This is a genomic window from Luteibacter anthropi, assembly GCF_011759365.1.
Lineage (GTDB): Bacteria > Pseudomonadota > Gammaproteobacteria > Xanthomonadales > Rhodanobacteraceae > Luteibacter > Luteibacter anthropi.
Genome location: NZ_JAARLZ010000004.1, coordinates 285,767 through 493,276 on the forward strand (window position 1 = coordinate 285,767; position 207,510 = coordinate 493,276).

The following is a 207,510-nucleotide window of genomic DNA, read 5'->3' on the forward strand; positions in this document are numbered from 1 at the left end:
GGCCCTGGCGCATACGCGCGCCGGTGGCTCGCTGGCGGCGACGGACGCGCCGATGCCCATGGCCGCGATGGCGCCGGGCATGCCCTCGCGCCTGTCGGCACCGCAGGCATCGCTGCCGTCGTGGCCGTCATCCGCCAGCCAGCCGCGCCTGGACCTGGGCGTGCGCGACCAGCCGCTGGCCGATTACGCCACGCTGTTCGGGCCGCCAACGTCCGCTGCGGTGGCGGAACGACCGTTACCACAGGCCGGCCATGCGCTGGATGCGTCCAGCGACGTACCGCCGCTGGGTTATGCCATCGCGCAGCTGAAAAATATCTACGTGCTCGCGGAGAACGAGCATGGGCTCATCCTCGTCGACATGCACGCCGCGCACGAGCGCATCACCTACGAAAAGCTGAAGAACGGCCGGGTTACGGCCAACCTGCGCTCGCAGATGCTGCTGGTGCCGCTGAGCATTGCCGTGAGTGCCAAGGAGGCCGCCGCCGCCGAGGAACATGCCGAGCCGCTGGCCGACTGGGGGCTGGAGCTATCGCGCAGCGGCCCGACGGGCGTGGTGGTGCGGCGCATTCCGTCACTGCTGGAAGGCGCCGACGTGGCACAGCTCACCCGCGACGTGCTCGCCGAACTGGCCCAGCACGGCAGCTCGCGTCGACTGGAAGAGCTGGAAAACGAACTGCTTTCGACCATGGCCTGCCACGGCTCCGTGCGTGCGGGTCGTCGCCTGGGCATTCCCGAGATGAACGCGTTGCTGCGCGAGATGGAAGCCACCGAGCGCTCCGGCCAGTGCAACCACGGTCGTCCGACCTGGGTGCAGCTGTCGCTGGGCGAACTCGACCGCCTCTTCCTCCGCGGCCGCTGACCCCGCCATTGATGTTGTAGGAGCGCGCCTCGCGCGCGACCGGTTCTCGCGAAACCATGAAATCGGTCGCTCGGCCCGTCGCGCGCAAGGCGCGCTCCTACAGAAATAGTCCTATCGCACCAATAAAAAACGACATTCCCTGTCGCCCCCCCACGGAACCGACACTCCCTGTCGCCCCCAGGGAACCGGCATTCCCTGTCGCCCCCACGGAACCGACATTCCCTGTAGGAGCGCGCCTCGCGCGCGACCACCTCCGCCGAGCCTCTGTCATGACCCATCACGAAGCCTCCGTCCACAACGCCCGCGCTCACCGCCTGTCCCTGCTTCAGTCCCCCGGCGGCTGGCTCAGCCTCATCGGCCTCGACTGGTTGCAGCCGGGCGCCAATCGCATCGGCAGCGCCACCGACAACGACATCGTGCTGAAGGCGGGCCCGGCTCACTTGGGCACGATCACGCTCGCCGACGACGGTCGGACGACCATCGACCTGGCGCCGGGCACCGGCGCAACGGTCAACGGCGAGAAAGTCACCCACGCGGAGCTCTTCGACGACGCCCCGGGCCACATCCCCAGCGAAGTCCGCTTCGGCTCGGCGCATTTCTTCGTCATTGCCCGCGACGGCCGCAAGGCGCTGCGCGTGAAAGACGAACAGGCACATACCCGCACGCATTTCGAAGGGCTGGATTACTTCCCCATCGATGCCTCCTGGCGCGTGGAAGCCGACTGGGTACCGTTCGATCCGCCGATGGAGCTGGAAATGGGCACGGTGCTGGGCACCATCGACAAGGAAAAGGTGCCGGGCAAGGCCGTGTTCGTGCGCGACGGTCGCACCTTCGAGCTGTTTCCCATCCAGGAAACGCCCGATGCGTTGTTCTTTGTCTTCGGCGACCTCACCAGTGGCAGGGAAACCTATGGCGCGGCGCGCTTCCTCGATACGGGCCTGCCGCAGGACGGCAAGCTGGTGATCGATTTCAACGAGGCCCGCAATCCGCCCTGTGCGTTCACGCCTTACGCCACCTGCCCGCTGGCACCGCCGGAAAACCGGCTGGATATCCGCGTGGAAGCCGGCGAACTCAAATACAAAGGCTCGGCCCACTAACCGGCGCCGAGGCAACCCTGTAGGAGCGCGCCTTGCGCGCGACCGGGATATGCCGTGCGCCGGTCGCGCGCGAGGCGCGCTCCTACAGGAAAGCGGGCTTCAGGCGCCCTTGAAGGTCGGCTTTCTGCGTTCGAGGAACGCGCTGGTTCCTTCCTGCATGTCCTCCGTCGAAAACGCGATGGCGAAGGCCCTGCGTTTCAAACGCCAGGCCCTGATCCAGCGCGCACTCGCCGCCCTCGATCACCGCCTCGAGAATGCCCTTCAGCGCCAGCGGCGCGGCGGCGGCCAGCTGGTCGGCCATCGCGTCCACGGCGGTGTCCAGTTCTTCTGGTGTTACCACGCGGGTGACCACGCCCACGCGCTCGGCGCGGGCGGCATCGATCTGCTGGCCGAGAAGGCACAGCTCCAGCGCCACGCCACGGCCGGTGAGACGGGTGAGCCGCTGGGTGCCGCCGAAACCGGGAATCAGGCCCAGGCCGATCTCCGGCTGGCCGAACTTCGCCTTCTCACTGGCCACGCGGAGGTGGCAGGCCATGGCCAGCTCCATGCCACCGCCCAGCGTGTAGCCCCGGATCTTCGCGATGACCGGCTTGCCCAACCGCTCGACGGTCAGCATGAGCTCCTGGCCGGCGCGCGAGGCCGCCTGTGCCTTCACGGGCGACCACGCGCTCATCTCGGAGATGTCGGCACCTGCCACGAAGGCCTTCTCCCCGGCGCCCGTGAGGATCACGACACGCACGGCGTCGTCCTGTGCCGCCTGGCGGAAGGCGAGGGTCAGCTCGCCGATCGTCTCGCGGTTGAGCGCATTGAGCTTGTCGGGGCGGTTGACGGTGATCGTGCGGACGGCGCCGCGGTCCGCGGTGACGAGATTGCGGAAGGCCATGGTGGATTCCTGGCTGGGGGATGAGGGCCGAAATGGTAGCAGGGGAACCTTTCCCCATCCGGGGGCGTCTGAGGGCGTACGGACGAGCGAGCGGCTGATGGACTATCCTCACCGACGCCAGAAGTCCGGGTTCACGGAGAACGGGATGTCACGCTTGCGTTTCCTCGCCATTGCCACCGCATCGCTCATCCTGGGCGGCGCGCAGGTGCATGCGCAATCGGCGCCCGCCTCGGGCGCCCCGGCGATCGACAAGGCCAAGCTGTCCTACGCCATCGGGTACCAGATCGGCACTCAGTTCGCGAACAGCGCACAGCCGGATGTCGACATCGCCGTGCTCGTGAAGGCGTTGCAGGACGGCTACGCGAAGCGGCAGCCGAGCGTGCCCATCGACACCATGCAGCAGCAGCTGGTGAATTTCGATTCCAAGGTGCAGCGCGACTCGATGGTGGAATTCCGTCGCGTGTCCACGGCCAATGCCAAGCGCAGTGCCGATTTCCTCGCCAAGAACCGTACCCGGCCGGGCGTGGTGACCCTGCCGTCGGGCATCCAGTACGCCGTGCTCAGCAAGGGCAACGGCGCACAGGCTCAGCTCACCAGCACGGTGGTGGTGAATTACCGCGGTGCCCTCATCGACGGTACCGAGTTCGACAGCTCCTACGCCCACGGCAAGCCCGTCACCTTCACGGTCAACCGGGTCATCCCCGGCTGGCAGGATGTGATCCCGCGCATGCATGTTGGCGACAAGTGGCAGGTGGTGATCCCGCCGGCCCTTGCCTATGGCGAGCGGGGCGAATTGCCGCGCATCGGCCCCAACGAGGCGCTGGTGTTCGACATCGAGCTGATGGACATACGCCAATAACGTGCCAGCACCCCGGCCGCCGCCGCGCTAGAATGGCCGGCGGTATGGCCACTTCGTCCCCGTCCCCTCTGCCATCGACACCCTGCACCGGCGTCTGCCGCATGGGCGCGCACGGGTTGTGCGAGGGCTGCCTGCGCAGCCTCGATGAGATCGCGGCCTGGGCCGGTTTCGACGAAACCCACCGGCAGCGGATCATGGCGAGCCTCCCGTCGAGGAGAGCCGCCTGATGGACGACATGCTCGCCCGCCTGCACGGTGCCTTGCTGCCACTGGACAGCCCTCCCGGCCCGCGTGGCTGGAATCACGACGACATGGCACAGCTGATCGGCGCAGGTCCGCGCCGGCGCGCGGCCGTGCTGCTCGGCATCCGCGACGACCGCGACCAGAACGTGTTGCTCACCGTGCGCACCGACACCCTGCAACAGCATGCGGGGCAGGTGGCGTTTCCCGGTGGGCGTGTCGAGCCGGATGACCGCGATGTCATCGCCACCGCCTTGCGTGAAAGCCATGAAGAAATCGGGCTGGATGCGGGCCTCGTCACGCCGCTGGGTTTTCTCGATTCGTTCGAGACGATCAGCGGTTATACGGTGACGCCCGTCGTGGCCCGCGTTTCCGCGGACGCACACATCCGCCCCGATCCGGGCGAAGTGGCCGAAGTGTTCGAGGTGCCGTTCGGGTTCTTCATGGACCCGGACAACCTGCGTCGCTACACGATGGAATTCCGCGGCCATAACCGCGACATGGTCGAGTTCCTGCATGCGGGCTATCGCATCTGGGGTGTCACGGCCGCCATCCTTCTCAATCTCATCCGGCGAATGGGCCAACCATGCTGATCTCGCGCACCCTCATCGACACGGCCACGGCCGCCAACCTGCCGCTCGACGAGGTGCTGTTCGTCGATTGCCGGTTCGATCTCGCGGACGCGACGAAGGGCGACAGGGATTACGCCGACAGTCACATCGTGGGCGCGGTGCGCGCCGACCTGGATCGCGACCTGGCCGACATGGCCACGCCGGCGAACGGTCGGGGGCGTCATCCGTTGCCCGATCCTGCACGGTTCCAGGCGTTTCTTTCGCACATCGGCTGGCGGCCTGACGTGCAGGTGGTGGCCTATGACGGCGCGGGCGGCGCGCTCGCCGCGTCGCGTTTCTGGTGGCTGGCGCGTCTGGCGGGCCTGGACAATGTTGCCGTGCTCGATGGCGGCTGGCCGGCGTGGCTCGCGTCGAAGCTGCCCGTTGACGCCATGCTGCCGGTACGCGAGGCGACCAGCATGCATCTGCGTTTCGATTCGACGGGCACCGTATCGGCCGAGGAGCTGTCGGCAGGCCTGGCCAGCGGTCGCATCGTCTTGCTCGACGCGCGCGCGGCGCCACGGTATCGCGGCGAAGTGGAGCCGCTGGATCCCGTGGCGGGACACGTGCCCGGCGCACGCAATCGTCCCTTCGCCGACAATCTCGATGCGCATGGTTTCTTCCAGCGTCCCGAAGCCCTGCGCAAGGCATTCGAAGGCCTGATCCGCCCTCACGACTCTGCCGAAGTCGTACACATGTGCGGCTCCGGTGTCACCGCCTGCCACAACCTGCTGGCGATGGACTACGCCGGCCTCTGCGGCTCGCGCCTGTACGCCCCCTCATGGTCAGGCTGGGTAAGCGACCGCACCCGCCCCGTAACCACCCTGTAGGAGCGCGCCCTGCGCGCGACCGGTTGGAGCGGTGCCGCTCCGTAGTAAAGCAGCCCATGTGGTGTTTCGCTCCGTAGGAAGAGCTCGCCTATCGCCCTCGCATCGGCGCTGGAACGTGGCGTTGCAGAGGCGACGGGGGCGGCCCTTGGCGCTCCGGCCTGCGGTGTCCCTCGGGAAAGGAGAGCCGCTGCGCGGCTAGTGTCTTATGGCTGCGCCCCTTCGGGCCCGGGGAGCGTGCGGGGTTTTTCGACTCGGCTCCTGCCTCGGCGAAAAAGGCCGGCCATCCTGGCCGGCCCCGCTACGCGGCCTTATCCGCCCGCTCCCCTCACCTCCATCAAGTCGCGCCAAGGGCCGCCCCCGCCGCCTCTCCCCACGTGATCGCAGGCTGTTGTAGGAGCGCGCCTGCGCGCGACCGGTTGTCGCGAACACCATCATCGTTTCGATATCCCCGGTCGCGCGCAAGCACGCTCCTACAGGGATATGGTGCGGCGTTCGGTGTAGGAGCGCGCCTGCGCGCGACCGGTTGTCGCGAACATCATCATCGTTTCGATACCCCCGGTCGCGCGCAAGCACGCTCCTACAGGGATATGGTGCGGCGTTCGTTGTAGGAGCGCGCCTGCGCGCGACCGGTTATCGCGAACACCATCACCGTTTCGATACCCCCGGTCGCGCGCAAGCACGCTCCTACAGGGAGATGGTGCGGCGTTCGGTGGAGGAGCGCTGGGCGGCTTCGATGACGCGGATGACGTCGCATGCTTCGCGCGCTTTCACTGGCAACGGCGCGCCATCGCGGATCGATGCGGCTACGCCTTCGTAGAACGCCGTGTATCTCCCCGGCAACGTGTCGATGACGGTTCCGGTGCCATCCGCATCGGTGAAGCGCCCGAAGAATGCCGGCTCATCCTCGCCCCAGCGCTCTCCGCCGGGGCGCTTGCCATCGCGCAACGCGGCTTCCTGCCCGTCGATGCCGTATTTCACGAAGCTGCCGCCATCGCCGTGCACGAGGTAGCGTGGCCCGGGATCACGCACCAGCACGGAGGCATGCAGCACCGCGCGGCGGCGGCCGTAGTCGAGCACCAGGTGGAAGTAATCGTCCGTGCGCGCCGCGGCCCGCTGGCGGGTTACGTCCGCCGTGACGGCCTGCGGAAGCCCGAACAGCACCAGCGCCTGGTCGATGAGGTGTGCGCCAAGGTCGTAGAGCAAGCCGGAGCCCGGCGCTTCCGTTTCACGCCAGCCCTGCTTGATCTCGGGCCGGAAGCGGTCGAAATGCGCTTCGTAATACGCGACCTCGCCCAGCCGGCCATCCTCGACCAGCCGCCGTACCGTAAGGAAGTCGTTGTCCCAGCGCCGGTTCTGGAAGACCGACAGGCGCCGGTCCACGCGTTCGGCCAGGGCGATCAGCGCTTCGGCTTCGCCGGCGTCCAGCGTGAACGGTTTGTCGACGACGACATGCTTGCCGGCCTCCAGCGCAGCGCGGGCCAGCGAGGCGTGGCTCTCGTTGGGCGTGGCGATCACCACCAGCTCGATGGCGGGATCGGCCAGCAAATCTTGAGGATTTTCGTACGCAATAGCCTCGGGAAAGTCGCGCAGGATCTCGTCCTTGCGACGGCTGCCGATGGCGGCAAGGCGAAGACCGCTGGCGGCGGCGATAAGGGGCGCATGGAAGAACGCGCCGGCCGTGCCGTAGCCGATGAGGCCGGTGGGGATCGGGTGCATGGTGGCTCCACGAGTGGACATGCCGGCAAGGGTAGCGCGGCCGGCCTGAGCGTTTCGTTTAGGATCGGCCGGTTTGTCGCCGCTGAAGCCCACGCCTATGAGTTCCGCCGAGTCCGCCCCCGCCCGCGCACGGTTGCCACGCCAGATTCCGTTCATCATCGGCAACGAGGGCTGCGAGCGCTTCAGCTTCTACGGCATGCGCAACATCCTCACGCCCTTCCTGGTGACGTCGCTGCTGATGTACCTGCCGGAGAGCGAACGCCCCGGCGCGGCGAAGGATGTGTTCCACACCTTCGTGATCGGTGTCTACTTCTTCCCCTTGCTGGGCGGCTGGCTCGCCGACCGTTTCCTGGGCAAGTACCGCACGGTGCTCTGGCTGAGCCTGGTGTACTGCGTGGGCCACCTGTGCCTGGCGCTGTTCGAGCACAGCGTGGCGGGGTTCTACACGGGGCTGGCCTTGATTGCCTTTGGTGCGGGAGGCATCAAGCCCTGCGTCGCGGCCTTCGTGGGCGACCAGTTCGACGAGAGCAACCGCAAGCTCGCCAAGGTGGTCTTCGACGCGTTCTACTGGATCATCAACGTGGGCTCGTTCCTGGCCTCGCTGCTGATGCCGTTCTTTTTACGCAACTATGGCGCGGCGGTGGCGTTCGGCCTGCCCGGGGCGCTGATGTTCGTGGCGACGGTGGTGTTCTGGATGGGGCGCCGGCATTACGTGATGGTGCCGCCCAGCCGCAATGATCCACACAGTTTTGCGCGGGTGGTTCGTACGGCGTTGACGGCGAAGCGCGAGGGCCAGCCACGTCCGGGTCTTGCCGTTGCCGTTGTCGCGACATGTCTTGCCGTGGCAATGCTGGCACTTGCTCCGTCCCTGGGCATCGTGGCCACGCTGTGCATTGCCCTGGTGCTGCTGATCGGTGGCGGTGCGCTGGGTACGCGCATGCAACTGGAGCGTGCACGTGGCGCGCATCCCGATGACGCCATCGATGGCGTGGCGGCCGTGCTTCGCGTGCTGGTGGTGTTCGCACTGGTCACGCCGTTCTGGTCGCTGTTCGACCAGAAGGCTTCCACCTGGGTACTGCAAGCCAACGCCATGAGCGTGCCGGACTGGCTGCATCCGGCACAGATGCAGGCATTGAATCCGTTGCTGGTGCTGTTGCTGATTCCTTTCAACAACCTCGTGCTGTATCCGCTGCTGCGTCGTCGCGGCATCGAGCCGACCGCGCTGCGGCGGATGACGGCAGGTATCTTCCTGGCGGCGATCGCCTGGGTGATCGTGGGGGCGATGCAGCTGGCGCTGGATGGCGGCGACCCGATCTCCATTGCCTGGCAGATCCTGCCTTACGTGTTCCTTACGATGGGCGAGGTACTGGTTTCCGCCACGGGCCTTGAGTTTGCCTACAGCCAGGCGCCCCCGGCGATGAAGGGCACGCTGATGAGTTTCTGGACGCTCAGCGTCACCGTGGGCAACCTGTGGGTGTTGCTTGCCAATGCCGGGGTGCGCAACGAGGGCGTGCTGGCGGCCATCGCCGGGACGGGACTTGGCACCACGGCCTTCCAGATGTTCTTCTTTGCCGCATTCGCTGCCGTCGCGGGGCTGGCTTTCGGGCTGTACGCGCGCCGGTATCGCGAGGTCGATTACTACCGGTCCGCGTGACGCCACCTCCACGGCGCTGCGCGGACCATCGCCAGCAGCCCGCCGGAGGATTTCCGCCATGCCAGCACGCAAACAGGCCGCACCCGTTCCCGCTTCAGCCACGAGCGAGTGGCCGGGCAGGGTGGTGCTGATTACCGGAGGTGCCCAGGGCGTGGGCAAGGGCATCGCGGAGGCGGTGCTGGCGGCCGGTGGCAGTGTCTTCATCGGCGATATCGACAGCGAGGCGGGCAAGGCCTGTCTCGATGAGTGGGGTGCCGGGGATCGCGCGGCCTTTCTCGCGCTGGATGTGTCGCGCGAGGCGAGCGTGACGCGTTTCGTCGATGTGGCGAAGCATCGTTTCGGGCGCATCGACGGGCTGGTGAACAACGCCGGCATTGCCGATCCGCATACCGGTCCACTGGAGAAGCTGGACTGGTCGGAGTGGAAACGGCGCATCGATACCAACCTGGGCGGCACGTTCCTGTGTTGCAAACATGCGCTGCCGGAGCTGCGCAAGGCGAACGGTGCCATCGTCAACATTGCCTCGTCGCGCGCGCACCAGTCCGAGCCGGATACGGAGGCCTATGCGGCGAGCAAGGGTGGTGTGATCGCCTTCACCCATGCGCTGGCGATCAGCGCGGGTCCCGTGCGGGTGAACGCGATCAATCCCGGGTGGATCGTGGTGGACGACTGGAAGAAACCATCGGCACGCCGCAAGCCGAAACTCTCGGCGGCCGACCACGCGCAGCACCCCGTAGGCCGTGCCGGCATCCCACCGGACATCGGCGCGCTGGCAGTATTCCTGCTGTCGTCGCAAGCCGGCTTCATCACCGGCGAAAACTTCACGATAGACGGCGGCATAGCAAGAAAAATGCATTACGTGTAGGAGCGCGCCTCGCGCGCGACCGTTTGATACGCAACGCTCCGTAGCGAAGCAAAGCTGCCCCTACCGAAGGGGGTAGGAGTCGATCGTATCGGCGATGTTGCGCTCCGTAGGAACCCAGCCCGTGTGTGTTTTCGCTCCGTAGGAAGGGCTCGCCTTACGCCCCCGCCGCCTCTACCCATCTCACGGTGATCTTGTAGGAGCGCGCCTGCGCGCGACCGGTTGTCGCGGAAACCATCATCGTTTCGATTCAACCGGTCGCGCGCAAGCACGCTCCTACAACGGATGGGTCAACCTGGTGATAACGCTTTTCCTGTAGGAGCGCGCCTGCGCGCGACCGTTCATGGCGCAGTACATCAACGTTTGCCTCTTCACCGGTCGCGCGCAAGGCGCGCTCCTACACGGGCTTGTCGATGGTTGTTGTGGTGGCGGGGTGGAAGGTCTGTGTTCCTTCGTTGAAATCCCACTGCTGTACCTGCGCGCTTCTTCCCTTGTGATGGATCACATGAAACGAATTGCTGATGCCTTCGCGGATACGTGTCGATAACGCCGTTCCCGCCTGTACCGACCACATGCCGTCTTTCAGGTGGCGCACATAGGGCAGGTGGATATGTCCGCCCAGCACGAGATCGGCGCCGGCGTCGCTCCATGCGTCGATGGCCTTCTCGTGGTTGATGAGCAGGTTGGATATGTCTTTCTCGCGAATCACGTGTACCGGCTGGTGTGTGACCACGATGCGCAGTTGCGTTTCCCGGGCATGGCGCAGGTGTTTGCAGACCTGTTCAATCTGCCTGTCCGACACTTCGCCATTCTTGTGTCGCCTTGCCCGGACGGTGTTTACGCCGATGACCAGCAGATCGTCCTGTTCGTGCATGGGCTGCAGGTCACGTCCGAAGACACGGCGATACTCGCCGAACGGATTGAAGATGCGTGCCGGCAGGTTGAACAGCGGCACATCATGGTTACCCGGCACTACGAGCGTCGGTCGCGCGTAGCCATCGATGAAGCGTCGTGCGGCCTCGAACTGCGCACGTCGCGCGCGCTGGGTTACGTCGCCGGACAGGATCACCAGGTCAGGCATCAGCTGGCCGATGGCATCGTGCAGGGCACGCACGACATCAGGCCGTTCGGTGCCGAAGTGGGTATCGGATATCTGGATGACGACGCTCAACCCGGGTCCTCCCCGGGTTGTCGGCCACCCCGGGTGATCAACACCAGGGGCCTGGGTGCCGCACGGAACACGAGCGGGCCATCCATCCAGAGGATTTCTCCGTCCACCGCTACTTTCACCTTTTCGCGGTGCCGCTTCGGCGTGACGACGATCTGGCGGAAGGGGAAGCTCACTACGTTGTCCGCATCGCCCAGGCGACCGATGGCGCCGCGTAGCAGCAGGCCGAGCATGGTGAGCTTGCCGATGGGCTTCAGTACCACGCCAGCCAGCGTGCCGTCGTTGCGATGGACGTCGCCTGCCTCTGGCAGGCCGATTTTTTCCAGTTGCAGGGCATTGTTGCCGACGAACAGCGTGGGGGTGCGCAGCTGGCGTGAGCGGTCGCCGTCGCTGACTTCGATCCGCAGCGGGCGGTATTCCCCCATCATGGTTGCAAGGCCCGACCAGAGTGCCACGAGGCGATGGCGTCCCAGGCGTTGCTTCCATGTTTCGCGATCTTCCAGCACCTGCGGATAGAGTCCGAGGCTGGCGTTCACAAGGAACAGGCGGTCGTTGACCATGCCGGCCTGCACGTTCATCGGTTCGCCGCGCAGCAGGGCTTCGGTGGCTTCGGCCGGGTCGGCGGAGATGCCGTGTGTGCGGCCGAAGAAGTTGAAGGTGCCCTGGGGCAACACGCCCATGGGCAGTTGTTCACGCCATGCAGCGCCGGCTACGCAGTTGATGGTGCCGTCGCCACCCACGGCTACCAGTGCGCCGCCTTCGTGTCTGGCGTAGGTCACGGCATCGCTGACGGCCTGCGCGATGTCATGCGCTTCGTCGATCAGGAAGAACCGGTGCGGTCGTCCGGCTGCGTCGAGCAGGGTGCGGATGGTATCGCGCGCGGTGTCTGCATCGCCCCGTCCCGACCCGGCGTTCATCACGATGGCAAGGGGAGGGGCATAGGACATGCGCTATCCGTCGGCGATGGGGTTCGGGGTGCCCAAGAGACCATCGCCCACGTGTTGGTCGCATGAAATTACGTTTCGGCCTTCGCGCCTTCGCGCAGGCGGAAGTACTCCGCGCTGCCGACACAGAGCGCCAGCCAGCCCAGGCCTGTCGCGTAACCGGCCATCACGTCGCTGAAGTAGTGCACCTGGAGCAGGATGCGCGAGATGCCGATGAGGGTGATCATCGCCACGGCGGCAATCACGATGGGGCGGTGAAGGCGGGGCGGGCACAGCACCAGCAGCACATAGGCCAGCATCCCGTAGAAGACCATGGAGCCGGAGGCGTGGCCGCTGGGAAAGCTGAAACTATGCTCGGTGATGAAACCGTGGTCGTGCAGCGGGCGCTCACGCTGGAACCAGGCCTTGAGCGCACTGTTGATCAGGGCCGTGCCGCCGAGCGTGGCGATCCAGATACCGGCCAGCCGGACGTGCCGGCGCCACAGCAGGGTGACGAAGACCAGGCCGGCGGCGATGGCGACCACGACGGGGTCGCCGGTGTGGGTGAGCATCGCGATGATGCGCAGTACCGGTAGCGGGGTGTTGTCGCGCAGGTCGCTCGCCAGGGCGGCGTCGAAGGCGGTGAGGCCGGCCTGTTCGCGCACCTCGACGCCGATGGCCGTGGCGATCAGCAGCGTGGCCACGACCACGGCCAGCGCCGTCATCGGGCGCAGGAAGCTCCGGGCCACGGGGTCGAGCCCCTCGCGTCGGCGCACGGCGCGCCGCCACACGGTATCGGCGCCCAGCAGGGCGACGGCAAGCAGCACGGCCCACAGGGACAGTGCATGCCGGCTGATCCATTCCGCTTCCATTTCCGTCTGATCCTCGTCTCATGGCACGATCTGGGGATGTTGCCACGCCGCGACCCTCGCGGCCCATGAAGGGGATACCACGATGAAGGCCCGATCCGCCTGCGCCTGGCTAGCGTTCACCTTGTCCGTTTCACCGCTGCTCGTCCATGCGGACGACGTCCCGCTGGCCCATCGCATCGTCCGCGTGACGCTCGATGGCGCAGCCACCACCAAGCCCACCTCCGGCCGCCTGCTGCTGTTCGCCATGCCGGCCGACAAGGCCCGCGAGGCCGCGAAGGACGGCAAGGTCGAGGAAGTGGACATCAATCCGTTCCATCCCACGGCGGTGGCCGTGGCGGCACGCAACGTGAGCTGGATCGTGCCGGGACAGTCCGTGGATATCGACACGGATGGCGAGACCTTCCCGCAGCCATTTTCGTCGCTGCCGGCCGGTGACTATGTGGTGCAGGCCGTGCTCGACGTGGCCCACGACTACAACTACAACTCGCGCCATGAGGGCGATTTCGTGAGCGACGTGGTACCCATGCACTTCGCACCCGGAGCAAGCCTTCCGGTGGTGAAGCTGAGCAAGGGCGTGCCGCCGCGCGATCCCTGGCAGATGTCGCCCAGCACACCGCAGGCGGTGCGCGATGCACTGCCTGAGGTACGCCAGCATGCGCACGCGGAAATCATGCAGAGCCCGTCTCTCACAGCATTTGCGGGACACCCGGTATCCGTGCGCGCCTGGGTGGTGACACCGCCCGGCTACGATCCCAACGGCAGCACGCGCTATCCCACGGTGTATCTGACCCATGGTTTCACGGGCAGCTTCGATCGTTACGTGGGCACCATCGCCGGGGTCTACCAGGCCATGGCAACCAAGCAGACGCCGCCGATGATCTGGGTGTTGCTCGACGAATCCAGCCCTACCGGCACGCATGAGTTCGCCGATTCGGTGAACAACGGTCCGTGGGGGCAGGCGCTCACCACCGAGTACATTCCGTGGCTGGAATCGCGCTATCGCATGGATGCAAAGTCCACGGGCCGTTTCCTCAATGGTCACTCGTCCGGTGGCTGGGCGACGATGTGGTTGCAGACGCGCTATCCGAAGGTCTTTGGCGGCACGTGGTCCACCTCGCCCGATCCGGTCGATTTCCGCGATTTCACGGGCGCCGATCTCTACGCCGCCAACGCCAACATATATCGCAAGCCAGACGGCTCCGCCAACCCGCTGATCCGCGACAAGGGCCAGGTGATCGCCACGTTCGAAACCTTCGCGAAGCTGGAGCGTGTGCTCGGCCCCTACGGCGGCCAGCTCGCATCGTTCGAATGGGTGTTCTCGCCGCGCGGCGCCGACGGCCGGCCGCAGCCCATGTTCAACCGCGACACGGGCGCCATCGATGCCAATGTGGTTTCCTACTGGCGCGACCACTACGACATCGCACAGCGCCTGCGCACGCACTGGCCTGAGCTGAAGCCGGACCTCGACGGCAAGATCCACCTGATCGTAGGCACGGCGGATACGTTCTACCTCGACGGCCCGGCAAAGCTGCTGAAGGAAACCCTCGACGGCCTGCATGCAAAGAGCGACATCCGCCTGATCCCCGGCCGCACGCACTTCGACCTGTACACCGAAGGCGACGACCGCCAGGCATTGCTGAAAAAGATCGCATGGGAAATGTACGAAGTAGCCCGCCCCGGCCAAGCCAAACCCTAACCCTGTAGGAGCGCGCCTGCGCGCGACCGCTAAGAAGCCATGCCAATCATGCGCTTCGCAGCGGTGGCGTGCGGTCGCGCTCTGGCATTAAGGGTAGCTTGTGTGTTCGGCGACACCGGGAAGCATGACGGATACCACGTCACGTGCAACGATGGCATGGTCTTCGATATGCAGGCGTGCCACATAGGCCAGTGGGCCCTGGGCGCCGTTGATGATCACGTCGTAACCGCGTTCAACGAGTTCGACGGATATTCGCAGGGGATTGCCGAGATCGGCAAAGGCTGTTGTAGGCACCCCTACCGCGCGATCCTTGCAGCGAATACGAAGCCCTGAGGTTATCGTTTTTGGCGTCGTTCCCTCTGCACCCCATATCGCTGTGGGCCATGAGGGTGTGTAAACTTGTGAATACAGTGCTCTGGCCGGCTTACTCAAAATCAGGCTGCAGTACCACAGTCTGATTTGCTCTCAATATTAACTAATAGACTTCGCAAGAAGGGCTATGCCGCCAGCAACAACAAGACATCCGGCGAAGAGTGCTAGAGCGTAGCCAACCTGACGCCTTAGGCATAAGCCTTTTTCGGTTAGCAGGTTTGGGAAAAGCAGTGCATTCATTGGATTCCATATGGTTTTTTTAGAGAATCGATCTGAGGATGACTTGAATTGCCAAGTCATCCGTACTGCTGAAATCACCGCCCAAATGACAGAAAGTGCGCCAGTTATGCATGACAATAAGAAGAAAAATGATATTGCGTGCATACTGATTCCTGGTCAAGTTCGTCCGAGTCTGGATTGGTTCCTGTCTCGGCGCTGCATGAGTGCATAAGTAGCCGGCGCTTGCGTGATTTCAAGGGCAATAGCTCATGGCCGCTTTATAGAAGGTCCATGTGAGGCTGATGGCAACTAACGTCCTGCCAGACTGGGTGATTGGCTCAATAACGAAAGACCTTCCATTGCGGCAAAAGTATGCTGAAGGCGTAGGTTCCGTCACCTCTTTTCTTAGCGACCAGCCCTGAGCAAGGAGGGACTTCTTTGTGTTTTCCATGACTTGTGTCGTGGATACTTCTGTGTCTACGCTTTGGGTCGCCCCAACAGAAGAGACTCTGTCGAAAGTCGTTCTTCCGAAAGATAGGCCCGCAACGGGTATTGAGGCTAGTTCTGTTGCAAGTTCTGCGGTTGTTGGTCTTGGGCGTTTGTCTTCATCGCTCTTCCATTCGCACCACTGGTAAATGTGAATTGATACTGGCGTTATGGCTGCAATGGCGAATAACGTAATCAGCGATGTTCTTGCCTTTGTTTTCATTGAATCATTGCCGTGCCCATGGTGGATGAGGTGTTCTTTGGTGCTTGGTAGAATGAGCAAAGTGTTGAGGCCTGTTTTTGTCTTCGATCCTGCTGGGTCTGAGGATGTGCACCATCCGGCCTCGTGAGTAGTGCTGGGTCTGCGTGAATCGCGAACGAATTGATAGGCAATGCGGAAACCGGGTGTGTCGGCGAAAGCACCTGGCCCGCGCTAAGTCGCGGTCAATTTTTCGATGGCTGTATCACTACATCTTGTTTCAGTGTAGGTGTCCACGCTTCCGTGCGTGGAGAAGTACGAACGATTTAATAAATTCAACGATGTCTTTTCATTTTTGATAGGTAAACGGCAAATCCTACGCAGAATGTCGAGAAGCCTAGTGCAAAAACGCCAACTCCAAGAATCATGAGGCCTAATGCTGCAACCGAAAAAGCCAGTGCTCCAAGAGAAAAGCCAATCAATGCTATGCGAAGGCCAAGTAAGCGAGGATCTTTTAGGATTACGGAGATATCATGGGTAGACCCCCTGTGCCAGGGGTGCCCACAAAGCCAGCGCCAATGCCGACGAGTCAGCTTCGCCGGGATGTCCAAGTTGGTTGACTTGACCCTGATTCATCGCTACTCAATCGTTGCCGCTTTTAACCTCATGACGGGAAATTTTTCCGTATTCGTCGTAGACATCCAAGATGCGGTGCTGCTTATCAGCATCGAAATTTTCCACAGAAAAAATACGGCCCCATTCTGCAGCCATGAATGTGCCAGCGATCTTTCCATCAGCGTCTACGCATGACTTCGACAATCCTGCCTGTCCCCAGGAGGCATATACCGTTCTTGCGGGTTGTTGACAGACGTACCCACTCTGATGATCTAGTGCGTATTTGTTGTCCGCTCCAGAGCAGGATGCGATCGAAAGTGTTGCAATGACTAGTGATGTGAGGCTTAGTTTCATTTGTATGGATCGGTCATATAGGGGCTAGGGATGGGCGATTGGCGGTCAAATGGGTCTGCTCCATTTGATGCATCGAGTGTGTCGCGAACGAAGGAATGGCAGTAGTTCATCGGTGGAATGAAGCGGCCTAGTGGTCGCCCTGGTGATATGAGTCTATTTACATTCGCTTCATCGGCGCCAGGTGCAAGTCGGCACTCCGCGCTTCTTCCGGCGCTACGAGTTCCATGGTCCACGGTTTCCACTGGTGATCCAATAAAGTCATATTCATTGCCCGCATTTGCTCCTGCCTTTGCGGTGCCCATTCCAGCTTCCTGCGTGTCCGTCTTCAGCCAGTAGTGATCGATAGGGCCGAGCTTTCCATCAAATGCGGGATCGCGGCAAACCCAAACGGACAAGCCTAAAGTATCGCTGTAGGTCAGTGGGTCGTTAATTCCATACGTGTATGTACTTTTCCCCCCAGAAAGGCCTAAGGGGTCGCTCTGTATATATCGGCCTGCAAACGCATCATAGTCACGGTGCAAGTTGTAGGCCTTGCCTGCTTCCTTGTCGTAGTATTGCCCCGGAAAGCGCAGGTTAAGCGCGTAGCCTGTCGTCGATACCGGCCTTGCTTCGCCAAACGGATTGCTGGTGTAAGACCAATGCCAAGCCATTGCACCGGCGTTTGTTGTAACCACACGTGGCGATCCGAGCGCATCGGCATGCACATAGTTCAATGATGCTGCGCCGCCATTGTCCAGCACGCCCACCGGGATGCCGCCGAGCCACAGATAGTCACGCGTTGTGTTTCCCGTCGCTTCCGACAGCAACTGACTTCCCTCGTCATACGCAAAGCGCGTCGTCGTTCCCTCTGCCGTCTTGCTCGTGCGTTGCTCCAGACTGTTGTACACGTAGCTGCCCACCGTCTGGCCGTTACGCTGCACAACCGTCATCCGATTGCGGCCGTTGTAGCCATAGCCCCACGCGTCACCGGCAAAGGCGTTACCTGTCGTATTGCCGTTGGCGTCATAGGTCCGCGATGCCGTGCCGATGCTCGTCAGCCAGTGGGTGCCGGGCTGATAGCCGTAAGTGCCCGTTGCCAGACCGCTGCCCGTCTTGCTGAGGCGGTCGCCGGTCTTGTTGTATGTGTAGGCCTCGATGGCCTGTCCGGCCGGGTCGTCCACGCTGGCGAGGCGGTATGGCGGATCGTAGCGATAGCTCTCCGAGCCAGTGCCCGCCTCACTCACCCCCGTGATGTTGCCCATCGCATCGCGGATGAAGTGCAATTCCAGGGCCGGGCTGACGATGTCGGTGATGCGGTAGTTGGCGTCGTAGGTGCGGCTGATCGTCTGGCCGTTGCCCAGCGTATAGGACTGGATCGGGCCGAACGGCAGGTAGGTCGCGTTACTGACGACGGCCTGTGCGGTGCCGCCCGGCGGCGTGACCGTGAGCCCGCTGATCTGGCCGAGGGCGTCATAGCTGTAGGTCACCACGGCGCCGCTGGGGCGGGTCTCGGTGTGGATGCGGTCGGCCAGGGTATAGCTGTACGCCACGGTGTCCGTCGCATCGCCCTGGGTCTGGCGCTTCTGGATGACGTTGCCCCGGGCGTCGTAGCAGTAGGTCGTGGTGACGGCCTGCTCCACGATGCGGGTCAGGCGGCCGATGGGAGCGGATGCGGCGCAGCCGGTAACCGTATTGGCCTCGTCGTAGTGGTAGCTGACGTTGAGGCTGGTGTCGGCATAGCTGGCCGAGGTGCGCCGGTTCAGGGCGTCGTAGGCGTAGGTGGTGGTGATCCCCTTGGCATCGGTCTGGGTCAGGCGATTGCCGGCGGCATCGACGGTGAAGGTCGTGGTGCCGGTGTCCGGGCTGTGGATGCCGGTCAGGTCACCCAGGCCGTTGTGGTCGTAGAGGGTGTTCAGGCCATCCGGGTCGCTGATGCCGGTGACGTTGTCGCTGGCGTCATGACTGGAGACGGAGGTGGTATTGGCGGTGGCCGGGTTCGCGCCGTTGTAGTCCTCGATGGTGCTGACCAGGCGGTTCAGTGCATCGTAGCCCTGCTTTCGCTGCACGCCCCTGGCATCGGCCGAGTGCACCGGGTGGCCTTCGGCGTCGTAGCCGTCGGTGGTGTCGAAGGACAGCACCGTGCGGTTGAGGGCATCGGTGACGGTCAGCAGCTGGCTGAGGCTGTTGAAGGTGCGCGAGAGCGAGCGGCGGACCGTGCCGCTGGCGTCGGAGGTTTCTTCCTTCGTGCGGTTGCCTGCCGCATCCAGGGTGTAGTGCACCCGGTTGCCCTGCCCGTCGGTGATGTCGGTCAGGCGGCTGGCGTCGTCGAAGGTGTACTTGAGCGTCACGCCATCGGCATCGGTGGTCTGGATGATGTTGCCGATGGCGTCGTAGGTAAGCGTAGTGACCGAGGGCGTGCCGGTGGCATCCCGGGTGGTGGTCGCCAGCCAGCCTTCGGGGGTGTAGGTCATCAGGGTCACGATGCCGTTGGCATCGGTGATCTTGCCCGGATGGCCGTACAGATCGTAGGCGTCGTAGCTGGTGACGTGGCCCAGGGCATCGGTGGCCGTGGCGAGGCGGCCCTGGGCGTTATAGGTGTAACGGGTGATATCGGCCACGTCGGTACGTGGGCCATCCACCGTTTCGACGAGGCCGGCGGCGTTGTAGGTCATGGTCGCGACGCGGTCGGCCGTGGCGGCGTGCGTCAGCGCGGAGACAAGAGCGAGCGCGAGCGGTGTCCAGCGAAGTCCTTTGGTCATCGGTCAGTCCTTGAGCGAGCGAACGGTGGTCGAGAGCGGGCGGCCATTAGCGTCGTAGGTGTACGACGTGACTCGATCAAACGTGGTCACGGTGGCCGGGCGGAAGCTAGTGCCGTCCCAGGTCGTGGTGATCGTGCGCTCTTCGGGGGTGCTCTTCGCTTCGGTTTTCGTCGTGATGCGTCCCTGGGGGGCGTAGGTGAACGCGGTGATCCTGCCCAGTGCATTGGTTTGCGTGGCGATCTGTCCGCGTGCGTCGTAAGTGAAGGATGAGTTGCTGATGGGGCAGCCGGGCACCGGTTCGCCGGATACCGAGGTCATCCGGCGTGTACCGCCCACCGTGCCGTAGGTGTAGGTCACCACGTGTCCCAGGGGATTGGTGACCGTGGTGGTGGCGTCGTCGACGTAGGCAATGACGGTCTTGTCGGCGCCACCGGCATGTTCGCTGGAGATCGCCCGGCCTTGGCTGTCGTAGGTCCAGGTCGCGGCGCGCACGCCCCGCTCGTCGAACAGGCCGGTGAGGAAGCGCGGGTGCTCGACATCCTCATACACGTAGCGTCGCGACGTGGTCTTGCCCTGCACTTTACGTGTCGCCTGCTGCAATTGTCCTTCGTCGCTATACGTATAGGTCACGCTTACGCCCGTCGAGGACAGCGAGACCAGCTGTTCGGAGAAGTCCTTGGTGAAGACCAGCGTATGGCCACGAGAATCCTTGACGGTGACCTTGATATTGAAGTTGGCATCGAAGCCATAGGTCAGGGTCTGGGTCAGGCCGTTGGCGCCGCGGTAGCTGGTGAGCTGGCCCTGGCCATTGAAGGTATAGACATCGTTCGCCGGAGAGCTGTAGATCCATTTCGATCCGGAACGGCTGAGGCTGCCGCGCTCCGACGACTCGCCGGTCGCCACGCTGCCCGTGACCGCGAATAGCGAGGCTCGCCCATCGTCCAAGGTCAGCGAGGCCACGCCCATGCCTACGATCAGATTCGCGCTGTACGTATGGCGCCAGCGGCCATCGGCACTGTTGTAGAACCGAGTGAAGGCCAGCTCGCCATCGGCATCCGCGAAGTCGCTCTCGCGCTGGAACTTGTTGCCGATGGCGGCGTTGATCGGATTACCCTGGCAGTCGTTCGGATCGTTGTTGGGATCGTCATCGGGATCGCCAAACTGCTTGCGAGCGAGCGCATCACCATCCAGGACGCATTCACCGGTGACGAAGTCGAAGACCTTATCGACGTCGCAGGGGCCTTCGACGACGGCGATGATGTGGGGAATGTGTTGCGGCGCTCCCTCGCCCACCCGCGCCAAGGTGTCGCAATTGTATAGATACGGGTTTCCCGACATCGGTGCGAAGGTGGGTGCCACATAGGCAAGGACGTGTGAGTTGCCCGAATTGTACGTGGCCACATCGGCCTTGTAGGCCGCCTGGCAGGCGGCATCGGCGGACGGGTAATGCACCATGTCGTCGGCGGGTGGGAAGGATGGGGAATCCAGTGCGAACCACACCTCATCGGCGTGCGCCACGTTGGCGAGTGACAGAATGATGGATACGGCGATTGCTGTGGTCTTCATGACCTCTCCCTGATGATTCGGTATCCGTGGATCAGAAGAATGATGGTGGCATCTTGGATCCGATGAAGGGCCTGCATGGGCAGGCCGGCGTGATGATTCCTGGCTGGCTGTCGTTCTGTTAGTAGAAGATGGCTAGTTTCGCAGTGATGATTTTAGTGAGTCACGCGAAAACGGCAGATTGAATGCTTATCTCTGCCCATTGCGTCCATGCGGGCGAGCCCGCACGGCGGGGCTCGCATGAGATCACGCGTGATGGGTTTTCGTCTTGAGAAAGATGGACAGGAAACGTGTCGTTGTTGAGGCGATCGTGTGTCGTTGATGAGGTGGTAGCGCGATGCCGATCACATCAAGCGCAGTTGCAGGTGCGCGCCTCGCGCGCGACAGGTACGCGGCGATACGTGCGGAATGATCGATGCATCGCGATGGTGATGATGCAATGCGCTTGGAGTCATCGCTGTGTTGATGCGTGGCCGGTCGCGCGCGAGGCGCGCTCCTACAGGGTTATGTGCAACTTGGGGTGGTATTTCGGACTCGATCCTACAGACATGATGGAATTGATCTGATAGGGTGCGTTCGTTGCCTGTGGATCGGACGCAAGAGAAGAAGCACAGGCAACCGTCACTCACCATTGCGGTGAGAAGCATGGCCGCCCGGGTGCAGCAAACACCCGAACGGCCACTGACTCCAACCTTGCAGCAACAAGGACCAGAGCTATGTCGAAGTTTACGGCATTCCCATCCCCTCCGCTTTTATGCGGACACCCCCACGGTAGCGATCGCGCGTTCCGGAGCGCTTCCGGCCGCGTCTGACCCCACGCGACGTCCGCCGTGTCCATGAGAAGGTTCCTCGCCGTTGCCACCCGGCGCGTAGCCGTGTGGCCGGTCACGGCCGGCTGACGCCGCTTTCATACGCTGTCCCTGACGCCCGATCGTTCCGTGGAGGAACGGCCGTGGGAAACGCTTCCCATCGTTCGAGTGACGAGGGGTATGCCGGGAGGCATGCCCCGCCTCGATACGGGCGCACCACAAGGAGTGTCTTCATGATTGACCCGAACAGCAGCATGGGCACCGGCATGGCTCCGTTTTGTCCCGACCCGCAGGCCACGGTGGAATCCCTGCTCGACCTCATTGGCGACTGGCTCACGTATGTGGGTGGCATGCATGAGGTGCTGGCTGACATGGCGGCCGATCCCGAACCGCCGGATCGTCATCAGCTGGCTTGCATGCTGGGTACGGTGGCGTTGCTGATCCGGCAGAGTGAACGTTGCATACGGCAGGTGAAGTGTCGCTATGTGCGAGAGGCCGGCGAGATGACGGGAGGTGATTGATGGATCTGCCTGTCACAGCCATTACGGGTGCCGGGCTTGGTCTGCTGGCCGTGAACGTGGCGGTTTACCTCGATCGCATGCATGGGGTTACCCATGCCTGTCGCAGCGCGCGTGAGTTCTGTGTGGTGTCGTTTGGTTTTGCGCTGGTGGCAGCGGTGGCGTTGCTGGACCTTGTGACTGAGGTGTGGATTGATCCGCAGGAGAGTGTGGTCTTGGGTGTGCTGATGTCGGCCGGGATCGGGTTGTCGCTTACGACTTCGGCGGCGTTGGGGTTTTGTCTGGTTTCCCGGTTGTAGGTGGGGTGGCCGGGGCAATACGGTTTTATTGGGGCGGTCGCGCGCGAGGCGCGCTCCTACAAATGCGGGTTCGACCTTGGTCCATAGGCAGTCGTGATCTTCCTGGGCTACCCTCGGGATTCTTATCCTGTAGCGGAGGCGGCGCATGGGTTACGAGGAAAGCTGGCGACGGTCGGTGGATGAGCCCGAGGCATTCTGGGCGGAGCAGGCCCGGCTCATCGACTGGAAGGAGCCGCCCCGGCAGATACTCGATGCTTCGCGCCCACCGTTTCGCCGCTGGTTCGTTGGTGGCACCACCAATCTCTGCCATAACGCGGTGGATCGCCACCTTACGACGCGGCCCGACCAGCTCGCCATCGTGGCGGTGTCCACGGAAACGCAGGTCACCCGTGAGATCAGCTATCGCGAACTGCATCGCGAGGTGAATGCGTTTGCCGCGACGCTGCTGGCACTGGGAGTGAAGCGGGGCGATCGTGTGGTGATCTATATGCCGAATATCGCCGAGGCAGTGTTCGCGATGCTGGCCTGTGCGCGGATCGGGGCGATTCATTCCGTCGTGTTCGGTGGCTTTGCCGCGCATAACCTCGCCATGCGCATCGACGATGCCGAGCCCGTGGTGCTGGTCTGTGCCGATGCCGGTATGCGCGGTGGCAAGGTCATTCCTTACAAACCGCTGGTGGATGCGGCGCTGGCAGAGGCGAGTACGCCGCCGGCCCATGTGCTGGTGGTGGATCGCGGACTGGATGCCGGCATGCAGATGACCGGCGGCAGGGATGTGCTCTACGCGCCACTTCGCGAGATGCATCTTGATGCCGTTGTGCCGGTGGAATGGCTTGAATCGAACGAGCCGAGCTATCTGCTTTACACGTCGGGTACGACAGGGCGGCCCAAGGGTGTGCAACGCGATGTCGGTGGTTACGCCGTGGCGCTGGCGCTGTCCATGACCACGATCTTCGATCTGCAACCCGGGCAGGCGATTTTGTGTACGTCGGACGTGGGCTGGGCCGTCGGGCATTCGTATAACGTGTATGGGCCGCTGATCGGTGGTTGTACCGCGATTCTTTATGAAGGCCTGCCTACGAATCCTGACCCCGGCATCTGGTGGCGCCTTTGCGAAACCTATGGCGTGCGCACGGTATTTTCGTCGCCGACGGGGATACGCATCCTGAAGAAGCAGGACGAGGCGTGGTTGCGCAGGTACGACCTGTCGGCGTTGCGGTGGATCTTTCTTGCGGGTGAGCCGCTGGACCAGCCAACGTATGACTGGCTGACTGAAGGCACGGGCAAGACGGTTATCGATAACTACTGGCAGACCGAGACGGGGTGGCCGGCGTTGTCTTTGATGCCGGGATTGGATTTGAAGCCGGTCAGGCCTGGTTCGCCGGGTTTTCCCACGTTCGGTTACCGCATGCGGGTGATCGACGATGCCACCGGTGAAGATAAGGCGCCGGGCGAGAAGGGTGTGCTGGTGATCGAGCCGCCGTTGCCGCCGGGTTGTCTCACGACGATCTGGCGTGATGACGAGCGTTACGTACGCAGTTACTTCGGGCATTTCAAGGAGCTGCTGTACAGCTCACTGGACTGGGCAGTGCGCGATGCCGACGGGTACATTTTCATCCTGGGGCGCACGGACGATGTCATCAACGTGGCGGGGCATCGGTTGGGGACACGGGAAATCGAGGAATCGGTGGCAACCTTGCCGGCGGTGGCCGAGGTGGCGGTGGTGGGCGTGGCCGATGGGTTGAAGGGGCAGGTGCCGGCCGTGTTCGCGACGTTGAAGCAGGATGTCGGTGGCGATGCGGGCGAGGTGGCGCGGGCCATGGAGCAGCGGGTGGTGGAGTTGCTGGGGGCTCTGGCCCGACCGGGGTGTATCTATGTGGTGGGTGCGTTGCCCAAGACTCGCTCGGGGAAACTGCTGCGGCGCGCCTTGCAGGCGGTCGTTGAGGGGAGGGAGGCGGGGGATCTTTCGACACTGGATGATCCGGGGGCGTTGGAGGGGATCCGGCGGGCGGTGGAGGCGGGGCCGCATTGTGGGCAGCGGCGGTAGGTGTTCGGCTTCGCCGGTCGCGCGCAAGGCGCGCTCCTACACAAGCTGCCCCGCCCGGGCGTGGTCGTGCACATGTCGTCCTGCCCGGGCGTGGTCGCGCGCATGTTGTCCTGCCCGGGCGTGGTCGTACACATGTCGTCCTGTAGGAGCGCGCCTTGCGCGCGACCGGCGAAGCCGAAAATCCGGGTCATGCGTGGTGTCCCGGGGCCGCGCGCGAGCATCGCAGCCCATGCAGGAGCGAGCCTCGCGCGCAACCGTCCGGGCGGCGACTCTCCATCTGCCCGTGCCTCCCAAGGCTTAGCCGCACCGCAACAAGGCTTAAACAATCCTTCGCGCTAAAATGGCGGTCTTTACGCGGAGAGTTCCATGGCACAGCAAACCTCGCCCGGCGCCCGTTTCCGCGCCGCGCTGGCGGAAGAGAAGCCGCTGCAGGTGATCGGCGCGATCAACGCCAACCACGCCCTGCTGGCCAGGCGGGCCGGTTACCGTGCCATCTACCTCTCCGGCGGCGGCGTGGCCGCCGGCTCGCTGGGCCTGCCGGATCTCGGCATCAACACCCTCGACGACGTGCTCACCGACGTGCGCCGCATCACCGATGTGTGTGACCTGCCGTTGCTGGTGGATATCGACACCGGCTTCGGCCCCAGCGCCTTCAACATCGCGCGCACGGTGAAGAGCCTCATCAAGTTCGGCGCCGCGGCCTGCCACATCGAGGACCAGGTGGGCGCCAAGCGCTGCGGTCATCGCCCGGGCAAGGAAATCGTCAGCGCCGGCGAGATGGCCGACCGCGTCAAGGCGGCCGCCGATGCGAAGACCGATCCGGACTTCTTCCTCATCGCCCGCACCGATGCCATCGCCGTGGACGGCGTGGAAGCCGCTATCGAGCGCGCCATCGCCTGCGCCGAGGCCGGTGCCGATGCGATTTTCGTCGAGGCGGCCTACGACCTGCCCACCTACAAGCGTTTCACCGATGCGCTGAAGGTGCCGGTGCTGGCCAACATCACCGAATTCGGCCAGACCCCGCTGTTCAGCACCGAAGAGCTCGGCAGCGTTGGTGTCGGCATCGTGCTTTATCCGCTGTCTGCCTTCCGCGCCATGAACAAGGCCGCGGAAAACGTCTACACCGCCATCCGCCGCGACGGTCACCAGCGCAACGTCATCGACACGATGCAGACGCGCGAAGAGCTCTACGACCGGATCGGTTACCACGAATACGAGCGTCGTCTCGACGCTCTTTTCTCGAAGAAGGGTTAAGGAGAGTCACGCATGAGCGACACCACCACCCAGCCGAAGGCGAAGAAGTCGGTCGCCCTCTCCGGCGTGGCAGCCGGCAACACCGCGCTGTGCACCGTCGGCCGCAGCGGCAACGATCTTCACTACCGTGGCTATGACATCCACGACCTCGCGGCCAAGGGTTCGTTCGAAGAGGTGGCCTACCTGCTCGTCCACGGCGTGCTGCCGAACTGGATGGAGCTGAACGCCTATCGTGCCAAGCTCAAGCGCCTGCGCGGCCTGCCGGCCCCGGTGAAGGGCGCGCTGGAACTGCTTCCGGCCGCGACCCACCCGATGGACGTGATGCGCACCGGTGCCTCGGTGCTGGGCACCGTGCTTCCGGAGAAGGAAGACCACAACCTCACTGGCGCGCGCGATATTGCCGACCGCCTGATGGCCAGCTTTGGCTCCATGCTGCTGTACTGGTATCACTTCAGCCACAACGGCAAGCGCATCGAGACGGAAACCGACGACGATTCCATCGCCGCGCATTTCCTGCACCTGCTGCACGGCAAGAAGCCGAGTGACCTGCATTCGCATGCGCTGGATCGCTCGCTGGTGCTGTATGCCGAGCACGAGTTCAACGCCAGCACGTTCACCGCTCGCGTCATCGCCGGCACCGGTTCCGACATGTATTCGGCCATCACGGGTGCCATCGGTGCGCTGCGTGGTCCGAAGCATGGCGGTGCTAACGAAGTGGCGATGGAAATCATTGCCCGTTACCGCGATGCGGCCGAGGCGGAAGCCGATATCCGTGCGCGCGTGGAGCGCAAGGAAATCATCATCGGTTTCGGTCATCCGGTGTACACCGTGTCCGATCCGCGTAACGAGATCATCAAGGAAGTCTCGCGCAAGCTCTGCACCGACGGCGGCAACCCGCGTCTGTTCGAGGTGTCGGAGAAGATCGAGAAGCTGATGTGGGAACTGAAGAAGATGTTCCCGAACCTCGACTGGTTCTCGGCATCGGCCTATCACATGATGGGTGTGCCCACGGCCATGTTCACGCCGCTCTTTGTCATTGCGCGTACGTCGGGCTGGAGTGCGCATGTGATCGAGCAGCGCCAGGATGGCAAGATCATTCGTCCGAGCGCGAATTACACGGGGCCGGAAGATCAGGTTTACGTGCCGATCGAGAAGCGTTGAGGTTTTAGGGAGCGCACACGTCAGGATGCGCTCTGGACCGGTCGCGCGCAAGGCGCGCTCCTACAAGGTAACCCTGTAGGAGCGCGCCTCGCGCGCGACCGGATTCAAATCGAAGCCGCCAGCCTCGTCGCCTGGTCGATCGCCCGCTTCGCGTCCAGCTCCGCCGCCACATCGGCGCCACCAATCAGGCGCACGTCCATCCCACGCCCCGCCAGCGCATCATGCAGCTCGCGGTTCGGCTCCTGCCCCGCGCAGACGATCACGTTATCCACCGGCAGCACGTGCTTCTGCCCATCCATGCTCACATGCAGGCCGTCGTCGTCGATGCGCTCGTAGGTGACACCACCGAACATCTGCACCTTCTTGTTCTTCAGCGTGGCACGATGCACCCAGCCTGAGGTCTTGTTGAGTCGCGCACCGGGACGCCCCGCCGTGCGCTGGAGCAACCACACCTGGCGCTCCGGCTTCTCCGGGTGCGCCGGCATGAGGCCGCCCGGCGTCGTTATCGTCATGTCCACGCCCCATTCCTTCGTCCAACGTGTGACGTCGGTGGTGGGGGAGGGGGCGGCTTCGGTGAGGAACTCGGCAATGTCGAAGCCGATGCCACCGGCACCGATCACGGCCACCTTATGGCCGACCGGCGCGTTGCCATGCAGGACATCGAGGTAAGAGAGCACCTTGGGATGCGTTGCTCCCTCGATGTCGAGCGCACGCGGCAACACGCCCGTGGCGAGCAATACCGTGTCGTAACCGGCCAGTGTCTCGGGCGTGGCGGTGGTGCCCAGGCGCACATCCACGCCCGTGGCATCGAGACGATGGCGGAAATAACGCAGTGTCTCGTGGAATTCTTCCTTGCCCGGCACACGCTTGGCCATGTTGAACTGGCCGCCGATCTCGTTGGCGCGGTCGATCAGCGTCACGGCGTGTCCGCGCTCGGCCAACGTCGTGGAAGCGGCCAGTCCGGCCGGGCCGGCGCCCACCACGGCGATCCGCTTCTTCGCGGTCGCCGGCACGATGGTGATCTCGGTTTCATGGCACGCACGCGGATTCACCAGGCACGAGGCGCGGCGATTCTCGAACACATGATCGAGGCAGGCCTGGTTGCAGGCGATGCAGGTGTTGATGGCCTGCGGCGTGTTTGCGCGGGCCTTGTTCACCCATTCCGGATCGGCGAGCAGCGGCCGCGCCATGGACACCATGTCGGCATCGCCGTTGGCGAGGATGCGCTCGGCGACATCCGGCATGTTGATGCGGTTGGTGGTGACCAGGGGAATGCCCACTTCGCCCTTCAGGCGCCGGGTGACCCAGCTGAAGGCACCACGCGGCACGCTGGTGACGATGGTGGGTACGCGGGCTTCGTGCCAGCCGATGCCGGTGTTGATGATGGTGGCGCCGGCCGCTTCGATCTTCTTGCCGAGGGTGACGATGTCGTCCCAAGGCTGGGCGTTGTCCACCAGGTCGAGCATCGACAGGCGGTAGACGATGATGAAGTCCTTGCCCACCGCCTCGCGCATGCGGCGCACGATTTCCACGGGGAAACGCATGCGGTTTTCGGCCGAACCGCCCCAGCGGTCCGTGCGCAGGTTGGTGCGCGGCGCCAGGAACTGGTTGATGAGGTAGCCCTCGGAGCCCATCACTTCCACGCCGTCGTAGCCGGCATCGCGGGCCAGCTTCGCGCTGCGCACGAAGGCGTTGATGGTGCCTTCGACACCGCGGCCGCTCAGTTCGCGTGGCGTGAACGGCGTGATGGGCGACTTGATCCGCGACGGCGCCACGGACAGCGGGTGATAGCCGTAACGGCCTGCATGCAGGATCTGCATGCAGATCTTGCCGCCTTCGGCGTGCACGGCGCGGGTGACCTTGCGGTGGCGCGCCACCTGCCAGGGCATGGCCAGCGTGCCCGACATCGGCTTCAGCCAGCCGCGCAGGTTGGGCGCGATGCCACCGGTGACGATGAGGCCCACGCCGCCACGGGCACGTTCGGCGAAGAACGCGGCGAGCTTGTCGTAGTCAGCGGCCTTGTCTTCCAGGCCCGTGTGCATGGAGCCCATGAGCACACGGTTGCGCAGGGTGGTGAAACCCAGGTCGAGCGGAGCGAGCAGGTTTGGGTAGGCCACGGGACGGATCCGGTTCAAACGATCGTTCGAATGATCCCCGTAACCGGTCGCCGGGGCAAGGGCGGCCGCAGCACGGGCGTTACGCGCTGTATCGGCGCGTTAACAGGGCGGGGGCCCGCATGGCGTGCAAAGGGCGCTCTGGCGCGGGTGCAGCGGCTTCCTGCGAAAGGCATGCAACTTGCTCGGTTGGCTCAACCGGCGCGTCGGCAGGGCACCCGGCCATTCGAAACAGGGGATTCGCATCGCTCACAGGAGACTCTCCCATGCGTAAGACGCTTATTGCCTCGGCGATTCTGCTCGCCATCGGTTTTGCCTTGCCGGCCATGGCCGACGATACCCAGACGGGATCGTCCGGTGCATCCGCCCAGCGCAAGTCCATCGCCGTGCAGTACACGGACAACTCCACGTCCACTCCGACGACGACCAATACCACCACGAACACCACCAGCGATTCGTTCAACTCCACCACGGCCGTGGCGAACAGCACGCTCAACGGCACGGTGTCCAACATCACGGTCAATCCCACGGGTAATGTCGCCACCAATGCCGGCAACGCCAGCGGCGGACGCGGCGGTGCAGGCGGCGCCGGCTATGGTGCGAAGGGCACGGGCGGCGACGGCGGCAACGGCGGCAGCAGCGGCCGGGCCGGGGCACGTGGCGCGGTGGGCGGCGATGGTTCGAGCAGCAGCGGCGATGCCGGATCGCTGACGGCATCGGCAGGCGGCAACGCCTCCGGTAACGGTGGCGCGGCCTCCGGCGACGGCGGTGGCGCTCGTTCGCGCGGCGCAGGCGGTGGCGCGCCCTCGGGTGGTGCATCGGCCAGCACGGGTGGCGCGAGCGCCAGCAGCGGCGGCGCGGGCACGTCAGGCGATGCCACGGCGACCGCGACCGGTGGCGCAGCCAACGGCGGTGCGGGTGGCGAAGCCACGGCCAGTTCCGGTGCAGCCGGTGCCGGCGCGGCGGGCGGCAACGGCTCGGGTGGTTCGGGCAGCGGCGCCAGCGGTGGTGCGGGCGGTGCCGGTGGTTCGGCCTCGGCGGCAGCCGGTGCGTTCACCGTGACCAACAACGCCGGCAGCGCGGGTACCGGTGCGGCGGGCATCTTCAATCTTGCCCAGAACAGCGGCGCGGCCTCGCTCATCCAGCAGAGCGTGAACGTGCAGGCCAACGTCAACGCCCACTGAAACCCTGATCACGAAACCACGGGGCGCATGCCGCCCCGTGGCGACGTGGAGGTAGGTATGCCATGCCAAGGTTCCGCGAAGCATGCACCGCCGTGCTGGCCCTGTTCGCCATGGGTGCGGCAGCAGGCCAGAGCCCTCCGCCCGTCACGCTGGGCTCGCCTGTTCCGGTGAGCCAGCTGGCAACGATGTGCGGCGGCAGCGATACCACGAACAACATCAACACCCAGGCGCTTACCGGCGCGGTGAACGACAACCAGGCGAACAACACGGTCAGCGGGGGCAACCTTGTTTCCGGCAGCGCCTTCGGAGGGGCAGCCGGCCTGCCCACGGTGATCCAGAATTCGGGCAACAACGTGCTGATCCAGAACGCGACCATCGTGACGGTGAGGATGGTCCCGTGAAAGCGAAGGGCATGCTCGGCCTGGCCCTGCTGATGGTGGCGACCGCCAGCCATGCAGGGCGGGCCGAGGTGCAGACCTCGCCGGGCACGTCGTATCCGCTGCACCTGACCAGCCTGAAAGAAGCGCGTTTCCGCAACACCATCCGGCAGAAATACGACTTCAGCTGCGGCTCTGCTGCCGTCGCGACCTTGCTCACCTATCAGTACGCGTATCCCGTCGACGAGCAGGCGGCGTTCGACATGATGTACGAGAACGGCGACCGGGCGAAAATCGGACGGGAAGGGTTCTCGTTGCTGGACATCAAGCGTTTCCTCGCCTCGCGCGGCTTCGATGCCGATGGTTTCGCCGTGCCATTGCAGAAGCTCGACGACGAGGGCATGCCGGCCATCGTCCTCATCGACGAACGCGGCTACCACCATTTCGTGGTGGTGAAGGGCTATCGCAACGGACGCGTGCTCATCGGCGATCCGGCGCGCGGCACGCGCTCGATGTCGCAGCGTCGCTTTGACGACCTGTGGAAGAACCGCATCGTCTTCGTGATCCACAACCAGCGCGACCGCGCCATTTTCAACAGCCCTCGCGACTGGACGGTGGCGCCTGCCGCGCCGCTGGGCGAGGGCATCGAACGCAACGGTCTCGCTCCCATCGTGATGCCCAAGCGTGGGCCGGGGGATATATGAACAGGCGCGTGCTCGTCGTCGGTGTCGTGCTGTTGGTGGCAAGCCTGCCGCTGCGGGCCGCCGATTTCACTCGTCAGGAGGCTTTGCCGGATGCGGCGCTCGACCAGGTGCGCGGCGGCATGGACCTGGGAAACGATGTGCTCGCGTCGCTCTCACTCCAGCGCACCGTGCTCGTCAACGGCATGGAAGTGATACAGAACAGCGTATCGATCCCGGATATCGCCCACATCACCACCGATCAGGCCACGGCGCTGTCCGATGCACTACGGGCCACCACGATCACCACCGGCATCGGTGGCGTATCCACCGACCTGGGCAGTTCCAGCGGTGCGCTGGTCATCCAGAACTCACTCAATAACCAGGCCATCTCGGCCACCACATCGATCGACGCATCGGTGAACAGCGCACGCATGCTGCAGAACCTGCGGCTCGGCGAGGCCATACAGGACGCGACGATCCAGTTCCGGGGGAACTAACCCATGTATCGCAATGGCAGGGTGATGCAGGCGGGCAGGCGCGCGGGCGTGTTTTCGCTTGCGGTGCTGCCCATGTGGATCGGCGCATGTCTTGCGCAGGACGCCAGTGTCGATCCGGCGCTGCGCGAGAAGATCGAGGCGCAGGGGCGCAAGCTCGATGCCATGCGAAGTCGCATGGCCGAGCAGCTGGCCGAGCTGGAGCAGATGAAGCGGGATCTTTCCGCGCAGGAGGCACAGTACGCCGACCTGCGCAAGGCGGTGGGCCTGAATGCATTGGACGATGCGCGCGGTGGTTCGGCCGCCGTGGCAACGGCGTCAGGTGATCCTCCGCCGGTCGGATCGCCTGTACAGGCCGTTGCAGCCAGTCCTGTTGGTAGGCGGCCTGAGCAAGACGAGCGACCGCCCGAGGTGGCGCCGATCTTCGACCAGCCCGGCGTGCTCACGCCGCGCGGCAAGCTGATCGTCGAGCCTTCCTACCAGTACGGCTATTCATCGGCCGACCGCGTGGCGCTGGTGGGCTATACGGTGATCCCGGCCATTCTTATCGGCCTCATCGACGTGCGTCAGGTGAAGACCACCACGCAGACGGCGGCGGTGGCATTTCGCTATGGCCTCACCAATCGCATGGAGCTTGAGGTTCGCATCCCGTATGTGGATACGCATACCGACACGATCAGCCGCGAGATCTTCACCGGTACGGCGCAGGACAGTCTCTACACCACCAGCGGCAAGGGCATCGGCGATATCGAGGCGACGCTGCGCTACCAGCTGAACGATGGCGGGGCGGACAAGCCGTACTACGTGGGCTGGCTACGGGCCAAGTCGCGCACGGGGCGCGATCCGTTCGAGGTGACGACCGATTGCATCACGCGGTGCCTGGAGAACTTCACCGGCACGGGCCTGCCTGTCCAGAGTCCCACGGGTAGCGGATTTTATTCGGCACAGGCGGGTGTGACGTGGCTTTACCCGTCTGATCCGGTCGTGTTCTTCGGTAACGTGAGTTATCTGCACAACTTCGAACGCCACAACGTGAGCCGCAACGTGTTGCTGGAGGGCAAGCAGTTCCTCGGCAATGTCAAGGCGGGCGATATTGCCGATGTGAGCGTCGGCATGGGGCTTTCGCTGAACGAGAAGGCCTCGATCAGTATCGGTTACGACCAGAGTTTCGTCGGTCGCACCACGCAGAACGGAAATTCCGTGCCCGGTTCGGCACGCGTGACGCTCGGTTCGTTGCTGCTTGGTGGCTCCTATCGATTCAACGACAAGGAAACACTGAACGTGACGCTAGGCGTTGGCGTGACTCGCGATACGCCGGATTCCACGGTGACGGTGCGCTTGCCTATAACGTTGTGAATGCATCTGCGCAATGTTTTCACAATGTATTCACTGAACGATTTTGCAACACTCGCAAGTTCCCGTGCACGTCTTGCACACATAAGGGCTCGTTAAGATTTCAAACGGGGGTTCGAACACACACTATAAAAACCTGCAGGGAGTTTTCTTACATGCGCACTCGTCACCATCGTTTCGGCAAGGCCACGGCTGGCCTCGCACTCGCTTCACTCGCTGTCTTCGGTGCCGCTGCGCATGCGCAGGACAGTGGTTACGCCAAGAAGTCCCAGTCCCCCGCGCTGGACAATATCAGCCTGTGGGTGGGTGGTTACTACACCAACAACGACACGAACATCGGTGCCCACACCGATATCCTCAACTCGCGCGGCAACCTGAATCTCGAGCACGACCTCGACTTCAAGAAGCACAAGACCGTGCCGCGCGTGCGTCTCGACTTCCTCATCGGTGAGCACCAGGGCTTCTCGTTCGACTACTACGAAGTCGATCGCGACCACTCCAAGACCCTCTCCGATGGCATCAACTTCCTCGGCACGCCGATCGAAGCCACCGCTCGCGTGAAGGGCGATCTCAAGTTCACCTTCGGCAGCGCCGCGTACAAGTGGTGGTTCGGTACCGGCAACGACGTGTTCGGCGTTGGCCTGGGTGCGGCTTACTACAAGGTGCACGCGAGCATCTACGGTTCGGCCACCGTCAATGGCGACGGTTTTGCCGATGGTGCCAGCGCCAACGAAAGCGCCTGGGCGCCGAACCTGCAGCTGGGCTGGCGTCACGCGTTCAACGACCAGTGGCGCATGTATGTGAATGCGTCGGGCGTGAAGAAGAACGGTGGCAGCCTGAATGGCCACATCTACGACGCCGCCATCGGTCTTGAGTGGTTCCCGTGGCAGAACGTGGGCTTCGGTGCGGAGTACGCGTACACGAAGATCAAGCTCAACCAGGACAAGCGTCGTTACGACCTCGACCTGGACATGAAGCTCACCGGTCCGGCTGCTTACGTCCGCCTGCGCTTCTGATTGCCTCGTTTGCTGGATACAAAAAGGCCGCCTTCGGGCGGCCTTTTTTCTGCGTCGCGCGGACCGGATACCGCTGACCTGTAGGAGCGCGCCTGCGCGCGACAAGGTTTTCGCAGCGACCCGCCTACCGAAGGGGAAGCCAACCGTATCGGCGATTCCTGCGGATCGATGGATGCGTTTTTGCGAGCACCCATCGCGGATGCGATCCGCTCCCACACCTCCGGTAGCACCGTTGCATTGTAGGAGCGTGCTTGCGCGCGATCGTTTGAATCGAAACGATGATGATGTTCGCGATGACCGGTCGCGCGCAGGCGCGCTCCTACAGGGGTGCGGGCTTCTTGCGGGTTGTCAGCCAGCCGCCGCCGCATACCGCGGCTACCAGGAGTGCATCCAGCGACCAGGCGGCCCAGGGGCGTGCGTCGAACCAGGGCGCCGTCAGGTGATCGTGCGCGATCATCCTTGCCGCCGTCCAGGCGATGGCGCCGGCGCCGATGTAGACGATCACCGGGAAGCGGTTGATGAGCTTCAGGATCAACGTGGAGCCCCATACCACCAGCGGCACGCTGATCGCCAGGCCGAGCACTACCAGCACCATGTGGCCCTTGGCGGCACCGGCGATGGCCAGCACGTTGTCCAGGCCCATCAGCGCATCGGCGACCACGATGGTGCGGATGGCGGCCCAGAAGCCCGCGGCCGGCGCGATCTCGGGGTCGTGGTCGTCCTGCTTCAGCAGTTTCCAGGCAATGGGCAGCAGCAACAGGCCGCCGGCCAGCATCAGGCCCGGGAGCTTCAGCAGCCAGATCACCACGAAGGTGAGGGCGATGCGTATGGCGATGGCGCCGAAGGTGCCCCAGAACACGGCCTTGGTCTGGAGGTGCTTCGGGAGATTGCGGGCCGCCAGCGCGATGACGATGGCGTTGTCCCCGGCCAGCACCAGGTCCAGCAGCACGATGGCCGCCAGGCCGGAGAAGAATTCGGGGGTGAGGAAATCCATGGGGCAGGTCCTTCGCGCGCTGAAGACAAATGCGGCGGCGACGGGTACGCGCGCCCGTCGTCACCGCAAAAGTCTCGTTCCCGGCGCGAAAGCCGCTGCGACGACCGGGACGCGATGGAGCGTCCGTACTGACGATCGGCGCACACGAAGCAGGATGCCTCGCGGAACTACTCCCTTTTGGGCTGTAGTGGGCGGCATTGTCCTCCGTCGGTTGCGGCGCGGCAAGACTGTCTGCAAGGGGACCGGCTAAAATCGCGGGCTTTCCCAACCCCTCACGAGTGAAGTCCATGAGCGCACACGATATCCGTTCCGCCACGCGTCCCGATCCGGACCAGCCGCTGGTGGACATCGCCAACTACGTGGCCGACTACAAAATCGACTCGCAGGAGGCCTACGACACCGCGCGCTACATGCTCCTCGACTCGCTGGCCTGCTCGGCCCTGGCGATGAAGTTCCCGGACTGCGTGAAGCACCTCGGCCCCATCGTGCCGGGCGCCACCCTCGAAGACGGCGTCCGGGTGCCGTTCACCTCGCACGTCCTCGATCCGGTCCAGGCCGCCTTCGCCATCGGCACCCAGATCCGCTACCTCGACTTCAACGACACCTGGCTGGCGGCCGAGTGGGGCCACCCGTCCGACAACCTGGGCGCCATCCTCTCGGTGGCCGATTACCTCTCCCGCAAGGCGGCGAAGGAAGGCGGCAAGGCCCTGACCGTCCGTGACGTGCTGGGCTACGCCATCAAGGCCCACGAGATCCAGGGCTGCTACGCCCTCCAGAACAGCTTCAACCGCGTGGGCCAGGACCACGTGATCCTGGTGCGCCTGGCCTCCACGGCGGTCACCACGGCGATGCTGGGCGGCAACAAGGACCAGGTCACCACGGCCGTCTCGCACAGCTGGATCGACAACGGCGCCCTGCGCACCTACCGCCACGCCCCGAACACCGGCCCGCGCAAGAGCTGGGCTGCCGGCGATGCCTGCCGTCGTGCCGTCACCCATGCCATCAATGCCGTCTACCGCAACGTGGTGGGCTATCCCTCGGCCCTGTCGGCCAAGACCTGGGGCTATTACGACGTGGCCTTCAAGGGCAACGCCTTCCAGTTCGAGCGCCCGTTCGGCAGCTACGTGATGGAGAACGTGCTCTTCAAGATCAGCTTCCCGGCCGAGTTCCACGCCCAGACGGCCGTGGAGTGCGCCATGAAGCTGCACGCCCAGGTCGGCTCGCGCATCGACGAGATCGAGAAGGTGGTCATCGAGACCCAGGAAGCCGGCGTCCGCATCATCGACAAGACCGGCCCCCTGGCCAATTACGCCGACCGTGACCACTGCATCCAGTACATGGTGGCCGTGCCCCTGATCTTCGGCCGCCTCACCGCCGACGATTACAACGACAACGTGGCCGCCGATCCGCGTATCGACGCCCTCCGCGACAAAATGACCGTGGTCGAAAATCCCCAGTTCACCAAGGATTATTTCGATGCCGAAAAACGCTATATCGGCAATTCGGTTCAGGTGTTCTTCAAGGACGGTTCCAGCACGGAAAAGGTTTCCATCGATTTCCCCATTGGCCACCGCAAGCGCCGCGCCGAAGGTATCCCCGTGTTGCTGAAGAAGTTTGAGGCCGCGCTGCGGGCCGAGCTCCCGGAAGACCGGGTTGAAAAGATCCTGGCCCTTACTTCTTCTCCGGAAAATCTTGACTCAACCCCCATTCACGAATTCATGACGCTCTTCACGGCTTGATAATGGCTGTGACTCAAGTATGAACGGCGGTTTTTAGCACGTGTTCAATTGTTTGATTTTTGCTAAACTGCCGCCGCCCGTTGAAGGGGTATCAAAGCGAGGGACGGCCGAAGTCCCCGGATTCGATAAGAGTTCTACGCGCGATTTCCGTCTGGGGTGGAGCGCGGACGCGAATACCAATAATGAGGAGACACCGATGAAACGTAAGGGCTTGTTTTTGCTGATTGGTTTGGCCCTGGGCGGCGTGGGTGCCGTTCACGCGCAGGAATCCGCCGACACGGCGGGTAACGGCTATGACGGCCGCTGGTACATCGCCCCGACGGTTGGCGGTTACTACAACGACACCGACCGGAACACCAACAGCCGGCAGGTCTATTACGGCCTGGGCTTCGGTAAGTTCATCTCCAACAACGCTTCGATCGACATCTTCGCCGATCGCACCAAGCGTGATAACGATGGCAATGGCCACTGGGCCAACAACAGCTACGGCGTTGCCGCTCGCTTCTACGCTGGTGCGTGGGACAGCTGGCGTCCGTACCTGCTCGCCGGCGTGATGGGCTCGTACCACCACAACCCGTCGAACAATGGCTGGTCCCCGGCCGCTGAGCTCGGCGTCGGCGTGTCCAAGACCATCACCGACAGCTCGGACTTCCGCGTGGAAGCCGGCTACCGTTACGACTGGGACGACAAGACCGTCCGCAGCGAGAACGGCTACGGCGACTGGTTCCTGGGCTTCTCGATCGTCTCGCGCTTCGGCGAGCCGCCGGCAGCTCCGGCCCCGGCCGTTGCTCCGGCCCCGGCTGCTCCGGACTGCTCGACCCTCGACAGCGACGGCGACGGCGTGAACGATTGCGACGACAAGTGCCCGGGTACCCCGGCTGGCACGATCGTCGGCCCGGATGGTTGCCCGCAGAAGGTCGTCATCGACCTGCGCGGCGTCAACTTCAAGTTCGACCGTCCGAAGAAGGGCGAGACGAACATCGGTCCGTCGCTCCAGGAGCCGACCAGCGAGTCGCTGGGCGTCCTCGACCAGGCTGTCGACACCCTGCAGCGTTACCCGCAGGTCAAGGTCACGGTTGCCGGTTACACGGATAGCGTTGGTAAGGACGCCTACAACCAGGGCCTGTCCGAGCGTCGCGCCAAGATCGTGTTCGATTACCTGACCTCGCACGGCATCTCGGCTGACCGCCTGGAAGGCCCGATCGGTCACGGCAAGAACAACCCGATCGACACCAACGACACGGCCGAAGGTCGTTCGCGTAACCGTCGCACGGAACTGCAGGTTCAGCAGTAATCCAGGCACGATCGGTAGCTACATAAAAGAGCCCGGCGAAAGCCGGGCTCTTTTTTTGCGCCCTACTTTCTGTAGGAGCGCGCCCCGCGCGCGACCGGGCGAACGGGAATGTCCCATTGGTACGGCACGCCCGGTCGCGCGCGGGGCGCGCTCCTACAGGGGGATATGGTTACCAGGCGTAGCGCAGGCGGCCGTACCAGTAGGCGCCGTTGGTGCCGATGGGGGAGATCACGTCGTAGGGGAAGTTACCGGCATAGGCGATTTCCGGGATCGACCTGCGCGGGTACTGGTCGGTGATGTTCTGCCCGCCCAGTGCCACCGAAAAGCGCTCGGTCACATGCCACTCGGCCTCGGCATCCAGTTGCCAGCGGGCGCCATAGGTCTGCGTCGGCACGTCGCCACCGCCGAAATCGAACACGCGGGTGGTCGCGCCCTGGCGGGTGAGCCGGCCCAGCAGCGACCAGTGGGGGCTGTCCCATTTCGCCGTGAAGGCACCGCGCTGGCGGGGCGCCGCGCTGGTGAGCGTGTTGCGTTCCTCCAGCCCGAACAACACCGCATCGGCGCCCAGGGCCGCCAGTTCCGGCGGGGTGTCCTGCACATGCCGGATGGTGTTCTTGTTGTAGCTGTACGTTGCGGTCAGCGTCAGGTTGCCGCCATAGGCTGCCTGGCGATAGTTGGTCACCAGCTCGGCCCCGCGGGTGCGGGTATCCACCGCATTGGTGAAGAACGAGACGCTCTGGATGCCCTGCACGCCGAAGCGGGAGGCGATGTAGTCCTCCAGGCCGTCGGGAGCGATCTTCTCGGACAGCGTGATCCGGTGGTTCACGTCGATCTGGTAGATATCCAGCGAGGCATCGAAGCCCTGGCCCAGCTGGGCGGTGAGGCCCAGGCTGAAGTTGCGCGACTTCTCCGGGCGCAGCGGCCTGGCCCCCAGTCCCTGGGCCACGGGGTCGTTGACCGAAAGCACCCGGCTCTCCACCAGCTTGCCGTCGGCCCCATAACCGGTGCCGGTGGATTCGAACCCTTCCTGGCTCAGCGAGGGGGCGCGGATATTGTTGGAGATGGCGCCGCGGATGGCGAGGGCGTCGGTCAGGGCGTAGCGGCCACTGAGCTTGCCCGTCCAGGCCGAGCCGAAGTCGTTGTAGTGCTCGTAACGGGCAGCGGCGTCGGCAAAGAAGCGATCCGTGACGTCACCCGAGAGATCGACATAGGCCGCGCCGACATTGCGATGCAGGTTTGCGGTGTCCTGTGGCGTGATGCCACCACCGGCCTGGGCGCCGGTCGGAGCGCCGACGACCGGCCCTACCGCATACGATGCCGGATCGCCCGCATAGGTATTGAAACCCTCGCGGCGGAACTCGGCGCCGGTGGCCAGGGTAAACAGCTTCGAGCCCCATTCGACGGAGCGGCTGAGGTCCAGGTTGGCCGTGCCCTGGGTACTCTCGTACTTGCCGACGTGGAAGAAGGTGGGGCTGGCCGTGCCCAGGGAGGCGTTCACCGAGTCGCGCAGGTCGTAGTCGAAGCTGTTGCTGCCCCAGGTCAGGCTCCCATCGATGTCCCACTCGCCCAGGCGGCCACGGGCCCCGGCCGTCAGGTTGAGGTCGCGGTTGTAGCCGAGGGACTCCGGGCGGTAGCCGTTGGGGTAGATGGACGGCACGTTGGCAGGGTCGTCCGGATAGCGGAAGTAGTTGTCGCCGATGGTGCGGCGCTGGGTATAGGTGCCGAAGGCATAGCCCTTCACGGTGTCGCCGAAAGGCAGCTCGGCATTGAACCAGCCACTGTAGCTCTCGTTCTGGGGGTCACCCGCGGCGTAGTTGCGCTTGCCCTGCAGGGCCAGGTTGGCCGGGCTCTGGTTCTCCCAGGGCGGAATCTGGTCCGGGCCGGCGCGGTTGGTCGCATCGTGGTTGTTGCTCTCGATACCCGCGCGGAGGAAGCCGCCATCGCCGCCCAGCTTCGTGCCCGCCTTGGCGCTGACGAAGCTGCTCTGGCCGTCCGTGATCTCACGCCCCAGCGGTCGGAAATTGGTGTGGAAGGCGCCGTAGCTGGTGGTTACCTCGCCGCCCTCGGGGGCGTCGTCGAGGATGATGTTGATCACGCCCGCGATGGCATCGGAGCCGTACTGGGCGCCTGCGCCATCGCGCAGCACCTCGATGCGCTTGATCGCGCTGATGGGGATGGCGTTGAAATCCACGGGCGTGGTGCCGCGCCCGACCTTGGTGTCGCTGTTGACCAGGGCCGAGGTGTGGAAGCGCTTGCCGTTGACCAGCACCAGCACCTGGTCGGGACTCATGCCACGCAACTGGGCCGCGCGCACGTGATCGGAGCCGCCCGAGTTGGACTGGCGGGGGAAGTTGAACGAGGGCAGCAGGTTGGCGAGAGCCTGGCCCAGTTCGCCGTTCACGGCACCGGCGGAGCGCAGGTCCTCCGGGGTCAGTACGTCCACCGGCACCGGGGAGTCGAGAACGGTGCGATCCTTCGCGTGCGTGCCGGTGACCACGACCTGCTCGAGGGTGGAGGCATGGATGGGCTCGGCCTGCTGTGCAACGACGCTCGAAGCGGGCAGGGCGAGGGCCAGGGCGAAGAAAAGACGGGTGTGACGCATGGGTGTTCCTGACAATACGGGGCCTGCGCCGCCCCGCTAAAAAGGGCGGCGACATGGATGGGTACGATGATTGACGCGGCGGGTCAGCCGCGCAGGAGGGCATCCGGCCGACATCGACCGGCCACGAAACGGCCGGTGCTGATGTTTTGACGGACAGGATGCGGAATCACGTTAAGGCCCCTGTGGCGGGTATGCGTCGCGCCACTTTTCCTATTTGTTGCATTGCGGTGTACGCTGTGTCAATACATCGGACACATAGCCGTATGGACGTCCGTTTGAAATATGCAGGTGCAGAGGTTTCGATGAAGCGTTTCCGTGGTGTTCTTCTCGCCGCCGTCATGGTGGCAACATCGGCCTGCGCCGCCACCGCGCCCCAGGCAACCCATACCGCCCAGGTCGCCACCTTGAGCGGCGATGCCGCCCATCCGGGTGCCACCCAGGGCTGGGTACGCACGGAGCTGTACTTTGGCCTGGGGTTGGAAAGCGGTGGCGGTATCGATGAGGCGGGCTGGCGCGAGTTCCTCGATCGTGAGGTCACCCCGCGATTTCCTGACGGCCTGAGCGTGGTGGACGTCTACGGACAGTGGCAGGGCAAGGATCAGGCGGCACCTGAGCGGCTACGTTCGAAACTGATCGTGCTGCTCTACCCGGATTCGCCGGCGCATCGCGCCGATGTCGATGCCATCCGCGTGGCCTGGAAAACAAAGACGGGCGACCAGTCGGTGTTGCGGGTGACCCAGCCGGCCGAGGTGTCGTTCTGATGAACACGGCAGTTGCCCCGCGCCGCCGTTTCGGCGGCGGTGATCTCAATGGCGTGCTCGGTCTCGTCGTAGACAACCTCTCCCTGCTGGCCTTTCTGTCCGTCGCCCTGATCGGCATCTTCGGCATGCCGGCCGACCTGGTGTTCCGTCGCATGTTCCCGGGCACGGCCTTCGGCGTGCTTCTGGGTAACCTCGCCTATACATGGATGGCTCGTCGTCTGGCCGCCCGAACGGGTCGCGAAGACGTCACCGCCATGCCGCTGGGCATCGACGCGCCCACGACCATCGGCATGGCACTTCTGGTGCTGGGCCCGGCGTTTGCGGGCTACCGCCAGTCGGGCATGGATGCCGTCGCGGCGGGCGAGGCCACCTGGCACCTGGGCATGGCGTCCCTCGTGGTGATGGGCGTGCTCAAGTTCGTGCTGTCGTTCTTCGGTGCCTGGGTCCAGCGTTCCGTACCGCGGGCCGGCCTGCTCGGCTCCATCGCCGGCATCGCCCTGGTGCTCATGGGCCTGCTGCCCCTGATCGAAATCCTGCGCGTACCGGTGGTGGGTTTCGCCGGCCTGGGCATCGTCCTCTATGCGCTGGTAGCGAAGCGGCGACTGCCGTTCGGCCTGCCCGGCGTGCTTGCCGCGTTCATCGTGGGTGTCGCGCTGTACTACGGCCTGGGCCCGTCGGGCCTGCTCGGCAGCGGCTACCACGCCCCCGCCGCGTGGACGTGGCGCCTGGGCCTGCCGCTGCCCAGCCTGGGCTTCCTCGATGGCCTGCCGGCCACCGTGCCTTATCTGCCGCTGATCCTGCCCTTCGGCCTGCTGATGGTGGTCGGCGGCATCAACGTCACCGAAAGTGCCCGCGCGGCCGGTGACGACTACTCCACCCGCGACATCCTGCTGGTGGAGGCACTTGCCACCCTGGTGGCAGGTATCTGCGGCGGCGTGGCACAGACCACGCCCTATATCGGCCAGCCGGCCTACAAGGCCATGGGCGCGCGCTCGGGCTATACGCTGGCGACAGGCCTCATCATTGGCCTGGGCGGTGTATTCGGCTATCTCTCCAACCTGGTCGAGTTGCTGCCAGTGGCCGTGCTGGCGCCCATCCTGGTGTTCGTATCCATCAGCATCACGACGCAGGCTTTCGAAGCGACGCCGGTGCGTTATACGGCCGCGGTGGTTTTCAGCTTTTTCCCTGCCATAGCGCGACTGCTGGCGATCAAGCTCGGCGATCCGTCCATCGTCGATCCGGCGCATTTCGCTTCGCTGTACGCGCAGAACGGGCAGGGCGTATCCGACATGGCGGTGATCGTCATCCTCGGCAACGGCTTCATCATCACCTCGATGGTGTGGGCAAGTTTCGTCGTGGCGATGATCGATGGACACGTACGCAAGGCGGCGGGCATCGTTGCGCTCGGCGGCGTGCTCACGGCGTTCGGCATCATCCACTCCGTGCAGCCGATCGGCTCGGTGTACCTGCCTTGGCTGCTCGATGCCACGTCACGGTCACTGGTATGGCAGTTCGTGTCGGCGTATGCGGCTCTGGCCGTGGTGCTGCTTGGCCTGTCGTTCGCTCCGAAACGGCATTGAGCCCGCCACACCACCAACACGCACCCATGTAGGAGCGCGCCTTGCGCGCGACCGGTTGAATCGAAACGATGATGATGTTCGCGACAACCGGTCGCGCGCAGGCGCGCTCCTACAACAGCCTGCGATCACGTGTAGAGAGGCGGCGGGGGCGGCCCTTGGCGCGACTTGATGGAGGTGAGGGGAGCGGGTGGATCAGGCCGCGAAGCGGGGCCGGCCAGGAAGGCCGGCCCTTTTCGCCGAGGCACGGAGGCCGAGTCGAAAAGCCCCGCCCGCTCCCCGTGCCCGAAGGGGCGCAAGCCATAAAACACTGAGCCGCGCAGCGGCTCCTCCTTTCCCGAGGGACACCGCAGGCCGGAGCGACAAGGGCCGCCCTCGTCGCCTCTGCAACGCCACGCCACAGGCGCCGAGCGCGAGGCTGATAGGCGAGCCCTTCCTACGGAGCGAAACACCACACGGGCTGCGTTCCTACGGAGCGCAACATCGCCGAGGCGATCGGTTCCCATTCCTTCGGTAGGGATGGCTTTGCTTACTACGGAGCGTTCCGTGTCAAACGGTCGCGCGCGAGGCGCGCTCCTACAGGGGTGGGGTTGATTTGGGGGTGGGGTGGGCCCATGGTCTGGGGTTTGCACTGGAGACTTTTCATGGCGCTTTCCGATCTCACATCCTTGCCGGGTGTTACGGCCAAACCCGATGCGGTGACACACGGTTATGTGTTCAACCATACGATGATCCGTGTGCGCGATCTCGATGTGTCGCTGGATTTCTACACACGCGTGCTCGGCTTTACGCCGGTCTACAAGAACGTGTTCGACGAAGCCGCGTTCACCATCGTCTACCTCGTGCTGGTCGGCGATACCTCGGTCATTCCCGACGACGATGCCGCGCGTCGCGAATGGGTGCTGCGCCAGCCGGGTGTGCTGGAACTCACCCATAACCATGGCACCGAAAAAGAGGCCAAGACCCCTTACCACAACGGCAACACCGAGCCGCGTGGCTTCGGCCACCTGTGCGTCAGCGTGCCGGACGTGAACGAGGCCTGCGCCCGTTTCGAAGCGCTGGATGTTACCTTCCAGAAGCGCCTCACCGACGGGCGCATGCGCCATATCGCCTTCATCCGTGATCCGGATGAATACTGGATCGAAATCCTCCAGCCGACCCCGCTGGCGGTCTGAAGGAGCTGTATCGATGCTGTCACGCCTGTTGCCAGTGACCCGTGCCCTGCTGGTGGCGAATATCCTGGTGTACGTCCTGCAATGGCTGCTGGGTGACGACCAGACGCTGGCGCTCACGCGCTGGTTTGCCCTGTGGCCGCTCGGGCCCGATGTGGTTTTCTCCAATGCGGGCGATACGCTGGGTTTCCGCCCGTGGCAGGTGATCACCTACGGCTTCATGCATGGCAGCATCATGCACATCGTGCTGAACATGTACGCGCTGTACATGTTCGGCAGTCTGCTCGAAGGCGTGATGGGCGCGCGCCGTTTCACCATCTACTACTTCACCTGCCTGGTGGCTGCGGCTTTGGCCCAGCTGGCGGTGGTGTACTTCTTCGAACAGGGGCGCATGTACCCGACGGTAGGTGCCTCGGGTGCCATCTTCGGCCTGCTCGGTGCTTTTGCGATGCTCTTCCCGCGGGAAAAGCTGATGCTGATCCCGATCCCCGTGCCTATTTCGGCGTGGTTGTTCGTGGCGCTCTATGGTGCCGCGGAGCTGATCTTCGGCATCACCGGCACGGTGGCCGGCGTGGCGCATTTCGCCCACCTGGGTGGGCTTATCGCGGGGCTCGCATTGCTCTGGGCGTGGGGCGTGCGACCGCCGCCACGCCAGAGCGCCTGACTCCGGTCAGCGCATCGCCAGGAAGTCGGGGCTGACCACGAAGCGCACGGCGTCCAGACGCACCCGGGCTTCGGGAATGGCCGCCAGCAGGGCATCACGCTCCGCGGCCACGGCTTCCACTTCGGCCGCCGTGATCGACGGATTCACCGCGCGCAGGGCGAGCAGGCGGGTGTACTCCGCACCCAGCTCCTGCGTGGCCAGTTCGGCCGCCTCGTACTTGAGCACTTCCGCACGGCCTTCGGCGAGGTCCTTCGCCTGTTCCAGCATGGGCGGCACGAGCTTCGACAGAAACTTGCGGTAGCGCGCCACGTCGATGTTGCGATCCGGCGCACGACGAAGCGCCACGTCGCTGGGACGGAAGCCCGGGCGTTCGTTGAGGCGGGTGTCCACGGTGAGTACGAGCGGCGTGGCGGGCAGGAAGCGCTCGGCATCGAGCTTGCGATCGGCCACCACTTCCACCACGAACACCGTCTGCAACAGCACGGTGCGTACCGGAATGGCATCGTCCACGAGGAAGGCCGCATTGCCGGCCTCACCCGAAACCAGGAGATCGACCGCCGCGCTCACCATCGGATGGTCGATGCGCAGCAGGGGGAGATCCTCACGGGCCAGCGCCACCTCACGCGAGAACGTGACCGACAGCGGGCCATCCGCGAAGCCCGGCAGGCCATCGGTGGAGAGGTATTGCGGATCGAGCAGCACGATATCGCGGCTGAGCTCTTCCGTATGTACGCCGTAGCCTTCGAACAGGCGCTGGATAAAGGCATCGCGGCCTGGATCGTTGTCCTCGCGCGCGAAGCTGCCGGCAAGGTCATCGGCGTGGGAATCGCGGCTGGCGGCCAGTTCGAGCAGGTGGTCGCGACCGGCATGGATCAGGGCCGACAGTTCCTCATGCGCACCGCGCGTTTCGGCGATGAGCGAGTCCAGTTCCTGGTCGCGGTCGTCGTCGCCCCGTGCGTGCTCGTCGGCAAGACGCGACAGCAGTTCACCGAAGCGACGCAGCAGTTCGCGGCCATCGGCCGGACTGCCACGGAAGGCGTCGAGGCCCTCGTCGTACCAGCGCGCGAGCACATGCTGCGCGGTCTGCGCCACCACGGGCACATGGATCGAGATGTCGTGGCGCTGGCCGATGCGGTCCAGACGGCCGATGCGCTGCTCCAGGAGATCCGGATCGAGCGGGAGATCCCACATGACCAGGCGGTGCGCGAACTGGAAGTTGCGACCTTCGGAGCCGATTTCCGAACAGATCAGCAGGCGGGCACCATCGGGTTGTGCAAAGAACGCCGCGTTGCGGTCGCGCTGGATGATGCCAAGGCCTTCATGGAAGCGGGCCACGCCCACGCCACTCTTCGTGCGCAGGGCGTCCTCGATGGCGAGCACCTTGGCCTGGCTGCGGCAAAGAAGCAGGAACTTGTCGGACGGATGGGCGTCCAGCAGATCGATCAGTGCCAGGAGGCGCGGATCGTCGTTGTAGTCGAATTCGAGCGGCGATGGCGGCTGCTGGATGTCCGAGCGGAACTCGGCCAGCAGGGCATCGCGACGGCCCGGGGCAAGCACGCCCGGATCGATCGCGAGGATCTCCGGCACGCGACGCGGAAACCCACCGATGCCGGCACGGCGGTTACGGAACATCGCACGCCCGGTGCCATGACGGTCGATAAGCGCGGCCAGCAGGGCATCGCCCGAACCGGGACGGTCGAGCAGGTGGGCCAGTTCGCGGTCGCCCTTGAAGCGCTCGGCAAGCAGGGCGCGCTGGTCGGCATCGAGGCTCTTGCCTTCGGCCAGCGCGCTGGCGAGGTCGGACAATGGGCCGTAGCTGGCCGATTCGGCCAGATAGGCGTCCAGGTCGCTGTAGCGCTGCGGATCGAGCAGGCGCAGGCGGGCGAAATGCCCGGCACGGCCGAGCTGTTCGGGCGTGGCGGTGAGCAGGATCACGCCGGGCGTGGCTGCTGCCAGTTCTTCGACGAGGCGGTAGCGGGGGCTGGCGCCCTCGGGCGTCCATTCCAGGTGGTGGGCCTCGTCGACCACGATGAGGTCCCAGCCGGCTTCCACGATCTGCTGCGCGCGGCGCGGTGCGCCCTGCAGGAAGGCGAAGTCGGCGATGACGAGTTGTTCGTCCTCGAAGGGATTGCGCCCGTCGCTGGCCTGTTCGATGGCCTCGCAGCGCTCTTCGTCGAAGATGGAGAACGACAGGTTGAAGCGGCGCAGCAGCTCCACGAACCACTGGTAGACCAGCGTCTCGGGAAGCAGCACGAGCACGCGACCGGCGCGGCCCGTTGCCAGTTGGCGGGCGAGGATCATGCCGGCTTCGATGGTCTTGCCCAGGCCTACTTCGTCGGCAAGCAGCACGCGGGGCGGACGGCGGGCGGCCGCGATGCCTGCGACGCGCAACTGGTGCGGCACCAGGCCGATACGGGCCGATTCCAGGCCCCAGGCGGCCGAACGACGTGCGTCGGCGCGGCGGCGCAAGGCCTCCAGGCGCAGGTCGAAGCGTTCGTTGGTTTCCGTGCGGCCGCCGATCAGGCGGTCGTCGGCCTGGGACATGGCCTGCTCGTCGTCGAGCTGGCCTTCTTCCAGTTCGCGGCCTTCGCCACGGTAGACCAGCAGGCCCTCGCGCTCTTCCACGCGTTCCACGAGGAAGGCGATGCCCTTGCCGGACACGCGCTGGCCGGCGCGGAATTCGGCTCGTACCAGCGGGGCGCTGTCGACGGCGTAGGGACGCAACACCCCGGCCTTGGCGAAAAGCACCTGCACGCCGCGTCCTTCGACACGAAGAATGGTACCGAGACCGAGCTCAGGCTCGGCAGTGGAAATCCAGCGTTGACCGGGTTGGAACATGCTTTGGGGGCGCCGCTACGTACAAGGGGCGCTAATTATCCGCCCCGGAGGCTCCCGTGCCTACCTTTTCCAGTCATGCGATGGTGATTCGGGCTCGAACCTGCTCCGGAGCAGGTTCGAGCCATTCCAATGATCTCAGGATATGCAGTGCAGTCTGAGCTTTTGTCTGAATTTGACCGTCGTCGTATTTAGCCCGGGTCAGGTGGCGTGACATCTCGGGTCAGCGGTTCTTGCAGCTGAGATTATCGACGTAGTTATTGCCGGTAAACCGGATATATCGGAATGTGTCGTTCTGCGGCGCCAAATACGTGAAGAGACCTTTCCCGGCGGGGATCGAAACGGTATCCAAAACAGTGCGGTTGGAGCGCAGTAGCTGCACCGTACCGGCGTACATTTTGCCGAACTCTAGATGTCTCCAGTCTCTTCCGAGGTCAATTTCCGCATTCGTCTGGGCGATCAGTACGGTACCTTGCAGGTAAGGGTCATTGCTGTAGACATATCCGAATGCGGGCCCCGATGTAATCGTGATGTCCTGCAGCTTGTAGGGCAGGGGAAGGGGCGTAGGGTATTTAGGTGTAAGGCTCTCGAACGTTTCGGTAAAACCGGACGGCATCGCATGCACCACCAGCGTGGTACGCCGGAATTGCACGGCCTTGGCCTTGTCGCGACTGCCATCGAACGTCACCCAGGTGTCGATCCACAGTTGCGACAGGTCGTCCAGCGTTTCAAGCCAGGTGCGATCGATCTCACCGGTGGCGATGGTGGGGCCGCCCGTGGTTATGAATTCCTTGCCGGTGGCCACATATTCGGTCTTACCGTTGCCGCCGACACGCCCCCTGGCCTCGATCCAATAGCGCTGCCCCTTTTCCATGAAATGGAAGGGCTCGATGGTGAGATGGGCATCACCCTTGAAGGTCGACAGGTCCAGATCCTTCTGGGGGCCTTCCTTGACGATACTGCGGGGCCAGTCAGGGCTCTGGTCCGGAATGCGTTGCACCAGCAGGTTCAGGGTAGGGGAGTCGTACGTGAATCCTTTGCGGTGCAGGGTGAAATATACCTTCACCGAATGCCCCTGGTTGCGTGCGATGACATCCTTGTCGACATAGACGGTGCCACCGGCCTGGGCCGGGTTCATCGGTACGTCTCTCGATCCCTCCTTCGTGCCGTCGTCCCAGTGCAGCGTGAGGGTGTCGCCTGCCTGGAAGTCATTGCGGCTGGAGATGTAGACGGAGATCGACTGCTTGGCGATGAGTGCTTCAGGGCGCAGGACGTCCTTGTTGGGGCCCTCTGCCGCGCTGACGGCAGGCGCCTGCAACGAAGGGGCACCGGGCACCTTCAAGGTCAGTTCCCGGGGGCGCAGGCGAATTGCCTTGGACTTGTCCCTGGAGCCATCGTAGGTGATCGACACCGTTACCGTCAGTTTGGAAGCATCCAGCAGGTTGTCCAGCCAGTTGCGCGGCACGCTGGCGAGGGGCATGGGATCAGGCGGGTTATCACTGAATTGTTCTGCCTCGGCCAGATGCAGGGTAACGGGGTGGCCCTGGTCGTGGGTGCCGTTCAAGCTGAGCCAGAAGCGCTGGCCGGGGGCGATGAGCGAGAACTTGTCGAGCCTGACGTGCGCGTCGCCCTGGAAAGAGCCCATGTCGAGCGTGCCCGCGCTGGCTTCGGAAATGCCCGGCTGGGGCAGGCCAGGCGCATCGTCGTGGATCGAGCCCATCCTGACGGTATAACGGTCCGATCTGTCGGACTGGCCGTTGCGTATGCGCCAGTACGTCACGTCGATCGCCTTGCCGAGGTTGGGAAGGCGCACCTCCTTGTCGATGAGAACTCCCTTGCCAGCGCCCAGATTGTTGAAGCTCTGGGTCCAGGATCCCTCGACCGAATCGGCGCTCCACTCGAACAGCACGGTATCACTGGGCTGTATGTCCGCGCCGGAAGGAATATCGATGTGTATCGATGTGACGCTGGTTGGGTCGATGCGATCGTTCACGGCTTCGCGGACGACCGGAGCGGCCAGGTTGCCAGCGGATGGCGTGCGGTCATGAGGACGCACCTGGACAAGCGCACGCAGTTCCTCGATCAGGTTCTGGATGCGTTGCATGTCCATGGGAAATTCCTTTTCCGTAACGGCAGTGGATTGGAGGCTTTTGCATTCTTGGCCGCCGATGGCGTCTTCGCCATCTGCCAGTCGTTGTAGGCGGGGTAGGGCCAAATCGGCAAGGAGCGTGCCTGTGCGTTGCCGCCAAAGAAAAAGGCGCCGCACTTCCGTGCGGCGCCTTCGGCGATCAATCGCTTAACGCGCAGTTACCAGATCTTCACCTGCTTGTCGCCTTCGCGAATCATCTTCGAGCCCGGCTTGCACTGGAAGGCCGTGGCGAAGGCTTCCATGTTCGACGGGGCACCGATGGCGCGCAGCGAGGCCGGTGCGTGCGGATCGACGTTGAGGTAAAGCATCGCCTGCTTCTCGCGGACGCTGCCGCGCCACACGCGGGCCCAGTTGAGGAAGAAGCGCTGGTCCTGGGTGTAGCCGTCGATCTTCTCTTCGGCTTCCTTCGGGTTCTTCTTCAGGGCTTCCTGCAGGGCGTCGTAGGCAACGTTGATGCCGCCCAGGTCGGCGATGTTCTCGCCCAGCGTCAGCTTGCCGTTGACGTGCAGGTCCGGGTGGTCCTTGAGCGGGGCGTACTCGTCGAACTGGGCCACGAGCTTCGCGGTGCGGGCCTCGAACTTCTCGCGGTCGTCCTTGGTCCACCAGTTCTTGTTGTTGCCCTCGCCATCGAACTGGCTGCCTTCGTCGTCGAAGCCGTGGCTGGCTTCGTGACCGATCACGGCGCCGATGCCGCCGTAGTTGATCGCATCGTCACCGTTGGCGTCGAAGAACGGCGGCTGCAGGATCGCGGCCGGGAAGTTGATCGTGTTGTCGGTGGGGTTGTAGTACGCGTTCACCGTCTGCGGGGTCATGCCCCAGTCGAGGCGGTCGGTCGGCTTGCCGATCTTGGCGATGTCGTAGTGGTAGTTGAACTTGCCGGCAGCCTGCACGTTGGCGAAGAAGTTGTCGCCGCTGACTTCAAGGCCCGACCAGTCACGCCACTTGTCCGGGTAGCCGATCTTCGGCAGGAAGGTGTTCCACTTGGCGATGGCCTTCTGCTTGGTCTCGTCGCTCATCCAGTCGAGCTTCTCGAGGCGTGCCTTCAGGGCGTTGCGCACGTTGTCCACCAGCTCGTTGGCGCGCTGCTTGGCTTCCGGCTTGAACACCTTGGCAACGTACAGCTGGCCCAGGGCTTCACCCATGGAGCTGTTCACGGTGCCGAGCACGCGCTTCCAGCGCGGCTTCTGCTGCGGCTGGCCGGCGAGGGTCTTGCCGTAGAAGTCGAACTTGTTGTCCTGGAAGGCCTTCGAGAGGTACGGCGAGGCGCTGTCCAGGGCGTGGAAGCGCAGGTAGGCCTGCCACGTGGACACGGGCGTGCTGGCCAGCATCTTGTCGAACTGCTTGAAGAAGCCCGGCTGCGAGAGCGAGAAGCCCTTGTCGATGGTCACGCCCTGGGCTGCGAAGAACTTCTCCCAGTTGAAGTGCGGGGTGATCTTGTCGGCATCGGCAACGGCGACGAAGTGGTACTGGTTTTCCGGCTTGCGCAGGTCCACCGGGGCCAGCGAGGCCGCGGCGAGTTCGGTTTCGAACTTCATGACCGCATCGGCCTGCTTCTTCGCGTCGGCCTCGGCCACGCCACCGAGGGTGAGCGTCTTGGCGATGTAGTCGACGTAGGCCTTGCGGTTGTCGGCCTGCTTCGGATCGGTGTAGTAATCCTTGGTGGGCAGGCCCAGGCCGTCCTGGTTCGCGTAGGCGATCTGCACCTTGGCGTTCTGGAAGTCGGCACCGGAGCCGAACGAGAACACATAGCCGTCGCCATCGTTGAAGCTGGCGTCGAGGAAATCGGCGATGTCCTTGGCGGACTTCAGCGCGTCGATCTTGGCCAGTTCCGGCTTGAGCGGATCGACGCCGGCCTTTTCGATGGCGTCTTCGTTCATGCCCGAGCGGTACAGCAGGCCGATCTTCTGTTCGATCGTGCCGGCCTTGGCGGCGTCGGCGCCCTTGTCGGCGGCATCGACGATGTCGTGCTGCGTGTTCAGGCTGTTTTCGGCGAGCTGGTCGAATGCGCCCCAGCGGGTGCGGTCGTCCGGAATCGGGTTGGCGGCCACCCACTTGGCGTTGACGAAGCCGTTGAAGTCGTTGCAGGCGTCGATGCCGGTGTCGAGGTCGGCCACGTTGAACGTGGGCGCGGCGGGCTTGGCGGCGACGGTGCTGGCGGCGGCCGGAGCGGCACTGCCGGTGGCGGCGGGCTGGTTGCCGGCGGGCGCGGTCTCCGCGTCGTTCTGCTTGCTGCATGCCGTGCCGGCCAGCGCGATGCTCAGGGCCAGCGCGAGCGGCTTCAGGTACTGCTTGGTCATGTATGTCCCTCTGTGCGTATTGCGGTTGGTACGGCGCCCCCGGCACCGGTGGGCTCCGAGCATAGCCCGGCAGGCCGTCGGGAAGGAGAATCCGTGACGAAAGTCATGGATTGGTGGCCTGTGCAGGTTTTCGCGTGTTTTGTCCTGCACCTGTCATAACGCAGGCCTAGCCTCGCCCCCACCGCATGACAGGGGATGCGGGCAAGCCATTCGGTCGACCACGTTCCGAGGAGCCATGTCATGCGCAAGCTACTGGCCGCAGGTATCGCCTGCGTGCTCACCCTGTCTGCCGCGTCCATTGCGGCGCAGCAACTCGCCCCGGCCGAATCGGCCAGTGCCCTGGGCTTCTGGCCCGGCCACGACCGCGGCCCCCACACCGCCACCCCGATCCGCCACCTGGTGGTGATCTTCCAGGAGAACGTCTCCTTCGATCACTACTTCGGCACGTATCCGTACGCTGCCAACCCGAAGGGCGAACCGGCGTTCTATGCGCGCCCGTTCACTCCGCCGGTCAACGGTTTCGACGGTCGCCTGCTGACGAAGAACCCCAACGCGCTCAACAGCGACAACGGCGACGGTGCCATCAATCCGTTCCGCCTGGCCCGCGCACAGGCCGCCACGGCGGACCAGGACCACGGCTATACCTCGGAACAGCGCGCGTTCGACGGCGGCAGGATGGACCTGTTCCCGAAATACACCGGCCATGGCGAAGACCTGCCCGGCGGCGATCCCTCGCAGGAGGGCAAGGGCCAGGTGATGGGCTACTACGACGGCAACACCGTCACGGCGTTCTGGAACTACGCGCAGAACTACGCCCTCAACGACAACAGCTACGGCACCGTCTTCGGTCCGTCCACGCCGGGTGCGATCAACCTGATCTCCGGACAGACCGCGGGCGTGGTCGATACGCTCAACGGCACGGGTGCCGAAACCGACGATGGTCATGGCGGCCTCACCATGATCGGCGATCCCGATCCCATCGGTGACGTCTGCTCGTCGCCCACCGCGAACCAGGTCACCATGGGTGGCCACAACGTGGGTGACCTGCTCAACGACCAGAACATCACCTGGGGCTGGTTCCAGGGTGGTTTCGACCTGACACGCAGCAATGCGGACGGCAGCACGGGCTGCACGCGGCGCACGCTGTCGGCGGTGACCAAGACCACCTCCAACGATTACAGCCCGCACCACCAGCCGTTCCAGTACTACCCGTCCACGGCCAATCCGACGCATGCGCGTCCGACCTCGGTGGCGATGATCGGCAAGACCGACCAGGCCAACCATCAGTACGACATCGAGGACTTCTACGATGCCATCGACGGCGGCAGCCTGCCGGCCGTGAGCTTCCTCAAGGCACCCGCTTACCAGGACGGCCACGCGGGCTATTCGGACCCGCTGGACGAACAGGCCTTCGTGGTGCACGTGATCAATGCGTTGCAGCAGAGCGGCCAGTGGAAAGACACGGCCGTGGTGATCGCGTATGACGATTCCGACGGCTGGTACGACCACCAGGAGCCGCCGCATGTGAATGCTTCGGTGGGCAACACCGATGCGCTCAATGGCGCAGGTGTCTGCAACGGCCGCGCAACGCTGCCGGGCCTGGATGGCAAGACGCCGGCGCAGGGTCGCTGCGGCTTCGGTCCGCGCCTGCCGCTGCTGGTGGTTTCGCCATGGGCTCGGGAGAACATGGTCGATCACACGCTCACCGACCAGAGCTCGATCACCCGTTTCATCGAAGACAACTGGCTGGGCGGCAAGCGTATCGGTGGCGGTTCGGCGGATGCACAGGCGGGCAGCCTCGGCAACATGTTTGATTTCTTCCTGCCGCGCCTGTTCGATCGCAAGCTGATCCTCGACGAATCCACGGGGCAGCCGAAGCGTCCGAACTGGCCGCACTGGCCCTTCGGGAACGGTGGGCATGGTTGATCGCCGTCGTTTCCTGACGGCGGCAGGCTGGGCGGCCGCGGCGGGATGGATCCCGCCGCGGCTGTTCGCGCATGACATGAAGGCGATGAAGACGATGCCGGCAGGACAGGTCGGTAACGGCCTGTGCATGCATGCGATGGGCGATACCACGCATATGCCGGGCCTTGTCGATCCTGCGAAGCTTGCGCCGTTTGTCGATGTGCTGCCGTTGCCGCCCGTGTTGCGCCCCGGCAAGGGACAGGTGTTGCAGGTTCGCATGGGGCAGGGTACGCAGAAACTGCATCGCGACCTGCCGCCTACGACGTTGTGGACGTATGGGGGGCATTTCCCAGGGCCCACCATCGAAGCGCATGCGGGCGTGCCGTTCGATGTGGTCTGGGACAACGACCTGCCGACGAAGCATTTCCTGCCGGTGGACCACGCCATCTGCGGTGCGGAGGCCGACAAGCCCGAGGTGCGGGCGATCGTGCATCTGCATGGCGCAAAGGTGCCGCACAAGGATGACGGTTATCCCGAAGACTGGTACGTGCCGGGCAAGTCGCGGCGTCACCATTACCCGAATGGGCAGGAAGCGGCCACGCTCTGGTACCACGACCACGCGATGGGCATCAACCGGCTCAACATGTATGCGGGGCTGATGGGGTTGTATCTGCTTCGTGACGAGCACGAATTGTCGCTGGGTCTGCCCTCGGGGGAATTCGAGCTGCCGCTGGTGCTGGCGGATCGCTGGCTGCATGCGGATGGCCGGCTTTATTACCCGGATTCGGGTGATCCGAAGGCACCCTGGGTGCCGGAGGTGTTCGGCAACCTGACGCTGGTCAATGGCGCCATCCTGCCGCGTGCTGACGTGCAGCCGCGTCGCTATCGCCTGCGCGTGCTCAATGCGGCGAACGGGCGGTTCTATCACCTGCGGTTTCGCGACGGCCGGCCGTTCCAGGTGATTGGCTCCGATCAGGGGTTGCTGGCTTCGCCGGCGACGGTGAAGTCGTTGTTCCTTGCGCCGGGTGAGCGGGCGGATCTCGTCGTGGAGTTTGCGTCTGCGCGAGGCGCCGATCTTGAGTTGATGAACGACGCGTTGCCGCTGATGCGCTTTGCCGTGGGCAAGGGCGAAGTGAAGGACGATAGCCGCGTGCCGGCGGTGCTACGGGATGTGGTGCGGTTCACCGAGGCTAGCGCCGCGAAGACGCGTGAGCTGACGCTGGATGAATACAGCGATTGTGTCGCGACGCCGATGCTGATGCTGCTCAACGGCAAGCGCTGGCACGAGCCGGTGACGGAGCGGGTAAAGCTGGGTAGTACCGAGATGTGGAACCTGGTGAACCTCACCGAGGACACGCATCCGATCCACCTGCATCTGGTGCGTTTCCAGATACTCGACCGGCGTCCGTATGACGTCGACGAGTACATGGAGAAGAAGACGATCCGCTATGTCGGGCCGGCACAGGAGCCACCGCCGCATGAGCGTGGGTGGAAGGATGTGGTGCAGGCGTATCCGGGGATGGTGACGCGTATCGTGGCGACGTTCGATGGGTATGCGGGGCGTTATGCCTGGCATTGCCATCTCGCCGAGCACGAGGCCAACGAGATGATGCGACCCTTTGAAGTCTTCGCCTGAACGTGCGGGTAGGTGCCTTACGCGTGACCGCTCTGGCTGGGCGCTTGTCGCGCGCGAGGCGCGCTCCTACAGGGCGGTGAGGTGTTTTTGTAGGAGCGAGCCTTGCTCGCGACCGTTCTGGCCGGGCGCTTGTCGCGCGCGAGGCGCGCTCCTACAGGTGGGTGAGGGCTTCGGTGTCGAGGCGCAGGACGGGGTAGTCGCCTACCTTTTGCGCTGTGTACCAGGCGCTGCGTTCGAAGAAGAATGCCAGGCGTGCGCGCGGGCTGGCGGCGAAGGTGGCGTCGCTCTTCACCTTTGCGTCGAACTCGGCCTTGATTGCCGGATTCTCCGCGATCATCTTCCTCGCCAGCGCCTCGACCACGCGAGGCTCTCCATATTCCTTTGGCTCGAAGATCGCATCCAGATACCCCAGCGAAGCAGGGAATCCGGCGCGCGGGCATCGAGAAGATTCAACGCGAGCACGGCATCGGCATCATTGGCGCGCACGATGACCGTGCCTGCCGGCAGTTCGACATCTTCCCGGGCCGGTACGATGTTCACATCCTTCAACAGATGATGACCTTCGAACGGCTTCTCGGCCCATGCCGGCTGGGTCAGCTGGTCGTGTGTCACGCTGACCTTCGTCGCCCGGGCGATGCGTGTATAGGCAATGCCATGGGCATCGAGTCGATCGATGAGCTGGGTCCACTGCGGGGGAATGGCCCAGGCCGCCGGAACCGGTGCGGACCCATCCGGCAGCAGCCCCAGCCAGCTCTGGATGGCGTAGTTCTTATTCACCGCCGGGTTGTACTGCACCCAGGTGTCGCCCGAAATATCGCTGGCGGTCTGCGTGAACGCGAAGCCTTTGAGCGTGAACGGCGAGGGCGTCGGATCTTCCTTGAAGGTCACCGGCAGCGATGCATCCGGCTTCGACGCGAGCGATGCTGCCCATGTGTCGGCGTCCTTCGACGCCCGAAGCAGGGCGGCCGGATCACTATCCACCCGCTCCAGCACGCTGCGCACGATGTCATAGGTGGCACGCACACGCACCGCATACGGCTTCAGCATATGCGTTTCGACGAGCAGGCCTGCGCGGTTGCGGATGGCGGCGTACCCGGTGGAAAAGCGCGGCCCGGAGCCAAAGTTGGCAATACCCTTGGTGATGTCGCGCCCGTCGCGGAATTCGAGATACGGCGAAGCGAGATGTCCCAGCTTCTCGTAGCGCGCGACGGCATCCTTCGCGATGGCATCCTGCTGCCACGCGGCTATCGACGGCGGCAGCTTGTGCGCGTCCTCGGTGTACCAGGTGAGGTCGTACTGGTAGTCGGCGCCATCGGTGGTGTGGATATCGATGAGCAGGTCGGGGCGCCAGGTGTTCCACAGTTTCAGCCATGCGCGCGTTTCAGGCGCATCCGCCTTCACGTAATCCCGGTTGAGGTTGAGGTACTGCGACTGGCCGCGAAAGCCCATTTCCTCCGGGCCGTTCTGGTTGATGCGGAAATACGGGCCGGAATTCTCGTGACCATCCACGCTGTAGACGGGAATGAAGACAAGCACCGCGTGGTCGAGCAGGTGTGGCAGTCGGCCGGTGACGGCGATGTCGCGCAACAGCATCAGCCCCGCGTCCTTGCCTTCGATTTCGCCGGGATGGATACCGGCCTGGAGCAGGACGATGGGCTTGCCGGCCGCGCGCGCCTGCCCGGGCGTCAGATCACCGTCCCTTGCCGCGACCACCACCGTCATGGGGCGTCCCTCGGGCGTGGTGCCGAAGGTTTCCACACGGAGCGTGCCGGGCGCGGCGTCCGCCAGGCGATGCAGCCAGGCCAGCGTATCCGCATAGGACGGCGTGGTGCGGAAGCCGGCCGTCTCCGCTGGCGTGGTCCAGGCATCCCTGGCGGGCGCGGCAAAGGGCGCTGCGCAGAGCAGGGCCAGCAGGAGGCGGGAAGGCAGCGTCACGGTCATGGGGATATCCGGCAGGGAAACCGGCCCATTGTGTGACGTCTGGCAGGGGGCGCGCATAGGGCATCAGTTGGTTGCGGCCCGCGCATTGGCGCATCCCTAAGCAGACGCTAAGCTGGCCCCACCGATAATTCCGCGTCCCGAACGCACAGGTAGGACGCCCTTGCACATCATCCTCGTCGAAGACGACGCCCAGCTTGGCGATGCCATCCGCCGCGCCCTGGAGCGGCTGGCCTATACGATCAGCTGGTTCCGCGACGGCAACGAGGCCCTGGCTGCCCTGCGCGACCACGACGCCGACCTGGTGCTGCTGGACCTCGGACTGCCCGGCAAGGACGGCTTCGACGTGCTCACCGAGGCGCGCCGCCAGCGGGTCACCACGCCGGTGATCGTGATGTCCGCGCGTGACCAGCTCGATGCCCGCATCCTGGCCCTCGATGCCGGTGCCGACGATTACCTGGTGAAGCCTTTCCACCTCGACGAACTGGCGGCGCGTATCCGCTCGCTTGCCCGACGCGTTCGCGGTGCCGCCGTGAACCGGCTGGAAGCCGGCGCCCTGTGCCTGGACCTGGGTACGTTCGAAGTGCTGTGGCACGGCAACAAGGTGGACCTGACACGCCGCGAGTTCTCCCTGTTGCAGGCGCTCATGGAGCGTGCCGGGCGTATCGTGCGCCGTGAGGTGCTGGAGAATTCCCTGTACGGGCCCGACAGCGCCATGAGCACGAGCGCACTGGAAGTGCTGGTGCACTCGTTGCGTCGCAAGCTCAGCCACGATGCCATCCAGACCGTGCGTGGCTTCGGCTACATGGTGCCGCGGGAGCCGAAGTGAGGGCGATCAGCCTGCGCACCCGCCTGCTGGCGCTCATCGTGCTGGTGCTGGCGGCCGTATTGCTTCCGCTGGGCATCCTGAGTGCCATGCGCACGCTGGAAGAAGTGGACGAACTGTCCGACGGTCGCCTCGCACAGGCGGCGCGTACGCTGGAAGTGCTGGTGGGGCGGATCGGCGTGGAGCAGTTGCGCAACCAGCGCGCCACGCCGGCACTGGTGCCCAGCTATTCGAACCATCCGCAGGAGCTGACCATCCAGGGCCGCACCTTCGAATCGGAAGTGGGCTTCCAGGTCTTCGATCGCGATGGCAGCCTGCTGCTGGCGACGGAAAACCTCTCCGGCGTGCCTCGTACGCATGCCCCCGATGGTCGATTCGAGGACGTGAGCAGCGGTCGCTACCAGTGGCGCATCTTCACGCTGATCATGGAGAACAAGGGCATCACGATCCGGGCCGGCGAGCGCTACGACAGCCGCCACGAGATCACCCATGCACTGTGGATCGAGCATGGCCTGCCCACCCTCCTGGGGCTGCCGCTGCTCGCGGTGCTGGTGGGGTGGGCGATTCACAGGGGCCTGCGGCCACTCGGCGCGCTGGCCGAGGCGTTGGCGCGGCGCGAGCCGGGAAGCCGCGAGCCGATTCATCTGCCCGATGCGCCGACCGAGTTGAAACCCGTACTGGTGGCATTGAACGACCAGATTGGACGGCTCGAAAGCGCGCTGGAGCGCGAACGACGCTTCAGCGCCGACGTGGCCCACGAACTACGCACGCCGCTGGCATCCACGATGATCAATCTGGAAAGCGCCATGGTCTCCGCGCGCCCCGACGAGGCGCAGCTGGCACTGGAAGCGGCACGGGAATGCCTGGTATCGCTGGCGCGACGCACGGAGCAATTGCTTGCGTTGGCGCGACTGGAAGTCGGTGCCGCATCGGGACCGCGCGGGCGCGTCGATCTCGTCGAGCTGGCGCTGGATGTCATCGAAGAGCTGGCTACCGCGATCGGTGCGGGCGGTGTCGAGCTGGAACTGGTCGAGCTGCCTGAACACGTGTGGCTGGAGGGTTACGCTGTCGCCCTGGCCGCGTTGCTGCGCAACCTGCTGGAAAATGCCTTCCGGCATGTGCCGCGAGGCGGCCACGTCGGACTTTCCATTCGCGGCGATGACGCGGGCTTCGCCGTGATCGAGGTGGTAGACGACGGCCCGGGCATTCCAGCCGAACGTCGCGCAGGCATGTTTACGCGATTCCAGCGTGGCCTCGATACCCAGGGCGAAGGCTATGGCCTGGGCCTGTCCATCGTGCAGCGCGCTGCCGAACTGCACGGCGCCACCATCGAATTGCTCGATCGCGATGAAGGCACGGGGCTGCGCGTGGTCGTGCGCATTCCCCGTGCCTCCGTGGCCTGACGCTTCGCTCAGGGCGTGGGCGGAATCACGAGACAGGCGCCCGGGCCATTCGCGGGCGGTGTGGTGGGGTAGCTGCCTTCCGGCAGGATCGACACCGGCGTGGTGGCGATGAATCCGTCCGCAAAGCGGAACTCCACGAAGGTGGCGCCCCAGCCGGTATCCGGTGTTTCTTCTGTCACTTCAAGCTCGCGTTTGCCCGCGTCCAGCGGCGTGGACTGGTAACGGATGCCGCAGGCGTAGCGGAAGTCGCGAGAGGCCGGGTTCACCGCATGCCACACGGTGGCCGACACCGGCGTCTCGCTCAATGCAATGGACAGTACCGCCTTGCCATCGCGGTGCACCGTGGTGGTGTTCACGCGCGGCAGCGGCACATGCTTATCCCAGCGCACCAGGAAAGGCAGCAAGGTGTCGTGCACGGCGTTGCGGATGCCGCCATGGTCGCTGTTCGGTGCCACGCGCAGCGTCGTGCTGCCCGGCAGGTCATCCACGTACAAGTCGGTGGCATCCGGTGGGAAGAAATCGTCGCCGCTGGCGTTGACCAGGTATTTCGGTACGGCGAGGCGCCTGCGCGACGGACCATCGAGATAGGTGTAGGGGTCTTCGATGTGCATCAGCCAGGCGAAGGCCGGGCTGCGGTACACGTCGGGACCGATGCCCTGTTTCTGGTAAGGCAGCAGGGCGATGGGATAGTCGCCGCCGTAGACCTTCTGGATGTGCTCGATCAGTGGCTGGATATGCATGGCGATCACGTAGGGCACGATTGCCGCGATGCGATCGTCGCCGACGGTGGTGAGCCACGCGGCCCAGGCGCGCTTGGACGAGCCGGTCACGATGAAGCGGGTGTTGGCAGGCAGCTTGAGTTCGCTGGTGGCCAGGTCCATCGCGCGTGTCGCGGCGGCAGCCATCGGCACATGCAGCGGCAGGGTGGATTCCGTCGTACGCATGCTGCGTACCCAGGTGGCGGCAACGAGGTCGTCTTCCTTGCGCGGTACGTCACCGGCCAGGGTCAGGTACTGGTTGGGCGCATCGCCCACGGACACCACGGCGCGGTGGGTGGTGGTGGCCACCTCGCTCAGCAGCGCATCGTCCATGTCGGATGGCGGACGTGCCGGGTCCTTGCCATTGCCTTGCAGCGTGCCGTTGTTGATGACGAGCAGCGGCGTGCCCGAGGCATCGCCGTCGGGCTGGTAGATCGTCACCCGGTGATGCCATGCGGTGGCGGCCGGATCGTTTTCCGGCCAGGTCTGCGATACAAGGTCGTACTGGCAGCGACGGCCTCCGGTGATCGGCTCGCAGCCTTGCGCTGTGTACTGCACGGGCGTGGCATGCAGGCGGTCGCGATAGGCGGGCCACGCACCTTTCGGCACGTCGCGGGCGGCGGCACCGACCGCCACGAGACCCAGCAGGGCGGCGATGATGGCGCGTTGCAACGGTGTCGTGCGTTGGGCCTTCTGGCTAAGCATGCTTTGTCGCTCCGGGGCTGGCGTGGAGCGGCAGGATAACTTGCGATTCACTGTCACAACTTAGTAGTAAATCGCAGGAATGATCCAAAGCAATCGTAGAATCGTAATAAACTCCGGGCTTATTTCACGCTGCCCGTCGTCAATACCTTCGGCCGAGTGTCACCGGATTCATGTAGGAGCGCGCCTTGCGCGCGACCGGGGGTAACGGTATCTCCGGTCGCGCGCGAGGCGCGCTCCTACAGGGCGTGATGTGGCGTGTGGAGGGTTATTTCAGCGGGGTGGCGATGGCGCCGATCAGGTCCTTGCCATCGCCGCGCACGAGGTGCGGGTACTTCAGGCCGTCGTGGTAGTTCACCGTGACGTGGCGGTAGTCGTCCACATCCTTGATCAGGAAGTCGATGGGCGCCGTGGTGCCCTTGGCCTCGGTGATGGCGTCCTTGAGGCCCTGGCCCGAGAAGTCCTTGCCGTTGACGGCCACGATGGTCACGCCGGGCACGAGGCCGGCCCTGGCTGCCAGGCCCTCCCATTGCGCGTCGCGCACTTCACCCTTGGCACTCACCGAAATGCCCAGCGAATAGCTGAGATTGATGTTGCCACGGGTCTTCTCCGACGTCTTGGCGAAGGCCGACGGCTTGTCGTCGTAGACCAGCTTCCAGCCACCGCCTTCGATGCCGTGCTCCGGAAGCGCATTGCCGTGGTCGTCCAGGCGCTGACGCAGGAAGCTCTTCCAGTCGTACGGTTGCACGCTGTTGAGTGTGTTCACCACATCGTCGAAGGTATAGGTCTTCGGCACGTAGCTGCCGTTGTCCACACCATGGAATGCACGCGCGAATTCATCCAGCGTGTGCTTGCCACCGGAGAGTTCGCGGATCTTCGTATCGACGTCGAGCCAGAGCATCTGGCCTTCGGGGTAGTAGTCGGAGCTGCGGCGGTAGTTCGTCCAACCGGGGCTGGAACCGCGCGACGACAGCGGGATGCCATCGGCGGTGTCCTGCAGCGAGCGCCACGAGCGACCCGTGCGGGCGGTCATGTCGGCAGCGATACCGGCGAGCGAATCGCGCCACTGGTCCGGTGTCCAGATGCCCGAGCGCGCGGTGAGCACGCCCGACCAGTAATCGGTGAGGCCTTCGTACACCCATAGCAGGTCGTCCTGCATCGGCTCGGCGAAGGTCGGCGTCCACAGGTCGGCCGGGCGGCGGAACTTGCCGTTCCACGAATGGATGTATTCGTGTGGCAGCAGCGAGCCGGCGGCGACGTTCACGTCTGCGTCGGTAAGGAAATTGGCGGGCAGGCGATCGTCGCTGGACTGGTGGTGCTCCAGACCGAAGTGGCCCGTGTGGTCGGAGGTGACCAGCAGGAAATCGTAGTGATCGTAATGGTGGGCGCCGAACAGCTTGTTGGCCTGCACGACAAGCGCACGCTGGAGCTCCACCTGCTTGTCGGTGGGCTTCACGCCGGTGGCCGAATCGCCCGTGATATCCAGGTGCACGGGAATTTTCTGTCCCGGTGCCAGATCGACGCGGGTGAAATACTTGCCCGTCATCAGAGGCGAGTCGACCAGGTTCTCGAAGCTCACCGGCTTGAAGCTGACGGTGTCGCCACTCTGGCCCGTGGTTTCCAGGGCACTGGCGAACTTCCAGCCCGACGGCAGCTTCACGGTCGGTTCGACGGTGATCTGGCTTACGTAGTGGCCTGCCGGGTAGAACGCCACTTCGTTGAACGACAGCGGTACGTAGTTCGGCGTGGCCGGGGCAAGGTACTCGAACTGGAGATCCAACGTGCCGACGCCGGCCGGGATGTCGAGATGGAAGGCGTACATGTCCTTCAGGTCGCGACGCCACGGGATGCGCTGGCCGTTGCCGGTGGCAATCAGGCCGGCCACGTTGGCGAGCGGACCCGCAGGGCCATGCACGCCGGGAATCCACTGCGGGTAGTAGATCGTCAGCGCACCCTGGGTGACGGGCATGCTCTCGCGCACATGGAAGATGTGGCGCTGTGCATCGCTCAGGTCGACATTGAGCTTCAGGTTGCCGGGGTAGGGCTGGTCGACGGGTGCCGGAATGTCCTGGGCAAATGCCGGAGCGGCGAGCGCCATGGCCAGGGAAGACGCGAGTAGGGCACGGCGGAGCGGGAAGCGCATGGCTCGGATTCCGGCAAAAGAGGGAATCCCGATCTTCATGAACGATCGTTCAGCCAGCCTGTGCCAGAGGTCACGGGCCGACCACGTTTGAAACGGGGGACTACGCGGCCGTGGAGGGCATGGCTAGCATGGTGGCCGGTTTCCGCTACACGTCGTGACTTCCATGAAAGCACCCACCCTGCGCCGCTTCCTCAATGCGTGGCCTCCGTTTTTCTTCACCGGCATACGCGTGGTGAAGCTCGACGATTACCGGCATGCGCTGGTGCGTCTGAAGCTGGCCTGGTACAACCGGAACTACGTGCGCACGCAGTTCGGCGGCAATCTGTTTTCGATGACCGATCCGTTCTGGATGATCATGGTGCTGAAGAGCCTGGGCAACGATTACATCGTGTGGGACCAGGCGGGGGAGATCCGTTTCGTGGCGCCAGGGCGAGAGGATGTCTACGCGGAGTTCCATGTGGACGACGCCTTGCTGGATGAAATCCGCGCGGCGACGGCGGGTGGAGAGAAGTATCTGCGCTGGTTTGATACGGACATCCGCACCGCCTCGGGCGAGCTGGTGGCGACGGTACACAAGCAGTTGTATGTGAGGCGCAAGAAGCGCTGAACGAGGAGGCGATTCCCCCACCCGTATACCCCACGTCGTTCCTGTGAAAACAGGAACCCAGCCCCCCGGTTTACGCATGATGCGATGGTGTCGCATCGGCCTTTACGCAGGTGATGCTGTCGCGACAACCGGTTGCATCGCGCTGGGTTCCTGCGTACGCAGGAACGACGAAGGGGAGGGTGTCGCACGCAGCGACACCCGAGGCTCAGAACACCAGCGAGGCCATCTTGCGGCGGTAGGTGCCTACCAGTTCCGCATTGTCCAGCGTGGCGAAGGCGGCGAGCAGGCGCTTCTTTGCCTGGCCTTCGTTCCAGTCGCGCTGGCGCTTCAGGACATCGAGGAACTGGTCGAGACCGGCGGCTTCCTCGCCTTCGATGAGCAGGCGCACGCCGAGCAGGTCACGGGCTTCCCAGTCGTCGCCGTTCGTCTCGATGCGCTGGCGCAGCTCGGCCAGTGACGGGGCGCCGGCGAGGGCACGGGCCAGTTCGAGCTGGCTGCGCAGGCGGACGGCGCGGGCATCGGTGGCGAGGTTGGCGGGCAGGGCGTCGAGTTCGGCCTGGGCCGGCTCCACGCGGCCGGCGCGCATCAGCGCCAAGGCAAGATCGAGCTTGAGTTCGGCGCGCTCAGGCTCGGCCGCGATGTCCTGCTGGATGCGGTTGATTGCGTCTTCCGGGGTTTCAACGGCGGCCGGGGCCTCTTCTTCCGTACCGGCTTCGCCGGCCACGATCCCATTACGGGCGAGGAACTCACGGATCTGCCCCTCCGGCTGCGCACCGGCGAAGCCGTCGGCCATCTGGCCATCCTTGATGAGGATGACCGTGGGGATGCTGCGGACGCCGAACATGGCGGCGAGCTGCTGCTCGGCATCGACGTCGATCTTGGCAAGGCGGAACGCGCCGTTGAACTCGATGGCGAGCTTTTCGAGGATGGGGCCCAGCGATTTGCAGGGGCCGCACCACTCGGCCCACAGGTCGACCAGGACCGGGGTTTGCATCGACGCCTGGACGACCTCGCTCTCGAACCCTGCCGTGGTCGCGTCGAAGATGTGTTCGCTGGTGCTCGGGGCGCTGCTCACGGGAAAACTCCTGGGTACGATGGCTATGTGCGGAAAATCGGGTAAGCCCGCAAGCATATCAAGGCCCTGACAGCCCATCAGCGACCCGGTCGGCGGCTTCGTCATGCGCCGTTTACGCGGATTTGCGATCATACGCCACCGGGCCAGTGCGGCCTCGCGCCACTGGAACGCATGGACAAGGCCCCCTCCCTCATCGTCTGCGAACACTGCGATACCGTGTATCAGCGGCGACACCTTGCCCGGGGTGAGGTGGCCCGTTGCAGCGTCTGCGGCGCCGTCCTCGAACGGCATCAATGGCTTGGCGTCGACGGGCAGCTGGCGCTCATCCTCTCCGCGCTCATCGTGTTCGTCATCGCCAACGTGTCGCCCATCGTCACCCTGGGCCTTTCCGGCATGCTGGCCGATACCACGCTATGGGGTGCCGTCATCGCCATGTGGCAGGACGATGCCCAGGTCGTGGCGGTGCTGACGGCGCTGACCCTGTTCTTCTTTCCGCTGTCGCAGATCCTGCTGTTCGGCTGGGTGCTGTGGTTCGCCCGTCAGGGGCGCCGCGCGCCCGGATTCCGCGAGGCCATGTCGGCGCTGGTGAGGCTGAAGCCCTGGAGCATGATCGAGGTCTTCATGCTGGGCGTGCTGGTGGCGGTGGTAAAGGCCCACACCTATTTCGACGTGATTCCCGGTGCTGGCATCTGGGCCTTCGGCTTTCTCACCATCCTGATCACGGTGTTCGCGAGCCACGATCCGCGCAACCTGTGGGATATCACCCGCGAGGACGCCCGATGAGCGCGCTGCCGAGGGCCCGTGAGCTGGGCATGATGAGCTGCCATGTGTGCCGGCTGGTTACCACGTATTCGGAAGACCCGCATGCCTGCTGCCCGCGTTGCGGCAACGCCCTGCACATCCGCAAGCGCGGCAGCCTGGGGCGGGCCTGGGCGCTGCTGATCGCCGCGGCCATCTTCTACCTGCCGGCCAACCTGTTTCCGATCATGCGGACGCAGAGCCTGTTCAGCAAGGACGACAACACGATCCTGAGCGGCATCGTGGAGCTATGGCGGGCCGGTTCGCCCGACCTGGCGATCATCGTCTTCACGGCGAGCATCGTGGTGCCCATGCTCAAATTCATCATCCTGGGCTACCTGCTGGTGTCTGTGCAGCGGTCCAGCAACTGGGGTTCGCGCCAGCGGGCGAAGCTTTATCGCTTCGTGGAGCTGGTGGGGTACTGGTCGATGCTCGATGTCTTCGTCGTCGCCATTCTCTCCGCCCTGGTGCATTTCAAGGTGCTTTCCCGCGTCGAGCCGCTGCCCGGCGTGGTGTATTTCGGCATGGTCGTCGTCCTGACGATGTTTTCGGCCATGAGCTTCGATCCCCGGCTTATCTGGGACAACAGGAAATCGCAATGAGCGACACCAATCAAGGAAACTCGCCGCGCGAGGACGAGCTGCCCCAGCCGGAAGTGCGTCGCTCGAAAATCGGCATCTCGCTGATCTGGCTGGTGCCCATCGTGGCGGCCGCGGTCGGCATCTCGCTGCTGGTAAGCCATTACCTGTCGGCGGGGCCGCGCATCACCGTCACCTTCCTCACGGCCGAAGGCATCGAGGCAGGCAAGACCCAGGTCAAGTACAAGAACGTGGTGATCGGCAAGGTCACCAACATGCGCCTGTCGAAAGACCGCACGCACGTCTCGGTGATGATCGACCTGGAGAAAGACGCCCACGGCTTCGCCACCAAGGGCACGCGCTACTGGGTGGTGCGTCCGCGCGTGGGTGCCAGCGGCGTGTCGGGTATCGATACCTTGCTGTCGGGTGCCTTCATCGGTGCCGATGCGGGGGCTTCCGACGATGAGCAGGACGACTTCACCGGACTGGAAACGCCGCCTGCGGTAACGCATGGCGCACCGGGTCGCCGCTTCACGCTGCATGCCGCCGATCTGGGCTCGCTGGATATCGGCTCGCCCGTCTATTACCGCCGCATCCAGGTGGGTCGCATCGTGTCCTACCAGCTCGACGAAGACGGCAAGGGCGTGTCGCTGCAGCTGTTTGTCGATGGCCCCAACGACCGCTTCGTCACCAAGGACACGCGCTTCTGGAATGCCAGTGGCGTCGACGTGTCGCTGGGTGCCGACGGCCTGAAGTTGAACACGCAGTCGCTGGCAACCGTGATTGCAGGCGGCGTGGCGTTCCAGAGCCCTGCGGGCCCGCAGCATGATGAAACGCCGGCGCCGGAGATGAACGAATTCACCCTGTTCGGCGACCAGACCACGGCGCTCGCGCCGCCGGATGGCAAGGCGCGTTATATCCGCATGCGTTTCGCGCACTCGCTGCGCGGGCTCAACGTCGATGCCCCGGTGGAACTGCTGGGCATGAAGATCGGTCGCGTCGTCTCCGTCAACCTCGACTACGACCCGAAGAGCCAGACCTTCCCGGTCATCGTGGGCGCCGTGGTCTATCCGCAGCGCCTCGGCCAGGCGGCCGACAAGCTGGCCAAGGCCGTGGGCGGCGACGAAGACCAGGCCTTCCCGAAGATCATGAGCGGCCTCGTGGCCCACGGCCTGCGTGCGCAGGCGCGTAACGGCAACCTGCTCACCGGCCAGTTGTACATCGCCCTCGACTTCGACCCGAAGGCGCCCAAGGCCACGCTCGACCCGAATGCCAAGCCGGTGGAGATCCCGACCACGCCGGGCGATTTCGATCACCTGCAGGAGCAGCTGTCGAGCATCATCGACAAGGTGCAGAAGATTCCCTTCGACTCCATCGGCAAGAACCTCGACGGCAGCCTGAAGGAGCTTCACGGCACGCTCAAGCAGGTCAACAGCGACCTGCTGCCGGAGGCGAAGAAGACGCTCCAGGGCGTGAATACCACGATGGGCACGGCCAACCAGGCGTTGTCGGAGGACTCCCCGCTGCAGCAGAACATCGGCAACACGATGGAAGAACTGCAGCGCACGATCCGTTCGGTTCGCATCTTCACCGATTACCTCGGTCGTCATCCGGAAGCCTTGCTGCGCGGTCGCGGTGCCGATGCACCCGCACCGAAGCTCACCGCACCGTCGACCTCCAAGCAGGGCAAGGAAGAACAGCCATGACCACCATCCTCCGCCTTGTCGGCGCCACCACCCTGCTCACCGCCCTCGCGGCGTGCTCATCGGCGCCGACGCATTTCCACACGCTGGTGCCGCGCTCGGTGTCGCCCGTGACCACGGCAGCACCGTTCAACATCGATGTTCAGGCGGTCAACGTACCGCCTCAGGTGGACCAGCCGGCGATGGTGTTGCGCCAGGGTGTCAGCACCATCGCGGTGATGGATGGCGAGCGCTGGGCATCGCCGCTGGGTGACGAGATCCGTGGCGCCCTGTCGGCCGATCTGGCGGCACGCCTAGGTACCCACGACGTGCACGGCCTGCCGCGCGGCAAGGAGCCCACGGTGCGGGTACAGGTGGATGTGCGCCGCTTCGACTCCGAGCTGGGTGGCGATGCCACGCTGGAAGCTGCCTGGTCGGTCCGTGGCAAGGATCAGGCCGCCACCTGCACCTCCCGGGTGGTCCAGCCGGCCGGTGGCAGCTACGACACCCTGGTGGACGCTCACCAGCGGGCCCTGGGTCAGCTCTCCGACGAGATCGCCATCGCCGTGCGGGCGGTGGCCAACGGGCAGGCTTCGGCCTGCCGCTGATCGCATCGGTCGTCGCTCCGCGTCTGTCGCGGTCGGGACGCCGTGCCTGTGTAGGAGCGCGCTTTGCGCGCGACCGGTTGGATCGGAAAGCATCAGCACCCCGCATCACCGGTCGCGCGCAAGGCGCGCTCCTACACCAGCCAGTCGGGCACCGGGATGCCCTTGCCGCGCAGGAAGTCAGGATTGAACAGCTTCGCCTGATAGCGCATCCCGCCATCGCATAGCACCGTCACGATGGTGTGCCCCGGCCCCAGCTCCCGCGCCAGGCGGATCGCCCCGGCCACGTTCACTCCGCTGGAGCCGCCTACGCAGTAGCCCTCGTCCCGTAGCAAGGCGTGAAGCAGGGGCACCGATTCCGTATCCTCGATCGACCAGGCCCGGTCCACGGGCGCATCGGCGAAGTTGGCCGTGATCCGGCTGCTGCCGATGCCCTCGCTGATCGACGAGCCTTCGGCCACCAGCTCACCGGTGTTGATGAAGCGCGCCAGGGCGGAGCCCGCCGGATCGGCCAGGGCCACCCGTAGCGCCGGATTTCGGGCCTTCAGCGCACGTCCGACCCCCGCCAGGGTGCCCCCGGTGCCGGCTGCGCAGACGAAGCCGTCCACGTTCCCCGAGGTCTGCTCCCAGATCTCAGGCCCCGTGTGCGCTTCGTGCCAGTCGCGGTTGGCCGTGTTGTCGAACTGGTTGGCGAACCACGCGCTGCCGGGGGAGGTGGCGTTCAGCTCCCCGGCCAGCGCCCGGGCGATGTGGACGTAGTGCTTCGGGTCCTTGAACGGCACTGCCGGCACCAGCCGTACCTCGGCGCCCGTGACCCGCAGGGCATCGATCTTCTCCCGGCTCTGGGTGTCGGGCATCACGATGACCGTGCGATAGCCCCGGCTGTTGCCCAGCAGGGCCAGGCCGATGCCGGTATTGCCCGCCGTCCCCTCCACGATGCTGCCGCCGGGCCGGATCAGGCCACGTCGTTCGGCGTCATCCAGCAAGCCCAGGGCTGTGCGGTCCTTGACCGAGCCGCCGGGGCTGAGGAACTCGGCCTTGGCGAGGATCTCGCAGCCGGTGGCTTCCGAGGCCTGGCGCAGGCGGACGAGGGGAGTGTGGCCGATGCCGGCGGAGAAGGTGGCGTGGGTGGTCATGGGGGGCATGGTAAAGGGCCGGGGCGCCCGCGATAACCCGTCATCTCACATGGAGGCTGGGGCTGCCCCGGCAGGTCGCGGATTCCTGCGGCGCTTATTTCTTCCGGTTGGATTCCTGTGAATGGACGGGTCTCACGGTTTGGACGTCCATATGAATAATGGCCGGGAATCGCCTTGAGACTTCGGTGCGCACAGCGCATGGTTGCCCTTTATGGCTTGAGTCAGGTGTCTGTTTGGATGCGTGATAGATGTATAGACGTCTAAACGGCTGTTGACACCCCATGGATCGAGGCGTATCGTCGGCTCCACTCATCGAGACCGGCTGAGGGACAGGCCCTTTGAAGCCGGGGCAACCTGCGGATTTCCGCGACGGTGCCAACTCCTGCGGGGCGTGTCGTTCACGTCAGCCGATAGATGGGATGTCCGTTACGGGCGTGCATTCGCGCACCCGCCGCGCCGACAGTCCGTATGCCGGTTCCTCGCAGGGCTCGACCCTTCACGCAGGAACCGCATGACATGTCAGCCGAGCCCGTCACCGTGATCCCTCTCTCTGAAGCGACCGTCGTCGCGGCGCCGCGTTGCGCCGCCGACCTCACCGAGCAGCGGGGCACGCGCCGCGTCTCCTTCGTTCCCAAGTACGGCAGCGACGCCGTGGCCGTGGACGTGCGCTACCTCTGGTGTGGAGCTCCCCATGCACCGACAGTGATTATCCAGGGCGGCATCTCGGCCGACCGAGATGTCTGCGCCGGGCGCGAGCGTCGCACGGGGTGGTGGCAGGAGCTGGTGGGGCATGGCGCGGCCATCGACCTGGCGCATTGCCGCGTGCTCTCCATCGACTGGCTCGTGCCGTCGGATCTGGGCGACGTGCCCTCGGTATCCAGTGAAGATCAGGCCGCCGCACTTGCGGCGCTGGTAGACGAGCTTGGCATCGGTCGTGTGCATGCCTTCGTCGGATCGTCCTACGGTGCGATGACCGGGCTGGCATTCGCTGCCAATCACGCTGACAAGCTGAAGTCGCTGGTGCTGCTGGCCGGTGCGCATCGTCCGCATCCGCTGGCGACGGCGCAGCGTTCGATCCAGCGCAGCATTGTTCGCATGGGCATCGAGTCGGGGCGCACTGACGAAGCCCTTGCCCTGGCCCGCCAGCTCGCCATGACCACCTATCGCGGCAGCGAGGAATTCTCGCGTCGCTTCGCAGCAGGTCCCGAACTGCGCGACGGTCGCTTTCATTTCCCGGTGGAGGATTACCTGGAGCATGCAGGGCGTCGTTTTGTCGAACGCTTCGATGCGTCGCGCTTCCTCGCGCTGTCCGAATCCATCGACCTGCATGACGTGTCGCCGGAAGCCATCTCGGTTACCACGACGCTGGTCGGCTTTCCCTCTGATCGTCTCGTGCCGCTGGCCGACCTGTGTGAGTTGCAGCGTCGCCTCGGCGGCACGGCCACACTTGAAGTCGTGGATTCGCCCTACGGCCACGACGCCTTCCTTAAAGAAACCGCGCAGCTCGCTCCCGTGCTGCGTCACGCCATCAACGACTGTCGCGGAGACTGTTGAGCCATGACCGATTCCCGTCTTTGTACCCGTGCCGTTCGTGCCGGTATTGAATCCGATACGCAGCATGGCGCGGTCGTGCCGCCGCTGCATCTGTCCACGAACTATGCGTTTGAAGGCTTCGGTCGCAAGCGCACCTACGATTACTCGCGCAGCGGCAATCCCACTCGCGACCTGCTGGCAGAAGCACTGACCGAACTGGAAGAAGGTGCCGGCGCGGTCGTGACCAACACGGGCATGTCTGCCGTGGCGCTGGCGCTGGAACTCGTGCCGGCCGGTGCGCTGGTTCTCGCGGCGCATGATTGCTATGGCGGCACCTGGCGCCTGCTTGATGCATGGGCGAAGAAGGGTCGCTTCCAGCTGCGTTTCGTGGACTTCACCGATCCGACGGCGCTGGCCGATGGCCTTGCCGCGAAGCCGGCGCTGGTGTGGGTGGAGACGCCGTCGAATCCTCTGCTGCGCATTACCGACGTGCGTCATGTCGCCCAGGCGGCCCATGCGGTGGGTGCGCTGGTCGTAGTGGACAACACCTTCCTCTCGCCTGCGCTGCAGCAGCCGCTCACGCTTGGTGCCGACGTGGTGCTGCATTCCACCACCAAGTACATCAACGGCCACAGCGATGTGGTGGGTGGTGCGGTCATTGCTGCCGATCCCGCCGTCGCGGAGCAGCTGAAGTGGTGGGGCAACTGCAACGGACAGACCGGTTCGCCGTTCGACAGCTTCCTTACCTTGCGCGGTGTGCGCACGCTGGCGGTGCGACTGCGCGCACACGAAGAGAATGCACGTCGCATCGCCGACCTGCTCGATTCGCACGAAGCCGTCGGCCGCATCTACTATCCGGGCCTGGCCTCCCATGCAGGCCATGCGCTTGCGCAGCGTCAGCAGAAGGGCTTCGGCGCGATGCTCAGTTTCGAGGTGAATGGCGGCACGGACGCGATCGAAGCGTTCATCGATGGCCTTCGTTACTTCTCGCTGGCCGAGTCGCTGGGTGGTGTCGAGAGCCTCGTCGCGCATCCGGCCACGATGACTCATGCGGCCATGACGCCGGAAGCCCGTCGCATCGCCGGTATTTCGGACAGTCTTCTGCGTCTTTCCGTGGGCATCGAGGATGGTGACGACCTGCTGGAAGATATCGGTGAGGCGCTCGATCGTGCAGCCGACGTCGCCTCGGCAGGTTCGAAACGGAAAGTCGGCGCATGAGCGCGGTGGTCGCCGTTCCCGTGGTGCCGGCCCAGCCGCATACCGCCGCCGTGCTCCTGGGCACGGGCGTCGTAGGCCGGGCATTGCTTACGTTGCTTGCCAGTGGCGCGGCGCGGGATATCCGTCTGGTGGGTGCGGCGAACTCGAAGCGCCAGCATGCGGCCTCGGAGGGTGTATCGCTGGCCGAGATATCGCAACGGCTGACCTCCAATCGCGAAGGCAGGGACAACGCCCTGCTGCTGGCGGAGCTGGATCGCAGCGGTGCGTCGCGCAAGGTGGTGATCGATGCGACGGCCTGTACGACCGAGGCAGGGCGGCATGCCGAATGGCTTGCCGCCGGCTATCACGTCGTGACGGCGAACAAGGCGCTGGCAGGCGGGCATCTTTCCGGCTGGCGCGCGCTTCAGGCGGCTTCGGCCAGTGGCGCCGTCTATGGCGATGCCGCTACGGTCGGCGCCGGACTACCGGTGCTATCCACGCTGCGCCGCCTGCGTCGCTGTGGCGACAGCCTGCTGACGCTGGAGGGCGTGTTCTCCGGGTCGCTCTCCTGGCTGTTCAATCAGTACGACGGATCAAAGCCGTTTTCCGAGCTGCTGCTCGACGCGCGCCGGCTGGGTTTTACCGAACCGGACCCGCGTTCCGACCTTTCGGGCGAGGATGTCGCGCGCAAGTTGTTGATCATTGCGCGTAACGCGGGTTTTTCGCTGGGCAGCGACGAGGTGGAGATTGAAAGCCTCGTGCCCGAGGCTTTGCGTGAAGTCGATACGAAGACCTTCCTGGCACGAGCGAAAGAGCTTGATGCACCGCTGCGTGCACGTCACGAGCAGGCGAAGGCGAACGGGCGTGTGCTGCGTTATCTGGCCCGTCTCAATCAGCGCGGTCGTGCACGCGTGGGGCTGGTGGAAGTCGAGGCATCGCATCCGGCCGCGCGCCTGTCGGGCACGGACAACCAGTTCGCCCTCACCACTACGCGCTATCACGCCACGCCACTGGTCATCCAGGGCCCGGGCGCCGGACCGGAAATCACGGCCCAGGCCCTGCTGGGCGACGTGCTCTCGATCTGAAACGGCGCCAGATACCCCTGTAGGAGCGCGCCTTGCGCGCGACCGCTCTTCGCGATGACCGGTCGCGCGCAAGGCGCGCTCCTACAGGAGGCACGAATCACGCCATAAAAAAGCCGCTCATGAGAGCGGCTTTTTCGTTCAACGATGCCCGGTCACTTTCGCGGCTTCGTCCGCACTGGGCGGAAGATCCGGCCCGCCGTGCTCGTCGTCGTGATGGAAGCGCGCGGCCTCCACCATCGGCGTGCGCCAGCCCGTGCGGATGCCCCAGAAGTAGAACACCGCACCGATCACGGCGATGAGCGCCAGGTCGTAGCCATACGGGATGTAGTCATGGCCACCGAAGGTCTTGCTGCCTGCCCACGATACGAAGGCGATGACCGGCAGGTAGACGATCAACCACAGCGCGCCCTTGAGGTGGCGGCCGAAGTCTTCGAAACCTGTCTTGGCGGTGTAGTAGAAGTAGATCGGCAGCGCCACGACCATCAGCAGGATGATCTCGCCGGTGAGCGGCCACTTGGCCCAGTACAGCAGCTCGGTGGCGAAGATGAAGGCGAGGGCGGCCAGCACCGGCAGGCCCGGGATGCGCAGCGGGCGCTTCAGTTCCGGGGCCGTGCGACGCAGCGTCATGACGCTGATCGGGCCGGTGAGGTAGGAGATGATCGTGGAGACCGAGATCACCGCCGCCAGCGTGCCCCAGCCACGGAAGCAGAACAGGAAGATGAAGCTCACCACGAGGTTGAGCCACATCGCAGGACGCGGGATGCCGAAGCGCGGGTGGATGTGGCCGAAGATCTTCGGCAGGTGCCCGTTGCGCTCCATCGCGTAGATCATGCGCGCGGTGGTGGCGGTGTAGGTGGCACCGGTGCCGCTGGGGCTCACGAAGGCGTCTGCGTACAGCAGGATGGCCAGCCAGTTGATCATGAGCGCCGTGGCGAGCTGTGCGAACGGCGAGGCGTACTGCAGGCCTGCCCAGCCCTGGCCGAGCTGGTCGGGAGGCACGGAGCCGATGAAGGCGATCTGCAGCAGCACGTAGACCACGGCCGCCAGCAGGATCGAGCCAATCACCGCGAAGGGAACGCTGCGTCCCGGGTTGCGCGCTTCGCCGGCGAGGTTCACCGGACTCTGGAAGCCGTTGAAGCTGAAGACGATGCCCGAGATGGCTACCGCGGTGAGGATCGACGAGATATCTATCGCGTGCGTGCCGCCCTGCGCGCCGATGTGGAAGTTCTCGGGGTGGAAGCTGGTGGAGATGAGTGCGATGGCGGTAGCCGCCGGCACCACGAGCTTGAAGATGGTGATCGCCGTGTTGCTCTTGGCGAACAGCTTCACGCTCCAGAAGTTGAGGAAGAAGTACACGAACACCAGCACCACGGCGATCGCGAGGCCCGGCGGCGTCAGCTCGCCGTGGCCGTTGGTGACGACGTAGAGCTCCTTCGTCCAGGCTGCCCATTCCCACGGCCATGAGGCCATGTACTGCACCGAGGCCTCCGCTTCGACGGGAATCACGGAGACGATGGCGATCCAGTTGGCCCAGCCGGCGATGAAGCCGACGAGTGAGCCGTGGGAGTAGTGGCCGTAGCGCACCATGCCGCCGGACTCGGGAAACATCGCGCCCAGTTCGGCGTAGCTGAGGGCGATGAACAGGATGATGACGGCGCCGATGATCCAGGCGTAGATCGCGCCAGGGCCCGCCAGCTGGGCGGCGTGCCAGGCGCCGAACAGCCAGCCCGAGCCGATGATGGAGCCGAGGCCGGTCAGCATCAGGGCGAAGGCGCCGACGTCGCGGCGGATATGGTGGTGGGACATGGAAACTCCGGTCGGACGGACCGGAAAGACCCGGCCCAGGGCGGCACAAGGGCCGGATAATGACAGCCCGGGGCTCGCCTGTCAGCCGTCCACCCCCTACGCAAACGAACGCTGGCACGATATACACTGGCCGACGCGGTAGGGCGAAAGGGGTTCGGATGCGTTCAATGAGGGTCGTCGGCGGCGTGTTGTTCATTGCCATTCTGGTATGCGGCAATGCCGCAGCCGAAGAGCAATGGAGCGACAACGGCCGCGTGGTCGATTCCGAGTCGTACGACCGTACTGCCAAGGGTTTCTACTTCACGCTGCACCCGGGTGAAGACCCGGTGGAGGCCGTGCGGCGCTGCGCCATAACCATGCGCGAACTGGGGCACCTGGCCTCGGTTTCGTGCTTTGCGTATACGAGCAAGCAGCGGTTCGATACCCGCCAGGGGAAGTTGAGAATCTGCTACACGGCCGTCGCCAATTGGTGGGGACAAGACGAGCCGGTGAGGGTCGAGACGGTGGACCGGCTGCCGCGGGCCTGTCCGATGCGGTGATTCGTAGAGGGGCAGCCGAGGAGCGGTCGCGCGCGAGGCGCGTTCGCGCTGCAGGGGTTGCTCTTGTAGGAGCGCGCCTTGCGCGCGACCTCATCCGAAGCGGCGAGCGGGAATGCCCGTCTCGCCGCCTGGTGTTCTCAGCACTCGATCACGTTGACGGCCAGGCCGCCACGCGAGGTTTCCTTGTATTTGTCCTTCATGTCGCGGCCCGTGTCGCGCATGGTGGCGATGACCTTGTCGAGCGATACGTGGTGCTTGCCGTCGCTCTTGAGCGCCATGCGGCTGGCGTTGATCGCCTTCACCGAGCCCATGGCGTTGCGCTCGATGCAGGGGATCTGCACGAGGCCGCCGATCGGGTCGCAGGTGAGTCCGAGATTGTGTTCCATGCCGATCTCGGCCGCGTTCTCCACCTGGGTGACGCTGCCGCCCAGCGCGGCGGCCAGGCCACCAGCGGCCATGGAGCAGGCCACGCCCACTTCGCCCTGGCAGCCCACTTCGGCGCCGGAAATCGAGGCGTTTTCCTTGTAGAGGATGCCGATGGCGCCCGCCGTGAGCAGGAACTCGATCACGCCGTTCTCCGAAGAGCCCGGGCAGAAGTGCTTGTAGTAGTGCAGCACGGCGGGGACGATGCCGGCCGCGCCGTTCGTGGGCGCCGTGACGACGCTGCCGCCGGCGGCGTTTTCCTCGTTGACGGCGAGGGCGTAGAGATTGACCCAGTCGAGGATGGTGAGCGGATCGCGCAGGGCGGCTTCCGGCTGCGAGCGCAGCTCGGCGGCCATGGCCGGCGCGCGGCGATTCACCTTGAGACCGCCGGGCAGCACGCCGGGCGAGCGCAGCCCGCGGGCGACGCAGTCCTGCATGGCTTTCCAGATTTTCAGCAGGCCGCTGCGGGTTTCTTCCTCGCTGCGCCAGATGCTCTCGTTACGCATCATCAGCTGGGCGATGGTGAGGTTGTGCTCCTTGCACAGCGCCAGCAGCTGATCGCCGGTGGAGAACGGATACGGCTGCTCGCTGGTGTCCGCCACGATGCGGTCTTCGGCCGCTTCGTCCGGATTCACCACGAAGCCGCCGCCGACCGAGTAGTAGTCGCGCGTGGCCAGTTCGTTGCCCTGGGCATCGTAGGCCGAGAAACGCATGCCGTTGGTGTGGTACGGCAGTTTCTGGCGCTTGTTGAAGACCAGGTCGGCCTTCTCGTCGAAATCGATCTCATGGCGACCCAGCACGCGAATGCGCTTTGTGCTGCGGATGCGCTCGAGCGTGGCCGGGATGGTGTCCGGGTCCACCTTGTCGGGCCACTCGCCTTCGAAGCCCAGCAGCACGGCCTTGTCGGTGCCATGGCCGCGACCGGTCATGGCCAGCGAGCCGAACAGCTCGCAGCGCACGCGGGCGACGCGGTCGAGCACGCCTTTTTCTTCCAGCCAGTGCTCGGCGAACCGAGCGCCGGCGCGCATCGGGCCGACCGTATGCGACGAGGAAGGACCGATACCGATCTTGAAGAGGTCGAAAACGCTGACTGCCATGGCTGCGAGGGGACGTTGGCTACGGGGAATAGCCGGCTATTCTACGCCTTGCCTTCCGCCAACCCCATACACCTGCGCATGTCTGCCTTCACTTTGTTCCAGCGTGACGATTGCCACCTCTGCGACCAGGCGCTTGAGGTGCTGGCTTCGGTGCGTTTTCCCGATTTTTCCTCGGTATTCATCGATGATGACGAGGCACTGGAGGCCCGCTATGGCGCGCGCGTTCCCGTGTTGCGGCGCAGCGATGGCGTGGAAATCGACTGGCCGTTCGACCCGGCAGCCCTGCAATCGATGCTCTTGTAGGAGCGCGCCTTGCGCGCGACCGGCGGTGGGGCAACCGTATCGGCGATGACTACAGAGCGATAGGTGCGATGTCGCGAATACCCATCGCCGATGCGATCGGCCCTCCCTTCGGTAGGGGGCTTCCTCATTCGGAGACGTCACGTTGCAAGCGGTCGCGCGCGAGGCGCGCTCCTACAGGGGCGGGTTATTTGTGGAGGCGCTTCAGGATTTCCTCGCGTGCTTCGCGAAGGATCGAATCGCGGTCGAGGCCGGCCACGATATCGGCTACGGCGCGCTTGGCGCCGTGCTCGCCCCAGGATTTGCCGGCGACCAGATAGTGCTCCGCAGCGCGGCCGATGAGTACGGTGGCATACCAGCCCAGCGCCCCTTGCGCGGCAGCGGTGACCACCACCGACAGGCCGCCGCTCAGCCCCTTCAACGCGGAAGCCGCCAGCTGCATGCCCCAGACTGCGCCCATGAGCGCGGCCAGCTGGGTACTGATGACGGCGACGAGGCGGCCCGATTCACTGCGGGTGAGGGGCAGGCCGTAGACCCGACTCAGCTGCACGACCATGGCGGCATCCAGGCCGCCGGCCAGCAGCAGGTCGGCTACCGGGATGGGATTGAGCGCCACGGCGACGGCCTTGGCGATGCAGTACTGGCGGATGACCCCGCTGGCGACTTCACGACGCGTCGCGGCGATGCGCGCCGTGACCTGGTCGGTGAGGCGGCCGGCGAACAGGCCGGCATTGATGGCCGACAGGGCCTTGCCTTCGCGTTCGGCGATGGCGAGCAGCCGTGACTTCAGTGCGGCGACGTCGGGTGCGACTTCTTCGGAAATGCGCCGTTCGTTGCCCTGGTTATCGACTTCCACGACATCGCGCGCGGCCGGCCGGGCAGCTACCGCGAGCACATCTTCGCGACGGACGAGACCCTCGGCGTGTTCGCGCAGCCGCTCGATGAGGCCATCGCGTTCGTCGTCCGAATAACGGTCGGCCTTGTTGAGCACCAACAGCAGCGGACGTCGCGTGCTGGCCAGCGTGCGCAAGGCGTCGCGTTCTTCACGGGTAAGATCGCCGTCGGCGACGAAGACGATGAGGTCGCTGACTTCCGCCACTTCAAAGGCGAGTTTTTCGCGATCTTCGCCACCGAGTTCGTTGATGCCCGGTGTGTCGATCAACACGAGGCCTGCATTGCTGGCTTCGTCGAGCTTCGCCGCATCGGCTTCCGTCGTGGTGCCGTGCAATACGCCTACGACGAAGGCATCGCGCCCGAGCAGGGCATTGCCCAGCGCGGATTTACCCGCCGACACGCGGCCGAACACGGCGACGTGCAGTTCTTCGTTCTCCAGCCGGTCGAGCATGTGCTCCACGCGACGGAAATCGCCGGCCATCGCCGCGCGGACGTCGGCCGGGATCGAGGGATCGTCGAGCAGGCCACGCAGGCTCACCGCCACGGCGCCTCCGCGTTCGTCCGTCATCCTGGAGGATGACGGACGGCGGAAGCGGTCGGTGAGGCCACGCAGTCGCTCGCGGAATCCCGCCATGCGGTGATTACTTCGGTTGCAGGTTCAGGTTGCCGTTGACCTCTACCTCGTTCGGAATGACCGAGGTGTCCTTGTAGTCGCCGCTGCCCACGCCGAAGTCCAGGCGCTTCACCGTGCCGGACACCGCGAGGCTTGCACCACCGGCGCTGGGCTTGAACACCACCTTGAGCTGCACCGGCTTGGTGACGCCATGGAGGGTAAGGTTGCCGTTGGCAATGACGTCACCCTTGGCATCCTTGGTGAAGCCGGTGGTGACGTAGTGCGCGGTGGCGAACTTCTTGGCATCGAAGAAATCCGGGCCGGGCAGCGCGCCGTCACGATCGTTGTCGCCGGTCTTCGCCGTGGCGACGTCGACTGTTACGTCGAATTTCGAGGTGGCGAGGTTGGCCGGGTCATAGCTGATGGCGGCGTCGAACTTGCCGAACGAGCCGTCGAACTGCTGGCCCTGGAACTTGCTGCTGAAGCCCAGGACGCTGCCGGGGGCAACCTTGTAGTTCGCAGCGGAAGCTGCGAAGGGGAGCGCCAGGGCGACGGCGAGCGCAGTCAGGCGGCGGATGGACGAAGTCATGGCGTATCTCCGGGAGGGGTGGGGGTGTTCCGACGCGGGCGGCCGAAGGGCAGCATGCGGCGCAAGGTGTCGTCACGATCGATGAGATGGTGCTTCAGTGCGCCGCCGATATGTGCGACGAGCACGAGAAGAAGGAACCAGAACAGGTATACGTGCACGGTGCCCAGCGTCTGCGAAAGCTCGTCGTTCTTCTCGAACAGCGCCGGCAGGTTGAACTGCTTGAAGTACTGCAACGGGAAACCGTGCGCGGAATTGAACGCCCAGCCCGAGAGCGGAATGGCGACGATGAGCAGGTAAAGCAGGCCATGCACGGCGTGCGCGGCGAGCTGCTGCCAGCGCGGTGCGGCGTCTTCCGCCGGCCGGCGGTCCATGGCACGCCATAGCAGGCGCAGCAGGAACAGTGCCAGCACGGTAAGGCCGATCGACTTGTGCAGGGCAAACATGTTGATCTTCTGCATCGACGGCTTGAGGCCGTCCATCCAGAAGGCGAAGGCACCGTTGCCTAGGATCAGCAGCGCCGTGACCCAGTGGAAGGTCTTGGCGACGGCGCCCCAGCGGCTGGGTTCACTGCGCAGGGGCATCGGAGGTTTCCTTGTCGGAGGTGGAGCGGGCATCGCCGCCGCGGATGGCTTCGATCTCCAGCCAGACGGAGACATCGGTGCCGATTGAGTTGAGGTTGGACTTCATGCCGTAGGCCGTGCGGTCGAGCGACACCCGGGCCGAGAATCCGGCGACGGTGTGCAGGCCGTAGATGGTGCGACCGATGCGGTTCACCCGGAACGGAATATCGAGAGGCAGGGTCACGCCGCGCAGGGTCAGCTTGCCGTGGACGATGCCGTCGCTGTCGCCACGCTTTTCCACCGACTCACTGGTGAAGCGGGCCGTGGGGGCGTGGCTGGTATCGAGCAGGCTGCTGCCGCGCACGGCCTTGTCCCAGCTGGCGTCACCCATGTCCACCGAGGTGGTGTCGATGGTGGCGTCGACGGACGAGGCGGCCCAGTTGTCGGGGTCGAACCGGAGGGTGCCTTCGGTGACGCGCAGGCGGCCGAACGAACGCGAATAGCCGTTGTGGTCCACGTTGAAGACGACCTGGCTGTGCACCGGATCGAGGCGGTACGTCTGCGGCTCGGCAAGAGCCGCAAACGAAACCACGGCCAGCACGGCGGGGAGAAGGTATCGCGCGTAACGCATGCGGGGAGGGCCTGCTCCGGAAAGGGCCGCCTTGCGGCCGGTGAAGGGCAGTTTCGCCCACCGCAGGGGCCTTGTCAGCACGTTCGCGGCGAACGCATTGTTCACCTCAGCGATCCCGCAAGACCTCGCGGGTGAGTTCGGTGAGCCGTTGCAGCCTTGAAGCGCTGCCATCGGCAAGCAAGGCACGCAGTTTCTGGCCGGCTTCCTCGCCATCGAGCCGGCCTCGCTCGGCCAGGGTGGCCGCCAGCGCGTGGCCGAGGCTGTCAAAAATGAGGGCATAGGCAACGGCGTGAAGCACGCCGCCGCCCAGGGTGCCCAGGCCCGGAAAGGCCTTGAGCCCGTTGCCGGCAATGGCCAGGACGACAGTAGTGCCGGTGCGTACGGTCATGCGCGCCTCGCGCAGCAGCGCTTCGATCTCGATGTCGCCCACCGTGACCTCGTAGAGCCTTGCGAGGTCGCGGACCAGTCCGGCGGCGAGTGCACCCTGGACGATCAGGTCGGTACCCGGGGCCACGGCGGCCATGGCACCCACGATGGCCCGGCGCGAGTAGCGGGTGACGATGCGTTCGGCCTCGGCCGTGCGGAATGCCGATTCGCTTTCGGTGGTGCGCTCGTGCAACCCGGCCAGCACGGCGTTGGCACGCTGGGCTTCGAGGCCGTCGGCACCTTGCCTTGCAAGGCGTTCAATGGCTTCACGCAGGGCGTCGATGTCGGGCTTTCTCTGACGGCGGACATCCTCCACCGAACCATCGGGCAGGCGGCGCGTGAAGCGCTCCTCGCCACCGGCGCTGGTGGCGACCACCGCGTCCGGCATGCCATCGGCGTGTTCGCGGACGCGTACCAGGATGGCGTCGCGTTCTGTCGTGGTCCACCGGTCGGCCTTGTTGACGGCGATGACCAGGGGCTTGCCGAAGTAGCCCAGCCAGTGAAGTTCTTCTGCCTGGCTGCGGGTGAGGTCGCCGGCACATACATACACCACGGCGTGTGCCCGCAGCGCTTCGTCACGGGCCAGTCGTTCATGGGCCTCGCCCCCGGCCTCGGCCGAGCCCGGGACATCCGCCACCACCCACTCCTGTCCGCCGGGTGAACTGCCTTCATAAAGGGTGACTTCGCGCGTCGTGCCGCCGCGTGCGTCGCTGCGGGCGGGGGCGCCGGGAACCAGCGCCGAGATGAGGGCCGATTTGCCGACGGAAATCTCGCCGAACACGGCCAGGTGGATGCGGCCTGAAAGCTGACGCCGGTCAAGTTCTGTCAGCTCGCTCAGAAGGCTCTCAACATTGACGTCACGCCCGCGCAGGCCTTCGATCCGTTCCTCGATGGACAACCGGTTGGGCGCCTTGGCCTGTGGGCGCGGTTTCCTCGGACGTAACCAGTACAGCCCGGCGATGAGACTGCCTGCCGCGATAATCGCCAGCACCACACCGATCAGCCAGCGGATGCCGAGAGGCAACGTCATGAACCGCTGGGCCATCGAAAGCGCGCGCTCGAGCGTGGCCAGCAACAGCCATGCGAGGGCGGTGATGCCGATGGCGGCGACCAGGAGGCGGAATCGACGTGACATGCCGGCCATCTTAAGGCCAAGCGTGTCAGCTTGCGCCTACGCGCAGCCCCGTCCATGGCCGACTCTTGGCGTCCGTATCGGCGTGTGATGATGATGCTGATCGATGGGAAGAGTGGTAATGCCATACACATGCATGGCGAGATGGATTCTCGTATTCGCGGCGTTCATCGTCGCCAGGGCCCAGGCCGGCACGCCGTTGCCTCCGGTGCCCACGCCACAGTTCCGCAACTACGGCCTGCTGGAAGGCCTGCCTGGCAGCCATGTACAGGCGGTCGCCCAGGACTCCAAGGGCTTCATCTGGATCGCCACCTCCGCGGGTCTCGTACGCTTCGACGGCGTGGAGTTTTCCGTGCCACGGATCGGCGGTGAAGCCGAGCATTCCCTGGCCCTCGGCGGGGCGGTCACGATGATGATCGACCGCGACGATCGTGTCTGGATCGGTGGGAGCGGCTTTGGCGTGGGGCGATACGATCCGCTCAGCGGTTCGTTCGTCCAGTGGCGTGACGGGCTGGCCGACGACGACGTGCGCTCCATCGCCCAGACGCTCGACGGTTCGGTCTGGGTGGGCACCTCGGGTGGGCTCGACCGCATTCTTTCCAGTGGCGTCGTCGAGCATCACAGCACCACGTCGGACACGCTGAGTTCGTCCTCCATCCATGCGCTGCACGCCACAGACGATGGATTCCTGTGGATCGGCAGTTCGGGCGGCGTGGATGCCATCGATCCCCGTGGCCGGCTGGTCCGCGTGCATTTCGCCGACGACACCGCTCCCACCGTCATGCATATCGACGGCCGTCCGGGTGATCTGCTGTTTTCCACCGACAAGGGCATTTTCCGCGCAGGCGTCGACAGCCGCCTGCGTCGCGATACACGGTTTCCGGCGGCACTCACGTTCGGTTCGCTGGCCGACAGTCACGGCAACCTGTGGGTGGCGACCATCGATGGCCTCAGCATGCTGGATCGCCACGGGCGGCTGAATACGATCCGTGGGGCATGGGTTGCCTCGGGCGGCCTGCCTGGCCGCAGTGTCCGCAGCATGATGGAAGACGACGAACATGGCCTCTGGTTCGGGTTGCTCGACGGCGGCCTGTCCTATCTGGGCCCGGGCTGGGAAGACTTCACGCGCTTCACCCATGTGGCGACGGATGCGGACAGCCTGCCCGCGCGTGCGGTCACGGCCGTTGCGTCGCGCCACGAATCGTCATTGTGGGTCGGCGGCTATCGCGGCTGGATCCGGGCCTTCGATCCGGCGACAGGCAAGACTTCCTCGGGGTTCGACATCGGGCCCTCCCGTATCCAGTCACTGCTGGAAACGGCGCAGGACGACCTGCTCATCGGCACGGTCGATGGCCTCTCCCAGGCCAGTCACGGTCGCGTGCGTCCCGTTGCAAGGCAGCAGATCCACCGGCCGGTCGTGGCGATGAGTCCATCACCGGACGGCCGGGTCTACGTGGCAGCGATGGGGCAGGGGCTTTTCCTGGTCGATCCCCGGACCGCGTCGGTGGCGGCCGTTCCCTTCGACACCCCGTGTCGTGGCGTACTGGACACACGACAGATGGACATCGTCGAAGGTGAGCTGTGGCAGGCCAGCGTGGCGGGCCTGTCCCGACGCGATCATGCAACGGGAAAGATGCGTCCGGTCACCGGCGTGGCGCCGGGGCGCATCAATGCATTCGAGCCTGGCGACGAAGGATTCTGGGTCGTGCGTCCCGAGGTGATGGAGCACTACACCTGGGCCGACAATCACGCCACCCTCGATCGCAGCATCGGCGGCGCGGAAGGATTTCCGGCTCATGACATCCTCAACATCCGGCGCGACATCGCTGGCCGCCTGTGGTTGTACGGCCAGACAGGGGTATGGCGTTTTGATCCCGATCCCGGCGTGTTCCGACGTTTCGGGCTGGCCGACGGACTGGCTACGGGTGAATTCACCAATGCCGTCACGGTGCAGCTCGCCGACGGAACCATGTACGGCGCCACCCTGGGCGGTGTCGTCGGCTTTCGTCCTGACCGGCAGCGTGACCACTCCCATCGGCCATCCATCGTCGTGCTGGGTGCCAGCGTGATGCGCGACGGCACGCGCCAGCCGCTGCCCGCTACCGATGAGGTGCTGCACATCAACTGGAGCGACAGGGATCTGGAAATCCGCGCCCGGGCCCTTTCCTACGTGGATCCCGAACGAAACCGGCTTGAACTCAATCTTGAGCATGAAAGCGGAGCGAGCCGGACAATTACGGGTACGGAAGGCACGTATCGTTTCGGCGTGCTGGCGCCCGGAAGTTATCGCCTGCTGATCGCCGGTGCCGAACGCGATCGTTTCGGCGGTGCGTCGATGGTGCCCCTGCGCCTGCAGGTTGATGCGCCGCCGTGGTTGCGCTGGTGGGCCTGGGCCACCTATGCATCGATGATTGCCCTGATCGTCGCCCTTGTCGTACACGGCACGCGACGACGGGTACGGCAGACGATGCGGCTGAAGCTTGCCGAGCAGGAGCGCCAGCTTGCCGAACAGGCGAACTCGGCGAAGACCGAATTCATGGCGACGCTGGGTCACGAGATCCGCACGCCCATGACCGGCGTCCTTGGCATGGCAGAACTGATGGCGCAGACATCCCTGGATGATACGCAGCGCTCCTATGTCGAAGCCGTACGGCGGTCGGGAACCACGTTGTTGCGACTCATCAACGATGCCCTGGATATCAGTCGTATCGAATCCCGCCAGCTGATCCTCGAATCCGAGGCCGTACCGGTGCGCCCGCTGGCCGACGAAGTGGTGGCCCTGGCCTCGGCCAATGCATGCCGCAAGCAGTTGTCGCTCTCGGCGGCGGTGGACGTCGATGTGCCGGAGGCCGTGCGTGGCGACCCCGTGCGCCTGCGCCAGATACTGCAGAACCTCGTCAACAATGCGGTGAAATTCACCGAGCGTGGCGGCGTGTCGATACACATCGCGTGGGAGTGCGCTGCACTGGTGCTCATCGTGAAGGACACCGGGCCGGGCATGCCCGACGAACTGAAGACGCGCCTCTTCTCGCGCTTCTCGCAAGGTGGCTCGCCTCAGCGCGGCGAGGGGTCAGGCCTGGGGCTCGCGATCTGCCACGAGCTGTGCGTGCTGATGGGTGGAAGCATTGCCGTGGACAGCGAAGTGGGGCGTGGAAGCGCTTTCACGGTGCGCCTGCCGCTGGAAGCCTGCCCTTCGGACTTCGCACCGATGGTCGCGGCGCACCCCGCGCCCATGCGGGAGCAGCGATTGCTGGTGGTGGAAGACGATCCGATGGTGGCCGATGTCATGCTCGGCCTGCTGCGCCAGCGCGGCTATGACGTCACGGTAGTGGGCGACGGCCTGTGTGCCATGACGGAGCTATCCCGGGCCGCTTTCGACGTGCTGTTGCTGGATCTCGACCTGCCGCTGGTCGATGGGTTTCAGGTGGCGCGGATGGTGCGCCGGCTCGAACACCTGTCGGGCCTGCCTATCGTGGCAGTCACGGCCCGCTCGGAGGGTGATGAAACGGCGGCCATTCGCGAGGCGGGCATGGATGCACTGGTGCGCAAGCCCATGACCGGCGCCGATCTTGATGCGGTGCTCGACACGCTGGCGCACTGACGACGTACGGGCGTCCTCCCGGACGCCCGCGGCTCAGCCGAATCGTCGGAAATACGCTATCGCGCCGACCACCAGGATGGACGTAGGCAACAGATTGGCAAGTAGCGGCGGCAAGCCGTACACGGTACCGAAGTTGACCATGGCGCCCTGCAGGAAGTACCAGCCGATGGCCAGCAGCACGCCGATGAACAGGCGCTTGCCGAAGCCACCGGAACGCAGCGAGCCAAACGCAAAGGGCATGGCGCAAAGCACCAGCACCAGGGTATTGAGGGCGAACAGGGCGCGGCCCCAGAAGGCCACCGCATACGCCCCGGGATTCTGTCCGTTGGCTTCCAGATAGCGCATATTGCGGCGCAGATCGGCCATGGACAGGTATTCGGGATGGATCACCGACTGCTCAAGCACGTGCGGGTTGAGGTGGGAGGTCCAGGTCTGCGTGGGCTGCTGCGTGGCATGCACGGCGGCATCGTCGATCGTGGTGGTGCGCACGTTGGACATGATCCACTTGTTGCCATCGTGGATCGCGCTGTCGCCGTGCGAGAACTCCTGCACCTGGCCTTCCGGCGTGAAGGTGAACACGCGTACGTCCACCAGTTTCACGGTAGTGCGATCGCCATCCTGCACGGCGATGGCGGATTTGGCGTTGATGATCTTGCCGGCATCGCGTGCCCACAGGCCACTGCTGGTGGCACCCAGGTTGCTCGAACGCATGCGGACCTGGATGGCCTGCGCATGCTGGTCGCCGTAAGGGCCGGCGGTTTCGCCCATGACCACCACGGCGAAGGTCATCACGGCGATGACGCCGGCCGCCGAAGCGGCGATGCGAAGCTTGGACATGCCGGCCGCGCGCAGTGCCGTGAGCTCGCCCGTGGCCGCGAGGCTGCCCAGGCCCAGCAGGCCGCCGATGAGGGCCGCATTGCTGAACATCTGGTACAGACGACGGGGAATCGTCAGCGCGATATAGGCGATGGCGTCGTACAGCGTGAAGCCGTTCTTGCCTATGTTGCCGAGCTGGCGCACGAACTGGGTGAGGGCGTCGAAGCCCGTCAGTACCAGCCACACCAGCAGCAGGGTGCCCAGTACACTCACGCCGATGAGCCGGTCGGCGCGCTTGATCGTAAGGACGCTCATCGGGTGGCCTCCTTCGCGCGGCGCGGCGAGTTTTGTCGCCAGAACACCCAGGCCGCGATGGCGAACACGATGATGTGCAGCACCCAGATAGGTATGGGTGTGTGCAGGCGTTCCTTGATGATCTGGGCGCGGGCGATCAGCTGCCAGATCACGTAGAGGAAGTAAGCCAGCACGGCCACGAGCAGGCGGCCGTAGCGGGCATCACGCGGCGCCTGCCGGGACATGGGTAGCACCATCATCATGAGCACCAGGGTGCTCACGGGGGCCGCGAAACGGGACACCAGTTCGCCGAGCGCGTCGGCGTCGGTCGCCTTGAACAGGGCCGGCGTGGTGAGTTCGTGCGCCGGATCTTCGTCGTCATCGTCGGCGATGCTCGACAGCGAGGCGTCGTTGCGCTCGTACTTCATGCGGCGCCAGTTGTCGGTGCCCAGCGGAATTTCATACTGCCAGCCGTCGTAGAGGGCGAGGAAGCGGTTTTGCCCGTCGGCTTCCTGATACATGCGGCCGCTCTTTGCGTTGACCACGCGCACCGAGGTGCGGCCCTGGCTGTCCACGTGATCGGAGGCCAGGAAGGTCTTGCCCAGTACCGTGCCGTCGCGGCTCAGGGCATCCACGAAGATGATGCCGCCCTTGCCGGGCAGTTCGGTGAAGCGCCCGGCGTCCAGGCCCGCAGCGATGACGGACTTGTTGGCCACGGCGATGACCTGGTCGGCCTTGCGGGCGGACCACGGACCCAGCCAGAGGGACACCGTGCCCACGACGAGGGTGGCCACCACCGTCAGCATGATGACCGGGCGCAGCATGCCGCGCGGGCCCATGCCCGATGAGGCCAGCACGTGCATTTCGCTCTCGCGGTACATGCGGCCCAAGGCGATCAGGGTGCCCAGGAAGGCGGCCATCGGCAGCAGGGTGGAGAGCAGGTCGACCATCTGCAGCCCCAGCACCTCGAACATCACGCTGGGCTGGATACTGCCGTTGGCGACCTTCTGCAGGACGGTCGCAAACGCACCGCCGGCGAAGATCACCAGCAGCACGACGGCCGTCGCAATGACGCCGTAGGCAAGTTCACGCAGGAAATAGCGGTCTAGGATGCTGAGCATTTGGTAGAATTGGCGGTTCGTGCCGCGTCAGTCCTGGCCGGCAATCCTTTAGTCTAGCCTGTCCGGGCCCCGGCGGGCTTTCGCAAGGCAGTTTGCTATGACGGTTCAGTTCAGCCTCGGTTCCAACGCTCCCGAAACCACCACGACCCCCGTGGCGGTGGTCGGTGTCTACGAAGGCGGCATCCTCACCAGCGCCGCCGCGCGCATCGATACGGCCGCCAACGGCGCCATCAAGCGCCTGGTGGAAGCCGGCGACGTCACCGGCAAGGTCGGCAACGTCGTCACCCTGCTGCAGCCGGCCGGTGTTGCCGCCGCCCGCGTGCTCATCGTGGGTCTCGGCGCCCAGAAGGGCTTCGACGCCGCCCGCTACCAGCGCGTCACCCTGGAAGCGGCCCGTGCCATCGGCCGCCTGCCCGTCGCCGAGGCCGTCAGCTGGCTGGCCGAGATCGAGGTCCCGGGCCGCGACGCCGCCTGGCGCGTGCGCGTCGGCGCCCTCGCCATCGACCACGCCGCCTACCGCTACACGGCCACCGTGAAGCCTCGCGACAAGGCTCAGCCGGAGCTGACCTCGGTCACCATCGTGGCCCCGGCCGATGCCGAGCACGGCCTCACCGAGGCACGCGCCATTGCCGAGGGCGTGCGTTATGCCCGCGAGCTGGCCAACCTGCCCCCGAACATCTGCAACCCGGCCTACATCGCCAGGCAGGCCCGCGCCTTCGCCGATGCCACCGACGGCGTCACCTGCGAAGTGCTCGAGCGCGACGACATGGAACGCGAGGGCTTCGGCTCCCTGCTCGCCGTGGGCCGCGGCTCGGCCAACCCGCCGCACCTGGTTATCCTGCAGTGGAACGGCGGCAAGGAGGGCGACCGCCCCTACGCCTTCGTCGGCAAGGGCATCACCTTCGACACCGGCGGCATCAGCCTCAAGCCCGGCCCGGGCATGGAAGAAATGAAATTCGACATGGGCGGTGCGGCCGGCGTGCTGGGCGCCTTCGTGTCTGCCGTGCGCCTGAAGCTGCCGGTGAACCTGGTCTGCGTGGTGCCGGCCGTCGAGAACATGCCGGACGGCGACAGCTACCGCCCGGGCGACGTGCTCACCAGTCTTGCCGGCATCACCATCGAAGTGCTCAACACCGATGCCGAAGGCCGCCTGATCCTCTGCGATGCGCTCACCTACACGGGCAAGCGCTTCGACCCGCACACTATCATTGACGCCGCCACCCTCACCGGTGCCTGCGTGGTTGCCCTGGGCAAGCACGCCAGCGGCCTGATGACCAAGGACGAAACCCTCTCGGCCGAACTGCTCTCGGCGGGTGAGACCACCCTCGACCGCGCCTGGCGTCTGCCGCTGTGGGACGACTACCAGAGCCAGCTCGACTCCGTGTTCGCCGACGTGGCGAACATCGGCGGCAAGTATGCCGGTGCCATCACGGCCGGCTGCTTCCTGGCCCGCTTCACCGAGGGCCGTCGCTGGGCGCATCTGGATATCGCTGGCACGGCATGGGACGAAGGCCGCAAGGGCCTGGCCACGGGCCGTCCGGTGCCGCTGCTGACCCAGTGGTTGCTCGACCGCGTAGCGGCAGGCTGATCGTCGCCCGATGCCGCGCGCCGACTTCTACCTGATCGACAAACCGCGGTTCCGTGAGGATCCGATCCTGCTGGTCTGCGAACTCGCCAAGCGCGCGTTCGCGGCCCAGAAGCCCACGCTGATCCTCACGCGCGACTTCGAACAGGCCGAGGCCATCGACGAGCGCCTGTGGGACTTCGACGAAGATGCCTATGTCCCGCACCAGCTGGCTGGTGACGAAGATGACGGCAATATCGCCGTGCTCATCGTGCCCCCCGGCGTCGACACGCCGGATCGCCCCATGGTGATCAACCTGCGTGATGTATGCGCGCCGGGAGTCTTCGAACGGGTGCTGGAAGTAGTGGCTGCCGACCCGGCAGAACGCGAAGGCTCGCGAACGCGCTGGACGGAGTACAAGCGCGGCGGGTTCGAGGTGAACAAGCACGATATGTAGCAAGAGGCCGGCATTGCCGGCCTCTTCATTTCCGGCGACTGACCAGCCCTTCTGTAGGAGCGCGCCTCGCGTGCGACCGGTCGTTGCGATAACAGGAGGTCGCGCGCAGGCGCGCTCCTACATGGGACGCGGTGCGTTTCCTGGTGGCGATGACCTGATTTGTAGGAGCGCGCCTTGCGCGCGACCGGCGTTGCGATCATGCCGGTCGCGCGCGAGGCGCGCTCCTACACGAGCGGGGCTTAGCTGCCCAGCTTGCGGGCCTGTTCCTTCAGCGCATCGACCTGGCGCGTCCAGTCGCTGATGCGCTGGCGCTCCTGATCCACGACTTCCGCTGGTGCGTTGGCGACGAAGCTGGCGTTGCCCAGCTTGCCTTCGCACTTGCGGATCTCGCCTTCGACGCGGGCGATTTCCTTGGCGAGGCGCGTCTTTTCCGCGCCGACGTCGATCAGGCCTTCGAGCGGGATCAGCGCACGCATGCCACCGACTACCGCCACCGCGGCTGCCGGCTCGTCACCGTCGACCCACACCGGCGATTCGACACGGCCAAGGAAGGCGATCTGCGCGGCGAACTTCGCCGCACGGGTACGATCGGCGGCGTCGCCATCGGCGAACAGCAGCGGGATGACCTTGCCCGGGGCGATGTTCATCTCCGCACGGATGCGACGCACGCCCGTGAGCACGTCCTTGACCCATTCGATCTCGGCCGTGGCAGCGGCATCGGCAGCCACCTCTTCGGCCTCGGGGTAGGGGCGAAGCATGATCGTCTCGCCTTCGATGCCCAGTACCGGACGCACGTTCTGCCAGATTTCCTCGGTGACGAACGGGATCATCGGATGCAGGGCGCGCAGCAGTGTTTCCAGCACGTGCACCAGCGTGTAGCGCGTGGACGCGATGGCGGTGGCATCACTGCCGTTGAGCGCGGGCTTGGACAGTTCGAGGAACCAGTCGCAGAACTCGTTCCAGGTGAACTCGTAGAGCGCCTGGGAGGCGAGATCGAAACGATAGATGGCCAGCTGTTCCTTCACCGTGGCCAGCGTGTCGCGCAGGCGGGTGAGGATCCAGCGCTCGGCTTCCGTCGTGGGTGCAACCTTCTCGACCGGGCCATCGCCAAGATTCATCAGCACGAAGCGCGAGGCGTTCCAGAGCTTGTTGACGAAGGCCTTGTAGCCACCGCAACGCTCAAGATCGAACTTGATGTCACGGCCATGCGTGGCGAGCGAGGCGAAGGTGAAGCGCAGGGCATCGGCACCGAAGGCGGGGATGCCTTCGGCGAATTCCTTGCGGGTGGCCTTTTCGATCTTCTCGGCCATCTTCGGCTGCATCAGCCCGCGCGTGCGCTTGGCGAGCAGTTCGTCGAGCGTGATGCCATCGATGAGGTCGAGCGGATCGAGCACGTTGCCCTTCGACTTGGACATCTTCTGGCCGTCCTTGTCGCGGATCAGGCCCGTCATGTAGATGTCCTTGAAGGGCACCTGTCCGGTGAAATGGTCGGTCATCATGATCATCCGGGCCACCCAGAAGAAGATGATGTCGAAGCCCGTGACCAGCACGTTGGTGGGCAGGTAGCGGTCGAAACCGCGCTCGGCCTGCGCCTGCGGGTCGGGCCAGCCCAGCGTGGAATGGCTCCACAGAGACGACGAGAACCAGGTCTCCAGCACGTCGTCGTCGCGGCGCAGCTTGCCGGTGTAGCCCTGCTGCGCGGCCAGCGTCGCCGCTTCCGCGTCGTCGTGCGCCACGATGATGCGGCCGTCGTCGGTGTACCACGCGGGGATCTGGTGGCCCCAGGTGAGCTGGCGGCTGATGCACCAGTCCTGGATGTTGCCGAGCCAGTGGCGGTAGGTGTTGATCCAGTTCTCGGGCACGAACTTCACGTGACCCTGTTCGACCAGTTCGAGGCCACGCGGGGCGAGGGTGTCCATTTTCACGAACCACTGCCAGGTCAGGTAGGGCTCGATGACCTGGCCGGTGCGGTCGCCGCGCGGCACCTGGAGCTTGTGCTTCTTCGTCTCGACGAGCAGGCCCTGCTCTTCGAGATCGGCCAGCACGGCCTTGCGGGCGACGTAGCGATCCATGCCGCGATACTTCTCCGGCGCCGCGTCGTTGATCTGCGCGTCGTCCGTGAGGATGTTGATCATCGGCAGGTTGTGGCGCTGGCCGATGGCGTAGTCGTTGAAGTCATGTGCCGGGGTGATCTTCACGCAGCCGGTGCCGAAATCCTTCTCGACGTAGTCGTCGGCAATGATCGGGATCTCGCGATCGGACAGCGGCAGCTTGAGCGTGCGGCCGACGAGATGCGCATAGCGTTCGTCTTCCGGATGCACGGCCACGGCGACGTCGCCCAGCATGGTTTCCGGGCGCGTGGTGGCGACAACCAGTTCCCCCGAGCCGTCGGCCAGCGGGTAGCGGATGGACCACAGCGAGCCGTCTTCCTCTTCGCTGAGCACTTCGAGATCGGAGATGGCGGTCTTCAGCACCGGATCCCAGTTGACCAGCTTCTGGCCGCGGTAGATCAGGCCTTCCTCGTGCAGGCGCACGAAGGTTTCGACGACGGCCTTCGACGGGCCCTCGTCCATGGTGAAGACCTCGCGGCTCCAGTCACCCGACACGCCGAGGCGGCGCATCTGGCGGCCGATGGTGCCACCGGATTCCTTTTTCCACTGCCACACGCGCTCGATGAACGACTCGCGGTCGAAGTCCGAGCGCTGCTTGCCTTCGGCATTGAGCTGGCGGGTAACCACCATCTCGGTGGCGATGCCCGCGTGGTCGGTGCCGAGCTGCCACAGGGTGTCGTAGCCGCGCATGCGGTGGTAGCGGACCAGCGTGTCCATGATGGTGTGCTGGAACGCATGGCCCATGTGCAGCGTGCCCGTTACGTTGGGCGGCGGCAGCATGATCGTGTAGGGGGTGCCCTTGCCGGACGGCTTGAAGTAGCCGTTGGCCTCCCACTGGGCGTACCACGTCGACTCGATCTGGCTGGGCTCGAAACTCTTGTCCATGCGTTGGCTCTCGGTTCGCGCCGGCAACGGCGCGCAATGACAGGCGAAAAGACGGCCATTGTAGGCGATACTGGCCGGATGACTGAACACGAAGTGGCCGCGATCCTCGGCGCGGAAGGTCCGTTTGCCCGTGAAGTACCCGGTTTCGCGCCGCGCGAGGCCCAGCAGCGCATGGCGGCGGCCGTGGCGGAGGCCATCGACGAGCGCGACCTGCTCATCGCCGAGGTCGGCACGGGCACCGGCAAGACCTTCGCCTACCTCGTACCTGCCTTGATGTCGGGGCGCAAGGTCATCGTTTCCACCGGTACCAAGGCCTTGCAGGACCAGCTGTTCTTTCGCGACCTGCCCCGGGTGCGCTCGGTGCTGGGCAGCCGCGCCAAGGTCAGCCTGCTGAAAGGGCGCGCCAATTATCTCTGCCTGCACCGGCTCGACCAGGCCGTCCGCGAGGGCAACCCGGACCGCAAAGTCGCAGGCCAGCTCTCGGCGATCCGTGCCTGGTCGGCGCGCACCCGCTATGGCGACAAGTCGGAAATGGTCGAGGTGCCGGAAGATTCCGCCCTCTGGCCACGGGTGACTTCCACGCCGGAGAACTGCCTCGGCGTGGAATGTGCGTTCTTCGACGACTGCCACGTCGTGAAGGCCCGCCGCGAGGCCATGGATGCCGACGTGGTGGTGGTCAACCACCACCTGCTGATGGCCGACCTGGCGTTGAAGCAGGAAGGTTTTGGCGAAATCCTGCCCGGCGCGGATGCCTTCATCCTCGACGAGGCGCATCAGATTCCCGAGCTGGCGGGCCAGTTCTTTTCGCAGAGCGTCAGCTCGCGACAGCTGACCGAGCTGGCGCAGGACGCCTTGACCGAAGCGCAGGGCGTGACCGGTGCCACCAGCCAGCTGCTGGAGCCGGTGGACGTGGTGCAGGACCTGGTCCGGCGCCTGCGCCTGGCGATGGACCCGTTGCCCGAGCGCGGCCCCATCGGGGCGCTCGACCGCCACGAGGCCGTGCATGCACTGCTGACCGAGCTTCGCGATGTCGTGGCGGCGCTGGCGGATCTTCTGGCAGGGCTGGGCGAACGCTCGCGCGGGCTGGCGAACGTGCATGAGCGCGCGCAGATGCTGAGCCTGCGCCTGGATCGCATCGCCGAAGAGCATTCGGTGTCGGATGTCCGCTGGTACGAGACCTGGCCGCGCGGCTTCGCGCTGCACGCTACGCCGCTGGATCTCTCGGCACCGTTGCGCGCCATGCGCATGTCGACGGATGCGGCGTGGATCCACACATCGGCCACGCTCTCCATCGCCGGTGACTTCCAGCATTTTTCCCGCCAGCTGGGCATTGAAGACCCGCGCACGCTGCATGTGGAAAGCCCGTTCGATTACGGTCGCCAGGCGCTGGCCTATCTGCCGAAGGACCTCCCCGAACCCGCCGCCCGCGATTACACGGACAAGGTCGTGGCTGCGATCCGGCCGATCCTGGACGCATCCGACGGCCGCGCCTTTTTGCTATTCACCTCTCATCGCGCCTTGCGCCGTGCTGCCGAACTGATGGAGGGGCGGGTACCCTGGCCGCTGTTCGTGCAGGGCACGGCACCGCGTCACCGCCTGCTGGAGGAGTTCCGCCAGAGCGGGCGAGGCGTGCTGCTGGGCGCGGCCAGCTTCTGGGAGGGTGTGGATGTGGCAGGCGATGCCCTTGGCGTGGTGGTGATCGACAAGCTTCCGTTCGCCATGCCCGACGACCCGGTGCTCCAGGCTCGCCTGGAGGCCCTTGAGGCGGCCGGAATCAACCCCTTCATGGGCTGGCAGGTGCCTACGGCGGTGATCGCGCTCAAGCAGGGTGTGGGGCGCCTTATCCGTGACGTGCATGATCGCGGCGTGCTGGTGCTTTGCGATCCGCGCCTGTCCAGCAAGGGCTACGGCCGCTTGTTTCTGGCGAGCCTGCCGCCGATGCCGAGGACGCGCGAACTGGCGGATGCCGTGGCCTTCCTGCAAGCCGGGCACGCGCCGGACTGAGCGGGGCATCAGGCCTCTTTCGCGTAGAAGACGATGACCGTGGCGCCCCGCGGACCGGCAGAACCCATGCTGGCAACGTCCAGGCGCTCGGCCAGCGCATCGCCCGGGCGAATCACGGTCTCGCTGCCATCCCGCTCCACCAGCCATAGCTCGCCCTCGACCAGATAGCCCGAGTCGGGCAAGGCGTCGCGATGCCAGGGCAGCGAGGCTCCGGGACCGATGGATATCCGCAGCATGCGCATCGGTGGCTGGTCGTCCAGGTAGGCGGGTGCAAGCAGCCGCTGCCGGAGTAGAAACGCATCTCCCGGCGCGGGCGACATGGCCAGGGCGAGCAGGGCACCGAGAAGGATGGCAAGAGGGATCGCAAGCTGGGCGGGCGGCATGACGGGGCCTCTCATGTGGACTGCCCCGATGCTCGCCATGAAAGCGTCCTCTTGTCATGAGAACACTCTCACGAAAACCTGCGAAGTTGCTCAGGTCTTCGCCCCTTTTCGCCCTCGATTGCCCGCGCATCGCCATTCGCGCCGCCGCACGGCAACAGGAGCAACCCACAGCATCCGGGACGACTACCTACGAAAGGACACCGCCGATGCTTCGCTGGACGCAATCCATTACCGCCAAGGTTCTTGGCATCGGACTGCTCGCCTTGCTCATGCTGGTTCCGTTGTCGCAGTCGGACGGACTCGTGCGCGAAAGACAGCAGATGCGTCATAACGCATCCACCCGCGTGGCCGAAGGCTGGGGCGGGGCACAGACCCTTGGTGGCCTCGTGCTGTCGGTGCCGACGCGTACGGAGGTTCGCAGCAGCGACGGCAAGTCGCTGGGCGTGCGGGAATCCTCGGAGATCGTGCTTGCCGACGAACTGGATACCGTGGCGGACCTCGCCGTGGATCGTCGCCGGGTAGGCATGTACGAGGTGCCCATCTACACGGGGGAGGTGGCTGTCCGTGGTCGTATCCAGCCGGCGGATATCCGGCGCCTAGCCACGGGAAGCGATACGCGGTGGGACAGCGACAAGGCAGAACTTCGCCTGCTGATTGCAGACACGCGAGGCCTGCAAGGCATCACATCGTTCACGGTCGACGGGCATCCGGCGCGGCTGGCGTCGTCCACGGCGCGCATGGGGTCCTATACGGTGCTGTCGGTACCCATGCCGGTCGATCCCGAGCGCGATACACCCGTGGATTTCGCGCTGAACCTGCGTATTGCAGGTACCGAATCGTTCTCCGTACTGCCCCTGGCGCGCTCGAACAGCGTGCGCATCCGCTCGCCGTGGGTTGATCCGAGTTTCATCGGCGCGCTGTTGCCAGGCACCCGATCGGTGACGGCCAGGGGTTTCGACGCCGACTGGCGGGTGCTGGATCTCAATCGCTCCTATGGGCAGCACTGGGACGCAGGGGATCGCGATGTCTCCGAGCGACTGGAACCCTCATCGTTCGGCGTCACGCTGTACCAGCCCGGCAGTGTCTACCAGCAGAACGACCGTGCGGGTAAATACGGCTTGCTGTTCATCGCGCTGACCTTCGTGGCGTTCTTCCTGTTCGAGGTACTGAAGGGCCTGCGCCTGCATCCGGTGCAGTACCTGCTGGTGGGGGCGGCGATGGCGAGCTTCTATGTGCTCCTTCTGGCGTTGTCCGAGCAGATCGGCTTTGGCTGGGCCTATGTCGTGGCCGCGGCCGCAGTGGTGCTGATCGTGGGTGGCTATGCCACGGCGGTGCTGCGGGCGCGCCGGGCCGGCCTGTTGCTGGGCGGCGTGCTGGCCCTGGTTTACGCCATACTGTATGGCCTGATCGGTGCGGAGCAGTACGCCCTGCTGATCGGCTCGGTCGTGCTCGTGGCAGTGGTTGCGCTCCTCATGTACCTGACCCGCCGCATCGATTGGTACGCCTATGGCGTGCCGTTCAACCCAACGCCGGAAACGCCATGAATTACCTCGCCATCGAAACCTCCACCGAAGCCTGCTCCGTCGCCCTCGTGCACGGCGATGAAGTGATCGAGCGCAGCGAGATCGCCCCCCGCAGACACGCCGAGCTGGTGCTCCCGATGGCGGACGAACTTCTGGCGGAAGCCGGGCTGAAGCGCGAGGCCTTGCAGGGCATCGCCGTGGGTCGTGGGCCGGGTGCGTTCACGGGCGTGCGCCTGGGCGTGTCACTGGCGCAGGGCATGGCGCTGGCACTGGATATCCCGGTGGTCACGGTGTCGTCGCTGGAGGCGCTGGCGCTGGAAGCCCCTGAGGACGACGCGGCCATTCTTTCCGTGATCGATGCGCGCATGGGCGAGATCTACGTGGCTGCGTGGAAGCGCGAGAACGACGGCGGCGTGACGCTGCTGGATCGCGAACGCGTGGATACCGCCGCCGCACTCATCCTGCCGGAAGCCTCGGCATGGCATGTGGTCGGCACGGGCTGGGAGACCTACGCCTCCGTGTTGCGCGAGCGTATTCATGCGCCTGTCCGCTCGTCGGAGGGCTTGCGCTATCCACAGGCACGCCACGTGGCGGAAATCGCGGCAAAGCGCTTCCGCGCCGGCGAGGCAGTGGCCCCGGAACTGGCGCTGCCGGTCTACCTGCGCGACAAGGTCGCCCTCACCCTGGTAGAACAAGGCAAAGCCTGACCCGCCGTTGTAGGAGCGCGCCTCGCGCGCGACCGTTTGATACGTAGCGTCGCCAGTTGAAAAGGGACTCACCTACCGAAGGTGTGGGAGCCGATCGCATCGGCGATGTTGCGCTCCGTAGTAAAGCAGCCCGTGTGGTGCGTCGCTCCGTAGGGTGGGCTCGCCTGTCGCCCTCGCATCGGCGCTCATACGTGGCGGTGCAGAGGCGACGGGTGCGGCCCTTGTCGCTCCGGCCTGCGGTGTCCCTCGGGAAAGGAGGAGCCGCTGCGCGGCTCAGTGTCTTATGGCTTGCGCCCCTTCGGGCACGGGGAGCGGGCGGGGTTTTTCGACTCGGCTCCTGCCTCGGCGAAAAAGGCCGGCCTTCCTGGCCGGCCCCCTTCGGGCCTTTTCCGCCCACTCCCCTCACCTCCATCAAGTCGCGCCAAGGGCCGCCCCCGCCGCCTCTCCCAACGTGATCGCAGGCTGTTGTAGGAGCGCGCCTGCGCGCGACCGGTTGTCGCGAATATGTTCATCGTTTCGATTCAAACGGTCGCGCGCAAGCACGCTCCTACAACGCTACGTGGCTACCGGAGGGGCGATCAACCTTGCGACGACGCTTCCCCTGTAGGAGCGCGCCTGCGCGCGACCGGTTGTCGCGAATGTCGTCAACGTCTCGCCTTGGCCGGTCGCGCGCAAGGCGCGCTCCTACAGGGTGTGTGTCAGGAGAGGGCTATGGTGGCTTCGATGACGGCGCATACGTGTTCGAATGCTACGTCGTCGAGCCACGGGCTGTTGGTGATGGTGAGCGTGCGCGCCGCGAAGTCTCGGGCATGGGGGACGTGATCGCCACCGGGCATGCTGCCAAGGTAGTCGTAGTCGGGCAGGGCGTGGATGAACATGCGTGCCACGCCGTATCGCGATGCCCATAACCGTGCCAGCACCGCATCGCGTGTGCGTTCGTCGGGCATGCGCAACATCAGGTAAGGCCAGGTACCGCCTTCGTCGGAGAACGCGTGCACACCAGGGATCGATGCCAGTCGCGGCAATCGCGCGCGAGCTTGCGCCCTGGTGATGTCGATGAATTGCGCCAGTCGCGGGAAGGCCCTGGCGCCGACGGCGCGGCGCCAGCGTCCCACGGTGTGCAGGGGAAAATCGGCGCTGAAGTGTTCGCCTGCTGCGCCGATGAGGTCGCCCTTGCGCAGCGAGCGGCGCATGTCGTTGCCATAGGCGAGGGCCATGCCGCGTGGGCGATACAGTGCCGTGTAGCCGAGCAGTTCGAGCGTGCGGCGCAACTCCCAGCCGGGATGCCAGCGGGCGATGCGCTTGCTGGCACGGCGAAAACGCGCGCGCCACGCCTCGTCCTGCGCGACCAGCAGGCCGCCTTCGAAGATGGACAGGCCTTTGCCGGCTGCCAGGCTAAAGAAACCGATATCACCCCGTGTGCCCGCGAAGCCGCCGTCGAGACGTGCACCCAGCGCCTGCGCAGCGTCTTCGATGGTGAGCGCGCCGGCAGGGTGGGCGATGGCATTGGCCGTGGCGACATCAGCCAGGCGACCGCCGAGATGGGTGGGCACCACGGCCAGTGTCTGTTCGCCGCAGGCCTCGGCGAGGCGCTGTGGATCCATGTCGAAGTGACCGGGAAGCAGGTCGACCAGGCGGGGCACGAGACCCGCGCGGCGCACTGCCAGGGGCACCAGTGGACACGTATAGGCGGGGATGGCGACCTCCCGGCGGGAGGGCGCGTGTTCCGACAAGGCGGTCAGCGCTACCGTGAGCGCCGCCGTCCCCGAGCATTCCAGTTGGACTTCTTCAACGCCCAGCCATGTCGCCGCCTGCGCGGTGAGCGGCGCGGCGACGGAGCCGGCGAGGTCGTGCAGGCCTAGCGGCAGGCCGGCAGTGGGCGGCGATTCGCGCTCAGGCCGTAACCGCATCGCTGCTGGTCTCGTCGTCGCTCTCGGCGAAGGCCAGGCAGACGATGCCGGCGATGATCGCCACGGCGCCGATGATCTGCGGCATGCCGATCGGCTCGTGGAAGACCCACCACGACAGCACCATCACGCTGATCACTTCCAGGTGCGACGCCGCGAATGCCGGCCCGATGGGCGCGTGCTTGAGCAGGCTCATCCAGGTGAGGAAAGCGCCGATATAGCCGACCACCGCACCGTAGATCCACGGATGGGAGAACACGCGCATCACCCACTCGGTGCTCATCTCGACGGGCAGCGCGTGGCTGCCGGCCATCTTGAAGCAGACGAGGTTCAGCGTGTCGAACGCCATGAGCATGGCGAAGCCGATGAGATAGAAGCGCTTCATGTACCCACACCCACGATGGCCACGCCCGCGGCCACCAGCAGGATGCCGGTGACCCGCAGCGGGCTCAGTTTTTCGTTGAACAGGAAGCGGCCCGCGACCATGATCGCCACGATGTTGATCGAGCCCAGCAGCACGCCCTCGGAGAGCGGTACCAGCGAGAGGAAGGCGATCCACACGAGGAATTCGGCGACATAACAGCCGATGCCTGTCCAGATCCACGGGCGGGCCAGCATGTACTTCCAGCGGGCGAGGCCGTCGCCCGCGCGCTCATCGCTGGCGGCGGCCTTGAAGGCCAGCTGGCCACCGGTATCGAGTACGACGTTCGCGATCCACAACGCGACAACCAGACCATTCATGCGGTCAGGCTGCCATGCGTGTGGGACGTGCGTCGCGCGCGATCCGGCTGAAGAAGTCGGCGGTGCGCTCGATCAGCAGGCGACGTTCGCGGTCGACCGTGATCATGTGATAGCTGTCGCCGAGCAGAAGAATCTCAATGGGGCCGCTGACCCGGCGCGCGACGAGGTCGGCATTGCTGCGGACGCTCGCGATGTCGTCGTCTACCGCATGGGCGATGAAGCACGGTGCGGTGACCTGCGGCAGGCGACGGCGCGTGTCGCGTGCCAGGGCCATCATCTCGGCCACGGCGAACCAGGGATTGCCCGGCAGGCCGGCGCTCTTGCTGTCGCCCGAGAGCATGGCCGAGCTGATCTGCGCGCGCAGGCGCTCGTCACGGATGCCGTAGGGCGGTTTTTCCTGGAAGCTCACTTTCTTGCCGATGCCCAGCGACTTGAGGATGGGCAGCAGGAAGTTGAAGCGACGCTCGATCCAGGGCATGGACCAGCCGTCGTAGCGGAACGTGGCGCCGAACACGCCCACGCCCGAGACCCACTCCGGCCGCGTGGCGGCAAGGCGCAGCGCCAGTACGGCGCCCATGGACAGGCCGGCCACGAACAGGCGGTCGACCTTGCCGCGCAGCTGCTCGGCGGCCTTCTCCACGCTGTCGTACCAATCCTGCCAGGTGGTGGCCAGAAGATCGTCTTCGGTGCCGCAATGACCCGCCAACTGCACGCCCACGACGGTGAAACCCGCGCGGTTCAGCCCCTTGCCGACGAGTCGCATCTCGGTGGGGGTGCCGGTCAGGCCATGGATGAGGAGGACGCCATCGCGCCCGCCTTCGAACTGGAATTCCGCCGTCTCGCTCACTGGACGCCTCTGCCCTTCAGGGACTTTCAATGATGACATGGTGCCATGCCTCCGGTTTCATGTGGCTTTCCGGGGCTGGGCGGGGCCTGTCAGGTGTTGTGGTGCGGCCCCGGGGCAGGGAAACGGATCTCGACACGCAGGCCACCCACCTCGCCGTGCATGAATTCCACGCGTGCGGAGTGGCGTTCGGCGATGCTCTCGACGATGGCAAGACCAAGGCCCGTGCCGTCTTCATCGCTGCCGGGCACGCGGAAGAAGCGCTCGCCCAACTGGGCCAGGAAGGCCTCGGGTACGCCAGGGCCATCGTCTTCCACCGCCAGCACGATATCGCCGACGGCGTCTTCCACCGACACGGTGACGCTATGGCCGCGACCGGCGTAGTGAAAGGCGTTGTCCACGAGGTTGTCGATGGTTTCCTGGATCTGCAACGCATCGCCACGGATGAAGCAGGGGCGTTCGAGCCCTTCGTAGCCGAGGTCCACGCCCTGCGCGATGGCCTGGTGGACGCGCATCGACACGGCCTCGGGCACGACCTGGCTGAGGTCGATGAGGGCCATGCCATCGTGGTCGGGCAGATCGGGCGACTGCGTGCGGGTGAGCGCCAGCAGCTGTGCCGAGGTGCGCGCCGCACGGGCAGCCAGGCGATGCACGTGGCGCATGGCTTCGATGCGCTGGGCGGGGTCTTCCATGCCCTCGTAGCGTTCGACATGCATCTGGATGCCGGCCAGCGGCGTGCGCAACTGATGCGCGGCATCGGCGATGAATCGCTCCTGCAGGCCGATCATGTTGCGCATGCGGGCGAACAGGTCGTCGATGGTGCGTGTGAGCGGCAGGATTTCGATGGGCACGTCTTCCTCGCCGATGGGCCCCAGGTCGTGGCCGCGCCGTCCGAGTCGCGTGGTCAGCGGTTCCAGCACGCCCAGGCCGTGGCTCACGCCGAACCACACCAGCAGCAGCACGGCGGCGATCAGCAGGGCCTGCATCGGCAGGGTGAGAAACAGGATCTCGCGAGCGCGGATGTGGCGGTCGCGCAGGTTTTCCGCCACGGTGATCGTCAGGATGTCGCCGTCTTCGTGGCGGTTGGGCACGCGCATGATCGCAGCGCGCAAGGGGCGGCGGCCGAGCGTGGTGTCATAGAGGCGCGGCGGCGCGTCCACGTGCACGTTGCGTTCGGGGCCGTCCAGCTCGGCGTTGCCCACAATCCGGCCGTGCCGGTCGCTGACCACCGTGTAGTAATTGCGGCCGTCGGGATCGTATTCGAGCAGGAACCGGGCCTGTTCCGAGAGCTCGCCGCTGAGTGCATCGTTGCCGATCAGCTCCGACAGGGTCAGAGCCTGATCGGACAGGTCGGTGTCGTGGATGTGGTTGGAATACGCCAGCGCGATGAAATAGCCGATCACCGTATCGAGCACGAGCACGACCAGCACGGGCACCAGCAGGAAGGTGAGCAGGCGGCGGCGCAGGCTGGGCCGCGGCGGCCGCTGGGCCGCGTGACGGCGGTCAGGCATCCGCGGTTTCTTCGAGCAGGTAGCCCAGGCCGCGGATGGTGCGCACGCTGGTGCCGGAGCCCTGGAGCTTCTTGCGCAGGCGGTGCAGGGCGATGTCCAGGCCGTTGTCCGTGAGGTCTTCGTCCCAGTTGCACAGCGCCTCGACGAGCTGGGCGCGGCTGGTCACCTTGTCGACCCGGGTGGCCAGGGCTTCGATAAGGCCGAACTCGCGTGCCGTGAGGTCGAGCGGCAGGTCGCCGATCCAGGCGCGATGACCGGGTATATCCAGGCGCAGGCGGGCAATGCGGAACTCCGGCGTGCCATTGCTGGTGCGGCGGCGGAGCAGGGCGCGCACGCGCGCGTCGAACTCCACCAGCGCGAACGGCTTCAGCAGGTAATCGTCGGCACCCAGGTCGAGCACGCGCACGCGCTCCTTCAGGCCCTCGCGGGCCGTCACCACCAGCACGGGCAGGCTGTTACCGCGTTTTCGCGCGCGCGCAAGGACGTCGCTGCCGTCGAGCTTGGGCAGGCCCAGGTCGAGTACGAGCAGGTCGTATTCGTGGTCACGCAGCGCGTTGTCGGCGGTCACCCCGTCGGTCACGTGGTCCACGGCGTGACCACTTTGTTCGAGCGAGGAGCGGACGGCGGCGGCGATCGATGTGTCGTCTTCGGCGAGAAGGATGCGCATGGTGCCAAGCATACGCCGGGGCAGGGCAGGGACGCATGCGCTGGCGGCACGCTTACGGCAGGTTCGCAGGAAAGCGTTAAGTCATTAATTGCGAACGATTCGCGTTTATTTTAACATTCGCATGTTTTTGCCAATCGCCCCCGGGGACCTTCCAGCTATGCGCGACACCGTGGACCGGCAACGCCGCGCTTTCTGGATCAAACACTTGCATCGCTGGCACTGGATCAGTTCGGCCGTGTCGCTGGTGGTCTTGCTGCTGTTTTCCGTAACCGGCTTCACGCTGAATCATGCGGCCCGCATCGAGGCCGCGCCCCGGGTGGAACAGAAGGATGCCCTGCTCCCGGAGGGCCTGCGCGGCCAGCTCGTGGCACCCCAGGACACGAAGTCTGCGCCGTTGGCACCTGCGATCGCGAACTTCGTCGCGGAGCGCACCGGCGCCGATATCGCAAACAAGCCGGGCGACTGGAGCAACGACGAGGTGTACGTCTCGCTGCCGCGCCCCGGCGGCGATGGCTGGGTAAGCGTCGACCGTGAAACCGGTGATGTTCACTACGAGGTCACCGACCGCGGCTGGCTCGCCTATCTCAACGATCTGCACAAGGGCCGCAATACGGGCCCGGTGTGGAGCTGGTTCATCGACGTGTTCGCGCTGGCCTGCGTGGTCTTCGCGCTCACCGGCCTGCTGCTGCTCAAGATGCATGCCGGCCAGCGCGGCATGACCTGGCCGATGGTGGCCCTCGGGTTCGTGCTGCCGCTGCTTGTCGCCCTTCTTTTCATCCACTGATGGGACATCCCATGCGTCGTTTGCTGTTCCTGGCCTTCGGGCTTGCCGCTGCACCGGCCTTTGCCGCCGACATGAATCTCACGGTGGAGATCCCCACGCTGAAGGTTGCGGAATATCACCGTCCATACGTGGCCGTGTGGATCGAGCGCGAAGACCACAGCGTCGCCGCCAACCTGGCCGTCTGGTACGACGTGAAAAAGGCCGACGGCGAAGGCACCAAGTGGCTGAAGGACATGCGCCAGTGGTGGCGCCGCAGTGGTCGCGAACAGGCGATGCCGATCGACGGCGTCTCCGGCGCGACGCGCCCCGCCGGCCAGCACCAGCTGCGCTTCACCGACGGCAAGCCGCCGCTGGGCACGCTGGCACCGGGACATTACGAACTGGTGGTGGAAGCGGCGCGCGAAGTCGGCGGCCGTGAAGCCCAGCGCATCGCGTTCGACTGGCCGGCCAGGGCGCCGGTGCACCTTTCGGCCAAGGGTTCCGAAGAACTCGGCCAGATCAGCCTCGATATCAATCCATAAAGGGAGACTCCGATGAAGCACGTCCTCGTTCGTGCCGCGCTGTGTGCGGCCCTCGTCCTGCCCTTCGCTGCGCAGGCGCACAAGATGTGGATGGTCCCTTCCGCCACGGTCGTTTCCAGCGACGATGCGTGGGTGACTGTCGATGCCGCGATTTCCAACGATCTCTACTACCCGGATCACTTCCCCGCGCAGCTCGACCAGCTGGTCATCACCGCACCGGACGGCTCGCAGGTGAAGCCGGAGAATCCCTGGACCGGCAAATACCGCAGCGCCTTCGACCTGCCCGTGCCGCAGAAGGGCACGTATCGCCTTGCGATGGTCAACCAGGGCCTGTTCGCCAGCTACGAAGCGGACGGCCAGAAAAAGCGCTGGCGCGGCAAGGCCGACGAACTCAGGACAGGTATCCCGGCCAACGCGAAGAACGTGCAGGTGAGCGAGATGGCTTCGCGCGTCGAAACCTTCGTCACCCAGGGCAAGCCTGGCGGCGTGGCACTGAAGCCCACCGGCAAGGGGCTGGAACTCGTGCCGGTGACGCAGCCGAATGATCTGGTGGCGGGAGAAAAGGCCAGCTTCCAGCTGCTGCTCGATGGCAAGCCCGCCGCGAACCTGAAGGTGGTTGCCGTGGCCGGTGCCACGCGTTATCGCGATGCGCAGGACGAGATGGACACCACGACCGATGCCGACGGCAAGTTCGGCTTCGCCTTCCCGAAGGCCGGCATGTACTGGGTGAACGCATCCACCGAAGACAACAAGACCACGGTCAAGGAAGCGAAGACCCGCCGCGCGGCCTACACCGCCACGCTGGAAGTGCTGCCGCAATGACAAGCGACACTACCCCCTGTAGGAGCGCGCCTTGCGCGCGACCGGTTATCACGAGAATCCTCGGCGTTCTCGCCATGCCGGTCGCGCGCAAGGCGCGCTCCTACAGGGGGGCTGTGTTCCTTCTGCTCTTTCTCCCCGTCATCACCCTTGCCACCGAAGTGCGCCGCTTCGAAGGCGAAACCATGGGCAGCACCTGGTCCGTCAACGCGGTGCTTCCCGACGGCGCGAACGACACCGCCATCCGCAACGGCATCCAGGCCGAAGTGGATCGCGTCGTCGCGCAGATGAGCACCTACGAAGCCGAGTCCGACCTCAGCAGCTTCAACCGCGCTCCCGCAGGTACCTGGCAAACGCTGCCACCCGAGTTCTATACGGTACTCAGCTACGCGCTGTCGCTCGCAAAAGACTCCGGCGGTGCCTACGACCCGACCGTTGGCCCCCTGGTAAACCTCTGGGGGTTCGGCCCCGACAAACACCCACACGAAGCCCCGGACCCCAGCACCGTCGAAGCCGCACGCGCACGCGTCGGCTGGTCACGCATCCGCCTGGATGACGCCACCCACCGCGCCTTCCAGCCGGGCGGTATCTACGTGGATCTTTCCTCCGTGGCCAAAGGCTTCGGCGTAGACCAGGTCGCACGCTTCCTGGATCGCTCGGGCATCCGGGCCTATCTGGTGGAAGTGGGGGGCGAGTTGCGCGGCAAGGGCCGCAAACCCGACGGCAGCCCATGGCACGTCGGCATCGAACGCCCGGGCGCGGCGGCAGGTGCCGTTGACGACCCGGATGAGCTACAGCGCGTCATCGCGCTGACCGACAAAGCCATCGCCACATCCGGCGATTACCGCCATTTTTTCGAAAGCGGCGGCCGTTTTTACTCGCACCATATCGATCCACGCACCGGCTATCCGGTAGCCCATCGTGTCGCCTCCGTCAGCATCCTTGCCGACGACTGCATGCATGCCGATTCGATGGGCACCACGATGACCGTGCTGGGGCCCGAGCAAGGCATGGCCTACGCAAAGGCCCATCATGTAGCCGTGATGTTCATCCTCTACGGCAAGGACGGATGTTTCGAAGAACGCATGTCACCGGCCTTCGCCGCTGCGTTGAAACAGGCCAGCCCATGAAGTCGGTTACAGGGCAGGCGCTTATCGGCCTTGCGCTCATGGCAGTGGTGCTGGGTTTCAGCACTCTCCACGACTTTCACGATGCGCGCCTTGCCACGCCGGAACGCATCGCCCTCGCCGCCGTCGCGGCGCTGGCATGGGTCGCATACACCTGGAAAACCGCACGCCGCGGACTTGTCCGCCCGCCCTCGTTACCGGCATCCGGTGCGATCATGGTCATCCATGCATCGCAGACGGGTTTCGCGACAGAACTCGCAGAGCGCACGGCAAACAGCCTGCGCTCCGCAGGCAGGCAGGTCGACCTGTTATCACTCTCGCAGGTCGACGAAAAGCGCCTGCTCGCCGTCCAGCAGGCACTTTTCATCGTCAGCACCACGGGCGAAGGCGACGCTCCCGACCTTGCCACGGGTTTTCGCCGTAACGTCATGTCCACCCATCCGGCGCTTCAGGGATTGCGCTACGCCGTGCTGGCACTCGGCGACCGCGACTACGAAGATTTCTGCGCCTTCGGCCACGAACTCGACCGCTGGCTGCGCGAAAGCGGCGCCAGCACCTGGTTCGATCTCGTCGAAGTAAACAACGGCGACGACGGCGCGTTACGCCACTGGCAGCACCAGCTGACGCATGTGGCAGGGGCCAGCGACAGCGCCGACTGGAAGCGCCCGGACTACGCCCTCTGGACACTGCGCGAGCGTCGCCTGCTCAACCCCGGCAGCGCCGGGCAGCCCTGCTTCCACCTCGCACTGGTTCCCGATGATCCCACCCGACTTGCCTGGGCTGCGGGAGACATCGCAGAAATCGGCCCCCGCAAAACCAGGGACGACGAGCAAACACTGCCTCACCGCGAATACTCCATCGCCTCCATCCCCGCCGACGGCGAACTCCACCTCGTCGTACGTCAGATGCGCGACGAAGACGGGCGACTTGGCCAGGGCTCTGGCTGGCTCACCGCCATAGCCGCCGAAGGCGACACGATCGACCTGCGCATCCGCAGTAACCCCGGTTTCCATGCCCCCGACGACGCATGCCCCCTGCTGCTCATCGGCAACGGCACCGGCATCGCCGGCCTGCGCGCATTGATGAAAACGCGCATCACGCGAGGCCATCACCGCAACTGGCTGCTCTATGGGGAGCGTCAAGCGGCGATCGATCGCCTGCATGTCGACGAACTGGAGCGCTGGAAGGCGACAGGCTGCATCGAACGCCTGGACCTCATCTGGTCACGCGACGCCGAAGGTCCCCGCTACGTACAAGATCATCTGCGCCAGTGCGCAGGCCACCTGCGCCATTGGATCAACCAAGGCGCATCCATCTACGTCTGCGGCAGCCTCGCCGGCATGGCGCCCGGTGTAGACAGCGCACTACGCGACATCCTGGGCCATTCCGCCGTAGAACACCTGCTAACCACCACCCGCTACCGCCGCGACGTCTACTGACCCCCACTGTAGGAGCGTGCTTGCGCGCGACCGGTGGTATCGAAACGATGAAGGTATTCGCGACAACCAGTCGCGCGCAGGCGCGCTCCTACAGGGGAAGCGTCATCGCAAGGTTGATCACCCCTCCGGTAGCCACATAGCGTTGTAGGAGCGTGCTTGCGCGCGACCGGATGAATCGAACCGATGATGATGTTCGCGACAACCGGTCGCGCGCAGGCGCGCTCCTACAAGATCACCGTGAGATCGGCAGAGGCGGCGGGGGCGACCCTTGGCGCGACTTGATGGAGGTGAGGGGAGCGGGCGGATAAGGCCGCGTAGCGGGGCCGGCCAGGAAGGCCGGCCTTTTTCGCCGAGGCAGGAGCCGAGTCGAAAAACCCCGCACGCTCCCCGTGCCCGAAGGGGCGCAAGCCATAAGACACTGAGCCGCGCAGTGGCTCCTCCTTTCCCGAGGGACACCGCAGGCCGGAGCGCCAAGGGTCGCCCCCGTCGCCTCTGCAACGCCACGTACCAGCGCCGAGTGCGAGGCCGTTAGGCGAGCCCTTCCTACGGCGCGACGCACCACACGGGCTGCTTTACTACGGAGCGCAACATCGCCGATGCGATCGGCTCCCACGCCCTCGGTAGGCGAGCCCCTTTTCAACTGGCGACGCTACGTATCAAACGGTCGCGCGCAGGCGCGCTCCTACAGGACGTGGAGGTGGATTTTGCCGTTGTGCGTGCCGGCGTAGCGCAGGGTGGTGAGGTCGGTCACCCATTCCACGTTGTCCGGCACCTCCTCCGGGTGGTCGCCTGCGATGGCGATGACGCGGCCACCGGCTGCCAGGCCGGAGTCGATGCCGGCGCGGGCGTCCTCGAAGACGAGGAAGTCCTTCGTGTCGTTCATGCGGCTGGCACCCAGCAGGTAGGGCTCAGGATGCGGCTTGCCGTTGGCGACCATTTCGCCAGCGACCATGCGTGGGGGGGCCTTGATACCGGCGGCGCCGAGGCGTGCGAGGGCCAGTGGCGTGTCGGCGGAGGTGACGATGGTCCATGCATCCGGCGGCAGGGATGCCAGCAGTTCGACGGCGCCGGGGATGGGGACGATGCCGTCTACATCTTCAAGCTCTTCCTTGTAGAGCTTCTCGAATTCGGCCTCGACATCGTAACCGGCCGGGGTGAATTCCTTCACCGAGTCGTACATGCGCACGCCGTGCAGGCGGGGCAGGACGTAATCCCAGTCGAGGCCGTGCGCGTCGCACCAGCGCTTCCAGATTTTCTCGACCACCACGCGGGAATCCACCAGCGTGCCATCCATGTCGAAGAGCAGCGCGGTCGTCTCGATGACCGTGCCCGATTCAAGTCGCATATTGCCTCCGGGGAAGGGGACGTTTCGCGGTATCCCGCGAAAACGCCCACGATACCGGAGTGCAGGTGAATCGTCAGTGGGCTTCCACCGCCACGTGGTTGCGCACCGCGTCGGCGAGGATCTGGTTCACCTCGCGGGTGGCCGATTCGGCCGCCTGTTGCTGGCGCTGGTTCTGCTCGGCCAGCTTGCGGGCTTCCACGGCGCGCTCACGGGCCAGGTTGCCCATCTTGAGGCCGATGAGAGCCTGCTCCTGGGCGATGGTGGCGTGGCCCTGTGCGAAGCCGGCAGCGCTTTCCGGGCTGGCAGGGTTGCTGTTGCGTTCGGCCAGTTCGGACTGTCGTTCCGACAGCTTGGACATCTGCTCGTTCAGGGCTTCCTGTTCGCGGTCCAGTCGCTGCTGGCGGTCGGCTGTCTGCTGGGGCAGGTCGGTGGCCTTCGATGCCCGTGCGTAGGCATCGTGGATACGCTTCAGGTAAGCCGGGTCGCGCAACACCCATGCCTTGTTGCCGTCGCGATACCACGCGAAGTATCCGTTGTCCTTGCGCAGGGCATCGGCACGCTCGAAGTCGTGGGAGCTGCCGCTCATCACACTGATGTCGTTGTCGCGATAGATGAAGGCATTTTTCGGATCATCCGTGACGGTCACTATGTTGACGTTGCTCGACGAGGTCGTCATGACGTGAGGCATCCTCGGTGCAGCAGGTGCCCGCGGTACCGCGGGTGCTGGCCTCGGGGCAGGGGTTGCCAGGGCCGCAGGTGCAGGGGGCGGCGGCGGTGCAGGCGCCATGGGCGGAGCAGGGGGCGCCGGAGGCACCGTCACGAACGTTGGCGTGTTGTCCGTGGCAGACACGATGCGCCAGGGAAGGGCGGCCGCCATCGTGACGACGCACACCATGGCAAGGGTCAGCGCGCGGGGCGGCGCTTCGTGGATACGACCGAGCATGACGAGCCTCCTCTTGAGGTTCAGGAAGGTGGGGGACGCCCCGGGCAGGGCATGATGCGGGTGAGGTGACACACCCAGGCGAAGCAGCAGGCGGCCGTAGTTCTGAGCGGGACGCTGGCCACGCGACACGACCATTGCATCGCATGCGGCTTCGCGGCACAGCGCGTATTCACGCACGGCCAGGTGAGCGGCGGGATGGAAGAAGAAGATGGCACGTGCGAGCGCGGGTACCCAGCCCAGATACAGGTCGCCCCGGCGCACATGCGCCAGTTCGTGCATGAGGGCCATGTCCAGCTCGTCCGGTGCGAGCGTGTCGTCGGCCGGCAGCAGGATCGTGTGGCGGAGCAGGCCCACCACCTGGGGCGAGACGACTTCGTCGGAGACGATGAGCCGGGGGGATCGACGCAGGCCCAGTTCCCGTGCGCGTCGCGCGCAGAGAGCTTCCACGCGCACATCGTCGTGGGGCGTGGCGCGGCGAAGCAGGCCGGGCAGATGGCGGCTGCGCCAGAGCGCAAAAACGAGTTGTCCGACAATAGCCACGACCCAGCCCATGAGCAGTGCGGTCTGCCAGGACAGCGTCGACGGCTCGCTCGTGACGGCGAGGCTGCCGATGTCCGGCATGGCGCTCATGTCGACGGGCGTGGTGACGGTGCGGGCGACCTGCTGCGCAGGAAGCAGGCGCAGGGTGAACAGGTCGGGGCAGGCGATGCCAGCCACCATCTGCGCCGACACCAGCCACCACAGCCATGCGCGCAGCGAGGCGGACAGGGAAGGAATGGCCCGGCACAGGGCGAACACGAGTGCAGCAAGCAGGAACGACTGGAGCGATGCGTGGAGCGTGCGGTGCAGGAGGGTGTCGACGAAGGCGTCCATGTCAGCGCTCCTTCCGGCGTGACTGCAGGGTGCCTACGAGGGCTTCCAGTTCCGCCAGTTCGGTGTCGCTGACCTGGCCACGCTCGGCCATCCAGGCGACGAAGGGGGAGACGGATCCTTGCAGGGTCTTTTCGACGAAACGGGCGACGGCGCCAGTCATCACTTCGCCGGTTTCATTGGTGGCGCTGTAGCGGAACGCGCCGTCGTGCTTGCGGCGCGTGAGGTAACCCTTGGCGCGCAGGCGTTCCATCATCGTCAGCACGGTGGAGCGTGCCAGCCCGCGCGGCTCGCCGTAGCCGGCGCAGACGTCGGCCACCGAGCTTCGCGGGGTTTCTTCGATGTACTGCAGGAGGGCGAGTTCCTGGTCGCCGATACTCTTGCGGTTCATGGCCTATCCTCTGACTACAGATGTAGGCAGAGTGCGCCTGACGACAACTGTAGTCAAGCATGACCTTCGACACACCCGCTGTTGTAGGAGCGCGCCTCGCGCGCGACAGCCAGGGTACGGTGACGTCAGGATTTCCGCCTTGACCGGTCGCGCGCGAGGCGCGCTCCTACATGGCATGAAAAAAGCCCCCGCCAGGGGCGGGGGCTTTCAGGTGCGCCTCGATCACGCGGCGGACGAACCACCGCGGAAAGATCAGGCAGCAGCGTCCTTCAGCTTCTTGAGCGGACGGACCTTGACCTTCACCGAAGCGGGCTTGGCAGCGAAAACCTGCTCTTCACCGGTGAACGGATTCTTGCCCTTGCGCTTCGGCTTGGCCGGAACGTTGACGGCAGTGATCTTCAGCAGGCCCGGCAGCGTGAAGGCGCCAGCGCCCTTCTTGTGGATCGACGCATGGATGGCGCTCTCGAGGGAGGCCAGCACGGCGGCGACGTCCTTCTTCACCACGCCGGTGGCTTCGACGAGATGCGCGACGAGCGACGACTTGGTGAAGGTTTCCTTGATCGGCTTGACGGCGACCGAGGCCTTGGCAGCCTTTACGGTCTTGGCAGCCTTGGCGGGGGCCTTCTTGGCGGTTTTCTTTGCCGGCTTCTTGGTAGTGGCCATGGTTATCCTTGTCACGTGATTCGAATGAGGCGGCCGTTCCGGCCGGTGCCCAGCGGGCGACTCACTCTAGCGTTGGTTTCGTCCGCTGAAAATAGGGTCCACGAAGTTTTTTTCCGATTTCGGTCCTTTTTTTTCGGCCTTTGTGTGACGCGTTGCGGAAAAGTCAGCTTCAGGCGCCCTCGCGGGCATGTCATGCTCCTTTCTGGCGAGAACTCTGGCACGATGCATCCACGGGCGCGACGCGCCCGCAACGCCCGCCTTACACCCGACGTGTTTCGCTATGGCCATGATGCTCCCACTCGCCGACAGTCATGGTCGTACCAAGCGAAAGCTGCGGATATCGCTTACCGACCGCTGCAACTTCCGCTGCACCTATTGCATGCCCGAGCATCCGGCCTGGCTGCCGCGCGCGAGCCTGCTGGAGCGACACGAGGTGCTCAGGCTCGCCCGCCTGTTCGTCGGGCAAGGCATTACGCATATCCGGCTGACCGGTGGCGAACCCCTGCTGCGGCGCGATCTCCTGGCTTGCGTGGAAGACCTTTCCGCACTGAAGGCGCAAGGACTGCAGCGGCTTTCCATGACGACCAATGCGTCGCTCATCGCGCCGCAGGCGGCAGCGCTGGTGGCGGCCGGCATCGACGACTTCAACGTGAGCCTGGATGCCCTGGATGCGGATACCTTCGGGCGCATGACACGCCGCGAGGTGGCGCCGGTCCTGGCCGGCATCGACGCACTGATGGCCGCGGGGGCACGGATAAAGCTCAATGCGGTCGTGGTCCGTGGCGACAACGAGTCCCAGCTGCGTCCCTTGCTGTCCTGGGCCATGGCGCGGGGATTACCGCTGCGATTCATCGAATACATGCCGCTGGATGCGCCCGGCCACTGGCAAAAGGATGCCGTGGTGACGGAAGCGGAAATCATCGCTGACCTGCGTGAGGAACATCGTGTGGAGCGACAGGTGCGCAGCAGTGATCCGGCCACGCCATACCTTGTCGATGGCCATTACCCGCTCGGCATCATCTCCACGGTGTCGCAGCCGTTCTGCGCCAGCTGCGACCGGTTGCGCATCACCGCCACGGGCGAACTGTTCACCTGCCTGTTTTCAGCTACGGGAACGCCCCTGGGCGTGCGTATGCGCGAAGGCGCCGATGACACGGCACTGGAGGCACTGGTACGCACGGCGGTGTGGCGCAAGGATGCCGGTTACGCGTCCCGTCCCGGTCCGGTGGACAGGGCGACCACCATGCATGCAATGGGTGGCTGAAGGCCGCCTACGGATATCTTTCGATCATGATCGTTTTCGAATTCTTCGCCAGCCTGGAGCGGCTGGCCGGCGCAAGGGAACTGCCGTTCGATGGTGCTTACACCACCGTCGGAGAGGCGCTGGGCGCACTGGCGGCTGCACGCCCGGAACTCGCTTCCCTCATAGAGCGATGTGCATGCGCCTCGGGGGATGTGATCGTGCGGCGTGCCGATCCGGTACCGGCTGACGGGCGCATCGCGCTGCTTCCACCCGTGGCGGGAGGTTGATGATGGAGGTTCTTTTTCATACGCCCCTGGCCGTCGAACCCATGCTTGAGCTGCATGCCCATCCGGAATGCGGTGGCCTGGCCCTTTTCGTGGGCACCGTACGTGACCATCACGAGGGGCGTCAGGTATGGCGTCTGCGCTACACGGCCTACGAACCGGTCGCGGCCAGGGTCATCCGCGAGGTGGAAGCCACCACGAAAGAACGCTTCGGCGTGCCGTACGTGCGCATCGCACACCGGCTCGGCGACCTCATCATTGGCGATGTGGCCATCGTCTGCGTGGTGAGGGCACCGCATCGCGCGGAAGCCTTCGAAGCCTGCCGGTATGCGGTGGATGCCGTGAAGCACGGGGCCCCGATCTGGAAGGAGGAGTTCTACGCAGACGGAAGCAGTGCCTTCGTCGAAGGTTGCTGCATCAGGGACGACGGGCACGACGTCCCTCACGTTTCACCCCGCCACCCCAAGCATACGAGTCACGGATGAAAGACGTCAGCCAGAAACCGGATTCCCTTCGCGTTGCACGCGCCACGGCCACCCTGCATGCGCCAGCGGACTGCATCGACCTGCTGCGCAGCGGCGAGACGGAAAAGGGCGATGCCCTGAAGACGGCACGCGTCGCCGGCATCCTTGCGGCCAAGCGCACCGACGAGTTGATCCCGCTGTGCCATCCGCTGCCCATTCACCGGGCTGAGGTTACCTACGAACTGGCGGAGGCCTCCGTGCGTGTCATTGCGGAGGTGCAGACCATCGGGCCGACGGGCGTCGAGATGGAGGCGCTCACGGCCGCTAGTATCGCGGCGCTCACGCTCTATGACATGCTCAAGCCGTATGCGGAGCCCGAGGAACTGCATATCGAAGCCTGCCACCTTGAACGCAAGACTGGCGGCAAATCCCAGCATCGGCGCCGGTTGTCGCAGCCACGCCAGGCGGCGGTGATCGTTCTTTCCGATACGGTGGCGGCGGGGCAGGCGCGGGACACGGCCGGTGCCTTCGTGCGCGATGCGCTGGGCGACGCCGGGTTCACGCCGGTGGCTTACCGGGTCATCGCCGACGATGCGCAGGCGCTGCAGGGTACCCTGCGGGGATACATATCGGAAGGCACCCCTTTGGTCATCACCGTGGGCGGCACCGGTCTTGGTCCGCGCGATGTCACCGTCGATACCGTCCGCCCCCTGATCGATACCGAGATCCCGGGCATCATGGAGGCCGCGCGCGCCTTCGGCCAGCGGCGCATGCCATTTGCCATGCTCTCGCGCGGTGTGGCCGGTTACGCGGGCAACACCTTGCTCATCACCTTTCCCGGCAGCCGGGGCGGCGCCTCGGAGTCGCTCGCGACAACGCTTCCCGGCATCGTGCACCTTCTCGATACGGTTCGCCCTGGCGAACGCCACCCGGGCGGTTATGGCGGGGAGTCCTGACGATGGCCTTGCTTCCGCTCGGACAGGCATTCGAACACTACGCGCGCACGCTGGCTCCCTTGTCCGTGCAACGTGTGCCACTGGAACTGGCGCTGGGATCGGTGCTTGCGGAATCACCGAAGGCGCGCATCGCGCTGCCACGCTTTACCCAGAGTGCCATGGACGGTTACGCGGTTCGTGCCGCAGACGGCGTGGCGTCCCGCCAGCTCATTGGCACGGCCGCCGCCGGTTCCCCGGCTGGCGTGCATGTAGGCCCGGGGCAGGCCGTGCGCATTCTTACCGGCGGGATGCTGCCGGATGGCGCCGATGCGGTGGCGCGCCAGGAGATCGTCGAACGTGATGGACACGGCATCTGCCTGCGCCAGGCAGTGCGCGTCGGGGACGAAGTGCGTCGCGAGGGTGAGGAATTGCTCGCAGGCACGGTGCTGGCACATGCCGGCCAGCGCGTCACTTCCGGCCTCGTGGCGGCGTTGGCCATGGCGGGTGTCGATACGCTGGATGTTCATCGGCGGCCGCGCATTGCCGTACTCGTGACGGGCGACGAGGTGCTGCGCGTGGGGCACCCGCTGGGACCGGGGCAGATCTACGATGCCAACGGTCCCTTGCTGCGTTCATGGTTCGTCGAGCATGGCTACGGCGAACCGGTGGTGGCTTACGTGCCCGATGACGAAGCGGCGCTCGAAGAGGCGCTGAGTGCGGCACTGGATAGCGCTGATCTGGTGGTCACCAGCGGCGGCGTGTCGGTGGGCGATCGCGATTACGTGCCTGCCGTGGCCGATCGCCTGGGCGTGCGCGCCTCCTTCTGGAAAGTGGCGCAGAAGCCCGGCAAGCCGCTCTGGTATGGCGTGCGCGACGGCAAGGCGCTACTGGGCATGCCGGGTAACCCGGCCGCCGTGCTGGTCTGCCTGGTGGTGCACGCCCGGGCGGTGCTATCGCACCTGGAAGGCGAAACGGCTGTCCAGCCGGTATGGAGCCAGGGTGTGCTGACGGAATCGATGGACGCGGATGCCCAGCGCGACCGGCTGGTGCGCATGCGTCTGGATCTGGGCGATGGTACGGCGAGACTGCATCTTCTGCCGAAGCAGGAGTCGCACATGCTCAGCAACCTGGCATCGGCGCACGTGCTTGCATGGCTGCCGGCAAGGGATGAGGCGTTCAAGGCGGGCGAGCGCGTGGCCTGGGTGCCTATCTGAAACGATGCGCGGCCGGCGGCCGCGCATCGCGAAAACACGACTTACCAGGCTTTGACGTCGGAAACGACGACGGTGTAGTCCTGCATGTCAGCCGAGTAACGGAACAGGCGGCCGAGGTCGAAATCGACGCTCTTGCCCGGTTCGATGTTGGAGGTGCCGGCCGGCCAGCCCTGCTTGCTGGCGATGACCTTGCCGGAGGCATCCTTCGCGTCGATGCGGATCTGGGCAGCGGCCGCTTCCGGGCACTTGTTGACGAGCTCGCCCTTCATGCTGAAACGCGGCTGGCCAGCACCCTGCTGGATCTTGACGGCGAAGCCTTCGATGCTGAAATCCTTGGCGGCACAGGCGGCATGCGCCGAGAACGGAGCCGCGGCGAGCAGCGCCGTGGCAATAACGAACTTCTTCATGGTTAGTCCCTGTAAGCAATGAGCAAGACATACGCCCACAGATGGAGGGCGTTGGCAGGCGTATCGGCGGGATCAACCAGAACTTTAGGACGTTTGTGACAGGGCTTCGGCAAAGAGATCGGCAACCGGAGGTGTTTCCGGTTCGAACCAGCGCCTGACGGGGGCGAAACTGCGCCGGTGAGCGTCGCAGGGCCCCAGCCGGCCGAGGGCATCGAGGTGTTCGGGCACGCCGTAGCCCTTGTGCCGGGCAAAGCCATAGCCGGGGAAACGCTCGTCGAGCGCGTGCATGTGCCGGTCGCGGCTGACCTTGGCCAGGATGGAGGCGGCGCTGATGGCCGGCTCGGTGGCGTCGCCGCCAATCACGGCGCGGGCCTCGCAAGGCAGGGTACGCGGCAGGCGGTTGCCGTCGATGAGCGCCATCTGCGGAGCGATGGACAAGCCCATGAGCGAGCGGGTCATGCCCGTCATGGTGGCCTGGAAGATGTTGATCCGGTCGATTTCCTCGCGCTCGACGAAGATCACGGTATAGGCCAGGGCACGTTCGACGATGCGGCCGTATAGTTTTTCGCGGGTGTCTTCGTTGAGCTGCTTGGAGTCGTTGAGCCCGCGGATGGGCCGCGCCGGGTCGAGGATCACAGCTGCCACCACCACGGGTCCGGCCAGCGGACCGCGCCCGGCTTCATCCACCCCGGCGATGATGAGATCGCGGGCGAGCTGGCGGGTGACGTTGGGCTTGCGGGGCATCAGCGGCGGATCAGGTCGGCAATGGCATCGGCGGCACGGTCGGCCGCCTGGCCTTCCAGTCCGCCACGCAGTTCCTTGTGCAGCACTTCGAACGCCGCCACCACGGTGCCCCGGCGCTCGCTGTCGCCGAGCATCCGCAGCGTGGCCTGCGCGAGATTGTCGGCCGTGCAATCGTCCTGCATGAACTCGGGAACCAGCAGCTCATTGCCGAGGCCACAGGCACGGGCAAGGATATTGGGCAGGCTGTAGACGTCGGTCTTGAGCATGCGCAGCGCCTTGGCGATGCGGTAGCTCGTGGGCGACACGCGGTAACCGACCACCATGGGGCGCTTGGCCAGCATCGCTTCGAGCGTGGCCGTGCCTGACGCGAGCAGCACGACGTCCGCAGCCAGCATGGCCTCGTGGGAATGGCCATCGATAAGCAGCGGAGGCGTGCCCGGGAAGCCGGCCAGCAGCTCCTTCAGGCGCGCATGCACGCGCTCGTTGGCCGAGGGCACCACGATCCGCAGCGCCGGCATGGCACTGGCAATCTGGCGTGCCGCCTGCACGAAGATGGCGCCGATCCGTTCGATCTCGCTGGGCCGGCTGCCGGGCAGCACGGCGAGCACCGGTGCGTCCTGGGGCAGGCCCAGCGCGTCGCGTGCCGGTGCGCGGTCGGACACCATCGGGAAACGGTCGGCCAGCGGATGACCGACGAAGCGGGCATCGATGCCGTGCCTGGCGTAGATCGGGGGCTCCATGGGAAACAGGCATAGCACGCGTTCGGCCGAGCGGCCGATCTTCTCAGCACGCTTCTCACGCCAGGCCCATACCGAGGGGCTGACGTAGTGCACGGTGGTGAGTCCGGCGTCCTTCAGGCGCTTTTCCACGCCCAGGTTGAAGTCGGGTGCATCGATGCCGACGACGATATCGGGTCGCTCGGCCAGCAGCCGCTGCACGAGCGTCTTGCGCAGCCGTAGCAGGCGCGGAAGATGCTTCACCACTTCGGCGAAACCCATGACCGAGAGTTCGCGGATGTCGTGCCAGGAGTCGAAGCCCCTGGCGAGCATGCGTGCCCCGCCAATGCCGACGAAGCGCGCATCGGGAAAGCGCTGGCGCAGGGCCTCGATGAGATCGGCGCCAAGCTGGTCGCCGGAATCCTCACCTGCAATCAGGGCGATGAGGGGAGAGGGGCGGGTCGGGGACATGCGGACGGGCCTCCCTGGGAAAGTATCGGGGACCGGCGCGGGTAGGCGCCGGTCCGTCGGATCAGCGGGCGATGGCGCGCTCGCTACGATCGAGGAATTCGAGCAACTGGCGCACGTCGTCGCTGGCCTCGGCCTGCGACTGCAACTGCTCGCGGGCTTCGGCCAACGGCAGGCCCTGCATGTACAGGGTGCGGTAGGCGCGCTTGATGGCGGCGATGCGACCGGTGTCGAAGCCGCGGCGCTTCAGGCCCTCGCTGTTGATGCCACGCGGACGACCACGTGTTTCGTTGGCCATCATCACGAACGGAGGCACGTCGGAACCCACGAGGCAGCCCATGCCGAGGAAGGCATGCGCGCCCACCTTGCAGAACTGGTGCACACCCGAATAGCCCGACAGGATGGTCCAGTCGCCGATTTCGGCGTGGCCGGCCAGGGCCGAATAGTTGGAGAACACGATGTTGTTGCCCACCTGGCAGTCGTGCGCGATGTGCACGTAGGCAAGCAGCCAGTTGTCGTTGCCGATGCGGGTTACGCCGCCGCCGTCGCCGGTGCCACGGTTGATGGTGACGAATTCACGGACGAGATTGCGGTCGCCGATGATCACTTCCGTGCGCTCGCCCTTCCATTTCTTGTCCTGCGGCGGACCGCCGATGGAGGCGAACTGGTGGATGCGGTTGTCACGGCCGATGGTGGCAGGCCCTTCGATCACCACGTGCGGACCGATCGTGGTGCCTTCGCCAATGACGACGTCGGCACCGATGACGCTGAACGCACCGATGCTGACGTTGTCCGCGATGCGCGCGGAAGGATCGATCTGCGCGGTGGGATGAATCATTTGTCGCTCCTTGCGGCGCACATGAGTTCGCAGCTGGCAACCACGTCGCCGTCGACGAACGCCTTGGCCTCGAACAGGCCCATGCCGCGGATCAGGCGCTTCAGGGACACCTTCATGACCAGCTGGTCGCCCGGCGCCACCACGGCGGAGAAGCGGGCGTTGTCGACCTTCACCAGGTAGAACAGGGGGCTGCCGCCCTGGCCTTCGGCCTGGCTGGTGATCTGGGTGAGCAGGCCGGCCGTCTGGGCCATGGCCTCGACGATGAGCACGCCCGGCATCACCGGGTGACCGGGGAAATGACCCTGGAAGAACGGTTCGTTGATGGTGACGTTCTTGATCGCCGTGATGGTCTTGCCCAGGTCGATCTCGGTCACCCGATCCACCAGCAGGAACGGATAGCGATGCGGCAGCAGCTGCTGGATCTGTTCGACGTCCACCGGGAGCTTCACGGCGGCATTGTGTTCGGTCATTGCCCTTTGTCCTTTTCCAACGCCGCGAGGCGGCGCGCGTACTCGTCTAGGTGTTTCATGCGTGCCGCATTGCGGCGCCACTGGCGGTTTTCCTGCAGGGGCGAGCCGGACGAGTATTCGCCCGGTTCCTTGATGGATGCCGTCACGAGGCTTTTCGCGGTGATGGTAACCCGGTCAGCCAGTTCGAGGTGTCCGAGCACGCCTGCGTTGCCGCCGATGAGGCAGTAGCGGCCGATCTTCGCGCTGCCGGCCACGGCCGAGCAGCCCGCCATGGCGGTGTGGGCGCCGATGTAGACGTTGTGGGCGATCTGGATCTGGTTGTCGAGGCGCACGTCCTCTTCCAGCACGGTGTCTTCCAGCGCGCCACGGTCGATGGTGGTGTTGGCGCCGATCTCGCAGTCGTCGCCGATGCGCACGCCGCCCAGCTGGGGCAGCTTCACCCAGTGGTCGCGGTCGAAGGCGAGGCCGAAGCCGTCGGAGCCGATCACGGCACCCGGATGAACCAGGACGCGCTTGCCGAGGGTGACGCGGATCACCAGGGTCACCCGGGCTACCAGGCGCGACTGCGCGCCCACGACGCAGCCCGGGCCGATCGTGCAATGCGGGCCCAGGATGGCGCCTTCCTCGATGACGGCGCCGTCTTCCACGACGCAGCACGGGCCGAGGCTGGCGGTGGCATGCACGCGCGCCGACGGCGACACCACGGCGCTGGGGTGGATGCCACGCGGTGCGGCGGGATGTTTCTCGAACAGCGATGCGATCTTCGCGTAGGCGACGTAGGGATCTTTCGCCACCAGGGCAGCGCCCTTGCGCAGCGGCAGCGCGTCGGCATGGAGCACGACGATGCCGGCCTGCGTATCGGCCAGCTGCGAGGTGTACTTCGTATTGGACAGGAAGGTGAACTGCGACGGCGTGGCAGCGGCGAGCGTGCCTACGCCGTCCACGGTGGTGGACGGGTCGCCATGTGCTTCCAGCCCGAACCGCTCGGCCAGTTCGCCAAGCGTGAATTGCGGATTCCCGCTCACAAAGAACTCCCAAAAGAAAAGGGGTGGCAAAGGATCGCTCCCTGCCACCCCCGTGATTCTACTTACTGTTCAAGCCCTGCGCTTCACGCTCTTAGAACGTGTTGCCGAAGGTGAACTGGATGCGCTCGACGAAGCGGCTGTCGGAATCCTGCTTACGGAACGGCACGGCGAAGTTGATGATCAGCGGACCGATCGGCGCCTGCCACTGCAGCGAGAGACCCGTCGAGGCACGCAGTTCGCTGGCCTTGAACGCCTGGTAGTTGGCGTAGACGTTACCCACGTCCACGAACCAGGACACGCGGGCGGTGTTGACGTCCTTCAGGAAGGGCAGGGGCAGGAAGACCTGCGCGGTACCCAGCACCTTGAACGCGCCACCGACCGGCTGGCCGTAGGTGTAGTAACCGCCCGTGCATCGACCGTGGCTGTCCGGCACCGACGAGGCGCTGCCGCCGTCGCAGAGACGGGGACCCAGGGTGTTGTCCTGGAAGCCGCGGACGTCGCGCACACCACCGGCGTAGTAGTTTTCCCAGAACGGGAAGTCGATCTTGTCGCCCTTCTTGTAGACAAGAATCGGGTTGTTCGGGTCTTGCGGGTTGTACGCGTACCCGTTTTCCTTGTACGTCTGTCCGTAAGTCTTGCCGTAGCCGACCTGGCCGTCGAGGTAGAGCACGAAGCCCTTGCCGATGGGCCAGTAGTGGTTGGCTTCGCCGAAGATCTTGTAGAACTGCACGGTGGAGCCCGGCAGCGAACCCTCGATGGACGCGGTGAGCTGGCCGCCGCGGGTCGGGGCCCAGTAGCTGTTACGGGTGTCGTGCGTGTAGCCGAGGCTCGACGTCCACGAATGGATGGTCTTGTTGCCCACGGCGTTCTGGTAAGCCTGCAGCACGGCCGGCGTCAGGGTCGACGTGTTGATCAGGTTGGAGCTGATGCCCAGGCTGGTCGACAGCGAGTCGTAATCGGAGATCGGCACCGACAGCGTGGTCTGGAACGACTTGGTGCTGTAGGTGTAGTTCGCCAGATCGGTATCGCCGTAGTCGAGCTTGCTGTAGCTGAGGTTGTAGCCCAGCTGGATGCCCGAGTCGGTGAGGTACGGATTCACGTAGCTGGCGTTGACGCGCTTGTAGAACGTGCTGGTTTCAGCGCCGATCGAGAAGCGGTCGCCCGTGCCCAGGAAGTTGTTCTGGGACACCGAGGCCGACAGGATGATGCCGTTGTACTGCGAGTAACCCACGCCGAACATCAGCGAGCCGGCGGACTGTTCTTCCACCTTCACCGTGAGGTCGACCTGGTCGACCGTGCCCGGCACGAGCTGCTTGTCGATGTCGACTGTCTTGAAGTAACCCAGGCGCTGCAGACGGGTCTTCGAGCGGTCGATGGCGCCCTGGGCGTACCAGGCGCCTTCGAGCTGGCGCATTTCACGACGCAGCACTTCGTCTTCCGTGCGGGTGTTGCCCTGGAAGACCACGCGACGCACGTACACGCGCTTGCCCGGTTCGATGAACAGGGTGACGTCGGCGGTGCGCTTGTCCTTGTCGAGCTTCGGCACCGGGGTGACCTTCGCGAAGGCGTAGCCGATGTTGGCCAGGATGCCCTTGATCGCGTCGTCGCTGGCCTCGATGGCCGCGCGGTTGAAGGTGTCGCCCTTGTGGATGAAGACGAGCTTGCGCAGGGTCTCTTCCGGCAGGATCAGCTCACCGAGCAGCTTCACGTCGGAGACGGTGTAGACCTCGCCTTCCTTCACGCTCGCATCGACGTACATGGTGCGCTTGTCCGGGCTGATCGACACCTGGGTGGAGTCGATGCCGAAGTCGGCGTAGCCGCGGTTCATGTAGTAATTGCCGAGCTTCTCCAGGTCGCCGGAGAGCTTCTCGCGCGAGTACTGGTCGTCCTTGGAGTACCAGGACAGCCAGTTGCTGGTGTTGGATTCGAATTCCTTGCGGATCGGCTTATCCGGGAAGGCCTTGTTGCCGATGATGTTGATCTCTTTGATCTTCGCGGCCTTGCCTTCGCGAATTTCAATGTCGATCGCCACGCGGTTACGGTCGAGGCGGGTTACGTGCGGATCGACCGACACGTTGTACTTGCCGCGGTTGTAGTACTGGCGGATCAGCTCCTGCTGCACGCGGTCGAGCGACAGGCGGTCGAAGGTTTCACCTTCGGCCAGGCCGATTTCCTTCAGGCCCTTGCGGAGATCGTCTTCCTTGATGTCCTTGTTGCCACGCAGGGTGAGCTTGGCGATGGCGGGACGCTCGACGACCTTGATGACCAGGATGCTGCCCTGGCGGTCGAGTTCCACATCGCTGAAGAATTTGGTCTGGTACAGGGCGCGAATCGCTGCCTGCGCCTTGTCGTCGCTGAGCGTATCGCCCTTCTCGACGGGCAGGTAGCTCAGCACGGTACCCTGCGCAATGCGGGTCAGGCCATCGACGCGGATGTCGGAAACGACAAACGGCTCGAAGGCAAGCGCATTGGCGGACAGGGAGGCAAGCAGGATCAGGGCGGCGATACGCTTCATCGTCGATTCCGTTGGGTTAATTCCAGTCGCCGGCGGACGAGGCCGGAGACCGAAGAGGAGCACGCGCCTGGCTCATGCCCGGCGTCGTTCGGCCATGGGCGCGTGAGCGTCCAGGGCCTGGGTGATACGGATGCGCCCGATCAGGGCGCTCACGTGAGTCCGGTCCGCGCGGCGCGTGGACCGGACTCACGAGACGAGCATTCGCTGTATGTCGTTGAAGAATGCCAGCCCCATCAGTGTGAACAGCAAGGCGAGACCCACATACTGGCCGGCGATCATGGTGCGTTCGCTGACCGGGCTGCCTTTGACCAACTCGATAAGGTAATACAGCAGGTGGCCGCCATCCAACACCGGGATGGGCAGCAGGTTCAGGATGGCGAGGCTGAGCGACACCAGGGCGAGGAAGTTGAGGAACCACCCCAGGCCGCGGTTGGCCGAGTCGTTGGCCACCTGAGCGATGCCGATGACACCGGAAAGATTCTTGGTGGAGGCCTCGCCGGAGAGCATCTTGCCGATCAGGCCGACCGTGTTGCGTGCGCCGTTCCAGGTGGCGGAGAGCGATTCGGTGAAGGCACGCACCGGGCCGTAGCGCAGCGTGGCGGCCTCGGGCGGCAGGGCGGCCACGCCGATCTGCCAGCGGGCCGGCTGGCCTTGCTCGGACGCCATGCGCGCGGTCAGCGAGATATTCATGGGCCTGCCGTCGCGCTCGATGACCAGCGCAAGCTGCGGCGACACCTTGGCCTGCTCGGAGACGAGCTTGCTGAAGGCCTCGAAGGTGGTGACTGGCTGCCCGTTGACGCTGACGATGCGGTCGTTGGCGCGCAGGCCGGCCAGCGAGGCGGGGGCGCCCTTGAGCACGCTGCCGATCACCGGGGGCATGGGAGCCATGGCGAGGCCCAGCTGCACGAAGCGCTGGCCGATGTCGCCGGAGTTGTCGAGCTTCTGCAGTGGAAGCACCACGTCGCGCTGGGCACCGTCGGTGCCCGTCACCCGGACCGGCAGCGGCGAGGTGCCGAGCAGGGCGTTGGCGAGGACGTCCATGGCGTCGCTCCAGGTGCTCACCGGCTGGCCGTCCATCGCCACGATGCGGTCGCCCGGGCGGATGCCTGCCTGGGCTGCGATGGTGGTGGGAGCGGCGGTGACCAGCGGGGCGACATCGGGCTTGCCCACGATGTACATCGCCCAGAAGGCGGCGATGGTGAAGATCAGGTTGAACGCCGGGCCGGCGGCCACGATGGCGATGCGCTGCCACACCGGCTTGGCCGTGAATTCCTCGCCGAGCTGGGACGGATCGACGTCGCCTTCGCGGGCGTCGAGCATCTTCACGTACCCGCCCAGCGGGATGGCGGCGATCTGGTATTCGGTGCCGTCCTTCGCCACGCGCCGCCACAGCGGCCGGCCGAAGCCCACGGAGAAGCGCAGCACGCGCACGCCACAGCGGCGCGCGACCCAGTAGTGGCCGAATTCATGGAAGGTCACCAGGACGCCGAGCGTCACCAGCAGCCAGAACACGGAACCAAGGACAGGGCTCATCAGGGAGGGTGGGTCTCGAGAAAAACGTTTAGGTGGAACGAGTTTAGCAGTAAGCGCGACGGAGAACGTCCCGCGCTGCGTGCCTTGCTTCGTCGTCGCGTCCCCTGAGGGTCTGGACATCGACCACGGGTTTGGCCGGCAGTTCCTCAAGAACGCGCTCGACGACCTCCGCGATGCCGAGGAAAGGCAGGGTGCCGGCGAGGAATGCCTCGACCGCCACTTCGTTGGCGGCGTTCAGGATCGCGGTGGTGTCGCCGCCGGCACGCAGGGCCTCGAAGGCCAACGCCAGGCAGCGGAAGGTGTCGGTGTCGGGGGCTTCGAAGTCCAGGCGGGCGTGGGCGGCGAGGTCCAGCGGGGCCACGCCTGCGCCGATGCGCTCGGGCCACGCCAGCCCGCAGGCGATGGCGGTGCGCATGTCGGGGTTGCCCAGCTGGGCAAGCATGGAGCCGTCCACGTAGTCGACCAGGGAGTGGATGAGGCTCTGCGGATGCACCACGACCTCGATGGCGTCCACCGGGGCGTTGAACAGGTGATGTGCCTCGATGACTTCAAGGCCCTTGTTCATCAGCGTGGCGGAGTCGACCGAGATCTTCCGGCCCATGGACCACTTGGGGTGGGCACAGGCCTGGTCGGGTGTCACGGTGCCCAGGTCGGTCCTGCGCCTGCCGCGGAACGGGCCACCGGAGGCGGTCAGCACGAGGCGGCGCACGCCGGCGCCGGCCAGGTCGGGGCGGCCGCCGGGCAGGCATTGGAAGATGGCGTTGTGTTCGGAGTCGATCGGGATGAGGTCGCCGCCGCCTTCGCGCAGCGCCTGGAGCAGCAGCTCGCCGCCCATCACGATGGATTCCTTGTTGGCCAGTAGAAGACGCTTGCCGGCACGGGCGGCGGCAAGCGTGGAATCCAGGCCGGCGGCACCGACGATGGCCGCCACCACGGTGTCGCAAAGCGTGCCGGCCGCCGCTGCCGTGACCGCATCGGGGCCGGAAGCCACCTCGCAGCGTACGTTGGCGCTAGCGAGACGCCGGGCGAGATCGGCCTCCATGGAGGGATCGGCGACGATGGCCAGGTCGGGCCGGAAGCGCTCGCAGAGCCGCGCCAGCGCCTCGGTGTCCCGGTTGGCGGCCAGCACGCTGGCCCGGAAACGCTCCGGGTGTCGGGCGATGACGTCGAGGGTACTGGTGCCGATGGAGCCGGTAGCGCCCAGCACCGCGACCTGCCGCAGCGCCATGTTCAGAGCCCCAGGAGGATCTTGCCTGCCGCAAACACGGGCAGGGCGGCGAAGACGCTGTCCAGGCGGTCCAGCAGGCCGCCGTGGCCCGGGAACAGGTTGCCGGAGTCTTTCACTTCGGCATGGCGCTTGAGCAGGCTTTCGAAGAGGTCGCCCACGACGGCGGCAGCCACGGCGAGCACGCCGAGCACGAGCAGGCCGATGAGCTGGCCACCGTCACGCACGCCGAGCAGGTAGCCGCCGAGCAGGGCGACAAAGCCGCCGGAGAGCACGGCGCCATATACGCCCGCCCAGGTTTTTCCCGGGCTGATCCGCGGAGCCAGCTTGCGACGGCCGAGGAAACGACCGCTGAAGTAGGCGCCGGTATCGGCCGCCCAGACGATGACCAGGGCCAGCAGGGTCCACCAGTTGCCGTGGTCGCTGTCGTGCAGCGAGATGGCGGCGGCGAGCGTGGGAATGACCACCAGCACGCCGGCACCGAGCTTCAGCAGGCGGTTTTCGCTGTTGGGGGCGGCGGCGAAGGTGAAGTGACGCAGCCAGAAGCAGCAGCCGATCCACCAGGCCACGCCCACGAAGCTGAGCACCGTGAGCACGCCTGGCGTGCGCACGATGACCAGCGCGGCCAGGATGGCGGCGGCAAAGGCCACCACGATGCCGCGTCCCAGGGGCGTGCGGCAGCCGGCGAGCTGGCTCCACTCCCATGCGGCGCCCACGAAGACGAGGGCGACCACGGCGGCGAAAAAGCCCGTGGGCGGCACCAGGATGAGTGCCAGGACGACCGGAAGGAGGATCGCGGCGGTGATGATGCGTTGCTTGAGCATGTATGTCCGGCGTCAGCCTGTGGCGACCTGTTCGCCGGTGCGCCCGTAACGGCGCTCGCGGCGGGCGTAGTCGTCGATGGCCTCGGCGAGGCTGTCCTGGTCGACGTCGGGCCACAGGGTGTCGGTGAAATACAGCTCGGCGTAGGCGAGCTGCCAGAGAAGGAAGTTGCTGACCCGGCGCTCGCCACCCGTGCGGATGAACAGGTCGAGCGGCGGCTGGTCGGCGAGGCAGGTGAAGCCGTGCAGGCGATGCTCGTCGAGCTCGTCGGCGCTGAATTCACCGCGGGCGATGGCCTCGGCGGCGCGGCGCGCTGCCTGGGCGATATCCCAGCGGCCGCCGTAGTTGACGGCCACGTTCATGTTGAGGGCGGTGTTGCCCTCGGTGTGTTCCATGGCGGCCAGCATGCGCTTTCGCAGCTCGGGGGCGAAGGCGTCGAGATCGCCCACGAAGCGGATGCGTACGCCGTTGCCGTGCAGCTCCTTTACTTCCTTGTCGAGCGCCTTGAGGAACAGTTCCATCAGTGCCGACACCTCGGTGGGCGGGCGCTGCCAGTTTTCGCTGGAAAAGGCGAACAGGGTGAGCGAGGCGATGCCGCGACGCAGGCAGAACTCCACGGCCTCCCGGACGGCTTTCTGTCCGGCATGGTGACCGAACGTGCGCGGGCGAAGACGCTGCTTCGCCCAGCGACCGTTGCCATCCATGACGATGGCCAGGTGGCGGGGAACCCGGGCTTCGGGCCTCGCTGCCATGGGTGTGGACCGATGGCGCGTCAGAGCGCCATCAGCTCCTGTTCCTTGGTCTTGACCACGTCGTCGACTTCCTTGACGTACTTGTCGGTCAGCTTCTGGATGTCGTTGTCGGCGCCTTTCTTGTCGTCTTCCGTGATCGCCTTGTCTTTCAGCAGCTTGTCGACATGCTGGATGGCGTCGCGGCGGACGTTGCGGATGGCGATCTTGGCGGCTTCGCCTTCCTTCGCCACGCTCTTGGCGAGCTCCTTGCGGCGCTCCTCGGTCGGGGGCGGGAAGTTGAGGCGGATGTCCATGCCCATGGTGGTGGGCGTGATGCCGAGGTCGGAAGCCATGATGGCCTTCTCGATCGGACCGACCATGCTCTTGTCGAAGGGCTTCACGGAAAGCGAGCGCGCATCGGGCGTGGTGACGTTGGCCACCTGGGCCAGCGGAGTCGGCGAGCCGTAGTAGGGCACGACGATGTTGTCGAGGATGGAGGCGTTGGCGCGACCGGTGCGGATCGATTTCAGGTCGTGCTTGAGCGAGTCGATGCTCTTGCCCATGCGGGTCTCAGCATCTTTCTTGATGTCGTTGATCATGGGCTTGTTTCCGGTGGAACTGGTCAGCAGACGAGTATAGCAGGGAGCGCGGTCCGGCCTTGCCGCACCGCGCCAGGGCGCCCCCGGGAGGGGCCGGCCGGATCAGCCGGCGTCGACCAGGGTGCCTACCGGTTCGCCCTTCATGATCTTCATGAGGTTGCCCGGCTGGGTCATGTCGTAGATGCGCAGGGGCAGCTTGTTCTCGCGGCACAGGGCGATGGCGGCGGTGTCCATCACTTCGAGGCGGCGCTCGATCACCTGGTTGTAGGTGAGGTGCTCGTAGCGGGTGGCGTCCGCATGGCGCTTGGGATCGGCGCTGTAGACGCCATCGACCTTGGTGGCCTTGAGCAGCAGGTCGGCACCGATTTCCACGGCGCGCAGGGCGGCGGCGGAGTCGGTGGTGAAGAACGGGTTGCCGATGCCGGCGGCGAACAGGGCGACACGGCCCTTTTCGAGGTGGCGGATGGCACGGCGACGGATGAAGTCTTCGCAGACTTCGTTGATCTTGATGGCGCTCATGGTGCGGGCTTCGCCGCCGAGCTTCTCGATGGCGTCCTGCATGGCAAGGGCGTTCATCACGGTGGCCAGCATGCCCATGTGGTCGCCGGTGACGCGGTCCATGCCGGACGCAGCCAGGCCGGCACCGCGGAAGATGTTTCCGCCACCGATGACGACACCGACCTGCACGCCGGCGGCGATGACTTCGAGGATTTCCTTGGCGAGGCGGCCGATCACCTTCGGATCGATGCCGTAGTCCTCGCTACCCATGAGGGCTTCTCCGGAGAGCTTGAGCAGGATGCGGCGGTGGTTCAGCTGGTTGCTCATGTGGGGTCTCCAGATTGTGTGGGGCAAAACGCGCGTAGTGTAGCGCGCGTTCTTTGTTACAGGAACGTGAAAAACTGTCGCGGGGTTTGGTGGGGGGCTTCGCTTCGTAGGGTGGGCTCGCCTGTCGGCCTCGCGCTCGGCGCGTGGGGCGTGGCGGCGGACGAGGCGACGGGTGCGGCCCTTGGCGCTCCGGCCTGCGGTGTCCCTCGGGAAAGGAGAGCCGCTGCGCGGCCCGGTGTCTTATGGCTTACGCCCCTTCGGGCACGGGTAGCGTGCGGGGCTTTTCGACTCGGCTTCCGTGCCTCGGCGAAAAGGGCCGGCCTTCCTGGCCGGCCCCGCTACGCGGCCTTGTCCGCCCGCTCCCCTCACCTCCATCAAGTCGCGCCAAGGGCCGCCCCCGCCGCCTCTCCCAACGTAATCGCGGCGTGTTGTAGGAGCGCGCCTGCGCGCGACCATACATGGCGCGGCCCATCATCGCTCCCATTCCACCGGTCGCGCGCAAGCACGCTCCTACAGGGATGCGGGGGCGTGGTGCGATTACGTTGTAGGAGCGCGCCTGCGCGCGACCGTTCATGGCGCGGCCCATCATCGTTCCCGTTGCACCGGTCGCGCGCAAGCACGCTCCTACACGGGCGGTTCGGGTATTCGGAGGGCGCGATCTCTCGCGGCCCTCCGGTGCTTATCGCATCAGGGGATGCTGTACGAATCCCCATAGACCTTCCAGCGCAGTGGTGTATCGAGCCCGAAGTTGCCTGCTTTCAGGAATACGCGCTGTGCCGTTTCCACGCGCGATGTGTCGGCGTGGGCTTCTTCCTGCTTCATCACTTTTACGCGTGCATCGAGAAATGCATTGAGATAGGTGGTTTCATTGCCGCCTTGCGCGGGCGTTTTTGCAACTTTCATTGCTGCCTTGCGGATGCCGCCGAAGCTGTCGGATGACGTGCCGGGGCCGTGCATCACGATGGCGTCGTAGTAGATGAACTGGCCAAGCGTGCGCAGGCCATCGGCCTTGGCCTGATTTACGGCCGGAGTGAAATACTGCTCGTCGCGGACGTTGTCCTGCGCCACCTGGAATGCGACATCCTTTGCGGCGGCACGCCAGTCGCCCGGGAAGCCGGGGTCAAGGCCTGCGTGCGAGGCGGAGTTCTGGTTTGCGAGCTTTTGCAGGGCGGGAATGTATTTGGCGAGGCGATTGCCCGGCGACACGGCCTGGTAATCCTTCACCAGATCCAGCATGTCGCCGGTGCCGGAACAAAAGCCGATGATGCCGGCGGTGTAGCCGCGGCCGTCCTGGATGTCTTCGATGTACGAGTACTGCGCACGCCAGTCGAGGCTGGAGTTTTCGGCGCTGGAGACCAGTTGCATCGCGATCTCTTTCTTCGCGGGCGTATCGAGGTCGGCGGCGAAGACGGGGGTGGCGACGAGCGTGGCCAGGAGTGCGGCGAAAAGACGTCGTGTACGGCGAACGTGCATGGTGGCTTCCTTGTGATTTGCGCCGGGAATCGGCTCGCAAGTTATTGCGCTTGCGCGGCCTTGCGGACGCGACGGCGCTCACAGGAAATTGGTTGCAGTTTGAAACATCGCGCTTCGTGCCGTTTTTCGCTTTTTCACCTGTAACGAAGGCCGCGATGAGTGCGGCCTTCGGGTTTGATCCGTGGGATCAGGGGATGTGGAAGTGCCCCTTGTTGACCGTCCAGTCGAGCGGCGTGTCGAGGTTGAGGTTTCCAGCGTTCAGGAACAAACGCTGCTCCGTATCGATGCGATCGACGTTGCCCTTGTGATCCGGTTCTTTCAGCATGATGGCTTCGCGCGCATTGAGGAATGCGGTGAGGTAGGCGGTTTCATCGCCACCTTGCGCCGGCGGCAGCGCGTTGGTGAGCGCTGCCTTGCGGATGCCGCCGAAGCTGTGGGCATCGTCGCCTTCGCCGTGCATGACGTACGCGTCGTAGTAGATGAACTGGCCGAGGATGCCGAGGCCGTCGGCCTTTGCCTGGTTCAGTGCCGGATTGAAGTAGATGTCGTTGAGTGCCTGATCCTGCGCGCCCTGGAATACCGGGTCGGCGGCCGCCGTGCGCCAGTCCTGCTTGAAGGGGTTGCCAAGGTTTTTCACCGATGACGAGTGTCGTTTCGACAGGTCGGCCAGTGTCGGCAGGTATTTGGAGAGGACATTGCCGGGTTCCAGGCTGTCGTACAGCTGGACGAGCGCGAGCATGTCGTCTTCGGCCGAGGTGAAACCGACCAGGCCGGCGGTATAGCCACGACCGTCCTCGAGATTCTGGATGTAGCCGTATTCGGCACGCCAGTTGAGGGTGGTGTTTTCCGCGCTGGAGACGAGTTCCATCGCGATTTCGCGCTTGGCTGGAGTGTTCAGGTCATCGGCGTGGGCGGCGAAGGCCCCGAACAGGCCGAGGGCGAGAAGCGAGGCCTTCAGGAGCGAGGTGCTGCGTAAATGCATGTGGTTCTCCCTGTCGTTGGCGCCCGGGTTGGGCGCCCGCAAATTCTTGTGATTGCAGGCAGGGGGTGGCGCGATGGATTTCGCAGGAAATTTCTTTCGGTTCGAAGATCGGTGTTTCGGCGTGTTTTGCGATTCAGATGCAAAGCCGCCATGAATTGTAGGAGCGCGCCTGCGCGCGACCGGATCATTCGAAGCGATGCAGGTACTCGCGATAGTCGGTCGCGCGCAAGCACGCTCCTACAGATCGGGCATGAAAAAGGCCGCGATTGCTCGCGGCCTTTTTCTTTCAGCGGGGGAGGGTGGCTTACGCCAGGCCTGCCTGCTTCATCACTTCGGCGGCGAAGTCGTCCACCACCTTTTCGATGCCTTCGCCGACAGCGAGACGCTGCACGGCGACGATCTCGGCACCGCCCTTCTTGAGGGCTTCGGCAACGGTGACGTCCTGGTCGAGAACGTACTGCTGACCAACGAGGGTGGCTTCGGCGAGGATCTTGTTGACCTTGCCCGAGACGATCTTGTCAAGGATGTCGGCCGGCTTGGCCTTTTCCTTGTCGGACATCTTTGACAGCTCGATTTCCTTTTCCTTCTCGAGGAAGTCGGCCGGGACGTCTTCGACCTTGATGAACTTGGGGTTCATCGCGGCGACGTGCATGGCAATGCCCTTGGCCAGTTCTTCCGAGCCGCCCTTGAGGGCCACCAGCACGCCGATGCGGCCGCCGTGCGAGTAGGCGCCGATCGGGCCATCGTTGGCCACGCGGGCCATGCGGCGCACGTCGAACTTCTCGCCGATGGTGAGGGTGAGGGCCTTGGCGCCTTCCTCGACCGTGGTGTCGCCGAGCTTCGTGGCCTTCAGGGTGTCGATGTCGGCAGCGCCGGATTCGAGGCCGACGTTGGCGACGTCCTTGGTGAACTGGATAAAGCCTTCATTGCGCGACGAGAAGTCGGTTTCGCTGTTGACTTCGACAAGGAAGGCGTGGCCCGGCTTGCTGGCAACGGCGATGAGGCCTTCGGCAGCGACGCGGTCAGCCTTCTTATCAGCCTTGGCGAGGCCGTTCTTGCGCAGCCATTCCATTGCCGCTTCGATGTCGCCGTTGTTTTCGACGAGTGCCTTCTTGCACTCCATCATGCCAACGCCGGAACGCTCACGCAGTTCCTTGACGAGGCCCGCGGTGATCTCAGCCATGGTAAATCCTCAAAGGTTTGATGGGCGCCGCGGCGGTGTTGCCGCGGCGCCGGATGAAACGGAAGAGCGGTTTACGGGGTGGGGCGCTTACGCGCGGCCACGACCACCGTCACGGCCGCCTTCGCGACGCGGTGCACCCTTCTTGGCCGGGGCGCCGCGGTCGTTGCGACGCTCGCCGCGCGGGGCTTCGTCCTTGGCGACCGGGTTGCCGGCTTCGTCGAGCTCGACGAACTCGTTGGCATCGCCGCGGGCGGCGTGCTGCGGAGCGGCGGCCTTGCCTTCCAGGATGGAGTCGGCGGCGGCGCGGGCGTAGAGCTGGATGGCGCGGATGGCGTCGTCGTTACCCGGGATGGCGTAGTCGACGAGGGCCGGGTCGTAGTTGGTATCGACGACGGCGACGACCGGGATGCCGAGCTTGCGGGCTTCCTGAACGGCGATGTCTTCGTGGCCGATGTCCACGATGAACAGGGCGTCCGGCAGGCGGTTCATGTCCTTGATGCCGCCCAGCGAGTTCTGCAGCTTGTCGCGCTCGCGGCGACGGGCCAGCACTTCGTGCTTGACCAGGCGATCGAACGAACCGTCGGTTTCGGCGGCTTCGAGTTCCTTCAGGCGGGCAACCGACTGCTTCACGGTGCGGAAGTTGGTCAGCATGCCGCCGAGCCAGCGGGCGGTGACGAACGGCTGGTTGGCGCGGCCGGCTTCTTCAGCCAGGGCTTCGCGGGCCGAACGCTTGGTGCCGACGAACAGGATGGTGCCGCCCTTCTGGGCCAGGCCCGAGAGGAAGTTCATCGCGTCGTTGAAGAGCGGGAGGGTCTTCTCGAGGTTGATGATGTGGATCTTGCCGCGGGCGCCGAAGATGTACGGAGCCATCTTGGGGTTCCAGTAACGGGTCTGGTGGCCGAAATGGACGCCGGCTTCCAGCATCTCGCGCATGGTGACTTGTGCCATGGAATTACTCCTGGGCGAACCGCTTCGAGGCGGTTCTATGGGGGTTGGGACCTCCACGCATCCCCGGCTTCGACCCGGCCTGACCGCGGAGCCTTTCGCTCGGCGACGGTCTGGCAGGGCACCCCGAAGGCGGTGCCGATGCGTGTGTGGCGTTAAAAGCGAATGCCTTGCGCCCGGGCCAAGGATGGCCTCGTGCGGTTACAATCGCGCTTCGATTTGCCGCCGTGGCCACATGAAAGTGGCTTCGCCGTACAGCAAAACTCGCTAATTGTAGCCTTCACGGCCGGTCGCCCGCAAGCCGGGGTGGATTTCCGGACCGGGTGCCGCCACCTTTCAGGCTGGGCCCAATTCCCTGAGGGCAAAAGGAAAAGAGAGAAACCACCATGGCAGTCGTACCGAAGACCCCCGAAGAGATCCAGTCCATGCGCGAGGCCGGCCGCCTGGCCGCCGAAGTGCTCGCCATGCTGGTCCCGCACGTGAAGCCGGGCGTTACCACCGAAGAGCTCGACAAGCTGGCGCACGATCACATCGTGGACGTGCAGAAGGCGATTCCGGCCAACGTGGGCTACCGGGGCTTCCCCAAGACGGTCTGCACCTCGGTCAACCATGTGATCTGCCATGGCATCCCCAGCCCTTCCAAGGTGCTGAAGGACGGCGACATCATCAATATCGACGTCACCGTCATCAAGGATGGCTGGCACGGCGACACCAGCCGCATGTACTTCGTGGGCACGCCGAGCGTGCTGGCCAAGCGCCTGGTGGAAACCACCTACGAAGCCATGATGAAGGGCATCGAGGCCGTGAAGCCGGGGGCCACCCTGGGCGACGTGGGCGCCGCCATCCAGAAGCACGCCGAGGCGGCGGGTTTCTCGGTGGTCCGCGAGTATTGCGGCCATGGCATAGGCAAGGTCTACCACGACGAGCCCCAGGTGCTGCACTACGGTCGCCAGGGCACGGGCCTGGAGCTGAAGCCGGGCATGACCTTCACCGTGGAGCCGATGATCAACGCCGGCAAGCCGCAGACCAAGTCGTTGCCCGATGGCTGGACGGTGGTCACCAAGGACCACTCGCTGTCCGCCCAGTGGGAGCACACCATCGCGGTTACCGACGACGGCTTCGAGATTCTCACGCCCTGGCCGGACGCCGCCTGACGATTCCCGGCGAAGGCTTCCGGGTCTTCGCCCGTTCCACCGATCCAGCCACCGAGGGGCCCTGTCGTGACGCTTCCACCGCTTCCGCGCCTGCCCGCCGTGGTTCCCCGCTCGGGCGTGTCGCCCGAAGCGCGGCGTTCGCTCCGCCAGTTGCTGGACGACGCCGATCGTGCGCTCGCCGTTGCCTTCCGCGACGGCGAGGATGCCTCGGCGCTCGCGCGGCGCCGGGCGGAGATTGTCGGCCGGGTGGTGGTCCACACCTGGGGCGCCTGTCTGGGCGACATGGCCGCCGCCACCTTGTTTGCCGTGGGCGGCTTCGGCCGCGGCATGCTTTTTCCGTATTCCGACGTCGACCTGCTGGCGATGGTCGGCGAAAGCTCGCCGCCGCTTTATCGCGCGCTTGAACACTTCTTCGCCTGTCTGTGGGACATCGGCCTGAAGCCGGGTCACGCCGTGCGCACGGTGGAGCAGTGCAGGGACCTCGCGGCGAGGGATACCAGCGTCTTCACCAGCCTGCTCGATGCCCGCCGGCTGGCCGGCTGGCCCATCCTCTCCGACGAACTGCGTGGCATCCTCGAAGACCCGGCGTTCTGGCCGCCCCGCCAGTACCTGGCTGCGCGGCTCGCCGAGCGCGATGCGCGTCACGCACGCTACGACGATACGGCGCAGAACCTGGAGCCCAATCTCAAGGACGGTCCCGGTGGCCTGCGCACTCTCGATTCCCTGCGCTGGCTCGGCCGGCGGCTTGCGAATGCGCCGGATTTCGACGAGATGGTGGCCGAAGGGCTGCTTGAACCCGTTGAAGCCGCTCGACTTGAACGCGCCGAGGAAACCCTGCGTCGCTACCGCTATGCGCTGCATCTGGAAGCAGGGCGGGCCGAAGAGCGCCTGTTGTTCGACTACCAGCGCGCCCTGGCGGCGAACCTGGGCTTCGAGGACGAGCACGCCAAGAATCTCGGCGTAGAGCAGTTCATGCAGGGCTATTACCGGGCGGCGACCCAGATCGAGCGTTCGGGGACGCAACTGGTCGAACGTTTCGAGGAAATGCTCGACCCTGATACCGAGCCACAGCCGGTCGGCATCGATTACGTGAGGCATGGCTCGCGCATCGCCCCGCGCAATCCGAAGCTGTTCGCCCGTCGCCCCGCAGCCCTGGTGGAAATCTTCATCGCACGCCTCGACGAGCCGGGCATCACGGGTTTCACGGCCGAGACGATGCGGCGCATCCAGCATGCGGTATCGCTGCACGGCGAGGCGCTGGCGGACGATCCGCAGGTGCTGGCCGCCTTCCTGAGCCTGCTGCGTCGTGGCGCGCCGGCCGTGGATGCCCTGTGGCGGATGAACCGCCACGGCTTGCTGGCTGCCATCCTGCCCGCCTTCGGCAAGGTCGTGGGGCGGATGCAGTACGACCTGTTCCATGTGTACACGGTCGACGAGCACACGCTGCGCGTACTGCGCAACGTGGCCCGCTTTGCCGATCCGGCCGCACGGCGTGAGTTTCCCGTGGGGTGCGAAATCTGGCCCCATATCGAACGGCCCGAGCGCATGCTGCTGGCCGCGCTGTTCCATGACATCGCCAAGGGGCGCGGTGGCGACCACTCGGTGCTTGGCGAGGAAGACGCCCGAGCGTTCTGCACCAAGGTGGGCCTGCCTGAAGAAGACGTCGATCTGGTCGCGTGGCTGGTTCGGCAGCACCTGCTGATGAGCACCACCGCCCAGCGCCAGGACATCACCGACCCCGAAGTGGTGCACCGCTTTGCCGGCACGGTGGGCGACTGGGAACACCTGGACCATCTCTACCTGTTGACCATCGCCGACATCATCGGCACCAGCCCGAAGCTGTGGAACGCGTGGAAGGACCGCCTGCTGGCAGACCTCTATACGTCCACCCGCTTTGCCTTGCGCAGCGATGCCGCGCTGCCCGTGCATGCGGGAACGCGTGTGCGCGAATGCCGGGAGCGTGCGCTGGCGATGCTGGCCACCGACAAGGTTGAGGCCGACGATATCGCACGGATCTGGGCCGAGTTTCCTGATTCGAGCTTCCTGCGCCATCGTCCGGAACAGATCGCCTGGCAGACCTCCGCCATCCTGCGCTCCCATGGGGTGACGCCGCTGGTCGAAGTGCATCCCTTCTCGGTGCGTGGAAGCACCGAGCTTTTCATCTACACCTCCGACCGCGACGGCCTGTTCGCCACGGTCACGGCCATGCTCGACCGGCTGCGTTTTTCCGTGGTCGAGGCACGCGTGCTGGTATCGACCTCCGGCATGGCGCTGGATACGTTTCTGCTGCTGGAATCCGATTCGCAGGCGCCGGCCTCGCTCCAGCGCGCCGACGAACTGCGCACCCGCATGCTGCGCGCACTGGACCAGCCTGCTGGTCAGCCACCGCCAAAGCGCAGCCTGTCGCGCCATCTTCGCCATTTCCAGATGGCACCCCGTATCGAATTCGTGGACACCGGCGAGCGCACGCAGCTGGCGCTCGTGTGCACCGACCGGCCCGGCCTGCTCGCCGCCGTGGCGCAGGCGCTGGCCGAAGCGGAGGTGCGCGTGCATGATGCGCGTATCGCCACGTTCGGTGAACGCGTCGAAGACTTTTTCCAACTGACCGATCGCAGCAATGCGCCGCTGTCTTCCGAGCGCCGGGAGATCCTGCGGGCATGCCTGCTCCGCCACATCGGTTCCGACCTCCCCAGGAATGCCGTACATGCAGATGCAAACGCTTGAATCCGTCATCGAAGCCGCCTTCGATCGCCGCGCCGACCTCACCCAGAACGAAATCGAGGGTGGTCTGCGCGAGGCCGTCGACCAGGTGCTCAACCTTCTCGAATCCGGCGAGCGCCGCGTAGCCGAGCCAGACGGCAAGGGCGGCTGGACCGTCAATGCCTGGCTGAAGAAAGCCGTGCTGCTGTACTTCCGCATGAATGGCAACCGCGTGATGGATGGCGGTCCGTCGAGCGCCTTCGACAAGGTGCCGCTGCGCTTTACCGATGGCGACACCAGCGAATACGCCAACCTCGGTGCCCGCGTGGTGCCTGGCGCGCTCGTGCGCCGTGGTGCACACATCGCGAAGGATGCCGTGCTGATGCCGAGCTACACCAACATCGGTGCCTACGTCGGCGCCGGCACCATGGTCGATACCTGGGCCACCGTGGGCTCCTGCGCTCAGATCGGTGCCAACGTGCACCTGTCGGGCGGCGTGGGCATCGGCGGCGTGCTGGAGCCGCTGCAGGCCAATCCCACCATCATTGAAGACAACTGCTTCATCGGCGCGCGCTCCGAAGTGGTGGAAGGCGTGGTGGTGGAGAAGGGTTCGGTGATCGGCATGGGCGTGTTCCTGGGCCAGTCCACCCGCATCTACAACCGAGCCACGGGTGAGGTCAGCTATGGTCGCGTGCCGGCCGGCAGCGTGGTCGTTGCGGGCAACCTGCCCGCGAAGGATGGCAGCCACAGCCTGTACGCCGCGATCATCGTGAAGCAGGTGGACGAAAAGACCCGCTCCAAGACCGGCATCAACGAACTGCTGCGCAGCGGCGAGTGATCCCATGACCGTCACCCTCTACGGCCTGCCCACCTGCGATACCTGCAAGAAGGCGCGCAACTGGCTCACCCGCTTCGAGGTGGCCCATGAGTTCATCGATTACCGTGCCAACCCGATCCCTCCGGCCACGCTCAAGGCGTGGGCGGAGACACTGGGTGGCTGGGAGAAGCTGATCAACAAGGCGTCCACCACGTGGCGCACGCTGCTGCCCCAGCGCAAGGATCCGCGCACCGACCCCGAGTGGACCCTGTTGCTCAAGGAATATCCGGCGCTTATCAAACGCCCGGTGGTCGTCGCGGGCGATGACGTTTCAGTAGGTTTTTCCGACAACGCCTTCAAGAAACGCTTCATGTAGGAGCGCGCCTCGCGCGCGACCCGTGGGTGCCATTTCGTCAGGTTGCGAGGCGGCGTTTTGCTGATGCGTGCCGTCGGTATCCGGTCGCGCGCAAGGCGCGCTCCTACAGGGGTATTGGTGCCGTATGGGGTGGCGGAGGGGTATGCTTTCTGTCCGCCACTCCATGACCACCGCCATGTCCGCCGTTCTCGATCTTACCCGCGACCTTATCGCCCGCCGTTCCGTCACGCCTGAGGATGCGGGCTGCCTGCCCCTCATCGCCGGTCGCCTGGCGAAGCTCGGTTTTCGGATTGAGCATCTTCGCTTCGGCGACGTCGACAATCTGTGGGCCACGCATGGTACGGGCGGCCCGGTCCTGGCCTTCCTCGGTCATACCGATGTGGTGCCCACGGGTCCTGAAGATCATTGGGCTTCGCCTCCGTTCGAACCGACCGAGCGCGACGGCATGCTCTATGGCCGTGGCACGGCCGACATGAAGGGTTCCGTCGCCGCCATGGTCGTGGCGCTGGAGCGCTTCGTCGCGGCTCGTCCAGCTCATCCGGGCACGGTCGGCCTGCTGCTCACCAGCGACGAAGAAGGCGTGGCATTGCACGGCGTGCGTGAAGTCGTGGAGCACTTTGAAAAAATGGGCCAGCGTATCGATGCCTGCGTGGTCGGCGAGCCATCCGCCAAAGCGAAGCTTGGCGACCTGATTCGTGTCGGCCGGCGCGGTTCGCTCTCCGGTACGCTCACGGTGCGCGGTGTGCAGGGGCATGTGGCCTATCCGGAGAAAGCGAAGAATCCTATCCACACCTTTGCACCGGCACTTGCCGACCTGGCAGCGGAGCGCTGGGATGAAGGCAATGCGGATTTTCCACCCACGTCGTTCCAGGTCTCCAACCTCAACGCAGGCACCGGCGCGAACAACGTCATTCCGGGCGAACTCGTCGCGCTGATCAATTTCCGGTTCTCCACGGCCAGCACGGCTGATGGCCTGCGCGAACGCACCGAAGCCATCCTGACGGCGCATGGCGTGGATTTCGGCATCGACTGGCATCTATCCGGACACCCGTTCCTGGCCACGCCCGGAGGACGTCTGCGTGAGGTCGTGGTCGGCGTGTGCCGCGAGCTTTGCGGCATCGATCCGGAGCAGAGCACGGGCGGCGGCACGAGCGATGGCCGTTTCATCGCGCCCATGGGGGCCGAGGTGATCGAGCTGGGCCCCGTCAATGCCACCATCCACAAGGTGGACGAGTGCGTCAGCATCGCGGACCTGGAAAAGCTCCCCGGTCTCTACGAGGCCATCTGCGAGCGGATGCTGGCCTGACGGCTCCGCACTGCCCGACACGAGGGCGAGTCTGCCAGGCATGGTGACGCCCTGACGAAATTGCGAGCCTGTGCGGCCCGGATTTCGTCAGGAGCGTCATGAAAAGGAACCTGTTCTCCCTGGCCGTGCTTTTCGCGCTGCCCGTCGCATCCGCCGCGGCGTTTTCCGTCGACGCTACCAGCACGGCTGCCGTGACCATCGTGAATGTCGATGAGACTGATGACGTCGCCGCGGTACAACAACAGCTGCGCGATCTGCTTGATCAGGGACGCCGCACCGTCATTCGTGGCGATCGGGCGGTTGTTGCGCGCATGCGCCCAGACTTTGTCGGCGCATGGCCAGCGACCAATACCATCCTCCTTGATCCCGCCGCAGGGCTGGGTATCCATGGCGTCGATACACAGGACAAGCAAGCCGCGCACTCGATCGCTTCAGCATGGCGGTGGAGCGATGACGCTTTCGTATCAGCGGAGACACGCCAGCGCCGCGATACCCCCCCTCGCGGGCACGCGCGACACTTCAGCTTCAGCATTGCGACCGCCTCGCCGGCGATCACATGCAGGAATATCGTCCACCAGCTCGGCACCGCCTTGTTCGGCGAATGGTTGCCGTCAGACGGCGAGCAACGCGCGCTGCGCAGGGAGGCCCGGCGCTGGTGCCAGTACAGCACGTTGCCGACGCATGTCGCCGAGCCACCGCAGTTCACCATCGCATCGGCCTGGAGCCGTAACTATGGGGTACTTTCTCTGGTGTCGGAATGGGTCCTGATCCGTAACGAAGATGCTGCGCATTCGTCCAGGATGCGCTACCTGTTCTGGGTAAAAACCGTCGGGGAGGGCGACGCCATCGGGTTTTCCCGGGAGGCCGGCAGGGACGGGGGCATCGGTGCAGATGATCGATTGCACGACATGGTGGATGCAGCCATCCACGCCGGCTGGGGGCCGTTGCATCCGCGCGGCGTCGCCCGTGCCTGGCCGCTCGAATCAGCATTTCCGTATGCAGGGAACGTAAAGGCATTCCGCTGCGAAGCTCCCGAAGCAGCCAGGCCTGCGGGCTGTCCCATCATGCCCATCCTGCGCAAGCTTTATCCCGAAGATTCTTCCGATGGTTCCATCCCTGTGTCGCCGGGCGAAGGCATGGACATCGCGGGCGAGGCCCTGCTAGAGAAAGCCGTCGGGAGAGATGACACGCTCTCCCTGGGAATGGCCATGATTCGCCATGGACTTCGCACCCAGACGGTGAGCATGCCTTTCGTTCGTACCTTGAGCAATGCGGACACGCAGTTCTTTCGCACGACGCGCTGGACACCCGATTATCCCGCGCTTTATCGCTGGGCCACGACCGGAAGCTACGCAGGAAGCCTCGCATCGGTCACGCCGCTGGCATCGACACTCAATCCGCGATACGAGGCCATCTGGGAATTGCCCTGGGAGGGCAATGCAGGCCGCGATCTTCCCTTCCATCTGGTCTATGAGCTCGGCTGGAATGCATGCGCGAATCGCTCCGCATGTCTTGAAAGGGAAGGTAATGGCCAGATCCGGCGCCAGGCGAAGACGCGGATGGGGTGGTCGGACCACCTCGTACTGCACATTCCTGCGCAATGAAGCCTGTGATTCATCCTTGCACCCTTACCATTCATGGAGGATTGACCGATGAAAACGAAGCTGTGGCTGGCGATGGCCGGTTTGATGGGATGTTCGGCAGCGGGCGCCGTGAGCCGGGACAACGATAGCGTTCCCGGACTGCCGATACTCAGGGTCGTCGATGGAGACGATAGCGCAGCCATACAACGTGCGGTGAACCGCCTGATCGATGCGGGCTCGCCTTTTGCACTGGTGGGCGATAGCCAGATCGTCGGCGAGGCGATGAAGGACGAAATGCACGCGTGGCCGTCGACGGGCGCGTGGGTGATCGATCCACGTGAGGGGCTTGGTGTGCACGCTATCCAGGCGGAGAACGAGCAGGCGCGTTTCGACGCATTTGCCGCGTGGATGCGAACGAAGGGCGGTGATGCGGACCCGACTGTACGTTCGGAGCGCGCCCGGTTTCACTTTCCTGGCAAGCGAAACGTGGCGCTGGAGTTTTCCGCCGGGACGCCAGGCACGGTCTGTCGTTCGTTCAGCAGGCAGATGTACGATGCACTGTTCGGCAACTCCTTGCCGGATACCATCGAGCGCAGGGCCTTCAACTCGGAGGTGCGTCGCTGGTGTCAGTATGGCGACCTCTCCTATTACGCCGGAACGACTCGCGCATTCGTGATCGAGCCATTCCAGGACACGAGGGATGCACTCCTTACGCTCAGCACCGAATGGGCTTTCATTCGAAGCGAAGACCATGCCAATCCGTCGCGAGTGTCGTATCTCATGTGGACCAAGACCGTCGGGGAGGGAGCCGGCTTCGGGTTTACCCATCGGGCGGGCAAAGATGGATACATCGACGATCGTGGATATGTCCATAATCTTTTCGATGTTGCCATTCATTCGGGTTGGGGTGGCCTGGCGGATCGACGGACGATAACGGCGTGGCCGCTGAACTCGACCTTTCCAGGCATGGCCAACACCTTTGTGTACGAATGCGATGGCCTGGATTCACACCTGCGTTACGATTGCCCCGCGCAGCCACGAGTGCGGAAACTGTATCCGCAGGATACCCATGACGGGGCCATCCTTGCCTCCAAGAGCACCAAGTTCGAGGTGGTAGGCAATGCGCGCATGTCGGTTGGGGAGAAGTCCGCTTCGCCCAAGGTGACCTTCGGCATCGATGTGATGTACGGAGCCACCCATACGTCGCAGGTGAGTATGTCGATGGCGCGTATACATACCAACGCAGACACGGTGTTTCACCGAAGCACCCGCTGGATACCTGACCTGGAAGCGATCAGGCGCTGGCATGCCTCGTATAGCTTCGGCGGCCTTGCCTGGGCCACACCGCTGGCTTCCACGCTCAACCCCGAATACGAGATCCTCTGGGAAATCCCGTTGCAAGGCAACGAAGGACGGGTGATTCCCTACTACACGATCTACGAGGCAGGCTGGAATACCTGCAATGGTGAAGGTAAATGCGCAGGCTGGCAGCGTTCGCGCGACGGCCTGTTGCCTTCCAAGGCCAGAGTGGCCTGGTTTGATGCCGTCATGTTGCGATTCCCATGGCACTAGATGTATGCCATGGATTCCGCTCGCTACGCGGGCTTGCTTCATGGGCAGTACTGTGCGCGTTGCCCATGGGTAATGCTTCGGCCTGGTCCGTCGATGAACTGACCATGCCGGCCATTGCCCTGGTATCAGTCGTCGACGGCGATTCTCCGGTGGACGTGAGGAACCAGCTCAGGCTGCTGATCGATGAGGGTCGGAAAGCAGTTCTGGCCGGCCCGCCCGAGGTGCTCGCGCAGATGAAGCCTGACGGCGTACACGCATGGCCGGCTACCAACACCATCGTCCTGGATCCGGCGGCGACGCTGGGTATATTTGGTTTCAACGCATGCGACGATGAAGAGCGCAGGAGGACATTGCGCCAGTGGCCCTGGGGCGAGGATGTCTTTCCTGTGGGCCCGGTGCGCCCAAGGCGCGAATTGCACATCCTTCCCGGACAGCGTCATGTGGAGTTCAGTCTGGTCGCATCGACTCCATCACAGGTCTGCCGCCAGTTCAGCCGGCGGATGGCCGACTCTCTATTTGGTGATGTGACGCCTTCCAGGCTTCAGCAAAGAGCGTTTCGCAGGGAAGTCAGGCGATGGTGCCAGTACGGCAATCTCTCCATTCACGCGGCTGAGCCACCGGCCTTCACCATCGAGCCGTTTCGCGGTTCGAACGAGCTTCGTCTCAATCTCGTCGCGGAGTGGGCACTTATCCGCTCCGAAGATCGGGCCGATGAGGCAAAAAACAGTTACCTGTTCTGGACGAAAACCATAGGTGAGGGTGCTGGAACGGGGTTCACGCGTCGCCATGGCGAGGATGCATGGTACGACCCTGCATCGGGTGCGGTGCACAGCCTGATGGATGCAGCCATCCATTCCGGTTGGGGGCCGATCGAAGACAGGGACGTCGTCACTGCATGGCCATTGAATTCCTCTTTTCCACAGTCCGGCAATGTCCATGTGTTTCGTTGTGATTCCCCGGAGGCTTTCCGGCCAGCGGATTGTCCCTTCATGCCACTGCTGAGGAAGCTCTATCCCGACGATTCATTCGATGGCGCCGTCACCGTATCTGCCGGCGAAAGCATCAACGTAGGTGGTGATGCGAAGGTCTCCCGCTCGATGGATACAGAAGGCAAGGCCGCCCTTTCCATGACCTTCGGCCTCAACATGATGAGATCTGAATCTTCGGGTAGGCAACTGGAGATGGCCTTGACGCAGACGCGCGGCAACGGGGATGTCCGTTACTACCGCAGTATCTGGTGGCTACCCGATATCGGTGCCATCCAGCGATGGATCGCAACGAGGGGGCATTCGGGTAGCCTGGCCAAGGCGACACCCCTCGCGGCAACGCTGAACCCGCGACACGAAATCCTCTGGGAGCTGTTGTTGAGCGAAAATGGAGGGCGCCGCCTGCCCTATCATGTCGTCTACGAAGCCGGCTGGAACACGTGCGTCCATGGCACATGGTGCACGGACTATCGCAAGCCGGCCCATTCGTCGTTGCCTGCCAAGGCCAGGGTAGGCTGGTCCGACGGCATCGTCGTCAACCTCCCCGCCAGGTGATTTCCGCAGGCGAAGGCATCGTTCGCGCCCCAGGAATGACGGATACCTTTCACGATCGCGGAAAGGTCAACTGCGTTCACCCAAAGGCTCCAGCACAAGCTGATGCTCACGCTGCCCAGGCAACAACGGCGTCGCCCGCCCGCGTACCCAGTCTTCGTGCCCAGAGCCATGAAATGGCGACAAGGGATGTCCGCTTTGTCCACCAGGCATTTCCAGGTAGCTGCGGTCCTCATGCCCTGGTGAAATCCCGAACCGCTCCGAAGCACCGAACGCCGGTGCCTGTACGCGCGGCATATCGGTGTCACCCGGCAGCGGTTCGGACGGCATGTCGAGGAAACGGGCAAGCCAGTGAGGCAGCGCGGCGGAAAGCGGATGCGCGATATGCGCCGTGTTCGTCTCGCCCCAGCGTCGTGCTGCGAGGCCCCCGGTTTGCTTGCCCAGGTCGTCGGCCGTCTTGCGTGCAGCGTTGAGCAGCAGGTCGTTCCAGTCTTTCCAGCGTGGATCGAGAAGGTTCATCGGCTTCTTCTGAAGCATCTCCCATATGGCGGCTTCCGCCACGACGGCACGCGGCCAGCTGAAATCAGGGAAGCGGGCTCTGGTTTTCGCGATGAACGGCGCAAGCACGGCTTCGCGCACGTTCTGGCGGAAGGTGCGCACGAGACGGTAATCGATGCTGTCGATGTCGGCACGGCCGCCCCACTTGGCGGTAAGCTGCTTCAGCGAAGCGAACTCGTCCGAATCATCCTTCGCCAGCACATCCTGCAACAGCGCCTGCCAACGGGTGAGGAACACGGCGCGATCATCCGTCTGGATAGCAAGCATGTCCGCGGGTGCGAACCGATCCTTCGCACGCAGATCGTCGCGGATCTGCCGGGCGCGTGCGCCGAGGTCGTGGCCGCCGTTGCCGAGCAGGGCAAGTGCATCGCCGCCAACGGTGCGGTTGTTGGCCGTCCAAAGGCGGTGATCGTCCGGATCGACAAGGCGTGGGTAGCGATCAGCAGTGGCGGTGCCCTGCCATGTACCGTCGGGGCCATCGCGCAACGGAATCGTGTTGCCGATGATGGTCCAGCCGATGTGGCCATCGCTGTCGCCGACGACGAGGTTTTGCGGAGGCATGCCTGCTGAAGGCGCGATATCCAGCGCTTCCTTCAGGTTGGCAGCGTGTTCCAGCCCCATGATGCCGAGGTTGAATGCGCGGGGCTCATGCGCGATCCACGCGAGTGCCAGCGGTGTGCCGTCGGTATCCGGTGCCACCAGAGGCCCCCAGCAGGTGTCTTCCACTTTCAGCTGCACCGGCGCGCCACCCGCGACCTCGATCGTTTCGTCGTGCACTTCGAAGGGCAGTTTCTCGTCGGACGTGCGGTAACGCGACGGATCGGCCGGGTCGCGTTCGACACGCACGAGATCCATCCAGCGGCCATAGCTGTTGGTGAATGCCCAGGCCACCTGTCCGTTCGAACCGGCTACCAGTGCAGGCGTGCCCGGGAGCGTCACGCCATTCAGGTCCCGGACGCCGCCCGGTGCGCCGGGATCGGGGTAGCGCAGGCGTGCGCGATACCAGATATCCGGCACGCGAAGGCCCAGGTGCATATCGTTGGCGACCAGCGCATGCCCGTCGGTGGTGAGTGCCCCACCTACCGCAAAGCTGTTGCTGCCGGGGAATTCGGGCAGCGGCGCGGGGGCGATGGCGGCAGCGGTGGCCTGGCTGCGCAGATCGAAGCTCGTGGCGTCAGGTAGCGTTACACCAGGCGATGGGCTTGCATCGAGCGGCGCTTCCCACTGCGGGTCCGGGGCGAGCAGGGCATCGGCGAGCGCAGGGGGCAGGGCTGCCCGGAGCCGGCGGATCTCGCGTTCGCGCTGGTTCGTACCGTCTTCGTTGAGGTCGAGGTACATGGCACCCAGCACCAGCAGGGTGTCTTCCCCCTTCCACGGGCGAGGTGCCTGGCGCAGCAGCAGGTACTCCCAGGGCCGGACACGCAGCGCACCGAGTCCTGTGTTGACGCCATCACGATAGGCGTCTACCAGCTCGCGCTGATCGGCCGGAAGCATGGCATAGGCACGTTCCGCGACCGCACGCATGCGGTGCACGCGATGGCCCGTGTCGACTTCAAGCGCGGCCTTGCCTACCAGGGCCGACAACTCGCCGGCCGCGACGCGGCGCATGAGGTCCATCTGGAAGAAACGATCCTGCGCGTGCGCGTAGCCGAGTGCCCAGGCGACGTCACGGCGGTTGTGACCCTCTACGGTCAAGGTGCCGCGTTCGTCGCGATCGAGCGTTACGGGGGCGGATGGGCCCGTGACGATGATCTTGCCGTCCAGGCGGGCAAGGCTTCCCGAAAGCAGGTACCAACCGGCCCCTCCTGCCAGGCCGATCAACACGAGGAGGGCGATCAGCAGGCGGGAGAGGGCGCGGCGAATTTTCATGGTTTCCTGGGGAAGACGGCGATGATGCCCGCGTAGGGCTTGGTCATGAAGGCAGGGGCTCCAGCGTAGCCGGCGGCTGGCGTATAGGCTTGGGAAATCGTGCCATCGAGGAACAGCGCGTCGCGACAGCCGATCTGGTCGCGGAACAGCCGGGCAAAGGAGTGGAAGTTCACCGGGGCGCGACTGACCGCGAAGACGACTTCGTGCGATGTGCGTGCGCAGACGCCGCTGCGCCATTTCATGCTGTCGGAACCGTCGTCGAACTGGGTGTTGATTTCACCATCCACGACCAGCATGGGTCCGGACTGCGTCGCCCAGCGCGGCTTGCGTGCCGCCGCGCGGAAGGCCTCGCTGGTGCGCACTTCCGCGCTGCCATCGTCGTACACGGCGAAGACGCCGTTGGGCAGCAGGGAGAAATTGCCCGAGCGTGGGTTGCCGTGCGCCAGGTTGAGCGGAACGAGGGTCTTGCCGTCCTCCACGTACAGCCCTAGCGGACGGAAGTCGCGGTCGTAGATGCCGGCATTGGTGGCGAAGGTGAGGGGGCGGCCCTTGCTTTCGGTCCAGGCCTTAAGCGCTTCGATACCGCCGAAGGGCTGGTCGGTGTCCGGGTTGCGCCAGTGCAGTTCGATGTCTTCGCGGCGGGTATCCACGGTGACGGTGAAATACGACTGGCTGTCGAACACGACATCGCGGCCTTCCACGGCATCGGCCGGGCCGGAGCAGGCGGTGGCCAGGCCCGCGAGGGTGGTGACCATGGAAAGTCGTGCGAGAAAACGGGTCATGCGAAGGGAGTACCGGCGGTGCATCCCCCGGATGTTCGCCGGGCCACCCCGCAGGTGCAAGGCCCTGGGGGCTGCCGATCGCCTGAACGGCGTAAACTCCGGGGTTTTTCCCCAGCCCTGCCATCGCCATGCCCTATACGCCCATCGTCGCCACCCTCGGCTACGTGCTGTCGCCGGACGGCCAGCGCGTCCTCATGGTTCACCGCAACGCCCGCAAGGACGACCAGCACCTGGGCAAGTACAACGGCCTGGGCGGCAAGATGGAGCCGGGCGAGGACATCGCCGCCTGCATGCGGCGCGAGATCCGGGAAGAGGCCGGTATCGAGTGCGTGGAGATGCGCCTGCGCGGCACGCTGAACTGGCCGGGGTTCGGAAAGAACGGAGAAGACTGGCTGGGCTTCATCTTCGCCATCACCCGCTTCGAGGGCGAGCCACCGGCATCGAATGCCGAGGGCAACCTGGAATGGGTGCCCGTGAATGGGCTGGATGCGTTGCCGATGTGGGAGGGCGACCGGAACTTCCTGCCGCTGGTGTTCGACGACGACCCACGGCCGTTCCATGGCGTGATGCCGTACAAGGACGGCCGCATGGTGTCGTGGAGCTATACCCGCCTCTGAGCCGCCATTGTAGGAGCGCGCCTTGCGTGCGACCGGACCGTGCGACATATCCGGTCGCGCGCAAGGCGCGCTCCTACAGAAAATCGCCTAGCCGGTGGTTTCGATGCGCTCCACGCGGCGCAGGCCGCGGGGGAGCACGTTGCCACGGGTGGCGCGGCTGCCGCCGTATTCCACCAGGTCGGCCCACTTCAGGGTGAGCTTGCGCTGGCCGGCGTAGAGCGTGACTTCGCCCTTGCCCTCGGCAACCACGGCGATACCGACCACGCGCTCCTCGCCCGAGGCCAGCTTGGCCTTGGGGATCTCGATGAGCTTGTTGCCCTTGCCCTTGTCGAGCTCGGGCAGCTCGGTCACCGAGAACATCAGCAGGTGACCTTCACCCGTGACCACGACGATGCGGTCACGCGACGGATCGGCCGTGACGGCCGGCGCGAGCACGCGGGCACCGTCGCTGAGCGAGATGATCTGCTTGCCGGCCTTCTGGCGGCCGGTAAGCGCCTCGAAGCGGGTGACGAAGCCGTAGCCGAAGTCGGTGGCGAGCACGATGCGGGTGTCGTTCTCGGCGGCCACCACGGCATCGAAGCGCGCACCGGCCGGCGGGCTGAAGCGGCCCGTGAGTGGTTCACCGTTGCCGCGTGCCGACGGCAGCGTATGCGCCGCCGTGGCATAGGCGCGGCCGGTGGAGTCGATGAAGGCCACCTGTTGCGTCGTACGGGCGCGGGCGATCGCCAGCATGCTGTCGCCGTCGCGGTAGGAGAGGGCTTCGCCGTCGATCTCGTGGCCCTTGCCGGCGCGCACCCAGCCCTTCTGCGACAGCACCACGGTGACCGGTTCGGAGGCGACCAGCGCGCTCTCGTCCAGCGCCTGCGCAGCACTGCGCTCGATCAGGGGCGAGCGACGCTCGTCGCCGAACTTCTCGGCGTCGGCGCGCAGTTCTTCCTTGATGAGGCCCTTCAGCTTGGCCGGCGACTTCAGCAGCACGTTGATGCGCGCGCGCTCTTCCTCGAGCTTGTCGCGCTCTTCGGTGATCTTCATTTCCTCAAGGCGCGCCAGCTGGCGCAGCTTGGTCTCGAGGATGTAGTCGGCCTGTTCCTCGTCGAGACGGAAGCGCGCGATCAGCACGGGCTTCGGTTCGTCCTCGGTGCGGACGATGCGGATCACCTCGTCGAGGTTGAGATAGGCGATGCGCAAAGCTTCGAGCAGGTGCAGGCGGCGCTCGACACGACCCAGGCGATGATTGAGGCGGCGGGTGACGGTATCGGTGCGGAAACGCAGCCACTCGGTGAGGATGGTGCGGAGGTCCTTGACCTGCGGACGGCCATCCAGGCCGATCATGTTGAGGTTGACGCGGAAGCTCTTCTCCAGGTCCGTCGTGGCGAAGAGGTGCTGCATCATTTCCTCGACGTCCACGCGGTTGGAGCGCGGCACCAGCACGAGGCGGATGGGGTTCTCGTGGTCGGATTCGTCGCGCAGGTCTTCGATCATCGGCAGTTTCTTCGCGCGCATCTGCGCGGCGATCTGCTCGAGGATCTTCGAGGGCGATACCTGGTGCGGCAGCGCGGTGATCACGATGTTGCCGTCGTCGCGCTCGTAGATGGCGCGCGCGCGCACCGAGCCGGTGCCGTTCTGGTACATCGCGGCCAGCTCGCGGCGGGGCGTGATGATCTCGGCCTTGGTCGGGTAATCCGGGCCCTGCACGTGCTCGCACAGGTCGGCGATGGTGGCGTCCGGATCGTCGAGCAGGCGGATGCAGGCGCTGGCGACTTCGCGCAGGTTGTGCGGCGGGATGTCGGTGGCCATGCCCACGGCGATGCCCATGGAGCCGTTCAGCAGCACATGGGGCACGCGGGCCGGCAGCCAGGAAGGTTCTTCCATGGTGCCGTCGAAGTTGGGAACCCAGTCGGTGGTGCCGTGGCCCAGCTCGGAGAGCAGCAACTCGGCGATGGGGGTCAGGCGCGACTCGGTGTAGCGCATGGCCGCGAAACTCTTCGGGTCGTCCGGCGAGCCGAAGTTGCCGTGACCGTCCACCAGCGGGTAGCGGTAGGAGAACGGCTGCGCCATGAGCACCATGGCCTCGTAGCAGGCCGAGTCGCCATGGGGGTGGAACTTGCCGATGACGTCGCCGATGGTACGGGCGGATTTCTTCGGCTTGGCGGTGGCGGCGAGGCTCAGCTCGCTCATGGCGTACACGATGCGGCGCTGGACCGGCTTCAGGCCGTCGCCCACGAAGGGCAGGGCGCGGTCGAGCACCACGTACATGGAGTAGTCGAGATAGGCCCGCTCGGCGTAGTCCTTGAGCGGGATCTGTTCGTAATTGGCTTGCAGATTCATCGGGTTAGCTGTCCTTCTGGCGCGCCTGGGCGCGTCCTTAGCCGGAGGATGGTGCCAGAAAGGTGTCTCAGGGGTGTAGACCGGGGTGGGGGATTTTGCATATTTCCGGTGCCCCGGTACCCGTATAGCCCATTCGTCCGGATGACGACCGGGCCATGCGGCACCGTGCCGGGCACCCCATGATGGACGGACATCCTTAGGAACGAGGTAGTTATGGATCGTCGTCCTGCGCTTGCCCTGCTTGCCCTCGTCGCCGTCAGCGGCACCGCAGCCGCTGCGGAGTCATCCCCCGAAGCGGCGGTGTCCCGCTATCTCAAGGCCGAACGCGATTTCGACGTGACGGCACTGAATGCAGTCCTTGCCCCGGGTTTCGTCGAGGTATCCCCGCGTGGCCAGGTCGACGAGCACGATGCCGTGCTGTCCTTCTACGCACCCGAAAAGAAAATGCAGGCACCCCCGTCCTCCGTGAGCGCGCTCAAAGCGCGTACGTCGGGCGATGTATCCGCAGTGACGGGCGAAATCGTCTTTACCCTCGCCCCGGGGCGCGAGATGCGCTTGTCTCTCGGTGCCACCGCCGTGCGTTCGGCGGATGGCTGGCGCCTGCTCTCGGCGCAGTACACCGGCGTTCCCCCCTCACCCCCGGCAGCGCCCGCTCCGCCGAAGCCTCCGGTCTCGGGCTGATCGCTCAGAGCGTGAAATCGACAGCCACGGGGAAATGGTCGGACGGGTAGCGGCCGTCCTTCGAGGTGGTCACCGTGGTGGCGGACTTCGCTTCCACGCCACGGTAAAGCACCCAGTCGATGCGCTTGTCGGCCTTGCCGGTGAAGTTGTGGAAGGTCGCGTCCGGTCCGTCATGGGTGGGCGCGGCGATCCAGGCATCCTTGAGGGTCTTCGTCAGCAGGGCATGCGCCTCGCTGTCGGGGCCTGTATTGAAGTCACCGGTGATGACCACGGGCACGCCCTGCGGCAGCTTGCTGATCCATGCGGCGATCTCGCGTGCACTGCGCGTGCGGGCGTCTTCATCCTGGTCGCGATAGGGAAAGTGCGTATCCAGCAGGTAGAAGCGCTTGTGGTCGGCGATGCGTTCGAACAGCGCCCAGTTCACCATGCGGGGGAAGATATTGCCCCAGGTGATGCTGGCCACTTTGTCCGGGGTGTCGGACAGCCAGAAATCGCCCGATTCGATCACCTTCAGGCGATCCTTCCGGTAGAAGATGCCCATGTGTTCGTCCTTGTGGCCGCCGTAGCGATCGCGGCCGAACCAGGTGTATCCCGGCAGGCGGGCCACCGTGTCGTCGCCCTGGGCCTGGCCCAGTTCCTGGGTGCCGATCACGTCGGGGTCGATGCGGCGGATCGTGTCGGCGAACAGGTCGCGGCGCATTTCCCAGCGATTGGGGCCGTCGGGACCGGTGATGGTGCGGACGTTGAAGCTCATCACCTTGAGGTCGGCGGCCGCGACGGGCAGCGCCAGCGTGGCGAGGGCGGCGAGGGCCAGGGATCGGAAGCGGATCATGGCGGGTCTCCTTTGGGTCAGCTTCCGACTATAGCGGTGTAACCGCGTTACATCGCCGCAGGCCCCAGGTGGGCGATTGGGGCAGAATAGGCCGTTTCCCGCGCCTATCCGGAGCCCTCATGACCGACCGAGACGACGCTGCCCCCACGCGCCGTACCAATGGCCGCCGTACCGCGCTCGCCATCGTGGCGCTGGCCTTCATCGCTTCGGCAACCACGGCCATCCTGGCTTTCACGGCGTCGGAGCGGGCGAAGAAGAGCGACGCCGCCAACCTGGCCGCCGATTCAGCCGATCTGCACAGTGTCGTCGCCGACTGGCATTTCCAGCGCCAGGTGTCGATCAATACGGTCACGCTCGAAAGCCGCCTCGCAGCCCTGGGCGCGTGGAAGCCAAGAACACCCTGTGGTGCGCAGGCAAGAGACCATCTCAGTGCGGCGATGAAGCAAGACATGGCGGTTTCAGCGGGTGACACTCGCCCCTCTGCTTCCGCCGATCTCAAGGCGGTCCTCGATAAATCACTGCAGGAATGCGATGCCTCGCGGGGCCGCGACGTCACCATCTGATCCCATGTCCAGCCATCCTTTCAGGCAGGTCGACGTTTTCAGCGACCGTCCCATGTCCGGCAACCCCCTCGCCGTAGTTCATGATGCCGATGGACTCGACGACGGCATCATGCAGGCCTTCGCGCGCTGGACCAACCTCAGCGAGTCGGTCTTCCTGCAATCGCCTCGTGATGCCAGGGCCGACTATCGCCTGAGGATCTTCAGCCAGCGCGGGGAAATGCAGTTCGCCGGTCATCCCACCCTGGGCGGATGCCACGCATGGCTGGAGGCCGGCGGCCGCTCCAAAGGGGGCGACGTGCTGCAGGAATGCGGCATCGGCCTGGTCCGAATCCGGAACGAGGCAGGGGTCCTGTCGTTCCTGGCGCCTCCGCTGCTCCGCGACGAGGTCTTGAGCGAAGCCGAATGCCTGCGTATCGCCTATGGCCTGGGAGTGTCCCGTCCTGATGTCGTGGCGGCCCGCTGGGTGGATAACGGCGCCGGCTGGCGCGCCGTACTGTTGCGTGAAGGCGTCTACCTGGACGGGCTCTCGCCCGATCCCGTGGCCCTGGCCGAGATGAAACTGGGCGTGATCGCGCCGAGCGCCGGGCACCCTGGCGCACTGTTCGACGTGCGTGCCTTCGTCTTCGACGGTGGCGTGCTGGAAGACCCGGCCACCGGCAGTCTCAACGCCGGCATTGCCACCTGGTTCGCGCGTGAAGGCCTGGCGCCGGCGACCTATTCCATCGCGCAAGGCACGGCCATCGGCCGCGACGCCCGTCTTCACGTACTGCGTGACGGCCACCATATCTGGCTGGGCGGCCATACCGTGACGGCCATCCAGGGCAGCGTGGCACTGGGCCTGCCGTAGGGGGAAACCCTGCTCTTCGCGTTCTACCGGATATGGGCGTGCCGTGCCCGTCATATCCGATGGGAGCATGAATGGTTTCGCACGCAACATTGCCGATTCCGCACACGCACCGAAAGTGGGGTACTCTCGCTGAAAAGAGGCTTTCGGGGGCTTGGTATCGCAGCATGGGGCGGAGTTCGATCGATGGCGGGCAGCCAGCAGAAAGCTCGGTCGAAACGATAAGTTTCGAACGTTTCGTACGTGAGCAGCGTAATCCGCTGCTCGGATTCCTGCGCCGGCGGGTATCGTCCGAGGAAGACGCCCAGGACATCGCGCAGGAGAGCCTGGCCAGGCTCATCCGCTATCGCGATCACGCGCCGGAAACCTGGAGCGCCTTGCTCTACCGGATCGCCATCAACGCCCTGAACGACCGGGCCAGGCGAGCCCAGACACACCATCTCACCGATCACGTCAGTCTCGACGAGAACGTGCACGCGCTGGCCTCCTCGGAGCAGGCGCACGAGCATCGGCTCGACACCCACAGGGAGTTGGCGCGCGTGCAGCAGGCGTTGTTGCGCCTTCCGCCGCGTTGCCGCGACATCTACCTGCTCAACCGCATCGACGGCATGAGCTATCCCGAAATCGCCACCCATTGCGGCATCTCGGTAAAGGCGGTGGAAAAGCAGATCGGCAAGGCACTTGCCCTGCTGCGCAAGCAGCTGGGCGAACTGGACGCCGGAAGGAACTGAGCATGACGCACGATTTCCATTCCCTGCCGGAGACGGCCGAGGCCTGGGTGGCCCGGCTGGCGTCGCCGCGATGTAGCGTGAAGGATCGCGAGGCATTCTCGCGCTGGCTGCAGGAAGAACCCGGCCGCGATGCTGCCTTCGTGGAAGCGTCGCGACTGCACGACGCCGTCTTGTCCCTGCGCAACGATGCATTGCTGCGGGCATCCAGCCGGCAGGCCCGTGAACGCACGGCCCGCGGACGTCGCCAGCGCCAGTGGCTGCGTGTCGTTGCACCGACGGCGCTGGCGGCAAGCCTGCTGCTCTGGCTTGGTTTCACGGTGGTTCCGCGCATGCTTGCCGAGCGGCCTGTCGCCCGGGTAGAGCGCATGCTCGGTGCACCGGATCGCATCGTACCCACCGCACTTCCCGATGGCACGAAGGTGGTAATGGACGCCGGTTCGGCCATGTCACTGCGCTTCGATGACGACCATCGCGTCGTCACCGTGGAGCGGGGGCGGGTGGAGTTCGTCGTGGCCCATACCGGCGTGCCTTTCGAAGTGCATGCGGGTAGTCATGTGATCCACGATATAGGTACCACCTTCCAGGTAAGCGACATCGAGGGCGCCGTTACCATCGGGTTGCTCGAAGGCGCCGTGTCGATCGACCGGGCTTCGTGGAGCGGTACGCGCGCGCTCTCGCCCAACCAGCAGATCCGCTTTGCCGCCGACGGCAGCACGGATGGCGTGACACCGCTGGATGCCGAGTCCGCACGCAGCTGGACGCGTGGCGAACTGGTCTTCCGGCAACACCGGCTGGACGAACTGCTGACCGAAATGAATCGCTATTCCGAGACCAAGGTACGCCTGGGCGACCGCAGCCTCGGTGCGGTGGAAGTCAGCGGAAGCTTTCATGCCGGTGACCAGCAGGCCCTGGTCAGGGCGCTCGAGGCAGGATGGTCGCTCAGGGTCGAGCGGCGGGGGACGAACGAACTGGTGCTGTATCCGGACGACGGCACGGTGAAGACGCACTGAGGAACCATCCACTGAACGCATCGCCGCCGAAAGGCACGAGCTAGCCGTATGCGCGCCGGGGGGCCGCGGATCGGCAGATACGGAAGAGCGGCATTCGGCTTGCTCATGGCGTTGTGCTGTGCGCGCGGTCTGGCCGTGGCCGCATCTGCGGACGTCAACTACCAGATCGCCGCAGGACCACTCGATGACGTGCTGCGGGCACTCGCCCGCCAGGGCAACGTGCAACTGCTTTACGACGCAGCGCTCACATCGCTGAAGCACAGTGATGGCGTCCATGGCATGCACGAGACCAGCGATGCGTTGAAGGAAGTACTCCGTGGCAGCGGTCTGAAGGCCGTTGTGGTGGACGGCAAGACCTTTGTGTTGCGCAAGCTGCCGCCACCGCCGCCACCTGTTGAAAAGCCCTTGCATCGTATCGAGGCGCTGCCAGCCGCGACACGCCTGCTCCCGGTGGAGGTCACGGGTTCGCATATCCGCAGGACGGATGTCGAAACGGCATCGCCCATGACGGTGATCGATCGCGAGCAGATCGAGCACAGCGGCTACCAGACCCTGTATGACCTTCTGCGCGCGCAACCGGGCATCCGCGTGAGCAACTCGCCGGTGAGCACCACCGATGGCGCGGTCTACCAGAACAACGGCCTTTCCGGTGCGAGCGGTGCCGCTGCCGTGGACCTGCGCGGCCTGGGTTCGGCCGCCACGCTGTTCCTGATCGACGGGCAGCGCATGGCGGGCTATGGCCTGGCGCAGGATGATTTCAGCGTCGTCAACGACCTGAACAGCATTCCGCTGGCCCTGGTCGAACGCGTGGATATCCTGCGCGATGGTGCATCGGCCATCTACGGCTCCGATGCCATGGCCGGTGTCATCAACGTGGTGCTGCGAAAGAATGCCAGCGGTGCCACGCTCGACGGCAGCTATGGCTGGTCGGATCGTGGCGATGCACGCCAGCGACGGGGAACGGCCACCTTCGGCGGTTCGCTGGGCAATGACGGGCACGCCATGTTGAGTGTCGATTATCTCCAGCGCGATCCTTTGCTGGGCAGAGACCGTTCCTGGGCGGCCCTCACGAAAGGCCCGGCGGAAGGTGGGCGAAGCACGCCATCGGACGATAATTTCTTCCTCGACAACGCGCGGATCCTGTTCATGCCCGCGGACTGCGCGCCGGCCAAGCGCAGTCGCCTTGGCGTCTGCCTTGACGATGGTGCGGGTGTCACCAGCCTGCAGGGTGCCCTCAACAGCCGTTCGGTGATGGCCCGCCTCGATCATAGCTTCGGCAGCGTGGAGGCCTATGCGGACCTGCGCTGGACGCGCGTGGAACAGGAACAGCAGTCTGCTCCGGTGAAACAGAGCCTTCTGCTTCCCGTGGGTCATCCCGACAACAAGAGCCAGGATGACCTCGCCGTCTACGACTACTCGTTCAATGACCTGGGGCCGGTGCGGGACAACACCGTGTCGATCAGCCGCTTCCTCACCCTTGGCGCACGTGGCGCCTGGGGAGACGGGGAATGGGACGTGCATGTCAACGAACAGCACAACGACAGTTCCGACGTGCTGATGGGCCTGCTTCGCGCCGATACGCTGGCGCAGGCCGTGCAGATGGGTTCGTTCCATATCAACACCGTCAATACGACCCAGGTGCGTAACGCCATCTCACCCGTGCTCCATCGACGCGCGGAAACGACCCAGAACGGGATAAGCGGGCATGCGTCGCATCCCGTGGGCGAGCTTCCGGGCGGTACCGCCACGGTGGCGGTCGGCGTGGAGGCCTATCGCGACCGGCTGCATGACATCCCGGACCCGTTGATCCTCAGCAACCGGATTTTCCAGTTCCAGACGCCGTCGATCCGCAGCGAGAACCGCTGGAGCACGGCGGCGTATGTCGAATCGTTCCTGCCGGTGGCGCACCGCCTGGATGCGGACATCGCCTGGCGCTTCGACCGCAGCCAGGGCTACGGTCATGCCTGGTCGCCGAAACTGGGCCTGGTCTGGAAGGCGCTCGATGGCCTCAGCATCCGTGGTACCTGGGCCCGCGGCTACCGGGCTCCGAGCCTTTTGCAGCTGAGCCGGCCGACATCGCTTGCCTCGGCCGGTTTCCTCACCCAGGTGCCCAAAGGGGTGCTTCCCTGCGCGGAAGAGGCCTATGTCGACCGCTACAGCAGCTATTGCGAGCTACGCCTCAACTCCGTCAACAACCCCCAGCTACGGCCTGAGACGTCGAAGAGCTACACGCTGGGCGTGGTCTGGGCGCCCAGCGACGATGCCAGCATCACACTGGATTACTTCCGCATCCGCCGCGACAACGAGATCAACGTACTACCGATCACCTACGTGCTGATGCATCCACGGCGTTACCCACGCCTGTTCGAGCGCAACGCGGCAGGCGAGCTCGTGGCCCTGGACCAGCAGCTGGCCAACCTGGGCAAGACCGATGCCCGCGTGATCGACCTGGAAACCCGCTTCCGGATCGACACGACACGGTTGGGCCGTTTCGACATCCATGCCGATGCCAACTACCTGAAGCGCCTGGACCGCACCATCGTGGATGGCATGCCGGTGGAGCACTACGCGGGATATGCCTCCCAGCCCCGCTGGACCGCATTGCTGGGCGTGGACTGGCGCTATCGCGACTGGACCACCACCACCAACGTCCGCTACACGGGGTCGTATCGCTACGAGACCTCGTCCGGCAGCTTCCAGACCTGCCCTGTCTACCTGGCCGCTGCAGGCAAGTGCACCACGCCCGCCTTCGTGCTGGTGGATCTCAACCTGGCCTATGCGGGCATCCGGAACTGGACCATCGCATTCAACGTCCACAACCTTCTCGACCATTCGCCGGAGTACTACGGGTCGCCTGGCACGGCGTACAACCCGCTTTTCGACGACGTGGTGGGGCGGGCCTACCAGCTCAGCTTCACCTTGCGATTGCGCTGATTGTATCCGGGGGTAGGGGGGTAGGGGGGTGGGGCCCCGGTGCGTTATCAATAGTGTGCGCGGCGCTGTCCGCGGCCCGTGCGCATGTGGTGCCCCCTGGAGGCCGGCAAGGATGCCGGCCTTCTTTTCGTGCGTGCTTTTCCCCAGGCACCCGTTGCATATCCATGCGCATGCGTACTGAATGCATGCGCCGATGCTTGCATGTCGAAGCAATGTGGCCGAAGGAACAATATCGGCACGAAGCATCCACGCGATCCTTCAAAGATGCACTTCATTGCATACATGTTTCGCTTGACGTCACTGATGACGGCTGCTTTTTCCCTGCGAATTGCGATGCCAGTCACATCTAACGCATCGCAATGGCTGCATTTTGGCGTTGTGGCCGAAAACACACCCTGATTGGTATCGAAGGAAATTACCTGAACAGGTTACTTTCGGGATCCCCCTGGGAATAACCCTGTCGTCGCGAAGAAGTGGGCGCGGCGATCAAACCGGAACATAAGGACTGGCAACGGTGGGATTCATGCGAGCCAACAAGGTCCTGGCGCGGTGTCGCTGTGCGCGGCGCCGCAGATGTACGTCACGATGCGAGCCACCGTGCGGACGGTGTTGACCGGAATCGCTTAAACCGACACATCCATGCGGAGCTGACGGTCATAAGAACGCCATGCGTGGCGGTATATGGTCGGGCAGTCCCCCTCATCACATCGCCGGATCGACGCACTGACCGAACACAGTGCGGTGAGTCCCCCTGCGCGTCGTTTTCGCGGTGAGTGATGCGAGAAACAAAAAGTTCTTATGGCTGGTGTTCGCCATTAATCAGGATGGTTATTGGAGTCTGCTTGTATGAACGAACGTCTCGTTGAGCTTCGCCGCGCCTGGCGCGCACATCTCGCCGGCCAGCCGGTACGTATCGATCTTCCGTTCGACCGGCCGCGCTCCTTGCGTGCAGGCGATGGGTTGTCGCGTTGCACGGTGGCCTGTCCTTCGGGCATGTCCGAAGCACTGATCGATACTGCGACAGCCATCACATCGACGCCCCTGGCGATCCTGGCCGGCAGCTTCGCGTACCTGTGTGCCCGGCTGGCCGGGAGCCGCGACATCGTGATCGGCGCCAACGACAATGGTGTCGATGATCCCAGCGCTTTGCCCTATCGGATCGATGCATCGTCGCCGGTCCGTAACGTATGGGAGCAGACCACGCAGGCATGGCAGTGGGCCCGCGACCACGCCGGCCTGTCGTTTGCGGAGGTAGTGTCAGCGCTGGGCCTCGACAACGATAGCGCACACCATCCGGTCTTCCAGGTTTTCTTCGCGTGGTCATCCGGACGCGTTGCAGCGGTTCCACCCGGAGTCGACTTCGCCATCGAGGCAAGGCAGACCGACGGTACGCTGACGCTTGAAGCGGCCTATGACGAGCGACTGTTCGATACGTCGACCGTGCAACGGCTGGTATCGCTTTACCTGTCCTTCGTGACGACGGCGCTCGATGATTCCTCGGTACCACTGGACAGTGCATGGCGTGCCGGCGTGGAAGCAGTACAGGCAACGGGCAACTGCCAGGCGCTGGATCGGCTGCTGTCCGGCACACGTAGCGACACGGGCGCCTGGTATCCGCTGTCGACGGCGCAAAAAGCCATCTGGATAGAGGAACAGGCAACGAAGGGAAGCTCGTATCAGACCATATCGGTACTGCGTTGCGGCCCGGCGGTGGATCGCGACCTGCTGGAAGCGGCCGTCGATGCCGTCATCGCACAGAACCCGGTGTTCTGGCTGGAATGGAACGATGCCGGCTGGCAGAGGCAGTCGTCGGTGCCGATGACGACACGTGTGAGTTTCGTCGACGAATCCACTGCCGGTGAGTGGGATCGCACCGAGATCATCCGCCAGTGGCATCGCGATGCCATCGCCGACATCGATATGAAAGGTGTCGCGGCGGTGTTCCATTGGGCTGACACATCGTGGGTTGTCTGGCGCCTGCACCACCTGGTGACCGACGGCTGGACGACGATCCGCACGGGTGAAAACCTGGCGAAGAACTATGCACTGCTGGCGCGCGATCCGGCACATCGTTTTGCGCCGGGTCGTCACTACCTCGACTGCCTGCCATCCGATGTGATCTACGAGGATTCACCGGCGTTCTCCGAAGATGGTGCCTTCTGGCACGATGGCTGCGCCGCGTTGCCGGAGACTCCGCTGCTTGCCGCGCTGGCCGATCGTCCGCATGCCATCGACGAACCGTTCCGTGTTTCTTCGGTCACGCGAACCTTGTCGCCCGACTTGCAGGCCGCCATCCAGCGTGCGGCCGACGAAGCGTCGGTCACTCCCTCGGAATGCCTGACCGCGCTGACGGCCATGTACCTGGCACGCATGGCTGGCGAGGAAGACATCGTCATCGGCGTGGCCTATCTCAACCGCACGCGCGACATGCTTGATACGCTCGGGCAGTTCGCCAAGGTGCTGCCGCTGCGTCTGTCGCCTGACGGCGAGACGATTGCTGCGCGCATCGGTGCATCGGCGGAAGCCTTCCGCCATGTGATGACGCACGGCCGCTATCCTTTCAGTGAACTGGTCAGGCAACACGGTCTCGATGCACGCCATGTCGAGGTCAGCGTCAACACGCTGTTCCTCAAGCGCGGTATCGAGCTGGGAGGCGATCCGGCCCATCTGGAATGGCTGAGCGGTCCACAGGCCGGTCTCTCGTTCCTCTACACGCAGTTCGGACGTCAGGCAGCCATGGGGCTGGAGCTCCGCTTCAACCTGTCTGTGTTCGACGAAGCATCGGTTGAGCGCCATGCTGATCGCCTGCTGGATTACCTGGCCGAGGCCGCTGCCGATCTCAATGCGCGTCCGCAGGACGTGGCCCTCCTGACGCCGGACGAACGGCATCTGTTGCTGGACACCTGGAACGCCACGGGTCGGGCATACGACACCGATCGCTGCATCCATGCCTTGTTCGAGGCGCAGGTCGAGCAGAATCCCGACGCAGTCGCACTGGTAAGCAACGACGAGCTGCTGACCTATGCAGACCTGAACGCAAAGGCCAATCGTCTTGCACACCATCTGATTGACCGGGGCGTGGGGCGAGAGGATCGTGTCGCCGTGTGCGTGGAGCGCAGTCCGGGCCTGGTGACAGCACTGCTCGCGGTACTGAAGGCCGGCGCTGCCTATGTGCCGCTTGATCCGGGATATCCCACCGAGCGTCTCGAACAGATCCTGGCCGATGTAGAGCCCGCCGCGATACTGGCCGATGGCGCGGGACGAGGCGCCCTGGGTGACCGGTCCGGAGACAGCTTCGACCTGGATGACGCAACCGTCGCGTCGACGGGGCCGGTAAGTAATCCCGCCGTGCCTGGCCTGGGATCATCCGATCTCGCCTACCTGATCTATACCTCCGGTTCGACCGGCACGCCCAAGGGTGTGATGGTCGAGCATCGTACGTTCGTCAACCTTATTGCGTGGCATGCCGAGACCTTCGGCCTTGCACCTGGCCAGCACAGCACGGCCACCGCAGGCATGGCGTTCGATGCCAGTGCCTGGGAAATCTGGCCGGCACTGGCCAGCGGCGTCACGCTGCACCTGCCACCGGCAAGGGTCAACCGCGATCCCGCCCTGCTGTTGCCATGGTGGCGCGAGCAGCCGCTGGATAGCGCGTTCCTGGTCACGCCGCTGGCCCAGCTCGCCATGGAAGGTACGTTGCCTCAGGGGCTGCGTCATCTGCTGGTCGGTGGCGACCGCCTCGGTGGCGTACCGGCTTCTCTGCCGGCCCATGTGCGGCTGACCAACAATTACGGCCCGACCGAAACGACGGTGGTGGCTACATCCGGCACAGTCGAGGCGGGTGATGTCCAGCCGTCCATCGGTCGTCCCATCGCCAATACGCGCGTCTACGTGCTCGATGCACACCAGCAACCGGTACCACCCGGGGCCACGGGTGAACTGTATGTCGGAGGGGCGGGCGTCGCACGTGGATACTGGCGGCGACCGGAGCTGACCTCGGAACGTTTCCTTGCCGATCCGTTCAGCGGCGTTCCCGATGCGCGGATGTATCGCACGGGCGACCTTGTACGCTTCCTGCCCGATGGCCGGCTGGCTTACCTGGGACGCAACGACGAACAGGTGAAGATCCGCGGGTTCCGCATCGAACTGGGCGATATCGAGGCAAAGCTCAAGGCCGTGGAGACGGTGAGCGATGCGGTAGTCGTCGCGCGCGTGCAGGCGGCGGGCGAGAAGCGCCTTGTCGCTTATGTCGTGCTGAGCGATGGTGCCGATGCCGACCTGGCGATGCCTGCGCTGCGCACGCAGCTGGGCCAGCAACTGCCCGATTACATGGTCCCGTCGGCATTCGTGTGCCTGGAGGCGCTGCCGCTTACCGCCAACGGCAAGCTGGATCGTCGCGCGCTGCCTGCGCCGGATGACGATGCTTTTGTCCGCGGGCAGTACGAGGCGCCGCGTGGCGACGTCGAGGAAACGCTCGCCGCGACATGGCAGGCACTCCTGGGTGTGGATCGCGTGGGGCGAGACGATGATTTCTTTGCTCTCGGCGGCCACTCTCTACTGGCCGTGAAGCTGCTTGGTCGCCTGCCAACCCTGTTCCAGATCGAGTTGCCGTTGTCTGAACTGTTTGCCGCGCCCACGCTGGCGGGATTCGCCGAGGTGGTGTCACAGCGCCTGGCCGGTACACCGACCGGCTCGGTGGTGATCGAGGGCGTATCGCGCGATGCCGTGCTGCCGCTGTCGTTCGCCCAGCAACGCCTGTGGTTCCTGGCGCAACTGGATGACAACAACGAGAGTTATCACATTCCCCTCGGCCTGCGTCTTCGCGGGCCGCTGGACAAGGCCACCTGGCGTCGCGCGCTGGATACGGTGTGGGATCGACACGAAGCCCTCCGCAGCCATTTCGTGAGCGTGGGATGCACTCCCCAGGTGCGTCTTCTTCCCCCGGGACAGGGCATGCCGTGGCGTGAGGACGACCTGCGCGACGTACCCGACCCGTCCGGGGAGATGGACCGGCTGCATGGGGAGGAAGGCCGTGCGCCGTTCGATCTGGCGACGGGGCCGCTGGTGCGCGCGCGCTGGATCGAACTGGCCGACGACGATCGCGTCTTCCTGCTGACCCAGCATCACATCATTTCCGATGGCTGGTCCGTGGGCGTGCTACTGAAGGAATTGTCCAGCCTGTACGATGCTTTCCAGCAAGGTCATGGTAATCCGCTGCCTGCACTGGATATCCAGTACCCCGATTACGCCGTATGGCAGCGTGCATGGATGAGCGGCGGCCGCCTGGCGGCACAGTCGGCATACTGGAAGCGTCAGCTGGCTGATGCGCCTGTGCTGCTGGCCTTGCCGACGGACAGGCCGCGCCCGCCGCAGCAGAGCTTCGAGGGTGCCAGCGTACCGGTATCGCTGGACGCGGTAACCACCGCGCGACTGAAGGCCTTCTCGCAAACTCACGGCGCCACCCTGTTCATGGGCGTGCTGGCCGCCTGGTCTTCGGTATTGAGCCGGCTTTCCGGGCAGGACGACCTGGTCATCGGTATTCCCGGTGCGAACCGTGGTCATGTCCAGACTGAATCCCTGGTCGGCTTCTTCGTCAACAGCCTCGCCTTGCGAATCGATCTGTCGGCTCGCCCGGACGTGGCCACCCTGCTGGATCGCGTGCGCCGCGTAACGGTGGATGCGCAGGTTCACCAGGACCTGCCGTTCGAGCAGGTGGTAGAGGCGGTACAGCCACCGCGCCATCTGGAGCACACACCGATCTTCCAGGTGATGCTCGCCTGGGATAACGACGAGATCGGCCAGTGGAACGTCGAAGGTGTCCATGGCGAGATCATGGACGTGCCCTGGATGCCCGTGAAGTACGACATCGAGCTGAACATCGGCGAGCACGAGGGATGCCTGGAGGGCAACCTGCGCTACGCCACGGCGCTGTTTGATACCGAAACGATGGAACGTCATCGCGATGCCCTGTTGACCCTGCTCGGCACGATGGTCGTCGATCCGCTCCAGCCGGTGGGAAGCATCGATATCCTGGGCACGGAAGAGCGGACGCGCGTGCTAACGACCTGGAACGCTACAGAGCGTTCTTATCCCACTGACCTGGGCATCCACCAGCTGTTCGAGGCACAGGTGGAACGCACGCCGGGTAGCGTTGCCGTCATTACCGACGAGGAACAGGTGACCTATGGCTGGCTGAACGCGGAAGCGAATCGTCTCGCACATATGCTCATCGACAAGGGCGTTGGCCCGGATGTCCGCGTAGCCGTGTATGCCGAGCGTAGCGTAAGCATGGTGGTGGGGTTGCTTGCCGTGCTGAAGGCCGGCGGCGGCTACGTGCCGCTGGATCCTTCTTATCCGGTGGACCGCCTGGAATGGATGCTGGAAGACTGCGCACCGAAGGTGCTGCTCACAACAGCAACGTTACGCGACACGTTGCAGGTGGACTCGTCGATAGTAATGCTTGGGCTGGATGATCCTTCCCGGCCGTGGAGTCATGGATCAGCTGATAACCCCAGTGTTGCGGGCTTCAGTCCTTCCAGTCTTGCCTATGTGATCTACACCTCCGGGTCGACGGGACGGCCGAAGGGAGTGATGAACGAGCACCTCGGCGTGGTGAACCGACTCATCTGGATGCAGGAAGCCTATGGGCTCACGGAGAGTGACGCCGTACTGCAGAAAACGCCCTTCGGCTTCGATGTATCGGTATGGGAATTCTTCTGGCCCTTGCTGAACGGTGCTCGTCTGGTGATGGCACGTCCACAAGGACATAAAGACCCGTCTTACCTGGCCGAAGCAATTCGCCGGCATGGCATCACCATCCTGCATTTCGTACCGTCAATGCTTCAGATCTTCGTGGATAGCGGGAAAGCAAGTGATTTGCCAGGCCTGCGCCACGTCATGTGCAGTGGCGAGGCGTTGCCGGGCGCGCTGGCCCGGCGTTTACGCGAGGCCCTGCCTTCGGTTGCACTGCATAACCTGTATGGCCCGACGGAAGCCGCCGTGGACGTTACGGCATGGTCGTGCACCGGAGACGACCTGCCTGACAATATTCCGATCGGCAAGCCCGTCGCGAATACATCGATTTACCTGCTGGATGCTTACGTCCAGCCAGTGCCACAAGGCGCGGTGGGCGAGCTTTACATCGGTGGGGTGCAGGTGGCGCGAGGGTACCTCAACCGGCCGGACCTCACGGCGGAACGCTTCGTCGCCGATCCGTTCAGCGGCATTCCTGGGGCAAGAATGTATCGCACGGGTGATCTGGCCCGCCATCAGCCTGACGGCACCATCGTCTATCTGGGACGCAACGATGACCAGGTGAAAATCCGCGGATTTCGCATCGAACTGGGTGAGATCGAAGGCCGCTTGCTCGAAAAGGACAGTATTCGCGATGCTGCGGTTGTCGCAAGGGATGCGGCGGGCGGGAAATTCCTGGTGGCCTATGTCGTGTTCAAGCCAGGCACCCACCGGGCCTCCGAGCTTGACGTGCTTCGTGCGCAGCTGGCGCAACGACTGCCCGACTACATGGTGCCATCCGCTTTCGTCGTGCTGGATGCGCTGCCACTGACGCCGAACGGAAAGCTGGATCGTAAGTCGCTGCCCGCGCCAGACGATAGTGCTTATGCACGGGAAAGCTACGAAGCACCGCTCGGACCTGTCGAGGAGACACTGGCACAGCTCTGGCAGGAGCTCCTGGGCATCGAGAGAGTGGGCCGCACGGATAATTTCTTTGCGTTAGGTGGCCATTCGCTGCTTGCCGTACAGCATATGGAACGACTTCGTGGACAGGGTCTTTCGCTTGAGGTAAGGGCGCTTTTTGCTGCGCCGAACCTGCGCGAAGTGGCTGCGATGCTTGGCCAGAATCACGAAGTCGTGGTGCCGGAGAATCTGGTACATCACGATACGGCCGTCATCCATCCTGCCATGTTGCCCTTGATCGATCTGACCGACGAGGATATCGAGCGGATCGTGGCGAAGGTGCCCGGAGGTGTATCGAACATCCAGGACATCTACGCGCTGTCGCCGTTGCAGGACGGCATCCTCTTCCACCATCTGATGGCGAAGCAGGGCGATCCGTACATGCTGCTCGTGGAGCTGGCACTGGCGGACAAGGATCTGCTGGATCGCTTTCTGGGTGCCGTGCAAACGGTCGTAGACCGGCACGACATCCTGCGCACCTGCTTTGTCTGGGACCAGCTCTCGCAACCGGCACAGGTCGTGTGGCGTCACGCCGCCGTGGAGGTGACGACCTGGCAGCTTGATCCGGAAGCCGGTGAGATCGGAACACAGCTGCTTGCGCTCGTGGACCCGCGCCATCATCGGGTTGACCTGGAGCGCGCGCCCCTGCTGCGCTTCGACGTCGCCTACGATGCCGCGAACGGGCGCTGGCATGTCGCGCTGCGCCTGCATCATCTCGCGAGCGATCATTCGGGCCTGGAAATACTCTTCGACGAAGTGCAGACGATCCTCGCCAGTGGCGTGGACGCCCTCGCACCGGCCCGGCCGTTCCGCCAGCTTGTTGCCCAGGCCCGCCTCGGTGTTTCTGAAGATGCCCATGCGGCTTACTTCCGTACGCAGCTCTCCGACGTGGATACACCAAGCCTGCCTTTCGGGCTGAGCGAGGTGCACGGCGATGGACAGGCCGTGGACGAGTTCCACGAAACGCTGCCGGCATCACTGAATGCGCGCCTGCGTGAGCAGGCCCGTCGCCATGGCGTAAGCCTGGCGAGCCTGTGCCACCTGGCCTGGGGCCAGGTCGTGGCTCGCACGAGCGGTCAGGACACGGCCGTGTTCGGCACGGTGCTGTTTGGTCGCATGCATGGCGGCGAAGGGGCCGATCGTGCGATGGGGCTGTTCATCAATACGCTGCCCATTCGACTGGACCTCGACAGTACGCCTGTACTGGAGAGCGTGAAGCTTACGCATCGCAAGCTCGCTGACCTGTTGCAGCATGAACACGCCTCGCTGGCTCTCGCCCAGCGTTGCAGCGGCGTGCAAGCCCCGGCGCCGCTGTTCGGTTCGCTACTCAATTACCGGCACAACCGCGAACTAGGCACGGAACTGGAGGCCATCCGTCAGCTGGGCATCGAACTACTGAGTGCGGAGGAACGCACCAGCTATCCCCTCTCGCTGTCCGTGGAAGACGGCGGCGATAGTCTGGGGTTGACCGTCCAGATCGTCCGGCCGCTGGATGCGCGTGCAGTCAGCGCATACATGCACCACGCGTTGGCCAGCCTCGCGACAGCGCTTGAGACGGCGCCGGCCAGTCCCGTGCACGGCCTTGCGATCCTCCCGGAAGGAGAACGCACGCTGCTGCTGGAGACCTGGAACGCGACGGAGCAGAACTATCCGCAGGACTCCTTCATCCACCGCATGTTCGAAGACCAGGTGGAACGGACGCCCTATGCCATCGCGCTGATCGCCGGGGACGACCGGGTCAGCTATGCAGACCTCGACACCCGCGCGAATCGCCTGGCGCATCACCTTCTCGACCGCGGCGTACGCCCGGATGACCGCGTGGCCCTGTGCGCGGAGCGCAGCGTGGACATGGTGGTGGGGCTGCTGGCGATCCTGAAGGCGGGGAGCGCCTACGTGCCGCTCGACCCGGCGTATGCGGGCGAGCGTCTTGCCCAGGTGCTCGGCGATGCACAGCCTGCCTTGCTGGTTCACGATGCCACAGGCCGGGAGGTGCTCGGTGTATTACCGGCCGACCTGGTGGCCATCGATCTGGGCAACGATACCCCCTGGGCGGCATTACCCGGGGACCGCCCGCAGGTGCAGGATCTGGCCGCGCACCATCTGGCCTACATGATCTACACCTCCGGTTCGACCGGCATACCCAAGGGCGTGATGATCGAACACCGGGCCGCGGTGAATTACCTGCACTGGTCTGTCGGAGCCTACGCGCCACGACGTACCGTCGTGTCGTCCTCCCTGGCGTTCGATGCAACCATCACCAGCCTCGTCACGCCGTTGCTGTGCGGTGCCGAGGTGGTGCTGCTGGGCTCGGGACGCGAGATCGATGAACTGGAAGCCCTGGTTCGCAGCGATGCCGGCCTGCTGAAGATCACGCCGAGCCATCTGGACCTGCTTGGCAAGGGATTGCGCGCAAGCGGAGCAGTTACCCACGTCGATGCGCTGGTCATCGGCGGCGAAGCCCTGCCGCCGCAGGTCGTGGGTGACTGGAAACGCCTGCAACCCGGCATCCGGATGATCAACGAATACGGTCCGACCGAGACCGTGGTCGGCTGCGCGATCTACGAGGCGACCGGTGAAGAGACGACGGTGGTGCCCATTGGTCGCCCCATCGCAAACACGCGCCTGTATCTGCTCGATGCATATCAGCAGCCGGTGCCACTGGGTGCCGTGGGCGAGCTGTACATCGGCGGCGCGGGTGTCGCACGCGGTTACTGGAATCGTCCGGACCTGACGGCCGAGCGTTTCCTGCGCGATCCATTCAGCGCGGTGCCGGACGCAAGGATGTATCGGACGGGCGATCTTGCTCGCTATCTGCCGGATGGCAACCTCGTCTACCTGGGCCGCAACGACGAGCAGGTGAAGATCCGCGGTTTCCGTATCGAGCCCGGTGAAATCGAGGCGCATCTGCTGGCACAGGCATCGGTGCGTGACGTGGCCGTGGTCGCCCTTGGCGACGGTGCAGGTGGCAAACGCCTTGTGGCATATGTCGTGCCGGGTAACGGAAGCGACGGCGACCAGGTGATTGCCGATGCACGCGACCGGCTCAGCCATGCGCTTCCCGACTACATGGTGCCGTCGGCCTTCGTGCTCATCGATGCACTGCCGCTCACCCCCAATGGCAAGCTGGATCGCAAGGCCTTGCCCGCACCGGATGAAGCGGCCTTTGTCCGCGAACGTTACGAAGCCCCGATGGGCGAGGTCGAGGAAACGCTGGCGCGCATCTGGCAGGATTTGCTGGGCGTGGAGCAGGTCGGCCGCCACGACAACTTCTTCGCGCTGGGCGGTCATTCGCTGCTGGCGATCCAGCATATGGAGCGCCTGCGCCGGCAGGGCCTGTCACTGGAAGTGCGCGCGCTGTTCGCGGCGCCGACCCTGCGTGAGCTGGCAGGGATGCTGGGCAGCAACCACGAGGTGGTGGTGCCGGACAACCTCATCGATCCTGGTACGACGTCGATTCATCCGGCGATGCTGCCGCTGATCGAACTCACCCAGGCCGACATCGACCATATCGTGGCCCAGGTGCCCGGCGGCGTGTCCAATATCCAGGACATCTACGCCCTTTCACCTTTGCAGGACGGCATCCTGTTCCATCACATGATGGCGGAGAAGGGCGATCCGTATCTCCAGCGGGCGCTGCTCTCCACCCGCGAGCACGGCTCGCTGGATCGCTTCCTCGGTGCCGTGCAGCAGGTCGTCGATCGTCATGACATCCTGCGTACCGCCTTCTTCTGGGACCAGCTTTCGCGTCCGGCACAGGTGGTCCTGCGGCGCACCGCGATCGAGGTGACATCGTGGACGCTGGATGCGGCGGACGGTCCGGTCGCCGACCAGCTCATGAAGCAGGTGGACCCGCGCGAGCACCGTGTCGATCTGGGCCACGCCCCCCTGCTGCGCTTCGATATCGCGCGGGATGCGCAGGCAGATCACTGGTATGTGGTGCTGCGCCTGCATCACCTCATCATCGACCACGCGGGCCTGGACATCCTGCTCGACGAGGTGAAGACCATTCTGGCAGGGCACGGCAGCAGCCTGCCACCTGCGGAGCCGTTCCGCCGCCTCGTGGCGCAAGCCCGCCTTGGCATCGGCGAGGCGGAACACGAAGCCTATTTCCGTGCACAGCTGGCGGATGTGGAAACTTCCAGCCTGCCGTTTGGCGTTGGCGAGACCCAGGCCGACGACTACGACGTCGAGGAGTGGCATGAGGCATTGCCGCAGGCACTCAACGATCGCCTGCGTGCACAGGCGCGTCGTCATGGCGTGAGCCTTGCGAGCCTGTGTCACCTGGCGTGGGGCCAGGTGGTGGCGCGCAGCAGCGGCCAGGATACGGCCGTGTTCGGTACGGTGCTGTTCGGCCGTATGCATGCTGGTGAAGGTGCCGACCGGGCCATGGGCCTGTTCATCAACACCTTGCCCATTCGCCTGGACCTGGACGGCACGAGCGTGCGCGAGAGCGTGCAGCTGGCCCATCGCAAGCTGGCCGAACTGCTCCGGCACGAGTATGCATCGCTGGCCCTTGCCCAGCGATGCAGCGGTGTGGAAGCCCCGGCACCGCTGTTCGCCGCCTTGCTCAACTATCGCCACAATCGTATCGAGGCCTCTCGTTCAGGCGTGGATACCGGACTCGGGCTGGATGTGCTGCATGGCGAAGAGCGGACGAACTATCCGCTTACCCTCTCCGTGGAAGACGGCGGCGATTCGCTCGGCCTGACCGCACAGACCATGGCGCCGCTGGACCCGCGATCGATCTGTGCCTATATGCGGGTCGCACTGGAAAGCCTCGCCGCCGCGCTCGACCATGCGCCGGACACGCCCGTAGGCGAGCTGGCCATCCTGCCGCAGGAGCAGCGTGCCCTGTTGCTGGAAACCCGCAACGCCACGGCGCGGCCTTATCCTGCGGACCGCCGCATCCACGAGGTGTTTGAAGGGTGGGTGGTTGAGACGCCTGACGCCACGGCCATCGTCGATGCGGATATCAGCCTCACCTACGACGAACTCAACCGCCGCGCGAATGTCCTGGCGCATGCTCTGATCGACTTTGGTATTCGCCCCGGAGAGCACGTCGCGATCCGCGCGGGTCGCAGCATCGGCCTGGTCGTGGCCGAACTGGCCGTGCTCAAGTGCGGTGCCGTCTATGTGCCCATCGATCCGGAGACACCCGAGGACCGTCATGCCTGGATGCTTGCGGATGCGGAGGTCCGCTGCATCCTTGTCGATGAGCGCCCGGCGGGTGAGGCGGCGGGCATTCCGGTACTTTCCATCCGTACTGCGCAATCGGCCTGCGCGCAGGATTCGAATCCTGCGCTGAGGCTTAAGGGCGACACGCCCGCGTATCTCATCTACACCTCCGGTTCCACCGGCACGCCGAAGGGCGTACTCGTTACGCATCGGGGCGTGAATCGCCTGGTGCTCAACAACGGATATGCGGACTTTCGTTCCACCGACCGCATCGCACTGGCCGCCAACCCGGCCTTCGATGCGAGCACGATGGAACTGTGGGGCGCCTTGCTCAATGGCGCGAGCCTCGTCGTGGTCGAACGACAGGTCCTGCTGGACCCGGCGGCGCTTACCGCCATCATCGAATCGTCCGGCATCAGCGTTCTTTTTGCGACGACGTCGATCTTCAATCAGTACGCGCGGGAAATCCCGCATGTGCTGGCCCGCCTGCGTGTGTTGATGAGCGGCGGAGAGCGCGCCGAACCGGCATCGTATCGCCACATTCTCGCCCAGCCGACGGCACCGTTGCTGTTGAACTGCTATGGGCCGACCGAAACCACGACGTATGCGACCACGGCTTCCGTGACGGAAGTCGCGGAGGATGCGACGGATATCCCGATCGGTCGTCCCATCTCCAATACCCGTGTCTATGTACTGGACGCGCGTGGACAGTTGCTGCCACCAGGGGCCCCGGGCGAACTGCACATCGGTGGCGACGGTGTCGCGACGGGTTACTGGAAACGACCTGAGTTGACCATGGAACGGTTCGTGCCCGATCCCTTCAGCGATGTGGCGGGGGCTCGCATGTATCGCACGGGTGATCTGGTGCGTTACCTCCCCGACGGCAACCTGGTTTACCTGGGCCGTAACGACCAGCAGGTGAAGATCCGCGGCTTCCGCATCGAGCCAGGCGAGATCCAGGCCCGCCTGCTTGAACTGCAAAGCATCCGCGATGCAGCCGTCGTTGCGCGTAGCGTGGCGAACGGCGAAAAGCGCCTGGTGGCCTACGTGGTACTTCACGAAGGGATCGGCGCCGATGGCATCGTGCCGGTGCTCCGCTCCCATCTGGGCCAGCGGCTACCCGCGTATATGCTGCCGTCGGCCTTTGTCATCGTGGGCGCATTGCCGCTCACGGCAAACGGCAAGCTGGATCGCCGGGCGTTGCCGGTGCCGGACGACGATGCCTATGCGCACGGTGACTACGAGGCACCGCAGGGCGAAACGGAACAGGCCCTGGCCGGCATCTGGCAGGAACTGCTGGGGCTGAAACGGGTGGGTCGCCACGATAATTTCTTCGCCCTTGGCGGTCATTCGCTGCTAGCCATCCGGATACTGGGTCGCCTGCAGCAGGTGTTCGGTCGCTCGCTGTCGATGCGCGCACTCTTTGCGGCACCGACGGTTGCCGGGCTGGCCATTGCCATCGATGAAGCGCCGCTACAGCGTGACGATGCGGCCATGCCCGTGGTGGATCGCCACGGTACGATGCCGTTGTCCTTCGCCGAAGAGCGCATGCTGGCGACGCACCTGGCCGCCACGCACGGCGGCATGCTGAACTCATCCATGATCCTTGAGCTGACGGGGGCGCTTGTGCCCGAGCGTCTGGAGAGGGCGTTGCAGGCCGTGGTTGCGCGGCACGAAATCCTCCGCACCCGCTACGAGATGGGTGCAGAGGGGCGCTTCGTGCCCGTGATTGCCTTGCCAGGCATGTTCCGGCTGTCGATCCGGCAGGTTGCTGACGATGGCGTTGCGCTGGCGAAGGAGCAGGCTGGCCGGCTACCGGACTGCTTCGAGGGTCCCGTGTTTGCCGCCACGCTTCTCGTGGCGACACCCGGGCAGGCGTGGCTGGTCCTCAACATCCATCATGCGGTGACGGATGGCGTGTCGTCCCAGGCGATCTGGCGCGACGTTTGTGTTGCCTATGAGCGCGATGAACCGTCGCTACCTGCGCCCGCCCACCAGTATCGTGATTACGCCGCATGGCAGCGTCGTCACCTGGATGGTGGTCGTCTCGACGAGCTGCGTCGCGCATGGCGCGCGCAACTGGCCGGCCTGCCGGTCTGCCTCAACCTGCCATTTGATCGTTCGCGTCCGTCGGTAATGAGCGACGACACCGGTCATCTGGACATCGCCTGCCCCGCAGCGCTGGTCAGGGATATCCAGCGCGTGGCGGCCAGCTACCGGGTCACCCCCTTCGTGCTGCTGGAGACTACGCTTGCCATCGTGCTCGGCCAGTTGGCAGGCAGCCGCGATGTCGTAGTGGGTACGGTGGCCGAAGGCCGTCGCCTGCCGGGCACCGAATCGATGGTCGGCATGTTCGTCAACAGCATTGCACTGCCGCATCGCGTAGAGCTTTCTTCCCGTGTGCAGGATCACTGGACGCAAGGTGTCGAGGCCCTGATGTGGGGCCTGGAACACGGCGACCTGCCGTTTGCCGAGATCGTCGCCGCCGTCAATCCGCAGCGCAGTGCCTCGCACGATCCGATCTTCCAGGTGTTCTGCCAGTTGCAGCAGTCGGTATCCGATGCGGATATCTCATTGGGTGACCTGGCGGTGAAGCCCGTATCGCGGGGGCTCAGCGGTCGCGGCGCCGATATCGCGATCATCTTCCGTCACGGCCAGGACAGCCTCGTCGCGGATGTCAGCTTCAGCGCCGACCTGTTCGATGCCGCGTCGATGGAAGCGATCCTGTCGCTGTATATGAGTTTCCTTGCTGGAGCGATCCGTGCACCCCAGGCCTCCGTGGGCGACGTATGGCAGGAAAGCGTGACGCGTCTGCTGTCCTCGGGACAGCACGAGGCACTCGAACGGATGCTTCATCGTCCTGCACCTGCCACGGGCGCCTGGTATCCGCTTTCGCTGGCCCAGGAGACCGTGTGGCTGCAGGAGCAGGCTGCGCCGGAGGGCAGCTCGCACCAGGCGGTGGCCATCATGCGGTGCGCGCCGTCGTCGGATCGCGCGCGACTGGACGATGCCGCGCGTGCGCTGATCGCACAGCACCAGTCCTGCTGGCTGGAATGGAGCCGTACGGGAAGCCAGCATGAAGCACGGGTGCCGGCGACGCGTTTCGAACGCATTGTCATCGATGCACCAGCAGCACCTGAAGCACAGGAGCAGGTGATACGCGACTGGCACCGTTCGCTGATGAAGGCATCCGACGACCGGCAAGGCGTGGTCGCCATGTTCCACTGGCCGGACAACGCCTGCGTGGTCCTGCGTTTCCATCACATGGTGTACGACGGCTGGTCGGTCATCCGTTACTACGAGCGGCTGGTGAAGAACTACTCCCTGCTCGAAACGAACCCGGCCCATGTCTTCACGATGGATCGTGTCTTCATCGATACGCTGAAGTCCGACCAGGCTTACCTCGATTCGGCGACGCATACGGACGATACGCTCTTCTGGAAGACCGCCAGCGGAAGCTGGCCGGAGACGACGCTGCTCTCGTCGCTGGCCGACCGGCCCCATGCGGAGGATGAGGCCCAGCGCGTGGCTTCCGTGACGCGGGCCCTTCCGACCGTATTGCAGGATGCACTGAACCGGCTTGCCGAAGAGGCGTCGGTGTCGCTGGCCGAATGCATCACGGCATTGACCACCCTGTATCTTTCACGTGTAAGCGGGGAGGGCAATCTCGCCTTCGGCGTGGCCTTCCTCAATCGTACGAGGGACGCGCTCGATATTCCGGGCCAGTTCGCGAAGGCTCTGCCGCTCGGTCTGTCGCTGGATGCGCGGGAAGGTACGGTGGGTGGCAGCATCGCGTACATCGCGGAAGCCTTCCGCGATGTACTGAAGCATGGCCGTTATCCCTTTGGCGACATCGTGCGTCGCCTCGGTCTCGATGCAAGGCATACCGAGGTGAGCGTGAACACGCTCTTCCTCAAGCGTGGCATCGAGCTGGAAGGCCAGCCAAGCCACATCCAGTGGTTGAGCGGACCGGAGGGCGGCCTTTCCTTCCTGTTCACCCAGTTCGGGCGGCAGGCCTCGATGGACCTCGAACTGCGCTTCAATCGAGCCCTGTTCGACGATGCGACGATCGAGCGTCATGCGGATCGCCTGCTGCATTTCCTGGCCCAGGTCAGTCTCGATCTGAACGCACGGGTGGCGGATATCCCCCTGCTGCTCGACGAAGAGCGGACACTGGTGCTGGATACGTGGAATGCGACGGAGCAGGTCTTCGCAGAAGATGCCTGCATCCAGCAGCTGGTCGAAGCACAGGCACGACAGCATCCTGATCTGCCGGCCCTCGTCGGGGCCGACGAAATCGTGAGCTACACGGAACTCAACCTCAGGGCGAACCGTCTCGCGCACCACCTCGTGGAACTCGGCGTGGCGCCGGATACCCGCGTGGCACTGTGCGCGGAGCGCAGCGTGAACCTGGTGGTGGGCCTGCTGGCGGTCCTGAAGGCCGGTGGTGCCTATGTGCCGCTGGACCCGGCATACGCCAGCGAGCGTCTGAGCCACGTGCTGGGCGATGCCCAGCCGGTGCTGCTGCTGGCCGATGCGGCCGGTCGCGAGGCCCTGGGCGAGGTCGCCTGCCTCGCGCTGGATGCTCCGCAGGCATGGTCTACCCAGCCCTCGACGAACCCCCAGGTGGAAGGACTCACCTCACGCCACCTGGCCTACCTGATCTACACCTCCGGTTCGACCGGCACGCCCAAGGGCGTGATGGTCGAACATCGCTCCTTTGCCAACCTGATCGCCTGGCATGCCCGGACCTTCGAGCTGGCGCCCGGCCAGCGCACGACGGCCACGGCAGGCATGGCCTTCGATGCGAGCGCGTGGGAAATCTGGCCGGCCCTGGCCAGCGGCGTGACCTTGCAACTGCCGCCCCCGGCGGCGAACCGCGACCATGCCTTGCTGTTGCCATGGTGGCGCGCGCAGGCATCGGACAGTGCTTTCCTGGTGACGCCGCTGGCCCAGCTGGCAATGGAGGATCCGTTGCCGACCGGCCTGCGTCACCTACTGGTCGGTGGTGATCGCCTGAACGCGCTGTCGGCCTCGCTGCCTGCGACGCTGACGGTCACCAACAACTACGGCCCTACGGAAACGACGGTGGTGGCGACCTCGGGCGCGGTCAACCCGGGTGATACCAACCCGTCCATCGGTCGTCCGATCGCGAACACGCGCTTGTACGTGCTCGATGCGCAGCAGCAACCGGTGCCGCTGGGGGCGGTGGGCGAGCTGTATGTGGGTGGCGTCGGCGTGGCCCGGGGTTACTGGAACCGCCCGGAGCTGACGGCCGAGCGCTTCCTTGCCGATCCGTTCAGCGCAACGGCGGAGGCACGGATGTATCGCACGGGCGATCTGGTGCGCTACCTGCCGGACGGCCAGCTGGTCTACCTGGGTCGTAACGACGAACAGGTAAAGATCCGTGGCTACCGCATCGAGCCGGGCGAGATCGAAGCCCGTCTGCGAGAGCGCGAGGACGTGCGAGATGTCGCGGTGGTGGCACGTGCCCTCGGCACGGGCGAGAAGCGCCTGGTGGCTTATGTGGTGCTGCACGAGGGCATTGATGCGGACGCGGTGATCCCGACCTTGCGCACGCAGCTGAGCCAGCAGCTACCCGACTACATGGTGCCGTCGGCCTTCGTGGCGCTGGAGGTGCTGCCGCTCACCCCGAATGGCAAGCTGGATCGCAAGGCGCTGCCGCTGCCGGATGACTCGGCGTTTGCACGGGAAGCGTACGAAGCACCGCAGGGCCAGATCGAAGAGACCCTGGCTGCGATCTGGCAGGACCTGCTGGGCCTGGAGAAGATCGGTCGCCACGATAACTTCTTCACCCTCGGCGGGCATTCGCTGCTCGCCGTGCAGCACATGGAGCGCCTGCGCCGTGAAGGACTCTCGGTGGAAGTGCGCGCACTGTTCTCCACCCCCACCTTGAGCGAACTGGCCGCCTCGCTGGGTGAGCATCGCGAAGTGGTGGTGCCCGAGAACCGCATTCCGTCCGATGCGCTGGCCATCACGCCGGCGATGCTGCCGTTGATCGAGCTGACCCAGGCGGATATCGATCGCATCGTCGCCCGCGTACCGGGTGGCGTGGCGAACGTGCAGGACATCTACGCCTTGTCGCCGTTGCAGGATGGCATCCTGTTCCACCACCTGCTGGCGGAAGAGGGTGATCCGTACCTGTTGATCGCCCAGCTGGTCTTCCCGGATCGCGCCCTGCTCGATCGCTTCCTGGCCGCCGTGCAGCACGTGGTAGACCGGCATGACATCCTGCGTACCGGTTTCGTCTGGGATCAGCTGTCGCGCCCGGCCCAGGTGGTCTGGCGCAAGGCGGATGTTGCGGTCACCACGTGGGACATCGATCCGGGGAAGGGGCCCATCGCGGAACAATTGCGTGCCGGCGTGGACCCGCGCCATCACCGCATCGATCTCGGGGAAGCATCCCTGCTTCGCTATGACATCGCGCAAGACCCGCAGGATGGACGCTGGCATGCCGTGCAGCGCCTGCATCATCTGGTGGGCGATCACTCCGGCCTGGAAATCCTCTACGGTGAAGTGCGTGCCCTGCTGCTCGGTCACGGTGCAAACCTTGGGCCTGCGCAGCCGTTCCGTCATCTGGTGGCCCAGGCAAGACTTGGCATGGGGGAGGCCGCTCACGAGGCTTATTTCCGTGGACAACTAGGCGACATCGACACGCCCAGCCTGCCGTTCGGCCTGGCCGAGGTGCATCGCGACGGGCAGCAGGTGGGCGAGGCGCATGCGCTTCTGCCTGCCGGCCTGAATACCCGTCTTCGTGAACAGGCCCGACGCCACGGCGTGAGCCTGGCAAGCCTGTGCCATCTGGCCTGGGGCCAGGTGGTGGCGCGGACCAGCGGGCAGGATGCGGCCGTGTTCGGCACGGTGTTGTTCGGTCGCATGCACGGTGGCGAAGGTGCCGACCGGGCGATGGGCCTGTTCATCAACACCTTGCCCATTCGCCTGGACCTGGACGGCACGCCTGTGCTGAAGAGCGTGAAGCTTACGCACCGCAAGCTGGCCGACCTGTTGCAGCACGAGCACGCCTCGCTTGCACTGGCCCAGCGTTGCAGTGGCGTGCAGGCCCCCGCGCCGTTGTTCAGCGCACTGCTCAACTATCGCCACAACCGCCCCATCGAAGGCGATGTCGTCGACAGCGACGAACTCGGCATCGAGGTGATCGGTGGCGAAGAGCGCACGAATTATCCGCTGACGCTTTCGGTGGAAGATCATGGCGATGCCCTGGGTCTCACGGCACAGGTCGTGTTTCCCTTGCGGCCCGAGGCCATCTGCGGATACATGCAGGTTGCACTGGAAAGCCTGGCAACGGCACTGGAAACCACGCCGGATGCCCCGGTCGGCGAACTGCCGGTCCTGCCGGCCGACGAACGGCATCTATTGCTGGACACCTGGAATGCAACCGCGCGCGCCTATCCGCAAGATACCTGCATTCACCAGTTGTTCGAGGATCAGGTATCGCGCACGCCCGATGCAGTCGCTGTCATCGCTGGGGGGGAGCGGCTGAGCTATGCCGAACTCAATGCGCGTGCCAACCGGCTTGCCCATGAGCTGCTCGAAAGAGGGGTGAATCCGGGTGATCGCGTGGCACTGTGCGCAGAGCGCAGTGTCGGCATGGTGCTGGGCCTGCTGGCGATCATGAAGGCTGGCGGCGCCTATGTGCCGCTGGACCCCGCGTATGCGGGCGACCGCCTCGGCCAGATGCTGCGCGATGCCGAACCGGCGCTGTTGCTATGGGACAGGGCAGGACGCGGCGTTCTGGGCGAGGCACCGCAGGCGCTGCCGCAGGTCGCGCTCGATGACGAGGCTTCGTGGTTGCAGCGGCCCGTGACGGACCCGGTGGTGCTGGGTCTCACCTCGCGGAACCTGGCCTACATGATCTACACCTCGGGTTCGACCGGCACGCCCAAGGGCGTGATGATCGAACACCGTGGCGCGGTGAATTATCTGCACTGGGCGATCGAAGCCTATGCGCCCGGCCGGGCCACCGTCTCGTCTTCGCTCGCTTTCGATGCAACCGTCACCAGCCTGATCGTGCCGCTGGTCAGCGGCGGCGAGGTGCTGTTGCTGGGTTCGGGACAGGAAATCGACGAACTGGAAGCCCAGGTGCAGGTGCAGGGCGGGCTGGTCAAGATCACGCCGAGCCACCTCGACCTGCTGGGCAAGGGCCTGCGCACGCGTGGCGTGCCCAGCCATATCGACCTGCTGGTGATCGGCGGCGAAGCCCTGCCTCCGGCCGTGGTGTCGGACTGGAAGCGCCTGCAACCGGGTATCCGCATGGTCAATGAATACGGCCCCACGGAAACGGTCGTCGGTTGCGCGATCTATGAGGCCACTGGTGAAGAAACGACGGTGGTACCGATCGGGCGGCCGATTGCCAATACACGTCTTTACCTGCTCGATGCCTATCGGCAACCCGTGCCGCTGGGTGCGGTGGGCGAGCTGTATATCGGTGGCGATGGCGTGGCGCGCGGCTACTGGAACCGTCCGGAACTGACGACGGAACGTTTCCTGGCCGATCCGTTCAGCGACGTGTCGGGCGCGAGGATGTACCGCACGGGCGATCTGGCGCGCTATCTGCCGGATGGCAATCTCGTTTACCTGGGGCGCAACGACGAACAGGTAAAAATACGCGGCTTCCGTATCGAACCGGGCGAAATCGAGGCATGCCTGCTGGACGAGTCCAGCGTGCGCGACGTTGCCGTAGTCGCCCTGGGTGACCGTAGCGGCAGCAAGCGGCTGGTGGCGTATGTCGTTCCGCATGAGAGTGCAGATCGCCGCGGCATGGCCGCTTCCCTGCGCACGCATGCGGTTCACGCGCTGCCCGATTACATGGTGCCGTCAGCCTTCGTGCTCATCGATGCGTTGCCGCTCACGCCAAACGGCAAGCTGGATCGCAAGGCGTTGCCTGCGCCGGACGATGATGCCTTCATCCGCGAGCGTTACGAAGCGTCCGAAGGCGAGATCGAGGCAACCCTCGCACGTATATGGCAGGAACTGCTCGGCGTGGAGAAGGTGGGCCGCAACGACAATTTCTTCGCCCTGGGCGGTCACTCGCTGCTTGCCGTACAGCACATGGAGTGGCTGCGTCGCGAAGGCCTTTCGCTGGAAGTGCGTGCACTGTTCGCCGCGCCGAGCCTTCGCGAACTGGCAGCGATGCTCGGCGATAACCACGAAGTGGCCGTGCCTGCCAACCTGATCGACACGGAGACCCGGAAAATCACGCCGGCCATGCTCCCGCTGATCGGGCTGTCGCAGACGGACATCGACCGGATCGTGGAGCAGGTGCCCGGTGGGCTGGCGAACATCCAGGACATCTACGGCCTGTCGCCATTGCAGGACGGCATCCTGTTCCATCATCTGCTGGCGGAGCAGGGCGATCCGTATCTGCAACGCGTGCTGTTGTCCTTCGGGGAGCGCGAGGCGTTGAATCGTTTCCTCGCCGCCGTGCAGCAGGTGGTGGATCGTCACGACATCCTGCGCACGGCCTTCGTATGGGATCGCCTGGCCGAGCCCGCACAGGTGGTGTTGCGCAAGGCCACCCTCCAGGTGACGGAGCGGGCTTTCGATCCGGCGTCGGGCTCCGTGGCTGCGCAGCTGATGGCCAGCGTTGACCCGACGCATCATCGCGTCGATCTTTCCCGCGCGCCGTTGCTGCGTTACGACATTGCCCACGATGCCGGTGACGACCGCTGGTACGTGGTGCAACGCATGCACCATCTCATCGTGGACCACTCGGGTCTGGAGGTCCTGCTGGGCGAGGTGAAGGCGATCCTTGCCGGTCATGCGGACCAGCTCGGCACAGCCCAGCCTTTCCGCAATCTCATTGCCCAGGCCCGCCTGGGCCTGAGCGAGGACGACCACGAAATCTACTTCCGCGAACAACTGGGTGACATCGATACGCCAAGCCTGCCGTTCGGCATGGCCGAGGTGCATAACGAAGGCCAGCAGACGGCAGAGTGGCACGAAGGCCTGCCGGCATCGCTCAACGACCGCCTGCGTGCGCAGGCCCGTCGTCATGGTGTAAGCCTGGCGAGCCTGTGCCATCTGGCCTGGGGACAGGTGGTAGCGCGCACCAGCGGGCAGGAAACCGCGGTGTTCGGCACGGTGCTGTTCGGCCGCATGCACGGTGGCGAAGGTGCCGACCGGACCATGGGCCTGTTCATCAATACCCTGCCCATCCGCCTGGACGTGGACACGACGTCCGTAGCGGACAGCGTGAAGCAGGCGCATCGCAAGCTGGCCGACCTGCTCTTGCACGAGCATGCACCGTTGGCGCTTGCCCAGCGTTGCAGTGGCGTGGAGGCGCCATCGCCCCTGTTCAGCGCGTTGCTCAACTATCGGCACAATCGTGAACTGGTGGCAGAGCCTGCGGTGGACGATGGCCTGGATATCAGACTGGTTTCGGCGGAGGAACGCACCAACTACCCGCTGGTGCTCTCGGTCGAAGACCATGGCGATGCACTGGGCCTCACCGTGCAGGCGGTTCATCCCCTGAAGCCAGCGGCCATTGCTGCCTATATGCATAGGGCGCTCGAAAGCCTTGCCGACGCACTGGAACACAACCCTGGCAGGCCGGCCAGGGAACTGTCGATCCTTCCGGCCGACGAACGCCATCTGCTTCTGAAAACATGGAACGCGACGGAAAGCGCGTTCGCGCAGGACACCTGCATCCATCAACTGGTCGAAGCACGGGCCTTGCATTCGCCCGATGTGCTCGCGCTGGTGGCCGCCGAAGAATGGGTGAGCTACGCAGAACTCAATGCCAAGGCAAACCGGCTTGCACACCGGCTGATCAGGCTGGGCGTGGCGCCGGACACCCGCGTGGCACTGTGCGCGGAGCGCAGCGTGAACCTGGTGGTGGGCCTGCTGGCGGTCCTGAAGGCCGGTGGTGCCTATGTACCGCTGGACCCGGCATACGCCAGCGAGCGTCTGAGCCACGTGCTGGGCGATGCCCAGCCGGTGCTGCTGCTGGCCGATGCGGCCGGTCGCGAGGCCCTGGGCGAGGTCGCCTGCCTCGCGCTGGATGCGCCGCAGGCATGGTCCACCCAGCCCTCGACGAACCCCCAGGTGGAAGGACTCACCTCACGCCACCTGGCCTACCTGATCTACACATCCGGTTCGACCGGCACGCCCAAGGGCGTGATGGTCGAACATCGCTCCTTCGCCAACCTGATCGCCTGGCATGCCCGGACCTTCGAGCTGGCGCCCGGCCAGCGCACGACGGCCACGGCAGGCATGGCCTTCGATGCGAGCGCGTGGGAAATCTGGCCGGCCCTGGCCAGCGGCGTAACCTTGCAACTGCCGCCTCCGGCGGCGAACCGCGACCACGCCTTGCTGCTGCCATGGTGGCGCGCGCAGGCATCGGACAGTGCCTTCCTGGTGACGCCGCTGGCCCAGCTGGCGATGGAGGAATCGTTGCCGACCGGCCTGCGTCACCTGCTGGTCGGTGGTGATCGCCTGAATGCGCTGCCGGCGTCGCTGCCTGCGACGCTGACGGTCACCAACAACTACGGCCCCACGGAAACGACAGTGGTGGCGACCTCGGGCGCGGTCAACCCGGGCGATACCAACCCGTCCATCGGTCGTCCGATCGCGAACACGCGCTTGTACGTGCTCGATGCGCAGCAGCAACCGGTGCCGCTGGGCGCGGTGGGCGAGCTGTATGTGGGTGGCGTCGGCGTGGCCCGGGGTTACTGGAATCGCCCGGAGCTGACGGCGGAGCGCTTCCTTGCCGATCCGTTCAGCGCAACGGCGGAGGCACGGATGTATCGCACGGGCGATCTGGTGCGCTACCTGCCGGACGGCCAGCTGGTCTACCTGGGTCGTAACGACGAACAGGTAAAGATCCGCGGCTACCGCATCGAGCCGGGCGAGATCGAAGCCCGTCTGCGTGAACGCGAGGACGTGCGTGACGTGGCCGTGGTGGCACGTGCCCTCGGCACGGGCGAGAAGCGCCTGGTGGCTTATGTGGTGCTGCACGAGGGCATCGATGCGGACGCGGTGATCCCGACCTTGCGCACGCAGCTCAGCCAGCAGCTACCCGACTACATGGTGCCGTCGGCCTTCGTGGCGCTGGAGGTGCTGCCGCTCACACCGAACGGCAAGCTGGATCGCAAGGCGCTGCCGCTGCCGGATGACTCGGCGTTTGCACGGGAAGCGTACGAAGCACCGCAGGGCCAGATCGAAGAGACCCTGGCTGCCATCTGGCAGGACCTGCTGGGCCTGGAGAAGATCGGTCGCCACGATAACTTCTTCACCCTCGGCGGGCATTCGCTGCTCGCCGTTCGCCTGCTCGGTCGCCTGCCCGCACAGTTCGGTATCGAACTACCGTTGCCCGTGTTGTTCACGGCGCCGACGCTGGCACAGCTTGCCGACGCCATTGCGGGTCATCTCGGCGCCGCATCGGGTGTGCAGACGCGGATCGAAGCCATATCGCGCGATGGCGCCCTGCCACTGTCCTTCGCCCAGCAACGCCTGTGGTTCCTGTCGCAGATGGACGATATCGGTGCCTCGTACCACGTGGTGCTGGGTCTTCGTCTGCGTGGACAGGTGGACAAGATATCGTGGCGTCGCAGTCTGGACCGCATCTGGTCGCGTCACGAGGCCTTGCGCAGCCGCTTCGTGAGCGTGGACGGACAGCCTCATGTCCGCTTGCTCGATGCGGGGCAAGGCATGCCATGGCGCGAAGACGACCTTGCAGGCGATGCGGATCAGGCGGCTACGTTGCATCGTCTGTTCGTCGACGATATCGACATGCCGTTCGATCTGGCCGAAGGGCCGCTGATTCGCGCGCACTGGATCTCGCTCGGAACGAACGACCAGGCCTTCGTGCTCGTACAGCATCACATCGTGTCCGATGGCTGGTCGATGGGTGTGCTCACGGACGAACTGGCGTCGCTTTACCGCGCCTTTGCGCAAGGTGCCGACGATCCGCTGCCTGCCATGGATATCCAGTATCCGGATTACGCCGCGTGGCAGCGGAGCTGGTTGCAGGGCGAACGCCTTGCGATGCAGCGTGCCTACTGGAAACGTCAGCTGGCCGAGGCTCCCGTCTTGCTGGCCCTGCCGACCGACCATCCGCGCCCGCCACAGCAGCGTTTCGACGGCGCGAGCCTGCCGGTGAGCGTGGATGCCCGGACCAGCACGAGGCTGAAGGCTCTGGCCCATGAGCATGGCGCCACGCCATTCATGGCCGTGCTGGCGGCATGGGCAAGTGTCCTGGGCAGACTGTCGGGGCAGGACGATCTGGTGATCGGTATTCCCAGCGCCAACCGTGGCCATGCACAGGTCGAGGGCCTTATCGGCTTCTTCGTCAACAGCCTGGCACTGCGGATCGACCTGTCGGACTCGCCCAGCGTGTCGGAACTGCTGGAGCAGGTGAAGCAGGTGGCCTTGCAGGCACAGGCGCACCAGGACCTGCCGTTCGAGCAGGTGGTGGACGTGGTGCAGCCACCGCGCCACCTCGATCACACGCCGGTCTTCCAGGTGATGCTGACCTGGGAGTCGGGAGACCAGGGCCAGGACGTGCTCCCCGGTGTCACCCGCGAAAGTCTGCTGGCACCATGGAACCCGGCAAAGTACGACGTGGAACTGAACATCGGCGAGCGCGACGGTCAGCTGCAGGGCGAGCTGCGCTATGCAACGGCACTGTTCGATGCCGGCACGATGGAACGTCATCGCGAGGCCCTGCTGCGCGTGCTCGATGCGATGGCGGCCGATGCCTCGCAAACGGTCGGGCGCATCGACGTGCTCAGTGATGCCGAACGTGGTCTGCTTCTGGATGAATGGAACACCACGAGAAGTGAGTACCCGGGCGATCTCTGCATCCACCAGGTATTCGAAGCGCGGGCGGCTCATGCACCGGAGGCCGTGGCGTTGGTTTCGGGTCATGCACGGATGACGTATGCCACGTTGAATGCGTCGGCCAATCGTGTCGCCCACGAACTGATCGCCCTGGGTGTCAGGCCGGATGATCGCGTGGCGCTGTGCATGGAGCGCGGTGCCGGGATGCTCGTGGGTCTGCTGGCGATCCTCAAGGCCGGTGGTGCCTACGTGCCGCTTGATCCGGCCTATCCGGCGGATCGCTTGGGCCTGATCCTGCATGATGCCGGCCCGCGCCTGCTCGTGGCGGACGAGGACGGGCGACGTGCACTGGGTGACGAAGCGCTGGCCGGCATGACGCATCTCGATCTCGATGCGCTGTTGTCGGGCACGGACCTGAAGCCGGATCACAATCCGGTCGTCGAAGGTCTGCGCGCCGATCATCTGGCCTATGTCATCTACACCTCCGGCTCCACGGGTACGCCGAAGGGGGTGATGGTCGAGCATCGCAACTTCATCAACCATCTTCACTGGCAGGTCGGGCGCTTCGGCTTCACGTCCGACGACGTATTCCTGCTGCGCACGTCCATCGCCTTCGATGCATCGGTATGGGAACTGTGGACACCGCTGCTCGTGGGGGCGGCGGCCGTCGTGTTGCCGCGCGAGGCCATGCGCGACGTCGCGGCGATGCACCGGCATGTGGTCGAGCACGATGTGTCCATCGTGCAGCTGATTCCCTCCATGCTGCCGCTGTTCTTCCAGTGCGGGGATATCGACGGCGTGCGTCTGCTGTTCTGCGGCGGCGAACCGTTGAAACTCGATACACCCGCTCACCGCGGTCATCCGATGTGGAACAAGGTGGTCAATCTCTACGGGCCGACCGAGACCACCATCGATGCCACCTCGTGGGTCTACACCGCGAACGTGACGACGGCCATTGCACCGATCGGCCGGCCGGTGGCGAATACACGGCTCTACCTGCTGGACACCTTCGGCCAGCTGGTGCCGCGAGGTGCGGCAGGCGAGCTGTACATCGGTGGCGATGGCGTGGCTCGCGGCTACCTGAACCGGCCGGAGCTGACGGCCGAACGATTCCTTGCCGATCCGTTCCATGGTGAAGCCGGTGCACGCATGTACCGGACAGGCGACGTGGCCCGCTACCTGCCCGATGGCAATCTCGAGTTCCTGGGACGCAACGACGACCAGGTGAAGATCCGTGGCTATCGCATCGAACTGGGGGAGGTCGAGGCTCGCCTGGCCGAGCACCCGGCAGTGAGCGAGGTCGTGGTGCTTGCGCGCGAGGATGCGGGCGAGAAACGCCTGGTGGCCTACGTGGTGCCGCAGCTCGATGCGCACCGCGTGGACCTGGTGGCTACCCTGCGTACGAAGGCCAGTCGTTCGTTGCCCGACTACATGGTGCCGGCAGCCTATGTGGTGCTGGACGCATTGCCGTTGATGCCCAATGGCAAGCTGGATCGCCGCGCGTTGCCGGTGCCCGACGGCGATGCCTTTGCCCGCGAGCGTTTCGAAGCACCGCAGGGTCCGGTGGAGCAGGCGCTGGCCCGCATCTGGCAGGCACTGCTGAATGTGGAGAAGGTGGGTCGCAACGACAACTTCTTCGCCCTGGGCGGCCATTCGCTGCTGGCCGTGCAGCATATGGAGCAGCTGCGTCGTGTGGGGCTGTCCATGGAGGTGCGTGCCTTGTTCGCGGCCCCGAACCTGCGTGAGCTGGCGGCGATGCTGGGCGGCCATCACGAGGTGGCGGTGCCTGACAACCTCATCGTCGAGGGCACCCATGCCATCACGCCGCAGATGCTGCCGCTGATCGACCTCGGCCAGGCGGACATCGACCGCATCGTGGCGCAAGTGCCGGGAGGTGTTGCCAACATCCAGGACATCTACGGCCTGTCGCCATTGCAGGACGGCATCCTGTTTCATCATCAGCTGGCCGGGCAGGGCGATCCGTACCTGCAACGGGTCCTGCTGTCGTTTGGTGACCGGAGCGGGCTGGATCGCTTCCTGGCTGCCGTGCAACAGGTCGTGGACCGCCACGACATCCTGCGCACGGCCTTTGCCTGGGACCGCCTCCCCGAACCGGCCCAGGTGGTGTGGCGCAAGGCGACGCTGCCGGTGGCGCAGAGGACGTTCGATACCTCGGTCGCACCGGTGATGGATCAGCTGATGGCGGCGGTGGACCCCGCCCGTCATCGCATGGACCTGACACGGGCGCCGTTGCTGCGTTACGACATCGCCCACGACGTGGAAGAAGGTCGCTGGCTCGTGGCGCAGAGCATGCATCACCTGATCATGGATCACTCCGGCCTGGAGGTGTTGTTCGGCGAGATCAGGACAATCCTTGCCGGCAAGGCCGGAACGCTGGCTGTCGCGCAGCCGTTCCGTGGTCTCGTGGCGCAGGCAAGACTGGGCCTGGGTGAGGCGGCGCACGAAGCGTATTTCCGTGAACAGCTGGGCGATATCGATATGCCCAGCCTGTCGTTCGGACTGGATGGCACGGTGCCGCCGGGCCAGCCGGTGGAGGAATGGCACGAGGCGCTGTCGCCTGCGTTGAACACCCGCCTGCGCGAGCAGGCGCGCCGTCATGGCGTGAGCCTCGCCAGCCTTTGCCATCTGGCCTGGGGCCAGGTGGTGGCGCGCACGAGCGGACAGGACACCGCGGTGTTCGGTACTGTGTTGTTCGGCCGCATGCACGGTGGCACGGGTGCCGACCGCGCCATGGGCCTGTTCATCAATACGCTGCCCATCCGCTTCGACCTGGACGACACGCCTGTGCTGGACAGCGTAAAGCTTGCACATCGCAAGCTCGCCGACCTGTTGCAGCACGAACATGCCCCGCTGGCTCTCGCACAGCGTTGCAGCGGGGTGCAGTCACCGACGCCGTTGTTCAATACCTTGCTGAACTACCGGCACAACGCGTCGCTTGCAACGGAGGCCGCAGGTCAAACAGGCCCGGACATCCGGATGCTCAGTGCGGAAGAGCGGACGAACTACCCGCTGGTGCTGTCCGTGGAAGATCATGGTGATGCGCTGGGGCTCACCGCACAGGCGATATCGGCGGTGCGTCCGCAGGCGGTGTGCGGCTACATGCGCAGCGCACTCGAATCACTGGCCGAAGCGCTGGAAACGGCATCGGCGGGTCCGGTGGGTGCGCTGGCCATTCTTCCGCAGGAAGAACGTCGTCTCCTGCTCGATACCTGGAATGCCACCCGCCGCGACTATCCGGCGCAGGAGAGCACCTACGCGCTGTTCGCCAGGCATGTGGCCCGCGCACCGGACGCGCCGGCCATCATCGAAGGCGATGTCCAGCTGAGCTATGCGGAGCTGGACCAGCGTTCGAACGTGCTGGCCCATGCCTTGCGTGACCACGGTGCCGGCCCTGGTGATCGCATCGCCATCCGTGCAGGCCGTGGCATCGCCCTGGTCATCGCCGAACTGGCTGTACTCCGTCTTGGCGCAGCCTATCTTCCGATCGTCCCGGAAACGCCTGCGGATCGACAATTATGGATGATGGCCGATGGTGACGTGCGCCTGATTCTCGTCGACGAAGGGGATGTCGCTCCCGAAGGACAGGTGGTACCCAGCCTTGGCATTCGTCAGCCGTTATTCCCCGGTGAACTGTCGTCGCTGGTTGAAGGCTCCATGACGGGCGCATCGCCTGCCTATCTCATGTACACCTCGGGATCGACGGGTACGCCCAAGGGCGTGGTCGCGCCACAGCGTGGCATCAGTCGCCTGGTGCTCAACAATGGATACGCCGGGTTTGCATCCAGCGACCGGTTCGCCCTGGCGGCCAATCCCGCCTTCGATGCGAGCACGGTGGAGGTATGGGGTGCGCTGCTCAATGGTGCCTGCCTGGTGGTTGTTTCTCGCGACGTACTGCTCGATCCGGCCCGAGTGGCGAAGACGATCGAGCAGGAAGGGATCACAGTCCTGTTTGTCACCACGGCGATCTTCAACCAGTACGTGCGCGAGATACCGCGTGCGCTGGCTGGTTTGCGGGTACTCATGTGCGGCGGTGAACGTGCCGAGCCTTCGGCTTTCCGTCACCTGCTTGCACAGGCGAAGGATCTGCAACTGGTGCATTGCTATGGTCCGACCGAAACCACCACGTACGCCACGACATACACCGCGCGGCAGGTACCGGACGATGTGGACAACGTGCCGATCGGCCGGCCCATCGCCAACACCACGGCCTACCTGCTGGATGAGCGTGGCCAGCTGGTGCCACCGGGCGCAACGGGCGAACTGTTCATCGGTGGCGATGGCGTGGCCATAGGCTACTGGAATCGTCCGGAGCTGACGGCAGAGCGCTTCCTGCCTGATCCGTTCAGCGATGTGCCGGACGCGCGGATGTATCGCACAGGCGATCTCGCGCGCTTCCTGCCCGACGGCAACCTCGTCTTCCTGGGGCGCAACGATGGCCAGGTAAAGATCCGTGGGTTCCGTATCGAGCTGGGAGAGGTGCAGTCGCGCCTGCTGGAGCAGGAGGCTGTGAAGGATGCCGTGGTCGTGGCAACGCAGGATGGGGCAGGGATCAAGCGCCTGGTGGCTTATGTAGCGCTGGAACAGTCGTGGGGCCAGGAGGATGCCCTCGCGGCGCTGCGTGAGCGGCTGGCACAGGAACTGCCCGACTACATGGTGCCCTCGGCCTTCGTCCTGCTGGACGCGCTGCCGCTCACGGCGAACGGAAAGGTGGATTATCGTGCGCTACCCGTGCCGGATGACGAGGCCTACGCACGCGAGCAGTACGAAGCACCGACGGAGGGCGTGGAGAGCGTGCTGGCCGGTATCTGGCAGGGGCTGCTTGGCGTGGAACGGGTGGGGCGTCACGACGACTTCTTCGCCCTGGGCGGTCACTCACTGTCGGCCGCCCGCCTGCTCAGCCTCGTGCGCAACGAACTGCGTTGCAATCTCACCCTCGCATCGCTGTATGAGGCACCGACGCTTTCCGCCATGGCCGCACGCATCGACCTGGGCGGTGACCGCATCGAGGGCGAGGGGGCGCTGGACGTGCTCCTGCCCTTGCGCTCTACGGGCAATGGCCGTCCGCTGTTCTGCGTGCATCCGGGCGGTGGTTCGGGATGGATGTACGCCGGCCTTCTGGCACATGTACGTGATCGCCCCGTGTACGCCTTGCAGGCGCGTGCATTGAGCGAACCGGATCGGGCCGCCGGAACGATCGAAGCCATGGCGGACGATTACCTGGCGCAGATCCGCCGCGTGCAGGCGGAAGGGCCGTATTACCTGCTTGGCTGGTCGCTGGGATGCCATGTCGTGCATGCCATGGCCACGCGGCTCCAGGAGGCGGGCGAAGAGGTAGGTATCCTCGCGATGCTGGATAGCTATCCGGTGGAAGAGGCGACCGTACGCGCCGCCATTGCACAAGGGCCGTCCGAGGAATCCAACCAGGGCATGCGCGAACTCATCGTGCAGTACCTGGAGGACTTCGGCATGGCGCACCTGAGCGGCGACCTGGACGAAACCTTCTTCGAGCGTTTCATCGGACAGTACGAGCTGGCCCCGTCGTTGCTGCTTCGCTTCAGGCACAGGATGTTCGACGGCAACATGCTGTTCTTCCGCGCGACCATCAATGCGGGCAAGGTTCCACCGCCGCGTATCTGGGGCAAGTTCGTCAGCGGACGGATCGATGTACACGATATCGCCTGCGAGCATCACGAGATGATGCAACGTCCGGCGCTGAAACACATCGGGCCTGCGCTGGAGGATGCGTTGAGAGCGGCCGACGGCATATCGGTGCCGGCTCGCCCGGCGCAAAGGCTCAGCGACCTGGTGGTCGATGAGGAAGAAGAATAGGGAGAAAGGAATGACGGACGATGGAATACGCCCCATCGTCCGTCGGTGCGTCAGAAGCGCAGGTCGAGAGCGGGACCCTCAAGATCCATCAGGTTCACTGTCTGGCTGACACCGCAAGGCGAAGCCCGAGCAGGATGAAAAGTGCGCCGACGGTGCGATTGATCCAGCGCGAGATGGCCTGGCTGGGGCGGATGCGGTTGCCGGCGAAGCCGATCGTCAGCGCAAGCACGTGGCACCACAGCATGCCGACGGTGTTGAAGATCAGGCCGAGCACGAGGAACGCGACGGCGGTGTGTCCCTTGGAGGCATCGATGAACTGCGGCATGAAGGCGAGGAAGAACAGGGCGACCTTCGGGTTGAATACGTTGCTGATGAAGCCCTGCATGAAGATGCGCCTGCGGGCGACCGGCAGCGGCGCCGTGGGGGCGGCCTCGACGGCCGCGGCCTTGCCGCGTGTGGCAAGCAGCGTCTTCACGCCGATATAGACCAGATAGGCGGCACCGATGGATTTGACCACGGCGAAGGCCTCGGCCGAAGCGGCCAGCAGAGCGGCCATGCCGAACGCGGCAGCAGCGATATGGATGCAGGTGCCGGTACCGATACCCAATGCCGCCATGGAGCCCGCCCGCCAGCCGGATCGCGCCGAGTGCGTGGCAATCAGCAGGGAATCGGGGCCGGGGGCGATATTCAGCAGAAGGCCTGACAGGACGAACAGGGCGAGATCGTGGATGCCGAACATGGCTGTTCCGTGGCGGTGGAGGGCGATGCATGGTGTGCCTGGAATCGTGACCGGTCAACGGCAAGGCGGAACGGGAGGCAGATGGTGGGGGCGTCGTGGATGGTTGGCGATATATTGCGATCGCTGGTGCCAGGCGATAGCCATCCGTCGTTATCTGAGCCGGTGTTGACGCATGAATGAACTCTGTTCAATGGATTGATTTCATGGCGCTTGTTACGTGCAAGGCAACCTTATGAGTGGTCGGGATACTTATATCCACGCCGCGGACGATTTACGGGGTATCTGTCCCGGCGGCGCGTTTCTATCACCCTCTGGTACCACAGGCCCTTCACTCATGATGTTTCGCAAACTTGCTTTGGCGGCAGCCTTCTTTATGGGGTGCGTGGGCGTGTCCCACGCATCCACGGAAGAAGACGCCGCACTGAAAACGGTCAACGATTTCCTCTCCGCCATTACACGCCGCGACAAGGCAGCCATGTTGTCGGAGGCCGTTCCGCATATGGAAGTGATGAGCGCCCGTGCAAACGCCGAGGGTGGTCTGCGCCGCCTGACCATTGAACAGATTGCCGATCTCATCGTCGCGCAGCCCCCGGGCAAGATGGTGCAGACGCTTCACCATCCTGTCGTCCATGTCGACAACGATCTGGCTTCGGTTTGGTCCCCCTATACGTGGACCGACGATGGTCATTTCAGCCACTGCGCGTCTGAAGAATTCAGCCTGCTCAAGCTGAATGGCAAGTGGCTCATGGTCGGTGTGGCTGACACCGCGCGTACGGACGAGAAGACCTGCCTGAATTGATCTTCATCACGACGCCGGGAAGCGGGGATGCCTTCCGGCGTTTCACCGAAGAGACGATAGAGCGATTGCGTCTGACAGGCGATGCTCTATTCGTTGTACGTAACAGGGCGATGGCTCCGTATGTCGTTGACGTGGCTTAGTCCAGTTGCTTCAAAAGGTCCTTTACCAGATTTTCGCGAGGCATTTTCTCTACGGGGATATCGGCATCCTCGAACCAGTTGGCTCCGGCTTCAGGATGGGGTCCGCTCAGTACGACAACTCCGTTGCCCATGGTGTAACGAGCCACGGCCAGGTCGCCGTTTGCATAGGTTGCGATGCTGCGGAATCCGGGATTCGCCGTGTCGGATTCCAGCCAGGGGCCATCCTGATAGAAGATGCGTGTTTGCCGGCCAAGCCAGTGAACATCGACAGCGGCATCTTCAATGGTCTCTACGGGGAACCCGGGTCGGCCCACCTCGGAGTCCAGATCTTGCGAGACGAGATTCAGATGCGATGCATCGGCCAGGTAAGCGCCCATGCACAGGCCGAGATACCTGCCACCGTGTGTCACGTAGTCCCGCAGGGCTTTCACCCGGGCTGGCCCGAGGCTGCGGAATGCTCCGTCGATGTCCTGGCCCCCGCCAGGTTGTACGTAGATGTCGTAGCGAGCGAGGGTTGCTGCGGTGATGTCGATTTTTTCTCCGGCACCGACGAAATCGACACGGTATTCCGGCCCGCTTTTCTCGATGGCCAGCTTCGCGGCTTCCGAGCAATCGCGGCAGGACGCAGGGCCCTTGTAGACCGCGACGTGAATCAGCCGGTCTTCACGGGCCATGGCGCACGTGGAGAGGATTGCGCCGAAGATGAGGATGGCCACAGATCGCATTCGTTGCCTCGGGAGGGCAAGTCGGCAGGAAGCCTCATCATCGCTCACATCCGGGCCGTGTTGAAGCGCGACACCTCAAGGCATGGGCCATCCGCATGGGGCGGGTGTCGATCCGGCGGGCAAAAAGATGCCTTGTTCAAGGTATAAAAAAAGAGCCTGCATTTCTGCAGGCCCTTAAATAATGGTGGCTGAGGACGGAATCGAACCGCCGACACGGGGATTTTCAATCCCCTGCTCTACCAACTGAGCTACTCAGCCACGAGTGCTGCAACGCGAACGTTGCGGCGAGTTGAGCCGCGTATTTAAGCGGGTGTGAAGGCCGTCGTCAAGTATTTTCTTCGGGGGGAACGTAACCGGCCGGCTGGACCACGTCGCCGCCGAAGAAATACTTCTCCATCTCGCCCGAGAGGAAGCTGCGGGTCTTCGGGTCGAGAGGGGAGAGGCGCATCTCGTTGATCAGCATCGTCTGGTGGCTGAGCCATTGGGCCCAGGCTTCCTTCGACACGTTGTCGTAGATGCGCTTGCCCAGATCACCGGGCCAGGGGGCGAAGTCGAGGCCGTCGGCGTCGTGGCCGAGTTTCACGCAATGAACGGTGCGCGTCATGGGGATATCTCCGGAAGGTTGTCGAGCAGCGTGCGCACGGGGGCGGGCAGGCCGAGCGAGGCAAGCTCGTCGCGATTGCACCAGCGCCGGTCGGCGCGATCGGCCACGGCGGCGAGCGGGGCCGCATGGTCGAACAGGATGGGGGAAACGTCCAGCTTGTAGTGGCTGAAGACGTGGGTGAAGGCGGGCAGGGGATCGGCCTGGCGAACACGAGCCAGGGTGGCCGCTACCGCCGGGGCCGTGTCGGCGTCGACGGCTTCGGGAAGGCTCCACAGGCCGGACCACACACCCTGCGGGCCGCGACGCTCAAGCAGCACGCGCCCCCGCTTGTCGCGCACGAGCAGCATCGCGACGGAGCGCGTAGGCACCTTCTTGCCGGGCTTGACCGTGGGCAGCACGGCGGTGAGCCCGTCGCGATGCGCGACGCAGGTGGCCGCCTGCGGGCAGAGCAGGCAGGCAGGCTTGCTGCGCACGCAGACCGTGGCGCCGAGATCCATGATGGCCTGCGTGTAGTCCGCCGTGCGTTTGGCCGGGGTGTGTTCGTCGGCATGCAGCCAGAGCTTCTTCTCGATGGCGCTTTCGCCAGGAAAGCCGGCGATGCCGTGGTAGCGCGTGAGTACGCGCTTGACGTTGCCATCGAGTATGGGAAAACGCAGCCCGTGCGCCTGCGCGAGGATGGCGCCGGCGGTGGAGCGGCCGATGCCCGGCAGGTTCATCAATGCGTCGAGGTCGCGCGGCAGGTCGCCGTCGTGGCGCTCCATGCACAGGCGTGCGGCCTGGTGGAGAAAGCGTGCCCGACGGTAATAGCCAAGGCCCGACCAGAGTGCGAGCACGGTGTCTTCGTCGGCTTCGGCAAGGTCGCGCAGCGTGGGCAGGCGATCGACGAAGCGCTGGAAGTAACCCATCACGGTCACGACCTGGGTCTGCTGCAGCATGATTTCCGACAGCCATACCCGATAGGCGCTGCGCGGATGCTGCCAGGGCAGGTCCTTGCGTCCGTGGTGGTCGTACCAGCGGAGCAGTTCGCGTGCAAAAACGTTCAAGGTGTGGAACCGGCCGTTGAGGCCTGCGCCGGCGTGGATTCGAAGTGCAGGCCCTTGATGTGGACGTTCCCTGCGTCGAGGCTGCCGATGTCGGCGGTGCCTACCAGCGGGGGCAGGGTAGGCGAGCCGGCCCCCTGCATGCCGCTCCACCATGAGGCAAGGGCAATCGGGGGAACACGCAGGTTGGTGTGTTCGTTGTCGCCGTCGAGCTTGAGGGCGATGTAGAGCGGATCGTTCTGGTTGGCGGGTGTCACGCTCAGGGCCATGTCGTAGGGCGTGGCATCGGCCCGGGTTAGCTTGCCGGCCAGGGATGCGCCGATGTCGGCACCTCCGCGCCAGGTTGCCGTGCCCTGCAAGTCCATGCCGAAGCGCTTTTCGCTGGAGATACGCAGGCCCGTGCCGGTGAGGCTCAATACGCCATGGTCGAGCGTGGGCAGTGCTTCAAGTTCCAGCGCATAGGGGGTGTCGTCAGCGGTACGTGCCGACAGGGTCAGCACGAATCGTTTGCCACTGGCGAGACGATCGGCGTTGGCTTCGATGTTCGATAGCATCAGCCGCGTGCCACGCAGCAAGGTGCCGCGTGTAATGCGGAAGCCTGCATCGATCGTCGGCAACGTGGCGCCGGCCATGGAAGATCGCGGAGGCAGCGTGTCGAGATACGCAGACACGGCATCCAGATCGATACGCACGCCTTCCACTTCCAGGCGCGACATCGTGGCTTCGCCGCCGAGCAGCGTGTGCCATGGCAATACCAGCTTGCCGCGCGAGGCCACCAGCAGCGGCGTGCTGACGGACTGGCCACGCAAGGTGAGGCCGTCCAGTTCCAGCGCGGGCTTGGGCCACAGGGTGGGGCTGGCGGGGCTGGCGAGGGTCAGTTCCAGTCCTGCTGCCCGGGCGCGCGATTGCAGCAGGGCCGTGAAGCGTTCGGGTTGCAGCACCACGTAGGTGGCGATAAGCGCTGCCACGAGCAGCACGAGGAACGTGCCGCCCACGACATACAACCCGATCCGCAGTCGGCGGTTCATGGCCGCGACCTTGCCCGTGCCGCTTCCACTCAGCCGCCGAGCTGGCTGGGCAGGAGGCCGTCGACGAAGGCTTCGGCGTCGAAGACGCGCAGGTCGGTGGCGGTTTCGCCCAGGCCCACGTAGCGGATGGGCAGGCCGAACTCGCGGGCCAGTGCGAACATCACGCCGCCCTTGGCCGTGCCGTCGAGCTTGGTCACGACGAGGCCCGTGACATTCGCCGTGTCGCGGAACTGGCGAAGCTGGCTGATGGCGTTCTGCCCGGTGGTGCCGTCGATGACCATCAGCACCTCGTGCGGCGCCTGGGCATCGAGCTTCTTCATCACGCGGCCGATCTTGCCAAGCTCGTCCATGAGGCCGCTCTGCGTGTGCAGGCGACCGGCGGTGTCGGCGATGAGCACGCCGGTGCCACGCGAACGGGCGGCCTGGAGGGCGTCGAAGATCACGCTCGCGGAGTCGGCATCCTGGCCCTGCGAAACCACGGGCACCTTGTTGCGCTCGCCCCAGGTCTTCAGCTGTTCGACGGCGGCGGCACGGAAGGTGTCACCGGCGGCGAGCAGCACGCTGCGGCCTTCGTCGGTATAGCGGCGCGCGAGCTTGCCGATGGTGGTGGTCTTGCCCACGCCGTTGATGCCCACGGTGAGGATCACGAAGGGGCTGTGCGTGGAGACGTCGAGCGGCTTCTCCACGGGCTTGAGCAGGCTGACCAGCTCGGCGCGCAGAGCCTTGAGCAGTTCGCCGGCATCGGAGAACTCGCGCTTGTGCATGCGCTTGCGCAGCCCTTCGACGAGGCTGGTGCTGGCCTCGACGCCAACGTCGGCGGTGATCAGCGCCGTTTCCAGTTCGTCGAGCAGGTCGTCGTCGAGCTTGGGGTGGCGTACGAAGAGCGAGGTGAGGCTTTTCGCAAAGCCGCTGCCGGCCAGGCGCTCGCGCCAGCTTCGGCGCGCGGGCTGTGCGGCCTCCACCACTTCGGCCTCTTCGGCTTCCTGGGTGACCTCGGGCAGCTCGGGGGCGGGAGCCGCGGTTTCGGCAAGCACTTCGGCCACGATCGGGGCGCTGTCGATCGACACGGCCTCGGCCGGTGCGTCGATACGCTCCTCGATGGGCGCGTCCTCGGGCTTCGCGACGGGTTCGGCGGGCTTCTTTTTCCAGAACTTGAGCATTGCGCGGCGGATTCAAAGACAATGTGCGAATGCTAGCACTCCCGCCCCTACTGGCCGCTGATCGATGAACGGCTCCGGTCGTATCCGCGTCATCGGCGGAAACCTGCGCAACTCCCGGCTGGAGGTCCCCGACCTGCCGGGCCTGCGGCCTACCTCCGACCGCGTGCGCGAGACCCTGTTCAACTGGCTGCAGCCGGTTATCAGTGGCGCGCGCTGCCTCGACCTGTACGCAGGCACGGGCGCGCTGGGCATCGAAGCCCTGTCGCGTGGGGCGGGCATGGTCACCTTCGTGGAGCGCGAGCCGAAGCTCGTGGCGGCGCTGAAAGCCAACCTGGCCCGCCTGAAGGCAGAGGCCCGGGTGGTGGCCGACGATGCCGCGCGCTGGCTGAAGGCCGGCGGCAAGCCGTTCGACGTGGTCTTCATGGACCCGCCCTTTGCCGACGACGCCTGGGCCGAGGCGGCCCTGCGGCTGGAGGAGGCCGGCTGGCTGGCGGCGGATGCCTGGATCTACGTGGAGTCTCCCCGCGGTGCCTCGTTCGACCTGCCGGCCAACTGGCTACCACATCGCCAGGGGCAGGCCGGTGAAGTGGCCTACGCCCTCTATCGCCGCACCCCGGCCGATCCGTTAAGCTAGCCCGCGTTTTCCTCCGACCCCCAGTCCATGACTCCTCCGCCGGTCAATCCGCGTCTTGCCGTCTACCCGGGCACGTTCGATCCGATCACGAACGGTCACGCCGACCTCGTGTCGCGAGCGGCCCCCCTGTTCGACCGCATCATCGTGGCCGTGGCGGAGAGTCGTAACAAAGGTCCGGGTGGTCCCGGCTTCAGTCTGGACGAGCGCATCGCGCTGGCCCGCCTGGCACTGGCCGACCTGCCCAACGTGACGGTCCGCGGGTTCGACTGCCTGCTGGCCGATTTCGTCACCGAGATCGGCGCGGGGGTGATCCTGCGTGGCCTGCGCGCCGTGTCCGACTTCGAATACGAATTCCAGCTGGCCAGCATGAACCGTCACCTGATTCCCCAGGTCGAGACGCTGTTCCTGACGCCGGCGGAGCAGTACAGCTTCATCTCCTCTTCGCTCGTGCGTGAAATCGGTCGCCTTGGTGGCGATATATCCGGCTTCGTGCATCCGGCGGTGCAGCAGGCCATGCGTCAGCGCTGGCGCAACTCTTGAAACCAAAGGTGATCATCATGCGTAAGTTCGTCCTCGCCGCGTCCGTGGCCCTGACCGCCGCCCTGGCTCTCTCGGCCTGCAACAAGTCGGAAGACACCGACCAGGCAGCCACCCAGCAGGAAGCCGCCGTTTCCAAGCCGTCCGATCCGAAGGACACCAAGGCGTGGAGCCAGTTCTTCGGCCAGATCGTGCGCAAGAACATGCAGGGCATGACCGCCGATCGTCCGTTCCCGTACTTCGTGCCGGCCGGTGACGACCAGGAAGGCCAGGACGGTCGCCAGCGCCAGCTCGACAATGTGCAGGGCACCGTCGCCCGCGGCGTCACCCCGGGCAACATGCTCGTCTTCGGTGGCCCGGAGTCGGCGAAGACGGCCGACCTCATCGTCGAAGCCTTCAAGAACGCCCAGCCGGGTACGTTCAAGAACGTGATCGTGCTGTTCATCGGCGACCAGGCCGACCAGCAGCGCGTTGCCGATGCGCTGGCTTCGAGCGGCGCTACGTATCGCTTCGTCGCGATGTAATCGCGCCGGGCTTTTTGCCTGGTGGGTTCATGAGGCGCCCTTCGTGAGAGGGGCGCATTTTTTGTGGGGTTTTGCTTTGTAGGGTGGGCTCGCCTGTCGGCCTCGCGCTCGGCGCGTGTGGCGTGGTCGCCTCTACCGAACATGATCGCAGGCTGTTGTAGGAGCGCGCCTGCGCGCGACCGGTTATCGCGAACATCATCATCGTTTCGATATCACCGGTCGCGCGCAAGCACGCTCCTACAACGCAACGGGGGCGATCTCGTGACAACGCTTCCACTGTAGGAGCGCGCCTCGCGCGCGACCGGTCGTCGCGAATATCATCATCGTTTCGATATCACCGGTCGCGCGCAAGCACGCTCCTACAACGCAACGGGGGCGATCTCGTGACAACGCTTCCACTGTAGGAGCGCGCCTCGTGCGCGACCGGTCGTCGCGAATATCATCATCGTTTCGATATCACCGGTCGCGCGCAAGCACGCTCCTACAACGCAACGGGGGCGATCTCGTGACAACGCTTCCTCTGTAGGAGCGCGCCTGCGCGCGACCGGTCGTCGCGAATGTCATCATCGTTTCGATATCACCGGTCGCGCGCAAGGCGCGCTCCTACAGGGCTGTGTTTCAGTGGGTGTTTGCGCGGTGCATTTGTGCCGTTTGTGCTTCGCCATCATGCGATAGCGCTGTTGCTGCGGCGATGGCAGCGTTTTCTGCGGAAGGGGCGACGCGGGCGAACATCTGTGATTCGTACTCGGCGACGGCTTTGTCCGGATCGGGTAGGGATACCAGCGATTGCGACAGTTCCAGCGCATCAAGCATGGCGTGGTTGACGCCTTCACCTCCGAAGGGCGACATCACATGCGCCGCGTCGCCAATCAGTGTCAGGCCTTTGCGGTGTGTCCAGCGGTGTCCTACGGGTAATGCGTGAATCGGCAGCACGGCGAAGCGATCGTTGCTGGCGCGGAAGAGGTCGAGCAGAGTGTCGGCATAGCCTGCGTATTCGGCGGTGAGTCCGGCACGCACCGCGGCGGGCGAGGTGAAGTCGAAGCGTTGTTCGGCCCAGCCCAAGGGCACACGGAGGATGGCGTAGCCGCGCAGATGGGCATGGCCGTTGCGCTGCACGATCAGGCCCTTGCCATCGGCTTCCACGCCCATTTTTCCGCGCCCCACGAGCTTTGCGAGGGCCGCGTGGGCGTTGTCTGCGTCGTCGATGCCGAACTCGATGAAGCACAGTCCGCTGTGTTGCGGTTTGTAGGGCGAGAGTGCGGGGCGCACCCGGGACCATGTGCCGTCGGCGCCTACGACGAGGTCGAATGGGCCTTCGTCGCCTTCGTCGAAAACCAGGTACCAGCGATTGTCGTTGCCTTCGCGAAGATCGCGCAGTGGGCGGTGCCAGCGCATGGCATTGTCGGGCAGGGCATCCAGCAGCAGCTGTCGCAGCGCCGAACGATCAATTTCCGGACGCTGTCGACCGGTCGTGTCGCTGTCTTCGAAGATCAGGGCGCCATGCTTGTCGTAGAAGCGGGTTTCCTGGTCCTCGTAGCGGGCGACCTCAAGGAAGGGGGCCATCAACCCGGCGCGTTCGAGGGCAAGCAGGCCGGAGTCCTCGTGCAGGTCGAGCGATCCACCCTGCGCGCGGGCGCAGGCACGTTCATCGCGTTCGAAGACGGTGGCTGCCATGCCATGGCGATGCAGCAGCCGTGCCAGCGTGAGGCCGCCGGGGCCGCCGCCGATGATGGCGACCCTGGGATGGGAATTCATGGGAGCACCGATTAATATAGGGTCCTATGCAATATATATAGGCGCCTATGTAATGGCAACTGAATCACGAGTCGTCGGGCCCGGCGAAGCCATGCGACGGATAGGGCAGGTATACCGGACGTTCGGCAAGCTGGTGGACGGCCCCCTGCGCAAACTGGGCTTTTCCATGGGCCAGCTGCCGGTGATCGTCACCTTGAAGAACACCGGGGCGCTTTCGCAGACCGAGCTGGCGCGTATCGCGCAGGTGGAGCAGCCGAGCATGGCGCAGTTGCTGGGACGCATGGAGCGTGACGGGCTGGTGGAGCGGGTGCCTGATCCGGCAGACGGACGCAGTCGCCTCGTCTCGTTGACCCGGCTCGCGCAGCGCCAGATACCGCAGGGCAAGGCGGTGATGGACGATGCATCGGAGCTTGCGCTTGCCGGCTTCTCATCAGCGGAAAGACAGCAGCTCCTGGACTGGCTGTCGCGTATCGAGGCAAACCTGGAAGGCGCCCTGGCGCAGGAGAAGGGCTGAAGGCGGCCGCTGCGTCGCTTCGCGATGCCGGCGGCAGTCCCGGTGGCCTGGCGGGGTGCTGGAGGGTCCCGGCGGGCGAGAGCCATTCGCATCGGGGCATGAAGGGCGCGCATGGGGTAAAATCGCCCCATGTCCCTGATCATCCTCGATACCTGCGTCAACTGCGACGTCTGCGAGCCCGTGTGCCCCAACAAGGCCATTTCGCTGGGCGAGGTGTACTACGTGATCGATCCGGCCCTGTGCACCGAATGCGTGGGCCACTTCGACAACCCGCAGTGCGTGGAGGTGTGTCCGGTGGAGTGCATTCCGCACGATCCGGATCACGTGGAGTCGCACGAGCAGCTCATGCTGAAGTACGAGCACCTGATGGCGAAAGCCGCTCCCTGAGCCCTCGCGGGCGTCATGCGTTAATCTCGACGGCAGCGATCCTGTTTCCGGAGAGACATCGATGACCCATGCTCCGTCGTGGCGCGTGCTTGCCGCGAGCCTTTTCCTCGTCCTTGGCGCAGGCAGCGCCACCGCCCAGGACAAGGCGCCCGATGCGCCCTCGCGCGGCCCAGGCCACGCGGCCATCGCCAGCGCCAATTTCCTCGCCACCCATGCCGGCTTCGAAGTGCTGGGCAAGGGCGGCAATGCCTTCGACGCCGCCGTGGCGGTGTCTTCGACCCTCGCCGTGGTGGAGCAGCAGAGTTCCGGTATCGGCGGCGGTTTCATGGCCTTGCTGCATCGCGCGTCCGACAACAGCAACACCTTCCTCGATGCGCGCGAAACCGCGCCGAAGGCGGTGGACATGAAGGATTACATCGGCAAGAACGGCAAGCCCAATCGTGATGCCTCCACGCGTGGCCCGTTGTCCGCCGGTATTCCCGGCGAGCCGGCCGGGCTGGTCTGGATGGCGGAGCATTACGGCAAGCTGCCGCTGTCGGAATCACTGGCCCCGGCCATCCGTATCGCGAAGGAGGGCTTCCAGCCCGACGCGCGCTTCCTCAACACCATTGCCGAGCACAAGGACACCTTGCTGCGCTGGCCGGCCTCGGCCGCCGTGCTGCTACCGGGCGGCAAGCCGCCGGAGCAGGGCTGGACGCTGAAGCAGCCGGATCTTGCGAAGACGCTGGAGCGCATCGCCGCGAAGGGGCGTGACGGCTTCTACAAGGGCGAAACGGCGAAGCTGCTGCTTTCCTCCACGCGCAAGGCCGGTGGCAAGTGGACGACGGCCGACCTGGATGGCTACACGGTCAAGGAGCGCCAGCCGCTCAGCGTGGACTACAAGGGCTATCGCATCGTCACCGCCCCGCCGCCGTCGTCCGGTGGCGTGGCCATTGCCGAGGTGCTCAACATCCTCGCCGGCTATGACCTCACGAAGCTAGATGCCGCCCATTCGCTGCATTACACGATCGAGGCGATGCGTCGCGCGTTCCGCGACCACAACGAATACCTGGGCGATCCGGATTTCGTGAAGATGCCGCTCGATATGTTGCTGTCGAAGCACTATGCCGACGGACTGCGCGCGACCATCGCACCGGACAAGGCCACGCCGTCCGAGCTGCTGCCGCCCGCCATGGCGCCGGAGCCCGGCATGCATACCACGCATTTCTCGGTGATCGATGCCGACGGCAACATGGTGGCCTCCACGCTCACGGTGAACCTGGAGTTCGGTTCGGGCTTCATCGCGGCTGGTACCGGGGTGGTGCTGAACGACGAGATGGACGACTTCGCACTCGTACCCGGCCAGCCCAATGCTTACGGATTGCGCGATTCCTGGGCCAATGCACCGGAGCCGGGCAAGCGCATGCTGTCGTCGATGTCGCCCAGCTTTGTGTTCGGTGCCGACCGCACGGCCATCATCGGCTCGCCGGGTGGCTCCACGATCATTACCCAGGTACTGGAAGGCATCCTCGCCTTCATCGATGGCAAGAATGCCGCGCAGATCGTGGCGCAGAAGCGCTATCACCATCAGTATCTGCCGGACCGCGTGGATGTGGAGCCGGGTGCGTTCGACGACGCCACGGCCAAGGCGCTTACCGCGATGGGTCACGTGCTGAAGGATCGTTCGCCGTGGGGCTTCATGAACGTGGTCACCTGGGACCATCGCACCAACACGCTGGATGCCGCGAGCGATCCGCGTCGCCCATCCGGCCTGGGCAAGGTCCAATAAGGCGCCTGCCATGAAGACGAAAGGACACGGCATGCACGGGCGGTCTCGAATCATCGGAGCGGGTCTCATCATCCTGGCGCTGGCGCTTCTGTTCTGGAACGAGCGCCGGGCCATCGATTACGACCAGGCATTGGCGAAGCAGGGGCCGGCGGTGCTGGACCTCGGAGACAAGGGGCATCCGTCGGCGGGCCAGTACGGCTCACTTACGCGCGTCAGCGGCCTGCCAAAGATCGTGGATGCGCCTCGCGACCAGGAGTTCGGCGTGCGCATGGAATCGCCGTTGCTTGTTCGTCACGTGGAGATGTTCCAGTGGCGAGAGATCAGCGTTGCGGGCGATACGCACTATGAGCTGGACTGGGTAGATCACCCGGTCGAGTCGTCGCGATTCGCGAAGCCGGGCGGTCACGCCAACCCGGGTGCCTTTCCCATCCAGGGGCGTCAGTTCGAAGCGGGCGAGGTTCGCCTTGGCAACTTCCGTCTTGCCGCGCCCATCGTCCGTGCTTTTCCCGGTCGTGTGATCGTTCCACCGGAGGAGAACCACTTGCCGCCCAACCTTGCCGCCACCTTCCAGCGGTCGGGAGACTATCTCGTCACCAGCGGCAAGCCGGAGGCACCCCGACTCGGCGATCTTCGCGTAAGTTGGGAGGCAGTGCCGTTGCAGTCCATGACGGTGCTGGCGCGTATCGATGGCGATGTGCTTGCTCCGGGCGACACCAGGGATACGAATCCGGGTTTCGAGGTTCAGGTGGGCGAACGCAGCCTGCGCGACGTACTGCCAGCGCTGCCCGAACGGCCTCAGGCCACGATGACATTGCGTGTGCTGGCGGGGCTGGTGGCGTCCTTCGGTGTGCTGCTGCTGGCGGCGGGCACGAGGGTGAAAGGCGATCCGCTGTTCGCTCTTGGTGTGGCCGCCGTGGTCATTACCGCTGCGGGCGGCCTCCTATGGGTGACCGAGGATGCCATGGCAAGCAGCGTGTGGGCGCTGGTGGCCGTGCTCGGTGCCGGCCTCGCCATCTGGCGCACGCAACAGCGCACGCCACCCCGATCTCCTTGATATCTATCATCGCGGCGTCGGTAACGATGTTGTAGGAGCGGGCCTCGCCCGCGACCTTCCTCAGGCCGGCATGACGAAGGAAGCCTTGCTTTCGACCGGGCGAGCCATCATGGCCTGCCTGATCGAAAGCAAGGCTTTTTTCGTTTCATTCGCAATGATGAAGCGGTCGCGCGCAGGCGCGCTCCTACACGGGGCTCAGGTTATAGTTCTCCGCCGTGAGGATAGTGAGGTGGCGTATCCGTCGTGGTCCCTTCCGTGCAATCGACGCGTCGTTTCGAGGGCGTTTCGCCGGTAAGCAGATAGTGCGCGGCATGTCGCGTGGCACATTTCGCCGTTGGCTGGCCGAGGGTGGTGTGTCCCTGCAAGCCGACGCTCACCAGGAAATGACTGTTGGGCAGTTCACGGGTCATCGCCTCGGCTGCGCCGATGGGGGTTGTCCAGTCGCTGGACGAATGCATCATCACGATGGACGGCAGGCGCTTGAGTGCCTCGAACGAAGGACGGAGGCTGGGTGCATGCGGCCATGCCGCGCAGATAAGACCCATCACGGCTTCCTGGCCGCGGGGAAGGGTGGCCTGGGTGTCCATGAAGCGGATGCCCTTGCGAATGTCGTCGGGTGACGAGCGCCACACGGAGTCGTTGCAGTAGACGGCGAATGTAGCCGCGGGTCCGCCGTAGGGCAGCGTCCGGGGCGAGCCGTCGTTAAAGAAGAGTGCGCCGGCGAGGGCAAAGGCGCTGGTACGCATGCCGCGATCGATGTCGGCATGCGAATGGAAGACATGCGTTTGTAGCCGGCTGCGCAACGTGTCCAACGAGCGCTGTTGCTCCGGCATGGCGGTCCATTCGTCGGCCACGGCCAGGGCCGCGACCACATGCTCGGGAAACGATACGGCGGGTGCCCACATGCGGCGCATGAAAAGCGGCATGCCGATCAGTCGCTGTCGGATGGCCGATACGGAGGTGCCCAGGCCATAGATGTCAGGGCGCTCGACAGCGGGCTTCAGGGCATCGGCGATCATGGCCCTGTCGCGGTAGATGTGCAGGCCGGCTTTCTGGAAAAGCCAGCGTCGTTCGAAGTCCAGCGAGGCGTCGAGAAGAACGCGGCCGGTATGGGAAGGGTGCAGAGACGCATACCAGGTGGCGACCCAGGTACCGTATGAGGCGCCATACAAATGCATGACGGGGATGTCCAGGGCCGTGCGCAGGGCTTCCATGTCGGCCACCTGTGCGGCCGTATTGATCTCTGCGGCTTTCGGCCCGCAGGACTCGGCGAATGTGCGTGTTTCGGCGACGAAATCGTTCCAGGCAGCATCGTCGTCGGGATTCATCATGGCCTGGGACGCCTTGCGGCCGGTAAATGGAATGCAATCGGGCCGCGTTTCATCCGTAAGGCCTCGCGGCATGAGGGCGACGATGTCATAGCGGTCCGAAAGGAGCTTCAGGTCGCCGAGGTCAGGGTCCGTGACATCGATCGAACTCCAGCGTTGAGCCAGTTTCATGAGCGAGGACATCGGATCGGCGCCGGGGCCTCCGGGGTGATAGAAGATCGTGCCTTCGCGAATCGCGGGTCGTGCCGCGCGCACGCGCAGCACGGGCATGCGTACGGTTGGTGATGCCGATGCCTGGTGATCGTAGGGAACGTTGAGCCAGCCGCAGTCGAATCGTGCGAGCAGTTCGGGTGTCAGCGTGGTTCCCTTGCCTGGTGCACATGCGCCCCAGGTCAGCGCCTGGGAACCACCGGTGGGCTGTGCCGTGCCTGCATGAGCAGGGAATACACAGGACAATGCGAGGAAAAGAAGGGTTTTTTTCATGAGCGCGCTCCTTGCGTGGTCGATAGCCACCGCTCGCGCGGTGGAATCACAACCTAGCGCTGGAAGCTCAGCGACACAGTGGGATCAATACGATGCAGGCTGTCGCTGATCGCCGCCGGGTAACGTGGTGATGCAGGGCAATAAAGTGCATGCCCAACCGTCGTTCCAGCGAAAGCTGGAACCCAGCGCCCCGGTTCGCAAGTAAGCACGGCCACGTATCATCGGCTCTTGTGTAGCTTAGCCTCAGGCGAAAACCCATCGCACCGCACTGGGTTCCTGCTTTCGCAGGAACGACGTGAGGGATAGGCAGGGGGGGCAAGCGTCACAGCTCGTCGTTCCAGCGAAAGCTGGAACCCAGCGCCCCGGTTCGCAAGTAAGCACGGCCACGTATCATCGGCTCTTGTGTAGCTTAGCCTCAGGCGAAAACCCATCGCACCGCACTGGGTTCCTG

The 207,510-nt window shown here is 65.0% G+C and carries 148 protein-coding genes, 1 tRNA gene, 2 pseudogenes and 1 riboswitch (1 of these 152 running past the window's edge); of the genes and pseudogenes, 79 read left to right on the forward strand and 72 right to left on the reverse strand.

Annotated elements, in window-relative coordinates; all coding sequences use genetic code 11:
* Both mutL and HBF25_RS09315 read left to right on the forward strand, forming a co-directional pair.
* Positions 1–859 carry the end of a DNA mismatch repair endonuclease MutL gene (gene mutL / locus HBF25_RS09310; RefSeq protein WP_166947669.1) on the forward strand. Its footprint begins 977 nt before the window's first position, so only the last 859 of its 1,836 coding nucleotides appear in the window; its start codon lies beyond the left edge, outside the window; its stop codon occupies positions 857–859.
* Between the two features lie 269 nt (positions 860–1,128).
* Positions 1,129–1,956 carry a DUF1684 domain-containing protein gene (locus HBF25_RS09315; protein ID WP_166947671.1) on the forward strand — a complete coding sequence of 276 codons (828 nt, stop codon included), beginning with the start codon at positions 1,129–1,131 and terminating at the stop codon, positions 1,954–1,956.
* Between the two features lie 99 nt (positions 1,957–2,055).
* On the opposite strand, the pseudogene HBF25_RS09320 reads toward HBF25_RS09315, so the two are convergent.
* A pseudogene (locus HBF25_RS09320) lies at positions 2,056–2,839 on the reverse strand (enoyl-CoA hydratase-related protein).
* Between the two features lie 145 nt (positions 2,840–2,984).
* Between HBF25_RS09320 and bamJ the strand changes: the two are divergent.
* From bamJ to HBF25_RS09335, 3 genes and pseudogenes are all read left to right on the forward strand, one after another.
* The gene (gene bamJ, locus HBF25_RS09325; protein WP_166947672.1) at positions 2,985–3,698 is read left to right on the forward strand and encodes a BamJ family beta-barrel-assembly machinery protein; all 714 of its coding nucleotides are present in this window, start codon (positions 2,985–2,987) and stop codon (positions 3,696–3,698) included.
* Between the two features lie 32 nt (positions 3,699–3,730).
* Positions 3,731–4,530 (forward strand): annotated as a pseudogene (locus tag HBF25_RS09330) (CoA pyrophosphatase).
* On the forward strand, positions 4,524–5,378 hold the full coding sequence (locus HBF25_RS09335) for a sulfurtransferase (protein WP_166947673.1): 855 nt from the start codon (positions 4,524–4,526) through the stop codon (positions 5,376–5,378). Before HBF25_RS09330 ends, HBF25_RS09335 begins: the two are co-directional and overlap by 7 nt.
* A 684-nt stretch (positions 5,379–6,062) precedes the next feature.
* On the opposite strand, the gene HBF25_RS09340 is transcribed toward HBF25_RS09335, so the two are convergent.
* Positions 6,063–7,094 (reverse strand): oxidoreductase, encoded by a 1,032-nt coding sequence (locus HBF25_RS09340; RefSeq protein WP_166947675.1) that lies wholly within the window; start codon positions 7,092–7,094, stop codon positions 6,063–6,065.
* 97 nt (positions 7,095–7,191) lie between these two features.
* Between HBF25_RS09340 and HBF25_RS09345 the strand changes: the two genes are divergently transcribed.
* Both HBF25_RS09345 and HBF25_RS09350 read left to right on the forward strand, forming a co-directional pair.
* Entirely contained in the window at positions 7,192–8,748 is a 1,557-nt protein-coding gene (locus HBF25_RS09345) for a POT-type proton-dependent oligopeptide transporter (protein ID WP_166947676.1), read from the forward strand.
* Between the two features lie 58 nt (positions 8,749–8,806).
* On the forward strand, positions 8,807–9,613 hold the full coding sequence (locus tag HBF25_RS09350) for an SDR family oxidoreductase (protein WP_166947678.1): 807 nt from the start codon (positions 8,807–8,809) through the stop codon (positions 9,611–9,613).
* A 394-nt stretch (positions 9,614–10,007) separates the two neighbouring features.
* On the opposite strand, the gene HBF25_RS09355 is transcribed toward HBF25_RS09350, so the two are convergent.
* From HBF25_RS09355 to HBF25_RS09365, 3 genes are all read right to left on the reverse strand, one after another.
* Positions 10,008–10,781: a metallophosphoesterase family protein gene (locus tag HBF25_RS09355; RefSeq protein ID WP_166947679.1), complete on the reverse strand. Its 774-nt coding sequence runs from the start codon at positions 10,779–10,781 to the stop codon at positions 10,008–10,010.
* Positions 10,778–11,725, reverse strand: coding sequence for a diacylglycerol/lipid kinase family protein (locus HBF25_RS09360; RefSeq protein ID WP_208392501.1), 948 nt, complete (start codon positions 11,723–11,725; stop codon positions 10,778–10,780). Before HBF25_RS09360 ends, HBF25_RS09355 begins: the two co-directional genes overlap by 4 nt.
* Before the next feature lie 68 nt (positions 11,726–11,793).
* The gene (locus tag HBF25_RS09365; RefSeq protein WP_166947681.1) at positions 11,794–12,573 is read right to left on the reverse strand and encodes a phosphatase PAP2 family protein; all 780 of its coding nucleotides are present in this window, start codon (positions 12,571–12,573) and stop codon (positions 11,794–11,796) included.
* Positions 12,574–12,655: 82 nt separating this feature from the next.
* Between HBF25_RS09365 and HBF25_RS09370 the strand changes: the two genes are divergently transcribed.
* Positions 12,656–14,269 (forward strand): alpha/beta hydrolase, encoded by a 1,614-nt coding sequence (locus HBF25_RS09370; RefSeq protein WP_166947682.1) that lies wholly within the window; start codon positions 12,656–12,658, stop codon positions 14,267–14,269.
* An 87-nt stretch (positions 14,270–14,356) separates the two neighbouring features.
* Here the strand turns inward: HBF25_RS09370 and HBF25_RS09375 are convergent, their stop codons facing one another.
* The 4 genes from HBF25_RS09375 to HBF25_RS09390 all read right to left on the reverse strand — a co-directional run bounded on the left by HBF25_RS09375 (position 14,357) and on the right by HBF25_RS09390 (position 20,818).
* On the reverse strand, positions 14,357–14,563 hold the full coding sequence (locus HBF25_RS09375; protein WP_166947684.1) for a hypothetical protein: 207 nt from the start codon (positions 14,561–14,563) through the stop codon (positions 14,357–14,359).
* 1,624 nt (positions 14,564–16,187) lie between these two features.
* On the reverse strand, positions 16,188–16,514 hold the full coding sequence (locus HBF25_RS09380; protein WP_166947685.1) for a hypothetical protein: 327 nt from the start codon (positions 16,512–16,514) through the stop codon (positions 16,188–16,190).
* On the reverse strand, positions 16,511–19,252 hold the full coding sequence (locus HBF25_RS09385; RefSeq protein WP_166947687.1) for an RHS repeat protein: 2,742 nt from the start codon (positions 19,250–19,252) through the stop codon (positions 16,511–16,513). Before HBF25_RS09385 ends, HBF25_RS09380 begins: the two co-directional genes overlap by 4 nt.
* Positions 19,253–19,255: 3 nt before the next feature.
* The gene (locus tag HBF25_RS09390; RefSeq protein ID WP_166947688.1) at positions 19,256–20,818 is read right to left on the reverse strand and encodes a DUF6531 domain-containing protein; all 1,563 of its coding nucleotides are present in this window, start codon (positions 20,816–20,818) and stop codon (positions 19,256–19,258) included.
* A gap of 1,039 nt (positions 20,819–21,857) precedes the next feature.
* Here HBF25_RS09390 and HBF25_RS09395 point away from each other — a divergent pair.
* From HBF25_RS09395 to prpC, 5 genes are all read left to right on the forward strand, one after another.
* Positions 21,858–22,145: a hypothetical protein gene (locus HBF25_RS09395; RefSeq protein WP_166947690.1), complete on the forward strand. Its 288-nt coding sequence runs from the start codon at positions 21,858–21,860 to the stop codon at positions 22,143–22,145.
* Positions 22,145–22,441: a hypothetical protein gene (locus HBF25_RS09400; RefSeq protein ID WP_166947691.1), complete on the forward strand. Its 297-nt coding sequence runs from the start codon at positions 22,145–22,147 to the stop codon at positions 22,439–22,441. The genes HBF25_RS09395 and HBF25_RS09400 overlap by 1 nt, the downstream gene beginning before the upstream one ends.
* Before the next feature lie 145 nt (positions 22,442–22,586).
* Positions 22,587–24,488 carry a propionate--CoA ligase gene (gene prpE, locus HBF25_RS09405; RefSeq protein WP_166947693.1) on the forward strand — a complete coding sequence of 634 codons (1,902 nt, stop codon included), beginning with the start codon at positions 22,587–22,589 and terminating at the stop codon, positions 24,486–24,488.
* A 366-nt stretch (positions 24,489–24,854) separates the two neighbouring features.
* On the forward strand, positions 24,855–25,742 hold the full coding sequence (gene prpB / locus HBF25_RS09410; protein WP_166947695.1) for a methylisocitrate lyase: 888 nt from the start codon (positions 24,855–24,857) through the stop codon (positions 25,740–25,742).
* Positions 25,743–25,754: 12 nt separating this feature from the next.
* Positions 25,755–26,903 (forward strand): bifunctional 2-methylcitrate synthase/citrate synthase, encoded by a 1,149-nt coding sequence (prpC, locus tag HBF25_RS09415; protein ID WP_166947696.1) that lies wholly within the window; start codon positions 25,755–25,757, stop codon positions 26,901–26,903.
* A gap of 104 nt (positions 26,904–27,007) precedes the next feature.
* Here prpC and HBF25_RS09420 read toward each other — a convergent pair whose 3' ends face one another.
* Positions 27,008–29,020: an oxidoreductase gene (locus HBF25_RS09420; protein ID WP_166947698.1), complete on the reverse strand. Its 2,013-nt coding sequence runs from the start codon at positions 29,018–29,020 to the stop codon at positions 27,008–27,010.
* A 263-nt stretch (positions 29,021–29,283) separates the two neighbouring features.
* Between HBF25_RS09420 and HBF25_RS09425 the strand changes: the two genes are divergently transcribed.
* The 6 genes from HBF25_RS09425 (at position 29,284) to HBF25_RS09450 (ending at position 34,124) form a co-directional block, all read left to right on the forward strand.
* Complete coding sequence (locus tag HBF25_RS09425) at positions 29,284–30,201, forward strand: hypothetical protein (RefSeq protein WP_166947700.1); 918 nt, start codon at positions 29,284–29,286, stop codon at positions 30,199–30,201.
* Between the two features lie 62 nt (positions 30,202–30,263).
* Positions 30,264–30,602: a hypothetical protein gene (locus tag HBF25_RS09430; RefSeq protein WP_243853146.1), complete on the forward strand. Its 339-nt coding sequence runs from the start codon at positions 30,264–30,266 to the stop codon at positions 30,600–30,602.
* Positions 30,599–31,282, forward strand: coding sequence for a C39 family peptidase (locus HBF25_RS09435; RefSeq protein ID WP_341778067.1), 684 nt, complete (start codon positions 30,599–30,601; stop codon positions 31,280–31,282). Before HBF25_RS09430 ends, HBF25_RS09435 begins: the two co-directional genes overlap by 4 nt.
* Complete coding sequence (locus tag HBF25_RS09440; RefSeq protein ID WP_166947702.1) at positions 31,279–31,758, forward strand: hypothetical protein; 480 nt, start codon at positions 31,279–31,281, stop codon at positions 31,756–31,758. The genes HBF25_RS09435 and HBF25_RS09440 overlap by 4 nt, the downstream gene beginning before the upstream one ends.
* Before the next feature lie 3 nt (positions 31,759–31,761).
* The gene (locus tag HBF25_RS09445) at positions 31,762–33,111 is read left to right on the forward strand and encodes an acetate kinase (RefSeq protein WP_166947704.1); all 1,350 of its coding nucleotides are present in this window, start codon (positions 31,762–31,764) and stop codon (positions 33,109–33,111) included.
* Between the two features lie 152 nt (positions 33,112–33,263).
* Positions 33,264–34,124 (forward strand): porin family protein, encoded by an 861-nt coding sequence (locus HBF25_RS09450; RefSeq protein WP_243853147.1) that lies wholly within the window; start codon positions 33,264–33,266, stop codon positions 34,122–34,124.
* Positions 34,125–34,443: 319 nt separating this feature from the next.
* Here HBF25_RS09450 and HBF25_RS09455 read toward each other — a convergent pair whose 3' ends face one another.
* Positions 34,444–35,118 (reverse strand): TerC family protein, encoded by a 675-nt coding sequence (locus HBF25_RS09455; RefSeq protein ID WP_166947706.1) that lies wholly within the window; start codon positions 35,116–35,118, stop codon positions 34,444–34,446.
* Positions 35,119–35,405: 287 nt separating this feature from the next.
* Between HBF25_RS09455 and HBF25_RS09460 the strand changes: the two genes are divergently transcribed.
* The gene (locus HBF25_RS09460; RefSeq protein ID WP_166947708.1) at positions 35,406–36,857 is read left to right on the forward strand and encodes a bifunctional 2-methylcitrate dehydratase/aconitate hydratase; all 1,452 of its coding nucleotides are present in this window, start codon (positions 35,406–35,408) and stop codon (positions 36,855–36,857) included.
* Between the two features lie 196 nt (positions 36,858–37,053).
* Complete coding sequence (locus HBF25_RS09465) at positions 37,054–38,151, forward strand: OmpA family protein (RefSeq protein WP_166947710.1); 1,098 nt, start codon at positions 37,054–37,056, stop codon at positions 38,149–38,151.
* Between the two features lie 169 nt (positions 38,152–38,320).
* Here the strand turns inward: HBF25_RS09465 and HBF25_RS09470 are convergent, their stop codons facing one another.
* Positions 38,321–40,753, reverse strand: coding sequence for a TonB-dependent receptor plug domain-containing protein (locus HBF25_RS09470; protein WP_166947712.1), 2,433 nt, complete (start codon positions 40,751–40,753; stop codon positions 38,321–38,323).
* A gap of 302 nt (positions 40,754–41,055) precedes the next feature.
* On the opposite strand from HBF25_RS09470, the gene HBF25_RS09475 reads away from it, so the two are divergent.
* The 4 genes from HBF25_RS09475 (at position 41,056) to HBF25_RS09490 (ending at position 44,927) form a co-directional block, all read left to right on the forward strand.
* The gene (locus HBF25_RS09475; protein WP_166947714.1) at positions 41,056–41,514 is read left to right on the forward strand and encodes a DUF3574 domain-containing protein; all 459 of its coding nucleotides are present in this window, start codon (positions 41,056–41,058) and stop codon (positions 41,512–41,514) included.
* Positions 41,514–43,094 carry a hypothetical protein gene (locus HBF25_RS09480; protein ID WP_166947716.1) on the forward strand — a complete coding sequence of 527 codons (1,581 nt, stop codon included), beginning with the start codon at positions 41,514–41,516 and terminating at the stop codon, positions 43,092–43,094. The genes HBF25_RS09475 and HBF25_RS09480 overlap by 1 nt, the downstream gene beginning before the upstream one ends.
* 641 nt (positions 43,095–43,735) lie before the next feature.
* Positions 43,736–44,266 carry a lactoylglutathione lyase gene (gene gloA / locus HBF25_RS09485; protein WP_166947718.1) on the forward strand — a complete coding sequence of 177 codons (531 nt, stop codon included), beginning with the start codon at positions 43,736–43,738 and terminating at the stop codon, positions 44,264–44,266.
* A gap of 13 nt (positions 44,267–44,279) precedes the next feature.
* On the forward strand, positions 44,280–44,927 hold the full coding sequence (locus HBF25_RS09490; protein ID WP_166947720.1) for a rhomboid family intramembrane serine protease: 648 nt from the start codon (positions 44,280–44,282) through the stop codon (positions 44,925–44,927).
* A gap of 6 nt (positions 44,928–44,933) precedes the next feature.
* On the opposite strand, the gene rapA is transcribed toward HBF25_RS09490, so the two are convergent.
* The 3 genes from rapA to HBF25_RS09505 all read right to left on the reverse strand — a co-directional run bounded on the left by rapA (position 44,934) and on the right by HBF25_RS09505 (position 52,208).
* A complete protein-coding gene (rapA, locus tag HBF25_RS09495; protein ID WP_166947722.1) occupies positions 44,934–47,765 on the reverse strand; it encodes an RNA polymerase-associated protein RapA in 2,832 nt (943 codons plus the stop codon).
* Positions 47,766–47,985: 220 nt separating this feature from the next.
* A complete protein-coding gene (locus HBF25_RS09500) occupies positions 47,986–50,028 on the reverse strand; it encodes a hypothetical protein (RefSeq protein WP_166947724.1) in 2,043 nt (680 codons plus the stop codon).
* Positions 50,029–50,069: 41 nt separating this feature from the next.
* Positions 50,070–52,208, reverse strand: coding sequence for a M13 family metallopeptidase (locus tag HBF25_RS09505; protein ID WP_166947727.1), 2,139 nt, complete (start codon positions 52,206–52,208; stop codon positions 50,070–50,072).
* 240 nt (positions 52,209–52,448) lie between these two features.
* Here HBF25_RS09505 and HBF25_RS09510 point away from each other — a divergent pair, with 240 nt between their 5' ends.
* Both HBF25_RS09510 and HBF25_RS09515 read left to right on the forward strand, forming a co-directional pair.
* Positions 52,449–54,134 (forward strand): phospholipase C, encoded by a 1,686-nt coding sequence (locus HBF25_RS09510; protein ID WP_166947729.1) that lies wholly within the window; start codon positions 52,449–52,451, stop codon positions 54,132–54,134.
* Positions 54,127–55,749, forward strand: coding sequence for a multicopper oxidase family protein (locus HBF25_RS09515; RefSeq protein WP_243853148.1), 1,623 nt, complete (start codon positions 54,127–54,129; stop codon positions 55,747–55,749). Before HBF25_RS09510 ends, HBF25_RS09515 begins: the two co-directional genes overlap by 8 nt.
* Before the next feature lie 151 nt (positions 55,750–55,900).
* On the opposite strand, the gene HBF25_RS22540 is transcribed toward HBF25_RS09515, so the two are convergent.
* A complete protein-coding gene (locus HBF25_RS22540) occupies positions 55,901–56,110 on the reverse strand; it encodes a hypothetical protein (RefSeq protein WP_341778068.1) in 210 nt (69 codons plus the stop codon).
* Complete coding sequence (locus HBF25_RS09520) at positions 56,083–57,690, reverse strand: M14 family metallopeptidase (protein WP_341778069.1); 1,608 nt, start codon at positions 57,688–57,690, stop codon at positions 56,083–56,085. The genes HBF25_RS22540 and HBF25_RS09520 overlap by 28 nt, the downstream gene beginning before the upstream one ends.
* Before the next feature lie 160 nt (positions 57,691–57,850).
* On the opposite strand from HBF25_RS09520, the gene HBF25_RS09525 reads away from it, so the two are divergent.
* Complete coding sequence (locus tag HBF25_RS09525) at positions 57,851–58,516, forward strand: response regulator (RefSeq protein ID WP_166947731.1); 666 nt, start codon at positions 57,851–57,853, stop codon at positions 58,514–58,516.
* A complete protein-coding gene (locus HBF25_RS09530; protein ID WP_166947733.1) occupies positions 58,513–59,916 on the forward strand; it encodes an ATP-binding protein in 1,404 nt (467 codons plus the stop codon). The genes HBF25_RS09525 and HBF25_RS09530 overlap by 4 nt, the downstream gene beginning before the upstream one ends.
* Positions 59,917–59,924: 8 nt before the next feature.
* Here the strand turns inward: HBF25_RS09530 and HBF25_RS09535 are convergent, their stop codons facing one another.
* Both HBF25_RS09535 and HBF25_RS09540 read right to left on the reverse strand, forming a co-directional pair.
* Positions 59,925–61,379 carry a PhoPQ-activated protein PqaA family protein gene (locus tag HBF25_RS09535; RefSeq protein WP_166947735.1) on the reverse strand — a complete coding sequence of 485 codons (1,455 nt, stop codon included), beginning with the start codon at positions 61,377–61,379 and terminating at the stop codon, positions 59,925–59,927.
* A 265-nt stretch (positions 61,380–61,644) separates the two neighbouring features.
* A complete protein-coding gene (locus HBF25_RS09540) occupies positions 61,645–63,519 on the reverse strand; it encodes a M61 family metallopeptidase (protein ID WP_166947737.1) in 1,875 nt (624 codons plus the stop codon).
* Between the two features lie 163 nt (positions 63,520–63,682).
* Here HBF25_RS09540 and HBF25_RS09545 point away from each other — a divergent pair, with 163 nt between their 5' ends.
* A complete protein-coding gene (locus HBF25_RS09545) occupies positions 63,683–64,126 on the forward strand; it encodes a DUF4442 domain-containing protein (protein WP_166947739.1) in 444 nt (147 codons plus the stop codon).
* Positions 64,127–64,331: 205 nt separating this feature from the next.
* On the opposite strand, the gene trxA is transcribed toward HBF25_RS09545, so the two are convergent.
* Positions 64,332–65,201: a thioredoxin gene (gene trxA, locus HBF25_RS09550; RefSeq protein WP_250876484.1), complete on the reverse strand. Its 870-nt coding sequence runs from the start codon at positions 65,199–65,201 to the stop codon at positions 64,332–64,334.
* Between the two features lie 171 nt (positions 65,202–65,372).
* Between trxA and HBF25_RS09555 the strand changes: the two genes are divergently transcribed.
* The 4 genes from HBF25_RS09555 to HBF25_RS09570 are packed head-to-tail and all read left to right on the forward strand — an operon-like array spanning position 65,373 to position 68,867.
* Positions 65,373–65,984, forward strand: coding sequence for a paraquat-inducible protein A (locus HBF25_RS09555; RefSeq protein ID WP_166947741.1), 612 nt, complete (start codon positions 65,373–65,375; stop codon positions 65,982–65,984).
* Positions 65,981–66,601, forward strand: a complete 621-nt coding sequence (locus tag HBF25_RS09560) for a paraquat-inducible protein A (RefSeq protein WP_166947743.1) — start codon at positions 65,981–65,983, stop codon at positions 66,599–66,601. The genes HBF25_RS09555 and HBF25_RS09560 overlap by 4 nt, the downstream gene beginning before the upstream one ends.
* Positions 66,598–68,283, forward strand: a complete 1,686-nt coding sequence (locus tag HBF25_RS09565) for a PqiB family protein (protein ID WP_166947745.1) — start codon at positions 66,598–66,600, stop codon at positions 68,281–68,283. Before HBF25_RS09560 ends, HBF25_RS09565 begins: the two co-directional genes overlap by 4 nt.
* Positions 68,280–68,867 carry a PqiC family protein gene (locus HBF25_RS09570; RefSeq protein WP_166947747.1) on the forward strand — a complete coding sequence of 196 codons (588 nt, stop codon included), beginning with the start codon at positions 68,280–68,282 and terminating at the stop codon, positions 68,865–68,867. The genes HBF25_RS09565 and HBF25_RS09570 overlap by 4 nt, the downstream gene beginning before the upstream one ends.
* 131 nt (positions 68,868–68,998) lie before the next feature.
* Here the strand turns inward: HBF25_RS09570 and HBF25_RS09575 are convergent, their stop codons facing one another.
* Complete coding sequence (locus tag HBF25_RS09575; protein ID WP_166947749.1) at positions 68,999–70,000, reverse strand: cysteine synthase A; 1,002 nt, start codon at positions 69,998–70,000, stop codon at positions 68,999–69,001.
* Positions 70,001–70,306: 306 nt separating this feature from the next.
* A riboswitch (SAM riboswitch) is annotated at positions 70,307–70,421 on the forward strand.
* A 95-nt stretch (positions 70,422–70,516) separates the two neighbouring features.
* Between HBF25_RS09575 and metX the strand changes: the two genes are divergently transcribed.
* The 3 genes from metX to HBF25_RS09590 are packed head-to-tail and all read left to right on the forward strand — an operon-like array spanning position 70,517 to position 73,815.
* Entirely contained in the window at positions 70,517–71,554 is a 1,038-nt protein-coding gene (gene metX, locus HBF25_RS09580) for a homoserine O-succinyltransferase MetX (RefSeq protein WP_166947751.1), read from the forward strand.
* Positions 71,555–71,557: 3 nt separating this feature from the next.
* Positions 71,558–72,751 (forward strand): cystathionine gamma-synthase, encoded by a 1,194-nt coding sequence (gene metB / locus HBF25_RS09585; RefSeq protein WP_166947753.1) that lies wholly within the window; start codon positions 71,558–71,560, stop codon positions 72,749–72,751.
* Positions 72,748–73,815, forward strand: coding sequence for a homoserine dehydrogenase family protein (locus tag HBF25_RS09590; protein ID WP_166947755.1), 1,068 nt, complete (start codon positions 72,748–72,750; stop codon positions 73,813–73,815). The genes metB and HBF25_RS09590 overlap by 4 nt, the downstream gene beginning before the upstream one ends.
* A gap of 138 nt (positions 73,816–73,953) precedes the next feature.
* Here the strand turns inward: HBF25_RS09590 and HBF25_RS09595 are convergent, their stop codons facing one another.
* Complete coding sequence (locus HBF25_RS09595; protein ID WP_166947757.1) at positions 73,954–75,621, reverse strand: APC family permease; 1,668 nt, start codon at positions 75,619–75,621, stop codon at positions 73,954–73,956.
* Positions 75,622–75,779: 158 nt separating this feature from the next.
* On the opposite strand from HBF25_RS09595, the gene HBF25_RS09600 reads away from it, so the two are divergent.
* The gene (locus HBF25_RS09600) at positions 75,780–76,160 is read left to right on the forward strand and encodes a hypothetical protein (RefSeq protein ID WP_166947759.1); all 381 of its coding nucleotides are present in this window, start codon (positions 75,780–75,782) and stop codon (positions 76,158–76,160) included.
* Between the two features lie 137 nt (positions 76,161–76,297).
* Here HBF25_RS09600 and HBF25_RS09605 read toward each other — a convergent pair whose 3' ends face one another.
* Positions 76,298–77,680 (reverse strand): L-serine ammonia-lyase, encoded by a 1,383-nt coding sequence (locus HBF25_RS09605; RefSeq protein WP_166947761.1) that lies wholly within the window; start codon positions 77,678–77,680, stop codon positions 76,298–76,300.
* 78 nt (positions 77,681–77,758) lie between these two features.
* Between HBF25_RS09605 and HBF25_RS09610 the strand changes: the two genes are divergently transcribed.
* Complete coding sequence (locus HBF25_RS09610) at positions 77,759–77,983, forward strand: glutaredoxin family protein (RefSeq protein ID WP_166947763.1); 225 nt, start codon at positions 77,759–77,761, stop codon at positions 77,981–77,983.
* 184 nt (positions 77,984–78,167) lie between these two features.
* On the opposite strand, the gene HBF25_RS09615 is transcribed toward HBF25_RS09610, so the two are convergent.
* The 5 genes from HBF25_RS09615 to HBF25_RS09635 form a co-directional block, all read right to left on the reverse strand.
* Positions 78,168–79,508 carry a GTP-binding protein gene (locus HBF25_RS09615; protein WP_166947765.1) on the reverse strand — a complete coding sequence of 447 codons (1,341 nt, stop codon included), beginning with the start codon at positions 79,506–79,508 and terminating at the stop codon, positions 78,168–78,170.
* A 7-nt stretch (positions 79,509–79,515) separates the two neighbouring features.
* A complete protein-coding gene (locus HBF25_RS09620) occupies positions 79,516–80,076 on the reverse strand; it encodes a YceI family protein (protein WP_208392502.1) in 561 nt (186 codons plus the stop codon).
* Entirely contained in the window at positions 80,073–80,657 is a 585-nt protein-coding gene (locus HBF25_RS09625; protein ID WP_166947767.1) for a cytochrome b, read from the reverse strand. The genes HBF25_RS09620 and HBF25_RS09625 overlap by 4 nt, the downstream gene beginning before the upstream one ends.
* Entirely contained in the window at positions 80,641–81,267 is a 627-nt protein-coding gene (locus tag HBF25_RS09630; RefSeq protein ID WP_166947769.1) for a YceI family protein, read from the reverse strand. The genes HBF25_RS09625 and HBF25_RS09630 overlap by 17 nt, the downstream gene beginning before the upstream one ends.
* A 106-nt stretch (positions 81,268–81,373) precedes the next feature.
* Positions 81,374–82,828: a GTPase gene (locus HBF25_RS09635; protein WP_166947771.1), complete on the reverse strand. Its 1,455-nt coding sequence runs from the start codon at positions 82,826–82,828 to the stop codon at positions 81,374–81,376.
* Between the two features lie 133 nt (positions 82,829–82,961).
* On the opposite strand from HBF25_RS09635, the gene HBF25_RS09640 reads away from it, so the two are divergent.
* Positions 82,962–86,426, forward strand: coding sequence for a hybrid sensor histidine kinase/response regulator (locus tag HBF25_RS09640; RefSeq protein WP_166947773.1), 3,465 nt, complete (start codon positions 82,962–82,964; stop codon positions 86,424–86,426).
* 33 nt (positions 86,427–86,459) lie between these two features.
* On the opposite strand, the gene lptG is transcribed toward HBF25_RS09640, so the two are convergent.
* Together lptG and lptF are read right to left on the reverse strand one after the other, a co-directional pair.
* Positions 86,460–87,557, reverse strand: coding sequence for an LPS export ABC transporter permease LptG (lptG, locus tag HBF25_RS09645; protein WP_166947775.1), 1,098 nt, complete (start codon positions 87,555–87,557; stop codon positions 86,460–86,462).
* Entirely contained in the window at positions 87,554–88,657 is a 1,104-nt protein-coding gene (lptF, locus tag HBF25_RS09650; RefSeq protein ID WP_166947777.1) for an LPS export ABC transporter permease LptF, read from the reverse strand. The genes lptG and lptF overlap by 4 nt, the downstream gene beginning before the upstream one ends.
* 97 nt (positions 88,658–88,754) lie before the next feature.
* Between lptF and HBF25_RS09655 the strand changes: the two genes are divergently transcribed.
* On the forward strand, positions 88,755–90,245 hold the full coding sequence (locus HBF25_RS09655; protein WP_166947779.1) for a leucyl aminopeptidase: 1,491 nt from the start codon (positions 88,755–88,757) through the stop codon (positions 90,243–90,245).
* A gap of 10 nt (positions 90,246–90,255) precedes the next feature.
* On the forward strand, positions 90,256–90,678 hold the full coding sequence (locus HBF25_RS09660; RefSeq protein ID WP_166947781.1) for a DNA polymerase III subunit chi: 423 nt from the start codon (positions 90,256–90,258) through the stop codon (positions 90,676–90,678).
* Between the two features lie 239 nt (positions 90,679–90,917).
* Here the strand turns inward: HBF25_RS09660 and HBF25_RS09665 are convergent, their stop codons facing one another.
* Positions 90,918–93,674: a valine--tRNA ligase gene (locus tag HBF25_RS09665; RefSeq protein WP_166947783.1), complete on the reverse strand. Its 2,757-nt coding sequence runs from the start codon at positions 93,672–93,674 to the stop codon at positions 90,918–90,920.
* 78 nt (positions 93,675–93,752) lie between these two features.
* Here HBF25_RS09665 and yoaA point away from each other — a divergent pair, with 78 nt between their 5' ends.
* Positions 93,753–95,678 (forward strand): DNA repair helicase YoaA, encoded by a 1,926-nt coding sequence (gene yoaA, locus HBF25_RS09670; RefSeq protein ID WP_166947785.1) that lies wholly within the window; start codon positions 93,753–93,755, stop codon positions 95,676–95,678.
* Positions 95,679–95,686: 8 nt separating this feature from the next.
* Here the strand turns inward: yoaA and HBF25_RS09675 are convergent, their stop codons facing one another.
* Positions 95,687–96,076, reverse strand: coding sequence for a cupin domain-containing protein (locus HBF25_RS09675; protein WP_166947786.1), 390 nt, complete (start codon positions 96,074–96,076; stop codon positions 95,687–95,689).
* 191 nt (positions 96,077–96,267) lie between these two features.
* Here HBF25_RS09675 and creD point away from each other — a divergent pair, with 191 nt between their 5' ends.
* Together creD and tsaB are read left to right on the forward strand one after the other, a co-directional pair.
* Complete coding sequence (gene creD / locus HBF25_RS09680; protein WP_166947788.1) at positions 96,268–97,605, forward strand: cell envelope integrity protein CreD; 1,338 nt, start codon at positions 96,268–96,270, stop codon at positions 97,603–97,605.
* Positions 97,602–98,291: a tRNA (adenosine(37)-N6)-threonylcarbamoyltransferase complex dimerization subunit type 1 TsaB gene (gene tsaB, locus HBF25_RS09685; protein WP_166947790.1), complete on the forward strand. Its 690-nt coding sequence runs from the start codon at positions 97,602–97,604 to the stop codon at positions 98,289–98,291. The genes creD and tsaB overlap by 4 nt, the downstream gene beginning before the upstream one ends.
* 698 nt (positions 98,292–98,989) lie before the next feature.
* On the opposite strand, the gene HBF25_RS09690 is transcribed toward tsaB, so the two are convergent.
* From HBF25_RS09690 to HBF25_RS09715, 6 genes are all read right to left on the reverse strand, one after another.
* Positions 98,990–100,201: a DegT/DnrJ/EryC1/StrS family aminotransferase gene (locus HBF25_RS09690; RefSeq protein WP_166947792.1), complete on the reverse strand. Its 1,212-nt coding sequence runs from the start codon at positions 100,199–100,201 to the stop codon at positions 98,990–98,992.
* Positions 100,185–100,583, reverse strand: a complete 399-nt coding sequence (locus HBF25_RS09695) for a DMT family transporter (protein ID WP_166947794.1) — start codon at positions 100,581–100,583, stop codon at positions 100,185–100,187. The genes HBF25_RS09690 and HBF25_RS09695 overlap by 17 nt, the downstream gene beginning before the upstream one ends.
* The gene (locus HBF25_RS09700; RefSeq protein WP_166947796.1) at positions 100,580–100,939 is read right to left on the reverse strand and encodes an EamA family transporter; all 360 of its coding nucleotides are present in this window, start codon (positions 100,937–100,939) and stop codon (positions 100,580–100,582) included. The genes HBF25_RS09695 and HBF25_RS09700 overlap by 4 nt, the downstream gene beginning before the upstream one ends.
* 4 nt (positions 100,940–100,943) lie before the next feature.
* Entirely contained in the window at positions 100,944–101,786 is an 843-nt protein-coding gene (locus HBF25_RS09705; protein ID WP_166947984.1) for an alpha/beta hydrolase, read from the reverse strand.
* Positions 101,787–101,875: 89 nt separating this feature from the next.
* Entirely contained in the window at positions 101,876–103,294 is a 1,419-nt protein-coding gene (locus HBF25_RS09710; RefSeq protein WP_166947798.1) for a sensor histidine kinase, read from the reverse strand.
* Positions 103,287–103,961 (reverse strand): response regulator, encoded by a 675-nt coding sequence (locus tag HBF25_RS09715; protein ID WP_166947800.1) that lies wholly within the window; start codon positions 103,959–103,961, stop codon positions 103,287–103,289. The genes HBF25_RS09710 and HBF25_RS09715 overlap by 8 nt, the downstream gene beginning before the upstream one ends.
* Positions 103,962–104,118: 157 nt before the next feature.
* Here HBF25_RS09715 and HBF25_RS09720 point away from each other — a divergent pair, with 157 nt between their 5' ends.
* The 5 genes from HBF25_RS09720 (at position 104,119) to HBF25_RS09740 (ending at position 108,651) form a co-directional block, all read left to right on the forward strand.
* Complete coding sequence (locus HBF25_RS09720; RefSeq protein WP_166947802.1) at positions 104,119–104,745, forward strand: PepSY-associated TM helix domain-containing protein; 627 nt, start codon at positions 104,119–104,121, stop codon at positions 104,743–104,745.
* Positions 104,746–104,756: 11 nt separating this feature from the next.
* Complete coding sequence (locus tag HBF25_RS09725) at positions 104,757–105,266, forward strand: DUF2271 domain-containing protein (RefSeq protein ID WP_166947804.1); 510 nt, start codon at positions 104,757–104,759, stop codon at positions 105,264–105,266.
* 12 nt (positions 105,267–105,278) lie between these two features.
* The gene (locus tag HBF25_RS09730) at positions 105,279–106,088 is read left to right on the forward strand and encodes a DUF4198 domain-containing protein (RefSeq protein WP_166947806.1); all 810 of its coding nucleotides are present in this window, start codon (positions 105,279–105,281) and stop codon (positions 106,086–106,088) included.
* Between the two features lie 182 nt (positions 106,089–106,270).
* Complete coding sequence (locus HBF25_RS09735; RefSeq protein ID WP_243853168.1) at positions 106,271–107,215, forward strand: FAD:protein FMN transferase; 945 nt, start codon at positions 106,271–106,273, stop codon at positions 107,213–107,215.
* Entirely contained in the window at positions 107,212–108,651 is a 1,440-nt protein-coding gene (locus tag HBF25_RS09740; protein WP_166947810.1) for a sulfite reductase subunit alpha, read from the forward strand. Before HBF25_RS09735 ends, HBF25_RS09740 begins: the two co-directional genes overlap by 4 nt.
* A gap of 682 nt (positions 108,652–109,333) precedes the next feature.
* On the opposite strand, the gene HBF25_RS09745 is transcribed toward HBF25_RS09740, so the two are convergent.
* The 4 genes from HBF25_RS09745 to HBF25_RS09760 form a co-directional block, all read right to left on the reverse strand.
* Positions 109,334–109,996: an HAD-IA family hydrolase gene (locus HBF25_RS09745; RefSeq protein WP_166947812.1), complete on the reverse strand. Its 663-nt coding sequence runs from the start codon at positions 109,994–109,996 to the stop codon at positions 109,334–109,336.
* Between the two features lie 73 nt (positions 109,997–110,069).
* The gene (locus HBF25_RS09750; RefSeq protein ID WP_166947814.1) at positions 110,070–111,812 is read right to left on the reverse strand and encodes a M56 family metallopeptidase; all 1,743 of its coding nucleotides are present in this window, start codon (positions 111,810–111,812) and stop codon (positions 110,070–110,072) included.
* Position 111,813: 1 nt separating this feature from the next.
* A complete protein-coding gene (locus HBF25_RS09755; protein WP_166947816.1) occupies positions 111,814–112,200 on the reverse strand; it encodes a BlaI/MecI/CopY family transcriptional regulator in 387 nt (128 codons plus the stop codon).
* 252 nt (positions 112,201–112,452) lie between these two features.
* Positions 112,453–112,863 carry an HU family DNA-binding protein gene (locus tag HBF25_RS09760; RefSeq protein WP_166947818.1) on the reverse strand — a complete coding sequence of 137 codons (411 nt, stop codon included), beginning with the start codon at positions 112,861–112,863 and terminating at the stop codon, positions 112,453–112,455.
* Positions 112,864–113,149: 286 nt separating this feature from the next.
* On the opposite strand from HBF25_RS09760, the gene moaA reads away from it, so the two are divergent.
* From moaA to HBF25_RS09785, 5 genes are read left to right on the forward strand one after another with little or no spacing between them, the layout of a single operon-like run.
* Positions 113,150–114,127: a GTP 3',8-cyclase MoaA gene (gene moaA / locus HBF25_RS09765; RefSeq protein ID WP_208392505.1), complete on the forward strand. Its 978-nt coding sequence runs from the start codon at positions 113,150–113,152 to the stop codon at positions 114,125–114,127.
* A gap of 26 nt (positions 114,128–114,153) precedes the next feature.
* On the forward strand, positions 114,154–114,393 hold the full coding sequence (locus HBF25_RS09770; protein WP_166947822.1) for a MoaD/ThiS family protein: 240 nt from the start codon (positions 114,154–114,156) through the stop codon (positions 114,391–114,393).
* On the forward strand, positions 114,393–114,875 hold the full coding sequence (locus tag HBF25_RS09775; RefSeq protein WP_166947824.1) for a molybdenum cofactor biosynthesis protein MoaE: 483 nt from the start codon (positions 114,393–114,395) through the stop codon (positions 114,873–114,875). Before HBF25_RS09770 ends, HBF25_RS09775 begins: the two co-directional genes overlap by 1 nt.
* A complete protein-coding gene (moaCB, locus tag HBF25_RS09780) occupies positions 114,872–115,810 on the forward strand; it encodes a bifunctional molybdenum cofactor biosynthesis protein MoaC/MoaB (RefSeq protein ID WP_166947825.1) in 939 nt (312 codons plus the stop codon). The genes HBF25_RS09775 and moaCB overlap by 4 nt, the downstream gene beginning before the upstream one ends.
* A 2-nt stretch (positions 115,811–115,812) precedes the next feature.
* Positions 115,813–117,003: a molybdopterin molybdotransferase MoeA gene (locus tag HBF25_RS09785; protein ID WP_166947827.1), complete on the forward strand. Its 1,191-nt coding sequence runs from the start codon at positions 115,813–115,815 to the stop codon at positions 117,001–117,003.
* A gap of 41 nt (positions 117,004–117,044) precedes the next feature.
* Here HBF25_RS09785 and HBF25_RS09790 read toward each other — a convergent pair whose 3' ends face one another.
* The 17 genes from HBF25_RS09790 to rpsB form a co-directional block, all read right to left on the reverse strand.
* Positions 117,045–117,410, reverse strand: coding sequence for a hypothetical protein (locus HBF25_RS09790; RefSeq protein WP_166947829.1), 366 nt, complete (start codon positions 117,408–117,410; stop codon positions 117,045–117,047).
* An 84-nt stretch (positions 117,411–117,494) separates the two neighbouring features.
* Complete coding sequence (rnhB, locus tag HBF25_RS09795; protein WP_166947831.1) at positions 117,495–118,154, reverse strand: ribonuclease HII; 660 nt, start codon at positions 118,152–118,154, stop codon at positions 117,495–117,497.
* Positions 118,154–119,341, reverse strand: a complete 1,188-nt coding sequence (lpxB, locus tag HBF25_RS09800; RefSeq protein ID WP_166947833.1) for a lipid-A-disaccharide synthase — start codon at positions 119,339–119,341, stop codon at positions 118,154–118,156. Before lpxB ends, rnhB begins: the two co-directional genes overlap by 1 nt.
* Positions 119,342–119,402: 61 nt before the next feature.
* A complete protein-coding gene (gene lpxA / locus HBF25_RS09805; RefSeq protein ID WP_166947835.1) occupies positions 119,403–120,176 on the reverse strand; it encodes an acyl-ACP--UDP-N-acetylglucosamine O-acyltransferase in 774 nt (257 codons plus the stop codon).
* Complete coding sequence (gene fabZ / locus HBF25_RS09810; protein ID WP_166947837.1) at positions 120,173–120,646, reverse strand: 3-hydroxyacyl-ACP dehydratase FabZ; 474 nt, start codon at positions 120,644–120,646, stop codon at positions 120,173–120,175. The genes lpxA and fabZ overlap by 4 nt, the downstream gene beginning before the upstream one ends.
* The gene (gene lpxD / locus HBF25_RS09815) at positions 120,643–121,671 is read right to left on the reverse strand and encodes a UDP-3-O-(3-hydroxymyristoyl)glucosamine N-acyltransferase (protein ID WP_166947839.1); all 1,029 of its coding nucleotides are present in this window, start codon (positions 121,669–121,671) and stop codon (positions 120,643–120,645) included. The genes fabZ and lpxD overlap by 4 nt, the downstream gene beginning before the upstream one ends.
* Positions 121,672–121,762: 91 nt before the next feature.
* Positions 121,763–124,186, reverse strand: coding sequence for an outer membrane protein assembly factor BamA (bamA, locus tag HBF25_RS09820; RefSeq protein WP_166947840.1), 2,424 nt, complete (start codon positions 124,184–124,186; stop codon positions 121,763–121,765).
* 186 nt (positions 124,187–124,372) lie between these two features.
* Complete coding sequence (gene rseP / locus HBF25_RS09825) at positions 124,373–125,719, reverse strand: RIP metalloprotease RseP (protein WP_166947842.1); 1,347 nt, start codon at positions 125,717–125,719, stop codon at positions 124,373–124,375.
* Between the two features lie 43 nt (positions 125,720–125,762).
* Complete coding sequence (locus HBF25_RS09830; RefSeq protein WP_208392507.1) at positions 125,763–126,947, reverse strand: 1-deoxy-D-xylulose-5-phosphate reductoisomerase; 1,185 nt, start codon at positions 126,945–126,947, stop codon at positions 125,763–125,765.
* 2 nt (positions 126,948–126,949) lie between these two features.
* Positions 126,950–127,768: a phosphatidate cytidylyltransferase gene (locus HBF25_RS09835; RefSeq protein ID WP_166947844.1), complete on the reverse strand. Its 819-nt coding sequence runs from the start codon at positions 127,766–127,768 to the stop codon at positions 126,950–126,952.
* A 12-nt stretch (positions 127,769–127,780) separates the two neighbouring features.
* Positions 127,781–128,518 carry a polyprenyl diphosphate synthase gene (gene uppS / locus HBF25_RS09840; RefSeq protein WP_166947846.1) on the reverse strand — a complete coding sequence of 246 codons (738 nt, stop codon included), beginning with the start codon at positions 128,516–128,518 and terminating at the stop codon, positions 127,781–127,783.
* A 20-nt stretch (positions 128,519–128,538) separates the two neighbouring features.
* Complete coding sequence (gene frr, locus HBF25_RS09845) at positions 128,539–129,096, reverse strand: ribosome recycling factor (RefSeq protein WP_166947848.1); 558 nt, start codon at positions 129,094–129,096, stop codon at positions 128,539–128,541.
* A 102-nt stretch (positions 129,097–129,198) separates the two neighbouring features.
* On the reverse strand, positions 129,199–129,921 hold the full coding sequence (pyrH, locus tag HBF25_RS09850; RefSeq protein WP_166947850.1) for a UMP kinase: 723 nt from the start codon (positions 129,919–129,921) through the stop codon (positions 129,199–129,201).
* 687 nt (positions 129,922–130,608) lie between these two features.
* Positions 130,609–131,394: a chitosanase gene (locus HBF25_RS09855; protein ID WP_166947852.1), complete on the reverse strand. Its 786-nt coding sequence runs from the start codon at positions 131,392–131,394 to the stop codon at positions 130,609–130,611.
* A 187-nt stretch (positions 131,395–131,581) separates the two neighbouring features.
* Positions 131,582–132,376 carry a chitosanase gene (locus HBF25_RS09860; protein ID WP_166947854.1) on the reverse strand — a complete coding sequence of 265 codons (795 nt, stop codon included), beginning with the start codon at positions 132,374–132,376 and terminating at the stop codon, positions 131,582–131,584.
* Positions 132,377–132,680: 304 nt separating this feature from the next.
* On the reverse strand, positions 132,681–133,559 hold the full coding sequence (gene tsf / locus HBF25_RS09865; protein ID WP_166947856.1) for a translation elongation factor Ts: 879 nt from the start codon (positions 133,557–133,559) through the stop codon (positions 132,681–132,683).
* A gap of 87 nt (positions 133,560–133,646) precedes the next feature.
* Positions 133,647–134,507 carry a 30S ribosomal protein S2 gene (rpsB, locus tag HBF25_RS09870; RefSeq protein WP_166947858.1) on the reverse strand — a complete coding sequence of 287 codons (861 nt, stop codon included), beginning with the start codon at positions 134,505–134,507 and terminating at the stop codon, positions 133,647–133,649.
* Positions 134,508–134,890: 383 nt separating this feature from the next.
* Here rpsB and map point away from each other — a divergent pair, with 383 nt between their 5' ends.
* The 8 genes from map (at position 134,891) to HBF25_RS09910 (ending at position 145,553) form a co-directional block, all read left to right on the forward strand.
* Positions 134,891–135,658: a type I methionyl aminopeptidase gene (map, locus tag HBF25_RS09875; protein WP_166947860.1), complete on the forward strand. Its 768-nt coding sequence runs from the start codon at positions 134,891–134,893 to the stop codon at positions 135,656–135,658.
* Positions 135,659–135,724: 66 nt separating this feature from the next.
* Positions 135,725–138,382 carry a [protein-PII] uridylyltransferase gene (glnD, locus tag HBF25_RS09880; protein ID WP_341778070.1) on the forward strand — a complete coding sequence of 886 codons (2,658 nt, stop codon included), beginning with the start codon at positions 135,725–135,727 and terminating at the stop codon, positions 138,380–138,382.
* The gene (gene dapD, locus HBF25_RS09885) at positions 138,369–139,196 is read left to right on the forward strand and encodes a 2,3,4,5-tetrahydropyridine-2,6-dicarboxylate N-succinyltransferase (RefSeq protein ID WP_166947988.1); all 828 of its coding nucleotides are present in this window, start codon (positions 138,369–138,371) and stop codon (positions 139,194–139,196) included. Before glnD ends, dapD begins: the two co-directional genes overlap by 14 nt.
* Positions 139,197–139,200: 4 nt before the next feature.
* The gene (locus HBF25_RS09890) at positions 139,201–139,551 is read left to right on the forward strand and encodes a Spx/MgsR family RNA polymerase-binding regulatory protein (RefSeq protein ID WP_166947862.1); all 351 of its coding nucleotides are present in this window, start codon (positions 139,201–139,203) and stop codon (positions 139,549–139,551) included.
* A gap of 175 nt (positions 139,552–139,726) precedes the next feature.
* Positions 139,727–140,857, forward strand: coding sequence for a succinyl-diaminopimelate desuccinylase (gene dapE, locus HBF25_RS09895; protein ID WP_166947864.1), 1,131 nt, complete (start codon positions 139,727–139,729; stop codon positions 140,855–140,857).
* 191 nt (positions 140,858–141,048) lie between these two features.
* Positions 141,049–142,461 carry a hypothetical protein gene (locus HBF25_RS09900; protein WP_166947866.1) on the forward strand — a complete coding sequence of 471 codons (1,413 nt, stop codon included), beginning with the start codon at positions 141,049–141,051 and terminating at the stop codon, positions 142,459–142,461.
* A 48-nt stretch (positions 142,462–142,509) separates the two neighbouring features.
* Entirely contained in the window at positions 142,510–144,012 is a 1,503-nt protein-coding gene (locus tag HBF25_RS09905) for a hypothetical protein (protein WP_166947868.1), read from the forward strand.
* A gap of 104 nt (positions 144,013–144,116) precedes the next feature.
* Positions 144,117–145,553, forward strand: coding sequence for a hypothetical protein (locus tag HBF25_RS09910; protein WP_166947870.1), 1,437 nt, complete (start codon positions 144,117–144,119; stop codon positions 145,551–145,553).
* A 66-nt stretch (positions 145,554–145,619) separates the two neighbouring features.
* On the opposite strand, the gene HBF25_RS09915 is transcribed toward HBF25_RS09910, so the two are convergent.
* Together HBF25_RS09915 and HBF25_RS09920 are read right to left on the reverse strand one after the other, a co-directional pair.
* Positions 145,620–147,977, reverse strand: a complete 2,358-nt coding sequence (locus tag HBF25_RS09915; protein WP_166947872.1) for a penicillin acylase family protein — start codon at positions 147,975–147,977, stop codon at positions 145,620–145,622.
* Positions 147,974–148,759 carry a phosphodiester glycosidase family protein gene (locus tag HBF25_RS09920; protein WP_243853149.1) on the reverse strand — a complete coding sequence of 262 codons (786 nt, stop codon included), beginning with the start codon at positions 148,757–148,759 and terminating at the stop codon, positions 147,974–147,976. Before HBF25_RS09920 ends, HBF25_RS09915 begins: the two co-directional genes overlap by 4 nt.
* Positions 148,760–148,887: 128 nt before the next feature.
* Between HBF25_RS09920 and HBF25_RS09925 the strand changes: the two genes are divergently transcribed.
* Positions 148,888–149,376, forward strand: a complete 489-nt coding sequence (locus tag HBF25_RS09925; protein WP_166947876.1) for an NUDIX hydrolase — start codon at positions 148,888–148,890, stop codon at positions 149,374–149,376.
* 87 nt (positions 149,377–149,463) lie between these two features.
* Here HBF25_RS09925 and parC read toward each other — a convergent pair whose 3' ends face one another.
* On the reverse strand, positions 149,464–151,704 hold the full coding sequence (gene parC, locus HBF25_RS09930; RefSeq protein ID WP_166947878.1) for a DNA topoisomerase IV subunit A: 2,241 nt from the start codon (positions 151,702–151,704) through the stop codon (positions 149,464–149,466).
* 213 nt (positions 151,705–151,917) lie between these two features.
* Between parC and HBF25_RS09935 the strand changes: the two genes are divergently transcribed.
* A complete protein-coding gene (locus HBF25_RS09935; protein WP_166947880.1) occupies positions 151,918–152,385 on the forward strand; it encodes a nuclear transport factor 2 family protein in 468 nt (155 codons plus the stop codon).
* A gap of 4 nt (positions 152,386–152,389) precedes the next feature.
* Here the strand turns inward: HBF25_RS09935 and HBF25_RS09940 are convergent, their stop codons facing one another.
* Positions 152,390–153,217 carry an endonuclease/exonuclease/phosphatase family protein gene (locus tag HBF25_RS09940; protein WP_208392508.1) on the reverse strand — a complete coding sequence of 276 codons (828 nt, stop codon included), beginning with the start codon at positions 153,215–153,217 and terminating at the stop codon, positions 152,390–152,392.
* A gap of 119 nt (positions 153,218–153,336) precedes the next feature.
* Between HBF25_RS09940 and HBF25_RS09945 the strand changes: the two genes are divergently transcribed.
* The 6 genes from HBF25_RS09945 (at position 153,337) to HBF25_RS09970 (ending at position 191,840) form a co-directional block, all read left to right on the forward strand.
* On the forward strand, positions 153,337–153,780 hold the full coding sequence (locus HBF25_RS09945; protein WP_166947882.1) for a hypothetical protein: 444 nt from the start codon (positions 153,337–153,339) through the stop codon (positions 153,778–153,780).
* A 4-nt stretch (positions 153,781–153,784) separates the two neighbouring features.
* The gene (locus HBF25_RS09950) at positions 153,785–154,627 is read left to right on the forward strand and encodes a PhzF family phenazine biosynthesis isomerase (protein WP_166947884.1); all 843 of its coding nucleotides are present in this window, start codon (positions 153,785–153,787) and stop codon (positions 154,625–154,627) included.
* Positions 154,628–154,791: 164 nt separating this feature from the next.
* On the forward strand, positions 154,792–155,355 hold the full coding sequence (locus HBF25_RS09955) for an RNA polymerase sigma factor (protein ID WP_166947886.1): 564 nt from the start codon (positions 154,792–154,794) through the stop codon (positions 155,353–155,355).
* 2 nt (positions 155,356–155,357) lie between these two features.
* The gene (locus HBF25_RS09960) at positions 155,358–156,365 is read left to right on the forward strand and encodes a FecR family protein (RefSeq protein ID WP_166947888.1); all 1,008 of its coding nucleotides are present in this window, start codon (positions 155,358–155,360) and stop codon (positions 156,363–156,365) included.
* A 135-nt stretch (positions 156,366–156,500) separates the two neighbouring features.
* Positions 156,501–159,299 (forward strand): TonB-dependent receptor domain-containing protein, encoded by a 2,799-nt coding sequence (locus HBF25_RS09965; RefSeq protein WP_166947890.1) that lies wholly within the window; start codon positions 156,501–156,503, stop codon positions 159,297–159,299.
* An 846-nt stretch (positions 159,300–160,145) separates the two neighbouring features.
* On the forward strand, positions 160,146–191,840 hold the full coding sequence (locus tag HBF25_RS09970) for a non-ribosomal peptide synthase/polyketide synthase (RefSeq protein ID WP_166947892.1): 31,695 nt from the start codon (positions 160,146–160,148) through the stop codon (positions 191,838–191,840).
* A 94-nt stretch (positions 191,841–191,934) separates the two neighbouring features.
* Here HBF25_RS09970 and HBF25_RS09975 read toward each other — a convergent pair whose 3' ends face one another.
* The gene (locus tag HBF25_RS09975) at positions 191,935–192,579 is read right to left on the reverse strand and encodes a LysE family translocator (protein ID WP_166947894.1); all 645 of its coding nucleotides are present in this window, start codon (positions 192,577–192,579) and stop codon (positions 191,935–191,937) included.
* A gap of 334 nt (positions 192,580–192,913) precedes the next feature.
* On the opposite strand from HBF25_RS09975, the gene HBF25_RS09980 reads away from it, so the two are divergent.
* Entirely contained in the window at positions 192,914–193,378 is a 465-nt protein-coding gene (locus tag HBF25_RS09980) for a nuclear transport factor 2 family protein (protein ID WP_166947896.1), read from the forward strand.
* Between the two features lie 136 nt (positions 193,379–193,514).
* Here the strand turns inward: HBF25_RS09980 and HBF25_RS09985 are convergent, their stop codons facing one another.
* From HBF25_RS09985 to ftsY, 6 genes are all read right to left on the reverse strand, one after another.
* On the reverse strand, positions 193,515–194,243 hold the full coding sequence (locus HBF25_RS09985; RefSeq protein WP_166947898.1) for a BPL-N domain-containing protein: 729 nt from the start codon (positions 194,241–194,243) through the stop codon (positions 193,515–193,517).
* A gap of 182 nt (positions 194,244–194,425) precedes the next feature.
* Positions 194,426–194,501: transfer RNA gene (locus HBF25_RS09990), tRNA-Phe, on the reverse strand.
* Between the two features lie 67 nt (positions 194,502–194,568).
* Positions 194,569–194,847: an oxidative damage protection protein gene (locus tag HBF25_RS09995; RefSeq protein ID WP_166947900.1), complete on the reverse strand. Its 279-nt coding sequence runs from the start codon at positions 194,845–194,847 to the stop codon at positions 194,569–194,571.
* A complete protein-coding gene (mutY, locus tag HBF25_RS10000) occupies positions 194,844–195,890 on the reverse strand; it encodes an A/G-specific adenine glycosylase (RefSeq protein WP_243853151.1) in 1,047 nt (348 codons plus the stop codon). The genes HBF25_RS09995 and mutY overlap by 4 nt, the downstream gene beginning before the upstream one ends.
* Positions 195,887–196,915 carry an AsmA family protein gene (locus HBF25_RS22165; RefSeq protein ID WP_243853152.1) on the reverse strand — a complete coding sequence of 343 codons (1,029 nt, stop codon included), beginning with the start codon at positions 196,913–196,915 and terminating at the stop codon, positions 195,887–195,889. The genes mutY and HBF25_RS22165 overlap by 4 nt, the downstream gene beginning before the upstream one ends.
* Positions 196,916–196,944: 29 nt before the next feature.
* Positions 196,945–198,075: a signal recognition particle-docking protein FtsY gene (gene ftsY, locus HBF25_RS10005; protein WP_166947904.1), complete on the reverse strand. Its 1,131-nt coding sequence runs from the start codon at positions 198,073–198,075 to the stop codon at positions 196,945–196,947.
* A 64-nt stretch (positions 198,076–198,139) separates the two neighbouring features.
* Here ftsY and rsmD point away from each other — a divergent pair, with 64 nt between their 5' ends.
* From rsmD to HBF25_RS10020, 3 genes are read left to right on the forward strand one after another with little or no spacing between them, the layout of a single operon-like run.
* On the forward strand, positions 198,140–198,709 hold the full coding sequence (gene rsmD, locus HBF25_RS10010) for a 16S rRNA (guanine(966)-N(2))-methyltransferase RsmD (RefSeq protein WP_166947906.1): 570 nt from the start codon (positions 198,140–198,142) through the stop codon (positions 198,707–198,709).
* A 27-nt stretch (positions 198,710–198,736) separates the two neighbouring features.
* Entirely contained in the window at positions 198,737–199,249 is a 513-nt protein-coding gene (coaD, locus tag HBF25_RS10015; protein ID WP_166947908.1) for a pantetheine-phosphate adenylyltransferase, read from the forward strand.
* A gap of 17 nt (positions 199,250–199,266) precedes the next feature.
* On the forward strand, positions 199,267–199,770 hold the full coding sequence (locus tag HBF25_RS10020; RefSeq protein ID WP_166947910.1) for a hypothetical protein: 504 nt from the start codon (positions 199,267–199,269) through the stop codon (positions 199,768–199,770).
* Between the two features lie 618 nt (positions 199,771–200,388).
* Here the strand turns inward: HBF25_RS10020 and HBF25_RS10025 are convergent.
* Positions 200,389–201,525, reverse strand: a complete 1,137-nt coding sequence (locus HBF25_RS10025; RefSeq protein ID WP_166947912.1) for an FAD-dependent oxidoreductase — start codon at positions 201,523–201,525, stop codon at positions 200,389–200,391.
* A gap of 52 nt (positions 201,526–201,577) precedes the next feature.
* Here HBF25_RS10025 and HBF25_RS10030 point away from each other — a divergent pair, with 52 nt between their 5' ends.
* From HBF25_RS10030 to HBF25_RS10045, 4 genes are all read left to right on the forward strand, one after another.
* A complete protein-coding gene (locus HBF25_RS10030) occupies positions 201,578–202,039 on the forward strand; it encodes a MarR family winged helix-turn-helix transcriptional regulator (protein ID WP_166947913.1) in 462 nt (153 codons plus the stop codon).
* A 129-nt stretch (positions 202,040–202,168) separates the two neighbouring features.
* Positions 202,169–202,426 carry a YfhL family 4Fe-4S dicluster ferredoxin gene (locus HBF25_RS10035; protein WP_166947915.1) on the forward strand — a complete coding sequence of 86 codons (258 nt, stop codon included), beginning with the start codon at positions 202,169–202,171 and terminating at the stop codon, positions 202,424–202,426.
* A 61-nt stretch (positions 202,427–202,487) separates the two neighbouring features.
* Positions 202,488–204,194 carry a gamma-glutamyltransferase gene (ggt, locus tag HBF25_RS10040; RefSeq protein ID WP_166947917.1) on the forward strand — a complete coding sequence of 569 codons (1,707 nt, stop codon included), beginning with the start codon at positions 202,488–202,490 and terminating at the stop codon, positions 204,192–204,194.
* A gap of 10 nt (positions 204,195–204,204) precedes the next feature.
* Positions 204,205–205,248, forward strand: coding sequence for a TMEM43 family protein (locus tag HBF25_RS10045; protein ID WP_166947919.1), 1,044 nt, complete (start codon positions 204,205–204,207; stop codon positions 205,246–205,248).
* Positions 205,249–205,448: 200 nt separating this feature from the next.
* On the opposite strand, the gene HBF25_RS10050 is transcribed toward HBF25_RS10045, so the two are convergent.
* Positions 205,449–207,059, reverse strand: coding sequence for an alpha/beta hydrolase (locus tag HBF25_RS10050; RefSeq protein WP_166947921.1), 1,611 nt, complete (start codon positions 207,057–207,059; stop codon positions 205,449–205,451).
* Positions 207,060–207,510: the final 451 nt, after the last annotated feature.

Excerpts from the sequence above, each read along its gene's own strand:
- HBF25_RS09315 (WP_166947671.1), top strand. The coding sequence starts at position 1,129 with ATGACCCATCACGAAGCCTCCGTCCACAACGCCCGCGCTCACCGCCTG.
- bamJ (WP_166947672.1), top strand. The coding sequence starts at position 2,985 with ATGTCACGCTTGCGTTTCCTCGCCATTGCCACCGCATCGCTCATCCTG.
- HBF25_RS09335 (WP_166947673.1), top strand. The coding sequence starts at position 4,524 with ATGCTGATCTCGCGCACCCTCATCGACACGGCCACGGCCGCCAACCTG.
- HBF25_RS09340 (WP_166947675.1), bottom strand. The coding sequence starts at position 7,094 with ATGCACCCGATCCCCACCGGCCTCATCGGCTACGGCACGGCCGGCGCG.
- HBF25_RS09345 (WP_166947676.1), top strand. The coding sequence starts at position 7,192 with ATGAGTTCCGCCGAGTCCGCCCCCGCCCGCGCACGGTTGCCACGCCAG.
- HBF25_RS09350 (WP_166947678.1), top strand. The coding sequence starts at position 8,807 with ATGCCAGCACGCAAACAGGCCGCACCCGTTCCCGCTTCAGCCACGAGC.
- HBF25_RS09360 (WP_208392501.1), bottom strand. The coding sequence starts at position 11,725 with ATGTCCTATGCCCCTCCCCTTGCCATCGTGATGAACGCCGGGTCGGGA.
- HBF25_RS09365 (WP_166947681.1), bottom strand. The coding sequence starts at position 12,573 with ATGGAAGCGGAATGGATCAGCCGGCATGCACTGTCCCTGTGGGCCGTG.
- HBF25_RS09370 (WP_166947682.1), top strand. The coding sequence starts at position 12,656 with ATGAAGGCCCGATCCGCCTGCGCCTGGCTAGCGTTCACCTTGTCCGTT.
- HBF25_RS09380 (WP_166947685.1), bottom strand. The coding sequence starts at position 16,514 with ATGAAACTAAGCCTCACATCACTAGTCATTGCAACACTTTCGATCGCA.
- HBF25_RS09385 (WP_166947687.1), bottom strand. The coding sequence starts at position 19,252 with ATGACCAAAGGACTTCGCTGGACACCGCTCGCGCTCGCTCTTGTCTCC.
- HBF25_RS09390 (WP_166947688.1), bottom strand. The coding sequence starts at position 20,818 with ATGAAGACCACAGCAATCGCCGTATCCATCATTCTGTCACTCGCCAAC.
- HBF25_RS09395 (WP_166947690.1), top strand. The coding sequence starts at position 21,858 with ATGATTGACCCGAACAGCAGCATGGGCACCGGCATGGCTCCGTTTTGT.
- HBF25_RS09400 (WP_166947691.1), top strand. The coding sequence starts at position 22,145 with ATGGATCTGCCTGTCACAGCCATTACGGGTGCCGGGCTTGGTCTGCTG.
- prpE (WP_166947693.1), top strand. The coding sequence starts at position 22,587 with ATGGGTTACGAGGAAAGCTGGCGACGGTCGGTGGATGAGCCCGAGGCA.
- prpB (WP_166947695.1), top strand. The coding sequence starts at position 24,855 with ATGGCACAGCAAACCTCGCCCGGCGCCCGTTTCCGCGCCGCGCTGGCG.
- prpC (WP_166947696.1), top strand. The coding sequence starts at position 25,755 with ATGAGCGACACCACCACCCAGCCGAAGGCGAAGAAGTCGGTCGCCCTC.
- HBF25_RS09425 (WP_166947700.1), top strand. The coding sequence starts at position 29,284 with ATGCGTAAGACGCTTATTGCCTCGGCGATTCTGCTCGCCATCGGTTTT.
- HBF25_RS09430 (WP_243853146.1), top strand. The coding sequence starts at position 30,264 with ATGCCAAGGTTCCGCGAAGCATGCACCGCCGTGCTGGCCCTGTTCGCC.
- HBF25_RS09440 (WP_166947702.1), top strand. The coding sequence starts at position 31,279 with ATGAACAGGCGCGTGCTCGTCGTCGGTGTCGTGCTGTTGGTGGCAAGC.
- HBF25_RS09445 (WP_166947704.1), top strand. The coding sequence starts at position 31,762 with ATGTATCGCAATGGCAGGGTGATGCAGGCGGGCAGGCGCGCGGGCGTG.
- HBF25_RS09450 (WP_243853147.1), top strand. The coding sequence starts at position 33,264 with ATGCGCACTCGTCACCATCGTTTCGGCAAGGCCACGGCTGGCCTCGCA.
- HBF25_RS09455 (WP_166947706.1), bottom strand. The coding sequence starts at position 35,118 with ATGGATTTCCTCACCCCCGAATTCTTCTCCGGCCTGGCGGCCATCGTG.
- HBF25_RS09460 (WP_166947708.1), top strand. The coding sequence starts at position 35,406 with ATGAGCGCACACGATATCCGTTCCGCCACGCGTCCCGATCCGGACCAG.
- HBF25_RS09465 (WP_166947710.1), top strand. The coding sequence starts at position 37,054 with ATGAAACGTAAGGGCTTGTTTTTGCTGATTGGTTTGGCCCTGGGCGGC.
- HBF25_RS09470 (WP_166947712.1), bottom strand. The coding sequence starts at position 40,753 with ATGCGTCACACCCGTCTTTTCTTCGCCCTGGCCCTCGCCCTGCCCGCT.
- HBF25_RS09475 (WP_166947714.1), top strand. The coding sequence starts at position 41,056 with ATGAAGCGTTTCCGTGGTGTTCTTCTCGCCGCCGTCATGGTGGCAACA.
- HBF25_RS09480 (WP_166947716.1), top strand. The coding sequence starts at position 41,514 with ATGAACACGGCAGTTGCCCCGCGCCGCCGTTTCGGCGGCGGTGATCTC.
- gloA (WP_166947718.1), top strand. The coding sequence starts at position 43,736 with ATGGCGCTTTCCGATCTCACATCCTTGCCGGGTGTTACGGCCAAACCC.
- HBF25_RS09490 (WP_166947720.1), top strand. The coding sequence starts at position 44,280 with ATGCTGTCACGCCTGTTGCCAGTGACCCGTGCCCTGCTGGTGGCGAAT.
- rapA (WP_166947722.1), bottom strand. The coding sequence starts at position 47,765 with ATGTTCCAACCCGGTCAACGCTGGATTTCCACTGCCGAGCCTGAGCTC.
- HBF25_RS09505 (WP_166947727.1), bottom strand. The coding sequence starts at position 52,208 with ATGACCAAGCAGTACCTGAAGCCGCTCGCGCTGGCCCTGAGCATCGCG.
- HBF25_RS09510 (WP_166947729.1), top strand. The coding sequence starts at position 52,449 with ATGCGCAAGCTACTGGCCGCAGGTATCGCCTGCGTGCTCACCCTGTCT.
- HBF25_RS09515 (WP_243853148.1), top strand. The coding sequence starts at position 54,127 with ATGGTTGATCGCCGTCGTTTCCTGACGGCGGCAGGCTGGGCGGCCGCG.
- HBF25_RS09520 (WP_341778069.1), bottom strand. The coding sequence starts at position 57,690 with ATGACCGTGACGCTGCCTTCCCGCCTCCTGCTGGCCCTGCTCTGCGCA.
- HBF25_RS09535 (WP_166947735.1), bottom strand. The coding sequence starts at position 61,379 with ATGCTTAGCCAGAAGGCCCAACGCACGACACCGTTGCAACGCGCCATC.
- HBF25_RS09540 (WP_166947737.1), bottom strand. The coding sequence starts at position 63,519 with ATGCGCTTCCCGCTCCGCCGTGCCCTACTCGCGTCTTCCCTGGCCATG.
- HBF25_RS09545 (WP_166947739.1), top strand. The coding sequence starts at position 63,683 with ATGAAAGCACCCACCCTGCGCCGCTTCCTCAATGCGTGGCCTCCGTTT.
- HBF25_RS09555 (WP_166947741.1), top strand. The coding sequence starts at position 65,373 with ATGGACAAGGCCCCCTCCCTCATCGTCTGCGAACACTGCGATACCGTG.
- HBF25_RS09560 (WP_166947743.1), top strand. The coding sequence starts at position 65,981 with ATGAGCGCGCTGCCGAGGGCCCGTGAGCTGGGCATGATGAGCTGCCAT.
- HBF25_RS09565 (WP_166947745.1), top strand. The coding sequence starts at position 66,598 with ATGAGCGACACCAATCAAGGAAACTCGCCGCGCGAGGACGAGCTGCCC.
- HBF25_RS09570 (WP_166947747.1), top strand. The coding sequence starts at position 68,280 with ATGACCACCATCCTCCGCCTTGTCGGCGCCACCACCCTGCTCACCGCC.
- HBF25_RS09575 (WP_166947749.1), bottom strand. The coding sequence starts at position 70,000 with ATGACCACCCACGCCACCTTCTCCGCCGGCATCGGCCACACTCCCCTC.
- metX (WP_166947751.1), top strand. The coding sequence starts at position 70,517 with ATGTCAGCCGAGCCCGTCACCGTGATCCCTCTCTCTGAAGCGACCGTC.
- metB (WP_166947753.1), top strand. The coding sequence starts at position 71,558 with ATGACCGATTCCCGTCTTTGTACCCGTGCCGTTCGTGCCGGTATTGAA.
- HBF25_RS09590 (WP_166947755.1), top strand. The coding sequence starts at position 72,748 with ATGAGCGCGGTGGTCGCCGTTCCCGTGGTGCCGGCCCAGCCGCATACC.
- HBF25_RS09595 (WP_166947757.1), bottom strand. The coding sequence starts at position 75,621 with ATGTCCCACCACCATATCCGCCGCGACGTCGGCGCCTTCGCCCTGATG.
- HBF25_RS09600 (WP_166947759.1), top strand. The coding sequence starts at position 75,780 with ATGCGTTCAATGAGGGTCGTCGGCGGCGTGTTGTTCATTGCCATTCTG.
- HBF25_RS09605 (WP_166947761.1), bottom strand. The coding sequence starts at position 77,680 with ATGGCAGTCAGCGTTTTCGACCTCTTCAAGATCGGTATCGGTCCTTCC.
- HBF25_RS09610 (WP_166947763.1), top strand. The coding sequence starts at position 77,759 with ATGTCTGCCTTCACTTTGTTCCAGCGTGACGATTGCCACCTCTGCGAC.
- HBF25_RS09615 (WP_166947765.1), bottom strand. The coding sequence starts at position 79,508 with ATGGCGGGATTCCGCGAGCGACTGCGTGGCCTCACCGACCGCTTCCGC.
- HBF25_RS09620 (WP_208392502.1), bottom strand. The coding sequence starts at position 80,076 with ATGACTTCGTCCATCCGCCGCCTGACTGCGCTCGCCGTCGCCCTGGCG.
- HBF25_RS09625 (WP_166947767.1), bottom strand. The coding sequence starts at position 80,657 with ATGCCCCTGCGCAGTGAACCCAGCCGCTGGGGCGCCGTCGCCAAGACC.
- HBF25_RS09630 (WP_166947769.1), bottom strand. The coding sequence starts at position 81,267 with ATGCGTTACGCGCGATACCTTCTCCCCGCCGTGCTGGCCGTGGTTTCG.
- HBF25_RS09635 (WP_166947771.1), bottom strand. The coding sequence starts at position 82,828 with ATGTCACGTCGATTCCGCCTCCTGGTCGCCGCCATCGGCATCACCGCC.
- HBF25_RS09640 (WP_166947773.1), top strand. The coding sequence starts at position 82,962 with ATGGCGAGATGGATTCTCGTATTCGCGGCGTTCATCGTCGCCAGGGCC.
- lptG (WP_166947775.1), bottom strand. The coding sequence starts at position 87,557 with ATGAGCGTCCTTACGATCAAGCGCGCCGACCGGCTCATCGGCGTGAGT.
- lptF (WP_166947777.1), bottom strand. The coding sequence starts at position 88,657 with ATGCTCAGCATCCTAGACCGCTATTTCCTGCGTGAACTTGCCTACGGC.
- HBF25_RS09655 (WP_166947779.1), top strand. The coding sequence starts at position 88,755 with ATGACGGTTCAGTTCAGCCTCGGTTCCAACGCTCCCGAAACCACCACG.
- HBF25_RS09660 (WP_166947781.1), top strand. The coding sequence starts at position 90,256 with ATGCCGCGCGCCGACTTCTACCTGATCGACAAACCGCGGTTCCGTGAG.
- HBF25_RS09665 (WP_166947783.1), bottom strand. The coding sequence starts at position 93,674 with ATGGACAAGAGTTTCGAGCCCAGCCAGATCGAGTCGACGTGGTACGCC.
- yoaA (WP_166947785.1), top strand. The coding sequence starts at position 93,753 with ATGACTGAACACGAAGTGGCCGCGATCCTCGGCGCGGAAGGTCCGTTT.
- HBF25_RS09675 (WP_166947786.1), bottom strand. The coding sequence starts at position 96,076 with ATGAGAGGCCCCGTCATGCCGCCCGCCCAGCTTGCGATCCCTCTTGCC.
- creD (WP_166947788.1), top strand. The coding sequence starts at position 96,268 with ATGCTTCGCTGGACGCAATCCATTACCGCCAAGGTTCTTGGCATCGGA.
- tsaB (WP_166947790.1), top strand. The coding sequence starts at position 97,602 with ATGAATTACCTCGCCATCGAAACCTCCACCGAAGCCTGCTCCGTCGCC.
- HBF25_RS09690 (WP_166947792.1), bottom strand. The coding sequence starts at position 100,201 with ATGCGGTTACGGCCTGAGCGCGAATCGCCGCCCACTGCCGGCCTGCCG.
- HBF25_RS09695 (WP_166947794.1), bottom strand. The coding sequence starts at position 100,583 with ATGAAGCGCTTCTATCTCATCGGCTTCGCCATGCTCATGGCGTTCGAC.
- HBF25_RS09700 (WP_166947796.1), bottom strand. The coding sequence starts at position 100,939 with ATGAATGGTCTGGTTGTCGCGTTGTGGATCGCGAACGTCGTACTCGAT.
- HBF25_RS09710 (WP_166947798.1), bottom strand. The coding sequence starts at position 103,294 with ATGCCTGACCGCCGTCACGCGGCCCAGCGGCCGCCGCGGCCCAGCCTG.
- HBF25_RS09715 (WP_166947800.1), bottom strand. The coding sequence starts at position 103,961 with ATGCGCATCCTTCTCGCCGAAGACGACACATCGATCGCCGCCGCCGTC.
- HBF25_RS09720 (WP_166947802.1), top strand. The coding sequence starts at position 104,119 with ATGCGCGACACCGTGGACCGGCAACGCCGCGCTTTCTGGATCAAACAC.
- HBF25_RS09725 (WP_166947804.1), top strand. The coding sequence starts at position 104,757 with ATGCGTCGTTTGCTGTTCCTGGCCTTCGGGCTTGCCGCTGCACCGGCC.
- HBF25_RS09730 (WP_166947806.1), top strand. The coding sequence starts at position 105,279 with ATGAAGCACGTCCTCGTTCGTGCCGCGCTGTGTGCGGCCCTCGTCCTG.
- HBF25_RS09735 (WP_243853168.1), top strand. The coding sequence starts at position 106,271 with ATGGGCAGCACCTGGTCCGTCAACGCGGTGCTTCCCGACGGCGCGAAC.
- HBF25_RS09740 (WP_166947810.1), top strand. The coding sequence starts at position 107,212 with ATGAAGTCGGTTACAGGGCAGGCGCTTATCGGCCTTGCGCTCATGGCA.
- HBF25_RS09745 (WP_166947812.1), bottom strand. The coding sequence starts at position 109,996 with ATGCGACTTGAATCGGGCACGGTCATCGAGACGACCGCGCTGCTCTTC.
- HBF25_RS09750 (WP_166947814.1), bottom strand. The coding sequence starts at position 111,812 with ATGGACGCCTTCGTCGACACCCTCCTGCACCGCACGCTCCACGCATCG.
- HBF25_RS09755 (WP_166947816.1), bottom strand. The coding sequence starts at position 112,200 with ATGAACCGCAAGAGTATCGGCGACCAGGAACTCGCCCTCCTGCAGTAC.
- HBF25_RS09760 (WP_166947818.1), bottom strand. The coding sequence starts at position 112,863 with ATGGCCACTACCAAGAAGCCGGCAAAGAAAACCGCCAAGAAGGCCCCC.
- moaA (WP_208392505.1), top strand. The coding sequence starts at position 113,150 with ATGATGCTCCCACTCGCCGACAGTCATGGTCGTACCAAGCGAAAGCTG.
- HBF25_RS09770 (WP_166947822.1), top strand. The coding sequence starts at position 114,154 with ATGATCGTTTTCGAATTCTTCGCCAGCCTGGAGCGGCTGGCCGGCGCA.
- HBF25_RS09775 (WP_166947824.1), top strand. The coding sequence starts at position 114,393 with ATGATGGAGGTTCTTTTTCATACGCCCCTGGCCGTCGAACCCATGCTT.
- moaCB (WP_166947825.1), top strand. The coding sequence starts at position 114,872 with ATGAAAGACGTCAGCCAGAAACCGGATTCCCTTCGCGTTGCACGCGCC.
- HBF25_RS09785 (WP_166947827.1), top strand. The coding sequence starts at position 115,813 with ATGGCCTTGCTTCCGCTCGGACAGGCATTCGAACACTACGCGCGCACG.
- HBF25_RS09790 (WP_166947829.1), bottom strand. The coding sequence starts at position 117,410 with ATGAAGAAGTTCGTTATTGCCACGGCGCTGCTCGCCGCGGCTCCGTTC.
- rnhB (WP_166947831.1), bottom strand. The coding sequence starts at position 118,154 with ATGCCCCGCAAGCCCAACGTCACCCGCCAGCTCGCCCGCGATCTCATC.
- lpxB (WP_166947833.1), bottom strand. The coding sequence starts at position 119,341 with ATGTCCCCGACCCGCCCCTCTCCCCTCATCGCCCTGATTGCAGGTGAG.
- lpxA (WP_166947835.1), bottom strand. The coding sequence starts at position 120,176 with ATGATTCATCCCACCGCGCAGATCGATCCTTCCGCGCGCATCGCGGAC.
- fabZ (WP_166947837.1), bottom strand. The coding sequence starts at position 120,646 with ATGACCGAACACAATGCCGCCGTGAAGCTCCCGGTGGACGTCGAACAG.
- bamA (WP_166947840.1), bottom strand. The coding sequence starts at position 124,186 with ATGAAGCGTATCGCCGCCCTGATCCTGCTTGCCTCCCTGTCCGCCAAT.
- rseP (WP_166947842.1), bottom strand. The coding sequence starts at position 125,719 with ATGAGCCCTGTCCTTGGTTCCGTGTTCTGGCTGCTGGTGACGCTCGGC.
- HBF25_RS09830 (WP_208392507.1), bottom strand. The coding sequence starts at position 126,947 with ATGGCGCTGCGGCAGGTCGCGGTGCTGGGCGCTACCGGCTCCATCGGC.
- HBF25_RS09835 (WP_166947844.1), bottom strand. The coding sequence starts at position 127,768 with ATGCTCAAGCAACGCATCATCACCGCCGCGATCCTCCTTCCGGTCGTC.
- uppS (WP_166947846.1), bottom strand. The coding sequence starts at position 128,518 with ATGGCAGCGAGGCCCGAAGCCCGGGTTCCCCGCCACCTGGCCATCGTC.
- frr (WP_166947848.1), bottom strand. The coding sequence starts at position 129,096 with ATGATCAACGACATCAAGAAAGATGCTGAGACCCGCATGGGCAAGAGC.
- pyrH (WP_166947850.1), bottom strand. The coding sequence starts at position 129,921 with ATGAGCAACCAGCTGAACCACCGCCGCATCCTGCTCAAGCTCTCCGGA.
- HBF25_RS09855 (WP_166947852.1), bottom strand. The coding sequence starts at position 131,394 with ATGCACGTTCGCCGTACACGACGTCTTTTCGCCGCACTCCTGGCCACG.
- HBF25_RS09860 (WP_166947854.1), bottom strand. The coding sequence starts at position 132,376 with ATGCATTTACGCAGCACCTCGCTCCTGAAGGCCTCGCTTCTCGCCCTC.
- tsf (WP_166947856.1), bottom strand. The coding sequence starts at position 133,559 with ATGGCTGAGATCACCGCGGGCCTCGTCAAGGAACTGCGTGAGCGTTCC.
- rpsB (WP_166947858.1), bottom strand. The coding sequence starts at position 134,507 with ATGGCACAAGTCACCATGCGCGAGATGCTGGAAGCCGGCGTCCATTTC.
- map (WP_166947860.1), top strand. The coding sequence starts at position 134,891 with ATGGCAGTCGTACCGAAGACCCCCGAAGAGATCCAGTCCATGCGCGAG.
- dapD (WP_166947988.1), top strand. The coding sequence starts at position 138,369 with ATGCAAACGCTTGAATCCGTCATCGAAGCCGCCTTCGATCGCCGCGCC.
- HBF25_RS09890 (WP_166947862.1), top strand. The coding sequence starts at position 139,201 with ATGACCGTCACCCTCTACGGCCTGCCCACCTGCGATACCTGCAAGAAG.
- dapE (WP_166947864.1), top strand. The coding sequence starts at position 139,727 with ATGTCCGCCGTTCTCGATCTTACCCGCGACCTTATCGCCCGCCGTTCC.
- HBF25_RS09905 (WP_166947868.1), top strand. The coding sequence starts at position 142,510 with ATGAAAACGAAGCTGTGGCTGGCGATGGCCGGTTTGATGGGATGTTCG.
- HBF25_RS09910 (WP_166947870.1), top strand. The coding sequence starts at position 144,117 with ATGCCGGCCATTGCCCTGGTATCAGTCGTCGACGGCGATTCTCCGGTG.
- HBF25_RS09915 (WP_166947872.1), bottom strand. The coding sequence starts at position 147,977 with ATGAAAATTCGCCGCGCCCTCTCCCGCCTGCTGATCGCCCTCCTCGTG.
- HBF25_RS09920 (WP_243853149.1), bottom strand. The coding sequence starts at position 148,759 with ATGACCCGTTTTCTCGCACGACTTTCCATGGTCACCACCCTCGCGGGC.
- HBF25_RS09925 (WP_166947876.1), top strand. The coding sequence starts at position 148,888 with ATGCCCTATACGCCCATCGTCGCCACCCTCGGCTACGTGCTGTCGCCG.
- parC (WP_166947878.1), bottom strand. The coding sequence starts at position 151,704 with ATGAATCTGCAAGCCAATTACGAACAGATCCCGCTCAAGGACTACGCC.
- HBF25_RS09935 (WP_166947880.1), top strand. The coding sequence starts at position 151,918 with ATGGATCGTCGTCCTGCGCTTGCCCTGCTTGCCCTCGTCGCCGTCAGC.
- HBF25_RS09940 (WP_208392508.1), bottom strand. The coding sequence starts at position 153,217 with ATGATCCGCTTCCGATCCCTGGCCCTCGCCGCCCTCGCCACGCTGGCG.
- HBF25_RS09945 (WP_166947882.1), top strand. The coding sequence starts at position 153,337 with ATGACCGACCGAGACGACGCTGCCCCCACGCGCCGTACCAATGGCCGC.
- HBF25_RS09950 (WP_166947884.1), top strand. The coding sequence starts at position 153,785 with ATGTCCAGCCATCCTTTCAGGCAGGTCGACGTTTTCAGCGACCGTCCC.
- HBF25_RS09955 (WP_166947886.1), top strand. The coding sequence starts at position 154,792 with ATGGGGCGGAGTTCGATCGATGGCGGGCAGCCAGCAGAAAGCTCGGTC.
- HBF25_RS09960 (WP_166947888.1), top strand. The coding sequence starts at position 155,358 with ATGACGCACGATTTCCATTCCCTGCCGGAGACGGCCGAGGCCTGGGTG.
- HBF25_RS09970 (WP_166947892.1), top strand. The coding sequence starts at position 160,146 with ATGAACGAACGTCTCGTTGAGCTTCGCCGCGCCTGGCGCGCACATCTC.
- HBF25_RS09975 (WP_166947894.1), bottom strand. The coding sequence starts at position 192,579 with ATGTTCGGCATCCACGATCTCGCCCTGTTCGTCCTGTCAGGCCTTCTG.
- HBF25_RS09980 (WP_166947896.1), top strand. The coding sequence starts at position 192,914 with ATGATGTTTCGCAAACTTGCTTTGGCGGCAGCCTTCTTTATGGGGTGC.
- HBF25_RS09985 (WP_166947898.1), bottom strand. The coding sequence starts at position 194,243 with ATGCGATCTGTGGCCATCCTCATCTTCGGCGCAATCCTCTCCACGTGC.
- HBF25_RS09995 (WP_166947900.1), bottom strand. The coding sequence starts at position 194,847 with ATGACGCGCACCGTTCATTGCGTGAAACTCGGCCACGACGCCGACGGC.
- HBF25_RS22165 (WP_243853152.1), bottom strand. The coding sequence starts at position 196,915 with ATGAACCGCCGACTGCGGATCGGGTTGTATGTCGTGGGCGGCACGTTC.
- ftsY (WP_166947904.1), bottom strand. The coding sequence starts at position 198,075 with ATGCTCAAGTTCTGGAAAAAGAAGCCCGCCGAACCCGTCGCGAAGCCC.
- rsmD (WP_166947906.1), top strand. The coding sequence starts at position 198,140 with ATGAACGGCTCCGGTCGTATCCGCGTCATCGGCGGAAACCTGCGCAAC.
- coaD (WP_166947908.1), top strand. The coding sequence starts at position 198,737 with ATGACTCCTCCGCCGGTCAATCCGCGTCTTGCCGTCTACCCGGGCACG.
- HBF25_RS10020 (WP_166947910.1), top strand. The coding sequence starts at position 199,267 with ATGCGTAAGTTCGTCCTCGCCGCGTCCGTGGCCCTGACCGCCGCCCTG.
- HBF25_RS10025 (WP_166947912.1), bottom strand. The coding sequence starts at position 201,525 with ATGAATTCCCATCCCAGGGTCGCCATCATCGGCGGCGGCCCCGGCGGC.
- HBF25_RS10030 (WP_166947913.1), top strand. The coding sequence starts at position 201,578 with ATGGCAACTGAATCACGAGTCGTCGGGCCCGGCGAAGCCATGCGACGG.
- HBF25_RS10035 (WP_166947915.1), top strand. The coding sequence starts at position 202,169 with ATGTCCCTGATCATCCTCGATACCTGCGTCAACTGCGACGTCTGCGAG.
- ggt (WP_166947917.1), top strand. The coding sequence starts at position 202,488 with ATGACCCATGCTCCGTCGTGGCGCGTGCTTGCCGCGAGCCTTTTCCTC.
- HBF25_RS10045 (WP_166947919.1), top strand. The coding sequence starts at position 204,205 with ATGAAGACGAAAGGACACGGCATGCACGGGCGGTCTCGAATCATCGGA.
- HBF25_RS10050 (WP_166947921.1), bottom strand. The coding sequence starts at position 207,059 with ATGAAAAAAACCCTTCTTTTCCTCGCATTGTCCTGTGTATTCCCTGCT.